The sequence below is a fragment of the Enterococcus salsurae genome (genome assembly GCF_054784955.1).
Genome location: NZ_BAAHWY010000003.1, coordinates 1 through 230686 on the forward strand (window position 1 = coordinate 1; position 230686 = coordinate 230686).

The 230686-nt window shown below is 41.5% G+C and carries 216 protein-coding genes, 1 tRNA gene, 4 pseudogenes, 1 riboswitch and 1 other annotated feature (1 of these 223 cut by a window edge); of the genes and pseudogenes, 175 read left to right on the plus strand and 46 right to left on the minus strand.

What is annotated here, in order from left to right; translation table 11 throughout:
- Positions 1-146: 146 nt before the first annotated feature.
- Positions 147-1262, plus strand: a complete 1116-nt coding sequence (locus ACYVRS_RS08205) for a DUF5776 domain-containing protein (RefSeq protein ID WP_461203136.1) — start codon at positions 147-149, stop codon at positions 1260-1262.
- 256 nt (positions 1263-1518) lie between these two features.
- On the opposite strand, the gene rpmG (ACYVRS_RS08210) is transcribed toward ACYVRS_RS08205, so the two are convergent.
- Complete coding sequence (gene rpmG / locus ACYVRS_RS08210; RefSeq protein ID WP_005229384.1) at positions 1519-1668, minus strand: 50S ribosomal protein L33; 150 nt, start codon at positions 1666-1668, stop codon at positions 1519-1521.
- A gap of 135 nt (positions 1669-1803) precedes the next feature.
- Positions 1804-2763, minus strand: a complete 960-nt coding sequence (locus ACYVRS_RS08215; RefSeq protein WP_461203137.1) for an ABC transporter substrate-binding protein — start codon at positions 2761-2763, stop codon at positions 1804-1806.
- 193 nt (positions 2764-2956) lie between these two features.
- Between ACYVRS_RS08215 and ACYVRS_RS08220 the strand changes: the two genes are divergently transcribed.
- The 8 genes from ACYVRS_RS08220 (at position 2957) to ACYVRS_RS08255 (ending at position 8682) form a co-directional block, all read left to right on the plus strand.
- Positions 2957-3748 carry an ABC transporter ATP-binding protein gene (locus ACYVRS_RS08220; protein ID WP_054116479.1) on the plus strand — a complete coding sequence of 264 codons (792 nt, stop codon included), beginning with the start codon at positions 2957-2959 and terminating at the stop codon, positions 3746-3748.
- Entirely contained in the window at positions 3745-4728 is a 984-nt protein-coding gene (locus tag ACYVRS_RS08225; RefSeq protein ID WP_461203138.1) for a FecCD family ABC transporter permease, read from the plus strand. Before ACYVRS_RS08220 ends, ACYVRS_RS08225 begins: the two co-directional genes overlap by 4 nt.
- Complete coding sequence (locus tag ACYVRS_RS08230) at positions 4725-5708, plus strand: FecCD family ABC transporter permease (protein WP_313538701.1); 984 nt, start codon at positions 4725-4727, stop codon at positions 5706-5708. Before ACYVRS_RS08225 ends, ACYVRS_RS08230 begins: the two co-directional genes overlap by 4 nt.
- 84 nt (positions 5709-5792) lie before the next feature.
- On the plus strand, positions 5793-6350 hold the full coding sequence (locus ACYVRS_RS08235) for a 5-formyltetrahydrofolate cyclo-ligase (protein WP_461198291.1): 558 nt from the start codon (positions 5793-5795) through the stop codon (positions 6348-6350).
- The gene (locus ACYVRS_RS08240; protein WP_312498982.1) at positions 6347-7027 is read left to right on the plus strand and encodes a rhomboid family intramembrane serine protease; all 681 of its coding nucleotides are present in this window, start codon (positions 6347-6349) and stop codon (positions 7025-7027) included. Before ACYVRS_RS08235 ends, ACYVRS_RS08240 begins: the two co-directional genes overlap by 4 nt.
- Before the next feature lie 18 nt (positions 7028-7045).
- Positions 7046-7255 (plus strand): YqgQ family protein, encoded by a 210-nt coding sequence (locus ACYVRS_RS08245; protein ID WP_313538697.1) that lies wholly within the window; start codon positions 7046-7048, stop codon positions 7253-7255.
- Positions 7255-8220 (plus strand): ROK family glucokinase, encoded by a 966-nt coding sequence (locus ACYVRS_RS08250; RefSeq protein WP_312498984.1) that lies wholly within the window; start codon positions 7255-7257, stop codon positions 8218-8220. The genes ACYVRS_RS08245 and ACYVRS_RS08250 overlap by 1 nt, the downstream gene beginning before the upstream one ends.
- A gap of 60 nt (positions 8221-8280) precedes the next feature.
- The gene (locus tag ACYVRS_RS08255) at positions 8281-8682 is read left to right on the plus strand and encodes a rhodanese-like domain-containing protein (protein WP_054116486.1); all 402 of its coding nucleotides are present in this window, start codon (positions 8281-8283) and stop codon (positions 8680-8682) included.
- A gap of 127 nt (positions 8683-8809) precedes the next feature.
- Here ACYVRS_RS08255 and ACYVRS_RS08260 read toward each other — a convergent pair whose 3' ends face one another.
- A complete protein-coding gene (locus tag ACYVRS_RS08260; protein ID WP_082348657.1) occupies positions 8810-8977 on the minus strand; it encodes a DUF3042 family protein in 168 nt (55 codons plus the stop codon).
- A 149-nt stretch (positions 8978-9126) separates the two neighbouring features.
- Between ACYVRS_RS08260 and ACYVRS_RS08265 the strand changes: the two genes are divergently transcribed.
- The 10 genes from ACYVRS_RS08265 to argS all read left to right on the plus strand — a co-directional run bounded on the left by ACYVRS_RS08265 (position 9127) and on the right by argS (position 19970).
- Entirely contained in the window at positions 9127-10284 is a 1158-nt protein-coding gene (locus ACYVRS_RS08265) for a galactokinase (RefSeq protein ID WP_313538695.1), read from the plus strand.
- Between the two features lie 40 nt (positions 10285-10324).
- Positions 10325-11314, plus strand: coding sequence for a UDP-glucose 4-epimerase GalE (gene galE / locus ACYVRS_RS08270; RefSeq protein WP_461203139.1), 990 nt, complete (start codon positions 10325-10327; stop codon positions 11312-11314).
- 14 nt (positions 11315-11328) lie between these two features.
- Positions 11329-12810: a UDP-glucose--hexose-1-phosphate uridylyltransferase gene (gene galT / locus ACYVRS_RS08275; RefSeq protein WP_313538691.1), complete on the plus strand. Its 1482-nt coding sequence runs from the start codon at positions 11329-11331 to the stop codon at positions 12808-12810.
- 33 nt (positions 12811-12843) lie between these two features.
- Positions 12844-13839 carry a LacI family DNA-binding transcriptional regulator gene (locus ACYVRS_RS08280; RefSeq protein ID WP_313538689.1) on the plus strand — a complete coding sequence of 332 codons (996 nt, stop codon included), beginning with the start codon at positions 12844-12846 and terminating at the stop codon, positions 13837-13839.
- Between the two features lie 168 nt (positions 13840-14007).
- Positions 14008-14733, plus strand: coding sequence for a tRNA (adenosine(37)-N6)-threonylcarbamoyltransferase complex dimerization subunit type 1 TsaB (gene tsaB, locus ACYVRS_RS08285; protein ID WP_461198294.1), 726 nt, complete (start codon positions 14008-14010; stop codon positions 14731-14733).
- Entirely contained in the window at positions 14717-15259 is a 543-nt protein-coding gene (gene rimI, locus ACYVRS_RS08290) for a ribosomal protein S18-alanine N-acetyltransferase (RefSeq protein WP_054116492.1), read from the plus strand. The genes tsaB and rimI (ACYVRS_RS08290) overlap by 17 nt, the downstream gene beginning before the upstream one ends.
- The gene (gene rimI / locus ACYVRS_RS08295) at positions 15252-15707 is read left to right on the plus strand and encodes a ribosomal protein S18-alanine N-acetyltransferase (RefSeq protein ID WP_312541222.1); all 456 of its coding nucleotides are present in this window, start codon (positions 15252-15254) and stop codon (positions 15705-15707) included. The genes rimI (ACYVRS_RS08290) and rimI (ACYVRS_RS08295) overlap by 8 nt, the downstream gene beginning before the upstream one ends.
- A gap of 5 nt (positions 15708-15712) precedes the next feature.
- The gene (gene tsaD, locus ACYVRS_RS08300; protein WP_313538684.1) at positions 15713-16732 is read left to right on the plus strand and encodes a tRNA (adenosine(37)-N6)-threonylcarbamoyltransferase complex transferase subunit TsaD; all 1020 of its coding nucleotides are present in this window, start codon (positions 15713-15715) and stop codon (positions 16730-16732) included.
- A gap of 176 nt (positions 16733-16908) precedes the next feature.
- Positions 16909-17922: an ornithine carbamoyltransferase gene (argF, locus tag ACYVRS_RS08305; protein ID WP_461203140.1), complete on the plus strand. Its 1014-nt coding sequence runs from the start codon at positions 16909-16911 to the stop codon at positions 17920-17922.
- A gap of 356 nt (positions 17923-18278) precedes the next feature.
- On the plus strand, positions 18279-19970 hold the full coding sequence (gene argS / locus ACYVRS_RS08310; protein WP_313538680.1) for an arginine--tRNA ligase: 1692 nt from the start codon (positions 18279-18281) through the stop codon (positions 19968-19970).
- A 169-nt stretch (positions 19971-20139) separates the two neighbouring features.
- Here the strand turns inward: argS and ACYVRS_RS08315 are convergent, their stop codons facing one another.
- Positions 20140-20610 carry an arginine repressor gene (locus ACYVRS_RS08315; protein ID WP_054116497.1) on the minus strand — a complete coding sequence of 157 codons (471 nt, stop codon included), beginning with the start codon at positions 20608-20610 and terminating at the stop codon, positions 20140-20142.
- Positions 20611-20915: 305 nt separating this feature from the next.
- Here ACYVRS_RS08315 and rpsB point away from each other — a divergent pair, with 305 nt between their 5' ends.
- From rpsB to ACYVRS_RS08365, 10 genes are all read left to right on the plus strand, one after another.
- Positions 20916-21704, plus strand: coding sequence for a 30S ribosomal protein S2 (gene rpsB / locus ACYVRS_RS08320; RefSeq protein WP_054116498.1), 789 nt, complete (start codon positions 20916-20918; stop codon positions 21702-21704).
- A gap of 110 nt (positions 21705-21814) precedes the next feature.
- Positions 21815-22696 carry a translation elongation factor Ts gene (tsf, locus tag ACYVRS_RS08325; protein WP_054116499.1) on the plus strand — a complete coding sequence of 294 codons (882 nt, stop codon included), beginning with the start codon at positions 21815-21817 and terminating at the stop codon, positions 22694-22696.
- Positions 22697-22840: 144 nt separating this feature from the next.
- The gene (pyrH, locus tag ACYVRS_RS08330; RefSeq protein ID WP_054116500.1) at positions 22841-23563 is read left to right on the plus strand and encodes a UMP kinase; all 723 of its coding nucleotides are present in this window, start codon (positions 22841-22843) and stop codon (positions 23561-23563) included.
- A 2-nt stretch (positions 23564-23565) separates the two neighbouring features.
- The gene (frr, locus tag ACYVRS_RS08335; RefSeq protein WP_461203141.1) at positions 23566-24123 is read left to right on the plus strand and encodes a ribosome recycling factor; all 558 of its coding nucleotides are present in this window, start codon (positions 23566-23568) and stop codon (positions 24121-24123) included.
- 169 nt (positions 24124-24292) lie between these two features.
- Positions 24293-25090: an undecaprenyl pyrophosphate synthase gene (gene uppS / locus ACYVRS_RS08340; RefSeq protein ID WP_312499486.1), complete on the plus strand. Its 798-nt coding sequence runs from the start codon at positions 24293-24295 to the stop codon at positions 25088-25090.
- On the plus strand, positions 25087-25893 hold the full coding sequence (locus ACYVRS_RS08345; protein WP_313538677.1) for a phosphatidate cytidylyltransferase: 807 nt from the start codon (positions 25087-25089) through the stop codon (positions 25891-25893). The genes uppS and ACYVRS_RS08345 overlap by 4 nt, the downstream gene beginning before the upstream one ends.
- 150 nt (positions 25894-26043) lie before the next feature.
- On the plus strand, positions 26044-27312 hold the full coding sequence (rseP, locus tag ACYVRS_RS08350; RefSeq protein ID WP_461203142.1) for an RIP metalloprotease RseP: 1269 nt from the start codon (positions 26044-26046) through the stop codon (positions 27310-27312).
- A gap of 71 nt (positions 27313-27383) precedes the next feature.
- Complete coding sequence (locus ACYVRS_RS08355) at positions 27384-29090, plus strand: proline--tRNA ligase (protein ID WP_313538674.1); 1707 nt, start codon at positions 27384-27386, stop codon at positions 29088-29090.
- Between the two features lie 108 nt (positions 29091-29198).
- Positions 29199-33548, plus strand: coding sequence for a PolC-type DNA polymerase III (locus ACYVRS_RS08360; protein ID WP_054116506.1), 4350 nt, complete (start codon positions 29199-29201; stop codon positions 33546-33548).
- Positions 33549-33961: 413 nt separating this feature from the next.
- Positions 33962-34591: a helix-turn-helix domain-containing protein gene (locus ACYVRS_RS08365; RefSeq protein WP_461203143.1), complete on the plus strand. Its 630-nt coding sequence runs from the start codon at positions 33962-33964 to the stop codon at positions 34589-34591.
- Between the two features lie 133 nt (positions 34592-34724).
- Here the strand turns inward: ACYVRS_RS08365 and ACYVRS_RS08370 are convergent, their stop codons facing one another.
- From ACYVRS_RS08370 to ACYVRS_RS08380, 3 genes are all read right to left on the minus strand, one after another.
- Positions 34725-35666, minus strand: coding sequence for an AEC family transporter (locus tag ACYVRS_RS08370; protein WP_461203144.1), 942 nt, complete (start codon positions 35664-35666; stop codon positions 34725-34727).
- Between the two features lie 130 nt (positions 35667-35796).
- Positions 35797-36729 carry a membrane protein insertase YidC gene (yidC, locus tag ACYVRS_RS08375; protein WP_054116508.1) on the minus strand — a complete coding sequence of 311 codons (933 nt, stop codon included), beginning with the start codon at positions 36727-36729 and terminating at the stop codon, positions 35797-35799.
- 115 nt (positions 36730-36844) lie between these two features.
- Positions 36845-37123: an acylphosphatase gene (locus tag ACYVRS_RS08380; protein ID WP_312499094.1), complete on the minus strand. Its 279-nt coding sequence runs from the start codon at positions 37121-37123 to the stop codon at positions 36845-36847.
- A gap of 99 nt (positions 37124-37222) precedes the next feature.
- Here ACYVRS_RS08380 and ACYVRS_RS08385 point away from each other — a divergent pair, with 99 nt between their 5' ends.
- Positions 37223-37990, plus strand: a complete 768-nt coding sequence (locus ACYVRS_RS08385) for a TrmH family RNA methyltransferase (RefSeq protein ID WP_312499096.1) — start codon at positions 37223-37225, stop codon at positions 37988-37990.
- Between the two features lie 115 nt (positions 37991-38105).
- A complete protein-coding gene (locus ACYVRS_RS08390; RefSeq protein ID WP_461203145.1) occupies positions 38106-38615 on the plus strand; it encodes an HD domain-containing protein in 510 nt (169 codons plus the stop codon).
- Positions 38616-38668: 53 nt separating this feature from the next.
- Here the strand turns inward: ACYVRS_RS08390 and ACYVRS_RS08395 are convergent, their stop codons facing one another.
- Positions 38669-39868, minus strand: coding sequence for a YdcF family protein (locus tag ACYVRS_RS08395; protein WP_461203146.1), 1200 nt, complete (start codon positions 39866-39868; stop codon positions 38669-38671).
- Between the two features lie 123 nt (positions 39869-39991).
- On the opposite strand from ACYVRS_RS08395, the gene ACYVRS_RS08400 reads away from it, so the two are divergent.
- Entirely contained in the window at positions 39992-40492 is a 501-nt protein-coding gene (locus ACYVRS_RS08400; RefSeq protein ID WP_312541237.1) for a GyrI-like domain-containing protein, read from the plus strand.
- Positions 40493-40552: 60 nt separating this feature from the next.
- On the opposite strand, the gene ACYVRS_RS08405 is transcribed toward ACYVRS_RS08400, so the two are convergent.
- From ACYVRS_RS08405 to ACYVRS_RS08415, 3 genes are all read right to left on the minus strand, one after another.
- The gene (locus ACYVRS_RS08405) at positions 40553-41884 is read right to left on the minus strand and encodes a serine hydrolase (RefSeq protein WP_313538142.1); all 1332 of its coding nucleotides are present in this window, start codon (positions 41882-41884) and stop codon (positions 40553-40555) included.
- Between the two features lie 264 nt (positions 41885-42148).
- Positions 42149-42301, minus strand: a complete 153-nt coding sequence (locus ACYVRS_RS08410; protein WP_162838228.1) for a hypothetical protein — start codon at positions 42299-42301, stop codon at positions 42149-42151.
- 203 nt (positions 42302-42504) lie between these two features.
- Positions 42505-42846 carry a DUF4828 domain-containing protein gene (locus ACYVRS_RS08415; protein ID WP_313538144.1) on the minus strand — a complete coding sequence of 114 codons (342 nt, stop codon included), beginning with the start codon at positions 42844-42846 and terminating at the stop codon, positions 42505-42507.
- Positions 42847-43022: 176 nt separating this feature from the next.
- Between ACYVRS_RS08415 and sfsA the strand changes: the two genes are divergently transcribed.
- The 11 genes from sfsA to ACYVRS_RS08470 all read left to right on the plus strand — a co-directional run bounded on the left by sfsA (position 43023) and on the right by ACYVRS_RS08470 (position 53349).
- Positions 43023-43763, plus strand: coding sequence for a DNA/RNA nuclease SfsA (gene sfsA, locus ACYVRS_RS08420; RefSeq protein WP_461203147.1), 741 nt, complete (start codon positions 43023-43025; stop codon positions 43761-43763).
- Positions 43764-43780: 17 nt separating this feature from the next.
- The gene (locus tag ACYVRS_RS08425) at positions 43781-44782 is read left to right on the plus strand and encodes a Gfo/Idh/MocA family protein (protein ID WP_313538148.1); all 1002 of its coding nucleotides are present in this window, start codon (positions 43781-43783) and stop codon (positions 44780-44782) included.
- Positions 44783-44794: 12 nt separating this feature from the next.
- The gene (locus ACYVRS_RS08430) at positions 44795-46069 is read left to right on the plus strand and encodes a DEAD/DEAH box helicase (RefSeq protein ID WP_313538150.1); all 1275 of its coding nucleotides are present in this window, start codon (positions 44795-44797) and stop codon (positions 46067-46069) included.
- Positions 46070-46131: 62 nt separating this feature from the next.
- Positions 46132-48846 carry a sigma-54-dependent transcriptional regulator gene (locus ACYVRS_RS08435; RefSeq protein ID WP_461203148.1) on the plus strand — a complete coding sequence of 905 codons (2715 nt, stop codon included), beginning with the start codon at positions 46132-46134 and terminating at the stop codon, positions 48844-48846.
- 135 nt (positions 48847-48981) lie between these two features.
- Entirely contained in the window at positions 48982-49299 is a 318-nt protein-coding gene (locus ACYVRS_RS08440) for a PTS sugar transporter subunit IIB (RefSeq protein WP_054116520.1), read from the plus strand.
- Positions 49300-49334: 35 nt separating this feature from the next.
- Complete coding sequence (locus tag ACYVRS_RS08445; RefSeq protein ID WP_054116521.1) at positions 49335-49652, plus strand: PTS lactose/cellobiose transporter subunit IIA; 318 nt, start codon at positions 49335-49337, stop codon at positions 49650-49652.
- 104 nt (positions 49653-49756) lie between these two features.
- A complete protein-coding gene (locus tag ACYVRS_RS08450; RefSeq protein WP_396170218.1) occupies positions 49757-51172 on the plus strand; it encodes a PTS sugar transporter subunit IIC in 1416 nt (471 codons plus the stop codon).
- A gap of 88 nt (positions 51173-51260) precedes the next feature.
- Entirely contained in the window at positions 51261-51482 is a 222-nt protein-coding gene (locus tag ACYVRS_RS08455; protein WP_313538157.1) for a hypothetical protein, read from the plus strand.
- Positions 51483-51527: 45 nt separating this feature from the next.
- Positions 51528-51716 (plus strand): DUF3188 domain-containing protein, encoded by a 189-nt coding sequence (locus ACYVRS_RS08460; RefSeq protein WP_313508559.1) that lies wholly within the window; start codon positions 51528-51530, stop codon positions 51714-51716.
- Positions 51713-52126 (plus strand): DUF3284 domain-containing protein, encoded by a 414-nt coding sequence (locus ACYVRS_RS08465; protein WP_054116525.1) that lies wholly within the window; start codon positions 51713-51715, stop codon positions 52124-52126. Before ACYVRS_RS08460 ends, ACYVRS_RS08465 begins: the two co-directional genes overlap by 4 nt.
- 38 nt (positions 52127-52164) lie before the next feature.
- Positions 52165-53349: a GNAT family N-acetyltransferase gene (locus tag ACYVRS_RS08470; protein WP_461203288.1), complete on the plus strand. Its 1185-nt coding sequence runs from the start codon at positions 52165-52167 to the stop codon at positions 53347-53349.
- Positions 53350-53395: 46 nt separating this feature from the next.
- Here ACYVRS_RS08470 and ACYVRS_RS08475 read toward each other — a convergent pair.
- Positions 53396-53467 (minus strand) — tRNA-Arg (locus ACYVRS_RS08475).
- Between the two features lie 174 nt (positions 53468-53641).
- Here ACYVRS_RS08475 and ACYVRS_RS08480 point away from each other — a divergent pair.
- The 3 genes from ACYVRS_RS08480 to ACYVRS_RS08490 all read left to right on the plus strand — a co-directional run bounded on the left by ACYVRS_RS08480 (position 53642) and on the right by ACYVRS_RS08490 (position 56000).
- Positions 53642-54766: a baeRF6 domain-containing protein gene (locus tag ACYVRS_RS08480; RefSeq protein ID WP_461203149.1), complete on the plus strand. Its 1125-nt coding sequence runs from the start codon at positions 53642-53644 to the stop codon at positions 54764-54766.
- A gap of 295 nt (positions 54767-55061) precedes the next feature.
- Positions 55062-55262 carry a cold-shock protein gene (locus ACYVRS_RS08485; RefSeq protein WP_003126918.1) on the plus strand — a complete coding sequence of 67 codons (201 nt, stop codon included), beginning with the start codon at positions 55062-55064 and terminating at the stop codon, positions 55260-55262.
- A 105-nt stretch (positions 55263-55367) separates the two neighbouring features.
- Positions 55368-56000 (plus strand): YfbR-like 5'-deoxynucleotidase, encoded by a 633-nt coding sequence (locus ACYVRS_RS08490; RefSeq protein WP_054116528.1) that lies wholly within the window; start codon positions 55368-55370, stop codon positions 55998-56000.
- Positions 56001-56051: 51 nt separating this feature from the next.
- On the opposite strand, the gene ACYVRS_RS08495 is transcribed toward ACYVRS_RS08490, so the two are convergent.
- Positions 56052-56822, minus strand: a complete 771-nt coding sequence (locus ACYVRS_RS08495; protein WP_313538161.1) for an SDR family oxidoreductase — start codon at positions 56820-56822, stop codon at positions 56052-56054.
- Positions 56823-57018: 196 nt separating this feature from the next.
- Between ACYVRS_RS08495 and ACYVRS_RS08500 the strand changes: the two genes are divergently transcribed.
- The 19 genes from ACYVRS_RS08500 (at position 57019) to ACYVRS_RS08590 (ending at position 82232) form a co-directional block, all read left to right on the plus strand.
- On the plus strand, positions 57019-59763 hold the full coding sequence (locus ACYVRS_RS08500; RefSeq protein WP_461203150.1) for a helicase C-terminal domain-containing protein: 2745 nt from the start codon (positions 57019-57021) through the stop codon (positions 59761-59763).
- Between the two features lie 28 nt (positions 59764-59791).
- A complete protein-coding gene (locus ACYVRS_RS08505) occupies positions 59792-60292 on the plus strand; it encodes a cell wall elongation regulator TseB-like domain-containing protein (protein ID WP_313538165.1) in 501 nt (166 codons plus the stop codon).
- A 42-nt stretch (positions 60293-60334) separates the two neighbouring features.
- Positions 60335-61528, plus strand: coding sequence for a pyridoxal phosphate-dependent aminotransferase (locus tag ACYVRS_RS08510; RefSeq protein WP_461203151.1), 1194 nt, complete (start codon positions 60335-60337; stop codon positions 61526-61528).
- Between the two features lie 42 nt (positions 61529-61570).
- Positions 61571-62869, plus strand: coding sequence for an asparagine--tRNA ligase (gene asnS / locus ACYVRS_RS08515; RefSeq protein WP_313538169.1), 1299 nt, complete (start codon positions 61571-61573; stop codon positions 62867-62869).
- 106 nt (positions 62870-62975) lie between these two features.
- Positions 62976-64943, plus strand: a complete 1968-nt coding sequence (locus tag ACYVRS_RS08520) for a CDP-glycerol glycerophosphotransferase family protein (RefSeq protein WP_461203152.1) — start codon at positions 62976-62978, stop codon at positions 64941-64943.
- 57 nt (positions 64944-65000) lie between these two features.
- Positions 65001-66146, plus strand: a complete 1146-nt coding sequence (locus ACYVRS_RS08525; RefSeq protein ID WP_313538173.1) for a CDP-glycerol glycerophosphotransferase family protein — start codon at positions 65001-65003, stop codon at positions 66144-66146.
- Entirely contained in the window at positions 66136-66873 is a 738-nt protein-coding gene (locus tag ACYVRS_RS08530; protein ID WP_313538175.1) for a WecB/TagA/CpsF family glycosyltransferase, read from the plus strand. The genes ACYVRS_RS08525 and ACYVRS_RS08530 overlap by 11 nt, the downstream gene beginning before the upstream one ends.
- Before the next feature lie 16 nt (positions 66874-66889).
- A complete protein-coding gene (locus ACYVRS_RS08535; protein ID WP_461203153.1) occupies positions 66890-67948 on the plus strand; it encodes an acyltransferase family protein in 1059 nt (352 codons plus the stop codon).
- Entirely contained in the window at positions 67854-71333 is a 3480-nt protein-coding gene (locus tag ACYVRS_RS08540; RefSeq protein WP_313538179.1) for a CDP-glycerol glycerophosphotransferase family protein, read from the plus strand. The genes ACYVRS_RS08535 and ACYVRS_RS08540 overlap by 95 nt, the downstream gene beginning before the upstream one ends.
- A gap of 116 nt (positions 71334-71449) precedes the next feature.
- Positions 71450-73762 carry a CDP-glycerol glycerophosphotransferase family protein gene (locus ACYVRS_RS08545; protein WP_461203154.1) on the plus strand — a complete coding sequence of 771 codons (2313 nt, stop codon included), beginning with the start codon at positions 71450-71452 and terminating at the stop codon, positions 73760-73762.
- 46 nt (positions 73763-73808) lie between these two features.
- The gene (locus ACYVRS_RS08550) at positions 73809-75515 is read left to right on the plus strand and encodes a hypothetical protein (protein WP_313538183.1); all 1707 of its coding nucleotides are present in this window, start codon (positions 73809-73811) and stop codon (positions 75513-75515) included.
- Positions 75516-75779: 264 nt separating this feature from the next.
- Complete coding sequence (gene mltG / locus ACYVRS_RS08555; protein ID WP_461203289.1) at positions 75780-76988, plus strand: endolytic transglycosylase MltG; 1209 nt, start codon at positions 75780-75782, stop codon at positions 76986-76988.
- Positions 76989-77111: 123 nt separating this feature from the next.
- A complete protein-coding gene (gene greA / locus ACYVRS_RS08560) occupies positions 77112-77591 on the plus strand; it encodes a transcription elongation factor GreA (protein WP_054116542.1) in 480 nt (159 codons plus the stop codon).
- 156 nt (positions 77592-77747) lie between these two features.
- Positions 77748-78479: a cell wall-active antibiotics response protein LiaF gene (liaF, locus tag ACYVRS_RS08565; protein WP_461203155.1), complete on the plus strand. Its 732-nt coding sequence runs from the start codon at positions 77748-77750 to the stop codon at positions 78477-78479.
- Positions 78476-79543, plus strand: a complete 1068-nt coding sequence (locus ACYVRS_RS08570; RefSeq protein ID WP_461203156.1) for a sensor histidine kinase — start codon at positions 78476-78478, stop codon at positions 79541-79543. Before liaF ends, ACYVRS_RS08570 begins: the two co-directional genes overlap by 4 nt.
- A 2-nt stretch (positions 79544-79545) precedes the next feature.
- Positions 79546-80175, plus strand: coding sequence for a response regulator transcription factor (locus ACYVRS_RS08575; RefSeq protein WP_313540561.1), 630 nt, complete (start codon positions 79546-79548; stop codon positions 80173-80175).
- Positions 80176-80261: 86 nt separating this feature from the next.
- The gene (locus ACYVRS_RS08580) at positions 80262-80927 is read left to right on the plus strand and encodes a potassium channel family protein (protein WP_054116546.1); all 666 of its coding nucleotides are present in this window, start codon (positions 80262-80264) and stop codon (positions 80925-80927) included.
- 11 nt (positions 80928-80938) lie between these two features.
- Complete coding sequence (locus tag ACYVRS_RS08585) at positions 80939-81247, plus strand: HesB/YadR/YfhF family protein (RefSeq protein WP_312499604.1); 309 nt, start codon at positions 80939-80941, stop codon at positions 81245-81247.
- Between the two features lie 40 nt (positions 81248-81287).
- A complete protein-coding gene (locus tag ACYVRS_RS08590; RefSeq protein ID WP_054116548.1) occupies positions 81288-82232 on the plus strand; it encodes a glycosyltransferase family 2 protein in 945 nt (314 codons plus the stop codon).
- A gap of 78 nt (positions 82233-82310) precedes the next feature.
- On the opposite strand, the gene ACYVRS_RS08595 is transcribed toward ACYVRS_RS08590, so the two are convergent.
- Together ACYVRS_RS08595 and ACYVRS_RS08600 are read right to left on the minus strand one after the other, a co-directional pair.
- The gene (locus ACYVRS_RS08595) at positions 82311-83264 is read right to left on the minus strand and encodes a phosphoglycerate dehydrogenase (protein ID WP_461203157.1); all 954 of its coding nucleotides are present in this window, start codon (positions 83262-83264) and stop codon (positions 82311-82313) included.
- Between the two features lie 75 nt (positions 83265-83339).
- Positions 83340-84149 (minus strand): DUF1189 family protein, encoded by an 810-nt coding sequence (locus ACYVRS_RS08600; RefSeq protein ID WP_461198343.1) that lies wholly within the window; start codon positions 84147-84149, stop codon positions 83340-83342.
- Between the two features lie 119 nt (positions 84150-84268).
- On the opposite strand from ACYVRS_RS08600, the gene ACYVRS_RS08605 reads away from it, so the two are divergent.
- The 14 genes from ACYVRS_RS08605 to ACYVRS_RS08670 all read left to right on the plus strand — a co-directional run bounded on the left by ACYVRS_RS08605 (position 84269) and on the right by ACYVRS_RS08670 (position 98838).
- Complete coding sequence (locus tag ACYVRS_RS08605) at positions 84269-84700, plus strand: GtrA family protein (protein ID WP_054116551.1); 432 nt, start codon at positions 84269-84271, stop codon at positions 84698-84700.
- Positions 84701-84788: 88 nt separating this feature from the next.
- Positions 84789-85394 carry a superoxide dismutase gene (locus tag ACYVRS_RS08610; protein ID WP_054116552.1) on the plus strand — a complete coding sequence of 202 codons (606 nt, stop codon included), beginning with the start codon at positions 84789-84791 and terminating at the stop codon, positions 85392-85394.
- A 125-nt stretch (positions 85395-85519) separates the two neighbouring features.
- The gene (locus tag ACYVRS_RS08615) at positions 85520-85720 is read left to right on the plus strand and encodes a cold-shock protein (RefSeq protein WP_054116553.1); all 201 of its coding nucleotides are present in this window, start codon (positions 85520-85522) and stop codon (positions 85718-85720) included.
- A 108-nt stretch (positions 85721-85828) separates the two neighbouring features.
- Complete coding sequence (gene tagD, locus ACYVRS_RS08620) at positions 85829-86230, plus strand: glycerol-3-phosphate cytidylyltransferase (RefSeq protein WP_054116554.1); 402 nt, start codon at positions 85829-85831, stop codon at positions 86228-86230.
- A 177-nt stretch (positions 86231-86407) separates the two neighbouring features.
- On the plus strand, positions 86408-87463 hold the full coding sequence (locus ACYVRS_RS08625; protein WP_313539836.1) for an ABC transporter ATP-binding protein: 1056 nt from the start codon (positions 86408-86410) through the stop codon (positions 87461-87463).
- 44 nt (positions 87464-87507) lie between these two features.
- Entirely contained in the window at positions 87508-88317 is an 810-nt protein-coding gene (locus tag ACYVRS_RS08630) for an ABC transporter permease (protein WP_054116833.1), read from the plus strand.
- 156 nt (positions 88318-88473) lie between these two features.
- Complete coding sequence (locus ACYVRS_RS08635) at positions 88474-89523, plus strand: LCP family glycopolymer transferase (RefSeq protein ID WP_313539830.1); 1050 nt, start codon at positions 88474-88476, stop codon at positions 89521-89523.
- Between the two features lie 347 nt (positions 89524-89870).
- Positions 89871-91991: a peptidoglycan D,D-transpeptidase FtsI family protein gene (locus tag ACYVRS_RS08640; protein WP_312498014.1), complete on the plus strand. Its 2121-nt coding sequence runs from the start codon at positions 89871-89873 to the stop codon at positions 91989-91991.
- Positions 91992-92190: 199 nt separating this feature from the next.
- Positions 92191-92472, plus strand: coding sequence for a hypothetical protein (locus ACYVRS_RS08645; protein WP_054116557.1), 282 nt, complete (start codon positions 92191-92193; stop codon positions 92470-92472).
- A gap of 3 nt (positions 92473-92475) precedes the next feature.
- Positions 92476-94512 carry a cation:proton antiporter gene (locus ACYVRS_RS08650; protein ID WP_313539827.1) on the plus strand — a complete coding sequence of 679 codons (2037 nt, stop codon included), beginning with the start codon at positions 92476-92478 and terminating at the stop codon, positions 94510-94512.
- 172 nt (positions 94513-94684) lie between these two features.
- A complete protein-coding gene (locus ACYVRS_RS08655; RefSeq protein WP_461203158.1) occupies positions 94685-96592 on the plus strand; it encodes an ABC-F family ATP-binding cassette domain-containing protein in 1908 nt (635 codons plus the stop codon).
- A gap of 15 nt (positions 96593-96607) precedes the next feature.
- Positions 96608-97555, plus strand: a complete 948-nt coding sequence (locus tag ACYVRS_RS08660; RefSeq protein WP_312498016.1) for a thymidylate synthase — start codon at positions 96608-96610, stop codon at positions 97553-97555.
- Positions 97556-97599: 44 nt separating this feature from the next.
- The gene (locus ACYVRS_RS08665) at positions 97600-98343 is read left to right on the plus strand and encodes a hypothetical protein (RefSeq protein ID WP_461203159.1); all 744 of its coding nucleotides are present in this window, start codon (positions 97600-97602) and stop codon (positions 98341-98343) included.
- A 6-nt stretch (positions 98344-98349) separates the two neighbouring features.
- Positions 98350-98838 (plus strand): dihydrofolate reductase, encoded by a 489-nt coding sequence (locus tag ACYVRS_RS08670; protein WP_054116562.1) that lies wholly within the window; start codon positions 98350-98352, stop codon positions 98836-98838.
- A 58-nt stretch (positions 98839-98896) separates the two neighbouring features.
- Here ACYVRS_RS08670 and trhA read toward each other — a convergent pair whose 3' ends face one another.
- Positions 98897-99550: a PAQR family membrane homeostasis protein TrhA gene (trhA, locus tag ACYVRS_RS08675; RefSeq protein WP_312498018.1), complete on the minus strand. Its 654-nt coding sequence runs from the start codon at positions 99548-99550 to the stop codon at positions 98897-98899.
- A 126-nt stretch (positions 99551-99676) separates the two neighbouring features.
- Here trhA and ACYVRS_RS08680 point away from each other — a divergent pair, with 126 nt between their 5' ends.
- From ACYVRS_RS08680 to ACYVRS_RS08770, 19 genes are all read left to right on the plus strand, one after another.
- Positions 99677-100519 carry a DegV family protein gene (locus tag ACYVRS_RS08680; RefSeq protein ID WP_054116835.1) on the plus strand — a complete coding sequence of 281 codons (843 nt, stop codon included), beginning with the start codon at positions 99677-99679 and terminating at the stop codon, positions 100517-100519.
- 187 nt (positions 100520-100706) lie between these two features.
- The gene (locus ACYVRS_RS08685; RefSeq protein ID WP_461203290.1) at positions 100707-101651 is read left to right on the plus strand and encodes an SGNH/GDSL hydrolase family protein; all 945 of its coding nucleotides are present in this window, start codon (positions 100707-100709) and stop codon (positions 101649-101651) included.
- A complete protein-coding gene (locus ACYVRS_RS08690; RefSeq protein WP_312498019.1) occupies positions 101648-102295 on the plus strand; it encodes a YpmS family protein in 648 nt (215 codons plus the stop codon). Before ACYVRS_RS08685 ends, ACYVRS_RS08690 begins: the two co-directional genes overlap by 4 nt.
- The gene (gene msrA, locus ACYVRS_RS08695; protein ID WP_461203160.1) at positions 102295-102816 is read left to right on the plus strand and encodes a peptide-methionine (S)-S-oxide reductase MsrA; all 522 of its coding nucleotides are present in this window, start codon (positions 102295-102297) and stop codon (positions 102814-102816) included. The genes ACYVRS_RS08690 and msrA overlap by 1 nt, the downstream gene beginning before the upstream one ends.
- Positions 102809-103030: a YozE family protein gene (locus ACYVRS_RS08700; protein ID WP_054116566.1), complete on the plus strand. Its 222-nt coding sequence runs from the start codon at positions 102809-102811 to the stop codon at positions 103028-103030. The genes msrA and ACYVRS_RS08700 overlap by 8 nt, the downstream gene beginning before the upstream one ends.
- Before the next feature lie 17 nt (positions 103031-103047).
- Positions 103048-104475: a S41 family peptidase gene (locus tag ACYVRS_RS08705; protein WP_461203161.1), complete on the plus strand. Its 1428-nt coding sequence runs from the start codon at positions 103048-103050 to the stop codon at positions 104473-104475.
- Positions 104476-104498: 23 nt separating this feature from the next.
- On the plus strand, positions 104499-105047 hold the full coding sequence (gene lepB / locus ACYVRS_RS08710; protein WP_312498021.1) for a signal peptidase I: 549 nt from the start codon (positions 104499-104501) through the stop codon (positions 105045-105047).
- Between the two features lie 377 nt (positions 105048-105424).
- A complete protein-coding gene (ylqF, locus tag ACYVRS_RS08715; protein WP_054116569.1) occupies positions 105425-106291 on the plus strand; it encodes a ribosome biogenesis GTPase YlqF in 867 nt (288 codons plus the stop codon).
- A complete protein-coding gene (gene rnhB, locus ACYVRS_RS08720; RefSeq protein ID WP_313538824.1) occupies positions 106275-107039 on the plus strand; it encodes a ribonuclease HII in 765 nt (254 codons plus the stop codon). Before ylqF ends, rnhB begins: the two co-directional genes overlap by 17 nt.
- A gap of 68 nt (positions 107040-107107) precedes the next feature.
- A complete protein-coding gene (gene dprA / locus ACYVRS_RS08725) occupies positions 107108-107995 on the plus strand; it encodes a DNA-processing protein DprA (RefSeq protein WP_461198360.1) in 888 nt (295 codons plus the stop codon).
- Positions 107996-108129: 134 nt separating this feature from the next.
- Positions 108130-110208: a type I DNA topoisomerase gene (gene topA, locus ACYVRS_RS08730; protein ID WP_461203162.1), complete on the plus strand. Its 2079-nt coding sequence runs from the start codon at positions 108130-108132 to the stop codon at positions 110206-110208.
- Positions 110209-110337: 129 nt separating this feature from the next.
- Positions 110338-111642: an FADH(2)-oxidizing methylenetetrahydrofolate--tRNA-(uracil(54)-C(5))-methyltransferase TrmFO gene (trmFO, locus tag ACYVRS_RS08735; RefSeq protein WP_054116573.1), complete on the plus strand. Its 1305-nt coding sequence runs from the start codon at positions 110338-110340 to the stop codon at positions 111640-111642.
- A 135-nt stretch (positions 111643-111777) separates the two neighbouring features.
- Positions 111778-112179 (plus strand): NfeD family protein, encoded by a 402-nt coding sequence (locus ACYVRS_RS08740; protein ID WP_312498032.1) that lies wholly within the window; start codon positions 111778-111780, stop codon positions 112177-112179.
- A gap of 13 nt (positions 112180-112192) precedes the next feature.
- Positions 112193-113626: a flotillin family protein gene (locus tag ACYVRS_RS08745; RefSeq protein ID WP_312498025.1), complete on the plus strand. Its 1434-nt coding sequence runs from the start codon at positions 112193-112195 to the stop codon at positions 113624-113626.
- A 216-nt stretch (positions 113627-113842) separates the two neighbouring features.
- Positions 113843-114742 carry a tyrosine recombinase XerC gene (xerC, locus tag ACYVRS_RS08750; RefSeq protein WP_461203163.1) on the plus strand — a complete coding sequence of 300 codons (900 nt, stop codon included), beginning with the start codon at positions 113843-113845 and terminating at the stop codon, positions 114740-114742.
- 21 nt (positions 114743-114763) lie between these two features.
- Entirely contained in the window at positions 114764-115306 is a 543-nt protein-coding gene (hslV, locus tag ACYVRS_RS08755) for an HslVU peptidase proteolytic subunit (RefSeq protein WP_054116576.1), read from the plus strand.
- A 13-nt stretch (positions 115307-115319) separates the two neighbouring features.
- Positions 115320-116717 carry an ATP-dependent protease ATPase subunit HslU gene (gene hslU, locus ACYVRS_RS08760; protein WP_461203164.1) on the plus strand — a complete coding sequence of 466 codons (1398 nt, stop codon included), beginning with the start codon at positions 115320-115322 and terminating at the stop codon, positions 116715-116717.
- A 13-nt stretch (positions 116718-116730) separates the two neighbouring features.
- Positions 116731-117522: a GTP-sensing pleiotropic transcriptional regulator CodY gene (gene codY / locus ACYVRS_RS08765; protein WP_054116578.1), complete on the plus strand. Its 792-nt coding sequence runs from the start codon at positions 116731-116733 to the stop codon at positions 117520-117522.
- An 11-nt stretch (positions 117523-117533) separates the two neighbouring features.
- Complete coding sequence (locus ACYVRS_RS08770) at positions 117534-118409, plus strand: aldose 1-epimerase family protein (protein ID WP_313538833.1); 876 nt, start codon at positions 117534-117536, stop codon at positions 118407-118409.
- 45 nt (positions 118410-118454) lie between these two features.
- On the opposite strand, the gene plsY is transcribed toward ACYVRS_RS08770, so the two are convergent.
- Positions 118455-119081: a glycerol-3-phosphate 1-O-acyltransferase PlsY gene (gene plsY / locus ACYVRS_RS08775; protein WP_312541296.1), complete on the minus strand. Its 627-nt coding sequence runs from the start codon at positions 119079-119081 to the stop codon at positions 118455-118457.
- Between the two features lie 250 nt (positions 119082-119331).
- On the opposite strand from plsY, the gene parE reads away from it, so the two are divergent.
- The 17 genes from parE (at position 119332) to efp (ending at position 141890) form a co-directional block, all read left to right on the plus strand.
- Positions 119332-121359 carry a DNA topoisomerase IV subunit B gene (parE, locus tag ACYVRS_RS08780; protein ID WP_312498029.1) on the plus strand — a complete coding sequence of 676 codons (2028 nt, stop codon included), beginning with the start codon at positions 119332-119334 and terminating at the stop codon, positions 121357-121359.
- A gap of 11 nt (positions 121360-121370) precedes the next feature.
- Positions 121371-123833, plus strand: a complete 2463-nt coding sequence (gene parC, locus ACYVRS_RS08785; protein ID WP_461203165.1) for a DNA topoisomerase IV subunit A — start codon at positions 121371-121373, stop codon at positions 123831-123833.
- 269 nt (positions 123834-124102) lie between these two features.
- Positions 124103-126331: a formate C-acetyltransferase gene (gene pflB, locus ACYVRS_RS08790; protein WP_312497801.1), complete on the plus strand. Its 2229-nt coding sequence runs from the start codon at positions 124103-124105 to the stop codon at positions 126329-126331.
- A 96-nt stretch (positions 126332-126427) separates the two neighbouring features.
- A complete protein-coding gene (gene pflA, locus ACYVRS_RS08795) occupies positions 126428-127183 on the plus strand; it encodes a pyruvate formate-lyase-activating protein (RefSeq protein ID WP_461203166.1) in 756 nt (251 codons plus the stop codon).
- Between the two features lie 154 nt (positions 127184-127337).
- A complete protein-coding gene (locus tag ACYVRS_RS08800) occupies positions 127338-128267 on the plus strand; it encodes a manganese-dependent inorganic pyrophosphatase (protein ID WP_313538839.1) in 930 nt (309 codons plus the stop codon).
- Positions 128268-128351: 84 nt separating this feature from the next.
- Positions 128352-129161: a DUF1803 domain-containing protein gene (locus tag ACYVRS_RS08805; RefSeq protein WP_461203167.1), complete on the plus strand. Its 810-nt coding sequence runs from the start codon at positions 128352-128354 to the stop codon at positions 129159-129161.
- Positions 129162-129365: 204 nt separating this feature from the next.
- Positions 129366-129809, plus strand: a complete 444-nt coding sequence (locus ACYVRS_RS08810) for a hypothetical protein (protein ID WP_313538843.1) — start codon at positions 129366-129368, stop codon at positions 129807-129809.
- A gap of 69 nt (positions 129810-129878) precedes the next feature.
- Positions 129879-130286, plus strand: a complete 408-nt coding sequence (locus ACYVRS_RS08815) for a hypothetical protein (protein WP_313538419.1) — start codon at positions 129879-129881, stop codon at positions 130284-130286.
- Positions 130287-130465: 179 nt separating this feature from the next.
- Positions 130466-132400 (plus strand): 1,4-alpha-glucan branching protein GlgB, encoded by a 1935-nt coding sequence (glgB, locus tag ACYVRS_RS08820; RefSeq protein ID WP_461203168.1) that lies wholly within the window; start codon positions 130466-130468, stop codon positions 132398-132400.
- Between the two features lie 12 nt (positions 132401-132412).
- Complete coding sequence (locus ACYVRS_RS08825; RefSeq protein WP_054116839.1) at positions 132413-133555, plus strand: glucose-1-phosphate adenylyltransferase; 1143 nt, start codon at positions 132413-132415, stop codon at positions 133553-133555.
- Complete coding sequence (gene glgD, locus ACYVRS_RS08830) at positions 133545-134696, plus strand: glucose-1-phosphate adenylyltransferase subunit GlgD (RefSeq protein ID WP_313538423.1); 1152 nt, start codon at positions 133545-133547, stop codon at positions 134694-134696. Before ACYVRS_RS08825 ends, glgD begins: the two co-directional genes overlap by 11 nt.
- Positions 134693-136126, plus strand: coding sequence for a glycogen synthase GlgA (glgA, locus tag ACYVRS_RS08835; protein ID WP_312497808.1), 1434 nt, complete (start codon positions 134693-134695; stop codon positions 136124-136126). Before glgD ends, glgA begins: the two co-directional genes overlap by 4 nt.
- A 116-nt stretch (positions 136127-136242) precedes the next feature.
- Positions 136243-138678, plus strand: coding sequence for a glycogen/starch/alpha-glucan phosphorylase (locus ACYVRS_RS08840; RefSeq protein ID WP_313538427.1), 2436 nt, complete (start codon positions 136243-136245; stop codon positions 138676-138678).
- 80 nt (positions 138679-138758) lie between these two features.
- Positions 138759-139511, plus strand: a complete 753-nt coding sequence (locus ACYVRS_RS08845) for a hypothetical protein (RefSeq protein ID WP_054116592.1) — start codon at positions 138759-138761, stop codon at positions 139509-139511.
- A 140-nt stretch (positions 139512-139651) separates the two neighbouring features.
- Complete coding sequence (locus tag ACYVRS_RS08850; RefSeq protein ID WP_054116593.1) at positions 139652-140218, plus strand: DUF2179 domain-containing protein; 567 nt, start codon at positions 139652-139654, stop codon at positions 140216-140218.
- Between the two features lie 78 nt (positions 140219-140296).
- The gene (locus ACYVRS_RS08855; RefSeq protein ID WP_312497810.1) at positions 140297-141256 is read left to right on the plus strand and encodes a cation diffusion facilitator family transporter; all 960 of its coding nucleotides are present in this window, start codon (positions 140297-140299) and stop codon (positions 141254-141256) included.
- Between the two features lie 73 nt (positions 141257-141329).
- On the plus strand, positions 141330-141890 hold the full coding sequence (efp, locus tag ACYVRS_RS08860) for an elongation factor P (protein WP_054116595.1): 561 nt from the start codon (positions 141330-141332) through the stop codon (positions 141888-141890).
- 65 nt (positions 141891-141955) lie between these two features.
- On the opposite strand, the gene ACYVRS_RS08865 is transcribed toward efp, so the two are convergent.
- Positions 141956-143179: a chloride channel protein gene (locus ACYVRS_RS08865; protein WP_461203169.1), complete on the minus strand. Its 1224-nt coding sequence runs from the start codon at positions 143177-143179 to the stop codon at positions 141956-141958.
- Positions 143180-143261: 82 nt separating this feature from the next.
- Positions 143262-143334, minus strand: a riboswitch (Fluoride riboswitch).
- Between the two features lie 135 nt (positions 143335-143469).
- On the opposite strand from ACYVRS_RS08865, the gene ACYVRS_RS08870 reads away from it, so the two are divergent.
- Positions 143470-144159, plus strand: coding sequence for a hypothetical protein (locus ACYVRS_RS08870; RefSeq protein ID WP_312497812.1), 690 nt, complete (start codon positions 143470-143472; stop codon positions 144157-144159).
- A gap of 43 nt (positions 144160-144202) precedes the next feature.
- Here ACYVRS_RS08870 and ACYVRS_RS08875 read toward each other — a convergent pair whose 3' ends face one another.
- The 3 genes from ACYVRS_RS08875 to ACYVRS_RS08885 are packed head-to-tail and all read right to left on the minus strand — an operon-like array spanning position 144203 to position 147444.
- Positions 144203-146401 (minus strand): serine hydrolase, encoded by a 2199-nt coding sequence (locus ACYVRS_RS08875; protein ID WP_461203170.1) that lies wholly within the window; start codon positions 146399-146401, stop codon positions 144203-144205.
- A 25-nt stretch (positions 146402-146426) separates the two neighbouring features.
- On the minus strand, positions 146427-146720 hold the full coding sequence (locus ACYVRS_RS08880; RefSeq protein WP_313538434.1) for a GIY-YIG nuclease family protein: 294 nt from the start codon (positions 146718-146720) through the stop codon (positions 146427-146429).
- Positions 146710-147444, minus strand: coding sequence for a tRNA1(Val) (adenine(37)-N6)-methyltransferase (locus ACYVRS_RS08885; protein WP_313538436.1), 735 nt, complete (start codon positions 147442-147444; stop codon positions 146710-146712). Before ACYVRS_RS08885 ends, ACYVRS_RS08880 begins: the two co-directional genes overlap by 11 nt.
- Positions 147445-147680: 236 nt before the next feature.
- On the opposite strand from ACYVRS_RS08885, the gene ACYVRS_RS08890 reads away from it, so the two are divergent.
- A complete protein-coding gene (locus tag ACYVRS_RS08890) occupies positions 147681-148316 on the plus strand; it encodes a lysophospholipid acyltransferase family protein (protein WP_054116840.1) in 636 nt (211 codons plus the stop codon).
- Between the two features lie 73 nt (positions 148317-148389).
- Here the strand turns inward: ACYVRS_RS08890 and ACYVRS_RS08895 are convergent, their stop codons facing one another.
- Complete coding sequence (locus ACYVRS_RS08895; RefSeq protein WP_461203171.1) at positions 148390-149691, minus strand: PTS sugar transporter subunit IIC; 1302 nt, start codon at positions 149689-149691, stop codon at positions 148390-148392.
- A 27-nt stretch (positions 149692-149718) separates the two neighbouring features.
- Entirely contained in the window at positions 149719-150879 is a 1161-nt protein-coding gene (gene anmK, locus ACYVRS_RS08900; protein WP_461203172.1) for an anhydro-N-acetylmuramic acid kinase AnmK, read from the minus strand.
- A gap of 260 nt (positions 150880-151139) precedes the next feature.
- Between anmK and ACYVRS_RS08905 the strand changes: the two genes are divergently transcribed.
- The 4 genes and pseudogenes from ACYVRS_RS08905 to ACYVRS_RS08920 all read left to right on the plus strand — a co-directional run bounded on the left by ACYVRS_RS08905 (position 151140) and on the right by ACYVRS_RS08920 (position 158572).
- Positions 151140-152267, plus strand: a complete 1128-nt coding sequence (locus tag ACYVRS_RS08905; RefSeq protein ID WP_461198388.1) for an exonuclease SbcCD subunit D — start codon at positions 151140-151142, stop codon at positions 152265-152267.
- A pseudogene (locus tag ACYVRS_RS08910) lies at positions 152264-153838 on the plus strand (AAA family ATPase); the annotation flags it as partial. The gene ACYVRS_RS08905 and the pseudogene ACYVRS_RS08910, both read left to right, overlap by 4 nt.
- 1101 nt (positions 153839-154939) lie before the next feature.
- A pseudogene (locus tag ACYVRS_RS08915) lies at positions 154940-155386 on the plus strand (SbcC/MukB-like Walker B domain-containing protein); the annotation flags it as partial.
- Positions 155387-155401: 15 nt separating this feature from the next.
- Positions 155402-158572, plus strand: coding sequence for a DEAD/DEAH box helicase (locus ACYVRS_RS08920; RefSeq protein WP_461203173.1), 3171 nt, complete (start codon positions 155402-155404; stop codon positions 158570-158572).
- Positions 158573-158610: 38 nt separating this feature from the next.
- Here ACYVRS_RS08920 and ACYVRS_RS08925 read toward each other — a convergent pair whose 3' ends face one another.
- The gene (locus ACYVRS_RS08925; RefSeq protein WP_461198391.1) at positions 158611-159345 is read right to left on the minus strand and encodes an HAD family hydrolase; all 735 of its coding nucleotides are present in this window, start codon (positions 159343-159345) and stop codon (positions 158611-158613) included.
- Between the two features lie 244 nt (positions 159346-159589).
- On the opposite strand from ACYVRS_RS08925, the gene ACYVRS_RS08930 reads away from it, so the two are divergent.
- The 5 genes from ACYVRS_RS08930 to pepF all read left to right on the plus strand — a co-directional run bounded on the left by ACYVRS_RS08930 (position 159590) and on the right by pepF (position 166163).
- Entirely contained in the window at positions 159590-161308 is a 1719-nt protein-coding gene (locus ACYVRS_RS08930; RefSeq protein ID WP_461203174.1) for an ABC transporter ATP-binding protein, read from the plus strand.
- Positions 161309-162007: 699 nt separating this feature from the next.
- Positions 162008-162406, plus strand: a complete 399-nt coding sequence (gene spxA / locus ACYVRS_RS08935) for a transcriptional regulator SpxA (RefSeq protein WP_054116607.1) — start codon at positions 162008-162010, stop codon at positions 162404-162406.
- A 149-nt stretch (positions 162407-162555) separates the two neighbouring features.
- Entirely contained in the window at positions 162556-163206 is a 651-nt protein-coding gene (locus tag ACYVRS_RS08940; protein WP_461203175.1) for an adaptor protein MecA, read from the plus strand.
- Between the two features lie 80 nt (positions 163207-163286).
- Positions 163287-164285 carry a competence protein CoiA gene (locus tag ACYVRS_RS08945; protein WP_461203176.1) on the plus strand — a complete coding sequence of 333 codons (999 nt, stop codon included), beginning with the start codon at positions 163287-163289 and terminating at the stop codon, positions 164283-164285.
- Between the two features lie 60 nt (positions 164286-164345).
- Entirely contained in the window at positions 164346-166163 is a 1818-nt protein-coding gene (pepF, locus tag ACYVRS_RS08950; RefSeq protein WP_461203177.1) for an oligoendopeptidase F, read from the plus strand.
- Positions 166164-166224: 61 nt separating this feature from the next.
- Here pepF and ACYVRS_RS08955 read toward each other — a convergent pair whose 3' ends face one another.
- Positions 166225-166881, minus strand: coding sequence for a DsbA family protein (locus ACYVRS_RS08955; RefSeq protein WP_313508669.1), 657 nt, complete (start codon positions 166879-166881; stop codon positions 166225-166227).
- Positions 166882-166976: 95 nt separating this feature from the next.
- Positions 166977-167558, minus strand: coding sequence for a CYTH domain-containing protein (locus ACYVRS_RS08960; protein ID WP_461203178.1), 582 nt, complete (start codon positions 167556-167558; stop codon positions 166977-166979).
- A gap of 200 nt (positions 167559-167758) precedes the next feature.
- Here ACYVRS_RS08960 and yjbM point away from each other — a divergent pair, with 200 nt between their 5' ends.
- From yjbM to mgtE, 4 genes are read left to right on the plus strand one after another with little or no spacing between them, the layout of a single operon-like run.
- Positions 167759-168427 carry a GTP diphosphokinase gene (gene yjbM, locus ACYVRS_RS08965; RefSeq protein ID WP_313538503.1) on the plus strand — a complete coding sequence of 223 codons (669 nt, stop codon included), beginning with the start codon at positions 167759-167761 and terminating at the stop codon, positions 168425-168427.
- Complete coding sequence (locus tag ACYVRS_RS08970) at positions 168424-169230, plus strand: NAD kinase (protein WP_054116614.1); 807 nt, start codon at positions 168424-168426, stop codon at positions 169228-169230. The genes yjbM and ACYVRS_RS08970 overlap by 4 nt, the downstream gene beginning before the upstream one ends.
- A gap of 5 nt (positions 169231-169235) precedes the next feature.
- Positions 169236-170129, plus strand: coding sequence for an RluA family pseudouridine synthase (locus ACYVRS_RS08975; RefSeq protein ID WP_461198396.1), 894 nt, complete (start codon positions 169236-169238; stop codon positions 170127-170129).
- 50 nt (positions 170130-170179) lie between these two features.
- Complete coding sequence (mgtE, locus tag ACYVRS_RS08980) at positions 170180-171544, plus strand: magnesium transporter (RefSeq protein WP_054116616.1); 1365 nt, start codon at positions 170180-170182, stop codon at positions 171542-171544.
- A 53-nt stretch (positions 171545-171597) separates the two neighbouring features.
- Here the strand turns inward: mgtE and ACYVRS_RS08985 are convergent, their stop codons facing one another.
- Positions 171598-172434, minus strand: coding sequence for a helix-turn-helix transcriptional regulator (locus ACYVRS_RS08985; RefSeq protein ID WP_461203179.1), 837 nt, complete (start codon positions 172432-172434; stop codon positions 171598-171600).
- 144 nt (positions 172435-172578) lie between these two features.
- On the opposite strand from ACYVRS_RS08985, the gene ACYVRS_RS08990 reads away from it, so the two are divergent.
- From ACYVRS_RS08990 to ACYVRS_RS09000, 3 genes are all read left to right on the plus strand, one after another.
- The gene (locus ACYVRS_RS08990; RefSeq protein ID WP_312499912.1) at positions 172579-174336 is read left to right on the plus strand and encodes an ABC transporter ATP-binding protein; all 1758 of its coding nucleotides are present in this window, start codon (positions 172579-172581) and stop codon (positions 174334-174336) included.
- Complete coding sequence (locus ACYVRS_RS08995; protein ID WP_461203180.1) at positions 174317-176098, plus strand: ABC transporter ATP-binding protein; 1782 nt, start codon at positions 174317-174319, stop codon at positions 176096-176098. Before ACYVRS_RS08990 ends, ACYVRS_RS08995 begins: the two co-directional genes overlap by 20 nt.
- Positions 176099-176795: 697 nt before the next feature.
- On the plus strand, positions 176796-177203 hold the full coding sequence (locus tag ACYVRS_RS09000) for a hypothetical protein (RefSeq protein WP_461198399.1): 408 nt from the start codon (positions 176796-176798) through the stop codon (positions 177201-177203).
- A gap of 203 nt (positions 177204-177406) precedes the next feature.
- On the opposite strand, the gene ACYVRS_RS09005 is transcribed toward ACYVRS_RS09000, so the two are convergent.
- Together ACYVRS_RS09005 and ACYVRS_RS09010 are read right to left on the minus strand one after the other, a co-directional pair.
- Entirely contained in the window at positions 177407-178129 is a 723-nt protein-coding gene (locus tag ACYVRS_RS09005; RefSeq protein ID WP_313538462.1) for a LytR/AlgR family response regulator transcription factor, read from the minus strand.
- Positions 178130-178132: 3 nt separating this feature from the next.
- Positions 178133-178873 carry a GHKL domain-containing protein gene (locus ACYVRS_RS09010; protein ID WP_461198400.1) on the minus strand — a complete coding sequence of 247 codons (741 nt, stop codon included), beginning with the start codon at positions 178871-178873 and terminating at the stop codon, positions 178133-178135.
- Between the two features lie 770 nt (positions 178874-179643).
- Between ACYVRS_RS09010 and ACYVRS_RS09015 the strand changes: the two genes are divergently transcribed.
- From ACYVRS_RS09015 to ACYVRS_RS09035, 5 genes are all read left to right on the plus strand, one after another.
- On the plus strand, positions 179644-180036 hold the full coding sequence (locus ACYVRS_RS09015) for a hypothetical protein (protein ID WP_313538466.1): 393 nt from the start codon (positions 179644-179646) through the stop codon (positions 180034-180036).
- A gap of 80 nt (positions 180037-180116) precedes the next feature.
- On the plus strand, positions 180117-180926 hold the full coding sequence (locus tag ACYVRS_RS09020) for a hypothetical protein (RefSeq protein WP_313538468.1): 810 nt from the start codon (positions 180117-180119) through the stop codon (positions 180924-180926).
- 18 nt (positions 180927-180944) lie between these two features.
- Positions 180945-181667 carry a hypothetical protein gene (locus ACYVRS_RS09025; RefSeq protein ID WP_461198404.1) on the plus strand — a complete coding sequence of 241 codons (723 nt, stop codon included), beginning with the start codon at positions 180945-180947 and terminating at the stop codon, positions 181665-181667.
- A 24-nt stretch (positions 181668-181691) separates the two neighbouring features.
- Positions 181692-182324 (plus strand): ABC transporter ATP-binding protein, encoded by a 633-nt coding sequence (locus tag ACYVRS_RS09030; protein ID WP_313538471.1) that lies wholly within the window; start codon positions 181692-181694, stop codon positions 182322-182324.
- Positions 182312-182848 carry a hypothetical protein gene (locus ACYVRS_RS09035; RefSeq protein ID WP_313538473.1) on the plus strand — a complete coding sequence of 179 codons (537 nt, stop codon included), beginning with the start codon at positions 182312-182314 and terminating at the stop codon, positions 182846-182848. Before ACYVRS_RS09030 ends, ACYVRS_RS09035 begins: the two co-directional genes overlap by 13 nt.
- A gap of 86 nt (positions 182849-182934) precedes the next feature.
- On the opposite strand, the gene ACYVRS_RS09040 is transcribed toward ACYVRS_RS09035, so the two are convergent.
- From ACYVRS_RS09040 to ACYVRS_RS09055, 4 genes are all read right to left on the minus strand, one after another.
- A complete protein-coding gene (locus ACYVRS_RS09040; protein WP_313538475.1) occupies positions 182935-183294 on the minus strand; it encodes a hypothetical protein in 360 nt (119 codons plus the stop codon).
- Positions 183295-183308: 14 nt separating this feature from the next.
- Positions 183309-184223, minus strand: coding sequence for a phosphodiester glycosidase family protein (locus tag ACYVRS_RS09045; protein ID WP_461203181.1), 915 nt, complete (start codon positions 184221-184223; stop codon positions 183309-183311).
- Positions 184223-185269, minus strand: a complete 1047-nt coding sequence (locus ACYVRS_RS09050; protein ID WP_461203182.1) for a glycosyltransferase — start codon at positions 185267-185269, stop codon at positions 184223-184225. Before ACYVRS_RS09050 ends, ACYVRS_RS09045 begins: the two co-directional genes overlap by 1 nt.
- A gap of 135 nt (positions 185270-185404) precedes the next feature.
- Entirely contained in the window at positions 185405-186046 is a 642-nt protein-coding gene (locus ACYVRS_RS09055; RefSeq protein WP_313538479.1) for a copper homeostasis protein CutC, read from the minus strand.
- 89 nt (positions 186047-186135) lie between these two features.
- On the opposite strand from ACYVRS_RS09055, the gene ACYVRS_RS09060 reads away from it, so the two are divergent.
- From ACYVRS_RS09060 to ACYVRS_RS09080, 5 genes are all read left to right on the plus strand, one after another.
- Complete coding sequence (locus ACYVRS_RS09060; RefSeq protein WP_313538480.1) at positions 186136-186978, plus strand: methyltransferase domain-containing protein; 843 nt, start codon at positions 186136-186138, stop codon at positions 186976-186978.
- A gap of 294 nt (positions 186979-187272) precedes the next feature.
- Positions 187273-187776, plus strand: a complete 504-nt coding sequence (trmL, locus tag ACYVRS_RS09065) for a tRNA (uridine(34)/cytosine(34)/5-carboxymethylaminomethyluridine(34)-2'-O)-methyltransferase TrmL (protein ID WP_054116638.1) — start codon at positions 187273-187275, stop codon at positions 187774-187776.
- A 16-nt stretch (positions 187777-187792) separates the two neighbouring features.
- Positions 187793-188446 (plus strand): histidine phosphatase family protein, encoded by a 654-nt coding sequence (locus tag ACYVRS_RS09070; protein ID WP_313538482.1) that lies wholly within the window; start codon positions 187793-187795, stop codon positions 188444-188446.
- Between the two features lie 19 nt (positions 188447-188465).
- Positions 188466-191039 (plus strand): SF1B family DNA helicase RecD2, encoded by a 2574-nt coding sequence (gene recD2 / locus ACYVRS_RS09075; RefSeq protein ID WP_461203183.1) that lies wholly within the window; start codon positions 188466-188468, stop codon positions 191037-191039.
- Positions 191040-191143: 104 nt separating this feature from the next.
- Positions 191144-191371 carry a cold-shock protein gene (locus ACYVRS_RS09080; protein ID WP_461203184.1) on the plus strand — a complete coding sequence of 76 codons (228 nt, stop codon included), beginning with the start codon at positions 191144-191146 and terminating at the stop codon, positions 191369-191371.
- A gap of 74 nt (positions 191372-191445) precedes the next feature.
- Here the strand turns inward: ACYVRS_RS09080 and ACYVRS_RS09085 are convergent, their stop codons facing one another.
- Both ACYVRS_RS09085 and ACYVRS_RS09090 read right to left on the minus strand, forming a co-directional pair.
- Positions 191446-192075, minus strand: coding sequence for a response regulator (locus ACYVRS_RS09085; protein ID WP_313538487.1), 630 nt, complete (start codon positions 192073-192075; stop codon positions 191446-191448).
- Positions 192075-193151 carry a sensor histidine kinase gene (locus ACYVRS_RS09090; protein ID WP_313538489.1) on the minus strand — a complete coding sequence of 359 codons (1077 nt, stop codon included), beginning with the start codon at positions 193149-193151 and terminating at the stop codon, positions 192075-192077. The genes ACYVRS_RS09085 and ACYVRS_RS09090 overlap by 1 nt, the downstream gene beginning before the upstream one ends.
- A gap of 116 nt (positions 193152-193267) precedes the next feature.
- Here ACYVRS_RS09090 and ACYVRS_RS09095 point away from each other — a divergent pair, with 116 nt between their 5' ends.
- From ACYVRS_RS09095 to ACYVRS_RS09105, 3 genes are read left to right on the plus strand one after another with little or no spacing between them, the layout of a single operon-like run.
- Entirely contained in the window at positions 193268-194200 is a 933-nt protein-coding gene (locus ACYVRS_RS09095; RefSeq protein ID WP_461203185.1) for an ABC transporter ATP-binding protein, read from the plus strand.
- An 11-nt stretch (positions 194201-194211) separates the two neighbouring features.
- The gene (locus tag ACYVRS_RS09100) at positions 194212-195351 is read left to right on the plus strand and encodes an ABC transporter permease (RefSeq protein WP_461203186.1); all 1140 of its coding nucleotides are present in this window, start codon (positions 194212-194214) and stop codon (positions 195349-195351) included.
- Complete coding sequence (locus ACYVRS_RS09105; RefSeq protein ID WP_461203187.1) at positions 195338-196483, plus strand: ABC transporter permease; 1146 nt, start codon at positions 195338-195340, stop codon at positions 196481-196483. Before ACYVRS_RS09100 ends, ACYVRS_RS09105 begins: the two co-directional genes overlap by 14 nt.
- Positions 196484-196546: 63 nt before the next feature.
- Here the strand turns inward: ACYVRS_RS09105 and ACYVRS_RS09110 are convergent, their stop codons facing one another.
- Complete coding sequence (locus ACYVRS_RS09110) at positions 196547-197518, minus strand: diacylglycerol/lipid kinase family protein (protein WP_313538497.1); 972 nt, start codon at positions 197516-197518, stop codon at positions 196547-196549.
- A 633-nt stretch (positions 197519-198151) separates the two neighbouring features.
- Complete coding sequence (locus tag ACYVRS_RS09115; RefSeq protein WP_054116648.1) at positions 198152-198532, minus strand: ACT domain-containing protein; 381 nt, start codon at positions 198530-198532, stop codon at positions 198152-198154.
- Between the two features lie 156 nt (positions 198533-198688).
- Between ACYVRS_RS09115 and ACYVRS_RS09120 the strand changes: the two genes are divergently transcribed.
- Positions 198689-199198 carry a QueT transporter family protein gene (locus ACYVRS_RS09120; RefSeq protein WP_313538501.1) on the plus strand — a complete coding sequence of 170 codons (510 nt, stop codon included), beginning with the start codon at positions 198689-198691 and terminating at the stop codon, positions 199196-199198.
- Positions 199199-199280: 82 nt separating this feature from the next.
- On the opposite strand, the gene cbpA is transcribed toward ACYVRS_RS09120, so the two are convergent.
- Positions 199281-199919 carry a cyclic di-AMP binding protein CbpA gene (gene cbpA, locus ACYVRS_RS09125; RefSeq protein WP_312499623.1) on the minus strand — a complete coding sequence of 213 codons (639 nt, stop codon included), beginning with the start codon at positions 199917-199919 and terminating at the stop codon, positions 199281-199283.
- Positions 199920-200077: 158 nt separating this feature from the next.
- On the opposite strand from cbpA, the gene rpmG (ACYVRS_RS09130) reads away from it, so the two are divergent.
- From rpmG (ACYVRS_RS09130) to ACYVRS_RS09145, 4 genes are all read left to right on the plus strand, one after another.
- The gene (rpmG, locus tag ACYVRS_RS09130) at positions 200078-200230 is read left to right on the plus strand and encodes a 50S ribosomal protein L33 (RefSeq protein WP_054116653.1); all 153 of its coding nucleotides are present in this window, start codon (positions 200078-200080) and stop codon (positions 200228-200230) included.
- A gap of 12 nt (positions 200231-200242) precedes the next feature.
- Positions 200243-200413: a preprotein translocase subunit SecE gene (secE, locus tag ACYVRS_RS09135; RefSeq protein ID WP_312499624.1), complete on the plus strand. Its 171-nt coding sequence runs from the start codon at positions 200243-200245 to the stop codon at positions 200411-200413.
- A gap of 122 nt (positions 200414-200535) precedes the next feature.
- Entirely contained in the window at positions 200536-201078 is a 543-nt protein-coding gene (gene nusG / locus ACYVRS_RS09140) for a transcription termination/antitermination protein NusG (RefSeq protein ID WP_054116655.1), read from the plus strand.
- A 122-nt stretch (positions 201079-201200) separates the two neighbouring features.
- On the plus strand, positions 201201-202640 hold the full coding sequence (locus ACYVRS_RS09145) for a DUF1576 domain-containing protein (RefSeq protein WP_461203188.1): 1440 nt from the start codon (positions 201201-201203) through the stop codon (positions 202638-202640).
- An 84-nt stretch (positions 202641-202724) separates the two neighbouring features.
- Here the strand turns inward: ACYVRS_RS09145 and sdaAA are convergent, their stop codons facing one another.
- Positions 202725-203597, minus strand: a complete 873-nt coding sequence (gene sdaAA, locus ACYVRS_RS09150) for an L-serine ammonia-lyase, iron-sulfur-dependent, subunit alpha (protein ID WP_461198418.1) — start codon at positions 203595-203597, stop codon at positions 202725-202727.
- Between the two features lie 12 nt (positions 203598-203609).
- Entirely contained in the window at positions 203610-204275 is a 666-nt protein-coding gene (sdaAB, locus tag ACYVRS_RS09155) for an L-serine ammonia-lyase, iron-sulfur-dependent subunit beta (protein WP_461203189.1), read from the minus strand.
- A gap of 298 nt (positions 204276-204573) precedes the next feature.
- On the opposite strand from sdaAB, the gene rplK reads away from it, so the two are divergent.
- From rplK to rplL, 4 genes are all read left to right on the plus strand, one after another.
- Positions 204574-204996: a 50S ribosomal protein L11 gene (gene rplK / locus ACYVRS_RS09160; protein ID WP_312499890.1), complete on the plus strand. Its 423-nt coding sequence runs from the start codon at positions 204574-204576 to the stop codon at positions 204994-204996.
- Between the two features lie 103 nt (positions 204997-205099).
- Positions 205100-205789, plus strand: coding sequence for a 50S ribosomal protein L1 (gene rplA / locus ACYVRS_RS09165; protein ID WP_054116659.1), 690 nt, complete (start codon positions 205100-205102; stop codon positions 205787-205789).
- 65 nt (positions 205790-205854) lie between these two features.
- Positions 205855-205981: a sequence feature (ribosomal protein L10 leader region), on the plus strand.
- Positions 205982-206031: 50 nt separating this feature from the next.
- The gene (gene rplJ, locus ACYVRS_RS09170) at positions 206032-206532 is read left to right on the plus strand and encodes a 50S ribosomal protein L10 (RefSeq protein WP_054116660.1); all 501 of its coding nucleotides are present in this window, start codon (positions 206032-206034) and stop codon (positions 206530-206532) included.
- Positions 206533-206594: 62 nt separating this feature from the next.
- The gene (rplL, locus tag ACYVRS_RS09175; RefSeq protein ID WP_312541323.1) at positions 206595-206966 is read left to right on the plus strand and encodes a 50S ribosomal protein L7/L12; all 372 of its coding nucleotides are present in this window, start codon (positions 206595-206597) and stop codon (positions 206964-206966) included.
- A gap of 87 nt (positions 206967-207053) precedes the next feature.
- Here rplL and ACYVRS_RS09180 read toward each other — a convergent pair.
- Positions 207054-207266: pseudogene (locus tag ACYVRS_RS09180) on the minus strand (tyrosine-type recombinase/integrase); the annotation flags it as partial.
- Between the two features lie 244 nt (positions 207267-207510).
- On the opposite strand from ACYVRS_RS09180, the gene ACYVRS_RS09185 reads away from it, so the two are divergent.
- The 6 genes from ACYVRS_RS09185 to ACYVRS_RS09210 all read left to right on the plus strand — a co-directional run bounded on the left by ACYVRS_RS09185 (position 207511) and on the right by ACYVRS_RS09210 (position 214432).
- Positions 207511-207651: a hypothetical protein gene (locus ACYVRS_RS09185; protein WP_461203190.1), complete on the plus strand. Its 141-nt coding sequence runs from the start codon at positions 207511-207513 to the stop codon at positions 207649-207651.
- 57 nt (positions 207652-207708) lie between these two features.
- The gene (locus ACYVRS_RS09190) at positions 207709-207993 is read left to right on the plus strand and encodes a hypothetical protein (RefSeq protein WP_461203191.1); all 285 of its coding nucleotides are present in this window, start codon (positions 207709-207711) and stop codon (positions 207991-207993) included.
- On the plus strand, positions 207981-208373 hold the full coding sequence (locus ACYVRS_RS09195) for a Cro/Cl family transcriptional regulator (protein WP_461203192.1): 393 nt from the start codon (positions 207981-207983) through the stop codon (positions 208371-208373). The genes ACYVRS_RS09190 and ACYVRS_RS09195 overlap by 13 nt, the downstream gene beginning before the upstream one ends.
- Positions 208374-208433: 60 nt before the next feature.
- Positions 208434-212075: an nSTAND3 domain-containing NTPase gene (locus ACYVRS_RS09200; protein WP_461203193.1), complete on the plus strand. Its 3642-nt coding sequence runs from the start codon at positions 208434-208436 to the stop codon at positions 212073-212075.
- Positions 212076-212816: 741 nt separating this feature from the next.
- Positions 212817-213704 carry an ABC transporter ATP-binding protein gene (locus ACYVRS_RS09205; protein ID WP_461203194.1) on the plus strand — a complete coding sequence of 296 codons (888 nt, stop codon included), beginning with the start codon at positions 212817-212819 and terminating at the stop codon, positions 213702-213704.
- The gene (locus ACYVRS_RS09210; RefSeq protein ID WP_461203195.1) at positions 213701-214432 is read left to right on the plus strand and encodes an ABC transporter permease; all 732 of its coding nucleotides are present in this window, start codon (positions 213701-213703) and stop codon (positions 214430-214432) included. The genes ACYVRS_RS09205 and ACYVRS_RS09210 overlap by 4 nt, the downstream gene beginning before the upstream one ends.
- A 37-nt stretch (positions 214433-214469) precedes the next feature.
- On the opposite strand, the gene ACYVRS_RS09215 is transcribed toward ACYVRS_RS09210, so the two are convergent.
- Together ACYVRS_RS09215 and ACYVRS_RS09220 are read right to left on the minus strand one after the other, a co-directional pair.
- Positions 214470-214643, minus strand: a complete 174-nt coding sequence (locus ACYVRS_RS09215; RefSeq protein WP_461203196.1) for a hypothetical protein — start codon at positions 214641-214643, stop codon at positions 214470-214472.
- Between the two features lie 110 nt (positions 214644-214753).
- Positions 214754-215776 carry a branched-chain amino acid aminotransferase gene (locus ACYVRS_RS09220; protein ID WP_461203197.1) on the minus strand — a complete coding sequence of 341 codons (1023 nt, stop codon included), beginning with the start codon at positions 215774-215776 and terminating at the stop codon, positions 214754-214756.
- A gap of 202 nt (positions 215777-215978) precedes the next feature.
- On the opposite strand from ACYVRS_RS09220, the gene ACYVRS_RS09225 reads away from it, so the two are divergent.
- On the plus strand, positions 215979-216947 hold the full coding sequence (locus tag ACYVRS_RS09225) for a pyridoxal-phosphate dependent enzyme (RefSeq protein WP_461203198.1): 969 nt from the start codon (positions 215979-215981) through the stop codon (positions 216945-216947).
- A 60-nt stretch (positions 216948-217007) separates the two neighbouring features.
- On the opposite strand, the gene ACYVRS_RS09230 is transcribed toward ACYVRS_RS09225, so the two are convergent.
- From ACYVRS_RS09230 to ACYVRS_RS09240, 3 genes are read right to left on the minus strand one after another with little or no spacing between them, the layout of a single operon-like run.
- Complete coding sequence (locus tag ACYVRS_RS09230) at positions 217008-217820, minus strand: TPM domain-containing protein (RefSeq protein ID WP_461203199.1); 813 nt, start codon at positions 217818-217820, stop codon at positions 217008-217010.
- Positions 217817-218941: a TFIIB-type zinc ribbon-containing protein gene (locus tag ACYVRS_RS09235; protein WP_461203200.1), complete on the minus strand. Its 1125-nt coding sequence runs from the start codon at positions 218939-218941 to the stop codon at positions 217817-217819. The genes ACYVRS_RS09230 and ACYVRS_RS09235 overlap by 4 nt, the downstream gene beginning before the upstream one ends.
- A gap of 17 nt (positions 218942-218958) precedes the next feature.
- On the minus strand, positions 218959-220200 hold the full coding sequence (locus tag ACYVRS_RS09240; RefSeq protein WP_313538952.1) for an SPFH domain-containing protein: 1242 nt from the start codon (positions 220198-220200) through the stop codon (positions 218959-218961).
- A gap of 258 nt (positions 220201-220458) precedes the next feature.
- On the opposite strand from ACYVRS_RS09240, the gene dnaX reads away from it, so the two are divergent.
- The 13 genes and pseudogenes from dnaX to ACYVRS_RS09305 all read left to right on the plus strand — a co-directional run.
- Positions 220459-222183 (plus strand): DNA polymerase III subunit gamma/tau, encoded by a 1725-nt coding sequence (gene dnaX, locus ACYVRS_RS09245; RefSeq protein ID WP_461203201.1) that lies wholly within the window; start codon positions 220459-220461, stop codon positions 222181-222183.
- Positions 222184-222199: 16 nt separating this feature from the next.
- Positions 222200-222514: a YbaB/EbfC family nucleoid-associated protein gene (locus ACYVRS_RS09250; protein WP_054116671.1), complete on the plus strand. Its 315-nt coding sequence runs from the start codon at positions 222200-222202 to the stop codon at positions 222512-222514.
- A 15-nt stretch (positions 222515-222529) separates the two neighbouring features.
- A complete protein-coding gene (gene recR / locus ACYVRS_RS09255) occupies positions 222530-223126 on the plus strand; it encodes a recombination mediator RecR (protein ID WP_054116672.1) in 597 nt (198 codons plus the stop codon).
- Positions 223127-223146: 20 nt separating this feature from the next.
- Positions 223147-223794, plus strand: a complete 648-nt coding sequence (gene tmk / locus ACYVRS_RS09260; RefSeq protein ID WP_461203202.1) for a dTMP kinase — start codon at positions 223147-223149, stop codon at positions 223792-223794.
- 33 nt (positions 223795-223827) lie between these two features.
- Positions 223828-224157: a cyclic-di-AMP receptor gene (locus ACYVRS_RS09265; protein ID WP_054116674.1), complete on the plus strand. Its 330-nt coding sequence runs from the start codon at positions 223828-223830 to the stop codon at positions 224155-224157.
- A gap of 13 nt (positions 224158-224170) precedes the next feature.
- Positions 224171-225133, plus strand: coding sequence for a DNA polymerase III subunit delta' (gene holB / locus ACYVRS_RS09270; protein WP_461203203.1), 963 nt, complete (start codon positions 224171-224173; stop codon positions 225131-225133).
- Between the two features lies 1 nt (position 225134).
- On the plus strand, positions 225135-225935 hold the full coding sequence (locus tag ACYVRS_RS09275) for a PSP1 domain-containing protein (protein ID WP_312497993.1): 801 nt from the start codon (positions 225135-225137) through the stop codon (positions 225933-225935).
- 19 nt (positions 225936-225954) lie between these two features.
- Complete coding sequence (locus tag ACYVRS_RS09280) at positions 225955-226302, plus strand: DNA replication initiation control protein YabA (protein ID WP_082348665.1); 348 nt, start codon at positions 225955-225957, stop codon at positions 226300-226302.
- A 59-nt stretch (positions 226303-226361) separates the two neighbouring features.
- A complete protein-coding gene (gene rsmI, locus ACYVRS_RS09285) occupies positions 226362-227225 on the plus strand; it encodes a 16S rRNA (cytidine(1402)-2'-O)-methyltransferase (RefSeq protein WP_461203204.1) in 864 nt (287 codons plus the stop codon).
- A 211-nt stretch (positions 227226-227436) separates the two neighbouring features.
- Positions 227437-228654, plus strand: a complete 1218-nt coding sequence (locus ACYVRS_RS09290; protein ID WP_461203205.1) for an ammonium transporter — start codon at positions 227437-227439, stop codon at positions 228652-228654.
- Between the two features lie 16 nt (positions 228655-228670).
- On the plus strand, positions 228671-229012 hold the full coding sequence (locus ACYVRS_RS09295) for a P-II family nitrogen regulator (RefSeq protein ID WP_461198432.1): 342 nt from the start codon (positions 228671-228673) through the stop codon (positions 229010-229012).
- Positions 229013-229138: 126 nt separating this feature from the next.
- Entirely contained in the window at positions 229139-230263 is a 1125-nt protein-coding gene (dinB, locus tag ACYVRS_RS09300; protein WP_461203206.1) for a DNA polymerase IV, read from the plus strand.
- A gap of 87 nt (positions 230264-230350) precedes the next feature.
- Positions 230351-230686, plus strand: a pseudogene (locus tag ACYVRS_RS09305) (DNA alkylation repair protein); it runs 123 nt beyond the window's last position.

The window sequence follows — 230686 nt, forward strand, 5'->3', positions numbered from 1 at the left end:
TGGGTGGAATTATCCTGATGAACTTGACACAGAAAATCTTAGTTACCTTTTTAGCAACGTTCTAGAAAATGCTAGAGCTTTGGAACAGGAGGAAGAGTGACTGATAATTCCGCAATCGTCAGCGATAAATGAATGGAGGGATATATATGATTCAAATTGATGAACAAGAAAAGTACGTTTGGTTAGCTTGTGCAGACGGATGGCGACGATACGCAGGCCACACAGCAACTGTAGATGACATGCGAGTTTCGATTGTTATAGCACCAACAGATAGCCTTGCAGTTTATGATTTAGCTTTTTCGGACCTTTCGTCAGGAGCTAGCATACTCAAATTAAAGTTGAACATTATAGATGTTGCATTCAGCAAGACAAAAGAACAAGCTTGGGGGACAGGTGGATACCATGAAGTCATTTTGCGGGATGGTTCGGTACAAAGGATCTATAATGACAATGTGACGACTAATGGTGTTGGCAACCATAATAGCAAAACATATCACATTTGTGTGGTTGGTAATGGATCGTTTACTGCAGAACAAGAAGCAGCTTTCGATGCTCGAGCACGTGCTGCAATGGATCGTTTTGGTCTTAAAGTAGATGATGTTTTGGGACATAATGAGTTTTCTGGACATACCTCGAATAGCTGTCCTGGAATCAATATGACAACTGTACGCAATCGGTTGAAAGGTTCTTCGAATAATAACTCATCTACGAGCACCTTTAACATCAATAATTATCACACGACTAAATTTAATCAAATCCGATTGGTTAAAGCTGATTGGGCCTATAAAGAAGTATCACTTAAAAATAGAGTTGGTGATATTGTGCCAAAAGGTACAGTTTTGACAGTCACAGGATTGGAATATAGCGGACAGTATCCAAGGTTTAAGCTTAAATCTGGACTGTACATTACAACTCGAAAAGATACTGTTGAAGAGTATAAAGCTAGTAGCTCAAACAACACTGCTGTAGCAACGCCTCCAGCGAATGTTTGGCATAGTCGCTCAGGTACTGTGACGGTGACTGCAACTGCTGGCATTAATTTGCGTGGTACATCTAGTGGGGATACGACTACACCGTCCAATCTAGGTATCCTTGCTTTATTGACACGTGGTCAGCAAGTGAAGTACGATCGGGTACTAGTTCAGCGCAACGGCCATGCCTTTGTCCGTCAGCCACGATCAGGCAGATATGGTTGGTTAGCGATCGGACCGACCAAAGACGGTAAGGTGACGTCCTATTGGGTGTCAGGTATTACAATTTAAGCATAAAGCCCTGTCCTTTAATTGGATAGGGCTTTTTTGCGTTCTTCAATTTATTATTCTAGATCTTGCAACATTAATTAAGAGATACGTCTTTGATATATCCCTTGGTAACTGAGCGGCTAAGGATGTGTTTCAAAAATTATAATAGAAGAAAAGTTCGTTTGTTGTGGGTCAATATGTGGGTCAAATTGAGATATTCAAAAAAAGAAGTTCGCAAACGCCTTGGTTATCAGCGTTTATGAACTTCTTAATTGTATTATTTTGTTTCGCGGTGTAAAGTAACTTTTCTTTCACGTGGGCAATATTTTTTCTTTTCCAAACGATCAGGATTGTTACGTTTGTTTTTATTAGATAAGTAGTTGCGTTCTTTGCAAGAAGTGCATTCTAATGTGATGTTTACGCGCATGATTTTCCCCCCTCACCATTCAAGAATCCTCCAAGAAATCTCTCAGACTAAAATATAATAGCATGATTTGAAAGGGAAAGCCAGTCTTTTTGTGTATTTTGTTAAGTAAAACTACTTGACGAATCGTGGCTACATTTATTTGAGTTTGCTTTGAATATCTTCGATCATTTTGGTATAGGCGATCGGTCCGTTGTATAACCAGCTGGATTCTGGTCCAAATTCCCATAAATTGCCATCTTTGACAGCTTTGAGATTTTGCCAAACTTGATCATTGAAGAAGTCGGCACCTTCATCACTATTGACCAAAATCAGATAATCTGCATCCAATTCTGCAAGTTTTTCTAACGAAACAGCAGACCAGTCCGCAGTGGCTGTTTCGCTGATTTTCGTGACTAAACTAGGAACTGAAAATCCAAGTTCTTGGTACAATAATTGACCGCTTGATTTGGTTTGTGCAACCATGAAAGCCGAGTTATTGACGACCCATAGGACGGCCACGGATTTGCCTTCGATTTTATCTGCATACGTTTCTTTCGTTGAAGCAACCAAATCATCGTAATCTGTTTCAACTTGCTTTGCTTGATCTTCTTTATGCAATACTTTGGCAATATCGTTTAAACGATCCCGCCAAGTTACGTCTTCGCCGTTGGTCACGACATAGGTTGGGGCGATTTTGCTGTATTGGGCATATTTATCACCTTCAATCATTGAATTGCTATCCATTAATAGTAAATCTGGTTCGTAGCTTAACACATCTTCGTAAGGTAAATCGTAGTTGATACGTGGGACATCAGCCAATTTGTCTTGCAAGTAGGCTTGATCGCTGTCATTGCCGACGGTCCATTGCGCAACTGGCGTCACATCTAAAGCCACCAGATAATCCTCTAAATAGCTGGCGATCACACGCTGGGGATCGGCAGGGATCGTGACTTCATTGCCGGCAGCATCGGTCAATGTTGTTTCAACTGCGGCACTTGTTGTTGTGTCTGCTGTGCTGTCATTGGTTTCATTGCTATTGGAACATGCACCCAGCACCACTAGTGAAAGCAAAGAAAGCATCGCTAGCCATTTTTTTGCTTGGAATCGTTTTGTCATTTTTATCCTCCTTTGTTCTCAATTGAACGATCATTCTATTAAGTGAGAATGATTCTCAATCCATAAAGGTATTATTGCGAAGAAAGCTGTTTTTGTCAATCTTAAAAAGAGATTTTTTCACAGCTATTGACGAATCAAAGAAAAACAAGCATAATTGATAATCATTATCAGTATGTATGATTGAGGAAGAATTATGGCGAAATTAAGAACAGTTGACTTGACGGTCGGCTATCAAAAACAAAAAATTGTGCAACATCTAACAATCGAGATTCCAGAAGGACAAATCATTGGATTGATTGGACCAAATGGCAGCGGAAAGTCGACCTTATTGAAGGCACTGGCGCGGGTCTTGACACCCTTATCGGGAGACGTGTTTTTGGATGAAAAACAGCTCCATCAAATCAAAACCAAAGAAGTGGCTGGTCGAATCGCTCTTTTGTCGCAAATCAGTGATTCTTCCATCGGCTTGTCGATTCGCGAAATTGTCTCCTATGGTCGCTACCCGTATCAAAAAGGGCTCAGCGGTCTATCCCAAAAAGACCTTGAAGCGATTGAGTGGGCACTGCAGGCGACTGGACTTGAGGCACTGGCCGACGAAAATATCGGGACGTTGTCAGGCGGTCAAAAACAGCGAGTATGGATCGCGATGGCGTTGGCACAGGATACCGATATTGTGATTTTGGATGAACCAACGACTTTTTTGGATCCAGCGCATCAATTAGAAATATTGTTGTTGCTGCAGCAAATCAACCAACAGTATGGGAAAACGATCATTATGTCGATCCATGATCTGAACCATGCATCGCGCTTTGCCGACTATATGTATGCCTTAAAAGCTGGGATGCTGCTGACGTGCGGTACACCTGAGGAAGTCTTGACCACCCAGTGGCTCAAAGATTTATTTGATATCGAAGCCACATTGACAACCTTTCCCAATAGTCGCAAACCATTGATTTTGACGTATGATTTGGGGGCAGAGTCATGAAACGATTTACTTGGCTTTTGCTTTTCGCTTGTCTCCTTTTCATCGGTATTTTCTTTCTGGCGATCACACAAGGTGCCGCCGATATTTCTTTGCAGACAATCAAAGAAGCGTTCTTCGACTTTGACTATCAAAATCAATTACACCAAGTGCTGCGTAATATTCGTTTGCCACGGGTATTGGCATCTTTTCTCGTAGGCAGTTGCTTTGCGGTCACTGGTGCCATCATGCAGGGAATCACCAAGAATCCGTTAGCGGATGGTGGGCTCTTAGGGGTCAATAGTGGGGCAGCGGTTGGGTTGGCGATCGCTTTTATTTTGTTTCCAAAGATCCAACCAAGTCAGGCAGCACTTTTTTCTTTTTTAGGAGCGTTCATTGCTACAGCCTTTTTGTTTTTACTTACGAAGTATGCACGCTTAGGCATGTCGCCGACGGGCTTGATTTTAGCTGGGGTGGCGTTAAGCTCCTTCTTTTCAGCCATCAGCCAAACATTGTCCTTACAGTTTGACTTGAATCAAGATCTGGCTTTTTGGTTCATAGGCGGAGCGGCGAATGTGACATGGGCACAATTGTGCTTTGTCACACCGATTTATGTACTGGCCATTCTATTGACACTAGGTATGGGGAAATCGCTCAATCTTTTGTCTTTAGGGGATGATACAGTGATCGCCCTTGGCAAACATCCTCAAGGAATACGAGGTGCTGCCTTATTGGTAGTGGTGGTTTTAGCCGGGATGGCGGTATCGTTGGTAGGGCCGGTCAGTTTTATTGGTTTGATGGTCCCCCATGTGACGCGGGGGTTGGTGGGTAAAAATTATCAATTGATTCTGCCGTTGACAATCATTGGCGGCGGCACGCTGGTCATGGCGGCGGACTTGGTTGGTCGCTTGATCAATCCACCGTTTGAAACACCTTTTGGCGCGATTTTAGCCTTGATCGGTGTGCCTTTCCTATTGATCAAGATTCGGAGGGAGCAAGGATGAAGAAAAAAGTGATGATTGTTTACTTTGTGCTGATTGCCGCATTCCTGGCTAGTGTGATGATCGGCAAAACGTTTCTTTCCTTCCGCGTCTTGCTGGATATGCTGCAAGGGATTGCTTCCAGCAGCCAAGTGCTCACGTTGTTTTCCTTTCGTTTGCCGCGGGCTTGTTTGGCACTGATTGCTGGACTGGCTTTTGGTTTTTCTGGTTTTGCATTGCAAGGTGTGACGCGGAATGCATTGGCAGACGCAAGCATCTTAGGCATCAATAATGGCGCTGGGTTATTCGTGATCGTCTATTTGGGCTTTTATGCGCAGGGGTCGTATTTGCTGCCGTTGGTTGGTGTGATAGGGGGCTTATCAGCAGCGCTGCTCGTATACTTTATCGCATACAAATACCGGCAACTCTTGTCAATGGAACGGGTCATTTTGGCTGGGATCGCGGTCAATGCAGGATTGGCTGCAGGAACGCTGCTACTGACGGTCCAACTGTCAAAGGATCGATACAGCTTTGTGACCTCATGGCTTTCAGGCGCAATCTGGGGGACGTCGTGGACCCAGATTATCAGTTTGCTCCCTTGGGTCATCCTACTGGCGGGTGCTCTTTTTTGGACAGTGCCATTATTGAATCTGCTAGGATTTGGGGAAGAACAGGCAATTAGTTTGGGGGTTTCCCTCACGAGATTGCGTACATGGTTTCTTTTATTGGCTGTCGGATTGGCTGCAAGTACCGTTGGTTTTACTGGTAATTTGGCTTTTGTCGGTTTACTGGCACCTCATATCGCCAAAGGGATCATCGGAAAAGAATCCCGCACCGCGTGCGTTTTATCTGGGATGATAGGAAGTATCTTGGTTTTGGCCAGTGATACGATTGGTCGTCTGATATTGACAAGTGGTGAGATACCAGCAGGGATCATTATCTCACTGGTAGGCGCGCCTTATTTTTTATATCTATTGATTCGTCAAAAAGCATCGTCAACGTGATACGTAGAGAAAAACGAATTTTCTCTCATTCGCGTTTGCTTTTTGACGCTTTTTTTTGGTACTATCTCTGAGAGGAGTGATTTCATGGAGAAAGCTTTTTTGAGAAAACAGATGATCAATACATTAGAACAACTCCCTAAAAAACGGAAACAGAAGAAAGAAAGATTGATGCAGCAAATGCTGTTTGCCTCTCAAGCATGGCAAAATGCGTCATCGATCGGGGTGATTCGCGCACTTCCTTTTGAGTTTGATACCCAACCAATCTTTGCACAGGCGATCAAAGAAAATAAGCGGATCGCCGTACCTAAAACGATCGACAAAGCATTGCATTTTTTTGAGGTAGATGGAGATACACTTTATCAAAAGTCCGCCTTCGGTGTGGAAGAACCCATCAGTGAAAAAGCTGCACTGCATTTGGACCTTGTCCTTGTGCCAGGTTTGATTTTTTCGACTACTGGTTATCGAATCGGGTTTGGTGGCGGCTATTATGATCGGTTTCTAGCAAATTATAGAGGAAAAACGATATCTTTGGCATTTTCAGAGCAAATCAATGATGCATGGCAGCCAGAAGCCTTTGATATCCCAGTGGATAAAATCATTACCGACAGCTATGATGCAACAAACGAAGGAGCAGTACGATGAATACTTTGATGAAAAAATGGCGGAACCAGCCATTCTTTACTTATTTGTTTTTGGCGATTCAAACAATTGTTTTTATTCTCGGTTATTTGACACCGATGATCCAGGCCGGTGGTGTGATGTATGGTCCTTTTGTGGCGTATATGCACGAATACTGGCGTTTTGTCACACCGATTTTTCTGCATTTCGGTTTGGCGCACTTCGCGATCAATTCAGTGATCTTGTATTATATGGGGCAGCAAGTGGAAGCTATATATGGCCACAGCCGCTTTTTTTGCTTGTATATCCTAAGCGGGATCATGGGCAATGTGATGAGCTTTGCCTTTAACCAAGTAGGTGTACAATCGGCAGGCGCAAGTACTTCTTTGTTTGGTTTATTTGGCGCCTTTTTGATTTTGGGGCTGCATTTCAAAAACGATTACCGCATTCAAGCGATGGTGCGGCAGTTCGCTTTATTTGTTGGATTGAACCTTGTGTTTGGTTTGTTTGATCAATCCATAGATATTTGGGGTCATGTCGGCGGCATCATCGGTGGACTGTTAGTGGGGAACCTTTTGGCATTGCCCAAAAATTACGGAAAGTATTCTATTCATACCCGAATCATCTCCGGTATTGTCTTTGTTTTCTTATTGGTGATTTTTGTGATATATGGTTTAAAAAAATATCAAATACTTGTATAATAAGCAGGAAGTGGTTCTATGGAGACGTTATATGACGTACAGCAATTACTGAAACAATTTGGTGTTTATATTTATGTAGGCAAGCGTATTTACGATATTGAGTTGATGCAGATCGAATTGAAAAACTTTTATGACAGTCGTTTGATCGATCAAGATACCTATATGACCGCTTGGCACATCCTTAAACGTGAACATCGAATAGAAGAAAGTCGGGAGGAAAAATTGTGATGGACAAAAAAATCATCGGCATCGATTTAGGCGGCACGACAGTCAAATTTGCTATTTTGACAACAGAAGGAGAGATTCAACAAAAATGGAGTATTGACACCAATATTCTTGATGAAGGTGCCCATATCGTGCCGGAAATCGTTGAATCGATCAATCATCGTCTAGGTTTATATGATATGAAACCTGAAGACTTTATCGGCATCGGCATGGGGACCCCAGGCAGTGTAGATCGGGATAAAGGCACGGTGATCGGTGCATACAACCTGAACTGGAAAACTTTGCAGCCTGTCAAATCGTTGATTGAAAAAGGAACAGGTATTGCTTTTGCTATCGACAACGACGCCAATGTTGCAGCTTTAGGGGAACGTTGGAAAGGTGCTGGTGAGAATAATCCTGATGTCATCTTTATTACATTAGGCACCGGTGTTGGCGGCGGCATCATTATGGAAGGTCAGCTGCTTCATGGTAAAGCTGGCTGTGCTGGCGAGATTGGCCATATCACAGTAGACCCTGAGGGCTATGAATGTACTTGCGGCAAGCGCGGTTGTCTAGAAACGGTATCTAGTGCAACGGGCGTTGTGAGGGTCGCACGAACTTTAGCTGAGGAATATGCGGGAAATTCTAAATTGAAACAACAATTAGACAATGGCGAAGAAGTATCAAGTAAAGATATTTTTGAAGCTGCACAAGCCAATGATCCTTTTGGGTTGATGGTCGTTGATAAAGTTTGTTTCTATTTGGGCTTAGCCTGCGGTAATTTAGGCAATACCCTTAACCCAGCAAGTATTGTTCTGGGTGGCGGCGTTTCGGCAGCGGGAGAATTTTTGCGCAAACGCGTGGCAGCTTATTTTGCCAAGTTCACATTCCCTCAAGTCACTGAAAGTACCGAAATCAAATTAGCAGAATTAGGCAATGACGCAGGTGTGATAGGCGCCGCATCATTGGCATTGCAATTCGCAAAATAGTCGTGGTCAACACGACTGATCATCACCAATGAAGTAAGAGCAGAGAGGATAGAGGAAAACATGTCACCAATTATGTGGGTCAATCTTGTTTTGGCACTGATTATTTTAGCAATCGCCCTAAACTGGGGTTATTTTCAAATCATGGGGCGACGATCAGCAACGATCATTCCCGAAGATGAATTCAAAGCAGGAATGAAGAAGGCACAAGTGATCGATGTACGTGAAAAAAATGAATTTGACAGCGGCCATATTATGGGTGCCCGCAACATTCCTTTTACGGTGCTAAGCAATTCTTTTGGCGCGTTTCGCAAGGATCAGCCAATCTATTTATACGATACGCGAAAATCATTGAGTATTCGAGCGGCCAATAAATTACGTAAAGAAGGCTTCACCAATGTCTATATCTTAAAAGAAGGATATGAAGGTTGGAGCGGCAAGACCAAAAAGAAAACAACCGTATAAAAAAGTTGAAAAAGTGTGTTTACGTTCCCGTAGACAGACTTTTTCTTATTTTAGCGCAAAGTTTCGGCTGCAGCACAGAAAAAAACGCCAACCAATGAATGGTGGCGTTTTTTTATTGTGAAGAAAATCAGCGCGCAGCACTTTTGCGCATTGCCCGTTTGCGTTTTTCGTCATGGGCAGCTTGTTGTTCATCGATTGGATCAATCACTTGTTTTTTGACAGTCAAAACTACGCTTGCTGCAGCGGCTACTGTTGCTGCTGTACCGATCAGAAATCCGGATAAAAATCGTTTCATCTTCAAACACCTCGCCTTTATTGATATCTTCATTATGCGCCAAAGAACAAAATAAATCAAAAATTACACGTTTTCCATGAGTAAACTCTTGATAAAATTTAGTAAATATTTTATAATAAATTTACTAAATAGGATAAAGGAGCGAGAATATGGATACATTAGCACGCATTTTTGAAGAACGATTTGGTGAAGCTGGAACAAACACGTACTTTGCACCAGGAAGAATCAATCTGATTGGAGAACATACCGATTACAATGGTGGCTATGTCTTTCCAGCAGCGATTACATTAGGCACATATGCAGTTGCGCGTAAGCGTGAAGATCAGCAAGTCCGTTTGTATTCGGAGAACTTTCCTGAGATTGGGACCATTTCTTTTGCTTTGCATGCACTAGATTACCGCAAGGAAGACAATTGGACCAATTATCCCAAAGGCGTCTTACGCTATCTGAAAGAAGCCGGTTATGCCATCACAACTGGTTTTGATGTCGCATTTTATGGCAATATCCCAAATGGTGCTGGTTTATCCTCTTCGGCTTCGATCGAATTGCTGACAGGTGTCATGTTGGAAGATTTATTTGACCTGTCATTAGATCGTTTGGATCTAGTGAAAATCGGCAAAAAAGTGGAGAATGAATTTATTGGTGTCAATTCAGGGATCATGGACCAATTTGCGATTGGCATGGGACGAAAAGATCATGCACTGCTTTTAGATACAAATACATTAAATTATGAAGTTGTGCCAGCCGCATTTGGTGAATATGTGATTGCGATCATGAATACCAATAAACGTCGTGAACTGGCAGATTCGAAATACAACGAGCGCCGCGCGGAATGCGAAGAAGCCTTGGCACGCTTGCAAACCAAGTTAGCGATCGATTCACTAGGTGCATTGGATGAAGCGACCTTCTTTGCCAATACAGATTTGATTGGCGATAACACTTTGATCAAGCGTGCCAAACACGCAGTAACAGAAAATCAGCGCACATTGAAAGCAAAGGCCGCATTGACTGCAGGGGACTTAGTGACATTTGGTCAATTATTGAATGACTCGCACACCTCGCTAAGAGATGATTACGAAGTCACAGGCGTTGAATTAGATACGTTAGCTGCAGCCGCGCAAGCACATCCAGCAGTCTTAGGTGCCCGAATGACTGGCGCAGGTTTTGGCGGATGTGGGATTGCATTGGTCAAAGCAAGTCAGTGGGATGACTTCAAAGCGCACGTATTGGCCGCTTATGCAGACAAAATCGGCTATGCAGCAGACATTTATCAAGCGAGTATTGATGATGGGGCGCGAAAACTGTAGAATAAGGAACGTGAAAGAAATCAAGAAAGAAGGCTGAAAAATGACGATTTTAGTTTTAGGTGGTGCAGGATACATCGGCTCACATGCGGTGGATCAACTGATCAATCAAGGAAAAGAAGTAGCAGTCGTTGATAATTTATTGACAGGACATCGTCAAGCAGTCCATCCAGCAGCAACATTTTATCAAGGCGACATTCGTGACATAGACTTTTTGCAAAAAGTCTTTGAAAAAGAAACCATTGAAGGTGTGATCCATTTTGCAGCCAGCTCTTTGGTCGGGGAATCTGTCGAAAAGCCATTGAAATATTTTAATAATAACGTCTATGGCATGCAAATCTTGCTTGAAGTCATGCAAGCGCATGCCGTGAAGCATATAGTCTTTTCTTCAACAGCAGCGACATATGGAGAACCAGAAGAAAGCCCGATCACGGAAATGACGCCCACCAATCCCAAAAATCCATATGGTGAAAGTAAACTAATGATGGAAAAAATGATGCGCTGGTGTGATGAAGCCTATGGCATGAAATTTGTTGCTTTACGCTACTTCAATGTCGCTGGTGCCAAAGCGGATGCCACGATAGGAGAAGACCATGATCCAGAAACACATTTGGTCCCAATCATTTTGCAAGCCGCATTAGGCCAACGAAAAGAAGTCGCCATCTTTGGCGATGATTATGATACACCAGATGGTACTTGTATTCGTGATTACGTCCATGTGGAAGATTTGATCGCGGCACATTTGTTGGCGTTAGACTATTTGCAAAAAGGCAATGAGAGCAATGTCTTCAATCTAGGCAGCAACAACGGCTACTCGGTCAAAGAAATGGTTGAAGCAGCCCGTACCGTGACCGAAAAAGATATTCCAGCGCGGATCGCACCACGTCGCGCTGGCGATCCAAGTACATTGGTGGCTTCCAGTGATAAGGCGAAAGCTATTTTAGGCTGGCAGCCAAAATATACGACCGTTGAAGCAATCATCGAAACTGCCTGGAAGTGGCATGTCAGTCATCCAGATGGTTATCAAGATTAGGAGGCACTTGACCTATGACGATCAGTCAAACAATTAGTGATTTTGTCACGTTGGCGATCAAAGCAGGGGGCTGGATGGCGCTGGATCGCATCTATTTGCAGAACCGCGTGTTGGCAATGATCGGTGAAGATGTGATGGAGGAAACTGTGCAGCAAGAACCGGCTTCTTCGTTGGACTTGATGGATACCCTTGTTGAAAAAGCCATCGAAAACCAGGTGATTGGCGATACAATGGCCCAACGCGAACAGTTCGAAGCCCAACTGATGGATTATTTGACACCGCCGCCATCAGTGGTCAATGCATTTTTTGCGCAGCATTATGCCACAGATCCCAAAGCAGCGACGGATTACTTTTTTGCATTGTCTAAACAAAATGATTACATCAAAACCAGAAGTATTGCAAAGAACATTGTTTTCCCAGTCAAAACGGAGTATGGCGATCTAGAGATTACCATCAACTTATCAAAACCCGAAAAAGATCCGAAACAAATCGCTGCAGAAGGAAAAAGCAGTCAAGTGGATTATCCCAAATGCATGCTTTGTTTGGAAAATGAAGGCTATCAAGGCAGAATCAACTATCCAGCGCGCGCCAACCATCGTATCATCCGTATGAATCTGGATCATGAGGCATGGGGGTTTCAATATTCGCCATATGCTTACTACAATGAACATTCGATTTTTCTCTCACTGGAACATCGGCCGATGAAAATCGATCTGCAAACCTTCAGTCGGTTGTTGCAGATCGTTGAAGTGATGCCCCATTATTTTGTGGGTTCGAATGCAGATTTGCCAATCGTGGGCGGCTCGATTCTATCCCACGATCATTACCAAGGTGGTCGGCATGAATTTGCGATGGCAAAAGCAGCTGTCGAAAAAGAATTCAGTTTGACTGGATTTGCCGATGTCACAGCCGGCATCGTGAAGTGGCCCATGTCAGTGATCAGACTGCAAGCCAAAGACAAGCAGAAGTTGGCCTTGGCGTCAGATTATATTTTGGCCCAATGGCGTAATTACTCTGATCCAACTGTATCGATCAATGCCTTTTCCATAGATGGAACGCCGCATCATACGGTCACACCAATCGCGCGCAAAAAAGGCGACCTGTTCGAAATGGATCTCGTATTGAGGGACAATAATATATCTGAAGAACATCCGGATGGTATCTTTCATCCCCATAAGAATGTGCAGCACATCAAGAAAGAAAATATCGGCTTGATCGAAGTCATGGGGTTAGCAGTCTTGCCGCCGCGCCTAGTGCCAGAATTAAAAGAAGTGGCCAAGTATCTCCTTGATCAACCCAATCAAATGGCAGACTATCATCACGTGTGGGCAGACCAGTTGAAAGCAGCACATCCCAATCTGACCGAGGCAAACGCAGAAGAAATCTTGCAGGAAGCAGTAGGGCATATTTTTGCCGAAGTGTTGGCCCATGCTGGAGTCTTCAAACGTGATGCGGCAGGTAAAGCTGCCTTCCAGACATTTATCGATCAGTTGTGAGCCAAACCATCTATGAGGAAAAGGAGGGATAGCATGGCTACGATCAAAGATATTGCGCAGCAAGCAGGTGTCTCGCCGGCAACTGTGTCTCGCGTCTTAAATTACGATAGTGAATTATCCGTAAGCGCTGAAACCAAAGAAAAGATCTTCAAAGTTGCCGAGGCGCTGAATTATACCAAGCATAAGAAAAAAGCTGCTGAAACCAGCAGCATTCGGCTGATCCAGTGGTTCGATACGGAAGAAGAATTGGCGGATCTGTATTATTTAGCGATTCGCTTAGGGATTGAGAACAAAGCAGAAGAGTTAGGGATTCGCCTGCTCAAGGAACCCTTCGATACCTTGTCAGATACACCTGTGGACGGAACAATCACGATTGGCAAATTTGGCGATCAACAGATCCAGCAATTGAAAAAAAGTCAGAAGCACCTCTTAATGGTTGATTTCGATGCCCTTTCTTATGGGGTCGACTCATTAGTGGTGGACTTTCAGCAAGCGGTAGATCTCGTGATCGATGCCTTTATAGCGAAAGGCCATCAAAAAATTGGTTTGCTTTCTGGCATCGAATTTACCAAAGATCATCAGCAAGAAATCTTTGACCCGCGGCGTTACTTTTTTGAAGCCCGTTTGCGACAGCTGAAATTGTATGACGCCAACTATTTACTGCAAGCACCGTTTACCGTTGAAGGCGGCTATTTAGCCATGAAGGACTTTCTGGCACAAGAGCGGCCATTGCCCACTGCTTTTTTTGCCTCTAGTGATGCGTTAGCTATTGGCGGGATGCGGGCACTGCAAGAAGCTGGCATCAGCATCCCAGAAGATATCGCAGTGATCGGCTTCAATGATGTCAGTGTGGCGAAGTATGTGACACCGGCTTTGTCTACGATCAAAGTGCATACGGAATGGCTTGGAGAGCTAGCAGTCACTACCCTCATGGAATTGATTGCCTCACCAGCACCGGTACCCAGAAAAGTAACGATTGCTACGGAACTGATCAAACGTGCTTCCAGTGCACATCAAGCAAACACATAAAATGGCCTAATGAACAATACCAAAGTTTAAACAGCAAGACGATGGCTATGCCTGTATCCAAAGGCATAGTATCTGACGCTTGTTTAAGCTTTTTTTGTCCTTGTTGGGCAATCAGTCATAATATGGTAGAATATGAGAGAGTTTTTTTGAATGGGGAGATTAGCAACGATGAAAACATTAGCAATCGACACGTCTAACCAAACCTTGGCAGTTGCCGTGGTGGATGGTCATCAAATTTTAGGACAAAGTCAGACAATGGCGATCAAAAATCATAGCACAGCTTTGATGCCTGCCATCCAGCAGATGATGCAGACAGTTGGTGTAAAACCAAATGAATTGGCACAAATCGTTGTTGCCAAAGGTCCAGGATCCTATACGGGTTTACGGATCGGGGTGACTACAGCCAAAACGTTGGCCCATACTTTGGCGATTCCGCTGATCGCTGTGTCTAGTTTGAAAGTAGTGGCTGCAAACTGCGTGGGTGTTCCTCAATGGATCGTTCCACTGTTTGATGCCAGAAGAAACAATGTCTATACTGGTGTATATCAATGGCAAGCGGCCGCATTGACTTCGATTGTTGATGATCAGCATATGTCATTGGATAGCCTATTGACACTTTTGAAGAAGGAAACCAATGGAGATGTATTGTTCGTAGGCGCTGATACAGCCAAGTTTGCTGCGGAGATCAAAGAAGAATTACCACATGCACGCATCAACCAAGTATCTGTTTGGGATTATCCCTCAGCAGCGGTCCTGGCCGCACTCGCAGATCAAGAAGTGCCAGTGGCATCAATCCATGGATTTGTCCCATCTTATTTGAAATTAGTCGAAGCAGAAGAAAATTGGTTGGCCGTGCATGAAGCAGGAGCAGATGCCTATGTTGAAAAAATTTAAAGCGATCAAAGGCAAGCTAACATTATTTCGCCACATTCAGTATCCTGAAAGAACAGTCGATCTTAGAGGCAATACTTACGTCTTGCGGGAATTAGTCGGCGATGATATCAAAGAATTGCTGCAAGTAGAACGGCTCGTTTATGCAGGAGAATTGCCTTGGACGAAAAGTGCCTTCTTATCGGAACTGTATTCTCGGGTAAAGCACCTATACATTGGGGTTTTATATCAGGAACGCATGATTGGTTTTGCTGGCGTGCGGATTCTCGGTGGTGATGCCCATATCACCAATATTGCGATCATTCCTGAATATCAGGGGAAAGGCCTTGGTTCTTTCCTTTTAGCTGAACTAGAACAGTATGCGCGAAAGCAGACATGTGACCGCTTGACATTAGAGGTTCGACTCAGCAATCGTGATGCACAACGGTTGTATCGACAACTGGGGTTTCAATCTCAGGCAATCAAGACGGCCTACTATACGGAAGGCAATGAAGATGCATTGGATATGGTGAAATTTATTGATGGATAAGCAAGCATACGATCAGTCCCCCTCTGCAAAACAATTGTGGGACTTAGCAGAAAGCAGTTATTTGACGGGTTCACCATGGGAGGAAGCTCAATTTGCACAAGATCTTCAAAACCCGCGAAGTCAATACTTGAGCAAAGCATCCAGCGCCTCAGATAAACTGATTGCTTTTTTGAGTTTTCAGCAAGTCTTGGATGAAGCCGAACTATTCAATCTTGCTGTCGATCCGGCTTATCAAGGACAAGGCCTGGCCAAAGAATTGCTGCAGCGCTTCTTTGCAATCGTTGAAGCAGCGGGGGGCACGCGGATTTTTTTGGAAGTACGGGCGTCAAATCTACAAGCCCAAGCGTTATATCTGCGCACTGGGTTTGCAGTCATTGGACGCAGAAAAAAATATTATCAACATCCTGAAGAGGATGCACTCATTATGGAAAAGAAAGTAGGCGAATAAATCAAATGAACGAATTGATTTTAGCCATTGAAAGCAGCTGCGACGAAACCAGTGTCGCTGTTATCAAAAATGGCGACACGATTTTAAGCAATATCGTCGCTTCGCAAATCAAAAGTCATCAACGTTTTGGCGGTGTTGTTCCTGAGGTTGCCAGCCGCCACCACGTAGAACAAATCACGATCTGTATCGAAGATGCGCTGACCGAAGCGCAAGTTGCACCCAATGAGTTGTCCGCAGTGGCTGTGACTTATGGCCCAGGCTTAGTCGGGGCCTTATTGATTGGTCTATCAGCAGCCAAAGCATTTGCATGGGCACATGATTTGCCATTGCTGCCCGTCAACCACATGGCGGGTCATATCTATGCTGCCCGTTTTGTTCAACCATTGGTCTTTCCCTTACTGGCATTACTGGTCAGCGGCGGTCATACGGAGTTGGTGTATATGGTTGAGGACGGTTCATTTGAGATCATTGGAGAGACCCGTGACGATGCGGCGGGAGAAGCTTATGACAAAGTCGGACGCGTCTTAGGATTACCGTATCCCAGTGGCAAAGAAATCGACCGTTTGGCGCATATTGGACAAGATACCTACCACTTTCCGCGGGCGATGATCTATGAAGACAATTACGATTTTAGTTTCAGCGGATTGAAAAGTGCCTTTATCAATCACGTCCACAATGCTGAGCAACGTGGTGAAACTTTGGTGCCAGAAGATCTAGCTGCGAGTTTTCAAGCAAGTGTCGTCGAGGTATTGGTCACAAAAACGATCAGAGCCTGCCAAAGTTTTCCTGTACAGCAATTGATCGTTGCTGGCGGCGTCGCAGCAAATCAAGGCTTACGTGAGGCATTGGCTGAAGCAATGCTTGAATATCCGGAAATCGATTTATTGATTCCGCCTTTGCGCCTTTGTGGGGACAATGCGGCGATGATCGGCGCCTATGCCCATATCGCCTTGCAAAAACAGCGTATTGGCACGCTGGCGCTTAATGCAGATCCTAGTGTAAGTTTTATGCACAGACAAAATTAAAAGTACAGCACCGATAAAAAACAAAGAACCTTTGTTTTATCGGTGTTTTTTTGTGGTTTAATAAGTTTCATATTCTTGTTATTAATGAATTTTTATTTGTTTTTAAACTTTATATTGTATTTTATTTCATTTTTTGCTATTCTTATGAATAAATAGCAGTGAAGGGTGGTTTACTTATGAAATCGATTTTCCAAGGACGCAGCTTTTTAGCCGAAAAAGATTTCAGCCAAGCTGAATTACAGTATTTGATTGACTTTGCGCAACATTTAAAAGAAATGAAGCAACAATATTTGCCGCATCAATATCTAGCGGGAAAAAATATAGCTTTATTGTTTGAAAAAACTTCAACGAGAACACGCGCGGCGTTTACAGTCGCAACGACTGATCTGGGGGCACATCCTGAATTTCTAGGCGCCAACGATATCCAATTAGGAACAAAAGAGTCGGTAGAAGATACCGCGAAAGTATTGGGGCGAATGTTTGATGGTCTGGAGTATCGCGGGTCAAGTCAAGAGGTAGTGGCACAATTGGCAGAATCAGCGGGTGTCCCTGTTTGGAATGGACTGACAGATGCGTGGCATCCCACCCAAATGATTGCTGACTTTTTAACGGTTCAAGAAAATTTTGGGACACTGGCTGGTTTGACGATTGCGTATTGCGGCGATGGTCGTAACAACGTAGCCAATTCTTTATTGATCACTAGTGCTATTTTAGGGGTCAATATCCACATCGTAACGCCCAAATCCTTGTTTCCTGATGATCAACTAGTGGCACTGGCCAAGACCTATGGACAAGAATCTGGCGCAGCGATTCTGATCACCGATCACGTATCAGAAGGGGTCTTAGGCGCAGATGTCATTTATACAGATGTTTGGGTATCGATGGGAGAAGAAGCACAGTTTGAAGCCCGGATCAAGCAATTGCTGCCTTATCAAGTCAACCAGCAGTTGATCAATCAAACCCAAAATGAACAAGTGATTTTTATGCATTGTTTGCCAGCCTTCCATGATACACAAACAAGTTACGGTAAAGAAGCAGCTGGAAAGTATGGTATCAAGGAAATGGAAGTCACGGATGAGGTATTCCGCAGCACATATGCCCGTCAGTTTGATCAAGCCGAAAATCGTCTGCATGCCATCAAGGCAATCATGGCAGCAACCGCCGGCAACCTGTTCATTCCGAAAGTCTAAAGATTAGTTTTTGGTTAAAGCGGTAACTGCACCTAGCCAAAAGCAGATATCTTTGTTATACTTTCTGGGAAGTCAATAGCCAAGATTTGATGATGCAAGAGAAGTAACCCTCAACAGTCATACAAGCGAGTTCGGGATGATGGAAGCCGAGCAGACGTGAGCGTGAAACGCACTTGTGAGAATTTGCCTAGCAAACGGAATTCTGCCGTTATCAGAAATAAAGTGGGTCCAATAGGACAATCAGAGTGGTACCGCGGGAAATCTCGTCTCTAGTGCATCGTTATGCGCTAGAGGCTTTTTTATGTGTTTCTCTTGCTGCAATCGAACAGCGCCAAATAACAGGAGGTCAAAAAAATATGAATAACAAAGAAATCGTCGCCCAAGCTATCTACCAAGTCGTCAAAGAAGATTTGACCATTGAACAAGTCCAGCAGTTATTAGAAAATCCTAAGTCAGTCGATCACGGAGATGTCGCTTTTCCTGCCTTCGCATTAGCGAAGGCTTACCGCAAAGCGCCCCAGCAAATAGCTGCCGAATTGGCGGAAAAAATGGCGGATACTTCGTTTGAAAAAATTGAAGTGGTGGGACCATATTTGAACTTTTTCATGGACAAATCTGCCATTTCAGCGCATGTCTTAGCGACAGTGATCAAAGATAAAAATCATTATGGCGATCAAACGATCGGCAATCAACAAGCCGTACCAATTGACATGTCTTCGCCGAATATTGCAAAACCTATTTCAATGGGGCATTTACGGTCAACCGTTATCGGCAATTCGATTGGTTTCATTTTGGAAAAAATCGGTTATCAACCAATCCGGATCAATCACTTAGGGGACTGGGGCACTCAATTTGGTAAATTGATCGTGGCTTACAAAAAATGGGGTTCAGAAGCCGCAGTCAAAGCAGAACCGATCAATGAATTGCTGCGTTTGTATGTAGATTTCCATGAAAAAGCCGAAACCGATAAGCAACTAGAAGATGAAGCCCGTGCATGGTTCAAAAAACTTGAAGACGGCGATCCAGAAGCCATTCAATTGTGGCAATGGTTCCGGGATGAATCAATGAAAGAATTCAATAAAATTTATGACATGCTGGAAGTGTCATTTGATTCATTGAATGGGGAGGCTTTTTATAACGACAAGATGACAGAAATTGTTGAATTGTTGGAAGAAAAGCATTTGCTGAAAGAAGACCAAGGCGCAGAAATCGTCGATTTGTCTGCTTACGATCTGAATCCAGCTTTGATCCGCAAATCTGATGGTGCAACACTCTATATCACTCGCGATATGGCCGCCGCGCTTTACCGCAAACGCAACTACGATTTTGCCAAATCATTGTATGTTGTCGGCAACGAGCAAAGCTATCATTTCAAACAATTGAAAGCTGTATTGAAAGAAATGGATTTTGAATGGTCCGATCAAATGACCCACGTGCCATTTGGCTTGATCACGAAAGACGGCAAAAAACTATCAACCAGAAAAGGCAAAATTGTCTTGCTGGAAGAAGTCTTGAACGAAGCGATCGCTTCAGCCAATGCCCAAATCACAGAGAAGAACCCCAACTTGGTCAACAAAGAAGAAGTGGCCAAGCAAGTCGGTGTCGGTGCGGTAGTCTTCCATGATTTGAAGAATGATCGCTTGAACAACTTTGACTTCACATTAGAAGAAGTGGTGCGTTTTGAAGGTGAAACAGGTCCTTACGTGCAGTATTCTCATGCCCGTGCCATGAGTATCCTTGAAAAAGGCGGATTTGATGCAGATACCGCAGCCATCACTGGTTTGGCAGATGCGGATAGCTGGGAAGTCATCAAATTGATCCAACGCTACCCAGAAACGATTCTCCAAGCTGCGGAAAAATATGAGCCATCTGTGATCGCCAAGCATGCCATCAAATTGGCACAAGCCTTTAATAAATACTATGCCAATGTCAAGATATTGGCAGAAGATAGCCAAAAAGACGCACGTTTGGCACTGGTCTATGCAGTGACAGTCCTACTGAAGGAAGATTTACGTCTGTTGGGTCTACATGCGCCGGATAAGATGTAAAATAGAAGAGATTTGATTAAATAAAAGTTTCATTAAGTGTGCGTATGAAGCGACGTCTTCTTGCGCACCTCTTTTTGATAGTCAGCTGCAAAACACAAGAAAAAAATGTTTGGCTAACAGTTTTGTTGGCCAAACATTTTTTTCTGTGATATCTTATGCTACTCATTTCTTACAACACTGCATGGGTCTCAATAAAACTGAAAAACGCCTCTGCATCTTCTTCTGTTCTCGAGATCACAGCAACGGTATCAAAACCAGCCAATGAGCAGACTTTTTCTGGCATTGATACATCATCGATCGCGGCTGCCAGCAAAGGGGCATTGTCAGGGATCGTATGGATCAAAGTCATAAATTGGACACGATCGATCTTGGTCACGACTTCTTCGATCATTTGCACCAAACGTTGTTCTTCCGCTTTTTCATTATCGGATACATGTTGACCTTGGAAAAGGACAAATTTGGTTTGACCAGTTTCGTCAGGTATTTTAACGATCTTCATGTCACGAATGTCGCGGGAAATGGTGGCCTGAGTTGCCGTGACACCTTGCTTTTCTAACAATTGAAGCAATTCTTCTTGGGTACGCACTGTCTGTTCAGTGACGATTTGTCTAATCATTAAGTGGCGATCAGCTTTACGCATAGGTCAAACTCCTTTATGGATGATTGATTGAATCAGCCCTATCATAGCAGAAAATCAAGTAAATGCCTAGAAATTCTCCCAAAAAGATCAGCGGAAGAAAGGAAAAGAGCGGAAATCACTGGGAATTTTTGGTGAATCAGTTGCATTTATCAAATAGCTACTGTATACTGTTTAAGGCGTGAGTTTTTAAACGCTATTATCCCACATCTTGTTCCATCTGCGAAGTGGTGCTGACTTAGTCAGTTCTTCAAAGAGCAAAAGAACAAGAGAGGAAAACAAAAAAAACCAATTGGAGGAAACACAACATGGCAGTAATCTCAATGAAACAATTACTAGAAGCCGGCGTACACTTTGGTCACCAAACACGTCGCTGGAACCCAAAAATGAAGAAATATATCTTCACAGAAAGAAACGGCATCTACATCATCGACTTGCAAAAAACTGTAAAATTAGTTGATGTAGCTTATGACTACATGAAAAATGTTGCTGAAGAAGGCGGCGTTGCTTTGTTCGTAGGAACAAAAAAACAAGCGCAAGAAGCAATCAAAGAAGAAGCAATCCGTTCAGGTCAATACTATGTAAACCACCGTTGGTTAGGTGGAACATTGACAAACTGGGAAACGATCCAAAAACGTGTTTCTCGTTTGAAACAAATCAACAAAATGGAAGAAGACGGTACTTTCGATTTACTTCCTAAAAAAGAAGTCGTAGGTTTGAACAAAGAACGTGAACGTCTTGAAAAATTCTTGGGCGGTATCGCTGATATGCCTAGAATTCCAGATGTAATGTACGTTGTTGACCCACGTAAAGAACGCATTGCAATCCAAGAAGCACGCAAATTAAATATCCCAATCGTAGCGATGGTTGATACAAACTGTGATCCAGATGAAATCGATGTAGTTATCCCATCAAACGATGACGCGATCCGCGCCGTTAAATTGATCACTGCTAAAATGGCAGATGCTTTCATCGAAGGCAATCAAGGGGAAGACCAAGTAGCTGAAGAAGATTTCGCTGCTGAGTCAACTGAAAATGCAACGTCAATCGAAGAAATCGTTGATGTTGTCGAAGGCGACAATGCATCAGCTGAATAATAAATGATGGAGCTGTTTCAAAGGCTAGGCGCCAAGCCTCACTCTCCTTTGAAACAGCTTTTTTTAAAGACAAGATCACTTGTTCAATAACATTTAGGAGGAAACAAATAATGGCAGAAGTAACAGCTAAATTAGTAAAAGAATTACGCGATATGACTGGTGTAGGTATGATGGACGCAAAACGTGCATTGGTTGAAGTAGAAGGCGATATCGAAAAAGCAGTTGACTTGTTACGTGAAAAAGGGATGGCTAAAGCAGCGAAGAAAAATGACCGTATCGCAGCAGAAGGATTGGCTTCAGTAGCAATCAACGGCAACACAGCTGCTATCGTTGAAGTAAACTCTGAAACAGACTTTGTTTCTAAAAATGAAATGTTCCAAGATCTAGTTAAAGAAATCGCAGAAGTGATCGCTGCCAATAAACCAGCTGATATGGACGCTGCTTTGCAATTAGACACATCTAAAGGCAAATTGGAAGCAGCTTTGATTGAAGCAACACAAGTCATTGGTGAAAAAATCAACTTCCGTCGTTTCGAAGTTGTGGAAAAAGACGACAACGCAGCATTTGGCGGCTACTTGCACATGGGCGGACGTATCGCTGTTTTAACAGTTATTGAAGGTACAACCGACGAAACAGTAGCCAAAGACGTAGCGATGCACGTAGCAGCAATCAACCCACGCTATGTAAACGAATCACAAATCTCTCAAGAAGAATTAGATCATGAGAAACAAGTATTAACTGAACAAGCGTTGAACGAAGGCAAACCTGCCAACATCGTTGAAAAAATGGTTGAAGGCCGTTTGAAAAAATTCAAAGCTGAGATTGCATTGGTTGACCAACCATTTGTTAAAGATCCAGATATGACTGTTGAAAAATTTGTTGCTTCTAAAGGTGCAACTGTCAAATCATTTGTTCGTTTCGAAGTTGGCGAAGGTATCGAAAAACGTGAAGATAACTTTGTTGAAGAAGTCATGAGCCAAGTGAAAAAATAATTCTGTTCCTTGAACAGATGGGAACGCATGGAAGTGCGCTCCCTTTTTTTAAGCAAAAACAGTTTTGCAATAGCGTGAAGATAATTTCAACGAAAGAACACCGATATGCTACAATAGTATTGGAGAATGTGTGGAGGAATCAGAATGGTCAAACCTAAATATCAACGTGTGGTATTAAAATTAAGCGGCGAAGCACTTGCAGGAGATGAAGGGTTCGGAATCAAACCACCGACGATCCAAGAAATCGTCAAAGAAATCAAAGATGTCCATGAATTAGGTGTTGAGATGGCCATCGTTGTTGGTGGCGGCAATATTTGGCGCGGACAAATTGGTGCGCAAATGGGGATGGAACGGGCACAAGCAGATTATATGGGGATGTTGGCAACAGTTATGAACGCATTGGCACTCCAAGATACTTTAGAAAATGCTGGTGTACCAACCCGTGTCCAAACATCGATCGAAATGCGTCAAATCGCAGAACCTTATATCCGTCGCAGAGCGGAGCGTCATTTAGAAAAAGGTCGGATCGTGATTTTTGCTGGTGGAACGGGCAATCCGTATTTTTCTACGGATACGACAGCAGCCTTGCGGGCAGCTGAAATCAATGCTGATGTGATTTTAATGGCAAAAAACAATGTTGATGGCGTCTACTCAGCAGATCCGAAAGTTGATCAAAATGCGGTGAAATTTGAGGAATTGACACATTTAGATGTGATTTCAAAAGGGTTGCAAGTGATGGATTCAACCGCAAGTTCTTTGAGCATGGACAATGATATTCCATTGGTTGTCTTTAATTTGAACGAAACAGGCAATATTCGTCGCGCGATTTTGGGCGAAAATATTGGTACAACAGTAAGGGGGAAATAAACATGGCAGATAAGATTTTAGCAGAAGCAACGGATAAAATGAAAAAAGCAGCAGAAAACTTGCAGCGTGAATTGGGACAAATTCGTGCAGGTCGTGCCAACTCAAGCATTCTTGACCGCGTAATGGTCACTTATTATGGTGTACCCACACCATTGAACCAAATGGCTTCGATCACTATTCCAGAAGCACGCATTTTGATGATCACCCCATTTGACAAAACGATGATCCAAGAAATCGAAAAAGCGATCATGCAAAGTGATATTGGGATCACACCAGCCAATGATGGGAACGTGATTCGATTGGTGATTCCGCAACTCACAGAAGAACGCCGGAAAGAATTGGCCAAAGAAGTGAAAAAAGAAGCTGAAAATGCCAAAGTCGCTGTTCGGAACATTCGACGTGACGCGATCGAAACCTATAAGAAACAAGAAAAAGCTGGCGATATTACTGTAGATGATCTGCGTGATTCTGAAAAAGAAGTACAAACGCTGACTGATAACAGTATCAAAGAAATCGATGGTATTGCTGCTGAAAAAGAAAAAGAATTATTAGAAGTGTAATATGTCTGATGAAAGCTGCTTCGGCAGCTTTTTTTGCGATAAAAATATAGTTTGTTTTTTTATTTTTCCTTAATATGAGATTCTTTTTCCAGTTTTCATAGGCAAGAAATGTGATTATTGATATAATGAAAAAGATAAATTTCAAGAAACTGGAAGAGGAGCGAATAGGATGTTGCGTTTTTTTCCACAAAAAGACAAATATATTAAGGAAGCAGCAGATCACATATATGATCCCACGCTGCCCGTACCTAAGCATATCGCGATCATTATGGATGGAAATGGCCGCTGGGCACAAAATCGACGCTTACCCCGTGTTGCAGGGCACAAGGAAGGCATGGAAACAGTCAAAAAAATCACGACCCATGCTTCAAGATTAGGCGTCAAGGTGCTGACGTTGTATGCTTTTTCGACTGAAAATTGGAAACGGCCGAATGACGAAGTTGAATTCTTGATGCAATTGCCTGTTGATTTTTTTGATACGTTTGTGCCAGATTTGATCAAGGAAAATGTGCAAGTACATGTGATGGGCTTTACTGAGTCACTGCCAGCGCATACCCAAGAAGCCGTGCGCCGTGCCATCGAACAAACCAAAGACAATACCGGTATGGTGTTGAATTTTGCTTTGAATTATGGCAGCCGAGCTGAAATGCTGCAAGCTGTACAGTCCTTGTATACCGAATTGGCGTCAGGAAACGATGTGCCTGAGATTACCGAAGACATGATCGATCAACATTTGATGACAGGCTTCTTGCCTACCGAGCTGCGGGATCCTGAATTGGTGATCCGTACCAGTGGCGAAGAACGGATCAGTAACTTTTTGTTGTGGCAGATCGCTTATAGCGAACTGTTCTTCACCAAAGCGTTATGGCCAGATTTTGACGCTGCATTGTTAGAAGATGCAGTGGGAAGCTTCCAACAACGCAATCGTCGTTTTGGCGGCTTGAAACCAGAGGAGGAAGAAGAGTGAAACAACGAGTAATCACGGCAGTTGTCGCCTTAGCCTTTTTTTTGCCAATCATATACTTTGGCGGCATCGCGATCGAATTGCTGGCAGCATTGTTGGCTGGGATTGGTGTATTTGAATTATTTCGCATGAAAGGCTTAGCTGTTTTGAGTTTTGAAGGCATTTTGTCGATCATAGGGGCGGTCATATTGGTTTTGCCGCAAGAACGCTGGTTTGGGTTTTTGCCGGAGGGAACGGATAAAAGCGCACTATTTTATTTCGTCGTTCTATTATTGCTAGGCATAGCAGTCATTTCTAAAAATACGTATACCTTTGACGAAGCGGGTTTTCCTGTGCTAGCAAGCTTATATACCGGTGTAGGATTTGAACGGTTCTTAACAGCGCGATCCGCGACGGATGGGTTAGTCGTCTTAGTTTTTGGTTTGTTTATTGTTTGGGCAACGGATATTGGTGCATATATGGCGGGCCGCCGTTTTGGTCAGCGCAAACTTTGGCCGGATATTTCTCCAAATAAAACGATTGAAGGAGCGTTGGGCGGGATTGCCTCGGCGGTTGTTGTGGCAGCAATATATTTGCTGGCATTTCCAGGAAAAGAATATTTCGGTCATGGCAGTCTGCTGATGATCTTGCTTACCGTCATCTTTTCGCTCGCAGGTCAATTCGGTGATTTGGTCGAATCAGCCATCAAACGCCATTATGGCGTAAAAGACTCAGGCAATATATTGCCGGGACATGGCGGCATTTTGGATCGATTTGACAGCATGCTGTTTGTTTTTCCTATCATGTATCTTTTCGGCGTATTTTAAACAAGTGAACCAAAGAAGTCCAGTTGATCTGCGGCTTCTTTTTTACATTATTGTTACAAGGAGAATGTCAGTTTCTCTAATTCTAGCGGTATGATAGAATAAGGAAAGGTTGCCTGATAAATAGGGAATCTGCGAAAGAGAGGAACTAACATGAAAACGATTTTGGTATTTATTATCATCTTTTCTGTGGTGGTTGTGATTCATGAATTTGGACACTATTTCTTTGCGAAGCGAGCGGGTATCCTCGTTCGTGAATTTGCGATTGGGATGGGCCCAAAATTATTTGCACACCAAGCAAAAGATGGAACAACGTATACCATACGTATGCTGCCTCTAGGCGGATATGTCCAAATGGCCGGATGGGGTGAAGATGAAACAGAGATCACACCTGGTATGCCGGTCGCACTCGTGCAAGATGCATCTGGAAAAGTCACAAAAATCAATACAAGTAAAAAGATCCAGTTGCAAGAAGCGATTCCAATGGAAGTGACTGCCTTCGATTTGGAAGATCAATTAACGATTTCCGGCTATGTCAATGGCAATGAACAAGAAGTAACAACCTTCTCTGTGGATCATGACGCATCGATCATTCATGAAGATGGCGTGGAAGTGCGAATTGCTCCGCTAGATGTTCAGTTTCAGTCTGCAAAACTTTGGCAGCGTATGCTGACCAACTTTGCAGGACCATTAAATAATTTTATTTTGGCGCTTGTGCTGTTCACTGGTTTGGTCTTTGCACAAGGTGGCGTCGTCAATCAAGATGCGACGATCGTATCCGGTATCGAAGCTGGTTCAGCTGCAGCTGCAGCTGGTTTAGAAGACGGAGATGAAATCGTCGCGATTAATGGCACGACAGTCGCCAATTGGTCTGAATTAACGACCCAGATCCAAAAGTATCCTGATACCCCAATCACGCTAGATGTGAAGCGGGGCGATCAGACCCTTGATTTGACGGCAACACCGTCAAGCAGTACCTCAGGAAGTGACACGATTGGTGTTTTGGGTGTAACACCTTCGTTAAAAACAGGTATTGGTGCAATCTTACTTGGCGGTCTGCAAATGACCATGGACAATGCACTGGTGATTTTTAAAGCAGTTGGTAATTTGATCATGCAACCTGATTTAGATAAATTGGGCGGGCCAGTCGCGATCTTCCAACTGTCCTCTCAAGCAGCTTCTCAAGGTGTGCTGACAGTCATCGGAATGATGGCGATGATCTCGATCAACTTAGGGATATTTAATTTATTGCCGATCCCCGGTTTAGATGGCGGCAAGCTGGTTCTAAATATCCTGGAAGGACTGCGAGGCAAGCCAATCAGTCAAGAAAAAGAAGGGATCATTACCTTGATCGGATTTGGTTTTTTGATGTTGTTAATGGTCTTAGTTACATGGAATGATATTCAGCGTTTCTTCTTTTAAAGTGGTATCCACATTCAAAAAGTATCATTGATTCGGTAGAACAACGAATTTTTGCAGTGAAGGAGAAAAAAATGAAACAGTCGAAACTGTTGATTCCAACATTACGAGAAACACCAAGTGATGCGGAAACACTAAGTCATCAGCTATTGGTTAGGGCAGGGTATATACGACAAGCCGCCTCAGGAATTTATGTTTATCTTCCTTTGGCACAACGGGTACTAGAGAAAATCAAAACAGTGATTCGCGAAGAACTTGCCGCGATCGATGCAATCGAAATGGCGATGCCCGCCTTATTGCCTTTTGAACCATGGGTGGCATCTGGACGGGCAGAACGCTATGGTCGTGCACTTTATCACCTCGAGGATCGCAATGCACGTGAAATGGTCTTGGGACCAACCCATGAAGAACCTTTTATGGAATTGATCAAAAATGAAGTGACATCTTATAAAAAGCTGCCATTGAACTTATTCCAAATTCAAAACAAATACCGCGATGAGCAGCGACCGCGCTTTGGCCTGATTCGCAGCAGAGAGTTTTTGATGCAAGACGGCTATTCTTTTCATGCAGATGCTGAAAGCCTTGACACTACTTATCGCCAGTATGAAGCGGCCTATCATGCTATTTTCCGCCGCTGCGGTATCGATTATCGCACCGTATTAGGGGATAACGGCGTGATGGGGGGACACGATTCGAAAGAGTTTCTAGCACTGTCAGGCATTGGGGAAGAATTGCTTTGCTATTCGACCGAAAGTGATTATGTCGCAAACTGGAAATTGGCTACGAGTCTGTATGCATCAAAAAAATCCCACGAAACATTTTTGCCATTAGACACGATCCAAGGAAATAAGGAATGGTCGATCGATGAAGCTGCCGAAGCTGCAGAGATAGATGACAGTAAAATTGTAAAGTCACACATATTTTTGGTGGATGAGCAACTTGTCATGGTCTTGATCAGGGGCGATCATACGATCAATGAAACCAAAGTTAAATTATTTTTGTCTGGTGAGCAAATTACAGCGCTATCAGCAGAAGATGCGTCACGCATCGAAGAAGTCGGACAAGTGCGCAGTCCAATCGATTTGTCAGACGCAATCGCTTTATATGCCGATCAGCATGTCCAAGATATGACCAATGTGCTGGTTGCCGGTCAAGATGACGGCGCGTATGTGCGTAATGCCAATATTGGCCGTGATTTCCAACCAATTGCTTTTGCTGACTTTCGTCTGGTACAAGAAGGAGATCCTTCACCAGATGGACAAGGGGTCCTGACCTTCACCAGAGGTATTGAAATCGGGCATATCTTCAAATTGGGCACAAAATACAGTGAAGCACAGCAAGCGACGATCCTGAATGAGTATGGCCAAGAAATCTCTGTATTGATGGGATGTTATGGGATCGGCGTATCTCGCTTACTGGCGACGATCGTTGAACAACATGGCAGCGACAACGGCATTGATTGGCCGCAAGAAATTGCCCCCTTCGATGTGCATATCATTCAAACAGCAGTAGAAGATCCTTATCAAATGAGTCTTTGCCAAGAAGTCGAAGCCATGATGACACAAGTCGGGTATGATGTCTTAGTGGATGACCGCAATGAACGTGCAGGGGTCAAATTTGCAGATGCTGATTTGATTGGCTGCCCGATTCGCTTGACCATTGGCAAAAAAGCGACGGATGGTATCGTTGAGATCAAGATCAAACATAGTGGCGCCACCATCGAAGTGCGTAAAGATGAAGTGGCCTCGACCTTAACGATCTTGATGAGTGATCAAGCATAATCATGAACAAATAGATGATCGAGAAAGGAAAGCCTTTCTCGATTTTTTAATGAAAGCCACACGAAAAAGAGGTATACTAATGAGTACTGAGAAAAGGAGGATCTTCAATTGTCAAAAGAAAGAGAAACCTTTGAGATATTGTTAGAACAAATCAATGCAGCTGAAAATTTACGGCAGCATCCCCTGATTCAAACGGCGCAAATCAAGCAAGTAGTCGTTCATCGTCAGTCCAAAGCTTGGACATTTCATATCCAAATGGATCAGATCATGCCGGTCATGGTCTATCAATCCTTCAAACAACATCTTGAATTGGCCTTTAAAGAAATCGCGGAAGTCCGCTTGCTGATCCAAACTGTGGATGGCACATTTGATCAGCAATTGATCCAAGAATATTGGCCATTGGCATTAGCCAATCAAAATTGTGATCGTCCCTTGATCAATCAAGTGGTCAAAAGCCAAATGCCAATCCTTGAAGGGGCTAAAGTCATTCTGCCCGTCAACAATGACGCAGTGATCACCATTTTGCAGCAACAATACTTACCGATCGTTGAAGAAAATTATGGCGCATTCGGTTTTCAGAAATTCCGTATTCTGCCGAAACTAGATGAAGCACAAGCAAAAGAAGCATTGGAACAGTTAGAAGCCCGAAAAGAAGAACAAACAGCGGCTTTCCAACTACAAGCAGCCGAAAACCTGATCGCACACGAACAACGCAAAAAAGAAGTGAAAACCGTCGATTTTGATGGACCGATCGCATTAGGCCGAAATATTCCGACGGATGAACCTGTGACGCCAATGATCAACATCATTGAAGAAGAACGTCGAGTGACGATCCAAGGGTACGTATTTGACAAAGAAGTGCGGGAATTGCGTTCGAAACGCAAAATCTTGATCTTAAAGATCACCGATTATACCTCTTCGTTTAGTGTCAAGAAATTCTCCAATAACGAAAAAGATGAACAAATCTTTGATGCTATTTCCAAAGGCAGTTGGGTCAAAGTGCGGGGGAGTGTCCAAGAAGATACCTTCATGCGGGATCTGGTCATGAATGCGCAAGACCTTTTGGAAGTAAAACATGAAGCCCGCAAAGATTATGCACCAGAGGGCGAAAAACGGGTGGAACTGCACCTACACTCCAACATGAGTACAATGGATGCCACCAACAATGTCGCAGATTATGTCGCACAAGCTGGGAAATGGGGCCATCGAGCAATCGCAATCACCGATCATGGCGGTGCACAAGGGTTCCCCGACGCCCATCATGCAGGTGAAAAAGCAGGGGTCAAAATTTTGTATGGTGTGGAGGCCAACATCGTTGATGACGGAGTGGCCGTAGCCTATAATCCAAAACCGATCCCATTGACAGACGCCACCTATATCGTTTTTGACGTGGAAACCACTGGGTTATCTGCGGTCTATGATACGATCATTGAACTCGCAGCCGTCCGGATGCACAAAGGCAACGTTGAAGGTTCATTTGACGAATTTATCGATCCAGGACATCCGCTGTCACGAACAACAGTTGAATTGACAGGGATCACAGATGAAATGGTGCGAGGATCTAAATCAGAAGAAGAAGTCCTGCGCTTATTTAGAGCATTTTCTGAAGGGGCCATTTTGGTTGCCCACAACGCCTCATTCGATATGGGCTTTTTAAATACCAGTTATCGGAAATACGGGATTCCAGAAGCAGAAAATCCAGTAATCGATACCTTAGAATTGGCCAGATATCTCTATCCGCAATTCAAACGTTTTGGTCTAGGGGTCTTGTCTAAGAAGTTTGGTGTCAATTTAGAACAACATCACCGGGCGATTTTTGATGCGGAAGCGACTGGCCACTTAGCGTGGATTTTTGTCAAAGAAGCAATGGAAAATCACGAGATGTTCTTGCATGAGGATTTGAATCGTCATGTCGGCGGGGAAAATTCCTTTAAGGCGGCGCGCCCGTTTCATGCCACGATTTTGGCCAAAACACAGGCAGGCTTAAAGAATTTATTTAAACTAATCTCCATGTCCAATATCAATTACTATCATGATAAAGTGCCAAGGATCCCACGTTCTGAGCTGGTGAAATTACGTGAAGGGCTGTTGGTAGGGACCGCCTGTGATAAAGGCGAAGTCTTTGTGGCAATGATGCAAAAAGGTGTCGATGCGGCACGTGAGCTGGCGAAGTTCTATGACTATATCGAAGTCATGCCCAAAGAAGTTTATGCTCATTTGATCGAAACCGAATTGGTCAAAAGCGAGTCTGACCTGGAAGAGATCATTCGCAACTTGATCCAAATGGGGAAAGATTTAGGGAAGATCGTCGTAGCGACGGGGAATGTCCATTACCTGAATGAAGAAGATGCTATCTACCGAAAAATCTTGATCAATTCCATGGGGGGCGCCAACCCGTTAAACCGTCATAGTTTGCCTGCAGTTCATTTTAGGACAACCGATGAAATGCTGACCGCATTTCAATTTCTAGGCCCTGAGATGGCCAAAGAGATCGTTGTGACGAACCCCAACAAGATCGTTGACCTCTGTGAGAAGGTCATTCCTGTTAAAGATGATCTGTATACGCCAAAAATTCCGGGATCCGAACAAGAAATCACCGATTTGAGTTACAATCGGGCGAGAGAATTATATGGTGATCCGTTACCAGAGATCGTCGAGAAACGATTAAAAAAAGAATTAGACTCAATCATCGGCAATGGTTTTTCAGTGATCTATTTGATCTCTCAAAAACTCGTGCATAAGAGCAATGAAGATGGCTATTTGGTCGGTTCCCGGGGATCAGTCGGTTCAAGTTTTGTTGCCACAATGACCGGTATCACCGAGGTCAACCCATTGGCGCCGCACTATTACTGTCCGGACTGCCAATATTCTGAATTCTACGAAGACGGTTCCTATGGTTCCGGTTATGATATGCCGGAGAAAAAATGTCCTAAATGCGGGACCCGTTTGAATAAGGATGGCCATGATATTCCTTTTGAGACCTTCCTAGGTTTCCATGGCGACAAAGTGCCCGATATCGATTTGAACTTTTCTGGCGAATATCAGCCGGAAGCCCACAATTACACCAAGGTACTATTTGGAGAAGACTATGTCTATCGTGCAGGAACCATTGGTACGGTTGCAGACAAAACTGCCTTCGGTTTCGTGAAAGGGTTCGAACGAGACCATAACCTCCACTATCGTGCTGCCGAAGTCGATCGATTGGCGAAAGGCGCAACAGGGGTCAAACGTACCACAGGGCAGCATCCGGGGGGAATCATCGTAATTCCCGATTATATGGATGTCTATGACTTTACACCAATCCAGTATCCAGCAGATGACTTGAACGCTGAGTGGAAAACCACCCACTTCGATTTTCACTCGATCCATGACAATATTTTGAAACTCGATATTCTCGGACATGATGATCCGACAGTGATTCGTATGCTGCAAGACTTATCCGGGATCGAACCAAAAACGATTCCGACCGATGATCCTGAAGTGATGCGGATCTTTGGCGGCACTGACGTCTTAGGAGTGACAGAAGAACAAATTTATTCTAAGACCGGTACATTAGGTATTCCTGAATTTGGGACCCGTTTTGTACGAGGGATGCTGGACCAGACGCATCCATCGACCTTTGCTGAATTGCTGCAAATATCAGGGCTCTCTCACGGGACAGATGTTTGGTTAGGCAATGCCGAAGAATTGATCCGTCGCGGCGATGCCAGTTTGGCTGAAGTCATCGGCTGTCGTGATGATATCATGGTTTACTTGATCCATGCCGGTTTAGATGACGGCATGGCGTTTAAGATCATGGAAACAGTGCGTAAAGGGCAGTGGAACAAAATCCCAGATGAATTGCGTGATACTTATTTGCAAGCGATGCGGGAAAATAATGTGCCAGAATGGTACATCGATTCATGTTCGAAAATCAAGTACATGTTTCCGAAAGCCCATGCGGCAGCGTATGTATTAATGGCCTTGCGGGTGGCTTACTTTAAAGTATACTTCCCCATTCTTTATTATTGTGCTTATTTTTCAGTTCGTGCCGATGATTTTGATTTGATCGCGATGTCCAAAGGCAAAGAAGCGGTCAAAGAGCGGATGCAAGAGATCAATGACAAAGGGATGGACGCTTCAACGAAAGAGAAAAATCTACTGACAGTATTAGAGCTATGTAATGAGATGTTGGAACGCGGCTATGAGTTTGGCATGATTGATCTCTACAAATCAGATGCCGAAAACTTCGTGATCGATGGCAACAAATTGATCGCTCCATTACGGGCTGTGCCAAGTTTGGGTCTGAATGTGGCCAAACAAATCGTGGAAGCCCGCAAAGATGGTCCATTTTTGTCGAAAGAAGATTTAGCCAATCGCGGAAAAGTATCGAAGACATTGATCGAATATATGACCGATAACGGGGTCTTAAAAGACCTGCCTGATGAGAATCAGTTATCATTGTTTGATATGTTGTAAACATTTGTTCAACATCATTGTCTATTAAAAAAAAATCTATCAGACACCCAGGAGAATATAGCCTGGTCGCCGTCTGATAGATTTTTTATTTTTACAGCATTTCTTATAACAACTGAAATAACTCGGTTACGATTATTATCGAGTGAAATGGATCATTATTTTTACCTTAAAACCTTGAATTCGACTATAGATATGTGCGCTTTTAATATTACTTCATAATTTCACATCCTTTTTATCACGCTTATATTATGTCATAATAAAAAATCATCATGACATATTTTGAACGAAAGGTGCGATGTCACAAAGTTTGGCATCATTTTTGGTTAATGATGAAGAATGCTTCATTTACTCACAACATATGTGATAAGCCTGTGTTTTAATATCAGTAAAGAAGTTAAGAGAGGGAGAGAGTCGTGGCGTTTCATGAAATTATAAAAGAAAAAAGAAAGCAGTTGGGTATCACTCAGGATGAATTAGCTAAAGAATTAAAAGTGAGTAGGTCTGCAATTTCAAATTGGGAAATAGGCAGGAATTATCCGGATATCAATACATTGATTCATTTAGCTCAGATGTATAACATGTCTTTAGATAGTCTTTTTAATGAAAATATAGAATTAACCAGTCTTTCAGCTTTAGATGAAGAAAAGGAAATGCCTCCAAAGCGAGTCAATATTTTAATAGTGGCAGTAATCATCATCAGTTTATTTTCATTTGTATATGTATCTTTAATAAAAGAACCACAAATTATTTTTGAAAATGAGACGATAGACAGTTCTCTTCAGCTAGTTAACTTCCATAAAAATGAAATAAAGAATATTGATTTAACGGGTGATCAACTATTTGTTTATTTGGAGAATCCAGAAGATGTATTTTATTATGTTGAATCGGGTGATGATGTAGTGGAAGTTCATCTTTATAAGGGGAAGAACAATAATCAGTTGGAGAAGATACTGACCGAAGGGAAACTCAAAATAGATTTAAGTGCCCATGAATTAAAGAAGGTAAACAAGATTCTAGTCTACAGTGCTCATGCGTCTTTTTAATTCTAAAAAAATAGATGACGGCAAAAAAGCATGCTAGGTATGTGCACCTAACATGCTTTTAAATAGAAGAATGATAATATTAGTTGATTTTCTTTAAGGGTCTCTTACAGGAAACTATTGGTATTCACTTATACTAAAACAACAACAACAATAAAATCGGAATATACACCATATACAACAAAACAGAATATCCTAAAGCAGTAGTGGCAAATTCTTCATCCCCTTGATAATTGCGGACTAAGATTGGTACAGAATTCTGCACAGGCATCGAGGATTGGATCACGAAAACTTGCAGCATCAGTTCCGGGATCTTGATCAAATAACCCAATCCGAAAACGATCAGTGGAGAGAGAATGAAGCGGCCAAACAGAATGCCGGCGATATCTTTGGTCATCTTCAAATTTTTCAATCCGCCAAAATAAACGATGATCCCAATGATAAACATCGACAAAGGCGTTGTTAAATCCGCCAAATAACTACCAAGACTATTGATAAAATGTGGTAGAGGAATCGCAAGCAACATCCAGATCAACCCAATGATAAAGCCAATCAAGGCAGGTGAAAAGACTTTCTTGATGACAACCAAGGGGTGAAAAGATACCTGCGCCTCTTCAAAATGAGGACTGTCTTTCGCTAATTCATAAATCCCAATCGTCCAAAACAAGGTTGTGTTGACGATATAGTAGAGCAACACATAAGGAACAGCCTTTTCACCAAAAATCGCTAAGTTGATTGGTAAACCGATAAAAATCGTATTCGAGAAAGTAAACATAGAGGAGAACGCTCCTTTATGTTTTTGCGCAACATGAAAAAAACGTCGCCAAAGATGGCCAACCATATAAGTGATCAGCATCGAGAGTAACGGAATGACCATGCCGGAAACCAGTGAAAGAAATTCTTCCTTCGTGAAATTCTTGATGATCGTCAAAAACATATTGGCAGGTAACGTCAAATTCAAGACTAGTTTTGAGAATGTGTCTGCTGTTCGATTGGAGAACCATTGCTTATACGACAGAATATAACCGATAAACATCAAACTAAAAATGACAAAAATATTGATATATGCGTCAAACATCTACTCACCTCACATTTACTATAGCGAATCACGCAACAACTTGCAATCTCTGCTAAAGAAAATAGCGGGAATTTTCAGATAAATCTCATGAAAAAAAACCAAATCCACATAGATTTGGTTTTTTGGCAGATTATTTCCGTTGTTGTTTGCCAGCATTTCGACCAGAAGAATTGTTCTTGCCGTTGTTCAATGCTTTCTTGTCACTCGTTGCTGGTTTTTCTGGTGTCACATCTTTACGTGGTGTGACAACTGTTTTTGGGGGATTGGCTTTCATTTCAGCTTCTACTTGTGCTTTGATCTTTGGTTTCATGATGACATTTGTAATAAATGTTTGAATACAACTGAAGACCCCACCGACTACCCAGTATAATGTCACACCAGCGGGTGCACTCATAGACATGAAGACGATCATCAATGGCGATACGATCAACATCGTTTTCATGGTTTTCTTTTGTTCTTCTGGAATCCCAATGGTTGAGATATACCCTTGGGCAAGATAGGCAATCCCAGCGATCGCGACAAAGATGATACTTGGTTCACCTAATGAAAAACCAAAGAACTCAGAATTTTGAATACCTTGTGTGTAGCGTGCAGTAAAGTATAAAGCGGAGAAAATCGGCATTTGAATCAGCAACGGCAGACAGCCGATACCACCGAACATGCTGACATTGTTTTCAGAATAGATTTTTTGCATGTCAGCTTGCGCTTGCATTTGTTCTTCACGCGTCGTAGCTTTCTTCAAGTTGGCTTGTGCGACATCGACTTGTGGTTTCAAAAATTGCATTTTTTCACTTTGGATCATTGTTTTTCGTGATTGATTGATACCTAGAGGTAAAATAATCACACGCACGATGATCGTCACGGCGATGATTGCCCAGCCATAGGACCAGTTAAAATTTTCAACCAGCATTGTGATCATGCTTCCAAGTGGTTTGACTAAGAAACGGTAGATCATGCCGGATTCTTTAGGCGTGCCATCAGCATTCGTACTTACACAACCAGATAAGGTCAATAAAAGACCAAATAATCCAGATGTAAGGAACCATTTATTCATTTTAGACATTTTTTTCTTCCTCTTCACAATAAATTTAGACAAAAATAACTATACTAAAAAAGACCGACTATTTCAATGTACAAAGAGAAATTCATTGAAAAGTCAATCTTTTTTAGCGCAATAGTCAACTGTAAACCACATCGAATGTTCTTCTTTTTTCAATCGTGGGGTCGTCGGTAATCTTGATATCATTTACTTTTCCCGCAGGAGAAGGAGAACCTTTGACACCTTCGATAAATTGCGCCATTTCTTCTGATTCACCGACTGCTTCAATCGTCACAGTGCCATCGGGTTGATTTTTTACAGTTCCGGTGATACCTATTTGATCAGCCAGCATCTTGGTGGTGTAGCGAAAACCAACGCCTTGGACCCGACCATCGACTGTAATGCGTACTTTTTTCATGGGGATGCCTCCTTTGCTCTATATTTATGATAGCGTTTTTTTTGTAAAAGAACAAGTTTCACTGATTGAGTCATGCTATAATGAGTCGAGGTGACAGCTATGAATGAGATCCAGTCAAAAAAGAATGCACTGATCAAAGAGACAAAAAAATTAAGTCAAAAGAAATATCGTCAGCAAAGCGGTCAGTATTTGATCGATGGTTGGCATTTAGTTCAAGAAGCGATTCGCGCAAATGCCGCCATTCAAGCGATTTTTGTAACGTCTCGTGGATATGAAGAAAGCAAGGATAGTCTGCAAACAGTGGATGCTGTGCTTTATTTGATTACGGAAGAAATCGCTGACTATTTGTCAGAATTGCCCACACCTCAAGGAATATTTGCCATTGTTGCAAAAGAAAATCAGTTGCCGGATCAATTAAAAGGAAACTGGCTGATCTTAGACAATGTGCAAGATCCTGGGAATGTAGGGACAATGATTCGGACGGCCGATGCGGCTGGTTTTACTGGTGTTTTCTTAGGTACAGGAACGGCAGACCTATACAGCTCAAAGGTGTTAAGAAGTATGCAAGGCAGCAACTTCCATTTGCCAATCGTTGAGGGGGCTATTCCTGAGTTTATCGAAGTGTTGCGTGTCCAAGATGTGAAGATCTATGGTACTGAGCTGAATAAAGACGCACTTGCCTATACCAACATCAATACATATCCCGCAGCGTTCATTTTGGGAAATGAAGGCCAAGGGGTGCAAAAGGACCTATTGGCAGTGACCGATCAAAATGTCTACATTCCAATCTATGGTGAAGCAGAATCTCTGAATGTAGCGATAGCAGCAGGCATATTGATGTATCATGCAGCAGGTTTAGATCATTAAGGAACTGTTAAACTATGCTCTGTTGATTGAAGGAACCTAGAAAAAACGGTTCATTGGTGCTATACTTTATCTTGTAACAATCAAGCAGATCAAAAAAGGTGGCAGAAAAGAATCTATGACAGATAAATGGCAAGAAGATAGCGAATATATGTCTTACGTAGCGGACCTGTTAGCAACAGACGCTGTGAAAAAATTAGCCAACTTTGTGCAGCATATGAATTCCACTCGTTTGGAACATTCGATCAGCGTTTCATATTACAGTTACAAATTGGCCAAGAAATGGGGCGGCGATGCAAGAGCAACAGCACGTGCAGGACTTCTTCATGATTTATTTTATTATGATTGGCGGACGACGAAGTTTGATGAAGGCACACATGCCTATATGCATCCGCGAATTGCAGTAAAAAATGCCGAAAAAATCACTGAATTGAGCGATCTTGAAAAAGATATTATTTTGAAGCATATGTGGGGGGCAACGATTGCACCGCCACGATATAAAGAAAGTTATATCGTCACAATGGTGGATAAATATTGTGCCATCAAAGAAGCTTCGGAACCAATGACAGAGGGCTTGAAAGAAAAGTGGGTGCAACGGTTCTGGAAAAAACAACGGACGATCCATTGATCGGATAAAGTAAAAAGACCAAGTGAACGCGTATGCGCTCTCTTGGTCTTTTTCTACGTGAAGTATAGTTGCATCAAAGCGGCGATGATATAAAAGATGATTATACTAGATAAAACGATGATATGCCGTTTTTTGTGCATAAATAAGACAGCAATAAATTCTCGCAAAAAGGCATTTGGCAAGTAATAGAACGCGGTATGAGCGCCAATCCCATTTGCGTTGACACCTGCTTGATCTGCATAGAGACCTGCACGGAAAATATGATAATTATTGGAACTGAAAATTGCTTTATATCCTTGCGGTTTCAGCGAATCCATGACTTCTTTCGCAAACTTCATATTCTCAAGAGTCGTTGTCGAATTGGCTTCGATTAAGATCTCGCCTTCCGGTATCCCTTGTGAAATGGCATAGTCTTTCATTGCGATCGCTTCAGGCACTTTTTCATCGCTGCCTTGTCCACCAGACATCAGTAAACGAGGGGCTTGTTTTTTTGCCTGAAATTGCAAATGGTAAAAGTCGATGGCTTTATTGATTCGTTGCGCAAGTAAAGGCGATACAGTTTCACCATTGATCAAACCAGCACCCAAAACGATGATGAAATCTTGATCATAGTGAGGGTGATTAAATTGATAGAGAACCGATACTGACAAAAAGTTCAAGAATACGAAGAATAAATAAAACAAACTCACGGGTGCGATGCCAAAAAGGACATTGACCCATTCAGGAAAATGCGGGAGCAGCACATCTGAAAATAGGAAAATCGTTAAGACGACTGCCAAAATCAACGTCAATAGATTTGCGATGGAATGTGATTCACGTCGAAAAACGACCAATGAATTCCAATATAAAAAGACCACCAAAATGACTAACCCAAATAAGAGAACAGCGAAAAATAAGAATAGTAAGACTGCGAGCAAGCCGCCAACAAGCGGATCTTCAGTCCGCATCAAGTGGATGATTAAGTAGCCGCCAAAGGATAAAATAAACAGGTTGAATAACAGACCATTGATCAAACGATGTTTGTTTTTGCGATAGGTGTACAAGAACAGGCTGCCAAAAGCGACCGGGATCAGAATAAAGAAACTGCCGGTTCGTATTTCGGTGATCGCCAAATAAATCAATAAGGCGAAAATCGTCCAACAAGATTCAAAGAAAAATATATCGGGGGCATCTTTTTTCCTGCGGTATTTTTGGACAGCAAACACACCCGAAAAATAAATGATGCCAAAAATCAGCATTGGTGCAAAAACCATATGGTTCACTCCTTCAATAATACCTTTAGTATACCAAATTTCTCGAAAAATGCTTCAGTATGAGGTCAAAGTTGCTCAAATACTGACTATTCGCTAAAATAAAGAAAAGAAGGAGGATGAATCATGGAATTAGGTGAAGTCATTCGCGTGGATGTGCCAGCGTTTTATGTGATAGGGAAAGAGGGAAAAGGATTAGCAGAAGATGGCGGTTCTTGGGTACCTGCATTGTGGGAACTTGCCACGAAAGATTTTCAAGAAATTGAATTTTTAGTCAGTGATCAAGAGGCCAAAGATTTGGAATTTTGGGGACTGATGAGTGATGGAGACAAATGGTTAGAACCATGGCAAGAAACCGGACGTTATTTAGCTGGTGTCAAAGTCTTGACTGAAAATTTCCCACCAGTCGGTTGGGTGCGTTGGGAAATACCTGCCATGTCTTATCTTGCAATCAAAACAGATGAGAGAAACCTCGGTATGATGACGGAAAAAATGCTTTCTGAAGTTTTACCAGAAAACAAGGTACAATTGGCTGCCGCGATCCAGGAAAGATATCTTCCTCATTTCAAAGAAGGCGAAGTCGAATTGTTTTTCCCAGTGGAACCAGAAGAAACCCCGCAAATATGAGCGCATAAAAAAACGCATCCGCCCAAAGTTGATCAGTCAACCAGGGGAGATGCGTTTTTTTTAGAATAAGTTTGAAAAGAAAGAAGTGACGCCGCGCCAACCACGAACGAAAATATTGGCTTTTTCAACGGTGTCAGTTGTAACCAATGAGCTGGAAATTGTACTGCTTTCATCAACATACCCTAATGTATCGGCAGGGATCGATGCTGTGACAGTTCCGATTTCGGTATCCTTGCTGACAGGTGCTTGCAGCGCGGCATCGACAAATTGATCATTGTAGTCAATGGTTGTCGTATAAGCTGTTGCATCCATGTCTTTACGTACCCACAATGTCAAGCTGTCTTTGAGGGCTACAGATACAGTCAACTCTTTTCCGTCTTTGACAGCAACTGTTTTTGTATCTGACAGTTCAGCATTGGCCGGTAAAACCTCAACTTGTTCCCAAGCATCGAAAGAATAATCCATTAATTTCCCTGTTTCGATGAAACGTACACTTGGATTTTCAGCATGACCATTGACATTCAAGACGACAGTGATGATTCGTTGGCCATCTTTGACAGCTGTCCCGACAAAACAAGCACCAGCCAAATCCGTTGTGCCGGTTTTTAGGCCATCGACCCCATCCTTCGCATTGGTAAATCCTGGCAACATCCAGTTCCAGTTGACCATTTCTACAGGAGAATATGAACCTTCGCCGAACGTTTGCGTCGTTGTACTGGTGATCTCCAACACATCTGGAAAATCTTGCAGCAAGTGGCGTGCAACGATGGCTACGTCTTTTGCGGATAACTCATTTTCATCGGTGGAGGTAGAGCCGGGATAGATATTCTCTCCTAAGTATGAATTATTCAGGCCAGAAGCATTGACCAGTTTTGCATCGTCGATCCCCCAAGAGCTGACTTTTTCCTTCATCAAGTCAACAAAATCACTTTCCGAACCAGCGATTTTTTCAGCTAGGGCGACAATAGCAGCATTTGCAGATTGTATATAACTGGCGTCATACAAATCTTTCACAGTATAGGTGACGTCTTGATGCAGTGGGACATTGGATAGGTTAGGAGATACACTCAAATCAGCTGCATACTGTGAGATCTCCACCGTGTCGTCCCAAGCAAGATTGCCCTGTTCTACTTGTTCTGCAACCAGATATAAACTAATGATCTTAGTGATGGATGCGATGCCCATTGCTGTATCCCCATCTTGATCATATAAAATTTTCCCAGTATCAAAGTCTAAGGAAAAAGCCGCTTTGGCATCAATAGAGAAATCTTGTATCTCTGCTGTACTTATCGCAGTATCGTCTGCATAAGAAACGAGGGGCAATCCAATGGCAACAAACAGCATCATGCAAGCCGCAACGAGTGAGTACCCAAATTTGGTCATTTTTGGCATAGTATTAGTTAGCTCCTTTAGTCTGTATCTAAAAAAAAAGTTTAACAAAGTGTAGCGACGGTTGCAATACTATCGGAACAAACTTAGAAAGAATATTGCAAATAAACATGGCTTTATCTATGTTCCTATGAACAAGCAGAGGGGCAAGCTGCATCGAATCTAGCTTAACCAGTAAAGCTTAATCGTAACTTAAAAACAAAAAAACCTTTCTCTGTACAAGAAAGGTGGCGGTACAATGATCAAACACATCGATGAAGGATTTGGCTACTGTCTGCGATTGTCTTCGTTGTGGATTCTAACGGGAACTTTCACTTGTTTGGCTTCTTGGTCCATCAATAAACGTGCCATAAAGAATGTGCCTGCCAATAAAGCTGCCAATGCGAAAATGGAGAATAGTGAAATAAATGTAGCTAACATATGAATCCCTTCTTTCTGTTTTTTAGTAATGTGGAAGGTAGGAATCGAACCTACACCTTAAATTATGAACGATCAAACATCACTCAACGGAACACCTTGTTCAACCACTTGATATATGTATCATAGCATGAACCAGCGCTAAAAGCTGGGAAAAAGTCTGAGTAATAACAGAAGAATTTGTGAAGAAAGGATGAACAGTACTGTCACATTTTTTTGAGGGAATAGTGGGTATCTTCCGCTTCATCATAAAGTGTGATGACGGCACCTTTTTGTTCAAAAATCAAATGATACCCAAACGTATCCAACAAGACAAGCCGCGTAGGTGTGAGTTCAACGATTGTCGTAGGAATCAATTTTTCTTCTATTAAAAGGGTGTAATCAGCAGTGATATCTACAATCACAGGTTTGTTCATCTTTAAAGTGAACTGCCATTTGCCAATAAAATTTTGTCGAATCTCTTGTTTTTGTTTTTCTTTTTTTAGTAAAATGGAGCTGACAAACCCTGTTGCCAATGATAAGCCAATCAACAATGATTTCTTTTTCACAGATTCACGTCCTATCTCGTGCCGCTTCAGTGATTGACCCGTAAAAAAGGGACAATGAAGTAGCAAAATCGTTGAAACTAGTATACCATGAGTAAGTAAAAAAACATGGTACTTTAGTTTGAACTTTAGAAGTTTTTAGAAAACTATGCTATGATTCAAAAAGAATAGGTGATAAAGTGAATTACCCGAATATCGTCAAAGCTTCTTTTATCGTTAGAGAAAATCGGTTTGTTGCTCGTTGCCGTTTGCTTACCGGCGAAGAAGTCATTGTTCATGTCAAAAATACCGGTCGAGGCAAAGAAGTGCTGATCGAAGGGGTACCAGTGGTCTTACAGTATTGGGATAATCCTAAGCGGAAGACCAATTATGATTTGATTGCAGTCAAAAAGGGCACCCAATGGATCAATATCGACAGTCAAATCCCGAATCGCTTAGCGTATGAAGGGATGCTTGATGGGCAAATTCAATTGCCTGGATTGAAAGGCGAAATTGTCCTGTTGCGGCGAGAAGTGGTCTATGGTCAATCGAAATTCGACTTTTATCTGGAAACCAATCAAGGTGAAACGGGCTTTGTGGAAGTCAAAGGGATGACGTTGGAAAATCATAGAGTTGGCGCATTTCCAGACGCGCCTACCCTTAGAGGTTTAAAGCATGTCAATGAATTGATCCATGCCAAAAAAGCTGGTTACTATGCTGCGGTCTTATTTTTGATTCAATTTGAAGGGGTAGACGTAGCAACGATCCATCGTAAGATGCAACCAGCATTGGCAGAGGCAATCGCCCAATCCCAGTTGGCGAAGGTCTCAGTTTTTGCATACAATTGTCAAGTGGACGAAGGAAAGATCTCACTTCTCTCCCCAATACCATTTGATTTAGCAGCACCATTTATAGATCCAAATGATCCAACGATTGAATAAAGAAAGAAGGCATTCTTATGATTCATTTAGGCATTATCGGTACCAATTGGATAACTGATCAATTTGTTGAAGCAGCACACCAAACCAACCGCTATCGGTTACGTGCTGTCTATTCAAGAACTTTGGCCAAGGCGGAAGCCTTTGGCCAAAAATATGGCGAGGTTCTTTATGAAACAGATCTACAGGCTTTTTTTGACTTGCCGGAGATCGACACTGTCTATATCGCCTCTCCCAATAGTTTACACTTTGCGCAAGCCAAACAAGCGATTCTTGCAGGCAAACACGTGATCGTCGAAAAGCCTGCGTTTTCAACACCACGAGAAATGGCAGAAATCATCACATTGGCAAATCAGCAACAAGTCCTGTTTTTTGAAGCAGCTCGGAACATCCACGAAAAAAGCTTCCGGACCGTGGCCGATTTCTTACCAACAAAAGGTGCGATCATTGGGGCCAACTTTTCTTATATGAAATATTCATCTCGCTATGATGCTGTTTTGGCAGGGGAAGAACCGAATATTTTTTCTCCTCATTTTTCCGGCGGCGCATTGGCAGACTTGGGCGTCTATACGATTTATGCCACTTTGGCTTGGTTTGGCAAACCGGAAGGGATCCATTACTTTGCCCGCAAGCTGCCAACAGGTGTCGACGGTATCGGGAGTGCGATCTTACGTTACCCGACTTTCGATGTGACGATCCAAACAGGAAAAATCGCTGACGCGCATTTGCGTTCTGAAATCTATTTTGACAATGGGACATTAGACCTAAATGCTGTGAATGCCATCGAAGAAGCGACATTCTATGGCCGTTCAGAAGCGGATACCCAAGAATTAGCGGTTGCGGCGCAAGCGAATCCAATGGTAGAGGAAGCCAATGATTTCGCAGATGTGATCGAAGACAGTACTGATCCGCAGCAAGGGAAACGCTATGAAGAATGGGTTGAGCTGGCACGCAGTGTCAATGAAACGATATACCTCATGCGGAAACAAGCAGACATCGATTTTGATGCAGACCAAGAGTAGGAATGGATAAAAATGACAGAATTTAAATATACAACATGGCCAGCTGCCTGGCAGAAACTTTGGCAAGATGCTGGATTCAGCGCGCCTTCACTGATCCAAGATAAAGTCTATGAACCATTAGCACAAGGACAATCACTGATTGGTGTATCGCCAACAGGTTCTGGAAAAACATTGGCTTATCTTTTGCCGCTTTTAGGCAAAGTAAAACCAAAGGAAGGCAATCAACTATTGATTTTGACTTCTTCGCAAGAACTTGCGATGCAAGTGACTGAAGTGGCACGCATATGGGGGCAAGCAATTGGTTTGGCTGTTCAGCCGCTGATTGGTGGAGCCAACACCAAACGCCAAGTGGAGAAGTTGAAAGCAAAGCCTGAAGTATTGGTGGGGACACCTGGCCGCGTCCTAGAATTGATTAAAGCAAAAAAAATCAAAAGCCAACAAATCGACATGCTGGTTCTAGATGAAGTTGATCAATTATTAAAAGAAGGACAGCTTGGTTTAGCGGCCAAAATCAATCAGACTTTAACAAAACAAGCACAACGCTGTTTCTTTTCGGCGACCGCCAATGAAGTAATCAAAGAGATTCAGCCTCTAGTTGATGGCACACCATTGCTCGTTGATGTGACGGCCGACGATCAAAGCAAAGGAATGATCCACCATTATTATTTGGTCTATCCACAACGGAAAATCGTAGATGCTTTAAGACGTCTGGCGCACTTACCGGATTTTCGCGGCTTGGTCTTTTTTAACGAATTGAGTGCGATGGGGAATGCCGAAGAAAAACTGCTATATCATGGATTACCCGTGGCAACATTGGCCTCTGATCAAAATAAATTAGCCCGTCGTGGTGCGCTGGAAAGCTTTAGACAAGGAAAAATCCGTCAGTTGTTGACGACGGATGTTGCTGCCCGAGGCTTAGACATCTATGAGCTGCCGTATGTGATCAATACTGAGGTGCCTTTAGACAAAGAATCGTATCTTCACCGTGCCGGCCGTGTGGGACGGATGGGCAAAGAAGGAACAGTGGTCACGATCCTTCAAGAACATGCCGTCAAAGATTTGAAGAAAATCGCGAAGCAGCTGGAGATCTCATTGCAAGAAGTTTATCTTCATGGTGGTGCGTTACACACTGAAGCACCGATCAGCACGCCGGACCCAGTAAGCAAGGTGAAAGTTAAAACTGTGCAGAAAACTTCCGTGAAAACACCTGAAAAGTTACACACTCCCGCAAAAAAAACCAAAAAGAAACAAAAAAACCAAAAAGACAAAGGGAAAAGACGCCATTGAGCGTCTTTTTGTGTTACCATTAAAAGTGGAAAAAATAGTGTGTAATATGAGGAGGCTGTTGAATGAACTCTCGAAAAGAAGAGATATTTCAAGCGATTGAACTGCATAAACAAGGATTGACTGCAGTTGATGTAGCGAATATCCTGCAAATCGATCGCAGCAATGCTAGCCGTTATCTCAGTGAATTATTCAAAGAAAATAAAATCGGCAAACGCGCAGGCCGACCTGTGGTCTATGAACCATTAGAAGAAACAGTCCATGTCGATATTTCTTCAGAAGTCAGTTTTGAAAGTTTGGTTGGGGTTCAAGCTTCTTTAAAAGTCAGCATCCAACAAGCGAAAGCAGCCATTTTGTATCCACCTAGAGGGTTGCATACCATCATCTTCGGAGAAACCGGGACCGGGAAGTCGATGTTTGCAGAATGTATGTATCATTTTGCAGTTGAATCAAAGATGCTGAAAAAAGATGCCCCCTTTGTCTCCTTCAACTGTGCAGACTACGCACAAAATCCGCAATTGTTGTTTGGTCATATTTTTGGTATCAAAAAAGGTGCCTATACTGGAGCAGCTGAAGACAGTCCAGGTTTGATGGCTAAAGCAGATGGCGGCATTTTATTCTTAGATGAGATCCATCGTTTACCCCCAGAAGGGCAAGAAATGCTGTTTACCTTTATTGATAAAGGTGTGTATCGTCCATTAGGAGAAAGCAATCAAGTCTATGAAGCTGCTGTTCAAATCATTGGGGCGACCACGGAATCTTCCACCAATTTTTTAACGACCTTCAATCGACGGATCCCAATGGCGATCACATTGCCCAACGTGGAAAGTCGCTCTTTAGACGAACGCTACGAGATCATCTCTTTATTTATCAAACAAGAAGCGACACGTTTGAATCAGCGGATCGATGTCGAACGGGATGCGATTTTGGCATTTATGCTTTATGATGCAGAAGGCAATATCGGTCAAATCAAACGTGATCTAAAACTGGTATGCGCCAAGGCTTTTCTGCATTATCGGACGTATGGCAAAAAGAATTTGCTGATTCGCAAGGAAGACTGCTCTTTGCAAGTGCAAAAAGGCTTATTAAAAATCAAAGAACTCTCCGAGCGTTTGGATCGCTTTCTAGAAGGAAAAGGTGATTTCTTATGTTTTGAGCCAGGTGATCAAGACATCGTCTGGTCCCATGATCCGCAAAGAAATATGCAAGTATATAATGAAATCGAAGAAAAAGTCAGTTCTCTGATCGAAACAGGTGTCGAAAATATTGATTTAGAAAATTTGATTTCCAAGGATGTCGATCTCTACTTTGAAAAATATGTCGAAGAATTGACCCAACACCCAGTGCATAAAGAATTGATTCCTGAAGATATTTGGCGCTTGGCCAATCGTCTATATGATATCGCAGAACAAGAATTGTCCCGCAGTTACAGTGAAAAAGCCCGTTTTGCTTTTGCATTGCATGTGCAAAGCACATTGGAGCGGGTCAAAGATGGACATATGATCGTCCATCCCGACTTGAATACAGTGCGCAAGAACCTTAAATCAGAGTTTCAAGTCGCTATGGATCTCTCTACAATCATTGAAGAAGAGCAGCACGTAGAGATTCCTTTTGATGAGATTGGGTTTATCAGTATGTTCTTAGCTATTCAAGTCAAGCAAGCGGCGGATTTGCCATTAGAAAAAATTGAGATCATTGTGCTGATGCACGGAACAGCTACTGCCAGCAGTATGCTAGCTGCAGCCCAAGAATTATTGGGGACCAAAAACGGTCAGGCCATGAATATGTCGTTGGATATGTCCGTTGGCCACATGTATGATCATTTACTGACTTACGTAAAAGAACATAAAGAGCAGCTGGATAATGGCTTGCTGTTATTAACAGATATGGGATCATTGAATTCTTTTGCAAATCTGATCTTTGAAGAAACCGGCATTCGTACCAAAGCAATCTCGATGACCAGCACCATGATCGTTCTTGAAGCTTTACGAATGGCCGACAGCGGACGAAGTCTAGAAGACATTTATCAAAACATCCAGCGTTCTTTTGAAACCATTGTTCAAGAACAATTTAGAACCGTGCACGAGGCAAAAGGAAGCAAAAAAGCTGTGATCGTCACGTGTTTTACTGGCGAAGGCGTCGCAGCCAAGCTGTATCAACGGATTTTCCCGGTGGTTGACCAGGCCCAAGTTGAAATCATCCAGATGCAATTTATCGAAAAAGAAACCTTCAAAAAACACATCGATGGTTTATTAGAGGAATATGAAATCAAAGCGATTGCTGGAACAGTCGAAATCGATTATCAAAATATTCCCTTCTTTTCGGCGTACGATGTTTTTGATGATGATCGGCTGAATGTCTTGAAACGAATCGTTTCCGATGAAGTACCCATCGAAAAAATCGTACGTTCGTTAGAAAATACGTTGACGCATGTCGGCTCAGTCTATCATTTGATCGAAAGTTTGCAAAAGATCGTCCATCAGATCCAAAATCAGCTGCATGTGATCGTTGAACCGACTGTTGATGCGGGGTTGGTGATCCATCTAGCCTTTTTGGTAGAAAGCTTACTGAAAAAAGAACCAGGCAGACAATTTAAAGACTTGTCGACATTCCAAAAAAAATACCGTATTGAGAATGATGTGTTACGGACCCATCTTTTGCAGATCGAAAAAAATTACCAAGTCAAAATATCGGAAGATGAAATTGCGTATTTGACACAAATGTTTTTAGAAAATGAAATCAAAAATTATCATGAATCCGCACACAATATTAGTGTGTAATGAGAATTTGATAAGTGTGTAAGGAAGTGAATTGGTTCAGACCTTTGATTTAACAAGGTTTGAACCGATTTTTTTTTGGCACGTTTTTTGCTTAATAGTTAAGTGTAACCACGAATAGAAAGGAGGAACTACACAATGGCTAAAAAAACGATTATGCTTGTTTGTTCAGCAGGAATGAGTACTAGTTTACTCGTAACAAAAATGCAAAAAGCGGCGGAAGCTAAAGGAATGGAAGCAGATATCTTCGCGGTCTCAGCTTCAGAAGCCGATCAGCATTTAGAGTCTAAACCAGTCGATGTGCTGATGCTTGGACCACAAGTTCGATTCATGAAAGCACAATTTGAACAAAAATTGGCACCTAAAGGAATTCCTTTAGACGTCATCAACATGGCAGATTATGGCATGATGAATGGCGAAAAAGTTTTGGCGCAAGCTGAAAGCTTAATGAAATAAACAAATGTATGGAAGTGTAAGGAGGATTTTTTAAGATGGATGAGCAAAATTTGGAAGCCATTATGGGATTGATCATGTATGGAGGGAATGCCAAAAGTGATGCAATGGAAGCAATCGCTGCTGCAAAAGAAGGCAACTTTGAGTTAGCGGATGCGAAAATCAAAGATGCTGAAGCATCATTGGTTGAGGCACACCATTCTCAAACAGGTCTATTGACACAAGAAGCGCAAGGCAATCACATGACTGTCACTTTATTAACAGTGCATTCACAAGACCACTTAATGACATCAATCGCATTTACCGATTTAGCGAAAGAAATCATTGATGTCTATCGACGTCTAAATAACGAATAATCTTTGAACGGATAGAAGTAGTTATTGTCGATGAATCAAAAAATCTTCTTTAACGAATAGGACTTATAGGAGGAAATAAAAAAATGGATGGACTAACAAGTTGGATGGAGAGATACATTCTCCCTGTAGCCGCAAAAATCGGCGCCCAGAAACATTTAGTCGCTTTGCGTGATGCCTTTATTGGCACAATGCCTGCTACGATGGCAGGTTCGATCGCCGTAATGATCAATGCAATTATTCGTGATTTACCACCACAATTTTGGCCAAGTTATGATGCAAGCACTATTCCTGTGATTCGTGAAATTATTAGTATCAATGGCTTTGTTTGGAATGGTACCTTAGCAGTGGCTGGATTGGTTTTTGCTTTTTCATGGGGATATAATTTAGCTAGAGCTTATCGAGTGAATGATTTAGCTGGTGGTATCGTCGGTGTGGCAACGTTGATTCAAGGAATTGCTTTTTCTTACAGCACTTCTGTTGCAACGACAGTTCCAGCAGCTTTAATGGATGAAATCAATGCCGGCTCTGCAAGCACTGGTTGGTCGGCAACTGCCGATGCACTTACAGCAGGCGGTTGGGGTTGGTTAAAACTTGATCACTTGAACGGAAATGCTTACTTTACCGTTATGATCATGGGTGCAATCTCAGTCATTATCTTCTGTAAATTGATGTTAGCAGATATTACGATCAAAATGCCTGATTCAGTGCCACCTGCAGTATCTAAAGCATTTGCTGCGATTTTACCGGCAACGATTGCTTTGTATGTGATCGCAATCATCAATTTTGTTGTTGGCAAATTAACAGATGGTCAATTGATCATTGATTTGGTGCAAAAATATATCGCAGAACCATTCTTGGGATTGTCACAAGGCTTGGGTGCTGTATTGATCGTTACGATTTTTGTTCAAATCTTTTGGTTCTTTGGTATTCATGGGCCAAACGTATTGGCACCAGTATTAGAAGGTATTTGGGGTCAAGCACAGTTGATCAATATCGATATCTTCCAAAAAGGATACGAAGGTCAAACTGGTACGAATGCAGTCTTAGCAGCAATTGAAGATGGTAAAGCATACATGTGGGTTCGTGGATCATTTGATGCATTTGCCTGGTTTGGCGGTTCTGGCGGAACCATCGTGCTATTGATCGCAATCTTGATTTTCTCTAAACGTGCTGATTATCTTACTGTAGCGAAACTATCGATCGGACCTGGTGTTTTCAATATCAACGAACCTGTGATGTTTGGGTTACCAATCGTATTGAACGCAATCATGTTCATTCCATTTATCGTGGCACCACTTGTTGCAACAACAATTGGTTGGTTAGCAACATACTTCGGATTGGTTGCACCAGTGTCACAACAAGTGACTTGGGTCGTACCACCGATGCTGCTATCGTTCCTAGCAACAGGTGCTGACTGGCGCGCACCAGTAGTTACCCTTGTTTGTATGGTGGTGACACTCTTTATCTGGGCACCATTCGTTATCTCAGCAAATAAAATTGATCCAAAATTAGGCGAATAGCCCTTTAACAATTTGAGGAACTGCTATCGCTTCAGGTGAAGTAGGCAGTTCCTTTATTGTTTATAAACAAACAGCAGGAGGAAAAGTTATGATCTCAATCGCAAGCGCAATGCAGCAAGATGCAATCAAAGAGCTTTTAGAAAACTACAACGAAGATGGGTTAAGTTACTCATTCAAAGAAAAGCAAGGCATCAAATTACTCTTCACAACGACAGGTAAAGACACAGAAGCTGCAGCGAAGAAAGCAAAAGAACTGATCAAAGCACAACCATGGGGTACAGTTTTATATTTTCAAGCAGCAGCAGTTTAAATATACTGTTTTCATGACAACCAATGAAAGATGGGATGGTTCAAGATGTTAAAAAACGGCTTGTTTTTATGTAGTATTGGGTTATTGGTGATTTTGTACAGTATGAATCCCAATAATTTGCAGTTAGATATTTTCAGTTTCACTACAGGGATCGCCCTGATCGTCGCCGGCAGTGTTTTGTTCATGAAAGGCAAGAAGAAAGCTGAAGAGTCAGACAGGAGGCAATCTGAGTGAAAGTAGAAAAAACATTAACGATTCCCGCTAAGGCTTTTTACGATCAAGTCATCAATTCTGTGATTTTTGATATTAGAAAAGCAACTGGAAAAACAATCTCAGCAAAACAATTAGAGGGATTTGAGTATGTAAAAGAATTTTCCTCTTCCAGCCGCGCCAAGATCTCGATTGGTGAAGTCGTGGAAAATCAAGTTTATCAATTCAGAACAGAAACAACAAAAAATGAATTTGTGGTGCGGTATGAAATACAGGAAATCGATGCGAAAACCAGCAAAATCATCTATACTGAAACGATGAAATCATTTGGCATCATGCAACAATTGAATGATATGGTCTTAGGTACGATTTTGGGCTATTTCAAACGAAAACAATTCAAGAAAATGCTTGTCATGATGGAAGAAGCATATTAAAGGGGTCTTAAGACGCCTTTTTTGTGTTAAAAGGAGAGATGTTTGTGTGTGATGTAAAAAAAATGACCACGTTTGGTGATCAAGAAGTATTGGATTTGGTAGCCTACGCATTCCAATGGGAATTGAGTGAAAAAAATATTGACCGTTACCAAAGGCTCGCTGCGCATTCATGGAATTATGGATCATATGACACGGAAGGGAAACTAGCCAGTCAAGTCATGGCCACTTTGTTCAATGTAAACTTGTATGGAACAGCCTACCCAATGGCTGGCATCGGATTTGTGGCGTCTTATCCTGAGTATCGTGGACAAGGAAGAATCGACCAAATCATGCAAGAAATCATTAAGGACTGTTATGAACAGAACATTGTTCTCTCCTATTTGGCGCCATTCTCCTTCCCTTTTTATCGCAGATATGGGTATGAATATACCTTTGAACGCAGCGTGTATGATATTCAGTCTTCTGATTGGACAGATAGTCCTAAGACTGCTGGATCGATCAAACGACTAGCCTGGGAGCAGGCCCAACCGATCATTCATCAAATTTATCACCAACAGCTTAAGAATCAAAGAGGGGCACTTATTCGGGACGCGTGGTGGGAAGATATCAAGTTCACCTTGCGCAAAACATTTACCTTTGCAGTCTATTACAATGCGTCAGGAACGCCAGAAGGTTACTTGATTTACTCAATTGAGAAGGGCATCTTTACGATCGATGAATGGGGCTATCTCACTGGTGAGGCATTTCATGGGCTGAACCGTCTGATCGTTTCGCATCGAGATTCAGTTGCTAAGATTCATTATCAAGTAGGAGATGATAGCAGACATTTACAAACGTTTGCCAAAAAGCCTATGCCAGCTAGCCTTTCTAGGCCAGATATGATGACAAGGATCATTGATTTAGAGTTGTTTTTACAAACTTATCCCTTCACGAAGAAAGAAGGGAAGATTGCTTTACAGATCGAAAATGATGTCTACGCGCCATGGAACAACGGCGTATATGAACTCTCTTTTGCGCAGCAAAAACCAGTGGTCAAACGAGTAGAGAAGACAGATCTTCCTTGTTTGACTGCTTCAATTCAGCGTATCGGGCAATTGTTATTTGGGGTTCAAGAAATCGACACTTGTCAATTTTTCGGTGAAGTGAAGGCGGATTCTGCCGTTAATGCTTTTTTCCAAAATAACCTGCCTAAAGAGAAACCAGTTTTGGAAGATTATTTCTGAAGAAAAAAACACCCATGCGTACGTCTGCGCATGGATGTTTATGTAACGTTCCCTGCCGGGATCGAACCAGCAACTAATCCTTAGGAGGGACTTGTTATATCCATTTAACTAAGGGAACACAGTAGTTCTATTTTACCTGTAAATACGTATTCCCGCAAGATAAGAATGAGAAGAAAAGGTAGGTTTCTCTCTAAGATGATCGTGGGTATCATGCTGCAATCGTTTTATTTTGTCAGAAAAATCATGCGTGGTACACTTGATTTGTATACGATAAAGTAGGAGGTAATGTGGAATGGTAAAAATTGCGAAATCTTTTTTGTCACAAGTTACAGCTGAAGGGCTCAACGGACCATTTGTCACCATTATGCTTAATACGCATGTCGGACACCAAAATGTTGAAAAGGACCAAATCAAGTTCAAGAATTTTGCCAAAGAAGCAAAACGACGTTTCGAAAAGAAATACCCCGAACACGATTGGGCACCTTTTCAAAAGAAAATTGATGAAATTTTGGCGGATCAATCCTTCTGGCGCAGTAGTACAACTAGTGCAGCTGTGATTTTAACACCAGAAGAAGTGTTGATTCACCGTTTAAGTATTCGTGTCGATGATCAATATTATGTTGGCGAGACACCATACTTGTTGGCAATCATCAAGAATGCCCAATTCAATGATCCATTTTATTTATTGGCATTAAATCGAGATTCAATGAAAGTATATCAAGTTGAGAATAAAGTGGTGTCTGAGGTTGAACTGCCTGAAGAGGCACCCACAACGATCGAAAAAGCGTTAGGTGAAGAAATCTCCGGCGGCGGTGATTTTAATTATAGCGCCCAAGGGGGAGCCAATACAGGCGGAGAAGGCGTCGCTTATCATGGGTTTAGTGCCAAAGATGAAGAGTTGGAGATCGACCATGTCAATTATTATCAAGCAGTGGATACTTTCTTCAGGAATGACTTTCCAAATGACGACAATTTGCCGCTTTATCTCTTTGCATTACCAGAAAATCAAACCCTTTTCAAAAAGAATGCCAAAACGAGCTATTTCCAAGCAACACCAAATCTGGCGACTTCACCAGCGCCAATGTCAGTGAAAGAAGTTCAGGTGTGTGTGGATAAACTTGTAGAAGAATTGACACAGCATCAAGTATCGACGTATGAAAAATTGCTGGATCGCAAATTTATTGATCAATTGGTAGATATTATTCCAGCTGCCAAAGAAGGACGTATTGGCCAACTGTTTATTGCGACATCTAATCTAGCAGATGGATTTGGTGAAGATCCTGATACCGAATATGATCGTCGACAAGTCCTGAATACGCTGGCCAAGGATGTAGTGGACAACGGTGGCGAAGTGTCGATTCTAGAACAAGAGGATGCACCAGGCGGAAAAAGCTTAACGGCGATATTACGCTATTAACGAACAAACCAACAGATCAATGAAAGACTCAGCCTATTGACGCGATCAAATGGCAAATCAAAGCAGGGATGACGGCCAGATTTCGGGTCGTCATCCTTTTATTTTAAAAAAATAAATGCGTTTACATTTTTTTAGATTTTCTATTAGTCAAGGCGATTGTTGTGTGCTATAATACAAAGTGTAGTATTTGTTGCGGTAAATTATGGTAGCTTGTTTCATCTTAAACATCTTCCACATTTTCACCTTATACAAGTAATTGCAAAATATGTGTATATACACAAGGAGGATTTTTATTATGGAAACAGGTACAGTGAAATGGTTTAACTCAGACAAAGGCTTCGGATTTATCACAGCAGAAAACGGCAACGATGTATTCGTTCACTTTTCAGCTATCCAAGGCGAAGGCTTCAAAACTTTAGAAGAAGGCCAAGCAGTTACTTTCGATATCGAAGACGGACAACGCGGACCTCAAGCAACTAACGTAAACAAAGCTTAATTTAAATTGTCGATTTAGAGCAGCCTAGCTGCTCTTTTTTTATACATATTTTTATTTGTTGAATCGTTTTTGACTTGTTATACTATTGAAAAGGGGGGACTTTATATGGGCTTGAATGAATTTATTTTAGGGTTGGCCAATTTGGAGAAAATCCAACGTGCACCTGGTTTTTTCAAATTTACTGAACATAGTGTGGCAGCCCACTCATTTCGCGTTACGATGATTGCGCAAACGTTGGCAGATATCGAAGAACGAGCTGGCAATACGGTCAACTGGCAGATCCTCTATGAAAAAGCACTGAATCACGATTATACCGAACGCTTCATCGGAGATATCAAAACACCGGTGAAATACGCCAACAAAGAGCTGCGGGCGATGTTATCTACTGTAGAAGAAAAGATGACGGATGTGTTTATCGAAGAAGAGATCCCGCGAGATCTTCAAGCAATCTACCGTCGTCGATTGGCAGATGGCAAAGATGATAGCTTAGAGGGCCAATTGCTGGCGATCGCGGATAAAATCGACCTGTTGTACGAATCATTTGAAGAAATCACCAAAAGCAATCCGGATAAAGTATATAAAGAAATGTTTCGTGAAGCAGTCTTAACGGTCAAAAGTTTCCGTCATCGTCCATCGGTTTCATACTTTTTTGAAGCAGTCTTTCCTGAACTGCTAAATGCCGATTTTTATGGGAAAAAGGCCTTTTTAGATGAAATTGCCACATTGATCGAAAAATAAAAACGTTTATCAACCAGACTGCAGCAGCAATGGTTGATAAACGTTTTTTGATTATAGCAAAGATTCAGCGCCATCGATATAGACTTCGGTCCCTGAAATATTCCCGGCAGCTTCAGATGACAAGAACAAGACGAGGTTGGCTACTTGTTCTGGGACGCCTGTTTCTTGTTTCAGTGGGCGGGCACCTTCTGGATAATCAACCGGTATTTCGATATCAGCAACTGCTGGTTCAACATCCGTGCGATCATCGATATTGGTCGAAATGGCGCCAGGACAGATAACGTTGACTCTGATATTGTAGCGCGAAAGTTCAAGAGCAGCCATTTTCGCAAAAGCCACTTGTCCTGCTTTAGAAGTACTATAAGCAGAAGCACCAAAATTGCTGAAGACGCGGTTGCCATTGACTGAACTCGTGATCACGATACTGCCGCCATTGGCTTTCATTAACGGAACAGCGGCTTTGACGGACAAGAACGTGCTGCGCAGGTTGGTGTTGATCGTTTGATCCCATTCATCGATCGTCAGCGCTTCGATGGGGGTGAAGGTTCCATTGATCCCTGCATTGACGTGTAATATATCTAAACCGCCCATTGCATCAGCCAGTTTGGTGATGGCGGATAGCAATCCTTGACTGTCCGTGACATCCACTGTTTCAACATACACCTGGGCACCGAAAGATTCTTTGATTTGGCTAAGTTCGTCCGCATGCAAATCGATCAACCCCACCTGCGCACCTTGTTGAATAAATTGCTCTGCCGTCGCTTTGCCGATTCCTGAAGCAGCACCAGTCACGATGACCCGTTTGTGCTTAAAGCCTTCCATATGAACGCCTCCTTTTCTTTAAGTATAAGAAACTCCGCTTATTTTGTCGAAAATAAGGCATCCGTCAGGCAGTGGCTGTTGCTGCTTATTCTTGCATCGAAGGAATCTTTTCCTTGAGGCAGGATTGACTGCAAAACTAATGTATCGCCTTCTCTTTTTGTAGTATAATGCAAACAGTGTGCAAGGAGGTTATACCATGAAACCCATATATGCTGTGGTAGATCTTGAAACCACGGGGACGGATGCAGCTGTCGATCGTATCATTCAGTTTGGCTGTGTATTGGTTCAAGATGGCAAAGTGATCAATCGTTTTGCGACCGATATCAATCCTGACCGCCGCATTTCACGACAAATTCAAAATTTGACACACATCACAAATCAACAAGTGAAGCAAGCACCTTATTTTGAAGATGTTGCTGATATTATTTTTAATTTACTCAGCAATACGATTTTTGTCGCCCACAATATTTATTTTGATTATCAATTCTTAAGTAATGAGCTGGTCCGTTGCGGTTTACCAGCATTAACGATTCCAGGTATCGACACCGTGGAGTTGGCGCAAGTCTTTTTACCGACTGAAAGTAGTTTTCGTTTAGGTGATTTGGCTGATAGTATTGGCTTTATACATGAAAATCCACATCAAGCAGATAGCGACGCAGAAGTGACTGCCGCCTTATTGATGTATATTGAAGCCATCATGAAAGAATTGCCGCGGACAACGTTGAAACAAATCGCTTTGTTGAGTGGCCAAATGGGGATGCAGACGAGTGCATTTATCCATGCAGTCTTGAAAGAAACAGCCACGACATTGCCTGATGGGCTGGAAGAAGTGGATGGAATCGTTCTCCGTAAAAAAGAGAGTAAGATGTTTGCCTACAACCATTACCATAAGCCCTACCCGGAAGTGAAAGCCGAAAAGATGGCACAGTTTGGGCCGCATTTGGCCTATCGCAAGCAGCAAGCGCGATTGATGAATGCTGTGTACAATCATTATAGTCAAACAGAGAAAAATTTGATTCTAGAAGCAGAAACAGGCATGGGGAAAACGATTGGCTATTTATTTCCAGCAGCTTATTTCGCTACGCCCAATAATCCAATGATCGTCAGTACTTCATCGATTCTTTTACAAAATCAAATCATGGATAAAGATGTCCCTCTAGTGAATCAGGTGTTAGATCAACCTATCCAAGCAACGGTCATCAAAAGTCATCGCCATTATATTGACTTGCAGCGGTTTAAGGCTACTTTAGATCAGCCTGTCGATCAAAAACAGTATGCACAGTACCAAATGGGGATTTTGGTTTGGTTAACGAAAACAATTTCTGGCGACTTTGATGAACTGAATTTGGTTCGGCTAGACCATCCTATATTCACTGAGATTCGCCATCGCGGCCTTGAATTTCTGTCAGATAAGCAAGCATTTTATCGCCATGATTTTTTGCGGCATGTGTACCAACAAGCAGCCCAAAGCAATGTGTTGATCGTCAACCATGCGTTCTTATTGCAAGAAACTAGACGTCGGGAACCATTGCTGCCAGCAAGCGATTATCTACTCATCGATGAGGCCCAGCAATTGCCTAGTCAAGCTGAAGGATTGTCACAGTACAGCTTTGACTCGGCCTACTTTAAGCGGCAATACTTGCAATTCAACGAGGACGGTTTGTTTGATCAAGCAGCAAATGTCCTAGACCAAGAACAGCAGATCCTCCCTTTATTCAATCTGTATCGCGATGCACTTGCTGTGTTGATCGATACGCAAGAAGATTTTTTTGGCAGCCTCAATCTAGCGTCTGACGTAAATCAAGTGCTGCAACGGACTGATTTGTTCAGGAGTGATGTTGATCAAGATCGAACGTACCGTAAGCTTATCCTTTATTATCAAGAAATTACTGAGATGCAACAGCGATTACAGCATGGTTTTACGGAACTGCATGTACGCATCACTGCCCAGCAACGCTTACTGATTGCGCGGTTACTCGACTATTTTGAGCAGTTCCAGCGGCAAGCATATACGGTCACGACGTGGCTGGATAGCTGGCATCCACGATATGTTCATTGGTTGAAGCTGCATCCAAATCAACGAACAGCCACGATCGAATTGGCCGATCTAGAAGGAAAACAGGTGTCGGAAAGTATCTGGTATCAACGCTACAGTCATATTATTTTTCTAGGAGGGACATTACGGATCCCTGGCAACAAAACTTATTATGCTCAGCAAATTGGGATACCAGAAACACCTGTCAAAACAATCCCGGCTTTTTATGATTATGAAAAACAAGCCCGGCTTTATGTGGTCAAACAAGGGATCTCGATCCAACAGGCCTCTACGAATGAATATGCCGATTTTCTTGCCGAGGCCTTAACACCGCTCCTCTTTGAGCAAAAACAGCCAACACTGGTTTTGTTTACTGCCCATGACACGTTGAAAGCCGTTTATGACCGACTGCACAAGAAAGCCTTGAATCAAGGCAGAGAATTGATCGCACAAGGAACCGGCGGTAGCCGCGAAAAAATCTTGAAGAAGTTTTTGTTGGCAGAAAATGGCCTTTTGTTTGGTACCAATAGTTTCTGGGAAGGGGTCGATCTTCCAGGACAATCGCTTAAAATTGCCGTGGTTACCCGCTTGCCATTTGAAAATCCGCAAAATCCGCTGGTCAAAGCGCGACATCAATATTTGACAGCGCAAGGCATCGATACGTTTAAAGAAGATGCCTTGCCAAAAGCTATATTGCGTTTAAGACAAGCTTTAGGTCGTTTGATTCGCTCAGAAAAAGACGCGGGTGTCATGGTCGTCTTAGATCGCCGTTTGCTGTCTACGAAATATGGCAAACGAATGGTCAATGGACTACCCAAAAAACTGCCGTTGATCGAAGCAACACCAAGTGAAATGACCGAAGATATTCGTCATTTTTTTGAACAAGAGAACCAAAGTCTGCTATAATAAAGCATATTTAAAAGGAGAAAATAGTATGCAAACAAAAGACAAAGAACAGCGTCGGGTCGTCATCTTGTTGATCGCGATCACCACGTTGCTTGTGCTGATCATTTTTTCTTCGATTTTTTATCTTCGCGCATCAAGGCCCATGCGGCAAGCACGAAGTGAAGCAATCGATATTGCCGAAGAATATACGGACTTAGCAGAAGTGGATCAATTCTATTGGTTTACCAGAGAGTCAACTTCTTTTAGCCTTGTGGGTAAAGACAACAATGAAAAAGAAATCGTTGTGATCATTCCCAAAAGCGGCGATAAGGTCACGGTCTATAATCAAGAGGATGGATTGACAGAGGCCCAAGCCAAACAGACCATCCAGGAGGCACATCCAGATCAAACGATTCAAAAAGCCACCCTCGGTCTTTATGAAGATACGCCGGCGTGGGAAATCATGACAAAAGATAGTGAGGGCGGGTTGAGTTATTTTCTGATTGCATTTAAAGACGGGAAAGAAATCAACACGATCACGAATATGTAAGAGACAATTCTTGTAAAAGGGCACGCAGAAAGGATGATCGAAATGGTACTGTCAAAAAGAGCTGAAAAATTAGAACCATCCGTCACTTTAGCGGCTTCTGCAAAAGCAAAAGCCTTAAAAGACCAAGGAATCGATGTATTAAGTTTAACTGTTGGGGAGCCTGACTTCTTTACCCCAAAAAATATCCGGGCAGCTGCCATCGACGCTATCGAAGCGGGTAAAGTCAGCTTTTATACACCGACAGCTGGCATTCCTGAACTAAGAAAAGCCATTACGAACTACATCGAAGCATTTTATGGATTGTCCTATGATACAAACCAAGTCATCGTGACTGATGGCGCGAAGTTTGCGTTATACACACTTTTTCAAGCATTGCTTGATGAAGCAGATGAAGTCATCATTCCGGTGCCGTATTGGGTAAGCTATGCTGAGCAGATCCGTTTAGCCGAAGGCACGCCTGTATTTGTAGAAGCGACGCAACAGGCTGGATTCAAAGTAACGGTTTCTCAATTAGAAGCAGCGCGGACAAACAAAACCAAAGCCATTATCTTGAATTCACCTGCCAATCCAACCGGTGCCATTTATACGAAAGAAGAATTGTTGGCCATCGGGGAATGGGCTGTTGCACATGATATCTGGATCATTTCCGATGATATCTATGGTCGATTGGTGTATAACGGCCACGAATTTACACCAATCGCGACTTTATCAGATGCCATCCGCAAACAAACGATCATTATCAATGGCGTGTCAAAAACCTATGCGATGACAGGCTGGCGCATTGGGTTCGCTGTAGGGGATCAAAGGATCATCGGTGCCATGATCGATATTGCTTCACAGGCAACAAGCAACCCGCCAGCGGTCAGTCAATATGCAGCCGTGGAAGCATTGACCGGCAATCAAGACTCTATCGAGGTCATGCGTCAAGCGTTTGAACAACGCTTGAATGATTTGTATCCACTGATCGCAGCTATTCCTGGGTTTGAATTGACGAAGCCTCAAGGTGCATTTTACCTTTTTCCGAATGTCAAAGAAGCCATTCGCCTATGCGGCTATCAAACGATTGATGAGTTCGTAGAAGGATTGCTGGTAGAAGCCCATGTTGCAGTTGTTACCGGTGCTGGCTTTGGTGCACCAGACTATCTAAGAATCAGTTATGCGGCAGATTGGGACACATTAGCAGAAGCTGCCAAACGGATCCATGATTTTGTTGAAAACAAGCGTCAAAACGTATAAAATGCTTTATGGTGCTTTAAATAATAGTTAGGAGAGAATCAAGTGAAATCTATTCAAATTCTAGATGCAAAACATCACGTGGGCGAAACAGTCCAAATTGGTGCTTGGATCGCCAACAAGCGTTCCAGCGGCAAAATTGCCTTTTTGCAATTACGTGATGGCACAGCTTATTTCCAAGGGATCGTTGTCAAAAGCGAAGTTGGAGAAGACGTTTTTCAATTGGCAAAAAATCTTAGCCAAGAAACAGCAGTATTGATCACGGGAGAAATTCGTGAAGACAGCCGTTCTAAATTCGGCTATGAAATCGGCATTTCAGGGATTGAAGTAGTTGGCGAAAGTCATGATTACCCAATCACGCCCAAAGAACATGGTACCGACTTTTTGATGGATCACCGTCATTTATGGCTGCGTTCTTCCAAACAGCACGCCATTATGCAGATTCGAAATGAAATCATCCGGGCAACATATGAATTCTTTAATCAAAACGGCTTTATCAAAATTGATCCGCCGATTTTGACCGGTTCTGCACCAGAAGGCACCACTGATTTATTCGAAACCAATTATTTTGACCAAAAAGCCTATTTGTCACAATCTGGTCAATTATACATGGAAGCTGCGGCCATGGCTTTTGGCAAAGTCTTCTCATTTGGTCCCACATTTAGAGCAGAAAAATCGAAGACGCGTCGTCATTTGATCGAGTTTTGGATGATTGAACCTGAAATGGCCTTTATGCATCAAGAAGAAAGCTTAGAAGTTCAAGAACAATATGTGGCATTTCTTGTACAAAGTGTTTTAGACAATTGCGATTACGCTTTAGATGTTTTAGGACGCGACCGGGAAGTCTTGCAAAAATATACCAAATTGCCTTTCCCACGTATCTCTTATGATGATGCAGTGGAGATGTTGCAAAAGAATGGCTTTGAAGATATTCAGTGGGGAGATGACTTTGGTTCACCGCATGAAACGTTTATTGCCAATTCCTTTGATCAGCCAGTCTTCATTTTGAACTATCCTAAAGCGATCAAACCATTTTATATGAAACCACATCCAACACGAGAAGACGTCGTGATTTGCGCGGATATGATCGCACCTGAAGGGTATGGCGAGATCATTGGCGGCTCAGAACGGGCTATCGATCATGATTACGTCCTAGAACAGATCCAAGCCCATGGATTAGATGAGAATGAGTATTCATGGTATTTAGATTTGCGTAAATATGGCTCAGTGCCGCATACTGGCTTTGGGTTAGGATTAGAACGGACAGTGACTTGGTTATCAGGTATCGAACATGTACGGGAATCAATTCCGTTTCCACGTTTGTTGAACCGGATTTATCCATAAGGAAAGAAAAGTTTTCTAAAATAATCCGGTGAATAATCACTGGATTATTTTATTGTTTTTTAGTTTTGACTAAAGGTATAAAATTTTTTGAAGAAAGAGAATAAACATGGAAAAATTATTTCTAAGTACACATGATCAATATTTTACTATTGAATCTGAGTTTACTATATTGGACAATCTGCGTATTTCTAAAGGTAATAAAGAAAAAGAATTTGAATCTGTTTCTAAAAATAAATGGAGAATCGCGGCTCATGACGTTGCTGAATTATTAACATTAGGCCAAGAAGATCGTGCAGCAATTTATTACAGCAGTGAAATGAAAGAAATCACTGTTGAAAATTTCGAACTAAGTGTAGATTCATCTCTAATGATTGAAGTCAAAAATACAGTGCTCTATTTATACATAACCCTAGATAATAATCTTAAGTTTATTTGGAATCAAGAACCTTCTGCAAGAGCATTTTTAGAAGATTGGGCAATACAGAGCCTTGAAAAAGGTAACAATAAAGATATTCAAGTTTCATTAAAATTAGATTCAAAATATATTCAATTATCGAAAGATTTTTTGGTAATTAAAAATAGAAAAGAGAATATCTTAAGTGAAATAGAAATGAAAAGCATAAGTATAAATAAAGTGAATGATAATCTATATAGAAATATTGCAAGTTTTAATTTCGATATTCAATCTATTTTACAGGATATCCATCCAAATATGATATATGATACTTTCGATACTACGATTTTAGACTTCTTTGTTAGAATAGAAGTTGAACAATTGTTGGTTACAGATTATAAGTTTCGATTGAAATTCCCTGAATGCAAAACTGTTTCTATCGAAGAAATGTGGTTGGACTATTCTGATCATATGAAAGTATTATTTAATTGGTATCCCACACTTCATGGAATGTTTTCGTCTAAATTAGGTTTTTTAAAAAATGAAGAGTATGAAATATTTATTAAAAAAGAGCAACAACCTGTTTCTAAAGATGAAAAGCTCATACTGATAACAGAGTATCCTCATAAGGCACAAGATAATGGACGTTTCTTCTTTGAGTATTTAATGACTAAACAATCTAAATATAAACCATATTTTATTATTACTAAAGATTCTAAAGATATAACAAACCTAGAACCTTTTATGGAAAATGTTGTTATTTTCAAAAGTAAAAAGCATATTGAATTGTTGTTTAAAGCAAGCTATATTGCGCATACCCATACTTCTAATTATGCTTTGCCTTTTTTATCGAAGTCAACTGAGCGTATGAAATCAAGTATGAAAAAAGTTTTTTTACAACATGGAATTATAGCGATAAAGAATGTTGACTTTGTATATAGTAAAGTGACAAATCCTTCGCTGACTGATAAATTTTTGGTTTCTTCAGAAAGAGAAAAACAACAAGTAATGAAACAATTGTCCTATGAAGAAAACGAAGTTGCTGTAACTGGCTTAGCCCGTTTTGATTCTTTACTAAATGGAAATTCCTTTTTTAAATCCTTTTCTCTTAGAAAAAATGTGTTGATCATGCCTACTTGGAGGAAGGGACAAGACTTTCTGACTGACCAAGAATTTATGGAGACAGATTTTTATCAATATTATTTTGAGTTGTTAAATGATGATCAATTCCTATCATTAATTAAAAAGTTTAATTTGAATGTACGTCTTTATTTGCATAATAATTTTCAAAAATATAATCATTTATTTTCTTCTGAAAGTATTGAGATTATAGAAGCAGGTACGAAAGATGTTCAAGAATTGCTCAAAGAACATGGTATTTTGATTACAGATTATTCGAGTGTAGGACTTGATTTTGCATTGCAAAAAAGAAGTGTTATCTATTATCAGTTCGACCAAGATAAAGAAGAAGTGAGTGAAGGCGCAAGTGAAAATAAGGATTTATTGCCGGGTCCTGTTTTCACCAGTAAGAAAGAACTAATTCCTTTTATAGAAAAAAAGATAAAATTCAATATTTTGGAAAAGCAATACAAAAAAACATTGAAAGAAAATATTTTCCCTTATGATGATAAACATTCGTGTGATAGAATCTATGCCGTCCTTGAGCAATTAGACAATTAAGTGGATTGCATAGTAAGAACAATTGATACCTATTTTCCATAAAGGGGTGAATATTCTTTGGTTAATTATTTGATTAGTTTGATAAAAGAACTGTATCTGATTTCTGTTGGCCTCTCATCTAAATTAAAGAGGAAGAATCATGATAAGGTAGTTTTTTTACTCAGTTTTCCTGAAACAAGTATATATGTTATCGATGAGTTATATAAGAAATATGAAGGAAGGCTAATTGTTTGTTATACTAACAATGCGAAGAGTAGTATGGAAAAGTATATTAATCTCAATATCGATCTCTATAATATCGATTCTTTTCCGACATTACTTCTAAAGGTGAGTCCGATTGTTAGAACAGCAACGATAGTTTTATGTGATAATTATTTTGCTTTTTTAGGCGGAATCAACTTTTCAGCAACCACAAACATTGTTCAATTATGGCATGCGAACGGGGCAATCAAAAAATTTGGGATTGAGGCTTTATACGCTTTAAAAATGAATAAAAAAGATATTTTACGTTATCAAAAAGTGTATAGTAAATTTACTCACTTTATCGTTAGTTCTAATAAAATGGGTAATATTTTCCATAAAAGTTTTAAAAGTGACGGCAAACTTCTTTGTTTTGGCTATCCGCTAACAGATTACTATTTTTCTGATAATCAAGAGAGGAAAATAGTTACCCTCAAAAAAAAATTAAATAAAAAAGTTTTATTATATATACCAACCTATCGAGATCAGAATTTAAAATCAATCAAGGATATAGCCAAGATAAAAAAAATGTTCGAAAAAGAATGGATCATACTCGTTCATCCACATCCAAGAGATAAGTTTTTAATTAAGCAGCTTTCAGAATATGATTTATTAAATCAGGAGTTTATGGGATCTTCATTACAAGATCTTCTTATAGTAGCAGACTGTATAATCACTGACTATTCTTCTGTGGTATTTGAATACACGATAGCTAATCCTAAAGGACAGATTGTTTTCTATTGTTACGACATGGAAGAATATTCTAAAACAACAGGTATTCAGTCTGATTTCGGTGATTGGGCTAAACCGATGATTGCTAAAGATTTGGAGGAATTAATTCACTTGATTCAATCCAATAACATTTCTGAAAGTCATTTAATCAATAAATTATGGAATGAATACACCGCAGGGAAGGCAATATGTCAATTAACAGAATGGATTGATCAAATATATGATAACTGAACAAATAATGGGGATTCCTGTAGATAATTTGACCTATGAAAACATTTTAGAAGATATTCCTAAATACGCGGATAAAAATAAAAAAATGTCAATTATTAGTATCAATCCTCAAATTTGTGTAGAGTCTAAACATTTTCCTGATATCGTGAAATTTATTGACTCGAGTACACATAGAATTCCAGACGGTATAGGTATTGTTTTAGTCTCTAAGTTGACGGGTGGCCATATCGCTAAAAGAGTTGCAGGATTCGATTTAATGATTAAGTTACTTCACTATGCAAATGAAAATAAAAAAAGTGTTTTTTTCTACGGCGCAAAACCCGAAATATTAAATGATGCTGTAAAGAATGTGATATCAACTTATCCTAACATTGAAATTTCTGGTGCAGTGGATGGCTACACAGAGATGCAAGAAGAAGCAATTGTGGCAGAAATTAATATGCACAAACCGGATTTCCTTTTTGTTGCATTAGGTTTTCCAAAACAAGAACAATGGTTAGCTCGTAACCTCTCTAAACTTGACGTTTCTATATTTCAAGATGTTGGTGGAAGTTTTGATGTTCTTAGTGGACATGTTAAAAGAGCCCCTCAGATTTTTATCAATTTACATTTGGAATGGTTATACCGGTCAATAAGTAATCCCAAAAGAATGAGTAGGATTTTTCAGTTGCCCATATTTTTGGTAAAAAGTTTATACTGGAACGTAAAACAAAAATCGTTGTTATAGAAAAGAAGACTAACAAATGCAAAAAAATAGTAGAAACTCTCAACTAGAACTATTAAGAATAATTAGTATAATACTTATAATTTTTCATCATGCCATGATATATACGAATTGGTCTGAGCACTCAACATATCCATTGAATGAATACTTGGTACAATTTCTTATCATTGGAGGGAAAGTTGGTAGTAATTTATTCGTTATACTGTCAGCATGGTTTTTATATGACAAAAGCTTTAAATGGTCTAGGGTCACAAAGGTATGGTTACCAGTTATTATGTATACTGTTTCTATACCTTTCATATTGTCTAGTATAGGATTAGAAAAAATAGATTTAGATTCCTTAATCGAAATGTTTTTTCCAGTATTGACCTTTAGATATTGGTATGTTACGAATTATGTAATGTTACTTTTTTTTATCCCTTTTCTAAATATTTTGATATGTCACCTTTCTAAAAAAGAATTTCAAAAGTTATTATTATTATGTTGTCTATTTTTTTCTATAGCACCATCGCTATTTGGTTTTGATTTTGGGAACGATATTATTTGGTTTATTTTTTTATTTTTAATCACGTCTTACTTTAAAAAATATAAAAATGACATACCCAATATATTTAGTTTGATAAAGATGACTTTTTTTGCGGTTTTTTTTAATTTGTCTAGTATTGTTGTACTAGATTATTTGAAAGATATTGACAATCAAATTCAAGTTTCTTCAACTATCTTATCAAAACAAGAGTCATATTTATTATTAGTAGTCAGCGTGAGTTTATTTCTCATTTTTGTACAATTGCCTCATTTTTCCAACCGCATCATAAATTATATATCGTCTACCGTTTTTGGTATTTATCTAATACATGACAATAAGTATATACGATCAATTATATGGGAAGATTTATTTAAATTGAATCAATATTTTGATCAAAGAAATTTGATTATTCATATTTTATTAACAGTTTCAATTATATTTATTTCTGGAGTTATTATTGAGACGTTTAGAAGGATTATCCAAATCGGTTTTACAAAAATGGCTAGAAAAGGTAAAATGTATTTCGATAACTTTACTTGGTTTGAAAAATAAATCCTTACTTAAATATGATGGAGGAACTAAAGTGGTTTTAAAAAAAATATATAAAAAAATAAATTCTGCACAACGTTTATTTTTTCCTAGCAAGAATCAGAAATTAAGATTACATTATGCAGAAAACTATGAAACTGCACCTATTGATTCGAATGTTATCCTTTATGAAACTAGAGATGGAAAATCTATCGTTGATTCACCCTTGGCCATATTTAAATATTTAGCTGAAAATGAAACATATTTGAATTTTAATCACATCTGGGTGGTAGATGAATCTATTGAAATGATCAAGGAATCATTTCCTTTAGAACTTAAGAAAAAAGCGCAATTTGTCTATCGTGGATCTATCGAATACGTAGATGCTTTGTTAAAAGCAAAGTACTTGATATCCAATTCTACTTTTGAGTCTTTTTTTGTTAAAAGACCGGGTCAAGTATATATCAATACTTGGCACGGAACTCCATTGAAATATATGGGCTTTGATATTCCAGGATCGTTGGCACACTCGCAGAATGTGCTAAGAAACTTTTTAATGACGGATTATTTATTATCTCCCAACAATCATACCTCTAACATTTTTATAGATTCATACAAGCTTAAAGGTGCTTATGAAGGTCAAATACTCGAAGGTGGATACCCGAGAATTGATTTTACGCTGACTAATGATACGAAATATATCGAAGAGAAATTATCAAGTTTTGGAATCATACTTGATTCCACGAAGAAAACATTGCTGTATTGTCCAACCTGGAAAGGGCAGAATGTGCATCAAGCCACAGATGATATTGAACAAATTATTCATGAAACACTAAAAATAAAAGATGAATTTAACGAACAATATAATGTTTTGGTGAAAGTTCATCCATTTATTTTTTCTGAGATCAAGGATGATGAACGACTAAATGGTGTGTTGATATCAGATTTAATCGACCCAAATCAAGTTTTATCTATGACAGATCTTTTGATTACGGATTACTCAAGTATATTTTTTGATTTTTTAGTGACAAAAAGACCGATCATTTTTTACGCATGGGATAAAGATTTATATAGTTTCGAACGAGGTATGTATTTGACAGATGATGAATTACCTGGTCCGACTGCTGAGAACATAGGAGAATTGATTTCTCTAATACATTCGGTAGAGAGCGAACATAAGAAGTATCTAGTTAAATATAATCAATTAGCCAAACGGATGACGCCTTATGATGATGGTGCAGTGACGAAAAAATATGTAGAGTATATCTTTGATAACAAAAATGTCGATAATATGGTGATTCACCATGTAAATTCGCAAAAACAAAAATTGTTAATATTTCCTGGCGGTATGAGAAACAACGGGATTACTTCAAGTTTCTTGAATTTAACCAATAACATTGATTATTCTAAATACGATGTAACTGTTATTGCCAATCCTCCAAAAGGTGCTGAAATCAATAATAACTTCAAGGCTATGAATGATAATGTCCGTCCACTTTTTCGATTTGGCATCGATATTTTAACGAGAAAAGAAAAAATGCTGAACAAAAAGTTTGCGGATCAAGGAGTATCGGTTTCTCAAAGAAATGATTATCCGGAAATAGGCTATAAAAGAGAAATGAATCGTTTAACAGGAAATTTGACTTTCGATGTCGCGATTGATTTCAGTGGCTATAGTTATTTTTGGGGTCGGCATATATTAGCTTCGAATGCGAAGAAATATGTTGCATTCATGCATAATGATCTATACTCCGATTCACAGCGAGAAGTAAATGGTAAAATGCCGATGCTTCGGGATTTAAATGGATTGTTTTCTATATATTACAAATTTGATAAATTGCTTAGTGTGTCACCAATGACGAGAGATGTAAATTTTGAAAATCTTCATAATTATGTAAAAAAAGAACAAATGTCATACGTGTATAATACGATTAATATCGATAAAATACTTGAAAAAAAGCAAATAGATGAAGCTGTCAGCCCTTTAAAAGTCACACGTAATATTCTAAGGTTTAAAGTATCAGGAGAAATTGAATATGCTAAAAACATTGCTGCTTTGGAAACAGAATCTTTCATGAAAACCAATGTTAGGCACGATTCAATTGTTGTTCAGCATGCAGAAATGGTTGTTTTTGAACAAAAGTTTTATAAGACTTCAGTAGATAATGAGTACTTAGGCTGGATCAATGAGCGATATGTGTTACCAAAAATCAATCAAGTTCAGAAAATTGAAGATTTTCATGGGTTTGCTACTGTGGCAAGATTTTTAAATTATCCAATTTGGAAAGATATCAAAACAAATACAGAAAAAGATGAGATTCTGACTTATATAAAACCATTCGCGAATAGATATCTTGAGATTGAGAAAGTAGCATATACAGATGCGGGTAGATATTTCTTGGTAAAATATAATAAGAAAACTCTAGGTTGGGTTTCACCAAAACCTTTGATGAGAGTTCATGAAACCAAAAAAATGTCACCTATAAACGCTTATTTCTTAAGTAGGATGAGTAAGATGGATGTATCTTCGCCGGTTACTTATACCGATAGTGTCAAAGTAGTTGAATCTTATGCACGAATAATCAATCAACGTGATATTGAAATGTGGACTGCACCTAAAGGGACGACTGGATCTGAAAATATTACTGTTTCAGACGAATATTTTGAAATGGTTTTTAGGATGAAGGAAATTTGTATTGTCGGAGAAAAGAAATATGTAAAACTCTCTTTTCCTAATAATGCAGTCATAGGTTATATAGATTCGGAAGATATAAAAGAAATAACGGAAACAGAGTTCGACAAAGCACAATATGCATTGAATCAACTTGAATCATTGGACTATGTTTTACCAAAAATTGATTTAGCTAGGCAAAACGTACCTCACCTAGACAATAATTTTTTTAATGTGGTAAATATGGGCAGACTTTCTCCGGAAAAGAATCAAAAGAGCCTTATAGAAGGATTTGCTCGATTTAGAAACATATATCCTAAAAGTAGGTTGTTTATATTAGGTAAAGGGCCTTTGGAAAATGATTTGATTGAATGTGTCAAAGAAAATCATCAAGAAGGTTTTGTCTTCTTATTAGGGCATCTAAGTTCTCCTTTCAATTTTATGAAAGAAACAGATTTGTTTATTTTACCGTCTTTCTATGAAGGTCAGCCGATGGTCTTGTTAGAATCTCTGACATTGGGTATGAATATATTGGCATCAAATATTCCAGCAAATATCAATGTTATAGGTGCAAATGAAGAATATGGTTTGTTGACGAATGGAACGAGTGTAGAAGATATTGAAGATGGATTAGAAAGAGCTAAACTACATCAAGAGAGTTTCAAAAAATTCAATCCATATTTATACAATGAACAAGCGATCAACAGCTTTTATCATGAGATAGAAGTGAATAAATAAGAAGACTATAGCTATAATTATGAACATTGTGTTATCAGCAAAGTTCATAATTGTAGCTATTTGTGTTACTATTTCACCATAGGAACCTTTTAAAAATTACTTAATAGGAGTTAATAATGTCAGTCATTCAAAAAATAAAACAAAATATGATGACACCCAATGAGTTGTTATACTTAAAATATCAACAATTACCAATCAAGAAAAAGATGATTCTCTTTGAAAGCACACATGGACGTGAATTTTCGGGTCATATTTTTGCTTTGGTCGAGTCTCTTATCGATTTTTATCCTCAGTATGATTTTCGAATTGCAGTCAAGGATTCGGTCGTATTACCTTTAAAATATGCCAAGTTCAAAGTAAATCATTTGAGCAAACCATACTTTGAATACTTAGCGACAGCAGAAATACTCATCAATGATACGTCTTTTTGGTCTTTTTTTCATAAACGCGAAGATCAACAATATTATATTTTTTGGCACGGCACACCCTTGAAACATTTAGGCAAAGCGACACAAGTACAAGGTTATGGAAATGTACAAAGAAATTTAGCGATGGCAGACCAAATTTTTGTTAGCAATCATTTCACAAAAGAGATCATTCAAAAAGATTTTGGCTTAGTTGATATCGTAAAAAATCAAATCGTAGTGGCGCCTTCTCCAAGAAATGCGGGACTTTTTATTGATCGAGCTATAAAGAAGAGATTTGTATACATGCCTACATGGAGAGGGTCCTCAACAAGTAATATCCAAGTATCATTAGAATTAGTGAATCATTTAGTTGAATTAGATGAATTACTATCTGATGCAGAAGAAATGTTTGTTAAGTTACATCCATATGAAGCCAACCTTTTCGACTTTGATACTTATCAATTCAAACATTTAAAAAAGTTTCCTGAAGAAGAAACGTATACATTTCTGCAAACGGTCGATAAAATCGTTACGGACTATTCATCTATCATGTTTGACTTTATTGTGACTAATCGGGAAGTCATCTTATTCACTTATGATGAGCACTTATATCGTAAAGATAGGGGGATGTATATAGAACCAAATGAGTTACCTTTTAAACAAGTAACAAGTATCAAAGACTTGATATTGGCTTTAAGAGAGCATGCAGAGGTTGATTATACATCTTTGTGTCAAACGTATTGCCCTTTTGATGGTCAATATGGGACGCAGCAAGTCTTAAATTTTATACTAGCTAATGAGAAACGTAATAATATACAGGTTTTTGAAAATTGGAATCAAAAAGAGAATGTGCTCATCTACGCCTATCAGTTGGCTGATAATGGAATCACCGCCTCACTGATGAACTTTTTTCATACAATTGATTTAAAGAAAAGAAATTACATTTTGACATGGCAAGATGGTATGATTCCTCAAAATTTAGAGCATAAAATCATAAACTTACCTAAAGGGGTATACACATTTATCGCTGAAGGCAAAGTACAGTCTACCTTAAAAGAAGCTTTTTCATCAATGTGCTATATGAATCAGTTACCCGCTGCAACAACAGATGTGCAGAGAATGTATCTTAGGGATTTTGATAGGCAATATCCCAATCTACATCCAGATTATTTCATACACTATCCAGGATATGATCGATCCTATGCAGCATGGATGTGGATCTTAAAAAAAGTGGGAATAAAGACTATGGTATTTGTTCATACAGATATTGAAAAAGAGTTGGCATTGAATCGTTATTTGAAAAAAAACATTATATTTCAAGCGTATAAAGAGGCTACACGTGTAGTATGTGTAACGAAGACCGTGGAAGAAAAAATATTAAAACTTGTACCAGAGGCAAATACAGTTGTTTTAAACATGCCAATTAATATAAATAAGATTCAACGTTTAGCACTTGAGCCACTGGCACCAAGTGTACCCGATCGTTTAGTGGATATTTTATTAGATCCTAATAAAAAAGTATTTATCAATATAGGTAGATTTTCTAAACAAAAAGGATTGGATCGATTAATTAAAGCTTTTGAATCGGTAGAGGATCTCAATGCTTATTTGATTTTGATAGAGTCTTATGGTCCTGAAAAAGAGTGTATATATAAGCAAGTGGCGAATAGCAACAAAAAAAATCATATTTTTATTTTGAAAAATATTCGTAATCCATTTAATATGTTAAAAGAAGCAGATTATTTTATTTTTAGCAGTCGTTATGAAGGCTTAGGTATGGTTGTTCTAGAAGCTTTATCTGTTGATACGCCCGTTATTATGACGAATATCCCTGAGACCATAGATATTCTAGGTGGGACTGAAAAAACTATGGTTGTTGAGAACTCTTTAGAAGGATTGATTACTGGTTTTAAAGCTGGGCTTGACGGACTGTTACCTAAAGAAAGATTTGCTTCAGATGAATATGAAGAGATATGTTTGCAAAATTGGGAGTTATTATTTGTAGACACTCAGGATGTCTGATATCATCATTGAATATATCTGAACACGATGCTAAGGGAGTATAGATATGAAAATGTTAAAAGGTAGAAATATGATTGTTGCGGTGTTCATATTTTCAATCGCATCGTTGATTATTCAAAGTGCGCAAATTTTTTCTAATGGTTATATTTTAGGTGTGGATTCAATTTTTCATATGAATAGAATCTATGAAACTATGATGCAGATAAGAACTGGTCAGTTCAGCTATTTTATCTCACTATTTTCTTACGAACAATCTGCAAGAATAGTGAACGCTTTATATGGTCCAGGTATGGCCTATTTATTAGGAAGCATACTACTTTATTGCAAAAATTGGATTCATTTTCAGCTAATTACATCTTTTTTGATTAATGTAATAGGTGCTTACGGGGTTTATAAAATTTCAAAAAAAATGGCGTCCTCTAATTTGTTTGCAATTTTGGTAGGGATTATCTATATGTCTACTTATTTTGTTTCTTCGTGGAATGTGGCTGGATCATTTACAGGTGTCGGAAATATGCTTATTCCATATGTGATATATTATGGAATAGAAATGGTTACTAACGAGCATTTTAATTTTTCTATTGTGGGACTAGGATTGAGTATGGGGATTTTACTACAAACGCATATTTTTTCCTCACTATTATCTACATTAGTTTTAGCACCATTTATCATATATGCGCTTATTATGACTGAAAAAAAATGGTCTTTTATTAAAAACATCTGTTTGTCAGTGTTGATAGCAGTCTTTTTAAGTTTAAATGTTTGGATAGGAATGTATCAGGTATTTTCAGAAAATTATCTATTACAGACTGTACCTTTAGATTTATTACAGAATTCAGTCTATTTTTCTCCTCAAGCTGGGACTAGTCAAGCTAATATTGGTCTATTCCTGACCGTATTATTATTTTTACCTTTGATTCAAACAATGATTAATTGGCGTAATCAAGATAATAAAATTAGATTACTGGTTTGTACAGGAGGATTTTTTTTGGTTTTATCTAGTAGGTTTTTCCCGTGGGAATTTTTTTCAAGATATTTCCCTGTTTTGGAATCAGTTCTGCAATTTCCCTCAAGATTTATTATTGTCCCAACGGTTTTGTTTTTAAGTTCACTCCATGTAACAGTCCGATCATTAAAGAAAAAGAATCTATTAGTCATATTGATTATAGGGATGATTTTTTCTGTATCGAATGCACAAAATAGAATTTTAGATAGGATGGGGGAATGGCGTTCAGAGAATGTATTAGCTTCTCCAAATAGAAAACCAGAATCTATATCTAGTACAGAACTTAGGAATAGTCTAAGAAATGATGACCTGGGTGAAATTTTCAAGATTGTTCAAAAAGGGACATCTGATTATTTACCTTTAAAAGAATCAATAACGAATCAAGAATTTGAGACATTTGATCCTTATTCCAAGTATTGGGAATATGTGATACGTCCAAACAATCAGTTCGATAAAACAGTAGAAGATGGTCAACTGGTTATATCGTGGGAAAGTGATACGGAATCTGATATAGGCATCCCTGTATTTAAATATCATCAAACGGTAGTAAAAGATGGTGGTACCGGAAAAGAAGTATCATATACACTCTCTGACATTGGTACGATCATCGTTCATTCAAATATAGGCTTAAATAAAATCATTGTTTCGTATCCGACTAGTTCGATTATTATGATGTCAATAGTTCTAGCATTGATGACTTTGTTTGTTTGTCTTGGCTCAATGATTTTTATGAAGCTTCAAAGATAGCTGAACGATTATTTTCTTCAAATTGTTTAATAAATGATCGGTATCTATATATACTATTTCCCTCCCCCAAACTTTCGTGTATAATGGTACAAGCCAGTATTACGAAAGTTAGGAGGAGTTGTTTTGAGTAAACAACATCCAGAGGAGCAATCCTTTAAAGACGAAGTACTTGGTGCTTTGAACAATTCTCGATCAAGCCAAGAACCATCAAATGGCGATTCAGAGGATCAAACGATTCAAACGCAACAGGAGATTGGGTCAACTATGAATAAAGACAATAGAAACACTCATTCAAGAACAAATGAAACACAGTCGACTGCCAGAAGGCGATCAACCATATCGGAGAAAACCGCTTCACCAGAAGGGTCGGCCAATCGGCGTAAAATGCAACGCAAAAAAGAAGACCGGATCGTGAATCGTATCGTATTGATCGTGGTTCTTGCTTTATTGTTGATTGGCGGGGTCTTAGGTTTTTCGGTCTATCGTTATGTCACTTCTAGTCTGCAGCCTCTAGATACGAGCAATAAAGAAACCGTATCGGTGGAAATTCCAAGCGGCTCTTCAAATAAGGCTATTGGTGAAATTTTGGAAGACGACGATATTATCAAAAGCGGCATGATCTTCAACTATTATACTAAATTTAATAATTTGACCGGTTTTCAGGCTGGCAATTATCAATTTTCACCAAGTATGACGTTAGATGAAATCAGTACGATGCTGCAAAATGGTGAAGGATCAGTCACTTCCGATGCCAAAGTAACGATTCCGGAAGGCTATGATGTTGATCAGATCGGTGATGCCTTAGCAGAGGCCACCAATATTTCCAAAGATGATTTCTTGGCATTGATGGAAAGCGATGAATTCTTCGAAAAAATGAAAACAGCGTATCCTGATTTATTAGGCAGTGCAGCGGATGCGGAAGGTGTCCGTTATAGATTAGAGGGTTATCTGTTCCCAGCAACGTATGACTATTACACTGGCAATACGTTAGAAGAAGTGGTCACACAAATGGTGGATAAATCGAATGCTGTCATGTCGAAGTATTACGATCAAATCGCCCAAAAAGAAATGACCGTCCAAGAGGTCTTGACATTGGCTTCATTGGTTGAAAAAGAGGGCAGCAAAGAAGACGACCGCAAGAATATTGCGCAAGTATTTTTCAATCGTTTGGCGATCGATATGCCATTGCAATCGGATATTTCGATCCTATATGCACTGGGTGAACACAAAGAATTGGTAACCTATGAAGATACGGCTGTTGATTCGCCTTATAATTTATATACCAATACTGGCTATGGTCCTGGCCCTTTCAACAATCCTAGTGAACAAGCCATCCAAGCGGTGTTGGCGCCTACAGCGAATGATTATTACTATTTCGTTGCGGATATCCAAACACAAGAGGTGTACTTCGCGCAAACCTATGATCAGCATATGCAATTGGTAGAAGAACACGTCAATAACACATCAAATTGATTTTTCATCAGTTTATGGTTTACATTTAAAAAAAAGCATGGTAATCTTTTGTGGACTATTCGCAAAAGATTACCTTTTGCGGTTTATTAGCAGTTAGTAGAAGTTACTAGAAGGAGAATAATTATGGTAGAAAAAGTATATCCTATGACCCTTGAAGGAAAAGAAAAATTAGAACAAGAATTAGAAGAATTGAAAACGGTAAAACGTGGTGAAATCATTGAACGTATCAAAGTTGCCCGCAGTTTTGGCGACCTATCAGAAAACTCAGAATACGAATCAGCCAAAGATGAACAAGCCTTTGTTGAAGGCCGGATCACAACGTTGGAAACAATGATTCGTTTTGCAGAAATCATCGACAATGAAGGTGCTGATTCTGATGAAGTGACAATCGGAAAAACAGTGATCTTCGTTGAACTTCCAGATGGCGATGAAGAAGAATATATGATCGTTGGCAGTGCAGAAGCAGATCCGTTTTCTGGTAAAATCTCCAATGATTCGCCAATCGCTCGTGCCTTGATCGGTAAGAAAATCAATGATGAAGTAACGATTTCAACACCCGGCGGCGATATGCAAGTGAAAATCACTGAAGTCAAAAACAGCTGATCGTTATAAGCCATCCATCCAATCATAGTGGACCCTGCTGTTCTTTCTCAAGTCAGAGAAATAGAGCTGACAGGGTCCTTTTTCGGACTATAGACTGATGGATAATTGCTATTTATCCGTTATGATAAGAGAGAACCATTAGGAGGAGGAACTGAAATGAAAAGCCCTTGGCGTTTTTTCTTCGTCGTTGAAGCATTGCTTTTGCTATTTGCAATTTGGCAAATTTTATCAAATCCGCCGCTTCTCTTTTTATTGATTATGGGTATTCTATGTTTGGTAGTCGTGCAGCGGCGACAACGAAAAAGTAATTTTACCAATTTTTTGATGGTTTCTGGATTGATCGCCATTTTCATTAGTTTGATCAATAGTCCTGCATTGTGGTTGATGTTGATTTTCGCCATATTGTTTATTGGCTTAAAAGGTGTTGAACTGACGGGTGTTGATTTTACTAAACACTCATTTTGGCGTAAAAAACAGATGATCATTGTTGAAACACAAGAACCGAAAGACAGCCATCCGCAAAAAAGAAAGCAGCAATGGATCGGCAATGAACGGATTGGCAGTCAAGTATATGAATGGGATGACATCAACTTAGATATTTTGACAGGGGATACGATCATTGACTTAGGCAATACTTTATTGCCTAAGAAAGAAAATGCCGTAATCGTACGTAAAGGCTTTGGCCGAACCCGCATCTTGGTGCCTTCTGGCGTAGCCATTAAATTGGAACACAGTACATTTATCGGTAATGTGTTGTTCGAAGGAGAACAAACTGGTTTGAGAAATGAACGCGTCACGATTTACAGCGCGGATTACACCGAAAACAATCGTCGCTTGAAGATTTTGACGAATACGATCGTAGGTGATTTAGAGGTGATTCGCGTATGATCACTAAATTTTCGAGAGGTATGATCGCATTTTACTCAGGTCTGGCTAGTTTCTTTACCCTGAACTTTATGCTTTTTTCGTATCTATATGCGAGTGGGAAAGAAAATTGGATCGTAGAAGTTTTTCAAATCAAATTGTTTTTTGTCCCCATCGTTTTTCATGTACTGGTACTTTCATTGCTGATTGGTTTATTGGTGTTTATTACGATCTCTTTTTTCCGTAGTCGTCAGTATGGTCCGGTGGAAGAGAAATTGTTTCTGTTGGCCAGCGGCAATTTTGACAGCCCGTTATTAGAGATGGCGATTCCTCATGCACCGGAAAATCGGTTGATAGCGGATGTTGATCGTGACATCAAAAGTATTCAAGAAAAAATGAAACAAACATCAATGGAATTGCAGCAATTAAATGCCCGGCCACAGTTTGTCGATGGCCAAACCAAAGAAGAAATCTTGGAAGCTGAAAGACATCGGCTAGCAAGAGAGTTGCATGATTCGGTTTCGCAACAATTGTTTGCAGCGATGATGATGATGTCTGCTTTGAATGAGCAAGCGATTCGTAATGATGCGCCTGATGCCCAGAAAAAGCAGCTAGCAATGGTTACGGATATTATCAACGCTTCACAGTCAGAAATGCGGGCCTTGCTGCTTCATTTGCGCCCTGTGACCCTTGAAGGCAAAACATTGAAGCAAGGGATCGAGCAATTATTAAAAGAGTTAGAAACCAAAATAAAAATTTCCTTGAAATGGGACATTGAAGAATTCAGTATGCTAAGTTCGATTGAAGATCAATTATTTAGAGTGATCCAAGAGTTGTTATCCAATACGTTGCGGCATGCCAAAGCAGATGAGTTGGAAGTGTATCTCCATCGTATTGAAAACAATGTCCTGTTGCGCGTGATCGATGATGGGGTTGGCTTTGATACTGAGAATCAAAAAGCCGGCAGTTATGGATTGATGAATATTCGGGAACGAATCAGTGCGGTCGGCGGCACATTAAAAATTATTAGTTTTAAGAATCAGGGAACAAGTATCGAGATCAAAGTACCATTGTTGAAGGAGGCGTAAAAATGATTCAAGTGTTGTTAGTAGATGACCATGAAATGGTGCGTTTGGGGGTATCTTCTTACTTATCGATCCAAGATGATATAGAAGTGATCGGCGAAGCTGAAAATGGTCTGATCGGTTATGAGAAAGCTATGGCCTTGCGTCCAGATGTGATATTGATGGACCTTGTCATGGATGAAATGGATGGGATAGAATCGACTAAGGCGATTTTGAAAGAGTGGCCGGAAGCCAAAATCATCATTGTCACAAGTTTTATTGATGATGAAAAAGTGTACCCGGCGATTGAAGCTGGTGCGGCTGGTTATTTGCTTAAGACCTCAACAGCGCATGAAATTGCGGAAGCGATACGGGCTACACAACGGGGAGAACGGGTCTTAGAGCCAGAAGTGACCACAAAAATGATGGATCGGTTAACCAATCGAACGCCTATTTTACACAATGACTTGACCAATCGGGAACAAGAAGTCTTATTGTTGATAGCGGAAGGCCGCAGCAACCAAGAAATTGCCGATGCCTTATTTATCACCTTGAAAACAGTCAAGACCCATGTGTCGAATATTTTGTCAAAACTAGAGGTGGAAGACCGTACGCAAGCGACGATTTACGCCTTCAAACATGGTCTGATCAAATAAACGTGCATGTAAACACCTCCTCATGGTCAGCCGAGGAGGTTTTTGTTATACTTAGAATTGATTTGTAATACAAAGGAGCGTTTGTGTTGAAACAAAATTATGCAATTATCGGTCTAGGGCGTTTTGGTGGCAGTATCTGCCGTACATTGATAGAATCAGGTCAAGAAGTGTTGGCGATCGACAGCAATGAAGACCGTGTCAATGAGTACATGAATATTGCGACCCATGCGGTCGTGGGCAATGCGCAAGACGAAATGACGCTGCGTTCGTTGGGGATCCGTAATTTTGATCATGTCATCGTGGCGATTGGGGAAGATATCCAAGCAAGTATCCTGGTGACTTTGATGGTCAAAGAAATGGGCGTGCCGAATATTTTAGCCAAAGCACAGAATGAGTACCATGCCCGCGTATTAGAAAAACTGGGTGCGGATCGCGTTGTCCATCCAGAAAGAGACATGGGGATTCGGATCGCACATAATCTGGTATCCAAAAATATTTTGGATTACATTGAACTGTCAGATGAATTCTCATTGGCAGAGATTCGCGTATCGAATCCAAAATTTTTCAACAAAACGTTATTGGATTTAAATTTTCGTCAGAAATACGGTTTGACTGTAGTGGCGATCCGTCGTGGTCCAGGACAGGTCATCGTGTCTCCTGCAGCTGATGCATTGGTGAGAGAAAATGACAATTTATTGGTCATTGGGAATACAGATGACGTCGATATTTTAGATGAACATATGAATGATTAGGAGTGAATAAAATGGAATTAACAGTGACCCCCGAAGCATTGGCGTGGTTTAAAAAAGAATTGGTCGTAGATGATGGACGAGGTGTGCGTTTTTTCGGGAAAATTTACGGAAAAACACAAATCCATGATGGGTTTTCAGTCGGCATGTCTGTGGATAAGCCAGAACGAGCAATTGTTCAAAAAACAATCGACGATCTGCTATTTTTTATCGATGAAACGGATGAATGGTTCTTTAAGGGCTATGATCTAGTCGTAGACTATGATGCCGATCTAGATGAACCAAAATACGCATTTAACGAAGATAAAAATGATAGAAGCTAGTCTATCTTTTGCGATGAGATTGACTTAGGAGATGAATGGAATGTTATCGATTATTGTACCTTGTTACAACGAAGAAGCAAGTTTGCCGCTCTTTTTCAAAGAAACCGAGAAAGTGAAACCAGCCGTGGATATGCCGTTTGAATATATTTTTGTGAATGACGGGTCTTCTGACCAAACATTGAACGTCTTGCGACGCTTATACAAAGACAATCCGGAGAGTGTTCGCTACCTTTCCTTCTCCCGTAATTTTGGGAAAGAAGCCGCTCTATATGCGGGCCTTCAAGCCGCAAAAGGGGACTTTGTCACCGTGATGGATGCTGACTTGCAAGATCCTCCAACCCTTTTGCCAGAAATGTTTGCGCGCTTGGCAAGCAATCCTGAACTTGATTGTGTCGGCACCCGGCGTGCAGATCGTAAAGGGGAACCAAAAATCCGCAGTTTCTTTTCAAATAATTTTTATAATGTGATTAATAAGATAGCAGACACACAGTTGGTCAATGGCGCCAGAGATTTTCGGTTGATGCGACGCAATATGGTGGATGCAGTACTGCAATTATCGGAATACAATCGATTTTCCAAAGGGATCTTTAGTTGGGTTGGATTTGAAACAGAATATATTGCGTATGACAATATTGAGCGTGTTGCAGGAGAAACGTCGTGGTCTTTCTGGAAATTATTCCAATATTCCATAGACGGGATCGTTAACTTTTCGGATACACCATTAAATATCGCTTCATTTATAGGGGCATTTTCCTGTATCGGTTCTATTGTTGCGATGATATTTATTGTCATTCGTACGTTTATTTTAGGCGATCCAACGTCAGGTTGGCCATCAATGGTAAGCATTTTCTTATTTGTTGGTGGCTTGCAATTGTTGTGCTTAGGCATTATTGGGAAATATATTGGCAAGATATTTTTGGAAACCAAAAATCGTCCGCTTTACTTTTTGAAAGAAACGGAACAAGATCAAGCGAAACGCAAATAGCAAAAAGGTCTATCACAAATCGTGGTGATAGGCCTTCTTTTTGTATCGTTTTGCCTGATTGGGATAAAACCTTTTGACTTAGTAACCTTTTGATAAATCAATTTCATTCTTGGTCAGTTTGTCTTGTTTAACGAAAGCATCTAAGTTTTCCAGGAAAATAGCCATGAAGGCCTTTTGGAAGTGTGGTGTATGGCCAGAAATATGTGGTGTGATCAGCAGATTTTCTACAGACCACAAGGGATCATCACTCGGCAATGGCTCTTCTTCAAAGACATCCAAAGCGGCAAATGCCAATTGTTTGGCCTGCAATGCGTTTGCGAGCGCCTTTGTGTCCACACTCGGTCCGCGGCCAACATTATAAAATGACGCGCTGGTTTTTAATTGATCAAAGAATGCTTGATCATATATATGTGTGGTTTCTTCGGTCAGTGGCAAAATATTGATGATATAATCGGCTTTCCGCGCCTCTGGTATTAATTCATTGAAAGCATAGGTTTCAGTAAAGCCTGCGACTGGATGGCCGCTGGTATTGATCCCAAATGGTTGAACCCCGAAGAACGCGAGTGATTTCGCTAATTGTTGGCCAATTTGTCCAGTGCCGACAATGAGGATCCGCTTATCCGCCAATTTTGCATAAGGAATAGCCGATGGCGCCCATTTTTGCTGTTGCTGCAATTGAATGGCTTTGAAAATACCTCGGTTTTCCATAAAGAGTAGTGCCAGCAAATGGTCAGTGATCGATTGTGCATGGATACCACTGCCGTTTGAAACAAGGATCTGATGCTGCGCAAAAGCAGCTAACGGTAGTGTATCAACGCCAGCAGAGATCGCTTGTACCCACTTTAGATTGCTATCAATAGTCAATAAATGCGCTTCCCAATCAGCTTTCCAACCAACTGTCAAGGCAACTTGCGACCACGGAATCGTTGCTTGTCCGTCATCCACCACGACCTGATACTCTGGGGCTATGGCGTTGATTTGTTGATAAAATTCTTCTCTAAATGTTCGCGTTGCTAAAATAATCTTTGTCATCTCATTCACTCCTTCTGTTTTAGTGTAGCAGACAAATAAAAAAAAACCATGCTCAAACGATTGAGCATGGCTTGTTTAGCGACTGATATCTATCTTCGGTGTGTTTTTGACACCTTGTGTAAACAAAAATAAAGAGGCGAATAAAATGAAAGTCGAACTATCAAAAGAAGGCAAAATGAATTGAACGAGCACACTAATCAAAGAAGGCAGAGCCGCACTAACGATCAACATTTTCAGATTTTCAAAAAAGGTATATGGAAACAATTTTAGTTTGGTATAAATGGTTGCAATAAAGTTGCCCATGATCAATGTAACCAATAAACTGAGAAAAGTGGGATACAAAGCGACAATAAAGACGACGATTTTAATCAGCCATGGAATCGATTGATTCGCAAGGGCGTCTTTGATCGCAGCACCATTCAAATTTCTTAATGCGGGTTCGCTGTAATCAAAATCGAGTTGATTGGAATCCAGTAGTGAAACTGACAGACCAGAGGAAGGCAAATAGACGATCAGTTGTTCTTTTAACAAACCAACAGCAATTCTTGACCCTGTGACATCTGCGGCAACGTCAGTCGGGGTCCGTTTGCCTTGAGGATCAAAAGTGAAAATGATCGAGTTGGTTTGATAGATAAATCCTTCCGTTTCCTCAACTGTCTGCAGTTGGCCGTCAACGATCGTAAAATCAGGAATGGATTGGGCAATTTCTTGACTATCCGCTTGTACATCTTGAAAAATATCGATCACCTGCAGCGTGATCGGAATGGCCAAAAGAACGGTTGAACCAAGCAAAATTACAATCACTTTTGAAAAATCTGCCTTGCTGATAAACTTGATAAGTGGAATATGAAAAAAGGCAGTTTTTAAAACTTGTATGAATGTCATATGATGAATAACTCCTTTGTGGTATAACTAGAGTAATTGTAACGAAGGGGCTAGCAGATTACAAGGCATTCACTTAAAAACTTAGAAATCGAAATGATCTTAGGAGGCAGGCAGTATCAATGCAAAAATATGATGACTTAAAACAATTATTAAAAGAAAAGAAATTATGGGAACCGTTCACCTATTTATTTTTTGGTGGAATGACGACTGTTGTCAACATCGCCGTTTATTTGCTGTGCCGTCATGTGTTTGGGTTGTATTATCAGGTGGCAAATGTTATTTCTTGGGCAATTTCTGTTTTATTTGCTTATTTCACAAATAAAATTTGGGTTTTCGAGGCAACAACAGTCGATAGACGCGCCGCTTGGTTATCCTTTGCCAAATTTATTTTTTTCAGGATACTTTCATTAGGCTTGGATATGTTGTGTATGTACGTGATGATTTCTTTATTGCACAGTGGGGACCTATCCGCTAAGATCGTGACCCAAATCGTCGTCGTTTTGGCAAACTATCTTTTCAGCAAGTTTTGGATCTTCACGGATAATAAATAGACAAAAAGTAAGCATAAGGTTTGAATAAAGGCAATTTCTCTGCTAATCTTACATATGTAAACATTATCATTGAGGAGGAATTTTTTTTATGACTTACACTTTACCAGATTTACCTTATGCATACGACGCTCTAGAACCATATATCGATGAAGAAACGATGCATTTGCATCATGATAAGCATCATAATACTTATGTAACAAATTTAAATGCAGCCATCGAGAAACATCCTGAATTGGGTGAAAAATCTGTGGAAGATTTATTAAAAGATTTTTCTTCTGTTCCTGAAGACATCCAAACTGCAGTCCGCAACAATGGTGGTGGACATGCGAACCATACATTCTTCTGGGAAATCTTAGGTCCAAATGCTGGCGGCGAGCCAACAGGTGCGATCAAAGATGCAATTGAAGAAACATTCGGCAGCTTTGATGATTTTAAAGAAGAATTCAAAACTGCAGCAACTGGCCGTTTTGGTTCTGGTTGGGCTTGGCTTGTAGTGAAAGACGGCAAGTTAGCTGTGACATCTACAGCCAATCAAGATTCTCCATTAATGGATGGCCAAACACCAGTATTAGGCTTGGACGTTTGGGAACACGCATACTATTTAAAATATAAAAATGTGCGTCCTGACTACATCAATGCTTTCTGGAGCGTTGTTAATTGGGATAAAGTCAACGAATATTTTGCACAAGCTTAATTGCATAAATGAAAAGAAAGCTTCGGCTTTCTTTTTTTAGTTCCTCGTTGCGAACGCTTTCAAAATAGAATATAATGGACATGACGATTTCGTCTTACATTGAATGCATGGAGGCTATATAAGATATGGAACAAGGAAAAGTAAAATGGTTCAACAATGAAAAAGGTTTTGGGTTTATTACAACAGAAGGCGGACAAGATGTTTTTGTGCATTTTTCAGCGATTCAAGGGGATGGATTTAAATCTCTTGAAGAAGGTCAAGCTGTGACATTCTCAATCGTTGAAGGTGTGCGAGGACCGCAAGCTGCTGAAGTAAGTAAAATCTGACTGTTTGCATCAAGAGCTGAGGCAACTCAGCTTTTTTGATTTGCCATTTTGTGTTTTTTTTGGTATCTTCATTGTATTAGTCAAAATAGGAAGTTAAGAGGTAAACAAATGAAACGAGTCATTACGTATGGTACATTTGATTTATTGCATTATGGACATATCAATCTTTTGCGCAGAGCAAAAGAACAAGGCGATTACTTGATCGTTGCTTTATCAACAGATGAGTTCAATTGGAATGAAAAACAAAAAAAATGCTATTTTTCTTACGAAAAAAGAAAGCAGCTCTTAGAAGCGATTCGCTATGTGGATTTAGTCATACCTGAAGAAGGTTGGGCGCAAAAGGTGACTGATGTCAAAGAATACCATGTGGATACATTTGTCATGGGGGATGATTGGGCAGGAGAATTTGATTTTGTTCAAGAACAAACGGATGCCGAGGTTGTTTATTTGGCAAGAACGCCTGAAATTTCGACGACACAAATCAAGAAAGACTTGAAGTTGAACAACTAGCTCACTTAATTGAAACAAATCTGTAATGGGCATCTTTTGAAAGATGCCTTTTTGTCTGGAACAACGGATATTTTAAGATTTTCTTACTTGTTTTTATTATGGTAGGTAAACGAGGTTGAAAATATGGTATGATGTTGGGTGAGTTGTAGCAACCAACGAGAAATTCTTTTAGAATGGATGAAGATAGTGGATAATGAAATCAAAGTGCGGGCGACGCTCGTCACGAAAGAATACGACTTATACAAAAAAAAATCAGATAAAGTCAAAGCTTTATTTAAGTTTTACCATCGAAATGTACCTCGTTTTTGGGCATTGAAAGGTGTAAGTTTTGATGTGAAAGCGGGAGAATCAGTCGGTATTATTGGTATTAATGGTTCTGGTAAATCGACATTATCGAATGTGATCAGCGGGATTATTCCGCCAACTTCAGGCACAATGGAAGTAAACGGAGATACGTCGATCATTGCCATCGGCGCAGGATTGAAATTTCAACTGACTGGTCTTGAGAATATTCGCTTAAAGGCGCTTATGTCAGGAATGACCAATAAAGAAATAGATGAGAAGCTACCTGAAATCGTAGCTTTTGCTGATTTAGGCGACTTTATCAATCAACCTGTCAAAAGTTATTCGAGTGGGATGAAATCTCGTTTGGGATTTGCTATCGCTGTGCATAATGACCCTGATATTCTAGTCATAGATGAAGCTTTATCTGTTGGAGATGAAACATTTTATCAAAAATGTGTAGATAAAATCATGGAATTCAAAGCAGCTGGCAAAACCATTTTCTTTGTCAGCCATGCATTAGGTCAAGTTGAAAAGTTATGTGACCGAACGATTTGGATGCATTATGGGGATTTACGGATGTTTGGCCCAACTGAAGAAGTGATGGGCGAATACCGGAAGTTTATCGATTGGTTTAAAAAACAGCCCAAGAAAGAGCAAAAGAGTTATCAGGATAAATTTAAAGAAGATCAAAAAGCCTTCACGTTAGAAAAATTAGCAACAAAGAGTCAAAAGGATGAATTCTTACAGCAACAAAATCTTTCCGATCAAACAATCCTCAAAAATTTGAAACGGACACCCCTTGGGGAAAAGATGAGTTGGCCAACCAAAGGGATTTTAACATTCGTTACAGTGGCAACTATATTTTGTGCGTTGGTTTCCTTCAGCGATCGCTCGTTGACTTATGCAATCAAAAATCCGCTTGAGGTAATCAGTCAAGTTTTCAAATAAAGAAGGACTTCTTTATTTAGTTCAAATAAAAAAGGATGAATTTTGTGAAAGAAATTGCAGCAGTTATTACAGAACAATTTAAGCATGCTGGTATTGTATTCCGCATGTCGAGATATGAAGATAAGGCAACGTATCAAAGCCATTATCTAGGGTTGGCGTGGCAGATCTTAAATCCTGCGATCCAAGTTGGTATTTACTACTTGGTATTTGGATTAGGTGTAAACGGAAATCGAGAAATAGATGGCGTACCATTTATTATATGGATGTTGATTGGGATCACTGCTTGGTTTTATATCAGTGCATCGATTTTAGGCGCTTCAAACAGTATACATCGTCAAGTTGGTATGGTTGCCAAAATGAAGTTTCCTGTAAGTATATTACCTTCGATAAATATCATTAGTAATTTGTCCTCTTATATACCGATGGTTGCGATCGTTGTCGGCTCATTGTTTCTTGCAGGAGTAACGCCAACATTATATTGGCTTCAATTCTTTTACTATTTTATAGCGATGGTCGTTTTCTTGTTTGCTTTTGGGTTGCTGAATGCAACGATCACTGTTTTGGTTAGGGATTATCATATCTTCTTGCAATCAGTATTAAGATTACTGTTTTACGTATCTGGCCCAATTTGGGATATCAACAATCGGAATATGCCTGTTTGGCTGATCAAAATACTCAGATTGAATCCAATCTATTATTTAATTGAAGGATTTAGAGATGCCTTTCTCTCCCGCGCCTGGGTTTGGGAAAAAACAACCTACACATTGATTTTCTGGTGTCTTACATTTATGTTGTTGATCCTCGGCAGTCACTTGCACATGAAATTCCGTGCCCGCTTTGTTGACTATATCTAAAAAGTCCTATTTAGGGCTTTTTTTTAGTAAAGGCCAGTTTTGGATGTTCAATCCATGGCTGTTCTGTTAAAATTGATTTTAGTCAATGATAGCGATTGCTGTTTTTTATACAAAAATCAAAAGAATGCAGTACGAAGTGTTATAGCGGGGTGTAAGATGCGGATTTATCAAAAAGTGATTTTAGGGATTTTAGGTGTGTTAGTGCTGGGTGTTGTCGGCATGACGATTTATGGGATGCGGGTCTATGAGGATACGAGCAAAACCTTTGATCAAATCTCCCAGTCAGTGGATCGTACGACAACGAAGAGAGAAGAAGCAGTGAGTATTGAGGATCGCGAGCCGTTTTCGATTCTTTTGCTTGGTATTGATACTGGGGCGTTAGGTAGGACCGAGCAAGGCCGATCAGATAGTATGATGGTGGTGACGGTCAATCCAGAAAAGAAAGAATCAACGATCGTTAGTCTGGATCGAGATATTTACACCCAAATCGTTGGGTATGGAACATTAGACAAATTAAACCATGCGTATGCCTTCGGCGGTGAGGGAATGTCGATGGATTCGGTAGAAAATTTATTGGATATTCCAATCGATCATTATGTAACGATCAATATGCAAGGCATGCGTGATTTGATCGATGCAGTTGGTGGCATTGAAGTCACCAATGAGATCGACTTTACCTTAGAAGGGGTTCATGTGCCTAAAGGTACGATTACCTTGGATGGCAAGACGGGGCTCGCGTATGCTCGAATGCGTAAACAAGATCCTGAAGGGGATATTGGCCGGCAGAAAAGGCAGCGAGAAGTCGTTGAAAAAATCGTTAAAAAAGTTATGAGTTTTGATGGTGTCAGCAATTATCAAAAAATCTTAAAAGCTGTCGAAAAAAATTCGAAGACTGATTTGACTTGGGATGACATGCTAGATATTGGAACGAACTATATACCTGCCTTCAATACCATTCATCAAGAGCAACTGCAAGGTGAAGGCCAAATGATGAACGGCGTATATTATCAGTTATTGGGTGTCAATCAACTGTTGAACATGCAGAACTTGTTGAAAGCGCAATTGGGCTTGCCGACAAATGACGTCCTTTCGCAAGGGGATGAATATACAGATGGGTATTCAGATTATCAGTTATATGATGATTCCTCAAGTGATTTAGATGAAGGAACCTATGATGAGAACGTAGAGGAAAGCGCAGGCTATTGAATCTTTTTCATCCCCAAAAATAATCAAGCCAAAACGACGAAAGAAGAATATCTTCTTGCTCCGTCGTTTTGGCTTTTTTTGATGAAGACTAGTTTTCCACAATCATAAAATTCACATTCTTGTTTCACGCGTAGTAGTTTTGAAAAGATTCAAGAAAGCTTAAAATCATGATTGTTTGATGAGGACAAAAGCAAATGGTTGCGAAACTGTGAAACATTCTGCTAGATGAGAACGAATTCTTATAGTTTTTTCTAAGGATTTGGGGATATTTGATTTTTTTTCGGTTTCCTAAGGAATTTTTTGGTAAAATAGGACGGTAGTCACTATAGATTGGAAGGATAGATGAGATGAAGAATTTAAGAGATAAAGTAGTCTATAGCATACGGAAAGGGCCAGAAGAACCAAAGGCCAAGTCGTATCGTAAATCTCATGTACCATTTCGATTGAACTTTCTATTTTTTATTATTTTTGCATTATTCGTGGCATTGATCGTTCAATTGGGTTATTTGCAGATCGTGAATGGCGAAAACATCGAAAAGCAATTAAAGGCTTCTTCTGTAGTTGAAGTCAAAGGAAGTTCGCCTAGAGGGATGATCTATGATGCTTCTGGAAAAGCCTTAGTAGAAAATCAGGCCAATGCGGCGATCACATTTACCCGTGGAAACAAAATGACCGCCCAAGATCTGCTTGATACGGCGCAAAAATTAAGTGAATTGATCGAGGTGCCAGTTGACAAGAATTTGTCAGAAAGAGATCTGAAAGACTTCTGGTTAGCCAATGAAGACAATTTGGAAGCAGCAACTGACCGTTTGTCTGATGATGAAAAAGAACTATCGACTTCTGAACAATATACAGCGACTGTTGCCAAGGTGACAGAGGAAGAGATCGATTTTTCAGACGCTGAATTAGAAACAGCGACTATTTTCAAGCGCATGAACAGTGCCCAATCTTTGAGTACTGTCTTTATCAAAACAGCCGATGTATCGGATGAAGAATTGGCGATCGTGGCAGAGAATATGGTTGATCTGCCAGGGATATCTACAGGGACAGACTGGACGCGGAAGATCGTTGAAGGCAGTTCGTTGGCCAGCTTGATCGGCACAGTGACCAGTGAAGAACAAGGGATTCCTGAAGAAAGTTTAGATGAATTCCTTGCGAAAGGCTATGCTAGAAACGATCGCGTCGGGCGTAGTTACTTGGAACAGCAATATGAAGAAGTATTGCAAGGGACCAAATCAATCTCTGAGATCACACTAGACAATAACAACAATATTGAGAGTCAAAAAGAAACGTATGCCGGTGCCAAAGGGGACAATCTTGTATTAACACTAGATGCAGCCTTCCAAAAAGAAGTCGATCAGATTTTACAAGATAATTTCCAAGATTTGATCGATTCAGGCGCGGCAGAGTATTCACCAGGGGTATATGCTGTGGCATTGAACCCTAAAACCGGTGGTGTCTTGGCGATGTCAGGGTATCAACATGAAACCCAATCAAATGACTTGCAAGAAAATGCCATTGGCACGTTTATCAATGCCTTTGTACCAGGATCAGTCGTCAAAGGCGGTACATTGGCGGCAGGTTGGGAGAATGGTGTGTTGAGTGGCAATGAGGTCCTCTATGACCAACCGATCCGCATCGGCTCTGATGTCAAAGCCTCCATTTTCAACCCTAGCGGTACCAACAATCGGAATCTATCTGCTGTACAAGCATTAGAAGTGTCTTCCAACTCGTATATGATGCAAGTTGCTTTACGTTTGATGGGGATCGAATATCAATCTGGTATCTCGATTCCAACGGTTGACCGTCAAGGGGATGCCTATAATAAATTACGGACGGCCTTTGCTTCCTTTGGTATGGGAACCGAAACAGGGATCGACTTGCCAGGCGAAGCAACTGGGATCAGCACCTCGGTCGAAAACATGGATACAGTCAGTGATGGTGGGAAAATCCTCGATTTGGCGTTTGGTCAGTTTGATACCTATACGACGTTGCAACTAGCGCAATACGCAGCAACTGTGGCGAATGGTGGACAACGATTGCAACCGCATATCGTATCGGGGGTTTACGGCAATGATGAAACAGGGGACTTAGGAACCTTGAAATCTGCTATCGAGCCAACGGTGTTAAATGAAGTGGGCATCAGCGATGCACAAATGGATCTTATCCAACAAGGGTTTTATGAGGCTGTTCACGGAACCGATGCATGGGCGACTGCAACAGGGTTGGCTTCTGCGAAAATGGATGTTTCAGCAAAAACAGGGACGGCTGAAACACCAATCGTTGATAGTAACGGTAAAACCATCAGTTTGGTCAATTTAAATATTGTTGCCTATGGCCCTAGTGATGATGCCGATATAGCTATCGCCATCGTAATGCCTCAATTGAAATCAGGTACGACTAGTCATCCAAATGTGAAAATCGCGAAAGAAATCATGGATGCGTATTATGATCTTTATATGAAATAAATCGTGTAACACAGATAATCGCAGGTGATGCCTGCGGTTTTTTTTTGATTCTTTTAAGAAATCAAAGATAAATCATTCATTTAGTGAGAAAGACTTGCTATTTTGGAATGATTGGCATAGAATACTAGCGGTTAAGAGATAAATTCAATCATTCATGTCTATCAACTAGAGTTGGAATCGAAGGAGTAAACGGGGAACTATGAATAAAGAATGTTTAAGCAAACAAGAATTAATGCGGCAATTAAGTCAATTCACGCCAGCTGAAAAGAAAGAAATGCGAGATTATCTGCAACGGAAAAATCCCTTGCTGTTTCGAAAATTTGAACGAATGAAGCACGATTTATATCGCTTGGAGTCTCGAAGAGTCCAATGTGAGATCGAGAATAACGAAAAAGAGCTAAATCTTCTTAATGATAAAATCTTGCTCAGAAAAGAAGACTTTCTTGAATTGTTATTGGCGATTCGAAAGAAAAGAGGGTAATGGATGGAATTTATTGAACTAGTCATTATCATCGCCATCCTCGTTACCCTCTCTAACGTGGCAAGTAAAATCTTGCCATCGGTACCTATCTTTTTTATTCAAATCATCTTAGGCATTCTTTTAGGTCTGACTGAAATGGGACAAGAAATCGCTTTTGAACCTGAAATGTTCTTGGTCATGATCATTGGGCCGCTTTTATTTCGAGAAGGAGAGCGGGCAGATGTCCCTGAAATCCTCAAGAATAGCAAAATCATTTTATTTCTCGCCTTTGGTGGTGTCCTCCTGACACTATTTGCTATAGGTGGAACCCTTCATTGGTTGATGCCAACCATTCCTTTAGCCGCTTGTTTTGCTTTTGGGGCTGCTTTAGGGCCAACAGATGCAGTTGCAGTGTCTTCTTTAGCAAAACGCTTAAAAATCTCAAAACATATCATGCATATTTTAGAAGGTGAAGGCCTCTTAAACGACGCATCAGGTGTCACAGCCTTGCAGTTTGCGATCTTAGCCTTGACCACGGGGACTTTCTCAGTCGCTAATGCTGGATTCCAATTATTGTTTGCTAGTATTGGCGGCGGATTGGTCGGATACTTGGTGGTTTGGCTCAAGCGAAAAATCCTGCGCTTTATTGAAAAAATATCAGCGCAAGATGTAACCGTCTACTTATTGATCGAATTGCTTTTGCCTTTCGCTGCCTATTTGCTAGCGGAAATGGTGGGGGTTTCTGGGATCATTGCAGCTGTGGTGGCTGGTGTGGCCCAAGCCCAACGAAAGCGGCGCATCTCCTTATTTGACGCTGAATTAGCCAATATTTCTGGGAGTACATGGTCAACCATCGTGTTTACCTTGAACGCACTGGTCTTTTTGTTTTTAGGAATTGAATTGTCACAAGTTTTTTCACCAATATGGGAAAGCAAAAGCTATGCCAACTGGCATTTGGTGGTGACGGTGCTGGTAGTGACGGCGATGATTTTTATTGTTCGTTTTGCCTTCTTGCTGGTGTATTATCTCTTTTTGCAATCAAAAAAAGCCGTTTCGCTAAGAGAAACGGCGTTGTTGACCTTTGGTGGCGTCAAAGGAACTGTCAGTTTGGCAGCAATATTCATTTTGCCGGTCATGGTAAATGGCGCAAGATTTGAAGAACGCAGCTTATTGTTGTTTTTGACGGCTTGTGTGATTTTACTGACATTGGTGATCAGTGTCATGGTATTGCCGTATTTGGCAGATGGTGAAGCGTCTGAAAGTGTGGACTTTAATCATTTGCTGATCTTGGAAGATGTGATTGAACAATTAGAGATCGAAGAGAAAAAAGAGCTATCTGATAAAGGCCGCTTAGCAATAGATGCCGTCATCAATGCCTATGAAAATCGGCGTTGGGAATTATATCGCAATAGCTTAACCGATTCAGAAAAACAAGAAATCCAAGAAATTCAAGGATTGATCTTGTCTATAGAACAAGATGGTTTAGATGAAGCTTATCGGAATGGACAAGTGAGTTTGAATGGGTATCGTTTTTATTCAAGATTCATATCTCAGCAGCAGCATTCTCTTGCCAAACAAATTCTTTCCTTCTTCAGTTTCTGGTTATTCTTTATTCAACGCTTTTTGCGGATCATTTTCCATCCGCGGTTATTCATTCAGCGTCAGCAGCAATTTAAAGCTAGCTTGAAACAACGAGATATTTCTGAAGTGCAAAAAATTTATCTGAAAAATAGCGATTATATTTTTCATAGTTTGAGTAACTTAGAAGATGTGTATGATTCTTCATTGATCAATTTCTTCATTCGTCAAAGAGAGATGAGTATCAAGCGTTTTGAACATAGTAATTTCATCGAAACGATCATGATCGAACAAGATCCAATCTTCGTCAAGAAAATTTTGTGGGGCTACTATTTGGAACGCAAGACAATCGACGAATATGAAGTCAGTGAAAAGATTTCAACTTTATCTGCCAATGAATATCGCAGGAACGTCAATCTTTTGGAATCCTATGCAATGTCTAGAGCAGAGGAACAACCGAAGCAGCAGATGTTTCGGCATTGATCGTGTAGGGCACAAAACGCCTCAACTTCAGCCTTCAAACAAAGGTTGAAGTTGGGGCATTTTCATTTGGTTGAAACGCAAGGCTTCTGAAGTGATGATTATCAGAAAATCGACAAGAAAGAACAGTCAGAATATGGTACAATGAGCGAAGAAAAAAGCAGGAGGGTTTGCTGTGAAAGAATTGAAAGTAAGTGACTTGAGAAAAACGTACGGAGAAAAAACGTTGTTTGATCAGTTATCTTTTCTGATACATGAAAAAGACCGCATTGGGCTGATAGGCGTCAATGGAACGGGCAAATCCAGTTTGCTGAGAATCATTGCCGGCATAGACCGCGGTGATGGCGACGGGCAGTCCGTTTTTGCAGCGCAAGATTACCGCATTGGATTTTTGTCGCAAGACAATCAACTGGCTGAAGAGCTAAGTGTGGTTGATGCGCTTTTTCAAGGAACCAGTCCTTTGATCCGTACCGTGCGCAACTATGAGAAATCTTTATTGGCATTAGAAAACAATGGGGGCGATGCCGCCGTTTTGAAACAATATCAAGCTGCTGAGGAAGCCATGAACAAGGCCGATGCGTGGCAAACAGATACGACAGCTAAGATCATTTTGCAAAAACTAGGTATCAGCGATTTAGCGCAACAAGTTAGTCAGCTTTCTGGTGGCCAAAAGAAGCGTGTATCGTTGGCGCAGGTGTTGATCGACGCCCCCGATCTATTGTTGTTAGATGAACCGACCAACCATCTAGATTACGATGCGATTCAGTGGTTAGAAGGATATTTGAAGCAATACCGCGGCGCGTTGATGATGGTGACCCATGATCGTTATTTCTTGGATCGAGTGGTCAATCGTATCTTTGAGTTGTCTTTTGGCAAGATTCACGAATACCAAGGAAATTATGAGACGTACCTTCATGCCCGAGCTGAAAGAGAACGGGTCGAAGAAACCCAAGAGGACAAACGCAAGCAATTGTATAAGCATGAATTGGCATGGATCCGGACAGGTGCTAAAGCGCGCAGTACCAAGCAGCAAGCCAGGATCGATCGTTTTGATGATTTAAAGGACAATCTGAACCAGGTCAAACGAAATGGGGAGGTAGCCATTGATGTGGCTGCTGCGCGCTTAGGCAAACAGGTGTTGGAATTGAAGGATGCATCTTATGCCATTGAGGCGTTGCAATTGCTGCAGCATTTCGATCTTTTGATCCAATCAAGAGAGCGGTTAGGCATTACCGGAGAAAATGGCGCAGGAAAATCCACGTTGCTTAACATTTTGGCAGGGCGGATCGATCTTGATGCAGGCCAGAGGGTGATCGGCAGTACAGTAAAACTGGCTTATTATACACAAACCAATGAAGCAATGGACCCTGAGCAGCGCATGATCGCCTATTTGCAAGAAGCGGCTGAAGAAGTACAAAAAGCAGATGGCAGTCAAGTGAGTGTTGCAGAAATGCTTGAACAATTTTTGTTCCCCCGTTCGATGCATGGGACTAAGATTGGTAAACTGTCTGGTGGCGAGAAGCGGCGGCTCTTTTTGTTGAAACTATTGATAGGACAACCGAATGTCTTATTGTTGGACGAACCGACCAATGACTTAGACATTGATACGTTAACTGTATTAGAAAGTTATCTTGAATCTTTCCCAGGCGCTGTTATCACTGTGTCTCATGACCGTTACTTTCTGGACAAAGTCGCAACAAAATTATTGATTTTTGAAGGACATAGTGTGATTGAATCGTATTATGGGTCAATCAATGATTATTTGGCGAACCAATCAAACAAAGGTGCTGAGAAAGAAGCGCTGGGTTCGCTTCAACAGCAAGAATCAGTGTCAGTAGAGGAAGTTCCCACGCAGGTACCTGAGCAGAAAAAGAAACTCAGTTACATGGAAAAAAAGGAGTGGGCAACGATCGAAGACGATATTGCTGATTTAGAGGCGAAAGAAGAAGCCTTGACTGAAGAGATGAACCACCAAGGGGCAGATTTCACCAAACTGCAGCAATTGCAGCAAGAAATTGCTGATGTGCAAGCACAATTATCCGAAAAAATGGATCGTTGGGAATATTTAAGTGAATTTGTCTAACGAAAGGAGTTTCTTATGGAACAAGCATATTTAGATCTAGGAAAGAAAATTTTGACCGAAGGCAATGATAAAGGGGATCGAACGGGGACAGGAACCCGCAGTATCTTTGGCTATCAGATGCGCTTCGATTTATCAGAAGGCTTCCCTTTATTGACCACCAAGCGGGTCCCCTTCGGCTTGATCAAGAGCGAATTGTTGTGGTTTTTAAAAGGGGATACCAATATCCGCTTTTTATTGGCCCACAAAAATCATATTTGGGATGAATGGGCTTTTGAAAGATATGTTAAAAGCCCAGATTACACTGGCCCGGATATGACTGACTTTGGTCGCCGATCGTTGGTGGATGCAGCCTTCAATACTGTCTATCAACAGGAACTACAAGCATTTTGCGACCGTATTTTGTCAGATGACGATTTTGCCCAAAAGCATGGTGACCTCGGTCACGTGTACGGCTATCAATGGCGTCATTGGGAAAAAGCCAAAGGGGGCTTTATCGATCAGATCCAAGAAGTCATTGAGATGATCAAAAAAACACCTGATTCTAGACGCTTGATCGTCTCAGCGTGGAATCCAGAAGATGTACCGTCGATGGCTTTGCCGCCGTGTCATACGATGTTTCAATTTTATGTCCATGATGGTCGGTTAAGCTGTCAACTCTATCAACGTAGCGCAGATGTATTCCTGGGGGTACCATTCAATATTGCCAGTTATGCTTTATTGACCCATTTGATTGCCCACGAAACGGGTCTAGGTGTCGGCGAGTTCGTGCATACACTGGGAGATGCTCATCTATACAGCAATCATTTCGAACAAATGACAGAACAGTTGAAAAGAGATGTTCGCCCAGCACCGAAATTGGTGTTGAATCCCGAAAAACGTTCAATCTTTGATTTCGAGATGTCTGATATCACATTGGAAGGCTATGATCCCCATCCTGCGATCAAAGCACCGATTGCTGTTTAGCATAGGGATCGGCCGTGTGTCAAAAAGAGCGGAGGTGCTGCAACATGAAGCAATCAAGCCGTGGAATGATTGCTACGGTCCATTATCGGGGGCGGGAAGCTTTCGATGAAACACTTGTGATGTCGCTGCTTGATTTTTTGAGTATACAATTCGCAGGGGTCTTCTTTACAATATCTGACTCAACAAATGACGAACTTGTTCGCATGCTGCAAGCTGACGACAGGTGTAAAACATTGATGATTGCAGCCAAAGGTGCGGGTGACGCAAGAAGAAGAGCTGTAACTGCAGCGAAGGCTGAATGTCCAAATTTGTCATCCTTTCAGCTTTGTGATTTTGACCGGTTGCTTACGTGGTATGACTATTTTCCAGATGAGCTCTCGCACATGAGTCGTCTGCCTGTAGAGAAAGATACCTACTGTATCTTGGGCAGAACGCCAGACGCATTTGATAGTCATCCTTATGCTTGGCGTGTGACCGAATCATTGGTCAATCAAGTGGCTGAAAAGCTTTTCCAAATCGATCATGTGGATATCACTGCAGGCAGTGCAATATTCGCAACGTCATTGATTGATATTTTTTTAAAAGATAATCGGGGCAGGTTAAATGATGGAGAGTGGCCGCGCATTGTATTGGCAAATGGAGGCAAATTGACCTATCAGGCATGTGATGGGTTATGCTATGCTTCTCGTAACCATGATGGGATGTCAGATGACCCGGCAAGACAATTGACGGAAAGGTTGCAAATAGCGGCAGCAATCACGCAATCACTATATGATGAAAGAAGGTAATCACAGATGTTGATCGCACTATGGGCACAAGACAACCAAGGATTGATTGGTGAAAATGGCACGTTGCCGTGGCATTTACCCAATGATTTGAAATTTTTCAAGGAACAGACTATTCATAACACCATTATTATGGGTCGAAAAACCTTTGAAGGGATGGATCGACGACCATTGCCGCAACGGACAACCATCGTTTTGACAAAGGATCCTTCCTATCAGGCAGAAGGTGTCTTGGTGATGCATGATCGAGAAGAGGTTTTGGCTTATGCCAACGCACAAGATCACCCGGTATTTCTGACTGGTGGAGCGGGTGTCTTCAAGACGATGATCGACGACTGTGATCAATTGTATCGAACAGTGATCGATGAACGTTTTACAGGCGATGTTTTTTTCCCAGCTATCGATTGGGAAAAATGGCAATTGACCAAAACGATTCCAGGCATTGTCGATGACCGCAATAAATATCGACATCGATTTGAATTTTATCAGAAAAAATAAAAAGAGCCGAAGATTTCTGCACGTTGAGAAATCTTCGGCTCTTTTTGTATCTGTATCATCAAGTAAAGAATAAGACGGAGAAGAACATCAATCCAGCACCTAACATCACGAATAAATGCCAAACCACATGCATGAACCGCACATTCTTCAAACTATAAAATAGCGCACCTACTGTATAAGAAACCCCGCCGCTGGCGAGTAAAAAAGTGCCCCAAAAACCTAGGTTTTCAATCAAGGGTTTGAAGGCGATCACACATAGCCAACCCATGACAATATAAATCATCGTAGAAACTTTCGACACTGTTTCTTTCTTGTGCAAAGTCAACGATTTATAGACGATGCCGCTAATGGCCAACAACCAGATCAAAATGAACAGTGACCAGCCTAACCATCCATGGATACTGAGTAGACAAAAAGGCGTATAACTGCCGGCGATCAATAGAAAAATCGACGCATGATCAAACACTTGGAAGACTTTTTTTGCACGAGTGAACATTAGACTGTGAAAGAGTGTAGAAAACAAAAAAAGCAAGATCATCATTGAACCATAGATTGCGTAAGAAACAAGATGGATCGGCGAACCTAAGCGGGCACCTTTGACTAGCAGAATCACCAATCCTGCTACACTCAAGCCAAAGCCAATGCCGTGGGTCACGGCGTTCAATACTTCGTTGAGAATCAAATATTTACGACTAAATTTCATGTGCTGCATATGACACCGTCCCTCTAAATCAAAATTAGATGAAAAAAATTTTTCTCTCTGTTATACTAAGTATAAATGGTCTATGGTTATTTTACCACGAAAAAAGACTTGAATTGAAGAAAGAGTGAATATATGATGGCAAAACTTAAAATTGTGACCGATTCTTCTTGTACCATGACGCCAACTGTTCGCGACGAATTGGCGATCCATGTTGTACCGCTTTCTGTCATGATCGATGGTGTCGTTTATCCAGATGATGAAACGTTACCAGGCGAGAAATTCATGCAGATGATGAGTCAAGCCAAAGAATTACCTAAAACCAGCCAACCACCGATTGGTCATTTTGTAGAATTGTTTGATGAACTTGGGAAAGATGGCAGTGAGGTATTGGCGATCCATATGACGAAAGGGTTAAGCGGTACTGTTGAAGCGGCCCGTCAAGCGAGCCAATTGTCTAAAGCAAATGTGACGGTCATTGATAGTGACACCACCGATCAGGCCTTAGCATTTCAGGTGATTCGGGCTGCTGAACTTGCGCAAGCAGGCAAAACCTTGGCTGAGGTGCTGCCGGAAGTTGAACGGGTACGGAATAATACCAAACTATTTATTGGCGTATCAACATTAGAAAACTTGGTCAAAGGTGGCCGCATCAGTCGAGCAAAAGGATTATTGTCAAGTCTGTTGAATATGAAAGTCATCATGGATTTCGACCATTCAGAATTGATTCCTATCATCAAAGGACGAGGGGCAAAAACCTTCAACAAATGGTTCGAAGAGTTAAAAAACGAATTGCAGCATTTACCGAAAGTCACGAAGATTGGTATCTCCCATGCGGATGGCTTAGAGATCACTGAGCGATTCAAACGAGAACTGCAAGAAGCGTTTCCTGATTTAGATATTCCTCTGCTGCATACGACCCCAATCATTGCTACGCATACGGGTAAAGGGGCTTTTGCCATTACTTACAGCACAGAATAAAAGGTATTGGACCTAGAAACGATTCGTTGACACACGAATCGTTTTTTTTTATTCTTATGTTTCGTTTATAGTCTGCCGAATAAAAAGAATACTGCTAGGCATTTGATGAGAATTTTGTTAAAATAGCAAAGATTACAAGTAAGGGGTTTGGCAAATGTTGAAATGGAAAAAACTAGGTATATATTTGATGACAGTGGGATTGATTGCCTGTGCAACTGGTTTCTTCTTTCATTTTTTGATTCCAAAAGCTGCGCCTTTATTGTCTCCTAGCGGTCAGCTTGCTGCAAATGATGCGGCCAAAGATACGATAGAATACGTGGCATTAGGCGATTCGTTGACTGAAGGGGTCGGTGATGAGACCGCTCGCGGCGGATTTGTACCAATCGTAGCCGGTGATCTGCAAGATCGCTATGGGTTAACGAATTTAGTCACACACAATTATGGTGTTGCCGGTGAACGCAGCGATCAAATATTAAAACGGGTCAAGAACGATGAAGATTTGCGGGGGGATTTGGCTGACGCTGATTTGATCACCTTGACAGTAGGGGGGAATGACGTGTTAAAAGTCATCCAGTCTAAGTTTTTCGGTTTAAGTATTGATTCTTTTACCGAACCAATGGCCGATTATACGGAAAGAATGACTGATCTATTCAGTCAAATTCGTTCTTTGAATGAGGATGCCCCCATCTATGTGCTGGGGATTTACAATCCGTTTTATTTAAACTTTCCTGAAATCACTGATATGCAAACGATCATCGATAATTGGAATGCACAAACGAACAGCTTTATCCAACAACAAACGAATGCATATTTTATTCCAATCAATGATCTATTATATAAAGGTTTAAGCGACGAAGTCGGTATCGCGGATACGGAAGAGGACGAGGCCGAAAGCACAACCACCAGCAGTTCCTCTGCGGATGCAGAAACGTCCGCTTCTGCTGGTACAACGGACAGTACTTCTTCCAGCGATAGCCAAGAAACGATCACCAATAATATCACCAACAATGTCTTATATGAAGGCGATCGGTTCCACCCAAATAATCTAGGGTATCAATTGATGGCCAATGCAGTTAGAGATGAATTGATCAAAACACAAGACAAATGGCTGGTACAGGAGGAATCAAAATGAAACCCAATGAAAAGAAGCCGGAACCCAAAACACTCGTTAAGCAAGATAAAACAATCAATTACTGGAAAATTGCTTTTCTGGTCCTAGCAGGACTATTAATAGGGACGACCGTCTTTTTTGCCTCAAGAATTTTTCAACAAAGGGAAAGTGGTCTGAACGAAAGCACTGAATTGGTGCAGCGGGAAGGCAGCCCAGTACTGACGGTCAACAGCAATAAAAGTCAGGTCAATCAATTGATTGATTTTTACCTGTCAGACTTCCAAAAAGGACAGGATGTCACGTATGATTTTGAATTGCGGAATGAAGCCTTGCTGACTGGTGAGTTTCAAGTATTGGGTTTTCCGATCACATTTTATTTATACTTTGACCCTTATGTGACTGAAGAAGGCAATGTCCAATTAAAAGCGAAAAGTTTGTCGATCGGTACATTAGATCTGCCAACGAGCGAAGTCTTGAAAATGATCAAACGCAGTTTTAAATTTCCGGAATGGATAGAGGTCAATGCGGATGAGCAAGTCATTCTGATTCGCTTAGACCAATTTAGAATGCAAAATGGCTTATTTATCAAAGCCAATAAAATCAATCTGGTGGATGATGAGATTCAAATGAGTCTTTATCTACCAGCTGAATCGGAGGATGAATAATGGAAAGAGCGATATTTGCAGGTGGTTGTTTTTGGTGTATGATCCAACCTTTTGATGAATTAGATGGAATCGAGTCGATTTTTTCGGGTTATACAGCAGGCCACACCAAAAATCCCACGTATCAAGAAGTCAAGAGTCATCAAACTGGCCATACAGAAGCCGTGGAAATCATCTTTGATCCAGAAAAAATCAGTTTTGATGATTTATTGACGATTTATTGGCAGCAAACAGATCCTACTGATGCCTTTGGGCAATTTGAGGATCGAGGAGATAATTATCGTCCGGTGATTTTTTATTTCAATGACGAACAGCAGCAAACGGCATTGGCAAGTAAAGCCGCACTGCAAGCGAGTGGCAGATTCACTGAGCCAATCGTCACGGCAATCGAGCCAGCGCAGCCTTTTTATTTGGCTGAAGATGAACATCAAGACTACTACAAAAAGAATCCTGATAATTTTGCCCGCAATCATGCCCGCCGTGCAGCATTTTTAGCAGATCACTGGGACGAAGCCCATGCGTAAGAGCTTCTATAGTTACTTAATGGCGGTCAAGGGGCCAAGTCATACGGATGAAGCACAGATTTTTGCTACCCATGCCAGTCATGATATTCAGTTTCCTAAACATACCGATGATTATGAAGAAATCTCTTCCTATTTGGAACTCAGTGTGGACTATTTGCCTTCAATGGATATCTTCGATCGGATATGGGCTGATTATACGGAAAACAATCGCTAAACAAAGGAGGCAACAAGATGAAAGGAATCTCAACGAGCCGCTATTTTATTTCGCTTGCCAGTGTGGCGATTTTAGCTGGCGGTGGTGTCTATATCTGGCAACAGGCTGAACAACAGTCCGCTGCAACAGTTGTGGAAGAAACACAGACAGAAGAGAGCGGGATCGCGAAAATAGAACAACTTTTTGAACAGATCAAAGGCAATTATTACCAAGAAGTCGATGAAGATGCCTTGATCGAAGGGGCACTTCAGGGCATGACAGACGCACTGGATGACCCTTATACGACGTATTTGAGCGAGTCTGCTGCAGATGAATTAGATCAGTCTTTATCTGGAAGTTTTGAAGGAATCGGGGCCACTTTGTCATTGGTTGATGAGTATCCTGAGATTGCCCAAGCACCAATCAAAAATACACCTGCCGAAAAGAGCGGCTTACGCATGGGGGATCGCATTTTAAAGGTAGACGGAGAAGATACCCAAGGCCAAACCTTGTCTGAAGTAGTCGCAAAGATTCGCGGAGAAAAAGGATCCAAAGTGACTTTGACCTTGCAAAGAGAGAAAGAAACCTTCGATGTGACGCTTACGAGAGATACGATTCCGATAGAAACGGTCCATGGTGAGATTGCGGCAGAAAATGCAGCGATCGGCAAAATTGAGATCACATCATTTGGCGAGGAAACAGCAGGGGAATTAAAAGAAGTGATCACTGCGCTAAGAAGTGAAGGTGCCACCTCATTTGTCTTGGACGTGCGGCAAAATCCAGGTGGATTATTGGATCAGGTTCAGATCATGGCAAGTATGTTTTTGACAGACGGCCAAACGATCGTTAAATTTGCCAGTAACGCAGGAGTGATCAGCGAGACCAAAGCCAGCGAAACATTGGATGGAGGATTCAAAGTCACTGAACCAGTCGTTGCGCTAGTAGATGGCGGTAGTGCCTCGGCTTCTGAGATTTTTGCAGCGGCGTTGCAAGAATCGGCTGGGATTCCGATCGTAGGCACAGAAACCTTTGGCAAAGGAACCGTGCAAAATATCAAAGATTTAGGCGATAACAGCGAGTTGAAAATGACGATCATGAAATGGTTGACGCCCAATGAAGAATGGGTCAATGATCAGGGCGTCATGCCTGATTATGAGGCAGATTATCCGGCTTATGCTTACCTAGCGCCACTGCCCCGAGACAATGCGTTAAAAGCCGGACAAAGTTCGGATGCGGTCAGCAACCTCAATCAATTCTTAGCGGCGTTAGGATATGATACAGAGGGCGATACCTTTAATGATCAGACAGCAGCGGCTGTGACCGCTTTTCAAAAGAAAATGTCGCTTACTGAAAGTGGCGAAGTCGATGCGGAAACGGCGCAAGCAATCGAACAGGCTGTAACAGAAAAAATCAAAGCTGAGGATCCGGTATATCTCAAAGCGTTGTCCTTGTTGGCTGAAGATTGATTTGAAAAAGGGAGGAAACTGCAATGACAACTGAACATCAGTGGCGTGATCGTTTTTGGCTGCTGTTCAAATATGCCTTGATCGCATTTGCAACTGCTTTTTTGATTCGTGCGTTTTTGTTGATTCCTGTCCCAGTTTCAGGCAACTCGATGGAAGGCACATTACAACAAGGAGATATGGTGATCATTGAGAAGATTTCGCCGATTCGTCGCTTCGATGTGGTTGTCTTTCAAATGCCAGATGGGTCAACCTATATCAAACGTGTGATCGGTATGCCAGGTGATTCTGTGAAGTATGAAGCCGATCAGTTGTACATCAATGACGAACCTGTTGAAGAGCCTTTCTTAGCAAAAAACCGCAACAATGATCACGAAACAGCGTCTTACACGAATGATTTTGATTTAGAATCTCTGTTGGGTGTAGAAAAACTCGGAAAAGACAGCTATTTTGTGATTGGCGACAATCGCCGAGCGTCAAAAGACAGCCGCTCCTTTGGGCCGATTTCTGGAGATGCCATTTTGGGCAACGCGCGCTTTGTCTATTATCCTTTCTCACATATTCGCTTCATTTGATTGTTTTATCTGTTGGAAAGCCTCCTAATCAAAACGATGTTTTGGTTAGGAGGCTTTCGTCAAATTCTGCCAATCTTTGCTTTTTCTTAAGAAAGGATCGCGAGCGTATGGTTGGTCATTCAAAAAAACAATAGGACACATCTGTCAATGAAAGGGCTAAATCACTATCTATTCACCGGTCAACTTGTTGATCTAATGATGAAAGAATATTGGTGAATCATGATTCTGTTATAGACGAATGCCCTTGAAACCCGTATAATATCAACGGACAAGAGAATATCGGCGTAAGCTGATAGCGATCTCAGCACAACGCACATCTGCAAGATAAAAGTTCTTGCGTTTTGGCTGATGTGCCTGAAAGAGAAGGAGGATATACCATGACGATTCAATGGTTTCCGGGTCATATGGCAAAAGCCAGACGTGAAGTCAGTGAAAAACTAAAATTTGTTGATATCGTCTTCGAATTGGTTGATGCAAGGTTACCTATTTCATCACGCAATCCGATGCTGGATCAATTATTACAACAAAAACCGCGGTTGATTTTGATCAACAAAGCCGATTTGGCTGATCCGCAGCAAACCAAACATTGGGTTGCCTATTTTAAAAAGCAAGGGTATGTTGCATTGGCAATCAATGCGCAAGATAACCAAGGGATCAAAGGCATCGTGCCTGCAGCCAAAGAAGTCTTGCAAGAAAAAATCGCCCGCGACAAAGCAAGAGGGTTAAAGCCTCGCGCAATCCGAGCCATGGTGATCGGTATTCCGAATGTAGGTAAATCAACCTTGATGAACCGTCTTGTTGGCAAGAAAATCGCCCAAACAGGAAATAAACCTGGTGTCACGAAAGGACAGCAGTGGTTGCGCTTTGGCAATGAGGTCGAATTATTGGATACTCCAGGGATCTTATGGCCGAAATTTGAAGATCCTGAAATTGGCAAACGGTTGGCATTGACGGGTGCAATCAAAGATCAATTGATCCATTTAGATGATATCGCTTTGTATGGACTCGATTTTTTTGCCCGTTATTATCCAGATAAGATTGCTCTTCGCTACAATTTGACACCGGAAGAAGCAGCATTGTTGGCGCCAGAACTTTTGATGAAAATCACCCAAAAAAGAGGGCACAAAGACAACTATGATCGCGGTGCTGAACTCGTTGTCTTTGATATACGCCAAGGAAAGCTTGGGCGGTATACTTTAGATCGTTTAGAGGAGTTAGATGAGGCAGATGACACAGTCGATTAAGGAAATCAAAACCCGTTTATTTGATCCGCAATTTCATGATCCAGCTTACCTAGCAGCTTTGCGCGACGATACCCGCAGCGGCGTTAAAACGCTGATTGCGCAATATGAAAAGCAGCAAATCAAACAACAGCAACTGATCGCAAAGTCCAACGAGATGTCTGTCTTTGAACAAGCAGCCTATGCAAAAGGTCTCCGATTTATCGCAGGCCTTGATGAAGTCGGTCGGGGCCCGCTTGCAGGTCCAGTGGTTGCCGCTGCAGTGATTTTACCCAAAGACTGTCAAATCTTGGGTTTGAACGATTCAAAGCAACTATCTCAAAAAAAACGCGATGCATTGTTTGTTGAGATCCACAACCATGCGATTGCCATAGGGATGGGCGTTGTCTCAAATGATGAAATCGATCGCTTGAATATTTATCAAGCGAGCCGATTAGCGATGAAAATCGCCTTAGAAGACTTAGCTGTGACCCCTGAATATCTATTGGTGGATGCCATGACGATCGATACGGCCATCGAACAGCAAAGTCTGATCAAAGGCGATGCCCGTTCGACTAGTATTGCAGCTGCAAGTATCATCGCAAAAGTCTACCGGGACAATTTGATGGTAGACTATCACCAAACATATCCCTATTATGGATTTGATAAAAATGCGGGATATGGCACAAAAAACCATTTGGATGGATTGAAGGATCACGGCATATGTCCAATCCATCGCAAAACATTTGCACCAGTCAAACAGTATCTATGATTTTCATACAAACCTCTTTTTTTAGCGAATCTTATTTTAAGTATGCTAAAGAAAAGAGGTTTTTTATTGTGCACTACGATGAATGTTCAACTTTTGAAAAACAGATAATCAGGTTGTACTACTGTCCGGGGATTGGGGCAAAAAGCTTTTGGCGAATCGTGAAATATTGGCTAGCCCAGCGCCATACGATCATCCAGTCGGCAGACTTGCAACAAATCGGTTTTTCCCCTCAAAAAGCCGAGCAGATCCATCAGAGATGGCAAAAGATGTCAGAATCAACGCTTCGTCAGATGTTGGGTGAACAACAGCTGATTACTTTTTTTTCATCAACGTATCCAGATTTACTCCGGCGTATAGCAGATCCGCCTGTGCTCTTGTTCTATCAGGGGGAAGTATCTTTGCTCCAAAGACCAAGTATCGCACTGGTCGGCGGGCGAGAGGCCTCTATGTATGGCAGAAAAGTATGCGAGAGATTGGTTCCGCCGTTAATCGCAGAAAATTATGTGATCCTCAGCGGGTTAGCGAAAGGTGTGGATAGTTTCGCCCATGAGTCTGCTTTGCGGAATCATGGCAAAACCATCGCAGTCGTTGGTACAGGCGTAGATATCTGTTACCCTGCATCGTCACGGCATGTGTATGAAGAAATCTGTCAGGCACATTTGGTGATCAGTGAATATCCCATGGGAACCCCACCAAAGCGGTTTCATTTCCCGATGCGCAATCGCTTGATTGCTGGCATTGCGCAAGGCGTTTGTGTCATTGAGGCCAAAGAAAAAAGCGGCTCTTTGATTACGGCACAATTGGCATTAGAAAATGGACGAGAAGTTTTTGCAGTGCCGGGAGAAATCATTTCACCACAATCTAAAGGCTGCCATCAATTGATTCAAGATGGGGCCAAATGTACGATTGACGCGGTGGATATCTTGCAAGAGTTAACGTATTTATCATGTTTGTAATCAACCTTCCTTGACAAAACTTTTTTCGAAAGCTATGATAAGCTACGATTTGTATGTTTGTTAAACATATGATAGATTCATTGATTGAAGGTATATATATAGTAGGAAAAATCCAGGAAGGAGCCATTCTTTATATGGCATACAAATATTTAGTCATTGTGGAATCGCCAGCGAAGGCGAAAACCATAGAAAAATACCTCGGACGAAATTATAAAGTTGTTGCGAGTGTAGGACATATTCGAGATTTACCAAAAAGCAAAATGGGGATCGATGTAGAAAATGATTATGAACCCCATTATATTTCAATACGCGGCAAAGGCGATGTGATCAAAGGCTTGCGCTCAGCAGCTAAAAAAGCTGAAAAGGTTTATCTCGCAAGTGACCCGGATAGAGAAGGGGAAGCCATTGCTTGGCATTTGGCTTTCTTATTGGGCCTAGATTTGAAAGATCAAAATCGCGTGGTCTTCAATGAGATCACCAAAGATGCAGTCAAAGCAGCTTTCAAGGAACCACGTACCATTGATGTGAATCTGGTGGATGCCCAACAAGCCCGTCGTATTTTAGACCGTCTAGTCGGCTATTCTCTCAGTCCGATTTTGTGGCGTAAAGTCAAAAAAGGCTTGAGTGCCGGTCGGGTGCAATCTGTTGCCCTAAAAATCATTATCGATCGTGAAAAAGAAATTCGCGATTTTGTACCGGAAGAATATTGGAGTATCGATGGCAACTTCAAGAAAGCAACCAAAAAATTTAAAGCCAACTTCTGGGGATTAGACGGCAAAAAGAAAAAATTGCCGAATGCAGAAAGCATCAAAGAAGTGACAGAACGGTTAACAAGCAAAGATTTCCAAGTGACAAAAGTTGAAAAGAAAGAGCGCAAGCGCAATCCTGCAGCGCCATTCACGACGAGTAGTCTGCAACAAGAAGCAGCCCGTAAACTGAATTTCCGTACCAGAAAAACCATGATGGTCGCGCAGCAATTGTATGAAGGCATTACCTTAGGCAAGCAAGGAACCGTTGGGTTGATCACCTATATGCGTACGGATTCGACACGGATCGCCGATTCCGCAAAAGCTGAAGCGGCTGCATTCATTGAAAGCACGTATGGAACGCAATTTTCTGCCCATGGCGGCAAAAAACGTGCCAATGCCCAAGGGGCGCAAGACGCCCATGAAGCGGTTCGGCCATCCAGTGTCTTGCGGACGCCAGAGAGTCTCGAAAAATTCTTGGATAAGGATCAAATGAAACTATATCGTTTGATTTGGGCGCGTTTCGTCGCTAGTCAAATGACGCCGGCAATTTTGGATACCATGAAAGTGACGTTGGACCAAAATGGCGCGATTTTTATCGCCAATGGCTCTAAGATCAAATTTAAAGGATTCATGCAAGTCTATGTTGAGGGCCGAGATGATGGCAAAGAAGACAAAGAAAATATCTTGCCTGACTTAGTTGAGGGAGATACTGTCCAATCTGTATCGATCGAACCGAAACAACACTTTACACAGCCGCCAGCCCGCTTCAGTGAAGCGACATTGATCAAAACACTGGAAGAAAATGGTGTAGGCCGTCCTTCAACTTATGCCCCTACACTTGAAACGATCCAACGCAGATATTATGTGAAGTTGGCGCAAAAACGCTTTGAACCAACGGAATTGGGGGAAATCGTCAACTCGTTGATCGAAGAGTTTTTCCCGCAGATCGTTGATACCCATTTTACAGCAGAAATGGAAAATAGCTTGGATAGCGTAGAAGCTGGAAAAGAAGAATGGGTCAAAGTCGTTGATCAATTTTATCGTCCTTTCGAAAAAGAATTGACTACTGCTGAAGAACAAATCGAAAAGATCCAAATCAAAGATGAACCAGCTGGCTTTGACTGTGATCTATGCGGACATCCGATGGTCATCAAATTAGGCCGATATGGCAAATTTTACGCCTGTAGCAATTTTCCTGATTGCCGCAATACCAAGCCAATCGTCAAGGAAATCGGTGTCGAATGTCCTGTCTGTCACGAAGGACAAGTTGTTGAGCGCAAATCAAAGAAAAATCGCTTATTCTATGGTTGCACCCGTTATCCAGAATGCGACTTTACGTCTTGGGATAAACCTGTCGGACGCAATTGTCCGAAATGTGACAACTACCTAGTTGAAAAGAAAGTCAAAGGCGGCAAACAGGTCGTTTGTATCAATGGCGACTACGAAGAGCAAGTCCAAAAATAAGACAACCACAACGGCAACTCTGCTGGATCATCTTGTGCCAACGCCCTGATGACCCAGTCGGATGGGCCGTTCCTGTTGCCTGGTGATTGGCATCTATCTAACCACAAGCTGGAAAAAAGGAGTCTGACTATGAAAAAAATAAATGTAATCGGTGCCGGACTGGCTGGAAGTGAAGCTGCCTGGCAAGCTGCTGAAGCAGGCGTAGCCGTGAATCTATATGAAATGCGTCCCAAAAAAACAACAGAAGCGCATCATAGCAATAATTTCGCTGAGTTGGTGTGTACGAATTCGTTGAGAGGCAATAATTTGACCAATGCAGTCGGCGTCTTGAAAGAAGAGATGCGTCGTCTAAATTCTGTGATCATCACATCGGCGGACGAAACTGCAGTCCCTGCAGGAGGCGCATTGGCAGTCGATCGTGACGATTTCTCCGCCCTTGTGACCAAACGTGTCAAAGAACATCCATTAGTAACGGTATTTGAAGAAGAAATCACTGAGATCCCAGAGGGTATCACTGTGATCGCCACAGGACCGCTAACCTCGGAACCATTGTCACAAGCAATCCAAGCCTTCAACGGATCAGAGGGATTCTACTTTTATGATGCGGCAGCACCAATCGTAGATAAATCAACGATCAATATGGACAAAGTTTACCTTAAATCACGTTATGATAAGGGCGAAGCTGCTTATTTGAATTGTCCGATGACCAAAGAAGAGTTTTATGCTTTTCGGGAAGCGTTGCTTGAAGCAGAAGTGGCACCGTTAAAAGCATTTGAAAAAGAAAAATTCTTTGAAGGCTGTATGCCGATCGAAGTTATGGCTGGTCGTGGGCCTAAAACGATGCTGTTTGGTCCAATGAAACCAGTCGGCCTAGAAGATCCAAAGACGGGCAAAAGACCTTATGCGGTGATCCAGTTGCGACAAGACAACGCAGCAGCTTCACTGTATAATATCGTCGGATTCCAAACCCATTTAAAATGGGGCGAGCAAAAACGCGTTTTTCGTATGATTCCCGGTTTAGAAGAAGCTGAATTCGTGCGTTTTGGCGTCATGCACCGCAACAGCTTTATGAATTCTCCTGAATTGCTGCAGCAAACATATCAGTCGAAAAAAAGGGCTGACTTATTCTTTGCCGGTCAAATGACTGGGGTCGAAGGGTATGTCGAGAGTGCTGCCAGTGGTTTGATTGCTGGGATCAATGCAGCAAAATTAGCGAAAGAAGAAGACCCGATCATCTTTCCGCAAGAAACTGCGATCGGGAGCATGGCTTACTATATCACCCATGCAGAAGGCAAACATTTCCAACCTATGAATGCCAATTTTGGTTTGCTGCCTGAATTACCAGAGCGGATCCGGGATAAGAAATCTCGCTATGAAGCGTTGGCCAATCGTGCATTGACTGCTTTAGAAACAGCCAAAACCGAATTATTGTGAGCATTCAACAGTCCTCTTACTTTAAATTAGTAAGAGGGCTTTTTTTTAATTTGTCTTGAAACTTTTCTTTTGTTGACTTATGATAGTTTGTAACAATGAAAGGCGGGGAGCAAAGTGGCCGAAAAATGGTTCTCGATGATTCAAACATATCTCGCACAATTTCCGACAGTCATTCAATTTTTGGGTTGGCTGATTTTGATCATTGGCGGATTATTGGTTGTTTTTCTGCTATTCAGTGTCATACTGGCACCGTTGATGTGGTTTTATAATCGCATAACAGACAAAAACAACAGTAACGTCATCAGTCAGTCAGACTTTCTGATTGGGGAATTGACCGAAAAAATCGCTGGACCGTCTATGGGTGAAGTGATGGAAATCGGCAGCCAAACAGCCCGTTCGGTCTATCCGGCTCGGCTCTATCGGGAGGAAGACCGCAACAAAAATATGGTGTTACCCGTTGGCACAAAAGTCATCATTGTTGAGGTTGATCAAAAAGGAATCGCGTTGGTGGTTGAAAGCAAACATTTTATAGAATAGGAAGTGTGTTCGAATGGTAGATTCAGGTTCAGCGTTACAATTTTTAAGTAATCCTATTTTCTGGGGCATTATTTTGTTGGTATTACTGATCGCGTTTTTAATGATTCGCTATCGCATCGGCAAACCCGATGAAGCATTGATCGTTACAGGGTCTTTCTTGGGCAAAGAAGGAATCAAAATCTTGAAAAACAGCGGGACATTTGTGATCCCAATCGTCCAAAAAGCCCATAAACTAAGCTTGCTGACCCACAAATTGGAAATTGGCACACCAGAAGTGTATACGGAGCAAGGTGTACCGATCAAAGCCAGTGCTACAGTTTTAGTCAAAGTCGGCAACAGTACAGAATCAATCAAAACAGCAGCAGAACAATACTTAGGCAAATCGACTGCAGAGTTGGAAGATGAAGCCCAAGAAGTGTTAGAAGGACATTTACGCGCGATTTTGGGTACGATGACTGTAGAAGCCATTTATAAAAATCGCGATGATTTTGCTGAACAAGTCCAAGAGGTGGCATCAACAGACTTGAAAAAGATGGGATTGGAGATCGTGTCCTTTACCATCAAAGATGTGTCTGATACCAATGGGTATTTGGATGCGTTAGGTCGTCCACAAATCGCAGTCGTGAAGAAAAATGCTGAAGTTGCTGAATCAAATGCTTTGCGGGAAACACGGATCAAGCAAGCTGAAAATGAACAGTTGGCACAGCATGAAGAGATTCGCCGTCAAACCGAGATTGCCGAAGCCACGAAAGAAATGGCCTTGAAACAAGCGCAATACAAGCAAGAACGCGAAGTTGCTGATGCGAAGGCTGAACAAATCGCTGTCGGTGAAAAGATGAAAGTCCAATTGATCGAACAAGAAAAAAATATCGAGATCCAAGAGAAACAAGCCGAATTAACAGAGAAAGAATTGAACGCCACCGTTCGGAAAAAAGCCGAAGCCGACAAATATGTGGTGGAACAAAATGCATTGGCTGATAAAGCCAAAGAAATCGCCCATGCCCAAGCAGAAGCGGAAAAAGTCAAATTGGCTGCCCAAGCGGAAGCGGAACGTATCGAGAAATTAGGTTCCGCAGATGCCGACCGGATCGCCAAAGTCGGTCAAGCGGAAGCAGAAAGCCGCGAGAAGATGGCTGTTGCGTTGACCAAGCTGAACGAAGCAGGTATCTTGATGGAATTCATCAAAGTCTTGCCAGAGATCGCCAAAGAGGTCAATGCACCATTGAGCAATATTGATAAAGTCGTTAGTTTTGGCGGCAATGATGGCCTTCATGGCATGGGAGAAGCCGGTCTTGCCCGCACCTTCGATACGATCAAAGAAACCACTGGTTTAGATTTGGTAGGTTTGATCAACGATACGATGTCAACCAAACAAGGCAACAAAGAATTGGTTGGTGCCCTCTCTGCGCATCCTCAAACCAAAACAGCGGAACCAATCAACGAATAATCTGATAGAGGTTGCAAAAATGTGTCTTGATGACACTTTTTGCAGTCCTTTTTTGTTGAGAAAAAGTTGAAAAACATTGAAAATTGTTGGAAGATTCTTAAGAAATTTTCACAATTATGTCTGAACTTTGAAATATTGGTTAAATTCTGACAATTCGTTTGTCTTTTTGTTTTGGCTGTGATAGAGTTATTTTGAATCACGGAATGAGGGATTGTTTTGCAAGAAGAACAACTTCAAGGTGAATTTTTTCGTTATCTTATTTTCGAAAGAGGGTATTCTGAGAAGACGAAGAAAGCCTATCAAGAAGATATGGAGAATTTTTTTCAGTTTTTGGCAGATTCCGGCAACAGTGCATTCTTAACGATCGATTATCGCGATGTGAGGGTCTACTTGAGTTACCTCAATGAACAAGGCTATAGCCGCAATTCGATCAGCCGAAAAATGGCGAGCTTGCGGTCGTTTTATCACTATCTGACGAAACATGAAGTCGTGAAAGAAAATCCTTTTGCGTATGTCCATATGAAAAAAAAGAATGCGAAATTACCGCGTTTTTTTTATGAACAGGAGATGGCTGCGTTATTTGAGAGTGTGACCGGTGATGAGCCGCTCCAACAACGCAATCTGGCGTTGCTGGAAGTGTTGTATGGATCAGGCTTGCGGGTCAGCGAGTGCAGCAATTTAACGATACCAGATATCGATTGGGAAAGCGGCGTGTTGCTGATTCATGGAAAGGGCAACAAGGATCGCTATGTTCCTTTTGGCAGTTATGCCCAAAAAGCCGTCAAACGCTACCTTTCTGATGGCCGTCAGTATTTGACAGACAAATTTCACAAAGACCATCCATTCGTTTTTGTCAATCGCCTAGGCGACGGTATCACACCGACAGGCATTGAATATGTCTTGAATCAAGTGATCCAAAAAAGCAGTTTAGACAGTCAGATCCATCCGCATATGCTGCGTCATACGTTTGCGACGCATTTATTGAATCATGGCGCTGACATGCGGACAGTTCAAGAACTGCTGGGACATGCCAATTTGTCAACAACGCAAATATACGCACATGTCACTAAAGACAGTTTGCAAAAAAATTATCGCCAGTTTCATCCACGGGCGTAAGAGATACAGGAGGAAGACAAGATGACAGCAGAATTTCATTCAACCACGATCTGCGGTGTTGAAAAAGATGGCAAATTCGCCATGGCCGGAGATGGCCAAGTAACAATGGGCGAACAAGTAATCATGAAAGGCACTGCAAAAAAAGTCCGTCGCATATACAATGGCGACGTGATCGTTGGCTTTGCCGGCAGTGTGGCAGATGCTTTTACATTGGAAGAAAAATTTGAAGGTAAATTAAATGAGTACAATGGGAACTTGCAACGAGCTGCCGTTGAATTAGCCCAAGAATGGCGTACGCAGCAATCTATGCAAAAATTAGAGGCGATGCTGATCGTCATGAATGACAAGGAAATGCTTCTGGTATCAGGAACTGGGGAAGTGATCACACCTGATGAAGGCATCTTGGCCATTGGGTCAGGGGGAAATTATGCCTTAGCAGCTGCCCGTGCCATGAAACGGTATGGTGGGGACTTGTCAGCAAAAGAAATCGCTGAAGGCGCATTGAATATCGCCGCGGACATCTGTGTATTTACCAATCACAACATTATTGTTGAAGAGTTTTAAATGAGGTGGAAAAATGACAAACCAGAATAAATCACCACGGGAGATCGTGAAAGAGTTAGATGAATATATCGTAGGTCAAACCGCTGCCAAAAAATCTGTGGCTGTTGCTTTGCGCAATCGCTATCGTCGGTTGCAGTTAGACGAAAAAATGCAGCAAGATGTGACACCAAAAAATATTTTGATGATTGGGCCAACTGGTGTCGGCAAGACGGAAATCGCCCGTCGCTTGGCGCGAATCGTCGACGCACCTTTTGTGAAATTGGAAGCAACCAAATTTACAGAAGTAGGGTATGTCGGAAGAGATGTCGAATCGATGGTTCGGGATCTAGTTGAAAATGCGATTCAAATCGTCAAAAAAGACCAGTACAAGAATGTCCGCATCCAAGCGGAAAAGAAAGCCAACCGCCGTTTGGTCAAAGTATTGGTACCCGGGATCAAAAAGGAACAAAAGAAACAAGGCAATCCATATGAGCAAATGATGAATATGTTCAATGGTGCGCAACAACCAGAAGAACCAAAAGAGGAACTGACGGATGAGATCCGCAGCAATCGGCAAGCGATTTTTGAGCAGTTGGAAAAAGGACTGCTGGACAATCGTGAAGTGACCATCGAAGTCGATGAACCGAAGAATCAAGCACCTGCTATGAACAATGGCTTGGAGCAAATGGGGATCGATTTGAATGAAACCCTTGGTGCATTGAAACTGCAAAAGAAAATCGAACGGACGGTTACAGTCAAAGAAGCCCGTGAATTGCTGATCCAAGAAGAATCTTCTAAGTTGGTCAATGATGCGGATATCCACAGTGAAGCACTACGTTTGGCTGAGTCCAGCGGTATTATTTTCTTGGATGAAATCGACAAGGTAACCTCTAAATCACAGCAATCTGGAGAAGTATCCCGAGAAGGCGTGCAACGGGATATTTTACCTATCGTGGAAGGATCGCAAGTCAATACCAAATATGGGGCCTTGCAAACCGATCATATTCTGTTTATTGCCTCAGGTGCCTTTCATTTGTCAAAACCAAGTGATTTGATTCCCGAACTGCAAGGACGCTTTCCGATTCGTGTCGAACTAGATGATTTGACCAAGGAAGATTTCGTCAAAATTTTGACAGAGCCGAACAATGCGCTAGTGAAACAGTATGTGGCATTGTTGGCAACTGAGAATGTCAAAGTCACCTTTACTTTAGAAGCGATCCAGAAGATTGCCGAAATCGCTTTTCAAGTCAATCGTGACACAGACAATATCGGGGCACGACGTTTGCATACGATTTTAGAAAAACTATTAGAAGATTTGTTGTTTGAGGCCTCAGAGATGCAAATGGGTGAGATCACCATCACTGAAGCCTATGTGGAAGATAAACTAACCTCGATTGCAGAAGACCAAGACTTAAGTCGCTATATTTTATAAAGGGAGCAAATCAATGAAAACTTTATTAGAAAAGACAAGACAGATCAACGAATTATTACAACAAAAAAATACCTTTAATTTAGCTTCAGATTTGCCATACGATAAAATGGCTGTCATTCTAGGAAATATTCTCGATAGTAATGCGTACATTATCAGTAGTGACGGCAGCGTCTTAGGTTTTGTTGAAAATCATGATGTCAACAATGAGCGCATCAAGAAAATGTTTATGGAAAAACAGTTTCCCAAAAATTACACAGAGTTGGTGGATCATTTGACGTCAACTGAAGCCAATATTCCAATTGGCGACGATATGACGGCATTCCCTATTGAAGTACGGGATCTGTATCCGAATGGGTTGACCACTGTCGTTCCCATCTATGGGGCCGGTGAACGCTTAGGAACCATCATTCTTTCAAGGATCGATAAATCCTTTGATGACAATGATTTGGTTTTGTCTGAATATAGTGCAACAGTCGTTGGTATGCAGTTCCTTTATCAAAAATCTCGCAGTATTGAGGCGGATGTACGTAGTACAACAGCTGTTCAAATGGCGATCAACACATTGTCTTATAGTGAATTGAAAGCCGTACAAGCCATTTTTGAAGCCCTAGAAGGGGATGAAGGCCGCTTGACAGCATCTAGTATCGCTGACCGCATTGGTATTACCCGTTCAGTGATCGTCAATGCCTTGCGTAAATTAGAATCAGCAGGTATTATTGAGTCACGTTCTTTAGGCATGAAAGGGACATATCTAAAAGTGCTTAACAGCCGTTTCAAAGAAGAGTTGACGAAACATCAATATTAGGAGATGAGATGATGACAGTTACCATCACGTCCGGTCATCTGCAAGCAACGATTGCAGAAAAAGGCGCAGAGCTGCAAAGCTTATTTGATACCACGATTGAATTAGAATACATTTGGCAAGCGGACCCGAATCATTGGGGCAAGCATGCACCGATTTTATTTCCAATCGTTGGCGCGTTAAAAGACGATACGTACGTCTATGAGGGGGAAACCTACCACTTGCCTCGTCATGGTTTTGCTCGTGATATGGCTTTTGAAGTGATTGATCAGCGTGATGATTTCGTCTTGTTCCAGTTAGAAAGTTCAGCAGCGACACGAGCTGTCTATCCTTTTGATTTCCAATTGCAAGTAAGCTACGAACTTGGCGGAGATGGCCTAGTCGTCAAATACAATGTCAAAAATATCGGTCAAAAAGATATGTTCTTTTCGATAGGCGGTCATCCTGCCTTCAATGTTCCTTTAGCAAAAGGGTTGACCTTTGAGGATTACTATTTGACGTTTTCCCCGCGAAAGTCGCGGGTCAAATTGCCGCTTAAGGGCAACTATATCGACTATGAACAACGCACGTTAGGTCAGACCAATACGGATCTTAGCTTGACACATGAGATGTTTGAACAAGACGCTCTTATTTTTGAAACAAAAGGGCTGCAGTCTTTTTCGATCCGCAGCGAAAAATCACCCCATAGCGTGACAGTAAGCTATAATCAAATGCCCTATGTTGGTTTTTGGTCGACGTATCCTGTAGAATCACCATTTTTATGTATCGAACCATGGTGTGGGATCGCAGATACCTTAGCAAGTACCGGTGAGTTGAAGGAGAAAGCAGGAATTCAATCTTTGCCTCCAGATACTGATTTTGCCACGAAGTATTCAATCACAGTCAAATAAAAAAAGAAGCTGAGAAAAGCGCGTTAGGCTTTTTCTCAGCTTCTGCTATTGTTTGTTTAAACCAAAAGGCACGCGGCTTTCCGTACCATTTTTGATGCGGGTGATATTTTCACGATGACGGATAAAGATGAAGATCGTTACCCCTGCAGCGATGAAAGTCAACAACCAATTTTGTTCAGGTAAGATGACGGGTGCGACGAAAGGCACCACAATTGTGGATAGCGTGATCAAGCACGCAGCGATCATGCTGGTCAAGCTGACCATACTCGTTACATAAAGACAGATCACAAAAATCAATGACGAATACAAAAAGAAAATCGGGTTGAAGCCCAAGAGCATACCGGCACTCGTAGCGACCGCTTTGCCGCCCTTGAATTTGGCAAAAATCGGAAAGGTATGACCTATAATGGCACAAACACCAAACCAAAGGGGATTGATTCCTTCAATATGAAAAATCATGGGTAAGCAAGTAGCAAGGGTTCCTTTCAAAATATCCATAGCCAATACGGTGATCCCAGCTTTTTTACCTAAGACACGAAATGTATTGGTGGTGCCAGTATTGCCGCTGCCAAACTGGCGAATATCTTTTTTGAAAAACAATTGGCCAATCCATACGCCTGATGGAATGGAACCTAATAGATAAGCAACAACGAATAATAGAATCGTTTTCATAATAACCAACTTTCTTTTTAGGACTAGGGCAATTTTAGCATGAAATGGCCTATCCAACAATAAGAAAAACTAGGTGAATTGATTTGGCACTTGTGGTTCAATCGCAGACAAACTTGTCTAAATGGGAAAAAAAGGATAAGATGATTTAGAAAAATGTTCGCTTGAAAAAAGCAAATAGTATGTTAAGATTTTTTTTGCGGTCTTTTCTCTCAACAAAAAGGGACTGAACAAGATTAAAGGAGCGGTGGCTTTGGTAAAGAAAACCACAGAATATAACGACGCCTCCATTCAAGTCTTAGAGGGCTTGGAGGCAGTAAGAAAAAGACCAGGGATGTATATCGGCTCAACTGATGGTCGTGGTCTACATCACCTCGTCTATGAAATCGTTGATAATGCCGTTGACGAAGCCCTTTCAGGGTTCGGCAATGAAATTGATGTGACGATCCATCAAGACAACAGCATCAGTGTCCGTGACAATGGACGCGGCATGCCAGTCGGGATGCATGCATCTGGGATACCTACTGTTCAAGTTATTTTCACTGTCTTGCATGCAGGCGGGAAATTCGGTCAAGGAGGATACAAAACCTCCGGCGGGCTGCACGGGGTAGGTGCCAGTGTTGTCAATGCACTCTCCAGCCACTTATCTGTGATGATCGTCAGAGATGGTGTGGAATACCAAGCAGCATTCAAAGATGGCGGACATCCAGTAGGGACATTAAAAAAAGTCGGAAAGACACGTAAACCCACAGGAACAACAGTTACCTTCAAACCAGATGACACGATTTTTACAGTCACAAAGTTCTCTTATGAAACATTGGCTGAACGTTTGAGAGAATCTGCTTTTTTACTAAAAGGCGTCAAGATCTCCTTGACTGATCAGCGTGGAGAAGAACCTCTGACAGAAGTCTTTTTATATGAAGATGGAATCAAAGAGTTTGTAGATTATTTGAATGAAGAAAAAGATACCTTGACACCAGTTGTTTATTTCTCCGGCACGAAAGAAGCCATTGAAGTAGAATTGGCTTTTCAATACAATGACGGCTATTCTGAAAATGTCTTATCTTTTGTCAACAACGTGCGTACAAGAGATGGCGGAACGCATGAAGTTGGGATGAAAACGTCAATGACCAAAGCTTTCAATGAATACGCCCGCAAGGTCAATTTGCTGAAAGAAAAAGATAAAAATTTAGAAGGCAGCGACTTCCGTGAGGGGCTGGCAGCTGTTTTGTCTATTCGGGTGCCTGAAAACTTACTGCAGTTTGAAGGACAGACGAAAGGCAAATTAGGCACGCCGTTGGCACGAAATGCGGTAGATGCCGTGATTGGCGAACAATTGGGCTACTATTTGCAAGAAAATAGTGAAATGAGTCAAATGCTGGTGCGAAAAGCCATCAAAGCACGAGAAGCTCGAGAGGCAGCCCGTAAAGCGCGGGAAGAAAGCCGGACTGGCAAGAAACGCAAAAAAGGCGAATCCTTATTGTCAGGCAAGTTGACACCGGCACAATCTAGAAATCCGAAGCGAAATGAATTGTACCTTGTCGAAGGAGATTCTGCTGGCGGTTCAGCCAAGCAAGGCCGTGATCGGAAATTCCAAGCCATTTTGCCATTACGCGGAAAAGTCATTAATACCGAAAAAGCCAAAATGCAAGACATTCTCAAAAACGAAGAAATCAATACGATGATCTATACCATCGGTGCTGGCGTCGGGCCTGAATTTTCAATCGAAGACTGCAATTATGATAAAGTCATTATCATGACCGATGCGGATACCGATGGTGCCCATATCCAAGTCTTATTGTTGACCTTCTTTTACCGTTATATGAAACCACTGATCGAAGCAGGTAAAGTGTATATTGCTTTGCCGCCTTTATATAAAATATCTAAAGGTACCGGTAAAAAATCAATCTTGGAATATGCGTGGACGGACGAAGAATTGAGTCAATTGACGAAGAAGATCGGTAAAGGATACATGCTGCAGCGCTATAAAGGACTTGGGGAAATGAATGCGGATCAGCTATGGGAAACCACGATGGACCCTGATACCCGCACTTTGATTCGAGTGAGAATCGATGATGCAGCCCAAGCAGAACGGCGAGTGACGACATTAATGGGTGACAAAGTGGAGCCGCGACGTAAATGGATCGAAAGCCATGTACAGTTCAGTTTAGAAGAAGATGGCAGTATTTTAGACAAAAAAGAAGAGACAGTCCCTGAATTAGTAGACGAAAAATTAACAGATACCGAACAAGCTGAAGATCGACGCTTGACAATGGATTAGGAGGTGATCTCTTGGAACACAAGAACAATATTCAAGAATTAACGTTAGAAGAAGTGATGGGAGATCGCTTTGGCCGCTACTCAAAATATATTATTCAAGAGCGGGCATTGCCGGATATTCGTGATGGGTTAAAACCCGTGCAGCGACGCATCTTATTTGCGATGAACCAAGATGGCAATACTTATGACAAAGGGTTCCGCAAATCAGCAAAATCTGTGGGGAACATTATGGGGAATTTCCATCCCCATGGCGATTCAAGTATTTATGATGCCATGGTCCGCATGAGTCAAGACTGGAAACTTCGACAAGTGTTGATTGAAATGCATGGGAACAATGGGAGTATGGATGGTGACCCGCCAGCTGCAATGCGTTATACGGAAGCCCGTTTATCCGAACTAAGCGGTGAATTGCTCAAAGATATTGAAAAAGAAACGGTTGAATTGGTTTGGAACTTTGATGATACCGAAAAAGAGCCCACCGTTTTACCTGCAAAATATCCCAACTTGTTGGTCAATGGCTCCACTGGGATCTCCGCCGGCTACGCAACTGAGATCCCAACACATAATTTAGGAGAGATCATCGATGGAACAATTTATCTGATCGATCACCCCAATGCCACACTTGACCAATTGATGCACTATATCCCCGGCCCCGATTTTCCTACAGGAGGGATCTTGCAAGGGAAAGAAGAAATCAAAAAAGCCTATGAAACTGGTCGCGGCAAAGTGATCCTACGATCTAAAACACGGATTGAAGACATCAAAGGCGGCAAGCAGCAAATCGTCATCAACGAGATCCCCTATGAGGTCAATAAGGCGAATCTAGTCAAAAAGATGGATGAAATCCGCTTGAACAAGCGGATTGACGGTATTGCAGAAGTCAGAGATGAAACCGATCGTACCGGCTTGCAGATCGTTGTTGAATTAAAGAAAGAAGCCAACGCCCAAGGTATCTTGAACTATTTGTTCAAAAATACCGAGTTGCAAATCAGTTACAATTTTAATATGGTTGCTATTGATGAGATGCGGCCCAAACAAGTGGGCCTGAAACGGATCCTTGAAAGTTATGTCAAACACCGTCGCGAAGTGATCGAAAAGCGCAGCCGCTTTGAGTTGCAAAAAGCCCAAAAACGTCAGCATATCGTCGATGGATTGATGAAAGCATTGTCGATCCTAGATGAAGTGATCGCAACGATTCGCGGAAGCAAGGACAAGAAAGACGCGAAGAATAATTTGATCGTGCAGCATGGTTTTACCGAAGAGCAAGCCGAAGCTATCGTGAACTTGCAATTGTATCGTTTGACCAATACCGATATCACACAACTGCAAGCCGAAGCCAAAGAATTGGCAGAAACGATCGCCCGCTTAACGAAGATCCTGGATGAAGAAAGCGAACTACTGAAAGTGATCAAAAAAGAATTGAAAGAGATCAAAAAGAAATATCCTTCTGACCGGATGACAGAGATCGAAGCCGAGATCGAAGAAATCAAAATCGAAACGCAAGTTTTAGTGGCACAAGAAGAAGTCGTTGTGACTGTGACAAAAGATGGGTATATCAAACGCAGCAGTTTGCGCTCCTATGGGGCATCGAAACCTGAAGAAGTTGGAATGAAAGAGGGAGATGCTCTTTTATACAGCCATCAATTGAACACATTAGATCACTTATTATTGGTCACCAATAAAGGCAACGTCATTTACCGTCCGGTGCATGAATTAGCTGATTTGAAATGGAAAGACCTTGGGGAGCACATTTCTCAAAATGTCTTAACCTTGGCGCAAGATGAAATGATCATCGGTGTGTTCGCCTATAAAGTGCTTGATCCAATGAAGAACTTTGTTCTGATCAGCAAGAAAGGGATGATCAAACAGTCGCGTATGACCGAGTTTGAGCCATGGCGTACTTATAAGACACGGCCTTTGACCATTATGAAGTTAAAAGATGAAGCAGATGAATTGCTGAATGTCTTTCTTGTCGATCAAAATGAACCGATGGATATTTTCTTAGTCAGCCAAAGGGCTTTCGGCTTACGCTATCCATTGACAGAAGTGCCCGTAGTTGGTCCGAAAGCAGCCGGAGTCAAGGCGATGAACCTCAAAGACGAAGACTTTATCGTAAATGGTTTGGTGGTCTACTCTGAAGGGGATACACCGGTGGTGATCATCACGCAGCGAGGCGGCGCCAAGCGTATGCTAGCCCAAGAAATCACCCAATTAGGCAGAGCCAAGCGTGGGCTGATGGTACTAAGAGAATTGAAGAAAAATCCGCATCGGATCGTCTATATGGGGCCTGGTGAGCATACTCTGCTCCAGATCACGAATCAGAAAGGCCAGACGGTTGAGATCGATACGGAACAAATTCCGATCAATGACCGCACATCGAATGGTTCCTTTGTGACAGATGAAAAAAATGGCGGACAGGTGTACGACGTCCGAGCTGTGATCAGTCCAGAGATCGCGGATAATCCTGTAGTATAATTTAAGCTAAAACAGCCGATCTGTATCAATACAGATTGGCTGTTTTTTTTGTCATAATATATCTTTCACATTTTCGAAAAACACACTTTAATAATATTTTCACATTCAATAAAAGCTGTTTTATCAACTGTTGTATTGTAATTTATATTAAATAATCCTAATTTGTTAAAAAATAATCTTGAAAACACTTGCATTCGAAAGCGCTTGTGTTATACTGTTCACGTAAAGCTGTTACAGTAGTGAACAGAAAATTTAAGGAGGTCCATCAGATGGAACAATGGAATGGATTTAAAGGAAAAACTTGGAAAGAAGAAGTCAATGTACGTGATTTTATCCAAGAAAATTACACACCTTATGACGGAACAGATGAATTTTTAGCTGACGCAACAGAAGCAACAACGAAACTTTGGGATCAAGTCATGGACTTGAATAAACAAGAACGTGATGCTGGCGGCGTTTTGGACATGGATACAAAAGTGGTTTCAACGATCACTTCTCATGGACCTGGCTATTTGAACAAAGACTTAGAAACAGTCGTTGGTTTCCAAACGGAAAAACCTTTCAAACGCAGCTTGCAGCCTTTCGGCGGCATTCGCATGTCAGAACAAGCAGCTGAATCCTATGGATATGAAATCGATGCTGAAGTATCACATATTTTCCGCGACTATCGCAAAACGCATAATCAAGGCGTGTTTGATGCCTATACACCAGAAATCAGAGCCGCACGTCGTTCAGGTGTGATCACTGGTTTGCCTGATGCATACGGCCGTGGCCGGATCATTGGTGACTATCGCCGTGTTGCCCTTTACGGAATTGATTTCTTGATCAAAGAAAAACAACAAGATCTGCTATATTGCGGCAATGGTACAATGTCAGATGACATTATTCGTCAACGTGAAGAATTGGGGGAACAATTACGGGCATTGACTGAGTTGAAAGAACTTGGCACGATCTACGGCTTCGATATCTCTCAACCAGCACAAACTGCCAAAGAAGCATTCCAATGGCTGTACCTTGGCTACTTAGCAGCGATCAAAGAACAAAATGGTGCCGCAATGTCATTAGGCCGTACCTCAACGTTCTTAGATATTTATGTAGAACGCGACTTGAAAAATGGTGTGATCACTGAAAGCGAAGCACAAGAGATCGTGGATCATTTTGTAATGAAATTACGGTTAGTGAAATTTGCCCGGACACCTGATTACAACGCATTGTTCTCTGGTGATCCAACTTGGGTCACAGAATCGATTGCAGGTATGGGTGAAGATGGCCGCCACATGGTGACCAAAAACAGCTTCCGTTTCTTGCATACATTAGCTAACTTAGGCCCAGCGCCAGAACCAAACTTGACGGTATTATGGTCAACACGTTTGCCACATAACTTCAAAACATTCTGTGCCAAAATGTCGATCCAAACGTCAGCGATCCAATATGAAAATGATGATGTGATGCGCGGCCATTGGGGCGATGACTATGGTATCGCATGTTGTGTATCTGCGATGCGCATCGGGAAACAAATGCAATTCTTTGGCGCCCGTGCCAACCTGGCGAAAACCTTGTTATACGCAATCAACGGTGGCGTCGATGAAAAATCAAAAGCGCAAGTTGGACCAAAATTACAACCAATCACTTCTGAGTATTTAGATTACAATGAAGTCATGGAAAAATATGACACAATGATGGACTGGATCTGTGACCTGTATGTCAATACACTGAACATCATCCATTACATGCATGATAAATATTCTTATGAAAGAATTGAAATGGCTTTACAAGATACGGATATCTTGCGCACGATGGCAACTGGTATCGCTGGCTTCTCTGTAGCAGTCGACTCATTGTCTGCAATCAAATTCGCTAAAGTACGCACTGTACGTGACGAAAATGGTATCGTAGAAGATTATGAAATCGAAGGCGACTATCCTAAATACGGCAATAATGACGACCGCGTAGACGACATTGCGATCCATTTATTGAAAGCCTTCATGAAGAAAGTAAAACGTACGAAAACTTACCGTGATTCTAAACATACAACGTCTATCTTAACAATCACATCAAACGTTGTATACGGCAAGAAAACAGGGAACACACCGGATGGACGTCGTGCAGGCGCACCATTTGCTCCAGGTGCCAACCCTATGCATGGACGTGATACACATGGCGCGCTAGCGAGTCTTTCATCTGTTGCCAAATTGCCATATGAGTATTCATTAGATGGTATTTCAAATACTTTCTCCATCGTACCAAAAGCACTTGGCCGCGATGACGATACGCAACAAGAAAACTTAGCAACCATGTTAGATGGTTATGCAGCTAAAGGCGGTCACCATTTGAATATCAACGTCTTCAACCGTGACACATTGTTGGATGCGCAAGCACATCCAGAAAAATACCCACAATTGACGATTCGTGTATCAGGATACGCGGTAAACTTCATCAAGTTGACGAAAGAACAACAAGACGATGTGATCGCACGTACCATGCATGACGCAATGTAATAGTTGATGAGACAGGCGGCGGCAGGGGAACCTCCGCCGCCTGCTTCATATTTTATCGAACCTTCAGTTCGTTGATAGACAGAAAGGAAGAGCATTATGGCTGTAACAGGACAAGTACATTCAACAGAAAGTTTTGGTTCCGTCGATGGGCCTGGGATCCGCTTTATTGTGTTCATGCAAGGATGTCGGATGCGTTGTCAATTTTGTCACAATCCAGATACTTGGAAAATTGGCAGCGGTGTGGAACGTACCACGGACGATGTCTTAGTAGAAGCGTTGAAGTATCGTGAATTTTGGGGGCAAAAAGGCGGTATCACGATCAGTGGCGGGGAACCGTTGCTGCAATTAGACTTTTTGATTGATCTGTTCCGTAAAGCGAAAGAAGCTGGGGTCAGCACTACACTAGATACATGCGGTAAGCCCTTCACCCGTGAAGAACCTTTCTTTACTAAATTTCAAGAGCTGATGACCGTGACAGATTTGCTGCTTTTTGACATCAAACACATTGACAATAAAGCGCATAAAGAATTGACGACGCAATCAAATGACAATATTTTGGATATGGCGAATTATTTATCAGAAATCAATAAGCCAGTCTGGATCCGTCATGTATTGGTTCCGTTCAGGAGCGATTATGATGACTTTTTGATTCGATTAGATACCTTTATCAAAACATTGAATAATGTCGATAAAGTCGAGATTTTGCCGTATCACACAATGGGCAAATACAAATGGGATGAAATGGGATTGAAATATCCTTTAGATGGTATCCAACCGCCTACAGAGGAACGGGTAAAGAATGCCAAAGCATTACTGCATGTGAATGATTACAGAGGATATTTGACACGCTAATCGATCGCTATGACACAGCCATTCTGATGTACAACAGAATGCTTGTGTCTTTTTTGATTCCTGACAGAGATAACGGCAGATAGCTATTGATTCTTTTTGTATTTTTGCTATCATTAAACAGTGAATATCAAATGAAATAGGAGCGATGATTACTATGTCGAAAATATTGGTTTTTGGTCATCAAAACCCGGATACAGATGCAATTGGCGCAGCGATTGCTTTTGCTGGATTACAAAAAGAGTTAGGGAAAGACACTGAGGCCGTTGCTTTAGGTACGCCCAGTGAAGAAACCCAGTTTGCACTAGATACCTTCAAACTACCTGCACCCCGTGTCATCCAAACAGCAGCCAATGAAACAGCTGAGGTCATGTTAGTGGATCATAACGAAAGTCAACAAAGCGTGTCTGATATTAAAGATCTGACTGTATTAGCTGTTGTCGATCATCACCGTATCGCTAATTTTGAAACAGCCAATCCATTATACTATCGTGCAGAGCCTGTTGGTTGTACGAGTACGATCATCTTTAAATTGTATAAAGAACATCAAGTAGAAATCAAAGCGCCGATCGCAGGGGTCATGTTGTCAGCGATCATCTCAGATACGCTATTGTTTAAATCACCAACATGTACCGAAGAAGATGTCGCTGCAGCGAAAGAACTTGCTGTTATCGCAGGTGTTGATTTAAACACGTATGGTTTAGATATGCTGAAAGCTGGAACGAACTTGAAAACCAAAACAGCAGAAGAATTATTAGCTCTTGATGCAAAAAGTTTCCCAATGGGTGACAAAAATGTGCGGATCGCACAAGTCAACACGGTAGACTTGCAAGAAGTATTTGACCGTCAGGCAGAGTTGGAAGCAGCGATGCAGGCAGCAATCCTTCGCGAAGGCTATGATTTATTCTTGTTGGCTGCCACAGATATCTTAGACAGCAATTCTGAACTTTTGGTTGTCGGTGAACCAATTGCCCCTGTTGAAGCAGCCTTCCATATCACGTTGCAAAACCATCGTGCATTTTTACCAGGTGTCGTGTCACGGAAGAAACAAATCGTGCCGCAATTAACAGAACAATTCGACCTGTAATCAATAGGTAGATCTAAATAGACTGGCAGTTCTCTATTGTTGGGAATTGTCAGTTTTTTATCATACCTCAAAGGGGAAAAGAATGTGAAATTTTTCTACAGTAAACACTATCAAGATAGCTATAACGACTATGAATCAGCTGGCTTCTCTGCGCTTTGCCAATTTCTCATGGCACAAGATGTTCCTCCAACTTTGCGGCAGCTAAAAGAAACCTTTACAGAGAAGGCTTTTGTCAAAATGTTGGATCGCTTGATCAGCAAAGATATTGTACGGCGAGAAAATAAACGGTACCAGCTCAATTTCCCAATCTTTACGAAGCAAGACCAGCAACGTGCTGAAGCAGCGCTGCAAGAGAAGGCGGAAGGACCAGTAGCGAAGGATGGCTTGAATAGCGAATGGTTGCAGCAAGTATATCGGTTGCAAGAAGACATGAGATATTTTTATGCGTGTGAAAGGGAGATACCACAAGCACGTATTATTGCATTATCACACCCTATGTTCCAATGGTGGACGATTGCGCAGACGCAGTGTCCGAAAACCGTACCTGCTTTTTTTGCTGCCAATCAGCGTCAATTGCAGATCCCAGCACACCAAGAGCTGATGACATTGCTGGGGGACGTTGATGTTGCTTATTATCTAGATCAAATCAGTGTGATTTTTGAGCGGATACAAAAGGGAAAGAAAGTGCGGCCAACGATTTTTCTCCGTTCACTACAACTTGCGGGCATCGTATCTGACGATGATCCACCAACTTTTCTTGTGCCCCAGAACAAAACGGAATCCACTGGCACACAATGGATCGAACCCACTCTCCAAACCCTCTTTGCCCAACGAATCCAACTCGCTTTAGGATTAGGTGAATCTGTTTCACAAGATATCATTTTTTTCAATTGAAAATGAGAAATAGAGGAAAATGAATTTTTGAAATAACATTTTATTTTTTTGAAAGCTGATTTAGGTTGAACCTATCAGCTTTTTTTGTTAAATCGAAAAATGAAAATAAGATTAAAAAAGATTAAAATGTAACGATCGTTTCATTTGGATATTCTTTTTTTTGGTGTTATGATAAGGATATAAATTCCGAAAGGGGTAATTCAAATGGAAGGTTTAAAAGATGTAAATCATACAGTCATTGAAAAAAACAACGAAAAAGCAGAGATGATTACTTTCATTTCGATGGCAGAAATTGAAGCGGCACGTCACACGATCAAAGAAGCGGGGATCGACGAAACGCGTTTTTCAGATGGAGATTTGATTTTGGCATTAAAAGAAAAAGAGGCAAACAACGCAGATACAGTATTGCCAATTGTGATTGATTGGTTAGTCAACAAAAACTATTTACTGAATCCAGCACAGGCGATGCGCTTTCTCGCCCACAAATTTGGTGATCTTGCCCATGTGTCGTACAAAGTCTTTGGTGAACTTGATTTTGATTGTGATGGACAGTATTACCTGATCGGCAGTTACCACCAACATCAAGCAACCAAAATGATGTATAAAGTATATACCGATGGACAAGTCAAGGAACTTTGGCAAGCGTAAAGCATCAAGCATAGCGAAATCAAAGAAAAGAAATCAGGGAAGTGGGGACTTCTAAAGGGTGTGAATGGGGTGAATACAAATCTGCGGGTAACGGTCGCCGGCAGTCATTTGATGATTGGCTTGACCTGTATCATTGGCGCACTTTTTGCATTATATCAAGTACCCGAAACTTTTGATGCACAGCAAGTCATGATCGGCAACATCTATTTTTCTGACACTGTCTTTGATCGCTTCAGTCAAGTACTTCTCCTAGGGATCATCAGTTTTTATACAATGGTCATCAGCTTTTACCGCTTTCGTATGTGGCAGATGATGTCTGCATTCACAGCATGCAGCACACTGGTGCTGTTTGGTAAGATCGTTGATTGTTTTTCGTTTGATTATGGGATAGTGATTGTCATCCTATCCATGTTTCAGTTGCTCGTAGCCGTCCTCTTCACATTGCAGAAGTTTATAAGCAGAGCTGAAACAGGTTGAACGCGATGTTCAAGCTGTTTTTTTTATGGACAAGATTTTTTTGCGAGATCTACTAGTTATCGCATTACGGAAAATCGCTTTTATGCTATGCTAAGAATAGATTAAGCATGGTTAAATAAGCAAAACAAAAAGTACGCACAAAACCAACTATACATATATAAGGGAGGACTGGTGAAAAATTGGTAACCAAACAGCAAACAATAGAAGCAGAAAAAACATTCCTAAGCGGTGAAAACTTTTATCTCCAACATTTCTTAGGTGTCCATCAAACAACAACTGGCTATGTCTTTAGAGTTTGGGCGCCAAATGCACAGCAAGTGTGGCTTGTAGGTGATTTCAACCAGTGGGATGACTCTCTGGCGCTGCAAAAACGCGCGGATTCAGGGGTATGGGAAATCGACACATCTTTGGCGAATGAAGGGCAATTGTATAAATTCAAAGTCAAGCAAGCAGATGGCCGAATCGTTTTTAAGATTGATCCGCTCGCGATCCATTTTGAAGAAAGACCCGGTACAGCGGCTGTACTGCATACTGTACCCGCAAAAAAATGGCGTGATGGACTGTGGCAAGGACGCAAAAAACGACAAAAAAGCTTTCAGCGACCGCTAAACATCTATGAAGTCCATGCTAGTTCATGGAAACATCATGAGGATGGCACACCTTATCATTTCTCCGATTTGAAAGATGAATTGATCCCCTATGTCAAAGAGATGGGGTATACCCACATTCAATTTATGCCCCTGATGGAACATCCCTTAGGCGCTTCCTGGGGCTATCAATTAACTGGCTATTTCGCCCTTAGTTCTTATTTCGGTACACCGGAAGCCTTTCAGGATTTTGTCGAAGCATGTCATTTGGAGAATATCGGTGTGTTCGTCGACTGGGTACCAGGACATTTTTGTGTCAATGATGATAGCCTGGCTTATTATGACGGCACACCCACATTTGAATATCAGGACCCTCAGAGAGCAAAAAATATTCGCTGGGGTGCCATTAATTTTGATCTGGGCAAACCAGAAGTCCAAAGCTTTTTGATCTCAAGTGCCCTGTTTTGGATCAAGTTTTATCACATTGATGGGATTCGGGTCGATGCTGTATCCAATATGATTTATCGCGATATGGATGAAGGACCGTGGGAACCAAACCATGAAGGCGGCAACCGTAATTTCGAAGGCTATTATTTTATGCAAAAACTCAATGCAGTCATCAAATTGGCGCACCCCTCAGTACTGATGATCGCAGAAGAAAGCAGTTCTGAGACCCAAATAACCGGCTTGATCGAATCTGGTGCTTTAGGCTTCGATTACAAATGGAATATGGGTTGGATGAATGATGTGCTGCGGTTTTATGAAATGGATCCGATTCTAAGAAAAGACTATTTGAGTTTACTCTCTTTTTCCTTCATGTATCGCATGCAAGAAAATTATATTTTGCCCCTTTCTCATGACGAGGTCGTCCATGGCAAAAGAAGCCTAATGAACAAAATGTGGGGGGATCGGTATAAACAGTTTGCCCAATTGCGGAATCTATATACCTACATGATGATGCACCCCGGTAAAAAATTGTTGTTCATGGGCAGTGAATGGGGACAATACTTGGAATGGAAATTTGATCATGGTCTAGAATGGCAGGACTTATCTGATGATCTTAATGGTAAAATGCAAGTCTTCACTCAAACCTTGAATCAATTGTATAAAGAAGAAGGTGCGTTATGGGCGTTAGATGATCAAGAAACTTCTTTAGAAGTGATCGATGCAGACAATTTGGATGAAACAACGTTAACTTTTATGCGTCAAGGAAAAACCAAAAAAGATTTCTTGATCGTGGTCCTGAACTTGACCCCCGTTGAACGGCATGATTTTGCCATCGGTGTCCCTTATGCAGGAACCTACCAGGAACTTTTGAATACCGAACATGAGCGCTTCGGCGGCACATGGATCGCCAACAACGCAGACCAAGTGTCAGAAGCAATCCCTTTCAAACAATACGACCATCAAATCAAAACGATCTTGCCGGCACTCGGCGCGTTGATCATCAAACCAGAAAAAATCAAAATCACCAGAAAAAAAGCAACACCAAATAAGCAAACGATCAAAGGGGGGAAAGGTGAGTAAATCACCAGATGTATGAAAACAGAAATGTTAGCAATGATCCTCGCAGGAGGACAAGGAACAAGATTGGGTAAATTGACCAAAAATATAGCGAAACCCGCAGTTCCATTCGGCGGACGTTACCGCATCATCGATTTCACGTTAAGCAATTGTGTCAATTCCGGTATCAAGAATGTTGGGGTTGTCACTCAGTATCAACCATTGGCATTAAACAGCCATATTGGCAATGGCGCCAGTTGGGGATTGGATGGCATCAGTACAGGCGTGACGATTCTACAACCCTATTCAAATTCAGAAGGCGGCAAATGGTTTGAAGGAACTGCCCATGCCATTTATCAAAACATCGCCTATATCGATGAAATGGATCCACAATATGTGTTGATTTTGTCTGGTGATCACATTTACAAAATGGATTATGAAGATATGCTAGAGCAGCACAAAGAAAATGACGCCTCATTAACTGTTGCCGTCTTAGAAGTGCCGATGAAAGATGCTTCACGCTTCGGGATCATGAATACCGACAAGAATGACCGAATCATCGAATTCGATGAAAAACCAGCAGAACCAAAAAGCAATTTGGCCTCAATGGGGATCTATATCTTTGACTGGAGCCGTTTGCGCAACATGTTGTTGAGCAATTACACCAAAGATGGCGAAATGGTCGATTTTGGGAAACACGTGATCCCATCGTATCTAGAAAGCGGCGACAACGTATTTGCGTATCGTTTTTCTGGCTACTGGAAAGATGTTGGTACGATCGATTCTTTATGGGAAGCCAATATGGAATTTATTGATCCAGCGATGGAATTAGACATTCGAGATAAAGGCTGGCAAGTCTTCTCTAAAAACCCGATCGCACCACCGCATTTTGTTACTGAGACTGGCGCTGCCAGAGATTCATTGGTAATGGACGGTTGTTATGTGGCTGGAGAGATCGACCACAGTATTTTATCCGAAAATGTGCAAGTCAAAGAAGGTTCCACCATCAAAGACAGTGTGGTGATGCCTGGGGCAGTGATTGGTAAGAATGTAAAACTCAACCGCGTGATCGTGGGCGAAAATGCAGTGATCGGAGACGACGCTGAAATCGATGGCAGTGAAGAAATTGCTGTTGTCGGCTATTCTGAAGTCATAGGAGTGACGATTGATGAAAACTAATAAAATGTGTGCTATTTTAGGCAATTTGAATCGCTACCAAGAATTGATGCCTTTGACAGAAAACAGACCGCTATCCACCTTACTATTTGATTGCAAATATCGCTTGATCGACTTCAATCTATCCAGCATTGAAAACGCCAGTATCAAACAAGTCTATATGATTTTTAATGAAGGGGAAACACAATCTGTTTTCGATCATATTGGCGGTGGGAAAGAGTGGAATTTAGACGGCGTGCAAAATCGCTTCTTTATCCACTTGTTCCAAGACTCTTTAAAACAGCAAGCCCAAGGAGAAAATTATTATTACAGTGTGATCGATTATTTAGAGAAATCTAAATCTGAAAACACGGTCTTTATGGGGAGTAAAATCCTATGCAATATCGACTTAAGAGCCTTATTAAAAATTCATCAAGTCCAAAAAAATGACATGACAGTTGTCTATAAACGAATCAATGGCAGCAATGTATCTGACAGTGACCTCTTGTTCAATGTCAATAGTCAAGGCCATCTTGAAGAAGCCATCCAAGCCAAAAAAGGCACAGTTGATTCAATAGTCAACTTGTGTACCGATATTTTTATCATCAAAACAGCGCGTTTGATCGAGGCATTGAAAGAAGGGCAGCAAGTTGGCGCTACACCGAACTTAGGTCAATTTTTACGAGAAATGATCGCTATTGAAAACACTGGTTTATATGAATATACAGGCTATTTGAGCAATATTTATGATATCCCATCGTACTATCAGACCAATATGGATATGTTGGATGTTCATAAGTTTACGTCACTGCTCTATTCGAATCAAAAAATCTATACTAAATTAAAAAATGAAGTGCCAACTTATTATTCGGAAACATCTGATGTCATCAATAGTCATTTTGCTTCTGGCTGTATCGTTGAAGGGAAAGTGGAAAATTCGTTGATTGCCCGTCGTACCACGATTCATCCAGATGCACAGGTCAAAGGCGCGATCATCTTTGGCAACAACGAAATCAAAGCGGGAGCCAAAGTTTCTTATGCGATACTCGATAAGAATGTGGTCATAGCAGAAGGTGTCAAAGTCGAAGGCACCAAAGAAGACCCAATCGTGATCAAAAAGAATGCCCACATCACCGAAGATATTATTGGAGGCGCGACCGCATGAAGGTACTATTTGCAGCAGCGGAATGTGCGCCCTTCTTCAAAACCGGCGGGTTAGGGGACGTTGTCGGCGCATTGCCAAAAGAACTAGCCAAAAAAGGGGTCGAAACGGTTGTTGTCTTGCCTTTTTATACATTGATGCCTGACAAGTATCAAGCGCAGCTGGAAGACTGCTTTTCATTTGAAGTTGCTGTCGGATGGCGCAAACAATACTGCGGTATCAAAAAATTGCAGCTTGACGAAGTGACCTATTATTTTATCGATAATCTCTATTATTTTGGACGTGAGCGGATCTATGATTTTTATGATGATGGCGAACGTTTTGCGTTCTTCCAGTTGGCTGTCATCGAGATGATGGAACGTGTCGATTTTATTCCTGATGTCTTGCATGTCAATGATTATCATACGGCGATGATTCCCTTTTTGCTGAAAGAAAAATTCAGTTGGATCAATGCCTATCAAGATATCCGCACCGTGTTGACGATCCATAATATTGGCTTCCAGGGCTGGTATAGTCGTGACATCTTGCCTGATTTATTTGGTATGGGCACTGAGCGCTATGATGATGGGACAGTCCGCTTAAATGACTGTCTGAATTTTATGAAAGCCGGTATCCTCTATGCCGATCGCATTACAACTGTTAGCCCATCCTACAGTGAAGAAATCAAAACACCCGCATTCGGTTGTGGGCTTGAAGTGATCTTACGAATGGAAACAGGCAAACTCAGTGGCATTGTCAATGGGATCGACTACCAAACCAATGATCCAGAAAATGACCCTTATCTACCATTTGCCTTTAGCAAGTCTGATTTGTCAGGCAAAGAAAAAAACAAGCAAGACTTGCAAAAAGCATTTGGTTTGCCAGAACGCAAGGATGTTCCGTTGATTTCTGTGGTGAGCCGCCTAACGACGCAAAAAGGCTTTGATTTGGTCTTAGCTGAAATGGACAACTTATTGCAATTTGATGTTCAGTTTGTCTTATTAGGTACTGGAGAACCAGATTTTGAAAATGGCTTCCGCCATTTTGCACAACGTTATCCGGATAAATGTGCCGCTGCCATCACGTTTGATTTGGCTTTGGCGCAAAAAATGTATGCGGCGGCTGATATTTTCTTGATGCCTTCTGCTTTTGAACCATGCGGTCTCTCACAAATGATGGCGATGCGTTATGGGACTTTACCAGTGGTCCATGAGATCGGTGGCTTAAAGGATACAGTGATCCCTTATAATCCAATCACCTCTGACGGTACGGGATTTGGCTTCCAAGATTTTACCCCATTCAATTTGATGCAGGCACTGAAGCAAGCTGTACAACTGTATCAAGAAAATCAGACAGTCTGGCAGCAATTGGTCCAACAAGCGATGGCGAAAGACTTTAGCTGGGACCAAAGTTCAGATGCCTATATCGATGTATATAATCAAATACGAGCATAAATCATGATTGACAGAAGCGCGCCTTCGTCTGTTGCAGCTTGACTAAAGCTGGACGGCGGCAGCGGCAGGCTTCTGTCTTTTTTTTAAAATCCAAACACCATAAGGAGTTGAACCCCATGACAAAAGAACAGTTGCGGGCACTGCTGGAAACGAGTATCAATGAACTGTATGCTACGTCAATCGAAGAAGCTTCTGCACAAGAACTCTTTCAAGCTTTGGCCCACGTAGTGAAGCAGGCGTATGCAGATGGCTGGCGCCAAACGAGAAAACATATGTTAGGAGAACAGCAAAAGCAAACCTATTATTTTTCCATTGAGTTTTTGCCAGGGAAAATGCTGAAAAGCAATTTGCTTAGTTTAGACTTATTGACGACTGCAGAAGATGTATTGAAGGATATCGGTACGTCATTAGATGAAGTTGCAGAAACAGAAAAAGACATGGCATTAGGCAACGGGGGTCTCGGCAGACTGGCTTCTTGTTTCATGGATTCATTGGCTTCCCTAGGGTTGCCGGGCAATGGCAATGGCATTCGCTATAAATACGGTTTATTCAAACAAAAATTTATTGATGGCCACCAAGTCGAGTTGCCAGATGATTGGTTGCGTTCCGGCAATGTTTGGGAAGTGCGCAAGGAAAGCAAAGCTGTGCCTATCCATTTTGGCGGTCATGTGTATCTGAAAGAAAATGAGGCCGGTGTCTTGAAACCAGTCTATGAAGGTGGATTTACTTGGCGGGCTGTACCCTATGACACAGCGATGGTTGGCTATCAAAACCACCATCTCAATACCCTGCGTTTATGGAGCGTTGAAGTTCCTGCAGAAGAAGAGGCCAAGTATGCAACGCTAGAATCCCGGCAAGCACTTGAAAATCTGACGGCTGTGTTGTATCCCGATGACTCAAATGAAACAGGGAGACGGACGCGACTGATGCAAGAATATTTTTTTGTTTCTGCTGGTATTCAAAGCATCTTGCGCTACTATAAAAAGCTGCACCTGCCAATGGAACAAATGAGTGAGAAAATCGCGATCCATATCAACGACACCCATCCCGCCTTATGTATTCCTGAATTGATGCGTTTGTTGATCGATGAGGAAGGATTGGCGTGGGAACAAGCATGGGCAACCACGATCAAAGTGATGAGTTATACCAACCATACCATTATGGCAGAAGCCCTTGAGAAATGGCCGGTGGAAATGATCAACGAAGTGCTGCCCCGGATGTATCAAATCATCGAAGAAATCGATCGCCGGTTTATTGAGGGACTGGAAAAGATCCATCCATGTGATTTATTGAATAGAACCCGCATCATCAGTAATGGCCAAGTGCATATGGCCAATCTATCAATTATTGGCAGCCACAGTGTCAACGGGGTAGCCAAATTGCATTCCGATTTACTAAAATCAGTGGTTCTGCATGATTTTTACATCATTTATCCAGCACGTTTCAATAACAAAACCAATGGGATCGCGCAGCGAAGATGGCTGCAGTTGGCCAATCGTCCCTTGACCAAAGTCTTAGATGAAACAATTGGTGAAAGTTGGCATCATCAACCAGAAGATTTACAACTGTTAAAAAATTATCAAGACGATCCATCAGTCTTACAAGCACTGGCTGATGCAAAAAGAACCAACAAAATCGCTTTAGCAGATTATATCGCCGATCGTTGCGGCATCCAAGTTGATCCCAATGCCATCTTTGATGTCCAAATCAAACGTTTGCATGCCTATAAACGGCAATTGCTCAATTTGATGCATATTTTGAAATTGTATTTTGAAGTCAAAGAAAATCCCGATGCACCATTTCATCCAAGAGTCTTTATTTTCGGTGCAAAAGCAGCACCTAGTTATCACTATGCAAAATCGATCATTAAAGCCATCAATGAAACGGCAACAATGATCAATCATGATCCGGCGATCAAAGATAAGCTCAAGATTGTTTTTCTGGAAAACTACAACGTATCTTTAGCTGAACGCATCATTCCGGCTGCAGATGTCAGCGAGCAAATCTCACTGGCTTCAAAAGAAGCTTCTGGTACCAGCAATATGAAACTGATGCTGAATGGTGCGGTAACGATTGCCACGCTTGATGGGGCCAATATTGAGATTCGTGATGCGATCGGTGATGAAAATATTGCCATATTCGGATTGACGGAAGAAGAAGTCTACCGGTATTATGCAGAAAAAAATTACTCTGCCTATAGCTATTTCGAGAATGATCATCGACTGCAGCGGATTATGAATGCCTTTATAGACGGAACAATCCCGAATATTGAATGGGAAGGCAAAGAGATTTTTGATTCATTGCTTAAATATAATGATGAATACTTCGTGCTACGAGATTTTGCGGCGTATTGCGATGCCCAAAATCGCATGGATATTGCCTATCGAGATACCCGTAGATGGCAGAAGATCAGCTTGATGAATATCGCGAATGCCGGCAAATTTACCGCAGATAAAACAGTCCAACAATACGCAGATGATATCTGGCAGATCGAACCATTGTTTGCCCATGTAAAGGATGCCCATGATGCGAGCTTGACCGAAACGAATTGATTCTTTGTGCAGGTGCCGATGATCGTTAATGAAATTCATGACCATTTGTGGTATGATGATAAAAAATCACGTGTAAGAGGATGAGTAGAGTGGCGAATTATTTAGATGTCAAGCGCAAGCATTTTCGCTTTCCAGCCTATGATGATGCAGAAGGCGTTAAATTAGAATCAGAGCACAAACCTGCTTTTAGTCAAGAAAATGATTGGATATTGACTGAGATCAAAGATACACCAAGTCGGCCAAAGCCTGAAAAAGAAATGATCGAGCGCAAAGTGCCTTCAAGCCAACGCAACCGCGGGCATAATGTCCAGCAAAAAGAAGAACTTGCACAACATCGGGCCAACTTGCCTCGGTATGAAAAACGGCCAGTCAAAGAGCAGCAGCCAACAGGGAAAACCAATTTTTTTGGCAGTCAAACCAAGCGCTCTTCTTATCAAGTGACCAGTAAAGAAGCCAAGGCTGAACCTATGACGACACCGAAAAAGGAGTATAGCGGCCGCTCTTATTTCGTGCCGAAATATATCCCGGCCTCGATCATCCCGGATGAACCAAAGCCTGAAGTGTCTCAAAATGATTTGTTGGATTCGATGGCAAAGCCGCAAGAAAGCTATTTATTGTTTGATCAAGAACCGGCAGCGTATCAAGTCAAAGAAGCCAATGATCCAACTGTTAAGAAGTTCAACCGTCCACAGGGTGTGGGGATGACCCGCAGCCAATATCGCGCTGTGAGCAAGAAAACCGGTGAAAAAAAAGGCTTGCTTGATCGCACGCTGCAAGGCATGATCGAAGACGACAAAATGGATGACGAAAAAAATGGGTATTTTCGTCCCTGATCACAAAATAGATCCGCCTCACATCTTGTGAGATGGGTCTTTTTTTTCTACTGCTCCCTCAATGGAAAAACCTCCGATTTCTGCTCAATCATTTCAACTTTTGTCGTGCATTTGATATGCTTACTATAGGAGGGATTTCCATGCAAATTGATCTGCAAATGTTGGCAATGATTTTCTTTATCAATCTTGCCTATGTCACATTAAATACACTACGTTTTTTACTAACGATGAAAGGCTACCGCGTGATTGCACCGTTGGTGAGTATGATCGAGATCATCATTTATATTTTGGGCTTGTCGCTGGTCCTTGACCGCTTAGACAATCCTTTGAATCTGTTGTTTTATGCATTGGGCTATGCAGCAGGTGTCAGTATCGGCATCAAGATCGAAGACAAACTGGCTTTAGGGTACACCATGGTGACGGTGATTCTGCCAAGCAATACCGATGAAGAAAAAAGTTTGCCTAAAATCCTTAGACAAGAGGGATATGGCGTCACGCAAAGTTATGGAGAAGGGTTGGAAGGGCCGCGTTTGATATTGGAGATTTTATCACAAAGAAAAAGTGAAAAAAAATTATATCAAACGATCAAATCAGTAGAAGAACGAGCCTTTATCATCAGTTATGAGCCAAAATATATTTCCGGCGGATTTTGGACAAAAAAAATCAGTCGTCGGGAACAAAAAATCCATCAAAAGAACCAACAGTAAACAAAGAAAAGATGTTCAAATACATGTCACAGCAGTATAATAAGAAAGGTTTTTTATTTGTGAGAGGATGCGTGAGATATGGAAAAACAAGCCAATGGAATGATGGCAGTCTTCGCTGCCCTAGTGTCGAACATTTTGGTGGCTATCAGTAAATTTGTCGGCTATGCCTTGAGTGGCAGTGCAGCCATGTTGAATGAGAGCATCCATAGTGTGGTGGATTGCAGCAATCAGATTTTTTTGTTGATCGGGGACAAACGATCAACGAAAGGACAAAGCGAGCTGCATCAGTTTGGTGAAGGCAGAGCCAAATATTTTTTTAGTACGATCGTTGCCATGATGCTCTTCTTTGGCGGGGGCGCATTAGGTGTCATGGAAGCAGTGGAAAAATTGCTGCATCCTGCCCATGAAGTTGGCAATACTTGGCTGGTTATCGCCATTTTGTTGTTTGGGATGGCCGTTGAAGGCAGTTCCCTATGGATTGCGATCAAAGAGATCCGAGAATTGAATGTTGAGAAGCAACCCATCTATCGCTTTTTAAAAGAAAGCCGTCATAGCGAAATCTTGATCATTTTTACTGAAGATTTTTGCGCGATATTGGGATTGATGATTGCTTTGGTAGGTACCTTGTTGACTATGGTCACCGGTAATGCCTTTTTTGATGCCTTTAGCGGCTTGTTGATTGGGTTGTTGTTGATGGTTGCCGCTATCTTTTTGGCACGGGAGTTTTATAGCCTATTGATTGGGGAAAGTGTGACCAAACGCGATCTGGCTGTCATCAAAAAAGCGTTTGAGCGTTCGGATGTTGATCGCTTGATCGATGTCAAAACCGTTCATTTGGGACCAGCAGAAATCTTGATTGCTGCCAAAGTCGATATATCAGCCAAGCAAGAAGAGATCGGTTATGAGATCATCAATGAAATCGAAGCGGAGATCCGCCATCAAATGGCGGACAAAAAAGTGTATATTTATATTGAAACCGATGAGTATGATCCGCATTATATGGAGAAACGCCGCCAACTTGTTCGTCCAAAAGAATGATTTAGCTAGAATACTGCCCTTTTATTTGATACAATAGACAAGGATTATCACAGAGTGAAGGAGAAATCAATTTATGATCAATGCAAGTGATTTAAAAGCAGGGATGACATTTGTTCAAGACGGCAAATTAATCAAAGTATTAGATGCAAGTCACCACAAACCAGGTAAGGGCAATACAGTGATGCGGATGAAACTAAGAGATGTACGCTCAGGCTCAACCTATGACACCACATTTCGCCCAGAAGAAAAATTTGAAAAAGCCCATATCGATACAAATGCTGTTCAATATTTGTACACAATGGATGATACTGCTTTCTTTATGGATCTAGAAACGTATGAACAATATGAGATCCCTGTTGAAGTCGTAGAAGAAGAAATGAAATACATCCTGGAAAACATGGAAGTAAAAATCCAATTCTTCGGCACTGAGGTCATTGGTGTGCAATTACCAACAACTGTTATCTTGAAAGTTGTTGAAACACAACCATCGATCAAAGGCGCAACTGTTACAGGTTCTGGGAAACCAGCAACGATGGAAACTGGTTTGGTTGTCAATGTACCTGACTTCGTTGAAGAAGGCGAATTGCTTGAAATCAACACGGCAGAAGGTACGTATATCAAACGTGCAAAATAATCATGAATCAAAAAAGCGATGAAAAAACAGTAGCCGTTTTTTCATCGCTTTTTTTTGGTTGTCGATCAAAGCGGCCGTAGATACCGCAGATCCTGATTTTTCTGCAACCCGTAGATACTATTCGAGCCGCTAGAGAAATAAGCCACGGAACAAACGACCGCAAAATAAGGCACCGCTTGAAAACCAAATACTTCACCGCCAATAAAAATTGGTGCGAGTACAGTATTGGTGGCACTGCCAAAGACACTGGCATAGCCAAGTGCCGCAACAAGTTCTACAGGCAAGCCAATAAGGGGCGCCACAACCACACCAAGTGTTGTACCAATGGCAAATAGAGGCGTCACTTCTCCACCTAGAAAACCAATACTGATCGTAAAAACGGTCAACAACGTTTTCAACAGCCAATCATAACTATAGATCTGCTGATCAGCAAAAGCCGCAGCGATCAAATTGGTTCCCAGTCCAGCATATCTGCCTTGATAAAAGAGCACCAAACAGACTGCCAAAAGAACACTACCAAAGAAAATGCGGCGTAAAGCATTGGGCATTTTTTCTCGGATCCTTTTTTTAAAATGGGCCAACAAGAAAGCAAAGGCCGCACCCGCTAAGCCAAAAATCAACCCTAAAAGCAGTAATTTGACAAAGACAGCAAAGGTGAAATCAAAGGTACCTGAAAGAGGCACGCTGAACTTTTCTAAGCCTGCCCACTGCGATACGCCACTCGCTGTAAAAGCGGCCACCAATGCCGGCAGGAGGGCATGGTGGAACAGTTTGCCCACCACCAAGACTTCTAAGGCAAAAAAGGTCGCAGCTAGCGGCGTTTCGAATAAACCAGCAAAGCCGGCAGCCATCCCGATGATGATCCATGTTTGGCTGTACTTTTCCAGGTTGAGCCAGGCACCAAAACGATTGGCGATCGTCGCGCCTAATTGAACAGCTACACCTTCACGTCCGACACTGCCGCCAAATAAGTGCGTGATCCAAGTACCAATCATTACGAAGGGAATCATTCTTAATGGAATAGTCGACGCTTGTTGCTGTCCGACCAGAAAAACCAAGTTCATGCCTTGCGTACTTGTTCGGCCATATTTTTGAAAAAAATAAACAAACAACAGTCCTGCAAAAGGCAAAAAAGGAACCAAATATAAAAAGTGAGCCATCCTAAAGGAAGTCAACAGCAGCAAAACCTCTCCAAATCCGGCGTCCAGCAAACCCACAACCACGCCTATACATATACTGATCAAACTTAAAAGCAAAAATTCCCTATAGTTTATCCATTGTTTTTCCATGTCACATCAAACCCTCCATGCACGTTTTTCAATTTGCCATTCACGGTCTCTACATAAAAATAATGACTTCTACACACTCAAATAAGTGGTAGAAGTCATTAGCAAGTTTGCGGTTTCAGTTAAGACCGAGGAAGACATTCATTTCCTTTTTCGCTGTTTATTATCTATCAAAAGCGCAGGAATGTCAATGGATGAACACAGGAGATGTATGCGTGAGATTCGAGGTTATGTTTTTTGTTTACATATGGTAAAATTAATTTATTAAGTGGATAGAAAGAAGGAAACGCAAAATGATTGGTATGATCAGTGCGGAGTTGTGGCAACAAAGTGAATACTTTTACTATACGGTTGTTCCGGTGATGCTCGTCATTGGCTTAGTGGCCATTTTAGGCTTGATGATTTTCTTATTGTATCAGGAAAACCGCCATCCCAAAGCAATTGCTGTTTTCATTGGTTTAGTCCTGATGTGCGGCATTGGCTTTTTGGTAGGGGATCATGTATTTCATGACTTCAAAGAACTGAATGGACAGGTCACGCCCAGTATCCGAGATCGTGAAAAGCGCTTTGTCGGTTATAAATATTATGATCGTGATACTATGGCAGTCTATCAACGAATCCAAGTCAAAGAAACCATCGATTCATTTGGCATCTATCAATCAGAGCCAGTCACGCAGTCGATCACTTATTTGGGATCAGCCCATGATTCTGTCTATTTCAAAGTTGGAGAGCAAGTCTATTATGCACGGATGGCGCCGACATTTGTTGCAGAGGACACCGCAGCATTAAAAGGAATTCAATATCATTTGACAGATTCTTCGTATGAAAAAATCGGTTTTTTAACAGAAACCAATAATTATCTTGAAACGATCGAGATTCCGGAAAGTCAGGCAGCACTGACCTTTGAATCAATTGATTCGGTGATACCGCAAGAATTTGGCAAAAGCCAGTCAGCCTGGGCTTTACCAACAGATAAATCATAAAAAGCAGAGAAAACAAGGCCGTTTTCTCTGCTTTTTTGCGCATTCACTTCATGAGCTCATATATTTGTTTTGACAGCTTTGAGATGGTTTCGTAAGAAGTATTGCGCGTCATAATAGATAGCACATAGGGCTGATCTGTATAGACAATCGCGATATCATGGGCGACGCTAGTCAAATCACCTATTTTATGTGCGACTTTGACTGGCAGGTACTTAGGGATACGCTGGTTGTCATATACGGTATTTGACAAATCATTGATCAATTGGCCCCCTTGATTATAGACGGCTTGCATCAGTAGAGCATTTTCTTTCGCGTTGATCTTGAATGGCCCTGTCCAAGTCCTGCCGATGATTCGGCTGATCTCATTTTTCATTTTGCTATCATATTGATTGGCACCATAATAGCCTAAGAAATTGGCCCCTTGATTGTCGGAATATTTTGCTGTCATGGTTTGGATTTGCTTCAAACTAAACTGCTGGCCGAATCTTTTGCCTTGTAAAATCCCTGCACCGCCCCGCATATACGAATAGGGCATTCGATTGATCGCATCTGTGTAGGTGTATTTTTTGTTGGCGTCTAATTTTTTCTCTAGAATCATCTTTTGCGTATAGTATAAAGCCGGCAGCTTTCCAGTGGAGGCGGGATGAACGTTCATTGTACTATTGCGGCTGGCTGTTTCTCCATCGACTAAGCTCATCACGTAAACACTCATTTTATCATTCGCAGAGGTGTTTAGCAGGTTCTGGACTTTTTTCAGTTTCTCTTTTTGCGAAGCAGCATGTTTGACGCCATTTTGATTGATATAGCCGACCCATTTCCCTTTAGCGGTGTACAAAGACAGATATGTGCTGCCATTGAAGTGCTGATATTTGCCGCGGGCTGTCAGCAACTGATTATAGTAGTGTTGTCCACTCTCTTTTTTCTGCCAAGCAAAATTTTGCCAAAGGTCATAATTTTTGGTGATAGTGATCGTTTGACCGTACGTTTGATAGCTGCCTTGTTTGCCATTGGCAACAGAAACGGCAGATTGATTCAAATATCCTAGCCAACGATCATGATTATCATAAAGGGACAGATAGGTACTTCCGTTAAAATGCTGATATCGCCCTTTGGCGTATAAAGTCTGACCGATTAAATTTTTGGATTTATTTTTAGACTTCCACGAAAAGTTTTGCCAGAGATCATAATTCTTACTAGTAATGGTCACGTATTTCTGGTAAGTTTGGTAATTTCCTTGCGGTGCGTCCACTTGTTTGGTCCCTGATTGAGGCAAGTAACCAATCCAGTTGTTTTTGCTGTCATACAACGAGAGGTAGATCGTACCGTTGAAATGCGTATATTTGCCTTTGGCCAAATACGTTTTGCCAAGCAATGTTTTGGTCGTACTTTTTTTAGTCCAATTAAAATTTTGGAAGAGGATGAGGTCATCTTGGGTGATCGTGATATAGCGGCCAACAGGCTGATAATTGCCCTGAGGACCTTTGGCGTGTAGAAATTGATTTTCTTGTACATAGCCGATGATCTGTTCTTTTTGATTGGATACAGCTAGATAAGTTGTGCCATCGAAGTGGCGATACCAAGTTACAGCGTGCAGTGTTTTTTCTTGGTATGCCGATACATCCTCTTGTTGAGATAAAGCCAAATCTTGATAGAGGACGCTATTTGCTGAAAGGTGCCCAAATTGCTCTGTTACCAAGGCGGCTCCTAATGGCTGCTCGGAGAAAGTAATCGCACCTTCGGGAAGATAACCAATGAATGTTCCCTGATTGGACCATAATCCATAGACGGTTTGATCATCGATTTCACCGGTGGTCTGAACTTTGTAAGTCTGTTGGTATAAAGCAGATAAATCTTTGCGGATCACATTCTCTGCTGCATCGTATAAAACGCCCTCTTTGACGACGACTGTTGCATACGGCAATCCATCATAGTCTGAGTGGACGGTGCCTTTTGTAGAAGCAGACGGTTCTAAGCGCTCAACAACCTCGCTTGTGGCTGCTTCTTCACTAGGCGCGGACGTGCGTGTTTCTGAACTACTGCCCTCGCTGATTTGACTGGAACTACTGGTTTCAGTCAAATCACTGCTAACACGCGTTGACTCCATTTCAGCAAAGGACGAAGAGATGGAGTCTTTTGTACGATCATTCATGGTGTTTTCTTGCTGCACCGCCTGAACGGTGGTGATTCCAGTGCTCAGCAGCAAAAGACCAGTCAACCAAAGATTTAAACAAACTTGTTTCATTTTTATCAACCCCTTTTTGGTCTAGCTAGGATGACACGTGCAGTAAAACATTTTGTGCTTGATGTTGGGTGAGATACTGTTCCTTGTCTTTTCTGCGTAATTTTTTGAAGGCTGCTTCGGCTTTAGTGGCTTCGCTTCTGCTAGAGAATGCTTCTGCGTGGATCATTTGTGATGGACGCCGGCTGGCAGGTCGGGTGTATTTGGCACCGATGCCTTGATTGTGTTCCTTTTCTCGCCGAATCAAGTCGGTGGTGTAACCGCCATAGAAAGTCTGGTCACGACAGGACAAAACATAGAAGTAATGATGATCAGCTGCCATAAAGCATGCCCCGCACTTCTGTTAAATACTGGCCATTTTCATCATAAGTGAGTAAAGGCGGATCGATTTTGAAGCCATCAGCCTTGCCATCTTTAATCCCTTCGATCAATAAGATATTGGCTTCTTTGCCGGCCTTCGGATAAACGAATCGGACCCGTTTAGGCGCGATCCGATGGCGCCGCATACAATCAAGAATGTCCAAAAAGCGATCAGGACGATGCACGAGCGCAAAACGACCGTTCATTTTTAAGGCTTTGCTTGCCATCATAACAACTTCCTCCAGGTCCGTAGTGATCTCGTGTCTGGCAATCGCTAAATAGGGATTCGGATTCTTGACAGCGGTTGGCAGATTTTTAAAATAAGGTGGATTGCATACCAGCAGATCAACAGAATCTGGTTTGATTTTTGTAAACATTTGTTTTAGATCGATCGGATAAACCGTGATTTGATCCTCGAGCTGATTTAAGGCAATACTCCGTTGTGCCATATCTGCTAAACGGGCTTGTAATTCGATTTGAATGATGTGGGCTTTTGTTTTGCGACTCAAAAACAAACCGACTGCGCCATTGCCTGCACACAAATCAACGATCAAGCCGCGTTTAGGAATGGTAGGGAAATTTGCCAGTAAGACTGCATCTAAAGAAAAAGAAAACACATCGCGGCTTTGAATGATTTGAATATCATCCGCATATAATTGATCAATTCGTTCGTTGGGTTGTAACATCACAAGACTCCTGTTCTACACTTGATTCCAAAGAAAGGCCCGCCTGCAATGCACCCTGCAGCAGAGCCAACTTTCATTCCTATTATAGCAAATTCAGATAATGGATACTAGAAGCCAGGTCTTTCTTGCGACGCCAGCCATCAAGCGGGAGCCGTTCCAGAATAAAGGAAAAAATACTTGTCATTTGGGCTTTTTTTTAGGATACTGATAAGAGGAAGAAAGAAAGGACAATGAATATGTTTTTTAGATTTATGCGTGGTGTCGTTCGGGTCGTATTGTTTCTGATCAATGGCAACGCCCGCTATCAAAATAAAGAAGTATTGCCTCAAGATGAAAATTATATCTTAGTTGCACCACACCGCACCTGGTGGGATCCATTGTATCTGGCGGTAGCAGCCAGTCCCAAAAAGTTCAGCTTTATGGCCAAAGAAGAATTGTTCAAGAACCCAATATTACGGTTTATCTTGACCCATGCCAATGCCTTTCCAGTCAAAAGAGATAAACCAGGACCAAGTGCAGTCAAAACGCCAGTCAAAATACTGAAAGATACCGATCTAAGCTTGATCATGTTTCCCAGTGGTACGCGACATGCGACCGCATTAAAAGGCGGAATGTCTTTGATTGCCAAAATGGCCAAAGTCCGGATCGTGCCTTCTGTATATCAAGGACCGTTGACATTGAAAGATTTATTCAAACGTAAGCGTGTGACTGTCCGGTTCGGCGAACCAATCGATGTCAGTGATATCAAGAAGATGGATAAAGAAGGGTTAGCCGAAGTTGAACGGCGGATCCAGCTTGCCTTTGATCAATTGGATCAAGCCATCGACCCAACGTTTGTTTATGAAATCGATGAAGCCAAAAGAGAAGATTGATCACAAAAAGACCATTCCGCGGAATGGTCTTTTTTTACGTACTGTTTTGCTGCCTGACGCAAAGTCGATTTGGTTAACCCATTTCTTCTGCGGGCAACTGTTCTTTTTCCAGCTCATTTTTGTCGTAGATTTTCACAAACGGATAATAAATCAGTACTGACAACACGATCAGCAAGACATTCAAGACGATCGCCCGCCAATCGCCGCCGGTAGCTAAGAAGGCGCCAATCGGACCAGGCAGTGTCCAAGGGGCATTGACAGTTACTTTATTGACCAACCCAATCGATGTTGCTATCCAAGCTATGACCCCGTTTACCAAAGGTGCGATGATGAATGGTGGTATCAAAATCGGGTTCAAGACAATCGGCGTACCAAAAATCAAGGGTTCATTGATGTTGAAAATGGCTGGCAATAAAGCGGTTTTCCCAAGTTTAGACCCAAACTCTGATTTTGTGCGGAAAGCCAGCAAAATAGCCAAGCCAATCGTGGAACCAGCACCGCCGATCCAAATAAACCATTGGTAAAAAGGTTCAGCAGCAATATTAGGAATGAGATCCCCAGAGGCCATCGCTGTTGTATTTCCTTCCAAAAGCTGCAACCAAAGGGGTCTTGCCAAAGAACCAACGATCGAGGCACCATGGATCCCAAAGGACCAGAAAAAGGTTGTCAAGAAAGTGATCAATAGCACACTAGGCAGACTATCAGCTGCGCTCACCAATGGATCCACAACTTTTGCTACGATCGTATGCCAATCAAATCCAATGTAATAGGTGATCGCACCCATCCCCAAAATAATCACCAACGTTGGCGTCAATGCTTCAAAAGAACGCGCCACAGCTGGCGGTACTTGCGCGGGCATCGTGATTTTGAACTTTGAACGATCGGTGATACGATAAATCTCAACCGCCAAAATCGATGTAATGATCGCAACGAACATACCGGCACTGCCTAGGTTTGCCATTGGCAGCACAAAGCCAACAGTTCCAGTTGCATCTAACGCTTCTGCAGGAATATTCACTGGTGTAAATGTCAACAAAAAGGCAGTTGTGGCTAAAATACCGCCTGATAAACCATCAAGTTTGTAAGAACGGGACAAACTAAACCCTATCCCGAAGGCAGCGTACAAACTCATAATGTACATCGTCATGCGATAAGGCAATAAAATCGTTGTGGCATTACTGGAAAGAAATTGATAGATCCCCCAATCTTGCGGCAATGGCGGGAAAGCCAATATCATGAAAAATGAGCTGACGATAATCAATGGCAATGTTGATACGATCCCATCTCGGACGGCCCGCAAATGACGCTGATTGCCAAGAAATTCCATTGGCCCAGCCAAATGTTGTTCAATAAACTGGGTAAATTTGTCTAACATATAGTCTACCTCCTAATTATTCTTTATCTAAGATTGTTGTGTCCAAGGATTGGGAATGATCTTGCCTAAAATCACACCCTGTGCAGCACCGGTAGCAGCTGGTGCGTTATTGATATGACCTTGCAATGTTTCATGACCTAAAATAGCAAAGGCCACGGCTTCTTTGCCATCATTGGAACCACCGATAGCGTCCTGGTTCAGCAAGGGCACACCATCAGGCAAATAATGACCGATCATGCGGCATAAGGTCTGGTTATGGGCACCGCCGCCGGATAGGATTACCTCGATATCTGTCGAACCAAGAGTGGGAAAGACAAATTTTTGGTAACTATCCGCAATGGTGAAAGCAGTAAAATCAGTGACGGTCGCAATCAGATCTTCCGCGGGTTCACCAGCATATTGTGCCAATAACCCTCGTGTGAATTGTTGACCAAATTCTTCTCGACCAGTACTTTTGGGCGGGGAAAGGGTCAAAAATGGATGATTTCTCAATGCTTGTTGGAGCTTAGGAATAATCTTTCCCTTTGCAGCAGTCTGGCCAAATGGATCAAAGGGCTGATCAAACAGATCGCGCATCATTTGATCAATGATCATATTGCCAGGACCAGTATCGAATGCTAGTAAATCATGGATCGTACCGCCTTTGGGTAAAACAGTCACATTGCCGATCCCGCCAATATTTTGCAAGAGGCGATGTTTTGTATTGGATTGAAACAATACGTATTCGGTAAATGGCACCAATGGCGCTCCTTGACCGCCTGCAGCCATATCCATGACTCTAAAATCTGCCACGACAGTCGTTTTGAGTCCGTAAGCAATAATCGAGGGTTCGCCAATTTGCAAGGTACTGTTGGTCAATGGATCATCTGAGGGCGCATGCCAAATCGTTTGTCCATGACTCGCCACATAATCAATGGTATCTAGTGAAACATTGGCTTGTGCACAAAGTTTGCGGCAAGCATCTAAGAAGGCATGCCCCAATTGGACATTTAGTTGACAAATCAATGGCACATTCGATTTTATTGGGTCACAAGCCAACTGGATCTGCTCTTTTAACCCAGAGTCGATAGGGACTGTCACAAAATCGATCAAGGAAACAGCAGTCGTTAAACCGCTACCATTTATCTCGATAAGAGCCGCATCAATACCATCCAGACTCGTACCAGACATCAATCCGATTCCACGCATAAGGATTCTCCTTTCTTAAAATAGATGTTGAAATCATGAAATGAATTCGATTTCACACTTATTGTAATAGATGTGTAATTATATTTCAAGTTAATAATTTTGTTTTGAAAAATAATTTCATCATCGTGATGTGAGAAGAATGACGTGAAAGCAGAAAATAAATGAGAAGGGAAATCAAGAATTTTCAGCATGTCTCATATATAAGAAGGGCACAAAGTGGTATAATGGTGGGAAGGATATTTTTAAAAAGGTGTGATTGCATGCGAATATTACATACAGCCGATTGGCATATCGGAAAAAAAATACATGGGTACGATTTGATTGAGGACCAAAGCCAGATCATTGATCAAATCATCGATATCGCCCTTGCACAAGAGGTAGAAGCTGTCGTGATTGCTGGCGATCTGTATGATCGGTCGGTACCAGCGGTGGAAGCAGTCAAATTATTGAACGAAAAAATTGCAACCATCAATTTGACTCACCAGTTGCCTCTGCTTGTGATCTCTGGCAACCACGATAGTCCCATTCGTTTGGAAACTGGCAAACAATGGTTTACAGGCACACAATTTCATATGGCCACCTCGATCGAGGACAGCTTGAAGCCGGTGACGATTGCAGATAGCCAATTCTTTTTGTTGCCGTATTTTGAGCCAATCGAAGCCCGTTTATTTTTTGATGAACCGATCACGACGATTGCCCAGGGCGTTGTCCGGGTCATCGATGAAATGAAGGCCCATGCTGACCCCTCCAAAAAACAGATATTGGTGACCCATTTCTTTGCAGCGGGTTCAAGTCAAACCGATTCTGAGACGAAAATCCAAGTAGGCGGCTTGGATAGTGTGCCATTAGATGCCTTTGACCGATTTGATCGGGTGTTACTGGGTCACTTACACAGTAAGCATGCCCTGAACCATCCTAGGATCAAATATAGCGGCTCACCGCTGAAATATTCTCTTTCAGAATGGCAAGAGCAAAAAGGGGTCTATATCATCGACACGCACGCCGATACCTGTGCATTTATGCCCTTGCACCCTGCAAGAGATATCCATTCAATCGAAGCCACGTTTGCTGAATTGACAGATCCGGCTTTTTACATGCCATTAGATCGTCAGGCTTTTTGGCACTTTACATTGACAGATCGTACGATCATCCCCAATATGATGAACCAGTTGCGGAAAATCTATCCTACGATTTTAGCCGTTGAACGGCTGGAAGGGCCGGTCAAAGAGAAAAAAGAACGTATACAGATAGAAACAAATGATCCTCAAACTTTGATCAATACCTTCTTTCATGAAATGACCGGCGATTCATTGATGGAAAGCCAACAACAGTGGATCGAACAAGGGTTGTCAGAAGTATTGACTACAGAAAAGAGGGTGGACCATTGAAACCAAAGAAATTGATCATGAAAAATTTTGGTCCCTTTATCGAAGAAACGTTAGATTTTGACCAAGTCGCCACCACTGGGCTTTTTTTGATCAGCGGCAAGACAGGTGCTGGCAAAACCACGATCTTCGATGGGATGACCTTTGCGCTCTTTGGCGAGACCTCAGGCAATTTGCGGGCCGGCAAAGAAATGCGGTCAATGTTTGCCTCACCTAGCGAGGAAACAAGTGTTTCCTTTACTTTCGCCCATCAATCCTTATTCTATGAGATTCTCCGTCGGCCCGAACAGATTTTGTCAAAAAAACGCGGAGATGGTGTCACCAACCAAGCGGCAAAAGTCCAACTGACGATTTTTGATGCTGCGGGCAAAGAATTGAAGCAACTCAGCAAGCGAAACGAAGTGGATCAGTTCATCAAAGAATTGCTGCAACTAGATGCCAAACAATTTTTCCAAATCATGATGCTGCCGCAAGGTGAATTTCGCAACTTTTTGATCGCGACCAGCAATGATAAGGAAAAAGTGTTGCGAAATCTTTTTGGAACGCAGCTCTATCAAGGATTTAATGAATGGCTGAAAGAGCAGCAAAAAGCGCAAAACAAGACGCTGGAACAACAGCAGCAACTCGCTGAACAATTACTCAGTCGGTTTGATTGGCAACAGGAGCAGCCAGTCTTCTCAACTGCAGAAGCACTAGAAGCATGGACTGCAGATCTGGAGCAGCAAACAGCCGCTATTGCCACCATGCAAACGCAAAAATCAGAAATCGATCAAGCCTATCAGAAGACACAAACACTTTTTTATCAAGCCAAAGAGCGTGAAAACCTCAGACAAGAGCAGCAAGTTCTGTTAGAACAACAAGTCGCTTTAGAAGCATCTGTCCCGATGATCAATCAAAAGAAACACCAACTGGAAGCACTTAGCTGGGCAGCAGAGAAGCAGCCAATCTGGCAACGGCGGATGGAAAAAGATGCAGCCTATCGCCATGCGCAAAACCAAGTAGCAGCAGCGCAAGACCAATTGCGCTCGATCCAATTGCAACAACAGGATTGGCAGGCGCAACGACCAATCATCGAACAACGAAAAGAAGCCCTTGAACAAGCAACAATGAAGCAACGAATGTTCGACAGCTTGCTGCCCATTGCCCAACAAGCCCACAAGCAACAACAAGCGTTGTCTGACTTGCGGCAAGAAGCCCAGCGGCAACAAACCAAGCGGCAAGCATTTGAACGAGAAGAAAGTCAGTTTGCCGCCCAACAAGCGCAATGGTCTGCCGAGATCGAGGCCGCAGGCGATCATCAAACTGTCAAGATCCAGCTGTTGGAATGCAAAAATCTGCTGGAAAAATGGCTAGATATCAAAGAACAATATGCAAAAGCCACTGCGGATCATCAACAACGCACGGTGCAAGAACAAGCGTTGATCAACAAGCAAACCCATTTAGACAAGCAAGAAACGACGCTGACGGTGACATTGAAGACCGAGACCAGTCAAAATGCCAAAATGCAGATTGCGCGCTTGCAGCTTTTGCTGGAACCAGATGAACCATGCCCAGTCTGCGGGGCTACGGATCACCCAAATTTGCAGGCCCATGCGTCTTATACCATCGAAGACATCATGGAAAGCGAACAAAGACTCCTGCGAACACAGAAGGAATTGACGACCGCCAAAGAACAGTTGTCGGCCAATCATACATTGTTGCAGCAGTGTCAGCAGCAACTCGCTGAGACACACACATTGATCGAAGAAAGACAACAGGCCAAAGAAAAGGCATGGCAGGCACTCTTTGCTGCATTACAGGTGCTGGAGGATGGGCAGGCCAAGATCACTGAAGCAACAGCGGCTGACTATCTCAAACAACGGATGATCGTACTTGATCAGCAGACGGCAGCTGTCCAAAAAGCGCAGCAGCAATTACAAACACTCGCCCAGCAACAAAAAACGATCAGCAACGAAAAACAGGCGTTGATCGAAGCGGAAGCAGCAGTCACCACAAAGCAGCAATTGGCTGAAGGACGGATGGCTGCGCTAATGGAACAATTGTCTGGTTATTCGATTCAAGAGATTGAAACCCAGCGCCTCGAATTAAAGAAATTGATTCAGCAGCAAACCAACGAAATAGACAGCGATGCCGCACAAGGGGCTGAGTTGGAGAAAAATACAGTCATTTTGTCTGAGAAAGTGGACAATTTGCAGACATTTTCTCAAGAGAAACAGCAAGAATGGCAACAAGCCAATAAGGATATCGATGGATTTCTTCAGGAAGCCGGATACACAGAAGCACAGTTCGAAGCGTTGCTTTCACGTCTTTCTGAAAAAGAGGCACTTTCAATGGAGGTCAAGCAGTATCAACAAGATCTATATGCCACCCAGCAACGGTTGGCGACCCTTGAACAGCGCTTAGCGGATGCTGAACCGGTTGATAGCGAGGCCTTATCTGAGCAATGTCAACAACTAGAAGCCACCCGAGAGCAGATGCAGGAGCAAATCATCCAAAAACAAGAAAAAAGGCGCAACAACCAGTTGATTTACCAAGAATTGCATATGATTTATGCACAAAATGTGCAGGCAATGGATCAGTTGAGTCAATTGCAGCAATTGGCAGAAACGATCAATGGTGAAAATAGCAAAAAAACCAGTCTGGAACGATACGTGCTGCAACGTTATCTGGAAGAAATACTCGTCGTTGCCAATGCGCGGCTTGCGCGTTTGACCAGAGGGCGCTATCAATTTGAATTGGCTGACAAGGTAGGGAGTTATCGCAGTTCAACAGGATTGGAAATCGACATCTATGACGACAATGCCGGACAAGTTCGGCGGGCACATACCCTTTCAGGCGGCGAAAGCTTTATTGCTGCATTGGCGTTAGCCATCTCATTAGCGGACGTCATTCAGGCAAAAGCTGGCGGTATCGAGATCGAAGCCCTATTTATTGATGAAGGGTTTGGTTCCCTGGACGAGGAATCTTTAGAAATGGCAATGGAGGCTTTAGAAATGATTGAAAGTGAAGGGCGAATGATTGGTATCATCAGTCACGTACGTGAACTCAGAACAAGGATCACGCAACAAGTTTTTGTAGAAACTAATGGCGGTGGTCAAAGTCAGATTCGTATCAAAGAATAAGGAAGGAGGGATACAATGAAGTGGAGTATACCAGAAAAAGTCATCGAACGAGGACGCACCTATTTAAATGAAGACCGCGTACTATCTGTCACGCCGGATCCAGAAAAAAATGTGTGGCATGCAGAAGTCTTAGGGTCTGAGTTATACCTAGTGACATTAGATGCCACTGCCAAAGAAGTGGATTATTGTCAATGTCCTTACTGGGATGAACACCATTATTGCAAACATACCGTCGCAGTCGAATTGTATTTGCGCAAGCAAGGGAAAACCCGCATGATCACAGAAAAACCTGCGGCCAAAAAACAGTTTTCTCCATCAGAAATGTTCTCGAATGGATTTGCCAGATTAACTGCTGCGGCCAATGAAACTGTCCCGCTTCAAATCGAGTATCATGTGGATACGATTCCCACCAATCCTTATCATCAAGAACTAGATTTATTGGGTATTTCTCTAAAAATCGGTTATCGCGGGACAACTAGAAATTATGTAGTCAAAAACATTTACAAGTTTTTGCAAATGTATCAAGAGAAAAAAAGTTATACCGCTAACAAACAGTTTGACTTTTTGTTGACCGACGATGCGTTTGATGCGCCAAACCAAGCGTTGTTACAGCGCTTGGCAGGGATAGCCCAGACACAGCAATTGATTGGTCAAGCAGGGATCCAGGTCAATGGCAAGTTGGACAAAAAGTATTTGCTGCTGCCTGTCGAATACGGCAAAGCGTTATTGGCACAGATGAATACTGTTTTTGGACGGATCACCATCGGCGACCACAAACTCAAAGAAGCCGTATTTGCAATAGGCAATCCACTACAATTTGATGTCCAAAAAGTGGAAGACCGATTTGTCCTGCGTATGCTGACTGATTTTGATTACTTGTTGAATCATTATAATTGGGGCTTGATCGAGGGTCAGTTTTTTGAATTAACGTCAGAACAAAAAGAGATTTACCTTACCATGCAACAGCTATTCAAGCGTTTCGAAGAACCAATCATTGACTATCCCAAAGATGAACTGGCCACGCTATTCATGAAAGTTTTGCCGCATTTGCGGAAAATCGGCACGGTTGTGATAGGGGATGCTGTGGGAAATGAAATCGAAGAAGCTGCATTGCAAGTCATTTTTTCATTGCGTAAAATCAAAGGACAAATCGATCTGCAAGTTGATTTCACTTATGGTGACGTGGTCTTTTCAAGTGATCCCAAATATCAGCACACACCAGCGGATCATCCAGAGATTCTGCGGGACTTTAAGCAAGAAGCACGTATCGAACAAGTTCTGGACACATTAGGCTATCAAGCGAGCAGCAAAAATCGTCAAAAAGAATTGCCGTTAGGGGAGCAGCTATATGCCTTCTTTACCAAAGAAGTTCCGGTCTTGCGCCAATTAGGCACAGTCCGAATCGGTAAGAAATTACGGGAACTTTACCTTGATGCCCAGCACCATCGTCCACAGATCGCCATCGAAGAAAATGGCTCATGGCTGGATATCAAGTTTGATATCAGTGGGATCGCAGAAACTGAGATCGATGCGGTCTTGCGCAGCTTATTGCAATCAGCTAAATTTTATACAACTGAGAATGGGCAAGTCCTTTCGTTGGAATCTGAAGCCTTCCAAGAAGCCAGTGCCGCGTTGCAGCAATTGCGGATGGCCATGTCAGTCAAGAACGGTGCCATCCAAGTGCCATTGAATCAAGGGCTGCTGCTGCAAGAACAATTTACGGCACAGGCTGACTTTAGTGAAGGCTTCAAACAAATGACAGAAGACTTGATTCACCCAGAAGGTTTTCATGTCTCACTACCCCAAGCACTGAATGCGGAGTTGCGCCATTATCAAGAAACAGGTTTCCGATGGTTGAAAATGTTGAGCCATTATCATTTTGGCGGGATTTTAGCAGATGAAATGGGTTTAGGGAAAACAGTGCAGACCATCAGTTACTTATTATCTGAAAAAGAAGAAAAGCAGCAGCTATCGGCCTTGATCGTTGCACCTGCCAGCTTGACGTATAATTGGCAGCAAGAATTAACGCGATTTGCACCAAGCTTGACTGCTTGTGTCATCAGCGGCAGCAAAGAAGAACGGGAAGTGCAATTGCAGCAAACAGCGGATATCCGGATCACCTCCTATGCCAGTTTGCGGCAAGATATCGATAGCTATCAAGCATTGAATTTGACCTGTTTGATCCTAGATGAAGCACAAATGGTCAAAAACAGTGCCACAAAAACGGCGCAAGCATTGCGTTCATTACAAGTACCGCAACGCTTTGCATTAAGTGGTACCCCAATCGAAAACAATTTAGAAGAATTGTGGTCATTGTTCCAAATGATCATGCCAGGATTTTTTCCTAGCAAACAAGGGTTCAAAGCTTTAGATACCCATGAGATCGCCAAAATGATCAAACCCTTTATTCTGCGTCGAGACAAAAAATCGGTGCTGCATGACCTGCCGGAAAAACTGGAAACCAACTATTATAGTGTCTTAACAGAAGAACAAAAGAAAATCTATCTGGCGTATCTGCGCCAAATGCGTGAAGAAATTGCCCAAATGGATTCAGCTTCCTTTAGAAAGAATCGAATCAGTATCTTAGCCGGGTTGACACGCTTGCGCCAAATTTGTTGTGATCCGAGATTATTCTTAGAGGATTATCAAGGATCTTCTGGCAAGTTGGAACAAGTCAAAGACCTTTTGGCCGCAGCCAAAGAAAACGGCCGCCGAGTGTTGTTGTTTTCTCAGTTTACGAGTATGCTATCGTTGATTGAAACGGAGTTGGCGCAAGAAGGATTCAACACATTTTATCTACGAGGCAGCACACCGCCGCAAGAACGTTTGGCGATGGTGGATGCTTTTAACAGCGGAGAGAAAGATGTCTTCTTGATTTCCTTGAAAGCAGGAGGTACCGGATTGAACTTGACGGGTGCTGATACCGTGATCTTGTATGACCTTTGGTGGAACCCAGCCGTAGAAGAACAAGCAGCCGGTCGGGCCCATCGTATCGGCCAGCAACGGGTGGTAGAAGTGTGGCGGATGATTGCTGAAGGCACCATCGAAGAACGAATGGACGCTTTGCAGCAAGAAAAACGTGAACTATTCCAAAAAGTGATCCAAGGCAATGAAACACAGTTGCAGCAAATGACTGAAGAAGATATTCGTCTGATCTTAAGTATTGGCGAAGAAACCTATGGATAAACAAGTAAACGCAGGATGCCATCTGGCATCCTGCGTTTTTAGGCATATTGCATTTCTGGTATGGCTAAGAGCGTGCTGATTGCTGCTGATAAATCATCAAAACAATCGATGGTTTTATCTGGCAGCGATGCGCGTCCAACTGGCGCTGTGCGATTCCGATGATTCACCCATAAGGCTTGCCAACCGGCACGTTTGGCGCCAATCACGTCATTGTCAAAGTTATCACCGACATATAAAGTCTGGTCTGGATCCAAGCCAAAGGAACATTCTGCTAGGCGGAAAATGTCCAACTCAGGTTTTTGAAACCCAGTTGTTTGCGAGATCATCATGTGTTCTGGTTTGATCCAATTGGTCAGCTGCAATTGATCTAATTTCTTTTGTTGGTGCGTGGTCGGCCCATTTGTGATGATACCGATTTTGACTGGCAGCAAAGCGAGAAAATCCAATGTATCTTTGACAGCAGGGTGTAAGGAGATCTGGTCAAGCTGTTGTTCATAGAGTGCTTGAAACTGTTGGCTTTCTGCCAATGATATAGGTTGGCAGCCGATATCAGTCAATGACGTGCTGAGGCGGTAATGGCGAAAATGATCCAATGACCATTCTTTGGACAATACCTTGCCAAATTGTTCATCGCTATGCAACCGAAATTGCAGATAAAGTGAAGTGAGCTGTGGATAAGGGACTTCTGGGAAATAAGTCATGATCGCTTGGCGAAATGGTTGTTGCTGGTCGTAAAGAGTATCGTCGACATCAAAAAGTATACTAGAAATCAAAAAAGACACGCCTTTCAAAATTAATGAAAACTTTCATTTGTTTTTCGTTTATATCATAGATGATTTTTTTGAAGAAAAAAAGATGTAAAAGACTGTTAAATAAAGGTTTATTTTACTATTTTAGACAAACCGCGGAGTAAAAGCTTTTCATAATAATGGTGAATTTTACCCATTTTCAGACGATTCTCATTTTGCCTTTTCATGGATTGTTCTTTATAATGAAAGAATTGGAGGAGGGGTAAAAGTGTTAAAAAGGTTTTTTAGTTATTATCGACCCTATCGGTCACTGTTCATCTTAGATTTTACTTGTGCTGTTTTTGCCGGATTGCTGGAATTGGTGTTTCCAGTAGCAGTCAATCGTGTGATCGACCAAATTATGCCGCAAAATAATTTCCGTTTGATTATGTTGGCTTGTTTAGGTTTACTCTTTTTTTACATCATCAATACCGTATTGCAATATGTAGTGGTCTTTTATGGACACAAACTGGGGGTCAATATTGAAACGGACATGCGGCAAGAACTGTTTCGTCATTTGCAAACGCAGCCTTTCGAATATTACGACAATCAGAAGACTGGGAAATTGATCAGTCGGCTGACCACTGATTTATTTGAAATATCGGAAGTGGCACATCACGGGCCAGAAGATGTATTTATCACGATCATGACCCTGATCGGTTCATTTATTTTGATGTTGAATATGCATGTTCAGTTGGCCATCGCGACATTTGCGTTGATTCCACTGATCACTGTCGCACTGGTTTTTTTCAACAAAAAAATGACCAAAGTCAACACAGAGATCTATGATAATTTGGGTGAATTCAACGCCGGTGTCGAAGCTTCTGTCAGTGGCATACGGGTGACACAGTCATTTGCCAATGAAACATTTGAACACAAGCGGTTTGACGGCTTGAGTCAATTGTATCGCCGCTCGAAAATCACTTTTTATAAAATCATGGCGATCAGTTCTGCTTATAATTACTTTTTGATTCGTTTGATCAATTTGTTTGCGCTGATTTTCGGTGCATATTATGTCATTCAAGGAGAATTGACCAATGGGCAGTTTGTCGGCTTTATCTTGCTATCCAATGTCTTTGTCAGACCTATCGAAAAAGTCAATACGATGATTGAAAGTTATCCAAAAGGGATCGCGGGTTTCCGACGCTTGACAGAAGAGCTGGATAAACAACCAGCTATCCAGGACAAACCAGATGCCGTCGTTGTCAAAAACTTGAAGGGTGATATCACGTATCAAAATGTATCATTTGCGTATGCAGATGCCACGAAAGTCTTGAATCACATTGACCTTGAGATCAAGTCTGGTGAAACTGTCGCTTTTGTGGGGCAGAGCGGGTCAGGGAAGACCACATTGTGCAACTTGTTACCGAGATTTTACGAGGTGTCAGAAGGTGAGATCACGATTGACGGCATCAATATTCAAGATATGACGTTGGCTTCTTTGAGAGGGCAGATCGGTACCGTACAACAAGATGTCTTTCTCTTCCCAGGTACCATTCGCGAAAATATTGCTTATGGGAAATTGCAGGCATCGGAGGCCGAAATCCTTCAAGCAGTAAAGTTGGCGCATTTGGAGCAAGTGATCGATCAAATGAGTGATGGATTGGATACGGTGATTGGCGAAAGAGGGGTCAAACTTTCTGGTGGCCAAAAACAACGGGTAGCGATTGCCAGAATGTTCTTGAAGAATCCGCCGATCCTCATCTTGGATGAAGCGACTTCAGCACTAGATACTGAAACTGAGCAAGTGATCCAAGAATCATTGAATGCGCTAGCTGATGGCAGAACGACCTTGATCATCGCCCATCGTTTAGCGACGATCAAGCATGCCACAAGGATCATTGTTGTCAGTGACCAAGGTATTTTAGAAGAGGGCAGTCATGATGATCTGATGGCACTGAATGGCCCTTATCGCCGCTTGCATGATGCCCAATTCGCCAAAACATAAAACTGGCATGGCCGAATCAAAAAAGGGATCATCTGTTTTTATAGAGAAATCACCCATTTTAAGCCACCAACTTGCAGCTTATCCGTTGAGATAAGCTGTTTTTTTTTATTTTCTTCTCTTTTAATGCTGTTATTTAATATAGTGAAAGGCGTATAGAAAGTTGAGGAAAGGCATGTACAAGGGGCAATTTGATGAGAAAGCGAGTTGCACAAAAAATGTCCATCTGCTACATTGAATGAAGAAAGACCAGCGTTTTAAAAATAACAAAATTTTTTTATGCCTGCGTATTTTGTTATTTAAGGACGATTTTTTGTGATTTTTACCTTAAAAATAAAAGCTTGAAATAAGTGCGTTATATCGCTGATAAAGAAATTACAGTTGTAAATCATTTGCAAAAAATAAAAAAACGTATCTAAATTTATGCGTGATTGTTTAACAAAGTGTCATCCATCTGATACACCATTGATACACTGTTGTATAAAAGTAGTAATATTAAAAATAAATGTGAATTCTCTCATTTAAAGGATTCGATTTCCGGATAAACCTTTTGTTTTTAAGGTTTCTCTTTTAATATAACTTTCGAGTTTTATTAAAAAATATGAGATTTAGACTAGATTTTTTCTAGGTTCTTCTGTATAATTAGAATCAAGCAAGGGAACAGGACTTGCGATCCACTTATTTAAAAAGGAGAGATGCACGTTGTTGACACTATACACTTCCCCAAGTTGCACGTCTTGTCGCAAAGCTCGTGCGTGGTTACAAGAGCATGAGATTCCTTTTGTTGAAAGAAATATTTTTTCAGAACCATTGAATATTTCTGAATTGAAAGCAATCTTACAGATGACAGAAGACGGTACAGAAGAAATTATTTCTACCAGATCCAAAGTTTTTCAAAAACTGAACATGGATCTAGATGACCTGCCCCTGAAAGATTTATTGACACTTGTCCAAGAGAATCCAGGATTATTGCGTCGTCCGATCATGATCGATGAGAAACGACTGCAAGTAGGTTTCAATGAAGATGAAATTCGCCGATTCTTGCCTAGAGATGTTCGTCAATTGGAACTTCGTCATGCACAGTTAATGGCAGGTTTATAAAATAATATCGTTGACCCGTTCTTAAGCCGAACGGGTTTTTTTGTAGAGATTTACGCTTTTCTTAAGCGAATATTCGTTTTCGCTTTACTTTTTGACTGGTTTCGCTACAATGAACCTATAAGAATTAGCAAAAGTGAGGTGTAGCTAATATGGAAATGGAACATATCAATGAGAACACCATTCGTGTGTTGATCAAAAGTGAAGACTTAGCTGCGAGAGGTATCACTTTTCTTGACCTTCTAGGCAACCATAATGAAATTGAAAACTTCTTTTATAGTATTTTAGAAGAAGTCGATATCGATGAAGAATTTAAAGGAAGTGAAGCAGTCACATTCCAAGTTTTGCCAAAAGGTGATGGCTTAGAACTGTTTATCAGCAAGAACCTTCCGCCAGAAGCAATGGAAGGCTTTGACGAAATGGCAGACAATGAAAATGAAGATATTACCGATATGTTGAAGAAACATGTGGCGGCTCAACTGCAAGAAGCGGATCAAGTTGAAGAGATCGGGACTCGGTTTGTTTTTGAACTCGCCCATTTCGAAGATATGATCCAATTGGCTTCAGAAGTCTACTTAGACGGTGTTGCGTCAAATCTCTATCAAATGGGCACCCAATACTTCATTGAATTGCGTTTTACAGATCCTGAAGTCACAGATATCGAAGTAGAGAATGCACTGTCTTATCTTATGGAGTTTGCCCAACGGACAAGTGTCACTCCTGAAGTGCTTTCTGAATATGGTCAATTGATCATGGAAAATGATGCATTGGCTTTGACACGGTACTTCTTCAAAACTGAATAATTGCTGTATCATGAAATGACCGTCACATCTTTTTGATGTAGACGGTTTTTTTGCGTACTTATCTTTGAGGTGGTGAAGAGATGCTGTATGCCTATGATCAGGAGAAGCAATTGCGCAGTGCGGATACCGTTGAAATGAAAGACAACAGGTTTCATTGTCCTGGTTGTCAAGAACAAGTGACATGGAAGCGCGGTCCGAAACGGCGAGCGCATTTTGCCCACCGCAAGAATGCCGAATGCAGCACCTTCAGTGAGGGAGAAACAGAAGAACATTTAGCGGCCAAAGCGTACTTATATGATTGGTTTGATCCTTTGCCAGTCAAAATCGAATGTTTTTTGCCTGAATTGACGCAACGTCCAGATCTAAAGTATCAGCAACTGGTGATCGAGGTCCAATGTTCGCCAATTTCATTGACGGATTTTTCTGCCCGCACTGCCGGTTATCTGAAAGCTGGCTATCAGCCATGGTGGATCTTAGGGTTACGACTGCAGCCAAAGAAAATTTGGCACACAATTGCTAAAGCAAGTTGCATGTATGATGATCAAGGGTTTAATCTATGGGGAATCGATGTGGGGCGTCAGTGTTTGATCCAATATACGGCGATCGATTGGCATTATCAATATGGCGTGGGCTATCAATGTACGTGGTTTTCTGAAGATTGTTCCTTTGATAAAGAAACGTTAAGACCAATCAATACTGCGCAAACAAAGCCGCATACTGTCAGAAGACTTTGGCAGCCCAACGCCTATCAATTTTGGCTCTTGCAGCAACTGATCAAAAAAACGCCCCGAATCATGCAGGTTCAGGCATTGGTGTATTCCCTTAACAGGCACATTGCCCAATTGCCTTTTTGGTGTTACCAAGACAGTCGCTTTGGTTTTTTATTTGAACATTGGGTGCTGGTGATGCGGGTTTGCTTTGACCTCGATCCGCAGCAATCTTTTGCGCAGTGGCTGCACAAATTACGAATGATCGACTGGTCATGGCCTTATCCCCTCATCGATCAGTCAACGATCTTATGCGCCTTTTTTGAGGAATGTCAGCAATTAGAGGCTAGATTTCATTTTCAAAACGAATGATTTGGTTCCCACTCAAAATATGGTAAGATATTTCTAGAGAATATCAAAGGAGTGAACCATATGTCAGAACCAAAACAATTACCTGCTCGTGAAACGATCCCGGAAGAGAAAACGTGGGATTTGACCAAAATCTATGCCGATGATGCAGCTTTCGAAGCCGCTTATCAAGACATCACCGCAGGGGCCCAAGCCGCCAAGAACTACCAAGGTACCCTTACTGAAGGACCTGAGGCTTTTTTGAAAGCGTTGGAATATGTCTTAGATTTATCGCGCAAATTAGAGAAATTGTACGTCTACAGTCATTTGAAAAACGATCAAGATACAGCGAATACCACGTACCAAGGCTTGTATGCAAAAGCAAGCAGCTTGTTGGCACAAGTCAGCGAAGCGATTGCCTGGTTTGATCCTGAGTTGTTGACGATGTCAGATGAGACCATTTGGGGTTACTTCGATCAGGAACCAAAATTAGCAGTCTATCGCCACATGATCGAAAAAACGATCAATGAGCGACCTCATGTCCTGCCAGCGGAACAAGAGGCATTACTTGCCGGCGCAGGAGAAATTTTCGGTGCACCAGGCAACATTTTCTCTGTATTGAATAATGCTGATTTGACTTTCCCAATCGTTGAAGATGAAAACGGAGAGAAAGTCCAACTTTCGCATGGCGTCTATGGCGAGTTGTTAGAAAGTACGGATCGTTCTGTGCGAGAGGCAGCTTTTAAAGGCTTGTATGGGGTCTATGAACAATTCCGCAATACCTTTGCACAAACATTGAGTACCAACATCAAAAGCCATAATTTCAAAGCCAAAGCCCGTCACTTTGAGTCAGCCCGTCAAGCAGCGTTAAGTGGCAATCATATTCCTGAAAGCGTCTATGATACTTTGGTATCAGTGGTCAATGAACACTTGCCATTGCTGCATCGCTATATGGCGTTGAGAAAGCGCCTCTTGGCAGTCGATACGATGCATATGTATGATGTCTATACACCGATCCTTGGCGAAGCACCGATTCGTTACAGCTATGATGAATCGGTTGCCAAAGCCAAAGAAGCGTTGCAGCCTTTGGGTGAAGAATACTTAGCAGTTGTAGAAGAAGCTTTTGACAACCGGTGGATCGATGTCGTTGAAAACAAAGGAAAACGCAGCGGTGCGTATTCATCTGGTGCATATGATACATTGCCGTATATTTTGATGAACTGGAATGATCGTTTGGATCAATTGTTCACCTTAGTCCATGAAATGGGGCACAGTGTGCATAGTTACTTTACCCGCAGCAATCAGCCTTATGCCTATGGCGATTATTCGATCTTCTTGGCCGAGATCGCTTCGACTACGAACGAAAATATTTTGACTGAATATATGTTGCAAACGGAAAGTGATCCTAGAGTCAAAGCGTATGTCTTGAATCATTACTTGGACGGCTTTAAAGGAACGATTTTCCGCCAAACACAGTTTGCAGAGTTTGAACACTTTATGCACGTAGAAGACGCCAAGGGTACGCCATTGACGAGCGAGTATCTAAGTGAAAATTATGCTCAATTAAATGCCAAATACTATGGCCCTGCAGTGGCTGAAGATCCAGAGATTCGTTTAGAATGGTCACGGATCCCGCATTTTTATTACAACTACTATGTCTATCAATATGCAACAGGATTCTCAGCTGCATCTGCTTTGGCGAAGAAAATCTTGGCAGGGGAACCGGATGCATTGACCAATTACTTGAATTATTTGAAAGCCGGTCGTTCTGATTATCCGATCGAAGTGATGAAGAAAGCTGGTGTCGATATGACACAGGCGGAGTATATCAAAGATGCAATGAAAGTTTTTGCGCAACGTTTGGATGAACTTGAAGCGCTGGTCAGTGAGCTAGAAGCTTAAAACCATTGCAGTTCAATCAAAAAGAAACCGCCCGATCGGGCGGTTTCTTTGATTGAATCGATCATAATAAGATCAGTTTATGGTCAACCCCTTGTAATGTAGAGAGGGTTGGCTTTTTTAGCGCATTTTTTCGTTCAAGGAATGCGAATTGATCATCCGACGTTTCACACAGTGCCGGCAGACTGGCTAAGGCCTTTGCTCCTTCTAAAAGTACGCCATATTCACGTTCGCATGCGAAGTTATATACGACAGCAGAAGGGGTGATGGTGATCCCCATGTCTTTTGCCACTGTCTGATCAGTCAAAAAATTCTTTTTGACCAATTCAGATTGGCGATCTTCTAAGAACATAGTCAGATCACCTCGGGTTTCTGAAAATAATTCTTGCACCAATTGCTCGCTATAGGCTTTCTTATCTACGCCGACATGCTGCTGCAATTTCAACAAGAAATCTCTAGCGATTTTTTTGCCTTGTAATTGCGCAGCTTTATAATCAAGCGAAGCTGTATAAATCAGTTTTGTTTGATCGTTGCGCAAAAGCAAATCAGTTTTATCCATGGACAAGTATTCCATAGATACACCGACAGATGTTAAATTGACCAATGGCAATATTTGCAAATGGATTTTTTTGCGGTACTTTGTCAAATTCTCCAATAGTTCCTTTTCAACTTGATAGCAAATCGGACCAATGGGGTTGACAAATAAAAATATTTCAATCATTTGAATCTCTCCCCAAATAAGATTCTTTTTATGTTAAACAATCGTACATTTTAATAAATATAACAAATGTTAGCGAAAAAAGTAAGTAAACCTTCTTAAATATGTGATTTTTCTGACATTGCCCGTTCGATTTTATTTTTGGCTGGTTGATAATGGATGTTGAAGGTATCTAAAAGGGCCAGAAAGGCTCGTTTCCCTTCGATTGGATCAGAAACTTCTAACTCAAGTTCGAAATCTTCCTTTTCTCCATACCAGCTGTGATCGATGGCAAGCAAACCTTCAGGAATCGAAAATTCAGCCCGTTTAGTGGTTAGGGTCGCAAGGGGAACAATAGCCATCGGCTCAATCGATGCAGCCAACAAACGTTTGGCAACAGCACCGGTGCGTAAGATGTTCCCTGAGTGCAAAATCTCAGCGGTCTTTGCATTGGTCAACTGGTCCGTTGTTTCCAACAAGCCATTTTCAACCGGGGTTTTAAGGGTCAGTTCATCATCATCGGCGGTCGTCCGCACACGAAGACCAAATCCTAAGCTGCGTAGTTGCTGATCAGGTGTATCAAAATAGTGATTGACCTGCGTCTTAAAGTCTTGCGCTGTTAACTGATAATGGGCAATCAATTGCGTATATTGATTTTTTGAAAGTAATGTTTTATATTCAATTTCGATTTGTTCTGTCATTCACGCCACTCGCTTTCATCAGCTATCCAATTTTACAATTGAGATAAAACTGTGTCAAACAAAACGCCTATTTAATATGAAGCAATCTTCAAGCGGATGTGCAAAAAAAATTCTTGCTGTTGCTGCCTATGTGGTTCAGATTTGGTTATAAGATATGGTAGAATAAGAGAGTATGTGATGAAAAGAATCGAGGTATGAATATGATTCGAGATTGGGAAGATTTTTTGGCACCGTATGAACAAGCGGTTTCTGAATTAAAAGTGAAATTAAGAGGGATACGTAAGCAGTATCGAGAGCAAAGCAAACATGTACCGATTGAATTTGTGACCGGACGGGTCAAGCCAATCGATAGTATATTGACCAAAAGCAAATTACGGGGAATTGATTTAGCGCGTCTTGAGTACGAAATGTCGGATATTGCTGGTTTGCGGATCATGTGTCAGTTTGTGGAAGATATCCATCAAGTGGTTGATTTGCTGCGCACCCGCAAAGACATGAAAGTGATCATCGAGCGGGATTATATCACCAACAAAAAAGCCAGCGGCTATCGTTCCTATCATCTAGTGATCGAGTATCCCGTCCAATTGATCGACGGCGAGAAAATTATTCTCGCGGAGATTCAAATCCGTACCTTGGCGATGAATTTTTGGGCAACGATCGAACATTCATTAAATTACAAATACCAAGGTGAATTTCCTGTTGAAATCAGTGAACGGTTGCGCAGATCAGCGGAAGCCGCCTATCAGTTAGATGAAGAGATGTCCAATATTCGAGAAGAGATCCAGGAAGCGCAACGACTATTTTCCCATGGGAAAGGACAGCGTTCGAAACGGGACCAACCGCAATCCCTCGAGGAGGATCAGAAATGAAGGGTATCCGAGTCGCAATCATCAACAATCAAGAAGAAAAATCGTTGCGTGTCACCAAACGTTTGGTGGAGCTGCTAGAGCTTTCTGAAAATACGATCGACCAAGACAATCCAGAACTTGTGATCTCAGTGGGGGGCGATGGCACACTGCTTTCAGCCTTTCACTTATTCAATCATAAGTTGGATCAAGTCCAGTTTCTAGGTGTCCATACCGGTCATTTGGGGTTTTATACCGATTGGCGGGATTATGAGTTAGCAGAAATGGTGGCGTCTTTATGCAACGATCGGCAAAAGACGGTCAGTTATCCTTTGTTAGACGTACGGATCACTTACGCCAATGGCAAATCAGACAAACATTTTTTGGCGTTGAATGAGTCAACGATCAAACGAGGCAACCGCACGATGGTCGCAGATATATCGATCAAAGAAGATTTGTTTGAAAAATTCCGCGGCGATGGCCTGTCGATCTCGACGCCAACTGGTTCCACCGCCTACAACAAAAGCGTCGGCGGGGCAGTGCTGCACCCAAGTATCAATGCGTTTCAATTGGCTGAGATTGCTTCTTTGAACAATCGTGTCTTCAGGACATTGGGTTCACCGATCGTGGTCGGTCATCACGAATGGGTCAAAGTCCAATTGCAACAAAGTACCGATTATTTGGTGACGATCGATCAATTTACGATCGAACAAGAAGAAATCGATGCGATTTATTACCGAATTGCCGATGAACGGATTCATTTCGCGTCTTATCGGCATATGCATTTTTGGAATCGAGTGAAAGATTCCTTTATTGGAGAAGAATGAACGAGATGAAATTTACCTATCATTACACAAAAACAGTGCCGCAACAGGTGAAGTATTTTTTGAAAGAACAAGGGATTTCCAAAGGCCTCCTTGCCAAGATCAAATTTCAAGGAGGCAGCATTTTTGTCAATCAAGAGGAACAAAATGTCTTGTTTTCATTGAAACAACATGATAGGGTAACTATTGTGATTCCAGATGAAGGCGAACATGAAACCATGCTGCTGGATGAGACACCGATCGAGATTGTTTTTGAAGATGAACACTTGTTGATCGTCAATAAGCCAGCGGGTGTATCTTCGATCCCGGCCCAGTATCATCCTAACGGAACGATGGCCAATCGGGTCAAAGCGTATTATCGCCGGCAACAGTATCCAAACCAAGTGATCCATGTGGTGACACGTCTGGATCGGGATACATCTGGTTTGATGCTCTTTGCAAAACACGGCTTTGCCCATGCCAAGATGGATGTGCAGCTGCGTCAAAAAATAGTCATCAAAAAATATCAGGCACTGATTGCCGGTGAGTTGGCTGCCTTAGCGGATCATGGGGAGATCGATCAGCCTATTGCCCGCGATTTGACTTCGCTGTTGAAACGCAAAGTTTCTCCAGAAGGTAAGCCTGCCCGTACCGAATATTGGGTAGCCAAACAAAAGCCTCAGTGGACATTGGTGGATATTCAACTCCATACGGGTCGAACCCATCAAATACGGGTCCATTTTTCGGCAATTGGCTGCCCGCTTTTGGGAGATGACATGTATGGCGGCAGAATGGATCTAGGCATCGAGCGGCAAGCACTTCACTGCTGTCAGCTGCAATTTTTGCATCCCTTCACAGAAGAGCGCATGGCTTTTGACTGTCCTTTAGCCACCGACATGGCGATTGTCGCAACAAGCCATTAAGAGAATACAATGAAGAAAGTTCAACTAAGAGAATAAACGAGGTGAAGAGATTGGATGAAAATCAAGAATTAATCGAACGGTTTGATCAACTGACCCAAGCGCTGAAAGAGATGGATATCCAGAAGTTCAGAGATGAATTTCTAGATCTGCATATCTATGAGCAGGGGCAGTTCTACCAATCTCTGGAAGCCAGTGCGCGTCAAATCGTTTATACGTATCTTTCGCCCAAAGAATTGGCGGATATGTTCGATGTGATCGAAGAAGATGATGAACATATGGTGGATTATTTAACAGAGATGCGGCCTAGTTATGCGGCCGATATGTTGGCGCAAATGTATACGGATAATGCGGTCGATTTGTTGAATACATTAGATAAAAAGCAAACGGCAAAATATCTCAGCTTAATGACTGCTGATGAAGCCAGCGAGATCAAAGAACTGCTTCATTATGAGGATGAAACAGCGGGCTCTTTGATGACCACCGAATTTGTGTCGATCGTGGCGAATCAGACCGTTCGCTCTGCGATGTATGTGTTGAAAAATGCGGCGGATGTGGCCGAAACGATTTATTATATCTATGTGGTGGATACCGATGACAAATTGGTCGGAGTTATTTCGTTGCGGGATCTGATCATCAATGAGGATGATACCATGATTGCCGATATTTTGAATGAACGGGTGATGTCGGTGCATGTCGGTGATGACCAAGAAGATGTAGCCCAAACCTTTAGGGATTACGATTTCTTGGCATTACCAGTCACAGACTACGATGACCATTTGCTGGGAATCGTGACCGTCGATGATATCATTGATGTCATCGATGATGAAGCAGCGAGTGACTATTCCGGTTTGGCTGGGGTCAACGTAGAAGAAGTCAGCGAAAACCCAATCAAAGCGTCTAGCCGTCGTTTACCATGGTTGATCACGTTGTTGTTCCTGGGGATGGCAACTGCCAGTTTGATCAGCCACTATGAAGAATTAGTTAGTGAAGCCAGTATCTTAGCCGTGTTTATTTCTTTGATCACCGGGACTGCGGGAAATGCTGGTACCCAATCATTGGCGGTGGCTGTTAGACGACTGGCCATCAATGATGACAAAGAAAAGAGCTTTATGAAGACCGTCGTCGGGGAAGTTCTGACGGGATTATTTACCGGTGCGATCACGGGTCTGACGATCTTTGCGATCGTGGCAGTTTGGAAACAAAATCCGATTCTGGGTTTTGTGATCGGGATGGCTATGATGTGTGCGATCACCGTGGCCAACCTAGCAGGCAGTTTGATTCCCATGCTGATGGATAAATTAGGGTTTGATCCGGCTGTTGCCAGCGGCCCATTTATTACCACATTGAGTGATCTCACCAGTGTCTTGATTTATTTTAATATCGCAAGTTTGTTTATGCGCTACTTTATACAATGAAGCAAAGGCAAGACCGCAACACTTTCCTAGTGAGGATTCGTGTTGCGGTCTTTTTAATGTTTGAATTTCGGCAAGATGCCAGAAGGGGAGATGCCATAAAGTTTTTTAAAAGACTTACTGAAGTGATAGGCATCTTGATAACCCACCGCAGAAGCGACTTCTTTGATCGTCAGTTGGTCATTCTTCAGCATATCTTTCGCCCGTTTGAGTCTGATCTCAATCAAGTAATTGATTGGGCTCATGCCTGTCGCTTCTTTAAAAATCTTCGATAAATACGTCGGACTTAGAAACTGATCTTGGGCGAGTTTTTCTAAAGTGATCTCCTCTTTATAGTGATTTTCTAAATAATAGATCGTATAGTTCACGATCTTTTGCTGACGCTGTTGGCTTTTCGACAGATAGGGCACAACGTTACTGTCTTCATCATTGAGCCCGCGTAAAATATAGACCAGCATCTCGATCAGCAACGCTTTTTGGATCAGTTGAAATTCATCCCGTTCTTCATTGCTTTCTTTGACCAGCTGCCAAGCTTTTTCCAACACTTGATGGTGGTATTGACCTAGATCTAACAGCGGGTGTTTATTTGGAAAGACATTGCGCGTAAACCCTTCTAAAGAAATATTTTTCAACCCTATATGCAATTGATGAGAGCGGGTACCAGGTAATTGAAATTCACAATGATCGACACCGGGATTAAAGAGCATCACACTGCCAGCCCGAATTTTCCTTGCGGGTTCTTGATTAAAATGATAATTGCTTTCTCCTTCTAATAAAATGCTGATCTCCAAAAAATCATGATGGTGCATCTCGCCATGGCTTTCAGCTTGCGTCCAAGGATCAAAAAGATAAATGATTTCCGGATTAAACGTGCGGGGATTGACTAAATTCATGGCTGCTTCACTCCAATTCGGGCTACACGTCCTGAAGAAATCAGGCGTGGCTCTTCTTAGTAATATTCTACATCAAAATGAGTAAGAAAAACCATTTTAATCGCTTTTCAAACCTTTATTCTTAACAACGAGAGGGGGAATTCGATGAGTAACACACAATGGATCTGGCGCTATGCAAAAAAGAACCGCGGCAAACTTCTATTGGCAACTTTATTTTTAGTGATCAATGCAGCGCTGATCGTTGTTAATCCATATTTAGGGGGTATGGTGATCGACGATGTGATCAATCAGCAAAAATCAGAACTGTTACTGCCATTATTATTGATCATGATAGGAACGACCGTGGTACGGACAATCGTTCGGTACTTGTATCAATTGCTGTTTGAACGCGTGGGTCAAAATACGCTGTACGATCTCAGAGAAGATATGTATCAAAAATTGCAAGAATTGGACTTTGATTTCTTCAACCATACCCGAGTAGGAGATATCATGGCCCGGATGACCGGCGATACCGATGCGATTCGCCACTTTGTTTCCTGGGTGACCTACAATATTGCAGAATGTGTTTTATGGTTCTTTTCGGCAATCGTTGTCATGAGTTTTATTGATTGGAAATTGATGTTGGCACTTGTCGCCATTACGCCCTTTATTTTTGTATTGACCAATCAAATGTCGAAAAAAGCCCATCCGCTATTCTTCAATATCCGTGAGAGTTTTTCCAGATTGAATTCGATGGTAGAAGAAAATATCGGTGGCAATCGGGTGGTCAAAGCATTTGCCCGAGAAAATTTTGAGATTGAAAAATTTGTGCAATATAATGAAGACTTTAAATCGAAAAATATGGCATCGGCTGAAGTATCCAGAAACTACTTGCCATGGCTAGACGGATTGGCCGGTAGTTTATCGATCATTGCATTGGTTCTGGGTGGAATCTTCGTGATCAATGGCGAGATGACGTTAGGGGATTTGGTGGCTTTCAATGGGTACTTGTGGATGCTGAACAATCCGATGCGGATGAGCGGCTGGTTGATCAATGATGCCCAACGCTTTTCAGCGGCGTGTATCAAGATCCGGCAAATGCTGGCACAGGAATCGAAAATCCCGGTGCATCATCAAGAAACACTGGTGCCGATCAAGGGCTATGTAGAATTTAAAGATGTGTCCTTCCACTTTTCCGATGATCCTGATCAAAATGTTTTGTCAGATATCAATTTCAGCATTGGACCTGGTCAAACGCTCGGTATTTTAGGAGAAACGGGTTCTGGTAAAACAACACTGGTCAATCTAGTCGGGCGATTCTATGATCCAACGGAAGGAACAGTATTGATCGATGGCAAAAATGCCAAAGAATATCCCGTCCGTCAATTGCGGGAGAACATTTCGATGGTCATGCAAGATGTGTTTTTATTCTCAAATACGATTTCTGATAATATCGCTTTTGGAAATCCCTTGGCAGATGAAGGGTTTATTCGGCAAATGGCTGTCGTAGCCGATGCAGATACCTTCATCTCACGGATGCCGCAAGGCTATGAAACGATTATTGGTGAGCGGGGTGTCGGGCTATCTGGTGGGCAAAAACAACGGATCTCTCTAGCACGGGCATTGGCCAAAGATCCATCGATTCTGATTTTGGATGACACGACCTCAGCCGTTGATATGGAGACGGAATCGAAGATCCAGCAAGAACTCACCAAGTTGACAGGCGAAAAGACCACCTTCATCATTGCCCATCGAATTTCATCGGTTAGAGAAGCCGACGTGATTCTCATGATGGAAAAGGGCCGGGTCGTAGAACAAGGCACCCATGAAGCACTGGTTGCCAAACGTGGTAAATATTATGAAGTCTATCAAAAACAATTAGGCTTAACAGGAGGTGAAGACGATGGCGAGAAACACATTTGATGTCGATGAGGAATTGGAACAGGAATTTAGTTGGCAAGACTTCAAACGACTGTCACGCTATGTTGTTCCATACAAACAAAGCATCTTCAAGGTCTTGGCAACGATCATCTTGGCCAATCTAGCTGGAATGTTGGCGCCGGTCTTCACCAAGATCGCGATTGATACTTCTATCCCTGAAGAAAATATTGGTCAGCTGTTATTGATCGGCTTGGCCTTTCTGGTGACCTTGGTCATCATTGGTGCCTGCATGCGCTATCGGATCTATCATATTACCCGCATTGGGCAGGATGTACTGAAAGATATGCGTTATGATATTTTTGAACATTTGCAACGCTTGCCGTTTTCTTACTTTGATACGCGGCCGCATGGGAAAATTTTGATCCGCATCGTCAATTATATCAATACTTTAAGTGATCTCTTGAGTAATGGGCTGATCAATCTGATCTCGGATATTTTCAATGTCGTGATCACCTTGATCTTCATGTTTGTCATTGACTTCAGGTTGACCTTGTATTCATTGGCTTTGCTGCCAGTCTTGTTTGTGATGGTGATGGTCATCAAGAACAAACAGCGCAAAGCGTATCAAACCCTTAGCAATAAACAATCTAATTTGAATGCCTATATCCATGAAAGCATCGCAGGCATCAAAATCACGCAATCTTTTGCCAGAGAAGAAGAGAATGCCGGCATTTTTGAAGAAGTCAGCAATGACTATCGGACCTCATGGATGAAAGCCGTGCGCATCCAATTTCTGATGTGGCCAGGGGTGCAAAATATTTCAGTCATCACCACTTGTTTGATTTATTTTGTTGGTATCCGCCAAATCGGGGTGGAAGTCAGTACCGGGACTTTGATTGCTTTCATCAGTTATATCAACAATTTCTGGAATCCGGTCATCAATATCGGAAATTTCTACAATTCATTGATCACGGCAACTGCCTACTTGGAACGAATCTTTGAAACCATGGACGAAGTACCAGACATCGAAGATAAACCAGATGCCAAAGTCTTGCCAGCGATGAAAGGGGCGGTGACCTTTGAAGACGTGACTTTCCGCTATGAAGAAGGCAAGAATATCCTATCAAATGTCAATTTCACGATTACGCCGGGGGAAAGCATTGCTTTGGTTGGGCCAACAGGCGCTGGGAAGACCACGATCATCAATTTATTGAGCCGCTTTTATGATGTCAATGAAGGCAGTGTCAAAGTGGATGGCATGGATGTACGGGATGTCACCTTGGCTTCATTACGCTCTCAGATGGGTGTGATGCTGCAAGATACCTTTATTTTCTCTGGTACCATCATTGAGAATATTCGTTACGGAAAATTGGATGCTACGGAAGAAGAAATCATCGAAGCAGCCAAAATCGTTCGCGCCCATGATTTTATCAAAGATTTGAAAGATGGCTATCATACGGTGGTGGAAGAGCGAGGCAGTACGTTATCTGCTGGTCAGCGGCAATTGATATCTTTTGCGCGTGCGCTGCTAGCAGATCCGAAGATTCTGATTCTGGATGAAGCAACTTCAAGCATTGATACCAAAACAGAGGAACTGCTGCAAGAAGGGTTACTAAAACTCTTAGAAGGTCGGACCTCCTTTATTATTGCCCATCGCTTGTCAACGATCAAAAACTCGGACCGCATTTTCTATGTGGCTGGCGGTACGATCGCGGAATCAGGCAATCATGACCAATTGATGGCCCAAAGAGGGTTGTATCATCATTTGTATCAATCGCAATATGATTTGTTGCAGGCGATATGAGATAAGTGAAAATAATTTAATCGAGAAGAAGGCGCACCTTGTGATGAGGTGCGCCTTTTTGGAGAGAATGGATTTTTGTTTAACTAAGCGTGAAGGTTTTGCTGTAGATAGTAGGGGAGTCATTACATATTAAAAGGGAATTAGTATCCTGCTTTCAAAAAAGTCTCGAAATAATGATCCAATTTGTCATCAATTTCAGTTTAAAAATTAATGGCAAATCGGAAAACCGAGAGGTTCTTTTTTCGAATTGAAACTGTATTCGTTTACTATAAGTTCTTTAGTGTAAAAAGTGCAGGGAATATCGACTTCGGATATTGCAGTTGTAAGATGAAATCTTTGGATAAGAATAAACAATACTGGATTTTGACAAATATACTTATGATGATAGTTATTGATTGTAGCTACGTAGGTATCGTTTAAAAGTTATCACCTTCGAATGGGGAGAACAGTTAAATCTTTGCAATAAACTTGATACTAATTACAGAAGCATTTAGGCGTTCCTAAGTGAAATTTCGAATTGAATTAGAACAGACAGGAAGTGAAAAAATCATTTTAGGACTTAATCGACAATTTATTCAAAATAGAAAGTAAACTATAAGTGTTAAGTCGACTTAACTATTCATTATTTCAGTGTTAATATTTGTATTCCTATAATTAAAAATAATTTAAATAATATATTACCAAGGAGGGCATATATATGACTAGTTTTAAATCTAACCATTCGCCTGTTCCCAAAAAAGCAATCTTTTTTCATATTGCTTTCATTGTTTCCCTAATTTTACCTTGGAGCTTTAATTCAAACCTTGATACATTCAGTATTGAAGTGTTAAATGGGATTAGTCTTATTTCTTCTTCACTGATGTATATGGGGCTGTTCTGCTTATATGAGTTCATTATAGTTGGCAGTTTTATTACTAATAATAATCAGATTATAATACTTGCTTTCACTATTCATGTTCTTTTTATCAGTTTCCAGTTTTTTTTATTGATTTCTCAAACAATCAATATGATTCAAATTTTTCGTCTGTATGGATTACTGATAGCTATAGTAGGGAATATGGGTGTTTTTGTGCATTTGTCAGCTGGTATGTTAAACAAGAAATAGATTTTTAAATATAAAAAAACGACTCGCAACTTCAATTAGTTGAGAGTCGTTTTGTTTAGTATAGGATAGTTCGCAGGATATGAAGCAAATTTATACGAAGTGAGAAGAATGCTTCTTTCAGAAATTTGATTCCCCAGAATGAATCCTTCACTCGGTACTTGTGCATGAGCAGTTCCCGCATCACTGTATAGGATAAATCACTGCTACAATAGATTTTTCATCAAGCGTACTGAACCGAAGACCGTTAATCCATTTGTCATCATTATTTCTCGGTTCGTCTTATCTAAGCGCAGAACATGTTTTTTATTTACGAGAAAAGCATGATGAACACGGACGAAATCACTTGATCGTTGTTCAATTTCCTTTAAATTGCCATAAATCTCAAGTTGACCGTCTTCATGATGAAGAATCAAGCGATGTTTGGCGGTTGAGGTTTCTAAATAGATGATTTTATCAATGGGGAGAAACCGGGACTGGTTGCCTATCTTAAATGAAAGGATGTCGGTACTTTTTGACTGGCTAGATGTATAAAAGGATTGGGTTTCAATTAGCGCTGAACGAACGCGTTCTCGTATGTTCCTGATATCATCTTTACTAATAAAGTCTAAAGCTTCTAGTTTATATTTGAAGGTTAAGTGCATTTTTTCCTCGTGGGTTGTTAAAAAAACAAGTTTGCAATTGCGGTCTTTTTGTCTAATTTTCGAAGCAAGGCCAATTCCGTCGATAGATGTACGCAAGTCAATATCTAAGAAAAAAATACCAGGGAAGGTATTTTTTTCTTTTATAGATGTCCACAATTCATGTGGATCTTTTGTCGCCATCGTTAATTCCATATCAAGTTCTTCAATCATGATATATGACTGAACAAGATGGGTCAACAGGTCTAATTGCTTTGGATCATCTTCACAGATATAAACAGATAACATCTATTATTCCTCCTGATGGATGGTAATTATTTGTGTGTAGTAGCGATCGGTGATTTGTGTCTCAAGAAACAGACTATTCTCTTGCTTGACGATCGATGCAGCATTTTGCAAGCCTATCCCTCTTTTAGGATCCTTAGTTGATCGGGGGTTTTTCTGCAGCAATTGTTCTTTAGGAATAAGCGCTGAATAAGTGTTGCCTATAATGATCATCTCATCGCCTACTTGCTTGAACACAGCAATTGAGAGACTAGGGTTCGTGCTTTCTTGCGCAGCTTCAATCGCATTGTCCAGCAGGATACCTAGCAAACGAACGAGTTGAATGGTGTCGAAGATTGGTTTCACTAGCAACGCTTTAGGAATTTCAAGTGAGCTAGTTATCCCTAACCCTTGGGCATGGTTCAATTTATGCAAAATAATACTGCGAATTTCAGATGAACCAATGTTCTGGATGTCATCTAAACGGTTGAAAGTAGGGGTAACCAGTTTTTGAGTTGCTTTGAGTTGGTTATGGTAATAGTCCCTCAAACCAGATAGATCTTCTTCATCGATGTATTCTTGGATCGAAAGCAAGATATTGCTGTAATCATGCTTAAATGCGCGTAGATCTTGATAGCTGATTTCTAATGCATGACTATATATTTGAATCTCTTCATAAGCGGTTTGTGTTTGCTGCTGCGATTGTTGCACTTTTTTTATACTGTGTAAGGAATAGATGATAAGGATCACAATAATTAAAATAAACACAAAGAAAACTGCCAAAACCATGAATAGAGATTGTGTTTGGAAATTTTGTGGATAAAAATATAAATACATAAATATTTGATAGCAATTATTGAAAAACCAAATACATGCAATAAAGTAGATGAATTTTTCTAAAAAATTATATTTATGAAGAGTGTCCTCAAGGTAAGGGCGTATAATATAACCTAAAAATCCATTGAAGAAGATACCTATTATTAGATAAAGTATGGAAAATCTATTATTTTCGGATATGGTCACAAATGATATGAAAGGAGAGGCAATTCTCATCAAAAAATAACAAATATAGTAAGAAACCAACAGTTTAGCTAGTAGTATCATAAAGGCCGGCACGGAATCTGAAAAATAATTGCTGAGTAACAATCCAATCATAAAAATAAAAAGTCCAATTAAGCTGATATGTGTTTCGATAAAGCAACATAAAACTGTAAGAATAAAAATGCATGAAAGTAATTGCTTATTTTTTTTTATTTTAGTGTCTAACATTAAATAGCTGCTTAATATGAAGAAAAAATGCGAATAGATAATTAAATGAAAAAGCATGAAACCACCCTTGGTTTTTTGGTTAAATTATATCATGTTTTTATTGCTTTTAGACAAAAAACATTTAGGTATTCCTAGATGTTTTTTTTTGCGTCTGTTCTTCATTTAGGATAGTTAGTCAGTGAATTAGGATATTTTTGGTTTTCGAGGCTACATTTCTAATATGATTAGGGTATCAAATCGATTTGAAAAAAAATTAATTGGAGGAACTTATGAAAAAGATTACTGGTTTAATTGTATTAGGGTTGGTAATTATAGGTACAGCATCTGAAGTGAACGCTCGTCAAATAGGTGAATTTTCAAGTTTTAAAGTGAATTATTCTGGCTCGGAAAAGTTTACTGGTTATTTAACAAAAGCGACAACAGGTCGCAATGGTGTAGTGAATTTATCAAATGATACTGGGACTGCTTGGATTACTGCAAATATGAAGAATTCTGAAGGTGCTTATCGAGGTGGGACGACTCTTCAAAGAGGTAAACGAGCAGAATTTAAAACATCTAACGCTGTTGCAGGATACAAGTATCGCATGGGTATGAGAAAAACAAATGATACAGGTGGCGGCAGTGTAACTATTAAGGGATCATGGAGTCCTGACTCATATTAATTCGTTTAAGGTCTATACTCGTATTCATTTGAGAATATCCGAGAAGCTGGATAGCTCTCGGATATTTTAGGAGGCGTTTCATGTCAATTCGAAAATTTCGCTATAAAAACAAATACTTAGCAGCAAGTATGATTTTACTGACTGTATCGATGTTGATTTCTTGGTTTTTTGCCAGCAACTTTTTTGAGATTCTGACAATGGATTACACTGCTCCGGATCTTGACCAGTCAATTCCCAAGAGCACTATTCAAAAAAGCTTCCTAGAATCAATTTTAACATGGGAAAATTTTGTCGATTCTTCTATGTATCACATAATTGATTTTTTACCGGTTTTGGTGGTATTGCCCATGTTAGGATTTTTTGATGAATTTCAGTTGTATCATGCCTACGGAAGATCGCGAATACAACATTTTTTCAAATATCAAGTACAAACAATTTCCATTTATTCCGTCATATCAGCCTGCGCACTTTGTTTGGCTTTGACGTGTCTTTACAGTATAGCAGGATTATTCGTGGTTCGATCGATTGATGATATTGGCGGCTATGCTTCCATATTACCTGCCAACTTTTACCAGTCTTCTCCATTTCTCTTCTTTTTATTTATGATCTGGACTATTTATTTCGTCTCTTTTTTTGTCCTCAACTTTTTAGCAGGAACATTCGTCATTTTTTGTCACCGTAAATGGCAAGTCTTAATATTAACGATGTTCATTTGTTTTGGTTCAGGAATTCTATCCAATATCGCAAGCTTTCCAGCACTGAATTATTACGGTACATATTTAGCGTTTAATACGGAATTAACAACGCTTCAAGCGTTTACACCAATTTTCATTTTTATGATGCTGGCGTGTGTCATCTTATTTATTTTAAGACGTCGGGAAGTAAAATAGCGTTATTCGGAGGTCGGTATGAAGGGATATCAAAAAATCTGTTTCCTGTTTTTAACAGCAGTGTTGCTTGCTAGCGTCAGTTATGTCTATGTCAGCAATAACTTGCTTCAGTACAGTATGGCAACAAATAGTCAGCTATATAAAGAATATTTTGTGCATAAACTGTTTATCTTTCCCGATTATACTCGGTTAGATTATATGGAAGGAAAGAATGTTTTTGATTTAATGCCATTTTATTTCTTTCTGCTTTCAGCTATTGTCGTTGGGGCACTTTCCTTTCTGAGCAGAGGAAAGGTATACTTTCAATATTATGCCGCTCGTTTAAAAACAAGTCGAAGATTGTTTAGCAGAATGATGCAGAAAGGAACATATGACCTAGTTGTTTTCTCTCTCAGTTATCACATGGCTATTATCTGTTTGATTGTTTACAATACATTTAATTATCAGGAAGATAGCCAAACCTTTTTATTGCAAATGGTCCTATTATTGATCATCCATACACTTTTCCTGTTGGCACTGTATCGGTTCCTGTTTTTTATTTACTTGATGTTGGATGATGTGAGGTTTGTCCTCATGCTAGTGGGTGTATTGGCTATCATTTTTATGATCAATCTGACATTTCCCAGTCTATCTATTATTTTCATTTGGCATGATTTGCATTGGGTGATAAGTATCATTTTTAGTGGCATCATCTTACTCTTAACACAGTTCATGACAATATTTATGCCTTTTCATTTGTAAACTCAACGAAAGAAGTGATCAACAATGAGAATCAAGCTGAAAAATGTAACGATTAAAATAAAAAGTCAAAGTATATTAGATGATGTGAATATGCTGATTGGCGCAAAAGAGTGTATTGGGTTGATTGGACACAATGGGTCTGGGAAATCTGTTCTTCTGAAAGCAATTTGCGGGTTTATGCCGTTTTCCGGAAGAATCAATGTAATGGGAAAAGATGTCATAGCTGGGAAACAATTTATTATTGACAGTGGCATTATGATCGAACAACCAGACATGATTGGGTATCTAACAGCCCTTGAAAATTTACAGCTTTTGGCTGACTTGATAAAGGAAGTTTCCACGAAACAGTTGGAAGAAGTCCTTGTCCAGGTTGGCTTAGTAGATTGCAAAGGGAAAAAAGTCAAACATTTTTCTTTGGGGATGAAACAAAGACTGAGGATCGCGCAAGCGTTAATGGAAGATCCCGCGATTTTGATTTTGGACGAACCTTTCAACGGGTTGGATAAAAGAGGGGTTGCTGAAATATCAGAATTGTTGCAAGAGTTAAAACAACAAGGGAAGACAATTCTTTTAACAAGCCACGATGAGCGGCAAATTGATGCGCTTTGTGATCGTGTCTATGAAATTGAAGGAGGACACCTATATTGCGTAAGTTGAAATTTGCTTATATAGCCATAGGTTGCTTACTGCTGACAGGGTGTGGCAGTCTGGCCCCTGATGCACAAGAAGAATCGGTCAGTGAAAGTCAACGGCAAGCAGCGATTGAGGAAGAAAATCAGGCAATGGAACATAGGACGGTTTTTGATATTCAAGCGGCTGATTTAGATCGGAAATTAGCAGATTCAAGCCTATTTGTTCTAGTTCCCGACGGTGTAGAAGCTGATGATGGCTTTATTACAGTGGATTATGCGGCTGGAGAAGAGAGCAGAGATCTATACTTTTCTGCCATTATGATTCAAATCAACGAAAGCTATAGAAATTTTGGTGAAAAGAAACAGCTGATCGATGAAGCAATGACGGACCTTTTCAAGGCACTTGGCGTCGAGTTTGATTACTCAGATTTTGAAAAAAAACTTGAAAGTCGGGAAGTCAACATTGATTACGGCGAAGAAATTCATGTTGAAATTACACAAAATACGGATGATATTCGGAATGTCCAGTTGATCATAAAACCCTATTAACTTTCATGTGAGGGAACTGAAATAGTCTACTTCATACAAAGAACCTGCCAATCAATCGGCAGGTTCTTCTCATCTACGCTAAATTTTCAGCTCTTAGATTTTTCCTTCCAACTCAATGTGATCAGACTGGCACAGATAAACCCGCCGCCAAAAAGCAAATACAACCATAGATAAGGTGAATCACTTCCAGCAATCTCCATTACGCCGTTCAATAGACACCATGTGATGAAGCAGGCCAAACCCGAATGATAGAGATTCGATGAAAGCCGCAGTTGCTTGTTGCTGAATAGTCGATCAATCAGCCACCAGAGCAGCCCGGCGTATACCATGATCAGCCAAGCGTATTTCAGCGAAGCGGAGCTGATGCCGTGACTAAAGTGATGATAGACCAATTGGAAGAGAAATAGACTAAGGCAGATACTGCCGTAGGAAATCAATTTTTTCATGTCGGTCACTTCCTTTACTTGAAATAGAGGATGTCGCTGACTGCTCGTTCCTCGCTGTTGTCACTACCACCGACGGTCTGATTGACAACTTTGCCATTGAAGTAAAGGGTCGATGAGCCGCCACCGTCTAGATTATAGGCAGTTGCAGCACCTAGTTCTTCAAATTGTTCTGCCAATTGATACAAGGTCAAGCCTTCGCTGTCAGATGTCCGGCCTTCAGAAACGATGATCACATAGTGGTTCTCGGCAATCTGTCCGATGGCCGTTCGGGGGTTGCTGGTCATAGATTGTGAGACTTCGGCAGAAGTAGAGACCACGATTTGACTGTCTTCGATCAATGCTGGACCGAAGGAAAGGATTTGCTGGGCATTGGTCAAGGACTCAGCGGAAGTCGTGCTTTCATCAACGATGGAGAAATTGCCATCTTGATCAATCACCAATGCTTGGGTATCTCCGTTTGCCGTATCGCGATATAATGTACCGTTGCGCATGACAAAACCAGTACTGCGGAATCCGTAATAATCGCCATTGATAGCCAAAACAGCCTCGTTTTCGGCTGCCATCGCAGAAGTTGTTTCTTTGATATTTCTGCCGTATGTGTTTTCGGCTAAAGCTGTTTGCAAATGACTGCTGTCGGCTGTTTGGATATCAGCGATATAGACGGTCGTCTCATCGACACGTTTTTCGGTCAGCGTGATCGTCAGACCGTCACTGGTATAACTTGTATCGGTGGCAACGATCGATTCGCTGCTGGCCGTCGTCTCTTCAGTGCTATTGCCGGTCGAGGCGGCGGTGCTGTCTGTCACCGTTGCTACTGCTACTTGGCGATCAGGCAAAACAAACGCTTTTAAAAGGATCCAACAGCTGCTTGCTGTCAGCAGGAGTGAAAACAGCCAGGCCCAGCGGTAAGGTTTTTTTAACCAATTCATTATGAGACCCCCTTTACAAAAATATAACGCTGTTGTACTTGGAAACTCAAGAAGAACAAGAGGCCGTCCACGATCAGTTTTGACAAAAAGAGCGAAGGTAAGATCTGCGCTATGCAATTGACCCCGATCCAACTAAAGAAGATGATGGACACAAAAAGACAAGCATAGCGAAAAGCACTGGCTGAGTTATGCGGTTGCCGGAATACATAGCGACGGTTCAATAAGTAGTTGATTACCCCTGAAGTCAAACGGGCCAAAACTGTCGCAATCAACAATGGCAGAGAGGTACGGCCCAAAAGCAAGGTCAATAGCAGGAACAAACTGCTGTCTAAGAGTGCTGAAATAAGGGAAGCACCGATAAAACGCAACAACGGTCCATAAATCAACAAGGAATCATGGATTGGACGGAAATGGGAATGCTGATTGTTGTCCTCATAAATCGTCTGGATAGGGATCGATATCAGCGTAAGTTGCTGCTGTTTTGCAGCTAACAGGACATTCATTTCATAGTCAAATCGTGCGCCATTGATTTCGGTCAAAATGGGCATCAAGGTAGTGGGGAATGCCCGCAAACCTGTTTGGGTATCTTGCAAACGTAAACCTGTAGCCAACCAAAAAAAGCCTGATGTCAATCGATTGCCCCAGTAGCTTTTGGCTGGGGTCGTTTTTTTCTCAAAGGAGCGGACGCCGAGTATCAGGGCGCGGCTTGGCTGATTGGGCAAAGCATGGATCAGACGTTGGATATCTTGCGGGTGATGCTGCCCATCCCCATCGGCGGTCACAATTCCTTCTACTTCAGGAAAGTGTTGCTGGATCATGTGTAACCCATACTTCAGCGCGTAGCCCTTGCCGTGGTTTTGGGGATACGAATTAAAATGAATGCGGGGAGAAAGTTGACGAATGGTGTGAAAAATTTCTTGATAGTGCGCACCACTGCCATCATCGACGATCAATATATCGCAGGTAGTTGCTTGAAGCAACGTGTCAAAAAATGCAATGGTTTTTTTTGACGGCTCGTAGATAGGAATCATTAATAGGACATTCATGTGAAATCACCTCTTGCACATAGGATAGCTGAGGCGGCTTAATGGGAACTTAAAAAGAGTAAAGAAGGATTGAAAATGCTTGGTCAATGAAAAACGACAAAAAAACTGCTTTCTCGAAAGAAAGCAGTAAGAACATCAATCACTTAAATCAACGATTTTGGTCCCGTGAACTTCTTGTACACCTAGTGTATCACTGACATGTTGCGCATTCTCAAATGAAATCCCGCCCCCTGGTAAAATCGTCAGACGTTCTGCTGCATAGTCGATGAATTCTTGCAGACGCGAAAGATTATCTTCAATAGGGGTGCCAGCTGCGCCGCCATGGGTCAAAATGCGTTCGACCCCGTGATCCGCCAGCCAATCGATCGCAGCAAACTGTCGTTCAGCAGGAATTGCATCAAAGGCCATGTGGAAAGTCACTTGTAGGCCTTCTGCTGTGTCTAGCAATAGTTCTAAGGCTTCTTCATCCAACCAGCCGCTGGGAGTCAAACAACCTAGAACAACGCCATCGGTACCGATTTTTTTGGCTTCGATCAAATCGGTATGCATGATTTTCAATTCTGTATCGTTGTAAACAAAATCACCACCCCGCGGACGAATGATCGTCATCACAGGGACACTCTTTTCTCCGGCATAGCTTAAGGCTTCTTCAATGACACCTGTACTAGGGGTGGTGCCGCCGACAGCCAAATTGTCGCATAGTTCGATCCGATTCGCACCTCGGGCGATCGCTAATGGGATATTGGTATAATTTTCTGCACAAAACTCTTTTAACATAAAGACCCTCCATGGATAAAGCTGTTATTCTATACTAGTAGTTTACCATAAGTTTATGGTAAAGTAGAACAGAGATGGAGGAGTGTTTGATGTTAAAAAAAATCGATCGTGGTCGTTTGTTTTTACAAGCCCACCAAGCGCTGTTTGCCTGTCCAATTTGTCAGCAGAGATTTTTTGCCGCCGATAGCGGTTTGGTTTGTGCCAATCGCCATCGCTTTGATTTGTCAAAGAAAGGGACCTTGTTTTTCTTAGACCATGCGGTCAAAACAGAGTATGACCAGTCGATGTTCCTGCCTAGACAACGAATGATCCAAAGCGGGATGTATCAGCCTGTGTTGGCGCTGATCAAAAAGCATTTGAGCCTTGGGGACAGTGTATTGGACGTTGGCTGTGGCGAAGGGAGCTTCTTGAACCAGTTGATCAGCGCACCGACCCAAACCGCGGTTGGTTTCGATATAGCCAAAGAAGGCATCAATCTAGCCACCAATCAAGCTGTACCGGCGTTTTGGTGTGTGGCGGATCTGACCAATCTACCTTTTGCAGCTGCCAGCTTTGATACGGTATTGAATATTTTTTCCCCTTCGAATTATGAGGAATTTAATCGTATTCTTAAAAAAGGCGGTCAATTAATCAAAGTTGTTCCGGCTGAAAATTACTTGAAAGAATTGCGAATGGCCTTTTTTCCTGATGATTTGGCGAAGCAGAAGTATTCCAATCAACGGGTGGTAGATAAATTTCTAGCGCATTATCCAACCGCCACACGGCAGCGGGCAACCCACGTCTTTGCAATCCCAGAAGCCTTGCAGCAAGATTTGTTGGCGATGTCCCCTTTGGAGTGGGCTGCAACCGAAGCTGCGAAAGAAGCGTTGCGGAAAAAACCGCTGACAAAAATCACAGTGGATGTTGACATATTAATTGCGAAAATTTACTGAAAATATTTTGAACTTTTTTGTTATATACCCTTGCATTCATGCCATGGGAGTGATATATTGTTCTCAAGTCATTTTTCATTGGTTTTTATCAGGTTCCTGTTCTGATAAAAGTTAGTGAAAAGAGCTTCACTAACGTAACGACTCGCAGTGATCGACACCGAGTTGGTACGTTTTTTTTATGCCCAAAATGTCCTTTATGTGAGAAGAATCGCTAAAAACAATTTGACCAAAATATGATACTATAGATACAATAACAATCAATTGGTGAATACCGAGTGAAAAGGAGAATATTTCATGAATCACATCGTTCTTTTTGAACCACAAATTCCAGCGAACACGGGAAATATCGCCCGCACTTGCGCAGCGACAAATACACAGTTGCATTTGATCGAGCCTTTAGGCTTTTCTACGGATGATAAACACTTAAAACGGGCAGGATTGGACTACTGGCAAGATGTTGCCATCACGTACCACAAAGATTTGCCTGCCTTTATGGCATTCTTAGGAGAACGCCCATTGTACTTGATTTCTAAATTTGCCAATCGCGTCTATTCTGAAGTCGACTATACGGCAGATGATGACCAATTTTTCATTTTTGGCAAAGAAACCACTGGTTTGCCAGAAACCTTTATGCGGGAACATGCCCAACAGTGTTTGCGTATCCCAATGAACGATACCCATGTTCGGTCATTGAACTTGTCAAACACAGCTGCGTTGATTATCTATGAAGTACTGCGTCAACAAGGATTTCCGGAATTAGAATTGACGCACCATTATGAAAACGACAAAATCGATTAAAAGCGAGGACGGATGGATGCAACTTTATTTTACACGACATGGCAAAACGGAATGGAACCAAGCAAGACGCTTTCAAGGGATGATGGGGGATTCGCCGTTATTGCCGCAAAGCTATCAAGAAATCGACTTGCTGGGCAACCATATTGCGGAGATTCCTTTTGAAAAAATATATGCCAGCACTTCGTTGCGGGCAATGAAAACAGCCCAGGGCATCCAAGCGCGATTGTCACAGCCTGTGGAGATCATCTATACAGATGATTTAAGGGAATTGGGCTTAGGCGACTTAGAAGGGCAATCCATCGATGAGATGCACGCCAAATATCCAGAAGCATTGGATCGCTTACGCAACCACTTGGATCAATATGACCCGAGTGTCTTTCATGGCGAACCAATCGAAGCGGCTTTGGCCCGGATCGAAAAAGTAGTCGTCAACGCTGTAAAAAAACATCAAGGGCCTTTATTATTTGTGGGTCATGGTGCCTCACTGACTGCTGCGATCCAGTGGCTGGCAGGAAAAAACCTTGCTCAGTTAAGAGAACAGGGCGGATTGGTCAATAACAGTTTGAGTATTTTAGACACAGGTCAAGATGCAAACTTGCCATACCAGCTGACACAATGGAATGATGCCAGCTTCTTAGCCGATCAAGCTGGATTAGACGCCTTATTATAATATAGGAAGGAGCGGCACCATGATTCCAGAAAGATTGTTTTTTGTCGGCCATGTTGCCGCCATCTTTTTTCAAAACCCAAGCAATTTTTATAAAGTCATGTTGGTCAAAGTCACGGAAAACAATGCGGATTACAAGGATAGCGAAATCGTTGTGACCGGTAGTTTTGGCGAGATCCAAGAAGAAGAGAAATACCGATTTTTTGGTGAGTTGGTCAACCATCCTAAGTATGGCGTGCAGTTGAAGGCAGAGAGTTACCAACAGGAACAGCCGACTTCAGCACAGGGCTTGATCAACTATCTATCCAGCGAGAAATTCCCAGGGATCGGCAAGAAAACAGCTGAAAAAATCGTGGACCTTCTAGGAGAAGATGCCATTGATCGGATGCTGGAAGACCCCACATTGCTGGGGCAGATCCATGGCTTGAACGACAGCAAGCAAAAGATGATCATTGATACGATCCGTCAAAATCACGGTATGGATCAGGTGATCGTTGGGTTGAACCGTTATGGCTTCGGCAGTCAATTGTCCTTTGCCATCTACCAAGCCTATCGCAATGAAGCGCTGTCTATCATTGAAGAAAACCCCTACCGCTTGGTTGAAGATATTGAAGGTATCGGCTTCAAGCGGGCGGATGGGATTGCGGAACAACTTGGCATCGAGGCGATTGCGCCTCAGCGTTTTAGAGCGGCGATCTTGCATCAGATCTTTGCCCATGCCTTGCAAAGCGGCGATACATATAGTGATGCCCAAGATTTATTGGAACAAACGCTGCGTTTGCTGGAAACGAGCCGACCAGTGGAAATTCCGCCGGAAGCATTGACGAATGTGATCATTGAATTGGTAGAAGAAGGCAAGATCCAGCAGGAAGAAACCAAGCTGTATGAAAATAGTTTGTATTTTGCAGAATGGGGTATCGCCAGTTCAATCGATCGTCTGCTAGCACGAAAAAAAGAAATCAAATATCCTGAAAAGACCATCAGTAAAACGATTCGCAAGATTGAAAAGCAGTTGGGCATCACCTATGGCGCCTCCCAAGAAGCAGCGATCAAAGAAGCCATCCGTTCACCGTTGTTTATTTTGACAGGTGGGCCAGGAACAGGTAAAACGACGGTTATCAATGGAATCGTTCAACTATTTGCTGCTTTGAACGATCTTGATTTGACCCCATCCAAATACAGTGAAGACACCTTTCCGATTTTACTGGCAGCACCCACTGGTCGCGCAGCCAAGCGAATGAATGAAACCACGGGTCTGCCTAGCGGCACGATCCACCGTTTACTTGGATTGAATGGCCGGGAGAAGGCCCCTAGTGTCAGCGCCAAAGAGTTGGAAGGCGGTTTGTTGATCGTAGATGAAATGTCGATGGTCGATACCTGGTTGGCCAATACGCTATTCAAATCGATCCCCACCAATATGCAAGTGATATTCGTTGGCGATAAAGATCAGCTGCCTTCGGTCGGACCTGGTCAAGTCTTACATGATCTGCTCGCAATCGAGGCGATTCCGCAACAAGAATTGACAGAAATCTATCGCCAAGGGGATGGATCAAGTATTATTCCATTGGCCCATGCGATCAAAAATGGTCAATTACCAGCTGATTTCACCAAGAATCAAAAAGACCGATCATTTTTTGCCTGCGATGCTTATAAAATCGAACCTTTGATTGCCCAAATCGTCAAAAGAGCCAAAGATAAAGGATTCACACCACAAGATATCCAAGTCTTAGCGCCGATGTATCGAGGAGCGGCGGGGATCGATGCCTTGAATAAGATGATGCAGGAGATTTTTAATCCAAATGACGGGTCGAAAAAAGAAGTCGCCTTCAATGATACAGTCTATCGAATCGGCGACAAAGTCTTGCAATTGGTCAACGCGCCAGAAGACAATGTTTTCAATGGCGATATGGGCCAGATCGTCGGCATTACCTTAGCCAAGCAGTCTGAGGACAAAATCGATGAATTGACGATTCGTTTTGATGCCAATGAAGTGACGTATAAGCGCAATGAATGGAACAAGATCACGTTATCCTATTGTTGTTCGATCCATAAATCTCAAGGTAGTGAATTTCAAATGGTGATCATGCCAATGGTTCATCAATATCAACGCATGCTGCAGCGGAATCTGCTTTATACAGCAGTCACCCGCAGTAAAGATATGTTGATTTTGCTTGGCGAACCGCAGGCGTATCAGACTTGTGTGGTCAATGAGTCTGCGATCCGCTTGACCACATTGAAAGAACGAATCAATGGCACTGATCAAATGACCACCCTGCAACGGCAAAAACTAGCCCAGTATGAAGAAAGCGATGATCCTTTCAATGATCCGCAAACAGCCAAAGAGCCATTACAGACCGTTGAAAAATCAGTCGTGAAAGAAACCAGTGATTCGGGTGAGGTGGGCAGCCAAACAATTGATTTGTTCTCAGACGAATTGAAGAAAGAACAGTCGGCGTTTGCTGAATCAGCATCGCGTACCCCTGATGATATAGTGGAAGAAACATTAGCTTCAGGGCCACTGACAATTGCGATGATCACCAACCAAACAGTGGATCCGATGATTGGTATGGGAAAAACAACGCCTTATGATTTTTAAGAAAAAGTTGTGGGGAAAATAAAGAATAGACAAGAGAAGTGAGCGCTTTCTTTTGGTTTTTGGCGAAGATATGCTAAGCTAAAATCAAAAGGAGGCGTTGTTTTATGGCCAAAGAAACGGAAGACAAATTAGCAAAATTAGCAAAAGAGTCAAGCAATGATTTCAAAAAGCTAGATGAAATGGAAAAAGAGTACAAACTTGACGAAAGTCCAGATGCAGCGGGTATATCTGAAGGCGAATCTAAGTTGGAAAAGACGTTAGATAAAGCACCAATCATTCCACCGAACACGCCAAACAATCCAATCAATCCTGGGAATCCAGGCAATCCGTAAGCTTTTTGAAGAAATGATCAACAGGGATAAAGACAAAGAGCATTGACTTTCGGGTCAATGCTCTTTGTGTTGTCCTAGGTTTTTCGGAGATGTTGGTAGTAATAAATCGCCAATTGTGTACGGTCACGTAGGGCCAATTTTTCTAATAGTTGACTGATATAGTTTCGGACTGTGCCATCACTTAGGAAAAGTGTTTCAGCTATTTCTTTGTTGTTTTTGCCAGTGGCGACTTCTTTGATGATCTGCAGTTCACGTTCGGTCAAAGATTGTGAGAAGGTCATTTCAGGCGCAGGTGCCATCATTTGCGTAAACGTATCTACGATTTCGGTACCAAAGACGACTTGTCCATTATGCGCAGCTTTGACTGAAGGGATGATCGCATCGAGATTTTGCTTGATCAAATAGCCTTTGACCCCAATGGCGATGGCTTCTCGAATATAGTCTTGGTCATTAAATGTTGTCAGCAGCAAAATGACTGCTGACGGAAACTGCGCCAATATTTCTTTTGCAGCCATCAAGCCTGTTTGTTGGCCCATGCGAATATCTGTCAATAGCACATCGGGTCTATGTGTTTGATACAGTAATTTTGCTTCTTCTGCAGAGTGGCCGACATGCAGGACTGAGATTTCTTCTGTACTTTCTAAAATCGTTTTTAAGGAAGCTGTGACGAAAGGATCGTCATCGATAATAATTACTTTGATCATCAGGTTGTCTCCCTTGGTATGGTGATCGTCAATTGAAAATGGCTATCGGTCTGCATGATATGGACCTGTCCATTGAGTGACCGAACCCGTTGCTGGATCGTCTGCAAGCCAATGCCTGGCTTTGATGGGTCTGATGTATGGACGCCATCATTGCGAATCTGCAACCGATAAAATGCGGGCAATGTTTTGAAATAAAAGCTTAACACTGTTGCTTGACTATGCTTGATCGTATTCGTTAAAGCCTCCTTCATCACCATCAGCAGACAATTTATTTGTCTGTCTGATAAGTCTTCAAATACCTTGCCTTGAATATCAACTGTGAAAAGTGCATCGATCGTCAGTAGGTGTTGGACTGCTTCGGCAAAAGAAAGCGAATCTGCATGCAAGTCATGGACACTCAGCCGGATATGATCCATGCCTGTATCCACTGTCCTTTTCAGCTGTTCCAATGGTTCTTGCAAAGCGGGTTCTTGATTGATCGCTTGAAGGGCGCCGATTTGCAAGAGTGCCCGTGACAACAAATGACCGACATTGTCATGGATATCTCTGGCGATTCGATTACGTTCCTCAGCAATCTGCAAGGCCAATTGAGTTTCATGAGATTCGAGCAGTTGCTTATTTTGAGCGGCTAATTGCTGCTGCTTTTCCCAATGGCTGTCTTTTGAGGCGAGGTAGTCCTGAGATACAGCTGTCATTGCTTGGTCTTTCTGACGCAAGTAAAAGCTAAAAAGCATAAGCACCATAAGGGCGATCTGAATGGCCCCTCGTTGTTGAAAGAAGAGCATACCTGTCAAGCACAATAAGGTTGCTCCTTCGATGGCTAGCGCACGCAAGGGCAATGTCCGCAAGAAGCAAGGGAGATAAAAAGTGAGTGCTGGCCACAAGTAACAAATAACGATGATTGCCATAATCATGATCCAACTGGCTGATTTTGGCAACAAAAAACTGATCCCCATCAAAAAAATCGCTGCTAAAAGATAGCTGATTTGCTGAGCAGCGAATCCTTGTCCAATCATCAAGGACAAAGAAATCAATAGAAATAGGCTGGATTCTATCAGTGTACGGCTTTTGTCCATGAAAGTCTCCTTTTTATGACATTTGTCATGGCTAGTTTGGTCAAAGGTCACTAGTATGTGACAGCTATCTTTATTATAGTCAGAACATAGAGAAATTTGAAAGGGGTTTTTTGAAGATGATGATCGAAATCAATCAATTGGTGAAACGTTATGACACGTTGGTTGCATTGAACCATGTCGATCTGCAAGTGGCGGAAGGAGAGATCCTGGGATTGCTAGGGCCAAATGGGAGCGGCAAAACAACGGCCATTCACTGTATGCTTTCTGTATTGCGATTTGATAAAGGATCGATTCAGTTATTTGGGCAGCAAATGACAGCCGATAATTATGCTGTCAAAGCGAGAATCGGTATCGTGCCGCAAGAAATAGCAGTCTTTGAAGAGTTGACAGTCTATGAAAACATTGATTACTTCTGTGGCTTATATGTGCCGGATAAGAAAAAAAGGCAATCGTTGATTTCAGAAGTTGTGGCGTTGGTTGGGTTAGAAACGTTTACGTCGTTTTATCCTCATGCGTTGAGCGGGGGCTTAAAACGCCGGTTGAATATTGCATGCGGTATTGCCCATAAGCCTGATTTGATTTTCTTAGATGAACCGACTGTTGCTGTCGATCCGCAAAGTAGAAATAAGATTCTTGAAAGCATCAAGGCCTTGAATCAATCAGGTGCGACGATTGTGTACACGACCCATTACATGGAAGAAGTGGAATTGTTGTGTGACCGCATCGTGATCATGGATCAAGGACAAGTGATCGCCAAAGGGACCAAAGATGAGTTGAAGGATATGGTCCGTACCTCAGATCGGTTAACGATCGATATCCCATTTTTACCAGAAGAGGTGCGCAAAAAAATCAAGGCACAGCTTTCTTTTGAAGACATGCGCTACGTAGATGGGGTGTTATCTGTAACCTCTACGCATTTGAAAGATGATCTATTGCCGATATTAACGATTTTGCAAGAAGCAAACCTCACCTACGGGAAAATTAGCACCAAAGAAGCCACATTGAATGATGTTTTTCTAGAGATCACTGGCAAAGCGTTGCGGGATTAGGAGGGATGACGATGTTTTGGCATATGTATTTTTATCGATTAAAAATTTTATCAAGAAATAAATCCCTCTTGTTTTGGACTTTGGCTTTTCCCATCATTTTAGGCTTGATGTTTGTTGCTGCATTTGGCCAATTGGATGAAGGAACCACTTTAGAAGCCATTCCTGCTGCTGTCGTCCTTCCTGAAGAAGAACATGAATCGGCCGACAGATTCGTTGACTTGTTAACTACGATCGAATCTGACGGTGCAGCTTTATTCACGCTGCACACTGCAACGGCTGATGCAGCACAAAGGCAATTGGAAGCCAACGAGATTGCAGGGTATTATGTCCTGCAAGAAGAGCAGATCACCTTACATGTAGGACAAGCGGGACTGCGACAGACTATCATGAAAAGCGTCATGGATCAATATCTTCAGCAAATGGCACGCCACACATATTCGATAGAAGCAGGAGATCTCGCTGCAGCAGATATCATGCAAGAGCTGGATATGCCGACGTTCCAAACCCGTTATGGAGAGGCCGAGATGAGTATCAAGAGTTTCTATTTCTTTACGTTAATCGGCATGGCGATCCTTTATGGCACCATGTGGGGATTGCGACATGCCTTGGATCAACACGCCAATCAATCTGCCAATGGCATACGCTTATCAATGATGCCAATCACCAAAGCGAAAGTGACGTTGGCCAATCTTATGGCCAGTTTTACCATCTTTTATTTAGAGTTGTTGGTGATCATCGCTGTTTATCGTTTTGTTTATCGTGTTGATTTCGGCACACGCTGGCAGTGGTTGCTTCTCGTGGTCGCTTTAGGTGCCCTCAGTGCCTTGTTATTGGGCTTGCTGATGGGGAATGCCTTTCCTAAGATGGCTTTGGCGCAAAAAGAAGGGATCGCCACCGCGGTCACGATGGCCTTGAGTTTTCTTGCTGGGATGATGGGCTCTGAGCAAGTGAAGTATTGGATTGACGTCAATCTACCTTTCTTAGGAAAAATCAATTTGGTCAACTTGATTAGTGAGAGCTTGTATAAGTTGTATTATTATCAGGAACTTTCCAGTTTCTATCTAAACCTCATTTGGCTGATTGGCATTATTTGTTTGATTGCTGCGATGAACGGGTTGTTTGAAAGGAGGGTTCAATATGATGCTTTATAAAACGATTTGGCAACTGCTTAAAGCCAATAAAACCAACTTAGTGATTGGTGTGATCGTTACATTGGTGATTACCTTTTTTTACGCCCAAAGTATTGATGTCGGGGATACACAGTTGCAAGAGGCAAAGATTTTGATTCTGTCTGAACATGAAGCGCCTATTATAGATGGCATGACGGATTATTTGGCAGAAACGCAGACGATCGTCCAAATGGATTCTCCAACCCAAAAGGAAATAGATGATGCCTTGTATTTTCAGCAAGTAGGGATCGTCTTATATCTCCCAGATGACTTCTCAGATACAATCCTTTCAGGTAAAATGCCTAACATTGATATACAAGCGCGACCAGATGCTTTTTCTAAGACCCTCGTGACGCAACAAGTAACGACGTATCTCCAGACGTATCTGGCATACGCACAAACGCTTGCTCCTGAAGAAGCAATGGTTCAAACAAGGGAGACTCTGTCGATCCAGGGCGACTTGGTGCTTAGTGAAGAATATAGTCAGCGTATGGGTCGGTTATTCTCTGGTATGACCTTCAATTTATTGGCGTATGGCTTATTCATGTCGATTTTTAGCGGTTTTGGCGTTGTGAATTTGGCCTTTAACCGGAAGATGATCAGTCAACGAAATCAGGTAGCACCGTTGTCCAAACGAAAGTTCAATCGGCAAATCACCTTGGCATTGGTTGGCTATTCCATTCTCTTGACTATTGGTTTTTGTGGATTGGTGTTGTTGCTGACCCGTCATCTGTGGTCGAATGCGATTGGCTGGCATGTGTTGAATGTGCTTGTTTTCATCCTGCCGGTGATTGCATTTTCTTCCTGTATGACCTCGCTTATCAAGAGTAGTGAAGCCATCGGGGGGATTAGTACTATTTTCATTATGGGCAGCTGTTTTATCGGCGGTGTCTTTGTTCCGTCAAATTTATTGCCGGCTATCGTCAATCACATTGCGGCATTTACACCGACCTATTGGTTTATCCAAAATAATCAACTGATTAGCCAAAGTTTGACGATCAATTCGGCGTTTCTAGAAACGTTTATTGCACAATCTGGTATTTTGCTGGCCTTCGCAGCAGTCTTTCTCGTTGTTCAGCTGGTAATGAGCAAAGACAAATCGTATTTGCGGTAATTGAGTAGGAAAGTGTTTGGCCAATAGAAAGAAGGTGTGCCTCAATGTTGAGACACACCTTTTTTAACACCAAAATAATTGTTTTGCTGTAGTCAATGTTAAGTCAAATGATCGTTTGCCCATTTCTTCGCCATCTTCTTGCCCATGTTGCGGAATCGTTGAGATGATTCGGATTTTAGCAGTCGAAATATGATGGAAATAACGAGATTTCATATGTTTCTTGCGGGTCAGCAATAAGATCAGCCAAAAAATTTTGAACATGGCGACACGCTCGACCAAAACAAAATCCAGTTTGTTATCCTTGATCGTCGCTGTGGGTGCAATCGACACCCCGCCGCCGAAATAAGGATGATTGGTCGTTGTACATAAGAAAGCTTTTGAGAAACTCAATTGCTGCCCATTACATTCGACCAAAATCGGAAAGCCTTTTTGTCGGAACAATACGTTTAAAATCGCTGCGATATAAGAAAAAGAACCCATATTAAATTTGTTCAAATTTGACTTAGCAGCTGAATGATTGGCCGCATATACAATGGCTGCATCTAAGCCAATCCCAACATTGTTGATGGCCACACCCGCTTCATTTTGGATTTGTTCGTGGTAGTGGATGACTGTCAGTTCTTGCGGCCGGCTAGTTCCAGCGATTTGCCAAAAAACTTTTTCAGGCTCTTTCGGAAAATCCAGACTGCGGGCAAAATCATTGCCTGATCCCGCTGGAATGTAGGCGATCGGAATCTGTTGCTCGCTGACTTGCTGGACTTCAGAGACCACTTGATGTAATGTGCCGTCGCCGCCAATGACCACCAATAGCGGAAATAGCATGTCGCTATTCTCTATATAAGCCTCATCCCAAGGCAGCAGTGTTTCTTTAAGCAGCTTCTGGGTCGTCAGGCGTTCTTCGCCAGCTTGTTGTGTATAATAAAACTGGTGTGGAAAGTGATGTTTATCTAAGATTTTTTTGATGCGCTCTGCTACCTTGCTGCCGCGTCCACTACCTGAAGCAGGATTGGCGATGATGTGATAATAATATTTCATGGCATATAATCCCCAATATACTAGTTTACGTTCAATGCGGTCTATTATAGCATGTTTCACCAAATGTGTGGATAGGGAAGTATGCGAAAAAGAGGACAAAAAAATAGATTCGACGAAAGTGCCAGTCATGATCGGTAAGGTTCTGATGTCCACTTTGATCATAAGGTTCAATACATTTCGTCGAATCCTATTCAATTAGTAAGGAGTAACCCAAATTCCCACATCCTTTGTGCTTTATTTTAAGTTGACAACAATTCTTTTCTTGCAGAACCTACATCGTCTGCTTTACTGGGAATTCCTGCTCCTTACACTTATAGTATAGCAGAAAAACGCAATATTGCAAGCGTTTACAAAAGCGTGATGAGGTCTTAAAACTTTTTTAAACACTTGTCGATTTATACAAATTTTAAGTTTTCTTTCTTCGTTTAGCCATATTTTTGCCGTAGTGTAGATACAAGGAGCGATGCAACATGAAAAAAATCGAACTCAAATCCTATCAAATATGGCGAATCATTCTTCTCGCACTTGTTGTTTTTTGGAGTGGTGTAGGCTGCTTACTTTTATGAAACAGCATCTTCAGCTATAGAAACGTAGACAATCGCAGATTCTGCGATTGTCTTTTTTGCATGGGTATCAGGCGCTGGTATCAGCCACTATAGTATAGGCGTGCGCCTGCAAGATGTCTTTTGCCTGTTCGATTTGCTGTTCTTTGATCAATAGATAATCGGTATTATAAGTAGATACAGCAAAGATGCTGATCTGATGCGCAGCCAATAGACCAGACAAATCAGCCAAGATACCGACAAGACTGAAATCCAGCACACCGACGATCATCAGTGCTTGCCAACCATCTTCCCGGGCCAACGTCTCTTTAGGGACAGCGGCTGTCGGTAGAACGATGGAGCATTCTTCTGGGGTCTGAGCCAGAAAAAGCGGCTTGATGGTCAACCATGCCGGATCGAATGCTGCGACTTGTATGACCGATAAGGGGGTGGAGAGATGTTTGATGTTCATAATGGATCTCCTTTCTACTTGCGATCTTTATTGTACTATTTAAACAAATGTATGTTGATATATCAACAATTTCCTGTATAATAAGTACTCGTGTTCAACACAACGCGGTTCATCAACCATCCCGCGTAATCAAAACTTGGAGAAAGTAGGGTTTTTATGGAAAAATCAAGGAGTTTCAGCAATCAACGGCTGCGGGTCATGGTAGCCAATGGATTGATCATGGCCGTGTATATTGTCTTATCGATCGTGGTCTCGCCGTTTGCCTCAGGTGCGATCCAATTTCGGATCTCAGAAGGATTGAATCATCTAGTGGTGTTCAATCGCAAATTGATGTGGGGCGTCGTTGGCGGCGTTGTTGTCTATAATTTGTTTTTTGGTTTAGGTGTGATCGATGCCTTATTTGGCGGGGCAGGTTCCTTCTTAGCCTTAGGTGCCACTGCATTGATCTATCATAAAGTACCGAATGTCTTTATGCGCTTGGCCTTCAACACGATCGTGTTCTCAGCAAGTATGGTCTTAGTTGCATGGATGTTGAATATGGTTTTGGGGTTGCCTTTTTGGCTGACTTTCGGAACGACAGCATTAAGCGAATTGATTATTATGACGCTAACAGCACCACTTATGTATATTGTAAATAAAGCGGTCGGTTTCGATAAACGCTTTTAACCTATCCGTTGTTTTTTGCTTGGATGGTTCTCAAAAAACAGCAAAACAGCGTCTGCTTTCAATGAAGCGGACGCTGCTTTTTTTATTCTGCATTTAAATCTTCGATCTCCACGACTTTGAAATTTTTGATCTCTAGTTGATGGACAATCTTATCACATAATTCTTTTGATGTCCGAGCAGGCAATGTGATCAATGTTCGGCGGATAAATTCATCTTTGCCGACATCCAATGTGATGCAACTCGCGATGCTGCTGTATTTGGCGATGATCTTGGAAATGACCGCCAAATCACCTTGCTGACCGGTAGAAGCAATCGTCAAAACATAGCTGCCTTGCTCTACGCTCCATGACTGTGCCAACATATTCAATAATGAGCTGTGGGTCAAAATGCCATAAAATTGATTGTTTTCATCTAAAACAGCAATGTAAGGCAATTCTTTGATCGTAAAGAATACATTGAAGAAAGACGAGTTGACGTAAATAAATTTGGTGGCATTTTTTAACAAATAAGTGACTGGTAACGTCATGTCGCCGCCATTGGCTTTATGGCGATAAATATGCATCTTATAGATATTTCCTCTAAAAATTTTGCCTGATTCATCAAGGATCGGTACACAACGATACCCGGATTCTTCTAAGATCGCTAATGCTTCTTCTAAAGTGGCTGTTTCTTTGACGGTGGTCAAATCCCGTTTTTTGTAGACCATAGTTTTTAATAACATCAGTTTTCCCCTCCTAATATAACCATTTCACCACTTTATCATACCATAAAATCGTCGAAAACTATATTTTTGCATAATCAATCCTTAAATTGACACAATCTGGAAATAATGGTATTTTTAATGTTGGAAAACTATGTATAAAGGGGGAGGACACTGAGATGGCACAAAAAAAAGCAGCTTTGGCTTGTTCTGTCTGCGGATCCCGCAACTATTCGAAATCGATCAGTGAAGGCAAGAAAGGCGAACGCCTTGAAATCAATAAGTTTTGCAAGTATTGCAATCAATATACTTTGCATCGTGAAACCAAGTAGGGAGGGAATCAAATGAAATTTTTGAAAAGTGTTGTCGATGAAATGAAAGTCGTTTCTTGGCCATCAAGAAAACAATTGCGTAGAGATACTTTTGTAGTTATCCAAACGACATTGATTTTTGCTGTGATGTTCTTTGTGATGGACACATTGATTCAAACTGTTTTCAATTGGATCTTGAAATAAGCAAGTCTTCTTGTTTATCCGCTAGTCATAATCACGGATACGTGGTATAATCGCTTTGAGGAAAAACTTCGGTCTAGCTGAGGTTTTTTTATTTTACAAAAAGATGGGGAGTCCGAAAAAAAATGGAATCTTTTGAAAAAAATTGGTACGTCTTGCACACTTACTCTGGTTATGAAAACAAAGTCAAAGCCAATATCGAATCCCGCGCACAAAGCATGGGCATGGGGGATTTTATTTTCCGTGTTGTCGTGCCAGAAGAAGTTGAAACGGAAGAAAAAAACGGCAAAACCAAAGAAATCGTCCATAAAACATTTCCTGGTTATGTCTTAGTTGAAATGGTCATGACAGATGATTCTTGGTACGTCGTTCGAAATACACCAGGTGTAACAGGTTTCGTTGGCTCGCACGGTGCCGGCAGCAAACCAGCGCCGCTATTGCAAGAAGAAATCAATTCAATCTTGCGTTCGATTGGTATGAGTACACGCACAGTGGAACTTGAAGTTGAAATTGGCGAAACTGTCAAAATCATCGAAGGTGCCTTTTCTGGTCTTGAAGGACAAGTGACTGAGATCGATGAAGAGAAAGAAAAACTGAAAGTCAATATCGATATGTTTGGTCGGGAAACCAGTACTGAGCTTGATTTCGAACAAGTCGACAAAATTTGATCCGGCTGAGACTGGCATCTATTGAAGAAATGCATTAAACTAAACGTATACATGGTGGACCAATCCGTTGGCCCACTTTTTTTCACAAATCAAGTAAGCGCTTTAAAAGAGGAAGGGGTCCTATGTCAAGTATTGTTGGTTTATTGAAGAGTAAGTTCCGCAATGATTTGCATTTTCCAGAGAAAGGAACGATTTCCGTCCACAATGGGTATCGTCTATTGTTTTTGTTCAATTTATTTTTGTTTTCGGCTGCTGTGGTGTTGATGGAACCGAGGCAATTGCTTGCTGAAATGCAATTGATCCTCTTTTCGGAAAGTCATTTGGTGACGGATTATATCGCGCTGACTTCTGTTGGTACCGCACTTTTTAACAGTAGCATGATGACATTTATCGCGATTTTTATCTGCTATCATTACCGTGTGCCGATGACCGGCGGGGCGGTATCAGCGATCTTTATGGTAACGGGATATGGCTTGTTTGGCAAAAATCTGTTGAACTTTATCCCAATATTTTTGGGGGTACGGCTTTATTCCTATTTCATGAACGAGCCTTTGAAAAAATTTCTGCTGATTGCTTTGTATGGATCATCTGTATCGCCTGTGGTTAGTTTCTTTGCCTTTAATCAACGGATTTCACCTGTTTTGGGCATCGGGGTGGGCTATTTGATTGGGATCGTGATTGGCTTTATCATGGTTCCTTTGGCACTGCATTTCCAATCTTTATTTAAACGGGTCAGTTTGTATAGTGCTGGTTTCACTTCGGGGATGCTGTGTACGATGGTTGCGGGGATTTGCCGCATGTTTGGGTTACAGATTGATCTTAGAGGGATTGTGTCCAAAGAACAGCAACCCGAATTGACTATTTTTTTAGTGATCTTTGGTCTGCTTTTGTGCGGGTATGGCTTGAGAATGGCATCAAAACGCCATCGCTTGAATCTTCGTGCGATTTGGTCCCACAGTGGGAAAATCGAATTAGATATTTTGAGGGATACTGGCGTCTACAATACCATGATCAATATGGGGTTGATGACACTCTTATTGGTAGGCTATGTTTTGACGATCGACGCCGTGATGAATGGCCCTGTTTTAGGCGCGATCTTTTGTGTGATCGGCTTTTCTGCCTGCGGTGCGCATGTATTTAATTCGGTACCATTATTACTGGGGGTGACTTTGGCTAACACATTGAATATTTACGCCATGAATGAAACGGTAACAGTGACGGCAGCCATTTTTGCGATGATGCTCTGTGCCATTACCAATGCCTATGGGTGGAAGGGCGGCTTGATCGTTGGCTTCATCCATACCTCGATGGTGTTGAATATCGATGTCTTGCATGGGGGCTTGAACCTGTATAATAATGGCTTTTCTGGCGGATTGGTTGCGATGATGATCATTCCCTTGCTGGACTTATCACAGCAACTGAGGAATAAAAGAGCGATTGACCAAGTCGAAGACGAGTTGCTGGATAAAGCCGGTATCGTGCTTCATCCCATAAGGCAAGAGGAAGAACCCACATCCGAGGAACCGCAAACCACGCGTCTGTCATTACCGAGAGACAACTAGCAAACAGCGCTAAGGAACTACACAAAAAACCAACAACCAGCTGAAAATCACTGTTTGTCGGCGTTTTGTGTGGTTCTTTTTTTATTAATGACTGTTGGCTAAAATCTCAGCTTGGAGACGTTGGGCTGTCGGCGTCATAGCTAGGCCGCCTTCTGCCGTTTCTTTAAAAATACTGGGCATTTGCCGACCTACTTGGTACATGGCTGCTACGACTTCATCAGGTGGGATGACACTTTCGATCCCTGCTAAAGCCATATCTGCCGAAATAAACGCTTGGGATGAACCAAGGGCATTTCTTTTCACACAAGGAACTTCGACTAAGCCAGCGACTGGATCGCAAATCAAGCCCATCATATTTTTCAAGGTGATGGCGACAGCTTGGGCTGCTTGGTGGGCTGATCCCTGTTTGGCACAGACTAACGCGGCTGCTGCCATGGCACTGGCTGAACCAATCTCCGCTTGGCAGCCGCCTTCAGCGCCAGAGATCGAGGCGTTGTTGGCAATCACTAGGCCAAAGGCACCAGCGGTAAATAGAAAATCGATTTGTTCCTGACGTGTCATGCGCAATCGTTCCCGCACAGCCATCAAGACCCCCGAAACAACGCCGGCACTGCCAGCAGTAGGGGTCGCACAGATCAAGCCCATTTTGGCATTGACTTCATTGACAGCAATCGCATTTTGGACTGCTTGTAAGATCGTATCGCCACTCAAAAAGTCGCCAGCTGCGATATAATCATTCATCTTTGTCGCATCCCCGCCAGTCAATCCGGTGACCGAAGTCACACCAGCGACACCTTCAGCCACGGATTGCTCCATCACGGTTAAGTTTTTGTCCATTAAAGCAACGATTTGTTCGTGGCTGCGTCCAGTATTTTCCATTTCAACGGCAATCATCATTTCTGCAACAGAGGAATAGTCTTTGCTTTGGGTTACAAGTTCATCAATTGTATAAAACATCTTTTTGCTCCTTTAATCAAAATAAGCCGCACTAAATACGTGAGGAAGGACCTTGATCTGTTGGGCCAATTGATCGTTCCGCTGATCGACCTCAATGATCATAATGGCTTTGTCGCCGACAGATTCTCTGGTAACGGTCATCGTCCCAATATTGATGGCTGCCTCAGACAACAGATTCGTTACTTTGGCAATCATACCCGGCACATCTTGGTGAACGATCACATAAGTTGGCGTACCTAATGTCAAAGAGATCTTAAACCCGTTCAATTCAGAGATTTGGATATTGCCACCGCCAATTGAGATACCCGTCACTGACAATTTGTGGTCTCCTTTAGTCAAAATCATTTTGACCATATTGGGATGCTCTGCTTTTTCTTTTTTAGGGACAAATAAAACTTCGATGTTTTCTTCATAAGCTAGTTTCAGAGAATCAGCCAGACGAGCATCATCTGGATCCATTCCCATTAAACCACCGACAAGGGCAATATCTGTACCATGGCCCCGGTAGGTTTTCGCAAAAGATTCATATAATAGAATATCGACAGTATCCGGTTTTTCTCCGAAAATACTGCGAACGATTTTTCCGATCCGTGCTGCACCAGCGGTATGCGAACTGCTAGGGCCTACCATGATTGGACCGATAATATCAAATACACTGCGGTACTTTAATTGTTCCATTTTTTCACCTCAGGATTCATGATTCAAAAAGATTTCAGTAGTAGTGTAGCATAGAAAGATGAGAGTACAAGTAAAGGAAAGCAAAATACGTAAAAAATTATTTTTCTAATGATCGAGGCCATATTCTATAAATCATAGCAGAAATTAAGTGAAAAATACTTGAAATTATCTTTAAAGATGCTATAATATTCCAGTGTGCGTTCGTCACATGTTTTTTGTGTGTGCACATGAAACACTAGTGGGAGGAGAAATTTGGATCTCCAATACACCACATCACGGACTCAAGGAGGTATGTCTCGTGGCAAAAAAAGTAGAAAAAATCGTTAAATTGCAAATTCCTGCAGGTAAAGCAACACCAGCTCCGCCAGTAGGTCCTGCGCTAGGTCAAGCGGGTATCAATATCATGGGATTCACAAAAGAATTCAATGCACGTACGGCTGACCAAGTAGGTTTGATCATTCCTGTAGTGATCTCTGTATACGAAGACCGTTCATTCACATTCGTTACAAAAACACCACCAGCAGCAGTATTGTTGAAAAAAGCAGCAAACATTGAAAAAGGTTCAGGCGAACCAAACAAAACTAAAGTTGCAAAAGTTTCACGCGATCAAGTAAAAGAAATCGCTGAATTGAAAATGGAAGACCTAAACGCAGCTGACGTTGAAGCAGCAATGCGCATGGTTGAAGGAACTGCACGAAGCATGGGAATCACTGTAGAATAAGTTTTACAGTCCTAAGAAAGTAGCTTCTCAGTCGGCTCTATATTGAAAAATATGGGACACGTGGGAGGTTCTACCGTTATAACCACATCAAGGAGGAAACAAAATGGCTAAAAAAAGCAAAAAAATGCAAGATGCATTGAAAAAAGTTGATGCTACAAAAGCTTATTCAGTTGAAGAAGCAGTAGCTTTGGCAAAAGAAACAAACATTGCAAAATTCGACGCAACGGTTGAAGTTGCTTACAAATTGAATGTAGACCCTAAAAAAGCGGACCAACAAATCCGTGGCGCGGTCGTATTACCAAACGGTACTGGTAAAACACAAACTGTTTTAGTTTTTGCTAAAGGCGAAAAAGCCAAAGAAGCAGAAGCAGCTGGTGCTGATTTCGTTGGTGACGACGATATGGTCCAAAAAATCCAAGGTGGCTGGTTTGATTTTGACGTTGTTGTTGCAACGCCAGATATGATGGCTACTGTTGGTAAATTAGGTCGTGTATTAGGCCCTAAAGGTTTGATGCCTAACCCTAAAACTGGTACTGTAACAATGGACGTAACAAAAGCTGTCAACGAAGTAAAAGCTGGTAAAGTGACTTACCGTGTTGACAAAGCTGGAAATATCCATGTACCAATTGGTAAAGTATCATTTGATGATGCGAAATTGATCGAAAACTTCCAAACAATCCATGACACATTGTTGAAAGCTAAACCTTCAGCAGCAAAAGGTCAATACATGAAAAATATTACTGTAACGACTACTTTTGGTCCTGGGATCCACGTTGAGCAAGCTTCTTTCTAATTCAAAATAAAAAATTCAAAAACTTTTATTGACTTGGCTGCCTTATCTATGGTAAGGTAGTCAAGGTTAAAAGTTTAACTGTACCGAAGACAGTAGGTGACGCCAGTCTTAATTTCCTACCGAGGACGTTTATTGAGAGTATTCAATAGTCCCTCTATGTCTACGGTGGCATAGGGTTTTTTTATGTTTTGTTTTGCAAAACATATGAAACTCTTCCATCAAAATCAGGAGGTGAAATATAAATGAGTGAAGCAGCTATCGCTAAAAAATCCGCGATCGTCGATGAAGTAAGTGAAAAGTTCTCTGCAGCCGCATCAGTAGTCGTTGTTGACTACCGTGGATTAACTGTTGATGAAGTAACACGCTTACGTAAACAATTGCGTGATGCAAACGTTGAAATGAAAGTTATCAAAAATTCTATTCTTTCTCGTGCTGCTGAAAAAGCTGGTCTTGAAGGTTTAGGTGAAGTGTTCACTGGACCAACAGCCGTAGCATTCAGTAACGAAGACGTTGTTGCACCTGCAAAAATCATTAACGATTTCGCAAAAGATGCTAAAGCATTAGAAATCAAAGGCGGTATCATCGAAGGCAAAGTTTCTTCTGTCGAAGAAATCGTTGCATTGGCGAAATTGCCAAACCGCGAAGGACTTCTTTCTATGTTGCTATCTGTGCTACAAGCACCTATCCGCAACGTGGCTTACGCTGTCAAAGCAGTGGCAGAAAAAGAAGAAGATGCAGCTTAATTGCCGCATGATCATCAGCTATTAAACAAATAAAACTATTCAACTAAATGGAGGAAAACAAAATGGCATTGAACATTGAAAACATTGTCGAAGAGCTAAAAGGCGCGACAATCTTAGAATTAAACGATTTAATTAAAGCTATCGAAGAAGAATTTGGCGTATCTGCTGCAGCTCCTGTAGCTGTAGCTGGTGGAGCTGGCGACGGCGCTGCTGCTGAAGAACAAACTGAGTTCACTGTAGAATTAACTGCAGCTGGCGATCAAAAAGTTAAAGTAATCAAAGCAGTCCGCGAAGCAACTGGCTTAGGCTTGAAAGAAGCTAAAGCAGTAGTTGATGGCGCTCCTACAGCTGTTAAAGAAGGCATCTCTAAAGAAGATGCTGAAGCATTGAAAGCAGCTTTAGAAGAAGTTGGCGCTTCAGTAACAGTTAAATAATCACTTTTGATTGTAATGAGCTAGGATCCTTATCTGATAAGGATTCTGGCTCTTTTTTTGTTTTTTGACCATACTTTTGACCATCCCTTAAAAGTTGATGTAATTTGAGAACTTTTCTGCCACTACGTCTTTTTGTTTCTTGGTGACATGGATGTAAATATTTAGTGTGGTTTGCACATCGCTGTGTCCCAATCGATCCTGAACTTCTTTGACAGATAAGATAGCTTCGAAAAGCAAACTGCAATGTGTGTGCCTAAACCCATGAATCTTTAAACGAGGGAGGTCATGATTGTCACAAATTCTAGTTAAGGCTTCACCTTCCTTTTGCCATCTTGCGACATTGACGAGTCGATATTCTTTTTCTAGTTTTTCTTTTAGTAAGATGAGATTATTAATTTTGATCGGCATAAATACTTTCCTTTCTGATGTACGATTTCATATACGTTTTTTATCAAAAAAAGTAGAGGCCTCTACTAAGATTCTAATATACGGTTCGATATACATAAGTTATGCTGTATATGAAATCATATAGGAGGAGATAGAAATGTTTGGATTATTACAACCGAATAAAGAGAAAGTTTGCGCACGGCTGAAACTGATCAAGGATGAAATGAATATTTCATTTACAGAGTTTGGCAGCTGTTTAGGATTAAAGAAGCCAACGATCAGTTCGTATGTCCAATGATATAATTTAGCTCCGATCGAAGTGATCGAGAAGATAGCGAAAATCAGTGGACGATCGGTGGGTTGGTTTTACTTTGGTGATATAGAAGAATACATTGCGGATTATCTTACCTTAAAAGGTCAAGGTGAGTTAGTTAAGGAATATCCAGAAGTAGTGAATCAAATCAAAGAAGAATTCTTCACTGGCGATTTTAAAAATCCAGGATGGAAAATTGAAGTCGGTTATCCGATGGAAGAATTCATCGATGATTACTTTTTGGATATTTTGCCAGAGATCATGACACGCTATGTGTCCGATATAGTGGATGAACAAGTTTCGAATTCGGAAAAATGGAAGAGCTGACTGATAAAGAAAAAGAGGAAGTGGCGGTCATCATTGCTTCGGATATAAACGATTTTATTGATATGAGCGGTGAAGTAAAGTTCGGTGAAAAAGAAAGAATAATCGAGATGGTAAAAGATGGAATCGATAATCTTGAAAGAAAAGGAACGATTGAATTCTCAGAAGCATATTTGATTGGGAAATTGATTGATGTTCTTGATGATGATAAAGCAACAGAAGAGATGATCTCTGATTTATCAGAAAATATGACAGATAAATCCTTTTCTACCTTTTTTGGTGGTGAAGAATTAGTGGAGATATTTCAATCTATGCAACCAGCCTTGATGAAGTTGTATGCCGAGAAGACACCTGATGTGGTTCATGAGTGGTTTGAGAAATAAATACAAGTCACTGGATACTTTGAGGCTCTTTGGGAGCAGTGAGGGAGGAAGAAATATATTGTGTCTAAGTTAAATAGAATTCAAAATGAAATTAAGCAATTAGAAGGAGGAAGGTTCCAAAATTTGTGCGATGTTTATCTTTATCGTAAAAGAAGTTGGGAGAATATTGTGTCTCTTGGATCTATGGATGGGACGGATAAAACTACTAGAGGAATACCTGACACTTACTATTTTGATAATCAATCTAACGGATACATCTTAGTTATGTATGGTACTAGAAAAGATGCAACCAATAAATTAGAGACAGACATTCGAGAAGCTATTGAGAAGTCTAAAGTGAATGAAAAAGATATTAAAGAAATAATCTGCTGCCATACTTCTTCAAATATAACTGTTGAAAAAGATAAAGAACTAAGAAGCTTAGCTGCTTCGATAAAGCTGAGTCTTATTGGGATAGATACATTATCAAATGACCTTCTTCAATTTAAGTATCAAGATATTGTAAAAGACTTTTTAGGTATAGTAGAATCAACAGAACAGGTATGGAATTTAGAGCAATTTATTGCTGTACATGATAAAAGTAAAACTAATGCGCCTTTAAATACAACATATATAGATGAAACACATATAGTTGATGAGTTAAAGGACGAAATAAATAGTCATCAGATTACTCTATTATCTGGAGTTCCTGGAGCAGGGAAAACTAGGTTAGCTATCGAGATATGTAAGGAATTGCCCACAAATAGTAACATAATTTGTGTTAAAAGTAACAGTATGCCTGTTTATCAAGATATTAAGGATGCCCTAGATATTAATAGGGTTAATTATTTGTTTTTAGATGATGCTAATACAGTTACAAATTTTGATGCTATTGTTAACCTATTGAGGTTAGAGGAATATGAACAAAAACTGAAAATCATTATGACTGTGCGAGATTACGCACTTTCAGGAGTAATTAATCACATAGATTCCTTTAAAACTAAGGTGAAAAGACTCTCTTTAATGAGTGATGATCAAATAGAAAAACTAATTAACGATATAATAGTTCTTTCACCAGTTTATCTTAGAAAAATTATGAAATTATCTCAAAATAATCCGAGAATAGCTGTGATTGCAACAACCATGGTTAAAGATAAAATTTTTGATTCTATTGAAAACGGGAAAGAAATATTGGTAAGTTACTATAATCAAATCATTGAAGAGAACAATCTATCTTCAAATGAAAAAATTAGTATGTTCATTTTGAGTTTCAAACACAAGCTAAATTTGACCAATAAAGAATCATTAGAAGAAGTCTTGAAATATTTTAAAATTGATTTTGATAGCTTTGTAATTGCTTTAAATCAGCTACATGATAAAGAACTCTGTGATATTTTCCAGGATAAAGCTGTTAAAGTCAGTGATCAAAGTTTATCAGATTTTATCATAGTAGATTTTATTTCAAACAAGAAAATTTTTAAGATAAAAGATTTTTTTATTAATCTTTATCCTAATCATGAAAAAGAGATTGTTGAAATACTTGTACTTGTTAATAATTTCAACTCTTCCAAGGAATGGATAGAGTATTTAACCAATGAAATAAAGGTTATTTACAATGAAATTATTTCAGATATTGATAAAGAACGTTTTTTGACACAATACGGGGTGATTATTCCTGTCGAATCTCTCGCGTATGTTCATGAAAAGATACAAGTCGCTGATAATGTTGAAATTCAAGTATCTCAAAAAGAATTTGAAGAGAAAAAGAAAAATCAAGGAGTTAACGATCCACTTATAAGTATTCTTTGTTCATTATCAAATAGTGAAAGATTTAAGGATGTTGGTATACTTCTTATGGATTATTTCAGAAAAAAGCAGGATAAAATCTATGAAATTTTTTCTGCAATTAAAAATAATTTTGATATTGAAGTTAGATGGGATATTTATCTAGAAAAAAGATTCAGTATTATGGAAATTTTTTCAGTTCAAGAAACTATTAATGAACCAACGGCTTTACTTATTGCCAATATTTCTGATGAGTTCTTAAAGTTTTCAGCAGAAAAATTTACTTTTAACGGTAAGAATGGGGTTATTAATCGCTATACATTAGTTGATGGAGACTATTTAATTAAACTCCATAAAAAAATTTTTGATATACTTTCCAAAGTTTATAATTATGGAAATATAGAAGTGAATAATTATATAGATAAACTATTGCTCAATTATCCAGTCTATGAAATTAGAAATGGGTTTTCAGAAACTGTTAGTTCAGATTTAGTTTGTATAGAAAATCTTTTTTTTAAAGATTTAGATAAGTTGAATTTTAGACAAGAAGCTATAATATTTGAATTACATTCACAAGCCAAAAAGTTAGAGATAAAACCACAGCCTTTTTTTGAATATGAACCATCAAGTAGTCAAAAAGTTTATATAGTATTTTCAACTAGTATATGGGCTTATCAGATAGAAAAATTTGATTTTGAAAAGATTCAAGGGTTAAAAAAGAAAAGCCTTTGCGAGATTTTCGAGGAATATTCTAACGACTTAGTTTGGTTGTTTGACATCCTCGAAAAATTTCAAACGGATGAATTATTAAATAAATATGAATTGGAAGATTCTTTGCTTCTATTGTATTCATCCTTAGATATGGAAGACAAAATAAAATTATTAAAAGCATTGCTGAATAGTAATTTTGCTATCTCACGTAATAACTTTGACCGATATATGGATGAATTATCCTTTGAAGATGGCAAAAATATTCTAAATACTATTGAAAAGGAAATTGATGAAGGATGGTATCTTTCAAACTTTTTGACATGTAAAAACATTGGCAATAGAGAGATAGAAGAACTCGTGTCCTTTTTAGATAATATTAAAAATCATGAAGCAGTGAATTGTTTTAGTATTATATCTTTTGAAAACTATATCAAAAAAGAGGGTAGTATTTTAGAGATTTTAAAAAATAAGTATTCAGAAAAGAAAATTTCAGGTAGCTTTTTTATACCTAAATATGTGTCGGAAACTGGTGCTGAGAAAATTATAGATATATTAGGATATAGAGAAATAAAGGAAATCTATTTAAATCTTCTTGGTAATGAGAATGTTGATGAATCAGGAGAATTCTTTAAGCACCTATTGAAAGAAAATGATGTCAATTTTATATTCTTGTTTCTTGTTGAGCTAAATATTCAAAGGTTAAACTTCAATTATAATGAATATGATATTCAACTGGAGAGTATATGGGAATCAGTGGTCGCAGAAGAAGCAATTAGAAAGTATTTGGATTTATTAATTCAAGAGAATCGTGTTTTCTTTGTTGGAGTTGACTCCCATTTGGATACAATTTTTAAAGCGAATATTGAACGTTCAACTGAATTTATAAAAGCAGAAATAATAAATACTGAAGACGAGGAGAGGCTGGTTAATCTATGCAACTTGTCTCTTGAGATATTCGATGATGAGACATTGCTAACTATCTTTGAACTGTTCAAAGGTAAAGAAATTGATGCGGATTTTTTTGAAAAACTGTATCTAACCATGCGCACTAATAGTTGGTCTGGAAGTCTAGTGCCTCTTTTAGATAAAGAAATTAGTTTCTTAAATAAGCTGCTTGATATTTTTGAAGGAATAAAATATATTTCCCATTCATTAGTTATTACCACGCGCATAGACTCACTAAAAAAACAAAAACAAAAAGAATTACTGTCTGACTACTTGGAATGAAAAAGATCTGGATGTGGTTTTCAATACTATAAACACTTAAAAATCAAAATATAACCCTGCTAATACTTTTCTTGGCAGCGTTTTTCGTAGGGAACTATTTGATTTTTAGTTGTTTTTGTCCGTCTTACATTCCAAAAACGCTGTAAAATAGGCTTTCACACTTCAATTTATAGTGGCTCTTTATTCTCACTCAATCTGATTTTTGACATACTGGCGCTTTTTTTTGACTATCTTTTTGACCATACTTTGTAGATTTAATGGGACTATATCAGAGTTTTTCATTAATTGGAAAATCCTAGAAATCTCATTCTAATCAGCAACAGGGGCTACTAGGCATCTGAATTGCCAACACAGTTAAATAATCACTTTTGATTGTAATGAGCTAGGATCCTTATCTGATAAGGATTCTGGCTCTTTTTTTGTTTTTCTCACCAAATAGGTGATTTATGGCTAGTTAAAAAAAATGGTTTTTTTGTCTTGAAAACAGAAATAAATTTTATGGTTTGATATTTTTTAGATATTTTAGTAGAACGAAAGCGTTCCCCGTGCTATACTTTTTTGTAAGTTGCTTGTGAAATAGCTGATTCCCGTATTTTTTATCCCAGAAAGAGAGGATGAATCAGATTAGGCTTCGTGGCTGTCTTTAAAATTGACAGAAAAATCTGAACAATCATTGTGAAGTCCGCTGGTAAATGATCGGTCTGGAGGCAAGAGCAAGAACTATTTTTGTGATCATTGGACATGATCGCAGCAATAAAAGGAAAGAGAGGAAAGAGGAAAGTGGAAGAATTGTTGGTATTAAAGCATATCTCAAAGACGTTCAAACAAAAAGAAGCCTTGAAAGATATCACGATCCAAATCAAAGCAGGAGAGATTTTGGGGTTTCTAGGGCCATCAGGTTTAGGGAAAACAACAACGATCAAGATCGTGACGGGACAATTGCAGCAAACCAAAGGGGAAGCGACGATCTTAGGTACCGATACGAGGAAAATCACCGAAAAAATCTATGAGCAAATCGGTATTGTGACAGACACAAGTGGCGTATATGAAGAATTCAGTGTCTATGACAATCTTTTGGTCTTTGCTAAAGTATTAAATGTCTCCCCGAAAGTCATCGATCAACTATTGACAACCGTTGGACTGATCGAACAGAAAAAGCAATTGGTCAGCAAATTATCAAAGGGTCAAAAACAACGGTTGATTTTGGCCAGAGCGGTCATGCATCAGCCAAAACTTTTATTTTTGGATGAACCAACTTCCGGTTTGGATCCAACAACTGCTGCTGAGATCCACAAATTATTGGTCTCTTTAAAAGAAGCGGGTATGGGTATTTTTTTGACTACCCATAATATGGAAGAGGCGACGAAATTGTGTGATCAGGTGGCGTTGTTGAATGAAGGGTATATCGTTGAATTCGGCACACCGGAGGAGATTTGTTTGCGTTACAACAAACAAAAAGAGTTTCGGATCTTGCTGAAAAATCAAGAGCGCCATATCTTGAAGAAAACAACAGAAAACTTAGAACAATTGAGTCAGTGGATCGTCTCGGAACAAATCGAATCGCTGCATTCCTGTGAACCGACTTTAGAAACTGTCTTTATGACTGTAACAGGGAGGGAATTGGTATGATGCTGTCGCGACATAAAACCAGCGCGTTGATCACCTTCAAATTCAAAGAGATATTAAAGAATAAAACATTTTTGGTTTCAGCTGCCATGGTACCGGGATTTGTTTTGATGTACCGCTTCTTGTTTAGCGTAGATGAAACAATGCCTGGGTTCCAGTTGTTTTTAATGAATTTTGGGATGTCGTACTCGATCATCATGGTTGGCATGTTCATGCCAGCGACATTCTTGGCGAAAGACAAAGAAAAAAATACGTTACGCACATGGATGACCTCTTCGGTCAGTAGTCTAGAGTATCTTGTCAGTCTGATGGTTCCATTTCTGGTATTGACGATGTTGTTGATCGTTGTGGTGATCGGAATCAGTGGTGTGGCATTTGATTCCATAAATATCCCTGTTTTTGTCTTGGTGGTTTTCCTGGTGGCATTGACCGCGATCATTCTAGGGATGCTGATTGGCTTGCTTTCCAAAAATCAGATGGCTGCCTCCAACAATTCAATCCTCTTTGTGGTTGTTTTCTTTCTAATTCCTACATTCTCAGAGATGAATCAGACATTGGAAGAAATAAGCGCCTTTATTTTCACTGGGGTTGCCTCAAAAATGGTCGCGAGTTTTGGTGATGACGGTTCTCCACTGATCTTACAAGACTATCTGGTTTTAATTGTCAGTGCGTGTCTAGCGGTTGTTGCATTTATGGTGATTTATCGAAAAAATGGCTTTGATAAAGACTAATAACGTACAGTCAGCATTCTTCCATGCTGACTGTACGTTATTTTTTGCGGAATTGCTGGAATAAAAAAACAAAAATAAAAAAGAACAAAGATTCCCAAAGCGTTGTGGTCCAGCTGAAATTGCGGCTGATCCCAAAGACCAAATTGCCCATATTGGAAACAAACAAATACAGGAGTGTGGCGAGCAGCGCATAAGCCAGTCGTTTTCCCATTGAGATAACCCCCTTTTCCAACATTTTAACAAGGGAAGGAAGAAGGGGCAAATCTTTTCTTGAAAAAGGCAAATAATCAAAGAGCAAAAATCACTTTATTCGCCAAAAGATCAATCGAGGGCAACGTCAAATATCCAACCTTCAGGTGCATCGATATCCCCGAATTGAATACCAGTCAATTGATCGTATAACGCTTTGGTTTTAGGGCCAACTTCAGTTTCACTATAAAAAACATGGAAATCATCCCCATTTTGGATACCGCCGATCGGCGAGATCACTGCAGCAGTCCCGCAGGCACCAGCTTCGACAAAATGATCAAGCTCGTCAACAAATACATCTCCTTCGATGGCAGTTAAGCCTAACGCATGTTCTGCTAAATAGAGCAGGGAATATTTAGTGATACTTGGTAAGATCGAAGGGGATTTCGGTGTGATGAATTGATCATCGCCTGTGATCCCAAAGAAGTTCGCTGAACCGACTTCTTCAATTTTGGTATGTGTTTCAGGGTCCAAGTAAATACAGTCGGAAAACGCGCGTTCGTGGGCTTCAAAGCCTGGCAATAAGCTGGCTGCATAATTGCCGCCGACTTTGGCAGCGCCAGTCCCATTGGGTGCTGCCCGGTCATAATCAGACACGATGAAGTTGGTAGGCGCCAATCCACCTTTGAAGTATGGCCCAACTGGCATACAAAAAACAGTGAAAATGTATTCAGGTGCAGGACTCACACCGATGTTTTCACCCACACCGATCAATAAAGGTCTGAGGTATAACGTTGCGCCGCTGCCATAAGGCGGGACAAATTCTTGGTTGGCTTTCACGACTTGATTCACAGCCGCTAAGAACATTTCTTCCGGTACTTGCGGCATCCGCAAGCGGTAGGCACTGCGATTCAACCGTTTGCTGTTTTCATCTGGGCGAAAAAGATTGACACCGCCATCTTTACGGCGATAGGCTTTCAATCCTTCAAAACATTGCTGCCCATAATGCAAGGCTGTAGAACCTTCGTGAATATGCAAATAATTGTCCTCTGTTAATTCACCCTGACTCCATTCACCGTCTTTCCATGTTGCAAGAAAACGCCAAGGCGTTTTGATATAAGAAAATCCCAAATTTGACCAATCGATCGTTGTCATTTGTTCACACCCTTTTTTAATTTTTATCAGTATAGCACTAACGATTTGAAAAGTCATTATTTTCTGAAAATTTAACGGTATTTTCTAAAGTTCCCCTAATCAATCACTGAATAATGGTAGAAAAATGACTGTTAAATCAATTGTATTTCACGGTTATCTATGCTTCAATAAAGAGGTAAAAAACAAATAAGGAGGCTTGAATGTGACAACTGAATCAAGGACAGACCACCTAGGGATCGAAGCGGCCTATCAACGATTAAAACCAATCATGATCCACACACCGCTGGCACCATCAAATATTTTAGGGAAGGAGAAAGAGGGGGCCATCTTTCTCAAATTGGAAAATCTGCAACGAACAGGTTCTTTCAAAGCCCGCGGTGCCTATAATAAATTGTCTTCTCTGACTGAGGATGAACGCAGCCGTGGCGTGATTGCTTGTTCTGCTGGGAATCATGCCCAAGGTGTAGCATTGGCGGGGTCTTTGTTAGGGATCAAAGTGCGGATCTTTATGCCCCTGACTGCTGCCAGAACCAAGATCGAGGCGACCCAAAGTTATGGCGCACAAGTTGTGATGGCCGGGGAGACTTTCGATGAGACCAAACAGATCACTATAGAAGCTATGAAAGAGAGTGGAGAAGTCTTTGTTTCACCATTTGATGATGCAGTTGTCATGGAGGGACAAGGAACGATTGCCTTGGAACTATTGGAGGATCTGCCTTTGATCGATAATGTGATCGTCCCGATTGGCGGTGGCGGACTGATTGCAGGTATCGCCTTGGCATTAAAGGCATTAAGACCAGAAGTCAAGATCATTGGCGTGCAATCATATGGAGTGTATGGCATGATTGCTTCTATTTGGCAGCAAAAATTAGTAGCCAATCGAAGAAATCGAACATTGGCAGACGGTTGTGACGTGGCGCTGGCGGGGGAGTTGACATATGATATTTTAAGAACTAGAATCGATGAAACCGTTTTAGTCGAAGAAAAAGATATTGAACAGGCCATCAATTATCTTGCTTTGAAAGAAAAAGTCATTGCCGAAGGGGCTGGAGCCCTGAGTACGGCAGCAATTCTCAGTGGGCAGATCGATCACTTACTGAAATGGAAGAACACTGTTGCCATCGTCTCGGGTGGGAATATTGATTTTTCGGTGTTTAAAGAAATCATTTGATTTGAAGGAACTAAATGAAAAAAACAAAAAAAGAATTCCCGCAAAGGAATTCTTTTTTTATTAGAAACTACGTCCGCCGCCGCCGAATGTACCGCCGCCTGACGAGTGGGTCGTACTGCCGCCACCACCGAAACCACCACCGCCACCATTGTTCTTTGGCGGACGGGGGATTCTGCGGGTGGTGACGAATGAGTTGACCAATCGATCTTCTTTTTGGGTCAATTTGATCGCTGATTTTTCGCGATAGGGATATTTATACCCGCCCATTTTTAATTGATACCGTGACTTGACGATCACAAAGAAAGCAATCCCAGCAATCGCAGCGACAACCAGACTGATCACAATCTCGACAGGGGTCAAAACTTTGTAGTAAGTGATTTTGCCCGTGTCACGATCGACACGATAATGACCGCCAGGCACACCTGCGTCAACAAAAGACGCGGATTGCTGCAAATAAATCAGTGCTACTTGAAAGTAATTGCCCGCACTAGCTGCGTCGTACATATCATCTAACATATCATTCAAGCGCGCATCTGTAAGATAGTCAATCATATTTCCTGAAGTAGAGACATGAAATTCACGGATTCCCATGTTGATGACCAGAGCAGACCCATTATTGTCATTGCCAATACGATCTGCTAAATAACGATCAGTGTAATATTCAATGTCATCCGTGGCGCTATTCGTTGTTTCGATAAAGACTTCACCTTTGATTGTTTCGTTCAAAGTGTCTGCTTCTTGACTCAATTGTTGGATCTCTTCTGCGGTAAATAAACCGGCACTATCAGATACGGTGTCCTCAGCTGCAAATGCCGGCGCAGTCGCAAAGAAAAAGCCAACGGTGATTAGGAAAATCAAAGAAATTTTTTTCATATGAAATACCCCACGATCATCCCAATGATAGCGATGGCTGCAAAGATACCGCCGCTGATCAAACCTAGACGCTGGTAGCTAATCGGCAACACACCACTGACTTTTCCCGTTTGCCCATTCATGGCATAATAAAAGGCACTCTTATTCGGATCATCCGCCCGATAGGTCACTAACCAAACCGGCAGTAAGACGTAGTTGTTGTGTTGCTGAGTGATATCGATCGAACGCTGGGTTCGATTGAAGCTGGTATACCCATTGACAGTATCACTCAATAATTGCTCAGCATAGCCAGAAAGTTCTTGTTTGACCTCATCAGATAAGGTTTGATATTCAATATCGCGTTTTTCGGCTTGGAAACCGGCCAAATATTGACTGCGAAAATCAACGGCTTTCTCCAAAGGGAAAGGTTGGACGCCAGTCACCATTTTTTGCTGCACGTTTTTTGATAGCGCGTTTTTGATCAGTTCTTTGATTCGGATCTTGCCTTGTCTTGTGACGGCAAATTGTTTGTGTTCGGTATATTCGATCTCGCCTACACGCCAAATACGCAAGGAAGTGCCGGTACCAGTTAGCTGCCCATCCACCTCAGCATCGACTGCCCAATAGGGGAAATAGACCCCAGTCAATTTTTCTACTTGTGACTGATCAAAGAAATCTCGAGGGACGAACCATTTCTTTTTGGCCCATGCCAGAAATTTTTCTGTGGCTTCCTCTTTCTCTACGGCAAAAGGCAAGACTTTATTTGGCAAAAATTCGCCGGATAATCTGCCAGACAAGACCACTGGATTGTGGCAGAAATAGCAGTAAGTCGCTGCAGTGGTTGCATCAGTCACGATTTCGGCTCCACAACTGGGACAGAGAAAGAGATCCATCTGTGCAGCGCTTGCGTCTGCTTGCGCCTGTACGTCTTCTTGCAATTGCGGCTCGGTATCTTCCGTGATCGTTTGGGTGCCGACGGTCGGCTGGTCAGCCATTTGGGCTTCTTTTTGTTTTTCTTCAAAAGCTGTGACCTCATCTTCGGTGAAGATGCTCAAACAAAAAGGACAGTGGAATTTCTGATTACTTGGATCAAACGTCAAAGCGCCCCCGCAATTGGGGCACTTATGGGTGATTACATCCATTAGAGTTCCTCCTTTGTTCAGTCGATGGGAACGCCTTTAAATGGTTTGCCGCAATTCGGACAAAATTTAGGAATGCCACTGGCCAGATCAATGATCTCCCCGCAGTCGGCACATTTCATTTTTAAGCTTGGTGCACCACCGCTTGGCTTTTCTGTCCCGCAATTGCTGCAGAATTTGCCGGTATTGGTCGTCCCGCATTGTGGGCAATCCCAATGATCACCGTTGGTTTGGGCTTGTTGTTTTTGCTGTTCTTGGTTTTGCTGGATTTGTTGCTGATTGTTTTGTGCAGCTTGATTCAAATAACCGCCATTGGCGTTCATCCCCATGCCCATGCCGACAAATCCGGTCGTGGCACCTGCTGCGTTGCTGCCGGCAGATTCCATCCCACGGGCGATTGAACCTTGAACATACCCTTCACGGATAGAAGGGTCACCTAGCATGGCCCCTTGGTTGCGCATGTTGATCAATTTGACAGAATCATCGGTATACGAAATACTTGCCACAGCCACAGAAACGATTTCCATGCCGCGCAGCTCACGCCAACTGTCGTCTAGCACATCTCCCATGTATTTGCTTAATTCCATACTCTTTGATGGGACATAAGAAATGCGTTCGCCATCTGCAGACATTTTGTTGATCGCTGTTTGCAGCGCTGTCAAAAATTCTGCCAAATATTGTTCATTGATGTCATTGATATCGACTTGGCTCTTGTTTTTCGGGATCGCATTGGTATAAAACAAGATGGGATCAGTGATCCGCAAGGAATAATTCCCATGTGCCCGTAAAAAGAGTTCGGCGTTGTAAAAATTGTCAAAATAGTTCAAAGGGGATGACGTACCGAATCGGATACCCTTGATTTCTTGCAGATTGATATAAAACACTTGTTGTTTTTGCGGTGTGACACCACCGAATTTGAACCGATCGAAGGTTTCGGAAATCGCGTCTTTCAAGGAGCCGTTGAACATCGATGGCGCCAAATTATTTTTGACTGTATAGTACCCTTCTTCAGCAGTATAATCGATGATTTTGCCGCCATCTACCAGCAGCATCATCATATTCGGATAGACGTGGATCACGGATCCATCAGTGATCACATCGTCTGTGCCTTTTTTATTGGCACCGCGTTTGTCATTGCGTCTTACTTTCACACCTTTAGTCATGACCGTCGTGTCGCCCATATTGTCAGGTTCGAAAACCTCTAGCCACTGATCTGCTAAACCGCCGCCGATCGTGCTTGTTGCCGCTTTGATAATACCCATTTTCAGTCCTCCTTTGAATTGTCATCATCGTCAATAGATGAATGTATATTCATTATACCATAGGGGACGAGAATCACGTCATCAGACCAAAGGTGTAGATAATGAGAATAATTGATTGGCGTGACGAAGATCTTGCAAGACGAACAGTGTAGATTAAATTTAGTTATCTTTTGCAATTGCCTCGGTGAAAAGGTAGTTTTTTCTGCAAATATTACGTATAATAGAAGGTAGCGAATTTTGAAATGAGTGAGGAAAATTATGGCTTATCAAGCACTATACCGCGTTTGGCGTTCTCAGCGATTCGACGATGTCGTAGGACAAAAAGCAATTACCCAAACATTAAAAAATGCCATCGATCAAAAGCAGATTTCCCATGCTTATTTGTTTACAGGTCCACGAGGGACTGGTAAAACGAGTGCCGCGAAAATTTTTGCCAAAGCAATCAACTGTCCCAATCAAGTTAACGGAGAACCGTGTAATGAATGTGAGATGTGTCGTTCGATTACAGCTGGTACCCAAGAAGACGTGATCGAGATCGATGCTGCGAGCAACAATGGTGTCGAGGAAATTCGTTTTATCCGTGATCGGGCCAATTATGCTCCAACGCAAGCAGAATATAAAATCTATATCATTGATGAAGTACATATGTTATCAACGGGTGCTTTTAATGCATTACTGAAAACCTTAGAAGAACCACGGAAGAATGTCGTGTTTATTTTAGCAACGACTGAACCCCACAAGATCCCTGCGACGATTATTTCCCGGACGCAACGCTTCGACTTCAAGCGTATCAATACGCAAGATATCGTTTCTCACTTGGAGAAAGTATTAGATACAAGCGCAATTGCGTATGAACCAGAAGCTTTGCAAGTGATTGCAAGAGCTGCAGAAGGGGGCATGCGAGATGCCCTGAGTATCACAGATCAAGCTATTGCTTTCAGCGATGACACGGTCACGATGCAAGATGCACTGGAAGTCACGGGCAGCCTGTCTTTTGATATGATGGATCGGTTGATGCAAGCTTGTTCAGACAAAGCAGTCGCCGATGCACTGACGATTTTGCGGGAGCTGTTGGCTTCGGGGAAGGAAGCCCGGCGTTTATTGGAAAACCTGCTGGTCTATTGTCGAGACGTTCTGATGTACCAACAAGCCCCTCAATTGGTTGCGGACAAATCTACACAATTGACGGAGGGGTTCAAAGCGCTGGCCCAACAGACGGACCCGCGAAAGATCTATCATTGGATCGGGGTTTTGAATGACACACAAAACGAAGTAAAGTTCACCAATAACCCGACGATTTATTTAGAAGTGGCAATGGTGAAACTGGCCAATGACCCAGAGCAAGCAGCCGTGGGCACGAGTGCTGTGGCGACAGATACCAGCCAAGAAGTGCAGCAGCTGCAGATCGCTGTTCAGAAATTGCAAGCAGAGATCCAGCGCTTGCAGGAAAATCGGCCGACAGGTTCGGTTGAACCGCCTGCAGCCGCTAAAAAGACCAAGACAGCGAGTTCTTTCCGCTTGCCAAAGGAAAAAGTGTTCCAAGTCTTAAAAGGTGCAACCAAGAAAGATTTGGCAAATGTTCGTAATATTTGGGATGATTTACTGATGTCATTGTCCGTTACCCAACGGGCGATGTTGCATGCGAGTGAAGCCAAAGCTGCCAGTGAAACGGGCGTTGTGATCGCGTTTGATTACGAGATCCTTTGTCAGCGTGCTAGCAATGATCCAGAATTTCAGCTGATGATCCATAATCAGATTTCTCGAATGGTCAAAGATTATGCGCCTCAAGCGGTGTTTATCACCAAAGAAAGCTGGCCGTTGTTACGCAGAGAGTTCTTAGCTGGTGGACAAGCTGCCGCTGAAACAGAATTGGAAATAGAAGCGGGCGATGTGCCAGAAGAGGCAGCAGAATCTGGCGATGACGTACTGGTCACGCAAGCACAAGCACTATTCGGCAGCTTAACAAGTATTGAAGAAAATTAGACTGGAGTGAAGAACAATGATGCGAGGCATGGGCAATATGCAAGGCATGATGAAACAAATGCAAAAAATGCAAAAAGAAATGGTGAAAGAACAAGAAGCGTTGAACCAAAAAGAATTTCTAGGTGAATCAACGAATGGCTATGTGAAAGCAACCTTTACAGGAAACAAAAAGTTAAAAGATTTAGTGATCAATGAAGACATCGTCGATGCAGAAGATGTCGACATGCTGCAAGATATGGTCATTTTGGCGATCAATGACGGTTTAGCAAAAATTGAAAAAGAAACGGAACAAACAATGGGCAAGTATACCAAAGGGATTCCGGGTCTATAAAAGGAGAAATGTAGCGTGCAATATCCAGATCCGATTGCACGATTGATTGACAGTTATATGAAACTGCCAGGAATCGGCCAAAAAACTGCCACTCGTTTGGCTTTTTATACCATCGATATGAAGGATGAAGTCGTAAATGAGTTTGCCAAATCTTTGATCAGTGTCAAACGTGATCTGCATTTTTGCAGTATCTGCGGCAATATCACAGAAGAAGATCCTTGTGAGATCTGCGGCGACCCAACCAGAGACAAAACCACCATTTTGGTGGTTGAGGAACCTAAAGATGTGATGGCGCTTGAGAAAGTTCGGGAATATCACGGCCTTTATCATGTTTTGCATGGGGTATTGTCCCCAATGGAAGGTACTGGTCCTGAAGATATCAATATTTCTTCGTTGATCCAGCGTTTGCATGATGATCAAGTCAAAGAAGTGATCATTGCGACGAATGCCACAACAGAAGGTGAAGCAACGGCGATGTATCTTTCACGGTTGATCAAACCAGCTGGGATCAAAGTAACGCGTTTAGCCCATGGCTTATCGGTGGGCAGCGATATCGAATATGCAGACGAAGTGACTTTATTAAAAGCAGTCGAAGGACGACGAGAATTATAACTATATTGGAGGCAAATAAGGTGAATGGATTGTTCATTACCATCGAAGGACCAGATGGCGCTGGAAAGACGAGCGTCTTGGAAGAGTTGTATCCCCGTTTACAATTAGAAGCAACAAGAAAAATCGTGAAAACACGGGAACCAGGCGGTGTACGGATTGCCGAAAAAATCCGTAAAATCATTTTAGATCCAAAAAACGAGGAGATGGATGAACGAACAGAAGCATTGCTTTATGCAGCTGCGAGACGCCAGCACTTGATCGAGGTCGTCTTGCCAGCCTTGAATGAGGGGAATATCGTGATCTGTGATCGTTTTGTCGATAGTTCATTGGCTTATCAAGGCGCGGGACGGCGTATTGGCATGCCGGAAATCGCCAATATCAACGAATTTGCGACGGAAGGCACCACGCCTGATTTCACCTTATATTTGGATGTCGATTCAGATACTGGTTTGCATCGAATCCAAAAAAATCGCGCCCACCAATATGATCGTTTGGATTCAGAGGGACTAGAGTTCCATCAACGCGTACGGCATGCTTATTTGAAGTTGGCAGAAGAAAATCCTGTACGAATTCATAAGATTGATGCTAGAATGGGGTTACAAGACGTTGTTGAATCAAGTTATTCAGCAATCGTAGAAGCGTATCCTGCCTTTTTTAAATCTTTGTAATAAATTGATTGAATCGAATAAGGAGATGATCCCATGAAATTGATTATGGCTATTGTACAAGACAAGGACAGCAATCGTTTGGCAAATGAATTTATCGATGCCAACATCCGAGCAACCAAACTATCCTCTACTGGCGGTTTCCTGAAAGCGGGAAATAGTACGTTCATTATTGGATTGGAAGATGATCGGGTCCAAGATGCGTTAGAATTGATCAAAAAGACCTGTCAATCACGGAAACAATATGTGTCGACGCCGATGTCGTTAGATATTTCTTTAGATGGTCAAGTACCTTACCCTGTAGAAGTTGAAGTTGGCGGTGCAACAGTCTTTGTTTTACCAGTTGATGGATTCCATCAATATTAAGAAGGAGCTTTTCATGGAGGCACAATTTCTGCAAGAAAACCAACCACAAGTATATGCCCAATTAAAGAAAAGCATCAAGCATGGGCGAATCGCCCATGCTTATCTTTTTGAAGGGGATAAAGGAACAGGAAAACATGAGGCAAGTATCTGGCTGGCGAAGCGGTTGTTTTGTACCAATGCACAAGGGGATGAGGATCCTTGCAATACTTGCAGCAACTGTCAACGGATCACTCAAGGCGAGCACCCAGATGTGCTGTTGATCGAACCTGATGGCCAAACGATCAAAGTGGATCAAATCCGCCAGTTACAAGAAGAATTTACGAAAAGCGGATTTGAGGGCCGGCGCAAGATTTTCATTTTATCACAAGCCGAAAAAATGAATACAAGTGCCGCCAACAGTTTATTGAAATTCCTTGAAGAACCAGTTGGCAACTTTCTTGCGATTCTGGAAACCGAAAGTGTCGGCAGGATTTTGCCAACAATACAATCCCGTTGTCAAATGATCCACTTTTCGCCCTTATCAAAAGAAATATTACAGAAAAAATTGCAAGATGAAGGGCTTTCAAAAGAAACGAGCCGACTTCTTAGTTATCTTACAAATAGTTATCATAAAGCAGTTGAAATCTCTCAAAATGAATGGTTTAATGAAACTAAGGACGCTGTTGTACGCTGGGTAGATTACCTTTTGAAAAAAGATCCGCAAGCTTTTATATTTGTACAAAAAAGATTGCTGAGTCAGGCAAAAGAGAAAAGTCAGCAAATAGAAGTTTTTTCACTCTTGTTATTTTACCTGCAAGAAGAAAGAGATCGGCTGCTTATGCAAGGATCATGGGGTAAAGAAATCAATCGTGCCATTGAATCTGCGTTGCAAGCCCAAAAGAAATTGCAGGCGAATGTTGCTTTTCAAGGTGTTGCAGAGCAATTTTGTGTGAAAATCATCTATGGAGATCCGCGACAGCTGGAAAAGAGGGTCTAAGATGATTGAAGTGATCGGGATACGTTTCCAACAGGTTGGCCAAATCTATTATTATGCGCCCGAAAAAGAAATGTATGCCTTAAATGATAAAGTAATTGTCGCATTACAAGATATACGCTGTATCGGCACTGTCGTGACGCCTGTACAGCAGATGGATCGGCAAGATTTGCCTGATGAAGTGAAGACGATCATTCGCCAAGCCAACAGTCAAGATTTGGCGCAAGAAGCGACCAATGCCGAAGATGCCATAGGGGCATTGCAGATCGCGAAAGGCAAAGTCCGGGATCGCCGGTTGCCAATGAAACTGATCAATGCGGCCTATACGCTTGAACGCAATAAGTTGATTTTTTCTTTTACAGCTGAAGGGCGCATCGATTTTCGCGAGTTGGTCAAGGATTTGGCCAATGTATTCCATACCCGGATCGAATTAAGACAGATTGGTGTACGAGATGAGGCAAAACTTTTAGGCGGGATCGGTCCTTGTGGCCGTAAGCTCTGTTGTGCCACTTTTTTAGGGGATTTTATCCCGGTGTCGATCAAGATGGCGAAAGATCAAGGGCTGTCATTGAACCCAACCAAAATTTCTGGATTATGCGGCCGCTTGATGTGTTGTTTGAAATACGAAAATGAAGAATACGAACAAGCAAAAAAAGAGATGCCTGACCGAGGGAAAGAAGTTGAGACCCCTGATGGAAAAGGGCGTGTCGTTGGTTTAGATTTATTGAGCCGTGTTGTCAAAGTGCGCTTGCATGACCGACAAACTGCTGTTGAATATGACTATGAAGAATTAGTGACAAAATAAGCAGGTGACTATAATGAGCATGGATAAACGATCCCTTTATGATGGACTGAATCAATTAGAATCGGAGTTGCAAAACTCCTTGAACAATCTAGCGGAAATGAAACAATCGCTGCAAGAAATCGTCGAAAAAAATACCACTTTGGAATTGGAAAACCAACGGTTGCGTGAACATATTCGCGAGCTGAACCTCGTGGCGGATGCGCCTGCCGAAAGTGCCAAACAAGAGCTGTCCAAATCACGGATGAATTTAGAGAAAATCTATGAGGAAGGTTTCCATGTCTGTTATGACTTATATGGATCCAGAAGAGAGCATGATGAGCCATGTGCGTTTTGTCTAGAAGTGATTTATCGTGAAAGCGGCAAGTAACCATAAGCGGCAAAGGAAAAGATCAGGTAAAGCTGGTCTTTTTTTGGAGAGGAGCAGTAATGCAGAAACAACAAAGTTACAAACAAGATGCAGGCAAACTTTATTTGGTGCCAACCCCGATCGGTAATCTAGAAGATATGACTGTGCGTTGTGTCAAAATGTTAGCTGAAGCGGATGTGATAGCCAGTGAAGATACCCGAAACACCCAAAAACTGTTGAATCACTTTGACATCACAACGCCGCAAAAAAGTTTGCATGAACATAATTATAAAGAACGGGTACCGCAGCTGATAGCGTTGATGCAGTCAGGTCAAACGATTGCGCAATGCAGTGATGCTGGTATGCCATCGATCAGTGATCCTGGGCATGAATTGGTCAAAGCTTGTATCGCTGAAGGCATCGCGGTCATCGCATTGCCTGGCCCAACAGCTGGTCTGACTGCCTTGATTGCTTCAGGTCTATCTCCACAACCGCATCTGTTTTACGGATTTTTACCCCGCAAAAAGAAAGAGCAGATTGCTGTGCTGACTGAATTAGCTGCTCAGCAAAGTACCATGATTTTCTATGAGTCCCCGTATCGTATCGGCAATACGATCGATGTCATCAAAGAAGTCTTCGGTGACAGGCAGGCGGTCATTTGTCGAGAGTTGACGAAGATCCATGAAGAATATCTTCGCGGGACTTTATCGGAGTTATCTGCTTATTTAAGTGAACAGTCATTGAAGGGTGAATGTTGTTTGCTGGTTGAAGGCGCTGATGAACCGGTACAAGCAGTCTATGAAGGCAGCTATCTTGAACAAGTAGAGGCGTTGATCGCAGAAGGACTTTCTTCAAAAGAAGCCATTAAAGAGGTAGCCAAACGCAATCAAGTCAAAAAGCAAGTGGTCTACAACGACTACCACGCAATCGATTCCGCTGACTAAGCGAAACCAGTTGCTGTTAGAACGATAGAGGATAAACTGTCCATTTGGGCAGTTTTTTATTCTTTCTGGAACAGGCATCTTGATTATGTCACTTTTTATAACATGGAGCGTAATGAATTTTCAGAAAATTTTGCAAATTTTCAAAAAACGCTAGCTTTCTATGATGTACAGATGGTAGGATAGCACTCAGATAGAAAAGGAGGCGTTCTATATGGATTCAGGGAATATAGCATTTATTTTGATTTGCAGCGGTATGGTATTTTTAATGACACCGGCATTGGCATTTTTTTACGGTGGGTTGGAGCGTAGGAAAAACATCTTGAATACCATGATGATGGTCATTTGTACGATGGGCTTGGCTTCTGTGTTGTGGGTAGCGTTGGGCTATACACTTTCTTTCAGCGGATCAGGATCCTTTATTGGCAACCTTGACAAAATTTTCTTTACGCATGTATCGATGACGGAAGGCGAAGGCATTCCAGAAGGGTTATTTGCAGGATTCCAAATGATGTTTGCCTTGATCACAACGGCGATCATCACTGGGTCAGTTGTTGGCAGAATGCGTTTTTCGGCAATTTTCTTATTTATTGGTTTTTGGTTGATCTTGGTGTATTTCCCAATGGCACACATGGTCTGGGGCGGTGGTTTCTTGGATGCCATCGGGTCGATCGATTTTGCGGGAGGCAATGTCGTGCATATCAGTTCTGGGATCAGCGGCTTAGTCTTAGCAGTCGTCGTAGGGAAACGGCGTGAGTTCCATCAAACGGAGTACCGACCGCACAATATTCCCTTTGTTGTCTTAGGTGCTGGTTTGTTATGGTTTGGCTGGTTTGGCTTTAATGCGGGATCTGCGTTAGCTGCGGACGGTTTAGCGATCCATGCTTTAATGACCACCAATACGGCAGCTGCCAGTGCGATGTTATCCTGGATGCTGATTGAGAAATTGATGTTAGGTAAACCAACGATCGTGGGCGCTTGTACAGGGGCAGTAGTCGGTTTAGTGGCCATCACACCAGGTGCCGGTTTTGTTTCACTATGGTCGTCATTTATTATTGGTGCATTGGTAAGTCCATTTTGCTATTACTTCATTTCGGTGATCAAACATCGACTTGGGCTAGATGATGCATTAGATGCATTTGGCTGTCATGGTGTTGGTGGGATTTTTGGCGGAATTATGACAGGGATTTTCGCTGATCCTGCGGTAGGCGGACATTCAGGCTTGATTTATGGCGGGCTAGATTTATTTGTGGCTCAACTAGAAAGTATTGTCTTTACTATTTTATTTGCAGGGATCGTTTCATATGTATTGATCCGTGTGATCAAATTATTTATGCCGATTCGCGTATCTGAACAAGAAGAAGCAGTCGGTATGGACCGAGTAGAACATGATGAAACGGCGTACCCGACTTTTATGGGCTTAGATTCTTAATAATGGAGGAACTGATATGAAAAAAGTTGAAGCGATTATTCGGCAAGAAAAAATCGAAGAATTGAAAGCTGCGCTGGATCTTTCAGAAATCACTAGCGGGATGACAGTCAATCAAGTGCTGGGGTATGGAAAACAAAAAGGGCTGAAAGAATATATCCGTGGACAAGCGGTAATCACGACTTTGTTACCTAAAGTGACTGTTTGTTTTGTGGTAGAAGATCAAAATGTTGAACCTGTCATTGACCTAATTATAGCTATATGCAATACCGATGAAGTGGGAGATGGCAAGATTTTTGTCTATCCTGTAGAAGAAGCGGTGCGGATCCGGACCAAAGAACGAGGATCAGCGGCTTTATAAAATGGATTAGATGAATGTTTCAAAAAAAGAGTATCGGCTGCAGCTGATATTCTTTTTTTTTGCTGATTCGCAACTATTGAAAGGGAACTTTTGTTCGTTTATAATAGAAGTGATGAGGTGATACATATGTCTGAATTACAATTTCCTTTACATCATGACACGACCCGCAAAATCATTCATATTGATATGGATGCCTTTTTTGCATCTGTGGAAGAACGAGATGATCCAGAGTTGGCGAAACACCCTTTAGTGATTGCCCGCCACCCAAGTGATACTGGGGGACGAGGTGTGGTGACGACCGCCAATTATTTGGCGCGTCAATATGGTATTCATTCAGCAATGAGTGCGCAAAAAGCATTTGAATTGTGTCCGCAGGCAATTTTTAAACCTGGCAATCATCAAAAATATCGAGAAGTTTCTCATCAGATCAGAGCAATCTTTCATCGCTATACCGATGTCATCGAACCGGTATCTATCGATGAAGCATATCTTGATGTCACACGTAATAAAATCGATTGTCCTTCTGCAATCAAAATTGCCCGCATGATTCAACGGGATATTTGGCAAGAAACCCATTTGTCGTGTTCAGCAGGCGTTAGCTACAACAAATTTTTGGCCAAATTGTCTTCAGATTATCATAAACCAAGAGGGATGACTGTCGTGTTGCCGGAAGATGCAGTTGCTTTCTTAAAACAGCTGCCGATCGAAAAATTTCATGGTATCGGGAAAAAAACGGTTCCGAGGATGCATGAGATGGGGATCTATACGGGTGCGGAACTGTATGAAATGAGTGAAATGGCATTGATTCGCGCATTTGGAAAAATGGGGTATTCTTTGTATCGTAAAGTGCGGGGGATCCATGATTCTCCTGTCAGCGTCACGAGAGAACGTAAATCTGTCGGCAAAGAACATACCTACGGCAATCCCTTGACCACAGAAGAACAAGTGGTGAGTCAGTTGCGTTCGATTGCAGAAGAAGTAGCTGAAGCCCTCAAACGGACGCAAAAACATGGCAAAACAGTCGTCTTGAAAGTCCGCTACACAGATTATTCGACCATTACGAAGCGGGTGACATTGCCGGTCTATGTGCACAAAAAAGAACAACTTTTTTCAGAAGCTAGTTTGATCTGGGAGGAAGTATTGGGTTTAGAACAGGGGATTCGTTTGTTGGGGATCACTGTGACCAATCTAGATCCTTTGACTTACGAAAATATCGTCTTGCCCCTTTGGCAGATCGCAGAAGAAGAATAAAAGAGAGGAAAATCGACAAATGAACGAAGTATATCAAACCTTGATCACTTTGCAAGATGACACAAGAAGCCAAAGATGGCGGCCTACATGCGGCATCAATTCACCTTTTTGGGTGTTACTGCCCCGATTCGCCGCCAAGCGGCTAAGACGGCATTCAGACAGGCCAAAGCCGCAGGTGTGATTGATTGGTTGTTTGTCGATGTGTGGTGGCAAAGCCAATAACGCGAGCATCATTATTTGGCAATCGATTATTTGGTGGCGATGACTGCGTATCTAAAAAAAGAAGACTTGTCCAAGATTGAAGCCATGCTATTGCAACACCCTTGGTGGGATAGTATTGATGCTTTTAGTGAAGTGATCTCAAAGATGGTCATTCAAGAACCTGTGTTGAAACAGGAGATGTTGCGTTGGAGTACCTCAGAG

Bases quoted from the DNA above. Each gene is read 5' to 3' on its own strand.
- ACYVRS_RS08205 (WP_461203136.1), top strand. From the start codon at position 147: ATGATTCAAATTGATGAACAAGAAAAGTACGTTTGGTTAGCTTGTGCA.
- rpmG (WP_005229384.1), bottom strand. From the start codon at position 1,668: ATGCGCGTAAACATCACATTAGAATGCACTTCTTGCAAAGAACGCAAC.
- ACYVRS_RS08215 (WP_461203137.1), bottom strand. From the start codon at position 2,763: ATGACAAAACGATTCCAAGCAAAAAAATGGCTAGCGATGCTTTCTTTG.
- ACYVRS_RS08220 (WP_054116479.1), top strand. From the start codon at position 2,957: ATGGCGAAATTAAGAACAGTTGACTTGACGGTCGGCTATCAAAAACAA.
- ACYVRS_RS08225 (WP_461203138.1), top strand. From the start codon at position 3,745: ATGAAACGATTTACTTGGCTTTTGCTTTTCGCTTGTCTCCTTTTCATC.
- ACYVRS_RS08230 (WP_313538701.1), top strand. From the start codon at position 4,725: ATGAAGAAAAAAGTGATGATTGTTTACTTTGTGCTGATTGCCGCATTC.
- ACYVRS_RS08235 (WP_461198291.1), top strand. From the start codon at position 5,793: ATGGAGAAAGCTTTTTTGAGAAAACAGATGATCAATACATTAGAACAA.
- ACYVRS_RS08240 (WP_312498982.1), top strand. From the start codon at position 6,347: ATGAATACTTTGATGAAAAAATGGCGGAACCAGCCATTCTTTACTTAT.
- ACYVRS_RS08245 (WP_313538697.1), top strand. From the start codon at position 7,046: ATGGAGACGTTATATGACGTACAGCAATTACTGAAACAATTTGGTGTT.
- ACYVRS_RS08250 (WP_312498984.1), top strand. From the start codon at position 7,255: ATGGACAAAAAAATCATCGGCATCGATTTAGGCGGCACGACAGTCAAA.
- ACYVRS_RS08255 (WP_054116486.1), top strand. From the start codon at position 8,281: ATGTCACCAATTATGTGGGTCAATCTTGTTTTGGCACTGATTATTTTA.
- ACYVRS_RS08260 (WP_082348657.1), bottom strand. From the start codon at position 8,977: ATGAAACGATTTTTATCCGGATTTCTGATCGGTACAGCAGCAACAGTA.
- ACYVRS_RS08265 (WP_313538695.1), top strand. From the start codon at position 9,127: ATGGATACATTAGCACGCATTTTTGAAGAACGATTTGGTGAAGCTGGA.
- galE (WP_461203139.1), top strand. From the start codon at position 10,325: ATGACGATTTTAGTTTTAGGTGGTGCAGGATACATCGGCTCACATGCG.
- galT (WP_313538691.1), top strand. From the start codon at position 11,329: ATGACGATCAGTCAAACAATTAGTGATTTTGTCACGTTGGCGATCAAA.
- ACYVRS_RS08280 (WP_313538689.1), top strand. From the start codon at position 12,844: ATGGCTACGATCAAAGATATTGCGCAGCAAGCAGGTGTCTCGCCGGCA.
- tsaB (WP_461198294.1), top strand. From the start codon at position 14,008: ATGAAAACATTAGCAATCGACACGTCTAACCAAACCTTGGCAGTTGCC.
- rimI (WP_054116492.1), top strand. From the start codon at position 14,717: ATGTTGAAAAAATTTAAAGCGATCAAAGGCAAGCTAACATTATTTCGC.
- rimI (WP_312541222.1), top strand. From the start codon at position 15,252: ATGGATAAGCAAGCATACGATCAGTCCCCCTCTGCAAAACAATTGTGG.
- tsaD (WP_313538684.1), top strand. From the start codon at position 15,713: ATGAACGAATTGATTTTAGCCATTGAAAGCAGCTGCGACGAAACCAGT.
- argF (WP_461203140.1), top strand. From the start codon at position 16,909: ATGAAATCGATTTTCCAAGGACGCAGCTTTTTAGCCGAAAAAGATTTC.
- argS (WP_313538680.1), top strand. From the start codon at position 18,279: ATGAATAACAAAGAAATCGTCGCCCAAGCTATCTACCAAGTCGTCAAA.
- ACYVRS_RS08315 (WP_054116497.1), bottom strand. From the start codon at position 20,610: ATGCGTAAAGCTGATCGCCACTTAATGATTAGACAAATCGTCACTGAA.
- rpsB (WP_054116498.1), top strand. From the start codon at position 20,916: ATGGCAGTAATCTCAATGAAACAATTACTAGAAGCCGGCGTACACTTT.
- tsf (WP_054116499.1), top strand. From the start codon at position 21,815: ATGGCAGAAGTAACAGCTAAATTAGTAAAAGAATTACGCGATATGACT.
- pyrH (WP_054116500.1), top strand. From the start codon at position 22,841: ATGGTCAAACCTAAATATCAACGTGTGGTATTAAAATTAAGCGGCGAA.
- frr (WP_461203141.1), top strand. From the start codon at position 23,566: ATGGCAGATAAGATTTTAGCAGAAGCAACGGATAAAATGAAAAAAGCA.
- uppS (WP_312499486.1), top strand. From the start codon at position 24,293: ATGTTGCGTTTTTTTCCACAAAAAGACAAATATATTAAGGAAGCAGCA.
- rseP (WP_461203142.1), top strand. From the start codon at position 26,044: ATGAAAACGATTTTGGTATTTATTATCATCTTTTCTGTGGTGGTTGTG.
- ACYVRS_RS08355 (WP_313538674.1), top strand. From the start codon at position 27,384: ATGAAACAGTCGAAACTGTTGATTCCAACATTACGAGAAACACCAAGT.
- ACYVRS_RS08370 (WP_461203144.1), bottom strand. From the start codon at position 35,666: ATGTTTGACGCATATATCAATATTTTTGTCATTTTTAGTTTGATGTTT.
- yidC (WP_054116508.1), bottom strand. From the start codon at position 36,729: ATGTCTAAAATGAATAAATGGTTCCTTACATCTGGATTATTTGGTCTT.
- ACYVRS_RS08380 (WP_312499094.1), bottom strand. From the start codon at position 37,123: ATGAAAAAAGTACGCATTACAGTCGATGGTCGGGTCCAAGGCGTTGGT.
- ACYVRS_RS08385 (WP_312499096.1), top strand. From the start codon at position 37,223: ATGAATGAGATCCAGTCAAAAAAGAATGCACTGATCAAAGAGACAAAA.
- ACYVRS_RS08390 (WP_461203145.1), top strand. From the start codon at position 38,106: ATGACAGATAAATGGCAAGAAGATAGCGAATATATGTCTTACGTAGCG.
- ACYVRS_RS08395 (WP_461203146.1), bottom strand. From the start codon at position 39,868: ATGGTTTTTGCACCAATGCTGATTTTTGGCATCATTTATTTTTCGGGT.
- ACYVRS_RS08400 (WP_312541237.1), top strand. From the start codon at position 39,992: ATGGAATTAGGTGAAGTCATTCGCGTGGATGTGCCAGCGTTTTATGTG.
- ACYVRS_RS08405 (WP_313538142.1), bottom strand. From the start codon at position 41,884: ATGCCAAAAATGACCAAATTTGGGTACTCACTCGTTGCGGCTTGCATG.
- ACYVRS_RS08410 (WP_162838228.1), bottom strand. From the start codon at position 42,301: ATGTTAGCTACATTTATTTCACTATTCTCCATTTTCGCATTGGCAGCT.
- ACYVRS_RS08425 (WP_313538148.1), top strand. From the start codon at position 43,781: ATGATTCATTTAGGCATTATCGGTACCAATTGGATAACTGATCAATTT.
- ACYVRS_RS08430 (WP_313538150.1), top strand. From the start codon at position 44,795: ATGACAGAATTTAAATATACAACATGGCCAGCTGCCTGGCAGAAACTT.
- ACYVRS_RS08435 (WP_461203148.1), top strand. From the start codon at position 46,132: ATGAACTCTCGAAAAGAAGAGATATTTCAAGCGATTGAACTGCATAAA.
- ACYVRS_RS08440 (WP_054116520.1), top strand. From the start codon at position 48,982: ATGGCTAAAAAAACGATTATGCTTGTTTGTTCAGCAGGAATGAGTACT.
- ACYVRS_RS08445 (WP_054116521.1), top strand. From the start codon at position 49,335: ATGGATGAGCAAAATTTGGAAGCCATTATGGGATTGATCATGTATGGA.
- ACYVRS_RS08450 (WP_396170218.1), top strand. From the start codon at position 49,757: ATGGAGAGATACATTCTCCCTGTAGCCGCAAAAATCGGCGCCCAGAAA.
- ACYVRS_RS08455 (WP_313538157.1), top strand. From the start codon at position 51,261: ATGATCTCAATCGCAAGCGCAATGCAGCAAGATGCAATCAAAGAGCTT.
- ACYVRS_RS08460 (WP_313508559.1), top strand. From the start codon at position 51,528: ATGTTAAAAAACGGCTTGTTTTTATGTAGTATTGGGTTATTGGTGATT.
- ACYVRS_RS08470 (WP_461203288.1), top strand. From the start codon at position 52,165: ATGTTTGTGTGTGATGTAAAAAAAATGACCACGTTTGGTGATCAAGAA.
- ACYVRS_RS08480 (WP_461203149.1), top strand. From the start codon at position 53,642: ATGGTAAAAATTGCGAAATCTTTTTTGTCACAAGTTACAGCTGAAGGG.
- ACYVRS_RS08485 (WP_003126918.1), top strand. From the start codon at position 55,062: ATGGAAACAGGTACAGTGAAATGGTTTAACTCAGACAAAGGCTTCGGA.
- ACYVRS_RS08490 (WP_054116528.1), top strand. From the start codon at position 55,368: ATGGGCTTGAATGAATTTATTTTAGGGTTGGCCAATTTGGAGAAAATC.
- ACYVRS_RS08495 (WP_313538161.1), bottom strand. From the start codon at position 56,822: ATGGAAGGCTTTAAGCACAAACGGGTCATCGTGACTGGTGCTGCTTCA.
- ACYVRS_RS08500 (WP_461203150.1), top strand. From the start codon at position 57,019: ATGAAACCCATATATGCTGTGGTAGATCTTGAAACCACGGGGACGGAT.
- ACYVRS_RS08505 (WP_313538165.1), top strand. From the start codon at position 59,792: ATGCAAACAAAAGACAAAGAACAGCGTCGGGTCGTCATCTTGTTGATC.
- ACYVRS_RS08510 (WP_461203151.1), top strand. From the start codon at position 60,335: ATGGTACTGTCAAAAAGAGCTGAAAAATTAGAACCATCCGTCACTTTA.
- ACYVRS_RS08520 (WP_461203152.1), top strand. From the start codon at position 62,976: ATGGAAAAATTATTTCTAAGTACACATGATCAATATTTTACTATTGAA.
- ACYVRS_RS08530 (WP_313538175.1), top strand. From the start codon at position 66,136: ATGATAACTGAACAAATAATGGGGATTCCTGTAGATAATTTGACCTAT.
- ACYVRS_RS08535 (WP_461203153.1), top strand. From the start codon at position 66,890: ATGCAAAAAAATAGTAGAAACTCTCAACTAGAACTATTAAGAATAATT.
- ACYVRS_RS08545 (WP_461203154.1), top strand. From the start codon at position 71,450: ATGTCAGTCATTCAAAAAATAAAACAAAATATGATGACACCCAATGAG.
- ACYVRS_RS08550 (WP_313538183.1), top strand. From the start codon at position 73,809: ATGAAAATGTTAAAAGGTAGAAATATGATTGTTGCGGTGTTCATATTT.
- mltG (WP_461203289.1), top strand. From the start codon at position 75,780: ATGAATAAAGACAATAGAAACACTCATTCAAGAACAAATGAAACACAG.
- greA (WP_054116542.1), top strand. From the start codon at position 77,112: ATGGTAGAAAAAGTATATCCTATGACCCTTGAAGGAAAAGAAAAATTA.
- liaF (WP_461203155.1), top strand. From the start codon at position 77,748: ATGAAAAGCCCTTGGCGTTTTTTCTTCGTCGTTGAAGCATTGCTTTTG.
- ACYVRS_RS08570 (WP_461203156.1), top strand. From the start codon at position 78,476: ATGATCACTAAATTTTCGAGAGGTATGATCGCATTTTACTCAGGTCTG.
- ACYVRS_RS08575 (WP_313540561.1), top strand. From the start codon at position 79,546: ATGATTCAAGTGTTGTTAGTAGATGACCATGAAATGGTGCGTTTGGGG.
- ACYVRS_RS08585 (WP_312499604.1), top strand. From the start codon at position 80,939: ATGGAATTAACAGTGACCCCCGAAGCATTGGCGTGGTTTAAAAAAGAA.
- ACYVRS_RS08590 (WP_054116548.1), top strand. From the start codon at position 81,288: ATGTTATCGATTATTGTACCTTGTTACAACGAAGAAGCAAGTTTGCCG.
- ACYVRS_RS08595 (WP_461203157.1), bottom strand. From the start codon at position 83,264: ATGACAAAGATTATTTTAGCAACGCGAACATTTAGAGAAGAATTTTAT.
- ACYVRS_RS08600 (WP_461198343.1), bottom strand. From the start codon at position 84,149: ATGACATTCATACAAGTTTTAAAAACTGCCTTTTTTCATATTCCACTT.
- ACYVRS_RS08605 (WP_054116551.1), top strand. From the start codon at position 84,269: ATGCAAAAATATGATGACTTAAAACAATTATTAAAAGAAAAGAAATTA.
- ACYVRS_RS08610 (WP_054116552.1), top strand. From the start codon at position 84,789: ATGACTTACACTTTACCAGATTTACCTTATGCATACGACGCTCTAGAA.
- ACYVRS_RS08615 (WP_054116553.1), top strand. From the start codon at position 85,520: ATGGAACAAGGAAAAGTAAAATGGTTCAACAATGAAAAAGGTTTTGGG.
- tagD (WP_054116554.1), top strand. From the start codon at position 85,829: ATGAAACGAGTCATTACGTATGGTACATTTGATTTATTGCATTATGGA.
- ACYVRS_RS08625 (WP_313539836.1), top strand. From the start codon at position 86,408: ATGAAGATAGTGGATAATGAAATCAAAGTGCGGGCGACGCTCGTCACG.
- ACYVRS_RS08635 (WP_313539830.1), top strand. From the start codon at position 88,474: ATGCGGATTTATCAAAAAGTGATTTTAGGGATTTTAGGTGTGTTAGTG.
- ACYVRS_RS08640 (WP_312498014.1), top strand. From the start codon at position 89,871: ATGAAGAATTTAAGAGATAAAGTAGTCTATAGCATACGGAAAGGGCCA.
- ACYVRS_RS08645 (WP_054116557.1), top strand. From the start codon at position 92,191: ATGAATAAAGAATGTTTAAGCAAACAAGAATTAATGCGGCAATTAAGT.
- ACYVRS_RS08650 (WP_313539827.1), top strand. From the start codon at position 92,476: ATGGAATTTATTGAACTAGTCATTATCATCGCCATCCTCGTTACCCTC.
- ACYVRS_RS08660 (WP_312498016.1), top strand. From the start codon at position 96,608: ATGGAACAAGCATATTTAGATCTAGGAAAGAAAATTTTGACCGAAGGC.
- ACYVRS_RS08665 (WP_461203159.1), top strand. From the start codon at position 97,600: ATGAAGCAATCAAGCCGTGGAATGATTGCTACGGTCCATTATCGGGGG.
- ACYVRS_RS08670 (WP_054116562.1), top strand. From the start codon at position 98,350: ATGTTGATCGCACTATGGGCACAAGACAACCAAGGATTGATTGGTGAA.
- trhA (WP_312498018.1), bottom strand. From the start codon at position 99,550: ATGCAGCACATGAAATTTAGTCGTAAATATTTGATTCTCAACGAAGTA.
- ACYVRS_RS08680 (WP_054116835.1), top strand. From the start codon at position 99,677: ATGGCAAAACTTAAAATTGTGACCGATTCTTCTTGTACCATGACGCCA.
- ACYVRS_RS08685 (WP_461203290.1), top strand. From the start codon at position 100,707: ATGACAGTGGGATTGATTGCCTGTGCAACTGGTTTCTTCTTTCATTTT.
- ACYVRS_RS08690 (WP_312498019.1), top strand. From the start codon at position 101,648: ATGAAACCCAATGAAAAGAAGCCGGAACCCAAAACACTCGTTAAGCAA.
- msrA (WP_461203160.1), top strand. From the start codon at position 102,295: ATGGAAAGAGCGATATTTGCAGGTGGTTGTTTTTGGTGTATGATCCAA.
- ACYVRS_RS08700 (WP_054116566.1), top strand. From the start codon at position 102,809: ATGCGTAAGAGCTTCTATAGTTACTTAATGGCGGTCAAGGGGCCAAGT.
- ACYVRS_RS08705 (WP_461203161.1), top strand. From the start codon at position 103,048: ATGAAAGGAATCTCAACGAGCCGCTATTTTATTTCGCTTGCCAGTGTG.
- lepB (WP_312498021.1), top strand. From the start codon at position 104,499: ATGACAACTGAACATCAGTGGCGTGATCGTTTTTGGCTGCTGTTCAAA.
- ylqF (WP_054116569.1), top strand. From the start codon at position 105,425: ATGACGATTCAATGGTTTCCGGGTCATATGGCAAAAGCCAGACGTGAA.
- rnhB (WP_313538824.1), top strand. From the start codon at position 106,275: ATGACACAGTCGATTAAGGAAATCAAAACCCGTTTATTTGATCCGCAA.
- topA (WP_461203162.1), top strand. From the start codon at position 108,130: ATGGCATACAAATATTTAGTCATTGTGGAATCGCCAGCGAAGGCGAAA.
- trmFO (WP_054116573.1), top strand. From the start codon at position 110,338: ATGAAAAAAATAAATGTAATCGGTGCCGGACTGGCTGGAAGTGAAGCT.
- ACYVRS_RS08740 (WP_312498032.1), top strand. From the start codon at position 111,778: ATGATTCAAACATATCTCGCACAATTTCCGACAGTCATTCAATTTTTG.
- ACYVRS_RS08745 (WP_312498025.1), top strand. From the start codon at position 112,193: ATGGTAGATTCAGGTTCAGCGTTACAATTTTTAAGTAATCCTATTTTC.
- hslV (WP_054116576.1), top strand. From the start codon at position 114,764: ATGACAGCAGAATTTCATTCAACCACGATCTGCGGTGTTGAAAAAGAT.
- hslU (WP_461203164.1), top strand. From the start codon at position 115,320: ATGACAAACCAGAATAAATCACCACGGGAGATCGTGAAAGAGTTAGAT.
- codY (WP_054116578.1), top strand. From the start codon at position 116,731: ATGAAAACTTTATTAGAAAAGACAAGACAGATCAACGAATTATTACAA.
- ACYVRS_RS08770 (WP_313538833.1), top strand. From the start codon at position 117,534: ATGACAGTTACCATCACGTCCGGTCATCTGCAAGCAACGATTGCAGAA.
- plsY (WP_312541296.1), bottom strand. From the start codon at position 119,081: ATGAAAACGATTCTATTATTCGTTGTTGCTTATCTATTAGGTTCCATT.
- pflB (WP_312497801.1), top strand. From the start codon at position 124,103: ATGGAACAATGGAATGGATTTAAAGGAAAAACTTGGAAAGAAGAAGTC.
- pflA (WP_461203166.1), top strand. From the start codon at position 126,428: ATGGCTGTAACAGGACAAGTACATTCAACAGAAAGTTTTGGTTCCGTC.
- ACYVRS_RS08800 (WP_313538839.1), top strand. From the start codon at position 127,338: ATGTCGAAAATATTGGTTTTTGGTCATCAAAACCCGGATACAGATGCA.
- ACYVRS_RS08810 (WP_313538843.1), top strand. From the start codon at position 129,366: ATGGAAGGTTTAAAAGATGTAAATCATACAGTCATTGAAAAAAACAAC.
- ACYVRS_RS08825 (WP_054116839.1), top strand. From the start codon at position 132,413: ATGAAAACAGAAATGTTAGCAATGATCCTCGCAGGAGGACAAGGAACA.
- glgD (WP_313538423.1), top strand. From the start codon at position 133,545: ATGAAAACTAATAAAATGTGTGCTATTTTAGGCAATTTGAATCGCTAC.
- glgA (WP_312497808.1), top strand. From the start codon at position 134,693: ATGAAGGTACTATTTGCAGCAGCGGAATGTGCGCCCTTCTTCAAAACC.
- ACYVRS_RS08840 (WP_313538427.1), top strand. From the start codon at position 136,243: ATGACAAAAGAACAGTTGCGGGCACTGCTGGAAACGAGTATCAATGAA.
- ACYVRS_RS08845 (WP_054116592.1), top strand. From the start codon at position 138,759: ATGAGTAGAGTGGCGAATTATTTAGATGTCAAGCGCAAGCATTTTCGC.
- ACYVRS_RS08850 (WP_054116593.1), top strand. From the start codon at position 139,652: ATGCAAATTGATCTGCAAATGTTGGCAATGATTTTCTTTATCAATCTT.
- ACYVRS_RS08855 (WP_312497810.1), top strand. From the start codon at position 140,297: ATGGAAAAACAAGCCAATGGAATGATGGCAGTCTTCGCTGCCCTAGTG.
- efp (WP_054116595.1), top strand. From the start codon at position 141,330: ATGATCAATGCAAGTGATTTAAAAGCAGGGATGACATTTGTTCAAGAC.
- ACYVRS_RS08865 (WP_461203169.1), bottom strand. From the start codon at position 143,179: ATGGAAAAACAATGGATAAACTATAGGGAATTTTTGCTTTTAAGTTTG.
- ACYVRS_RS08870 (WP_312497812.1), top strand. From the start codon at position 143,470: ATGATTGGTATGATCAGTGCGGAGTTGTGGCAACAAAGTGAATACTTT.
- ACYVRS_RS08875 (WP_461203170.1), bottom strand. From the start codon at position 146,401: ATGAAACAAGTTTGTTTAAATCTTTGGTTGACTGGTCTTTTGCTGCTG.
- ACYVRS_RS08880 (WP_313538434.1), bottom strand. From the start codon at position 146,720: ATGGCAGCTGATCATCATTACTTCTATGTTTTGTCCTGTCGTGACCAG.
- ACYVRS_RS08885 (WP_313538436.1), bottom strand. From the start codon at position 147,444: ATGTTACAACCCAACGAACGAATTGATCAATTATATGCGGATGATATT.
- ACYVRS_RS08890 (WP_054116840.1), top strand. From the start codon at position 147,681: ATGTTTTTTAGATTTATGCGTGGTGTCGTTCGGGTCGTATTGTTTCTG.
- ACYVRS_RS08895 (WP_461203171.1), bottom strand. From the start codon at position 149,691: ATGTTAGACAAATTTACCCAGTTTATTGAACAACATTTGGCTGGGCCA.
- anmK (WP_461203172.1), bottom strand. From the start codon at position 150,879: ATGCGTGGAATCGGATTGATGTCTGGTACGAGTCTGGATGGTATTGAT.
- ACYVRS_RS08905 (WP_461198388.1), top strand. From the start codon at position 151,140: ATGCGAATATTACATACAGCCGATTGGCATATCGGAAAAAAAATACAT.
- ACYVRS_RS08920 (WP_461203173.1), top strand. From the start codon at position 155,402: ATGAAGTGGAGTATACCAGAAAAAGTCATCGAACGAGGACGCACCTAT.
- ACYVRS_RS08940 (WP_461203175.1), top strand. From the start codon at position 162,556: ATGGAAATGGAACATATCAATGAGAACACCATTCGTGTGTTGATCAAA.
- ACYVRS_RS08945 (WP_461203176.1), top strand. From the start codon at position 163,287: ATGCTGTATGCCTATGATCAGGAGAAGCAATTGCGCAGTGCGGATACC.
- pepF (WP_461203177.1), top strand. From the start codon at position 164,346: ATGTCAGAACCAAAACAATTACCTGCTCGTGAAACGATCCCGGAAGAG.
- ACYVRS_RS08955 (WP_313508669.1), bottom strand. From the start codon at position 166,881: ATGATTGAAATATTTTTATTTGTCAACCCCATTGGTCCGATTTGCTAT.
- ACYVRS_RS08960 (WP_461203178.1), bottom strand. From the start codon at position 167,558: ATGACAGAACAAATCGAAATTGAATATAAAACATTACTTTCAAAAAAT.
- yjbM (WP_313538503.1), top strand. From the start codon at position 167,759: ATGATTCGAGATTGGGAAGATTTTTTGGCACCGTATGAACAAGCGGTT.
- ACYVRS_RS08970 (WP_054116614.1), top strand. From the start codon at position 168,424: ATGAAGGGTATCCGAGTCGCAATCATCAACAATCAAGAAGAAAAATCG.
- ACYVRS_RS08975 (WP_461198396.1), top strand. From the start codon at position 169,236: ATGAAATTTACCTATCATTACACAAAAACAGTGCCGCAACAGGTGAAG.
- ACYVRS_RS08985 (WP_461203179.1), bottom strand. From the start codon at position 172,434: ATGAATTTAGTCAATCCCCGCACGTTTAATCCGGAAATCATTTATCTT.
- ACYVRS_RS08990 (WP_312499912.1), top strand. From the start codon at position 172,579: ATGAGTAACACACAATGGATCTGGCGCTATGCAAAAAAGAACCGCGGC.
- ACYVRS_RS08995 (WP_461203180.1), top strand. From the start codon at position 174,317: ATGGCGAGAAACACATTTGATGTCGATGAGGAATTGGAACAGGAATTT.
- ACYVRS_RS09000 (WP_461198399.1), top strand. From the start codon at position 176,796: ATGACTAGTTTTAAATCTAACCATTCGCCTGTTCCCAAAAAAGCAATC.
- ACYVRS_RS09005 (WP_313538462.1), bottom strand. From the start codon at position 178,129: ATGTTATCTGTTTATATCTGTGAAGATGATCCAAAGCAATTAGACCTG.
- ACYVRS_RS09015 (WP_313538466.1), top strand. From the start codon at position 179,644: ATGAAAAAGATTACTGGTTTAATTGTATTAGGGTTGGTAATTATAGGT.
- ACYVRS_RS09020 (WP_313538468.1), top strand. From the start codon at position 180,117: ATGTCAATTCGAAAATTTCGCTATAAAAACAAATACTTAGCAGCAAGT.
- ACYVRS_RS09025 (WP_461198404.1), top strand. From the start codon at position 180,945: ATGAAGGGATATCAAAAAATCTGTTTCCTGTTTTTAACAGCAGTGTTG.
- ACYVRS_RS09030 (WP_313538471.1), top strand. From the start codon at position 181,692: ATGAGAATCAAGCTGAAAAATGTAACGATTAAAATAAAAAGTCAAAGT.
- ACYVRS_RS09040 (WP_313538475.1), bottom strand. From the start codon at position 183,294: ATGAAAAAATTGATTTCCTACGGCAGTATCTGCCTTAGTCTATTTCTC.
- ACYVRS_RS09045 (WP_461203181.1), bottom strand. From the start codon at position 184,223: ATGAATTGGTTAAAAAAACCTTACCGCTGGGCCTGGCTGTTTTCACTC.
- ACYVRS_RS09050 (WP_461203182.1), bottom strand. From the start codon at position 185,269: ATGAATGTCCTATTAATGATTCCTATCTACGAGCCGTCAAAAAAAACC.
- ACYVRS_RS09055 (WP_313538479.1), bottom strand. From the start codon at position 186,046: ATGTTAAAAGAGTTTTGTGCAGAAAATTATACCAATATCCCATTAGCG.
- ACYVRS_RS09060 (WP_313538480.1), top strand. From the start codon at position 186,136: ATGTTAAAAAAAATCGATCGTGGTCGTTTGTTTTTACAAGCCCACCAA.
- trmL (WP_054116638.1), top strand. From the start codon at position 187,273: ATGAATCACATCGTTCTTTTTGAACCACAAATTCCAGCGAACACGGGA.
- ACYVRS_RS09070 (WP_313538482.1), top strand. From the start codon at position 187,793: ATGCAACTTTATTTTACACGACATGGCAAAACGGAATGGAACCAAGCA.
- recD2 (WP_461203183.1), top strand. From the start codon at position 188,466: ATGATTCCAGAAAGATTGTTTTTTGTCGGCCATGTTGCCGCCATCTTT.
- ACYVRS_RS09080 (WP_461203184.1), top strand. From the start codon at position 191,144: ATGGCCAAAGAAACGGAAGACAAATTAGCAAAATTAGCAAAAGAGTCA.
- ACYVRS_RS09085 (WP_313538487.1), bottom strand. From the start codon at position 192,075: ATGATCAAAGTAATTATTATCGATGACGATCCTTTCGTCACAGCTTCC.
- ACYVRS_RS09090 (WP_313538489.1), bottom strand. From the start codon at position 193,151: ATGGACAAAAGCCGTACACTGATAGAATCCAGCCTATTTCTATTGATT.
- ACYVRS_RS09095 (WP_461203185.1), top strand. From the start codon at position 193,268: ATGATGATCGAAATCAATCAATTGGTGAAACGTTATGACACGTTGGTT.
- ACYVRS_RS09100 (WP_461203186.1), top strand. From the start codon at position 194,212: ATGTTTTGGCATATGTATTTTTATCGATTAAAAATTTTATCAAGAAAT.
- ACYVRS_RS09105 (WP_461203187.1), top strand. From the start codon at position 195,338: ATGATGCTTTATAAAACGATTTGGCAACTGCTTAAAGCCAATAAAACC.
- ACYVRS_RS09110 (WP_313538497.1), bottom strand. From the start codon at position 197,518: ATGAAATATTATTATCACATCATCGCCAATCCTGCTTCAGGTAGTGGA.
- ACYVRS_RS09115 (WP_054116648.1), bottom strand. From the start codon at position 198,532: ATGAACATCAAACATCTCTCCACCCCCTTATCGGTCATACAAGTCGCA.
- ACYVRS_RS09120 (WP_313538501.1), top strand. From the start codon at position 198,689: ATGGAAAAATCAAGGAGTTTCAGCAATCAACGGCTGCGGGTCATGGTA.
- cbpA (WP_312499623.1), bottom strand. From the start codon at position 199,919: ATGTTATTAAAAACTATGGTCTACAAAAAACGGGATTTGACCACCGTC.
- rpmG (WP_054116653.1), top strand. From the start codon at position 200,078: ATGGCACAAAAAAAAGCAGCTTTGGCTTGTTCTGTCTGCGGATCCCGC.
- secE (WP_312499624.1), top strand. From the start codon at position 200,243: ATGAAATTTTTGAAAAGTGTTGTCGATGAAATGAAAGTCGTTTCTTGG.
- nusG (WP_054116655.1), top strand. From the start codon at position 200,536: ATGGAATCTTTTGAAAAAAATTGGTACGTCTTGCACACTTACTCTGGT.
- ACYVRS_RS09145 (WP_461203188.1), top strand. From the start codon at position 201,201: ATGTCAAGTATTGTTGGTTTATTGAAGAGTAAGTTCCGCAATGATTTG.
- sdaAA (WP_461198418.1), bottom strand. From the start codon at position 203,597: ATGTTTTATACAATTGATGAACTTGTAACCCAAAGCAAAGACTATTCC.
- sdaAB (WP_461203189.1), bottom strand. From the start codon at position 204,275: ATGGAACAATTAAAGTACCGCAGTGTATTTGATATTATCGGTCCAATC.
- rplA (WP_054116659.1), top strand. From the start codon at position 205,100: ATGGCTAAAAAAAGCAAAAAAATGCAAGATGCATTGAAAAAAGTTGAT.
- rplJ (WP_054116660.1), top strand. From the start codon at position 206,032: ATGAGTGAAGCAGCTATCGCTAAAAAATCCGCGATCGTCGATGAAGTA.
- rplL (WP_312541323.1), top strand. From the start codon at position 206,595: ATGGCATTGAACATTGAAAACATTGTCGAAGAGCTAAAAGGCGCGACA.
- ACYVRS_RS09185 (WP_461203190.1), top strand. From the start codon at position 207,511: ATGTTTGGATTATTACAACCGAATAAAGAGAAAGTTTGCGCACGGCTG.
- ACYVRS_RS09195 (WP_461203192.1), top strand. From the start codon at position 207,981: ATGGAAGAGCTGACTGATAAAGAAAAAGAGGAAGTGGCGGTCATCATT.
- ACYVRS_RS09205 (WP_461203194.1), top strand. From the start codon at position 212,817: ATGATCGCAGCAATAAAAGGAAAGAGAGGAAAGAGGAAAGTGGAAGAA.
- ACYVRS_RS09210 (WP_461203195.1), top strand. From the start codon at position 213,701: ATGATGCTGTCGCGACATAAAACCAGCGCGTTGATCACCTTCAAATTC.
- ACYVRS_RS09215 (WP_461203196.1), bottom strand. From the start codon at position 214,643: ATGGGAAAACGACTGGCTTATGCGCTGCTCGCCACACTCCTGTATTTG.
- ACYVRS_RS09220 (WP_461203197.1), bottom strand. From the start codon at position 215,776: ATGACAACGATCGATTGGTCAAATTTGGGATTTTCTTATATCAAAACG.
- ACYVRS_RS09230 (WP_461203199.1), bottom strand. From the start codon at position 217,820: ATGAAAAAAATTTCTTTGATTTTCCTAATCACCGTTGGCTTTTTCTTT.
- ACYVRS_RS09235 (WP_461203200.1), bottom strand. From the start codon at position 218,941: ATGGATGTAATCACCCATAAGTGCCCCAATTGCGGGGGCGCTTTGACG.
- ACYVRS_RS09240 (WP_313538952.1), bottom strand. From the start codon at position 220,200: ATGGGTATTATCAAAGCGGCAACAAGCACGATCGGCGGCGGTTTAGCA.
- dnaX (WP_461203201.1), top strand. From the start codon at position 220,459: ATGGCTTATCAAGCACTATACCGCGTTTGGCGTTCTCAGCGATTCGAC.
- ACYVRS_RS09250 (WP_054116671.1), top strand. From the start codon at position 222,200: ATGATGCGAGGCATGGGCAATATGCAAGGCATGATGAAACAAATGCAA.
- ACYVRS_RS09265 (WP_054116674.1), top strand. From the start codon at position 223,828: ATGAAATTGATTATGGCTATTGTACAAGACAAGGACAGCAATCGTTTG.
- holB (WP_461203203.1), top strand. From the start codon at position 224,171: ATGGAGGCACAATTTCTGCAAGAAAACCAACCACAAGTATATGCCCAA.
- ACYVRS_RS09275 (WP_312497993.1), top strand. From the start codon at position 225,135: ATGATTGAAGTGATCGGGATACGTTTCCAACAGGTTGGCCAAATCTAT.
- ACYVRS_RS09280 (WP_082348665.1), top strand. From the start codon at position 225,955: ATGGATAAACGATCCCTTTATGATGGACTGAATCAATTAGAATCGGAG.
- rsmI (WP_461203204.1), top strand. From the start codon at position 226,362: ATGCAGAAACAACAAAGTTACAAACAAGATGCAGGCAAACTTTATTTG.
- ACYVRS_RS09290 (WP_461203205.1), top strand. From the start codon at position 227,437: ATGGATTCAGGGAATATAGCATTTATTTTGATTTGCAGCGGTATGGTA.
- ACYVRS_RS09295 (WP_461198432.1), top strand. From the start codon at position 228,671: ATGAAAAAAGTTGAAGCGATTATTCGGCAAGAAAAAATCGAAGAATTG.
- dinB (WP_461203206.1), top strand. From the start codon at position 229,139: ATGTCTGAATTACAATTTCCTTTACATCATGACACGACCCGCAAAATC.